The sequence below is a fragment of the Azospirillum lipoferum 4B genome (assembly GCF_000283655.1).
Taxonomy (GTDB): domain Bacteria; phylum Pseudomonadota; class Alphaproteobacteria; order Azospirillales; family Azospirillaceae; genus Azospirillum; species Azospirillum lipoferum_C.
On the sequence record NC_016622.1, the window covers coordinates 656,175 to 880,348 of the forward strand.

The window sequence follows — 224,174 nt, forward strand, 5'->3', positions numbered from 1 at the left end:
CGCTGCCGATGATCAACGTCGATACCGACATGATCATCCCGAAGCAGTTCCTGAAGACCATCAAGCGGACGGGGCTGGGCAAGCATCTGTTCGACGAGATGCGTTACACCCCGGACGGGCAGGAGATCCCGGACTTCGTCCTGAACAAGCCGGCCTACCGCAAGTCCAGCATCCTGGTCTCCGGCGACAATTTCGGCTGCGGCTCCTCGCGTGAGCATGCGCCGTGGGCGCTGGCCGATTTCGGCATCCGCTGCATCATCGCCCCCAGCTTCGCCGACATCTTCTACAACAACTGTTTCAAGAACGGCATCCTGCCGATCAAGTTGCCGAAGGAGCAGGTCGACCTGCTGCTCGACGACGCGTCGCGCGGGTCGAACGCCGTCATCACGGTCGACCTTGAGAAGCAGACCATCACCGGCCCGGACGGCGGCTCCATCTCCTTCGAACTGGATCCGTTCCGCAAGCATTGCCTGCTGAACGGCCTGGACGACATCGGCCTGACGCTGCAGCAGTCGGCCCATATCGACGGGTACGAGGGCAAGCAGCGCACCGGCCAGCCGTGGATGTGGGGCTGATCCCCCTCATCCTCCCCCGATTCCCATCAACTTCTGTCTTCTTGACGTCTGATATTTGGGAGTGCGCCCGCCATGGCCGCCAATAAGAAGCTTCTGTTCCTCCCCGGTGACGGCATCGGCCCCGAGGTGATGCGCCAGGTCCGCCGGGTCATCGACTGGATGGATCGCAAGCGCAAGATCACCTTCGACGTGTCCGAAGGTCTGGTCGGCGGCGCGGCCATCGACGCCCACGGCGTTCCGCTGTCCGATGCCACGCTGGCCGAGGCGCTGGCGGTGGACGCGGTGATGCTGGGCGCCGTCGGCGGCCCGAAATGGGACAACCCGACCGACTACACCAAGCGTCCGGAAGCCGGCCTGCTGGCCCTGCGCAAGGAACTGGGCCTGTTCGCCAACCTGCGCCCGGCGGTGGTGTTCGACGCGCTGGTCGACGCTTCCACCCTGAAGCCCGACGTCATCCGCGGCCTGGACATCCTGATCGTCCGCGAGCTGACCGGCGGCGTCTATTTCGGTGAGCCGCGCGGCATCACCGACATCGGCAACGGCGAGCGCCGCGGCGTCAACACCCAGGTCTACACCACGTCGGAGATCCGCCGCGTCGCCCGCGTCGCGTTCGAGCTGGCCCGCAAGCGCGGCAACAAGCTCTGCTCGATGGAAAAGGCGAACGTCATGGAATCCGGCCTGCTGTGGCGCCAGGAAGTGACCAAGCTGCACCAGGAAGAGTTCCAGGACGTCGAGCTGAGCCACATGTACGCCGACAACGGCGCCATGCAGCTGCTGAAGAACCCGAAGCAGTTCGACGTGATCGTCACCGATAACCTGTTCGGCGACATCCTGTCGGACGAGGCGGCGATGATGACCGGCTCGCTCGGCATGCTGCCGTCGGCCTCGCTGGGCGCTCCGGATGCCAACGGCAACCGCAAGGCCCTGTACGAGCCGGTGCACGGCTCCGCCCCCGACATCGCCGGCCGCGATCTGGCCAACCCCTGCGCGACGCTGCTGTCCTTCGCGATGTGCCTGCGCTACTCGTTCAACCTGGACGAGGATGCCAAGCTGATCGAGCGGGCCATCCAGAACGTGCTGGGCGGCGGCATGCGCACGGCCGACATCATGGCCCCGGGCATGGCACGCTGCTCCACCACCGTCATGGGCGACTCGATCCTGCGCGAGCTGGACAAGGTCGCCTCCTGATCGGTCCGCTGACCGGCGGTCAAGGAAAAAGCCCCCGTCCGCAAGGACGGGGGCTTTTTCGTCTGCACGGATCGCAGCGTTTCAATCCCCTCCGGCAGGGCGGTCGGTCGACCGTCCGCCATGGCTCGCCTGTCCGCCCTTGCGTCCGGCTTCCGCCGCCAACGAGGGGTTCTTGGAGAAGCTGCGCGAGGAAGCGGGCACGCTGCGCCCACCTTTGCGCCCGGCTTCCGCGGCGAGTTCCGGATTCTTTGAAAAGCTGCGTTTGTCGGCCGGCACGCTCTCGCCACCCTTGCTGGCAATTTGGCGTTGCCGATCAGGGTCCATCGACGCGAAACCGCGGCCCGACGTACGATTGCTCTCTTTCGAGGCCATAACCAACCTCCGACTGTGCCTTGCTGTTCAGACAACCAATCGGCGGCAGGCTGGTTCCCGCTTCGTCGTATTAAATCGCCCGTCCCTTTTCGCAGGGAAGGGATGAAAGTATACCTAAGGTTGCTTTGCGTATTTTCTGATGGTTGTGCAGTTTGAAAAGTAGCGCATCCTTCCGATAGGACGCTCGGAAATTGGCCCGTGTCCGGCAGGGTGCGGCAAAGTGATGCAGGTATAACCTGTGTCGACCTTAAGGTTTGTTTCTGAAAAATTTCTTGTTTGGTTTTGGAAAAATAACCGAACAATTTACGGCTGTTTTAGAAGGTGCCTGCTGGAATCTTTGGAGGTCATTCATATAGGTTCAAATATCACTCCGTATTTTTATGAAGTAATACTTTGAAACATAAAGAAATTTATTAAATTTTCTGGATTTCTCAAAGGTATCTTTAAGAGATTGGCAAGGTGTTCCGAGGTTTGATTGTTAAGGCGGCGGATCCGATGCCAAACCGGATTCCTGTGGCAGGGGAGTGCAATGCCGACCGTGCTTGTGGTTGACGATGATCCCACGCTTCGTCTGACGCTTCGTCATCTTCTCGAAAGCGCGGGAGTTGAAGTCGTCGAGGCGGAGGACGGCGACGAGGCCATGCGGCTGTTCCGGGCGAACCGGCCGGATCTGGTGATCTGCGATCTGGTGATGCCGTTCGCCGATGGCCTGCAGACGATCATGCGGATGCGGCGCCTGGCCCCCGCGGCCAAGATCATCGCCATCTCCGGCGGCGGCCGCAGCAAGGCGATGGATCTGCTGGCGGTGGCGCGGCAGATGGGGGCCGATCATGTGCTGGCGAAACCGATCGAACGCAGCCAGATCGCGCTCATCGTCGATTTCTGTGGTCGTGATCGCGGTGCCCCGCCGCTGCCGCGCGGCGTCTGAGACGGCGGGAGTGGCGGTGCCGTGAAGCAGTCGTTCGCCTCGATGCGGCGTCTGCTGCGCCAATGGTTCGGTCGGGGCGGGACGGGCGGGGGGATGGTCGGCGGGGCGTCGCCGCCATCGTCCGTCGGCCATCCCGCCAGGACCGTCAGGCCGTCGGTGGAGGCGGAGCAGGAGTTGCGCGCCCTGGAGCAGCGGCTGTGGCGCCTGCTGATGCAGCCGGCGGTTGCCTCGACCGGGCGGGTCCATCTGCTCGACCTCGGAATGATGCGGGAACGCCTGGGGACGGGCTGGACGGTGCTGCGCCCGCGGGTCCTGACCGCTGCCGACGGCATCATCGACCGTTATCTGACCCGGAACGACATCCGTTTCAGAACCGCCGGCGACGACTACATCCTGGTGTTCGCGTCGCTCGAACGCCAGGCGGCGTCCCTGGTCTGTGCCAGGATCGCGCAAGAGTTGCTGCAGCTGTTCCTGGGCGACGACCGCTCGGCCGACCTCCGCGTCTCGACCGCCGTCGGCGTGGCGGATGGGCAGATCCGGTTCGAGCACGCCCTCGCCACCAGCCTGCTGGCCGAGGCGCGACTGCGGACGGAACCGGCGGGCGGTTCTGCGGGCGGCGCGTTCGCCGACGGCTCGCCGGCGATGACCGGCCCGATCTTCTACGCCGAGGATGCCGGCGGCAAGGCCCGGCCGGTCCTGCGCCAGTTGCGCTTGTCCCCCGACGATGCCGGCCGGTTCGGCATCCGCTACCGGCCGGTCTGGGACATCACCCAACAGGTGATCTCCACCTATATGGGCACGCCGGTGCGCATCTTTCCCGACGAGTCCTTCATCGAGGGAACGGCGGCGTTGAATTCGCTCAGCGACGCCGTGGAGATCCTGCAACTCGACGCCGACGCGCTGGTCGAATCGGTGGAAATCCTGAACGGGCTGTTCCGCAACAAATCCCGGCTGTTGATGTCGGTGCCGATCTGTTTCGAAACCCTGGCGGCCCGCCGCACCCGGCTGCCCTTCCTGGAGATCTGCCAGTCGATCCCGGACTATCTGCGCCGCTTCCTGATATTCGAGCTTCTGCGCTTTCCGCCGGGGGTGCCGACCGGCCGGCTCAGTGAACTGCTGCACGAGATCAGGCCCTATTGCCGCTGGACCTTCATGCGGGTGGAGTTCAAGTTGCAGAGCTTCTCCGGCTTCGCCGGCACCGGCCTGAACGGCATCACCGTGGCGATGCCGGCCGACCGTTCGGCCGAGGCCCGGCTGATGGAGGAAATGAACGCCATCGTCACCGCGGCCGAGCGCACCGGCCTGATGATCTGCGTCGCCGGCCTGTCGACCACCAGCATGGTGGTGGCGGCGCGGGCGTCGGGGGTCAGGCTGGTCGCGGGCAACTGCATCGGCCCGCCGCAGGACCGCCCGCGTTCGATGATCCGCTTCGACTGGCCCGACCTGTACCGCGACGGGGAGGAGGAGTGATACCGGGTTCCGGTATGAGGGCCAGTGCGTCAGAGCGCCGCAATGGCCTCGGCCAGCGCCACCAACCGGCGGGCGTTCTCGACATGCAGGTTCTCCACCAGCTTGCCGTCGACCAGCACCACCCCCTTGCCGGATGCTGCGGCCTCCGCATGGGCGGCGATGATGCGGTGGGCGTGGGCGATCTCGTCGGCGTCGGGGGCGAAGGCTGCGTTGCAGGCGGCGATGGTCTTCGGATGGATCAGCGTCTTGCCGTCGAACCCCAGCTCGCGCCCCTGCCGGCAGGAGGCGGCGAAGCCCTCGTCGTCGTTCAGGTCCAGATGCACGCCGTCCAGCACCGCCAGCCCATAGGCGCGCGCCGCCAGCAGGCAGAGCCCCAGGCTGGTGATCATCGGCAGCCGCTGTGCCGTATGGGCGGCATGCAAATCCTTGGCGAGGTCCGAGGTGCCGAGCACCAGGGCACCGACGGCGGGGGAGGCCCCTGCGATCTCCTTGGCGTTCAGGACGCCGAGCGGCGTCTCCATCATGCACCAGATGGTCTGGCTGGCCGGCGCTCCGGCGGTCCGCAGCACCGCCTCGGCCTGCCGCACGCTGTCGGCGCTCTCCACCTTCGGCAGCAGCACGGCGTCGGCACCGCTGGCCGCCGCCATGCGGAGGTCGTCATAGCCCCATGGCGTGTTCAGCCCATTGACCCGAATGATCAGTTCCCGCCCGCCATAGCCGCCGGCGGCAAGCGCCTGGGCGATGGTGTCGCGCGCCGCGGCCTTGGCGTCGGGGGCAACCGCATCCTCCAGGTCCAGGATCAGCCCGTCGGCGGGCAGGCTGCGCCCCTTCTCCAAGGCGCGGGCGTTCGAGCCCGGCATGTAGAGCACGCTGCGGCGGGGGCGGACGGTCGTGGCCATGGCGATTTCCCCAGAAGGCGGATAGGTGGTGCGGATGGTTGTAGACGGCAGCTTTAGCTGCGCGTCCCCGCCCTGTCCATGGGCCAAGCCGCCACAGCAGACGGCCGGCAGGGGGGACATGCATGGCAGCCATGCCGTGCTCCCCCGGCGTCGCCACGGAGCAGGCGGCTTTACGCCCGGCGGAGCGTCGCATAGGCTTGCCCCCATGAAGACCGTCCTCACCATCCAATCGCACGTCGCCTATGGCTATGTCGGCAACCGGGCCGCGGTGTTTCCGCTGCAGCGGCTGGGCATCGACGCCACGGCGGTGAACACCGTCCAGTTCTCCAACCACACCGGTTATGGCGCCTGGACCGGGCAGGTCTTCACGGCGGAGCATATCGCCGACATCGTCGACGGCATCGCCGCCCGCGGGGTGCTGCCGGCGCAGGATGCGGTGCTGTCCGGCTATATGGGCGCCGTCGAACTGGGGCAGGTGATCGTGGAGACCGCCGCGCGGGTGAAGGCGGCCAATCCCAAGGCGATCTACTGTTGCGATCCGGTGATGGGCGACGTCGGCCGCGGCTTCTTCGTGCGGCCCGGCCTGCCGGAATTCATCCGCGATCATGCGGTTCCCGCCGCCGACCTGATGACGCCGAACCAGTTCGAGCTGGAGTATCTGACCGACCGCAAGGTGGCGACGCTGGACGATGCGCTGGCGGCGACCGCGGCCTTGCGCGCCCGCGGGCCGCGGCTGGTCCTGGTCACCAGCCTGACCCGGAGCGAGGCCGATCCCGACAGCATCGAGATGCTGGTGGACGGTACCGACGGCGCCTGGCTGGTGGCGACGCCGCGCCTGACCTTCGATCCGCCGCCCAACGGGTCGGGCGACGCGGTGGCGGCGCTGTTCCTGGCCCATTACCTGAAGGCATTCGATCCTGCCGACGCGCTGGAGCAGGCGGCGGCGGCCATCTTCGCCATCTTCGAAACGACCAAGCGTCTGGGCACGCGAGAGCTTCAACTGATCGCCGCCCAGGACGATTTCGTCGATCCGCCCCGCCGTTTCACCGCCAGCCGTTTGCGCTGAGATCCGTCGAACGTCCCGGCTGTCAGGCCGCTCCGGCGGCCCGGCCGCCCACATTGGACGGATGATCCGTCACCCGCGAGCGCGGCAGGCGGATCGTCATGGTGGTGCCGGTGCCCGGCGAGCTGTCGCAGGTCAGCGTCCCGCCATGCAGGTCGATGAAGTTCTTCGAGATCGACAGGCCCAGCCCGGTCCCCTCGTACCGGCGATTGGCCGCATTGTCGGCCTGGCGGAACGGCTGGAACAGGTCGGCCATGAATTCGGGCGGAATGCCGATGCCCGTGTCGGCCACCGTCAGCCTGAACCCGCCATCCTCATCGATGCCGGCGTCGATAGTGACGCTGCCGCCGCAGGGCGTGAACTTCACCGCGTTGGAGAGCAGGTTCAGGATCACTTGCTTGAAGGCACGCTGATCGACCCAGAGGGTGGCGACGTATCCCGTCACGAGGTTGTTCAGGGCCACACCGCCGGCGGACGCGCGGTCGCGCACCATCATCAGGCAATGGGCCACCGCCTCGTGGATTTCGACCGGTTCCTCGGACAGGTCGAACTGGCCCGATTCCAGCTTCGACATGTCCAGCACGGCGTTGACGATGTCGAGCAGGTGCCGGCCGCTGTCGTGAATGTCGGCGATGCAGGATTTCTGCCGCTCGTTGATTGTGCCGAAGAACTCGCTGTCCAGCACTTCGGCGAAGCCGATGATGGCGTTCAGGGGCGTGCGCAGCTCGTGGCTCATGTTGGCCAGGAACTCGCTCTTGGCGCGGTTCGCCAGCTCCGCCTGGGTCTTGGAGGCGATCACCTCGGCCTCCTGCTGCTTGCGGCGGGTCATGTCGCGGATGACGCCGACATAGATGCGCGGCTCGTCGGGAGCCGGATCCGGGCGCGGGGTGTCGACGGCGGCGGGGTAGGGCGCCGTGGCACTGGGGCCGGCGCCCAGCCGCAGGTCGCTGACGGTGAATCCCACCGGAAAGGCGTGGCCGTCGCGGCGAATCGCGGTCAGGTCGCGGTCGTTGGCGCCGTCGCGCGCGTCCGGGATCAGCGCTTCGATGGGCTGGCCTATCATCTCGCGCTCCGGCACGCCGAACATGACTTCGGCGGACCGGTTGAAGGTGACGATGCGCCCCGCCCTGTCGAAGGTCACCACCGCGTCCAGCATGGAATCGAGGATGCCGCGGATCCGGCGGGAGGCGCGGGCGAGCCGGGCCTGATCCTCCTCGCGGCGGGCATGCTGGCGAACGACGAAGGCGGTCAGCAGGGCGATGGCGATGGTCATCGCCGTGCCGATGGCGGTCCAGGCCGCTGTGTCGCGCTGCCAGTCGGCCAAAGCCGCCTGCACCGGCAGGGTCGCCACGATGACGAACGGATAGCCCTGCACCCGCCGCACGCTGATCAGGCTGTCGACCGCACCGCCGCCGGGCGTGGCTGGCGATGATGCCGTCGCCGCGGGTGCGGTCATCGGGGTGCGGTCGCGGATGGTGGCCTCGTCCCGGGCCGCCAGGGCGCGCCGCACCGCCGGCCAGTCCGCCAGCCGGGTCAGCCCGATGCGGTCCTGGGGCCGTTCGAGCAATACGGTCCCGTCCTCCAGCGCCAGGATCACACTGCCCTTGCGGTCGATGCGCTGCGATTCCAGCGTCGCCGCCAGCCGCGTCGGATCGACCAGCGCCACCAGCACCCCGCGGAAGCGGCCGCTTGCGTCGGTCCAGCGCCGGCTCAGCGGGATGACGCGGGTGCCGGGCACCACCCGGCTGACGATGGGTGCGCCCGCCAGCAGGCCGGGGCTGGCGCGGTCGCGTGCGTTGGTGAAATAGGTGCGGTCGGACAGCGGGAAGGGCGGCAGCGGCAGGTCGGCGGAATGATGCAGGGCAAGGCCGTCGTCGCCCACCACCACCAGATCCGCCAGTTCGCCGAAAGAATCGCGGCTCTGGCGCAGATGGTCGTGAATGGCAGCACTGCCGCGCCGCCGGCCGTCGGGGTGGGTGTCGAGCGCGAAGGCCAGATCGCTCAACAACCGGTCCACCGAGAAGGCGGTGCGCAGTGCTTGGGCCTCCAGCATGCGGGCAAGGTCGCGGGTCGCCCGCTCGCCCGCATCCAGGGCTTCCCTCCGGTTCTGAAGGATGCCGTAGCCGATCAGCGCGTTCACCACCAGGATGAAGGCGAGGCCGGAGGCGGTCATCAGGAAGCGCACCGACCCCAGACGGCGACGCAACGCCCGCGCCAGCCCGGCGTTGGAACCATCGGTCGGGAAAGCGGACCCGGAGGCGGGCATCGGTGCGGCGGCTTCCTGTCTGGCGGGCGGCTGGACTGCGCCGGAACATTGATTGGACGAACACCCTAAAGAAAGTGTAACCGGACGGAAACCAGGGCATTCCCACTGCGCCCAGATGCCGCGCCGGCCAACCGCTGCAAACGCCACCCTGCCATTCCCGCCGCTGGTCCCCCGCGTGCCGGTCGGCGGTTGCCGGAAGCGGCTCCATCCGTTAGGTAAGGGGCAACTTGGCAGCCGGATAGCGCTTATCCCCATGACCGACGGACCGCTTTCGCTCTACCGCGCCCGCCGCGGCAGCGGCACTCTTCGCCCCGATCCCGACCAGGAGCTGGCGGCGGAGAAGTTCCAAAGCCTGTATCAGGCGCTGAAGGGCTATCAGCCGCAACCCGCTGGCGACGGCAAGCCTGCCGGGGGAGGGTGGCTGGAGCGTTTCGGCCTTGGCCGCCGCCGTTCCACCCCGCCGCCGCCCGACATCGCCTCCACCGCGCCGCAGGGGCTCTACATCTACGGCAGCGTCGGGCGCGGCAAGTCGATGCTGATGGACCTGTTCTTCGAGACGGCTCCCGTCGACAAGAAGCGGCGCGTCCATTTCCACGAATTCATGCTGGAGATCCACCAGCGCATCCACGACCACCGCCAGTCCGGCAAGGGGAAGGGTGACGGCCCGGACGAGGCGCTGCCCGAGCTGGCCCGCGCCCTGGCCGACGAGGCGTGGCTGCTCTGCTTCGACGAGTTCCACGTCACCAACATCGTCGACGCGATGATCCTTGGCCGGCTGTTCACCAACCTGTTCGACCTGGGGGTGGTGGTGGTGGCGACCTCCAACTGGCCGCCGGACATGCTGTACAAGGACGGGCTTCAGCGCGAGCTGTTCCTGCCCTTCATCGCGCTTCTGAAGGAGAAGCTGGACATCCTGTCGCTGGACGGCCCCACCGACTACCGGCTGGACCGTCTGAAGGGGGTGCCGATCTACCACCACCCGCTGGGCGCGGCGTCGGACGCCGCCCTTGCCAGGGCCTTCTCCGACCTGACCGGCGGTGCGTCGGGCGAGCCCTGCAGCCTGACGGTGCAGGGCCGCCGGGTCGAGATCGACCGCGCCGCCAAAAGCGTGGCCTGGGTCGATTTCTGGAACCTGTGCGGCAAGCCGCTGGGGGCGGCCGACTATCTGGCCATCGCCACCCATTTCCACACGGTCCTGATCGACCATGTTCCGACCATGAAGGACGAACTGCGCAACGAGGCCAAGCGCTTCATGACGCTGATCGACGCGCTGTACGAACACAAGGTCAACGTCGTCATCGCCGCCGAAGGCCCGCCCGAGCGGCTTTATCCGGAAGGCACCCACGCCTTCGAGTTCGAACGCACGGTCAGCCGGCTGATGGAGATGCAGAGCGAGGATTACCTGCAAAGGCAGCATCTTACTTGATATTTTCTGATTACTCTCCGACCGGTGTCACATCTGTGTCTCACGAGGCATGCCCGATAAGCTAGGCAGCCATGAAAACTTCGCATCCGCTGCCCTGACGGCGCCGCTCTCCCGCCCCGTCCGCCGCTCCCGAGGCTAACCCCGTCCTCGCGCCGCGCAAGGCCAAGCCGCCTCCGGCGGTAGCCTGCGGCCAGCCTTGCGCGCCGCTGTGGGCGGGGTTCTCCGGATCGCAGGTCGGGACGGGAGGATGGTCGTATTCCCGGTCGAACAGGAGGATGGGGTTGGCGGTCAGGTCTCCTCCGGTTCGCGCAGGCGCACACCGGGGCCGCCGGCCCGTTGTTCCCCGTCGGCCAGGAACACGACCCCCGCAGCCTCCAGCGCACGACGGACAGCCTCAACATTCTCGACCAAGCTTTTGCTCGTCCCTTTCGCCCCTTCCATGCGCCGGATCGTTGGCCCCGACACGCCGGACTCCTCCGCCAAGCGGTTCTGCCTCCAGTCGAGCAAAGCGCGCGCCGCCCTGATCTGTGCCCCCGTCAGCATGCCGTTTTCCTTTTTTGATCACGCAAGATCGTTTTGTGTTGACGAATTCCGGTCATGCCTGATAGTAAAACGGTCACGGATGAGGTAGAAGGGAAACTCATGGCCGACGCCCATGGCGCATGCCTGTATCCGGGGGCGCCCGCCAGCGTTCCTCCGCTCTCCCGCCGCAGGCTGCTGGCTGGCGTCGCTGCTTCCTCAACGCTCGCCCCCTCAATCATGGCATCGGGACCCGATCCGCTACGCCGTACCTCGCCGCGATGCCACCCGACGACTACGCCCGCTACAAGGCCGCCACGAAGGCCGCCGGACTCGATGAGTTGGACGACCGCATCGAGGCCCTGTGCACTCGCCTCAACGACATTGAGACGCGCATCGCCGCACTGCCGGCACACACTGTCGCCGAGTTGGTGGCTCGCCTCCGTGTCCTCTGGCATATGATCCAGGCGGAACCCGGCCAACTCTTCGCTGGGCCCTCTGCCGATGCCCAACCCGAATTGCGGCTTACCTGGAGCGTGTTGGCCGATGCTGGCCGGATCGCCAAGATGGCGCGATGTCGTTAACCCGTGGCGGCGCGTCGGATGAAGGGTGATAGGGGATTGTAGGACTGGGATAGCAAGATAAAAGGGCGGATACGCCGGTCGGATATGTAGCCAACATCAAATGGATATAGCGTATACAGAACGCGGTAGCTGAACACGAGTGAACACAGTCTCTGTCCGCTGCCGGCAACGGCGTGCTGGTTCGGGGCTGGCGGGACTGTCAGGAATTCCGTGTACGGGCAATAACCGAGGGACCGAAGGATGCCCGTATGCACGACGCAAACAGACGGTCGTAGCGCCCGCAGTCGGCGGCCGGCTCGATGGACAGCGTCAACGCCGCCGGCACCGCCACACACGGCGCCGGAGTGACGTCGTGGCGCCGGGCCAGGATCTTCAGAATCACGTCCCGGCTGTGCGTGCCGCTCGCCAGCGCCTCGCGGCAGGCGGCCACCACCGCGCCCAGCCTATCATTGAGAACGGCGATGAGGATCTCCACCATCTGCCGGTCGCCGTCGGTCGCGGCGGCAAGCTTGCGGCGGATGTGGCCGATCATCCCGAAAACGGGGGCCTTATACCAGCGGCTTTGAAGTGTGACTCGTCACGGTGGATTCCCTTTTGGTCCGCCCTGTGATTCGCTGCCAGCTCTCGGAAGGAGGCGGGTATGGCGGCGATTGCGATCACGCGGCTGGAGCTGAGTTCAGCGGAGTTGCGCCAGCGGGCGGTGCGTTTTGGCGATCCGGATGTAGCGCGGCGCCTTCTCGCCCTAGCTCTGGTTTTGGAGGGGCGATCTCGCGAGGACGCCGCGCGGTCTTGCGGGATGGATCGGCAAACGTTGCGGGATTGGGTTCACCGCTACAACGCCCAAGGCGTGGCGGGGCTGCGGGATCGTAAGGCACCGGGAGCCAAGCCGAAGCTGTCGGCGGAGCAGGAAGCGGAGGTGGCGTCCTGGGTCCGCTCCGGTCCGGACCTCGCCGAGGATGGCGTGGTTCGGTGGCGGCGGTGCGATCTGGCCCGCAAGATCGAGCGCCGGTTCGGCGTGGTGCTGGCCGAGCGCAGCGTTGGCGGGCTGTTGCGCCGTCTGGGGTTCCGTCGCCTGTCGGTGCGCCCCCAGCATCCTCAGCAGGATGGCGAGGCGCTCGAGGCTCACAAAAAAACTTTGCCGCTCTGGTTGCCGGCGCCCTCCCCGACACCGCCCGCGGCAAGCCGCTGGAGCTCTGGTGGCAGGACGAAGCCCGGGTCGGCCAGCAAGGGACCCTGACCCGGGTGTGGGCCGCCAAGGGCAGCCGGCCACGCGCGCCCCGCGACCAGCGCCATAGCTGGGCCTACCTGTTCGGCGCCGTCTGCCCGAGCCGTGGCGCCGCCGCGGCCTTGGTCCTGCCCAAGGCCAACGCCGCGGCAATGACCCTGCACATGGCCGAGATCAGCGGCCAAGTGAGCGACGGCCACCATGCGGTGCTCATCCTCGACGGCGCAGGCTGGCACCAGCCGGGCGACAAGCTGGTCGTGCCCGAAAACATCAGCCTTCTGCATCTCCCGCCCTATTGCCCGGAACTCAATCCGGTCGAAAACATCTGGCAGTTCCTGCGACAGAACCACCTCAGCCATCGCGTCTTCGATTCCTATGCCGCCATCGTCGAGGCCTGCTGCGAGGCGTGGAACGCTCTCGCCCAGGCACCCGAAATCATTCGCTCAATCGCCTCACGCTCGTGGGCAGCGGTCAATGTCTAAAGCCGCTGGTATTATTCCATGCTTATTTACAGCTTGGCGTACTCGGTGCCGTTGTCGAAGGTGGCGGAGCGCCGCAGGGCCGGCGGGAGGGGGCTGAGGAAGGCGAGCAGGCGGTCGATGACCGGCTTGGCCGCCTTTCAGGACTGGCGGAAGAGCTTGGTGAAGCGTGTGAGCCGTTCATGGACGACGAGCACCGCTTGCCCATAGCGGGAAAGTTTGAGGGTGGGCGCGGAGAGCCGCGACGTCGGCATCGTCAGGCGGATGTCCCGAACAGCGGCACCAGCCTGTGAGAGCGGTACCCCTCGTAGCGGGCCGGTCATCGCGTCGGCGCTTTCTCCAGGGGAGCGGTGCCGGATAGCAGGAAACGCATGTCGATGCGCCGGTTCTGCTCTTGACCCTGTTCGGTGCTGTTGTCCGCGATCGCCCGTCCGCCAGCGTAGCCGCTGACGCCGAACACGGATCGCCCCTGGGCATTGGCCAGCTTTTCGAGATTGGGCCTGCCTTTCATCATTTCCGAGAACGCCTCCAGGGCGCGCCGCGTAGACAGCCGCCAATTGTTCGCAAAATCTGGATGGTGCTGGCCTGGGCGCACCTGTGTGTTATCGGAATGTCCCTCGATGAACACCGCCTCTAGGAACGCAGAGGATCCCGGTGGACAGTCCTGCGACGGGCGCGTCGCGCAATGGACTTCCCGTTCCATGATGCCGGCCAACACCTGTAGGGCTTGAGCCCCGCGGCGGTCCAGCTTTGCGTCGCCTTTCTCGAAAAGCAGACCGTCGGGGAGCCGCAGTACTCCCTCTTCCAACTCTGCGACCACCTCGAAGCGCTGCTCGCGCATCGTATTGACGATCCGGTTGAGGAGTTCCGCGCGCTTCTGCTTGTTCTTGGTGTAGAGGATCTGCTCGGTCGTGCGCGCATCCTGCATCTCGGAGAGCGCCCGTCGCGCCGTCGTTTCGGCGGAGCGCGCTGCGTCGATATCGTTGCGTGCCGCACTGAGCTGTGCGTCCAAGGAGGTCAGACGACTCTGAGCCGAATGCGCCTCACGCCGCGCCTCGTCGCGCTCGTCGACAAGCCGCTTGGCTATGGTGCGGGCTTCCTTCTGAGCCTCGGATAGTTCGTGCGCGAGGTGCTCGGCCCTTCCCCTTTCGGCCTCAAGGGCGTTCCGGACCCTGAGCATGTCCCCGTCGGCCCCCTGATTGTCGATGACCACACCAGTTAGCAAGAGGATGAAGATAAAGAGGATTCCTGTCAGCAGATCACTGACGGAGGCGAAATAGCCGTCCTGCTCGCCGGCTTCTCCGGCGGAGTGGCGCCGGCCGCGCTTCGATCTGATCGCCTGCATGGAACCTGCTCCCGAATTTCCCGACCGGGTTACGGATGGTTGTCATCCGATTAAAGACCAAGCTTCTGCCGGATCGAGCTGAGGGGTGACGGCGCGGCCGCTTCGGGCGCAATGTGGATCACCGCCGGCTGCGCCGCGTCGCGGATGGCCGCCAGCACCGGCTCCAGTGAGGCCAGCGTCTCCACCACCTCGGCCAAGCGGTCGATCGTGCGGTTCAAGGCGATTACCTGTTCGGCGGTTCCCGACAGCTCCCGGAACGAGGTGCCGGCCTCTGCCACGGCCTGCGCCGTTCCGGCCAGAGCGGCCAGCGGGGTTTCCAGGGACGCCACCCGTTGGCTTGAGGAGGTGAGCGCCTCGATCGGCGGCCTCATGCGAACGAGCACGTCGCCGGCATCCGCCAGCCCGGCGTACGAGGCTTCCAATGCGCCTAGACGCTGCGTCATCGCGTTGAGTGTGTCCAAGACCCGGTCGAGGCCAGACAGATGGTCCACCAACTCGCCGACCGCCTGCGCCGCCGCCTCCAACTGCTCCATCCGACCCACGGCCTGGGCGAGCGCCTTGAAGGTGTCGTGCATGGCGGCCACGCTCTCCGCCACCACGGTCACACGCTCGACGGCCACCCGGCCCTTGGACAGGCTTCCCGACGATGCATCGAACGCTTTTCTCAGGGCCGTGGTGCTCAGCTCGATGCTGTGCGCCAGTTCCTCCATCGGCCGGCCGGTCGCGTTGACCTTGGCGACCAGCCCCTCAAGCCTGCCGAGGAACTCGGGCAGGGCCTGGGTCGTCCGCTCATCGGCATTGCGGAAGGCCCCGGCGGCGCGGCCGAGATCGGTGATGATCCGATCGGCGGTCGTCGTCAGCTCGCCGTTGAGCTGTGCCGACACGGTCTGGAAGTCGTTGTCGATCTTCTCCATGTGGCCGTGCAGGGCATTGCCCGCTTCGTCGAGCCGCGCCGCCAGCCGCGCCGCCGTGTCCGCCAACTGGCCTTCCATTTGCCTTGTCGCGTCAGCCGCGGATGCCGTGAGCGCCCTGCTGCCTTCCAGCAGGCCACCGATCATTCCGGCGCTGCCATCGTGCAAGGCCTTGTTCATGTGGTCCGCCGCAGCGCTGACCCGTTCGTCCAGTGCCTGTGTGCTCTGGTCGATGGCCTCCGCGAGGTTCTTGTCCATGCCCTCCACCGTCGCGATGAGGCTCTGGAAGTTCCTGCACAGCGTTTCGAGCCGTTCGAGCAGGTCGGCCGTGCGGCTGCTAAGCGATTCCTCCAGCCGGCGGGTGAACGCGCCGATCATCTTCTCCATGGAGTCGCGGCTCAGTTCGCCGACCTTGGCGGTCATCTCGTTCACGACGGTGACGAGCGGCTTCATCCCGTCGCCCACAGCCTTGGCGGTGCGCTCCGACAGATTCTCCACCAGATGATCGCGCCATTGTGTGTCGATCGACTGGAACACCGTGATCTGCCGCGTCAGCAGCGCGTTGGTTTCCGCGATGAGCTGAATGGGGTGGCGCACGGGAATCCGGCTGTCGAGCAGGCGGCCGAGATCGTCGATCCTGGCCTCGATGCCATGCAGCCGGTGCCGAAGCCACCACGAGAAGACAATGGACGCCAGAAGGCCGGCGATGGAGCAGGTGAACTTCATCGCTGCCGCGGACAGCAGGCCCTGCAGGGCGACGTGCGTCGCCGTCGCCGTCGCCGCCGACATGGTGCCGGTGGCGGCGACCAGAGCCAGAAGTAGGCTGATGAAGGTGAAGAGCAGCCCGGTGCCGACCAGATACCCGGGGACCGCCTGATAGAGGGCGACGTTGATGTTGGCCTGACGCAGCAGGTCTATGGACAGGAACTCCGACGGTTTCACGGTGGCGACCACGGCCATGTCATCGCCGGTCGGAGGGGCCAGTGTGGCCTCGATCCCTATCCAGGCGCTCTGCAGTCCGGGCTTTCGCCGGAAAGCGTGCTCCATCGCATCCAGTTCGGGACCGAAGCGGGCCGGCGAGGCGACGGCCTCCACGATGCTGGCGGCACTGCGAAGATCGCTGTCAACCTCCTGGAACCGGGCCGATGCCCGCAGCCCGACCAGCACGCCGAACGCAACGATCAGGCTGGCGATGAGCGCGATGACCACTGGGTTGTTGGCGGCATGGATGACGGCGTCGAACATTTGCTTGATCCGATCGGATGAGTGGTGGCGGGTTACTGGCGCGGGAAGCGCAGGAGGCCCGGTTCCACCAACCGCGCCCGCTGCCCGTCGAGATCGGCCCGAGCTGCCCGGACGACGAGCGGTGTCTCCACGTCAGTGAAGTCGATGTCGAACATCGGACCGAGCTGGCGGCGCACCCCTTCGCCGCGGTTGGCGGCCAGCGCTGAGAAGTTGCGCGTCAGCATCCGCCGGGACGGCAGGATCAACGCCTTTCCGGCGCTATGCGGCGGCAGCACCCAAAGGTCGGCGGTCGGGGAATCGACCAGATCCAGCCAGTCGGCCCCCCTCCATACGGCGCGCAACGCCCGCCGCTGCTCCAGGAAGGCCTCGACCCGGTTCTCGTCCTCCATGACCCTGCGGTACTCGTCCATGAGGTCGGCCAGGACATCCAACGATCCCAGGGAGATCGGCCAATGGTCGGCGAGGAGTGCCGGCGAGGGGGTGCCGAAGGCCGTGCAGTCCGAGGTCGTGCCGGTCGAGGTCATGCCGTCCGGCGCCGCGGCGCGAGGCTCGCGAACGCGGTTGGCCGACTGTTCCCGCGACCGCATCTCCCCCTGCTGGCGAACGTCCGCCCGAAGCACGCTCACTTGGCCTCCGAGGTCCTTCACCATTCCATTGATGTCCCTCACCGCCATATCCATGCCCTGAACCTTTTCGGTCAGCTTGTGCAGTGCACGGATGAGTTCGGCGTTCTCCGTCTCTAGGGTCCTGCGTTGCGGGTGCAACGTGCGCCAGACCGGCATGAACAGCGCGCCGACGATCACGCCCCAGAGGAAGGCAGCCAGAACGTACGTGCCGGTCAGCCACGCACCGGATTCCGCCCCGCCGGACGGATCGGCGGCAAGCACGGCGGCCGGCGTGCCCGCGATGTACGCCGTTGCGCAAGCGCCGGCCATCAGGATCCGGCGCCCGATCATTGGATGAACTGCCTGTTCACGTTGAGATACGTGTTCAGCGCCCGCAGCGCGAGGATGAACGGCGGCTCGATGCCCATGGTGCGGACAGCATCCTTGCCGCGCCGGAACATGGCGGCGGCCTGGTTGCGCTCAGCCACCAGGGCTTCGTTAACCTGGGTCTTGACGTGGGACTTGATCACCGTGTCGAACGGCACGATCCGGCCCAGTTCGGACCTGTAGCAGGTGACGAAGCGTTCGAGCTGGCTGAGGTCGCCGCAACGCCATTCCGCCGTGGGGTCGAGCATGTCGGCGCGGCTGTCCCATGTGCAGGGCTTACCCCCGATCAGGATCGACTCGCCGATGATCGAGGGGGGCAGTTCCTCCTGGTTGTAGCGCAGTTCCGCGGCGTCGGCCCGGTCGATCAGCAGCCCGAAGGCGACTTCTTCCTTCGGGTTCTTGCTGTAGGACAGCGTCAGGTGCTGTTCGGGAACGCCGTTGTCCTTACCGAGCCCGGCAGCGGTGTTGAACAGCGCGGTCATGCGCTCGGCCACTGTGGTGCCGACGAGCTCCCGCATCATCAGACTGCCACGACCGCCGTAGCAGACCTGGATGGTGCCGGCGTCGGCGCTGCACACGCCAGAGCGGACCAGCGCCCCGTACACCAGTCCGACGTAGTACAGCAGGCCCGCCATCGCGAATTCGACGGTGGCGTGCAGTCCCTTCGCCCCAGGCGTTCCACCGATGGCCGCACGCTCCTTCTGGAAGGCCTTGCTGAAGGTGTCGCTGTTGACGAAGACCTCGGTCGCGTTGAAGACTCTCTGGGTTTCCTGCACGGTCGTCTGGAACTCTTCGTACGCCTCGCGCAGCGACTGGCTCTGCCGCGTCAGGGCGAGGATGTATTCCTTCTGCCGCGCGAGGTAGCCGATCACGATATCCCGGCCGGCGAAGCGGACCGAACTGCGCCACACGAGCCTGCGGGACTGCCACAGCGAGATGTCGGTGGTGCCGCCGCCCACGTCGAACGTCACCACGGTGCCGGTCAAGGCGATGCCGTGGCTGTGGAAGTACAGTGCGGCGCAGACGCTCTCCGGGCTGGTCCGGGTCTCATCGGGCGCCGGCACGTTCTGCTGCGAGGACAGCGCCGTCCCCAGCGCTTCGGGAATGATGCCGGTATAGTCGGCAAGCTGCTCGCCCTTGAACGCTTCGGGGTAGGAGAAGAACCAATGGACGTCGGCGGGATTCATCCCCTCCGCCGCGGCCTCGGCCATCGCCTCCAACGCCGCTTGGGCAAGGAAATCCTGGCGGCGGTTACGGTCCTCGGGAATCTCCGACCATTTGAGATCGAAGCGCAACGCCGAGTTGCCGTCGCCGCGCAGCGCGTTCAGCGTTACTTGCACATCGCGGACGTAGTAGATCCGTTCGGTCCACAGCGGCCAGCGCGGCATGCCCTCGTTCGGCAGGTTGCTGCGATCCTGAAGCACGGACTGGAACGGCAGCGGCCGGTCGCTCAGTGGCAGGAACTCCAGGGCATGCTCGTCCTGCGCCTCGGTGGCCTGCTCCTGGCCACGGAAGGGTGAGATGCAACGGTCGCGGAAGACCACCCGCTCCGGCGGGCGGCTGTCGCGCCGGTAAAAGATGCAGGTGTTCGTTGTTCCGAAATCGACGCCAATTTTCCAGTTCGACGGCTTTCGCGGAGCGACCTGCTTGGCCTCCGCCGCCAGGATCAGGCCGACCGGCAGGCGGGTTTTCAGGCCGCCGGCCTCGACTGCGGCGACGGTGCAGAGGATCGCTTCCGGCTGCTGGGTCATGAGCACCATGGCCCGCACCTGTTGCCGCTCCTCGCGGAGCATGCGCCGGCGCTTGCCGTCGAGGATCGCCGTTTCCAGGCCCTGGGGCAGCCGGGCCGCGTTGGCGACGCGGTGCGCGGCGGGGGCGGCCGGCTTCAGGGCGGTCAGCAGGTCGGAACGCGTGACCGGGAGCGTCGGCGTCAGGCTCTCCTCCGGATTGACGCCGTAGAACAGGTAATAATAGTCCCAATGAACCGACTGGAAGTCGGGCCAGACCGACAGGCTGGCCGGCGATGATGCGCGGTGCGCCTTCGGGTAGAATCGCGACAGCTGGCAAGGACGGCTGTTCTCCCGGTCGTCCAGCAGTTCGACCCGAAGCATCACGCGATACCCGCCGCCCTCCGGCCGGATGACGACGCGCTCCCGCAACTCCGACGGCGGGAACAGAAGGAGCGCCAGCGGCGTCAACGGCAGGGTGAAGGATTCCGCGGCACCGTGCGTGGTGATGGCGCCTTCGCTCAGATGGCACAGGGCCGGCGTGAAGAGATCGTCGATGCCGATGGCGAGGAAGCCGCCCGCCGCGGCCCCGTCGATAACCCTCTGGCGGTGGGCCGGGTGGCGCAACGCCGTCTCAAGTGTGTCGGTGTCCCAAGCGCGGATGGCCGAGGAGGTGCTATTGAGGAGGCTGGGGAGCCGCTCGTCCAGCAGCAGAATGCCGGCGAGTGCTTTCCGAAACTCGGCGCGCGTCGGGATCGCGGTGTCGTAGCGCTGGCGCGGAATCAGCGCTTCGAAGTGGTTGATGAGGGAGTAGAGAGGCGGCGGCAGTTCGAATTGCTGCGGAACCGAGTACACCTCGGTGTCGTCCAGCGACAGACGACCCTTCTGCCCCATGGCCTTGGCGAACGTCCGTTCGAGCGCTTCGGCGAATTCTTCGAGCCGGGTCAGCAGCTGCGACAGGCGCCGGTCCCGCGGGCCATCGGTTTCCAACGGGCGCAACCCCTGCTGCAGAGCCTTTGCGTAGCGGGCGATGAGCCCGAGTTCCTCGGGCGTCAGGTTGTCGGCGCACAGCGGATCGTCCAGGCCGCCGCCCGGCGACGTGCGCCATTCGATCGTCGCGTCCAGCGCCGCCTCGTGCCCTCGAACCGGACAGATGAGGACGTGCGGCACGATCATCGCCAGCGGCCGGCCGTCGAGCGTGAGGAAGCCGATCTTCGACCATGTCTGCGTGGCGACGAGCGAACACGCCGGGCGCAGGCTGTGAGCGACCCTCACGAACATCGAGCTGCCGTCATCGGGCTCCGCCAGCGCCTGGACATCGATGAGGCGGCTCTGCAAGGCCATGCCCCGCTGCGCTGACAGCGCAAGCAGGCCGATTAGCCCACGCCATTCGCGCACGCTGCGGCGATGCAGGGGATGGCTGACGTCGAGCAGCGCGCTCTCGAACACCATCGCCTGTGCCCACACGTCGGGAATGGACAGCAGATCTTCGTCACTTTGCCCTTCCGGCTGCTGTGCGAGACACTGGGCCAGCTTTCCAAGCCACTCGTAACCCGTTTCCTGGACCCAGACGCCTGGCGTTTCCGGCGAAGGGAGAGCGTCGGAATTGAGGGGAGAGAGCAGATGCTGCGTGGGCATCAGGCGGTATCCTTGGGCAGAACCGAACGACGGGTTGGCCGGAAGAGGTCAGGTCGGGCGTATCAGGGGCTTCCCGTCGCCTAGCCTGCACTGGTCGAAGAGCGCTTCAACGAATGCCGACAGCCCCTCGGAACCGGCCGGGGGGACGGCCGCGTTGAGATTGTCGAGAATTCTGTCGAACGATGCCGTTCCCGGGACCGAGTCCGTCACCAGATCGGCGAACACGGGTTTGGCGCGCCCGAACAGTTCGTCCTGAAGGGCGAGCAGCCCTCGCTCATCCGGCACGCCGTCGGCGCCGACGGCATTGTCGTTGAACAGGTCGACGGCCAAGCCGTCGTGACTGCTGCAACGAACCAGCGTGACCATCCAGCGCAGGAACGCATGGCAATAGCTGTCCAGCTTCGTCCGGGCGAGCTGCGCCGAATCGCCGTCGAGCTGGGCGTGCGTGTCGGCGAGAAGCCTGCGGTACCAGGAATGCCGCTCGTAGCGCCAGTGGACGGAGCGGTCGAGCAGCGGCGCGTAGATGGCACGAAAGGCTACGGCGAAGCGCAGCAACCCTCCCAAGGCGGCTTTGACGTCGCTGCTGGCGCCGGGGGGGCTGGCGATAGCGGGCAGATCGTCCCAGGTCAGGGTTGGCGCCGCATTTCTGGCAATGTGCAGTACCTTCGCATTGGGAATGGCGCCGCCGTGGAAGAAGCCGGCAGCGGCGAGCGCGCCGTAGAGTTCCGGAAGCAGGGGCGGGTTGCATTGCGCCCTTCCCCCCGTGCGCGACGCGGGGAGAGGCAAGAGCCGGGGCCAGCCGAACATGAAAAGGTTGTCGAACGCCGGCCCGGCCGGCCCCGGCTTGGACAGCAGATCCTGGTAGTGTTCGAGCGCGCCCCGCGACTGATGGATGAAGGCTCCGGAATGCGCGATGATCGCCCCCGAATCCGTTGGCGGGGCGTAGCTGAAATAGGGAAGGGCCAGCGCCCCCGAGATCGTCACCCGGGGTGAGTTCAGGGCCTCCCGAAGGCGGCGTGCGATGACCGGAAAACCCGACGCCCCGGTTCCACCGAAGACCGACCCGACCAGGAAGATCCGCACGTCGCGGTTCTGGTTCGCATCCTGCTGAGCGGCGAAGACGTCCTGCCAGAACTCGTCGTCCGATTCCACCCGTGCACCGATGACGGCCGCGCCGATCGCCGGCCGCGCCCGGAACCCATGCGACAGATCCATTTCCTGCTCTTCGCGCAGGTAAAGAGCGTCGAACAGATCGCGGCCGTCGTCCTCCATCCGCGAGTGATGGAAGAGATCCCGCATTGAAGTGATTCCGGCCGGAACCTGCGACCAGGATGCCCCGGACACCGCCGTCTGTACCGAGGTGCGGAACAGCGGAGCCTTGGGGGACAACTGGCTGTTGCCGGGATTGCGCAGCGTTGCGCGTGTAACCTGATACAGCTTGAGCAGGTCCTTCGTGCGCTCAAGGTTCCCGTTGCTGGAGTCCGGGTCCACGAAGCCCATCCACAGCTCCTCGGGTCCCAGCCCCGCGGCGCAGAGGTGAAGCATCGCCTCGCCGCAACGGGCGCCGGTGCCGCCGACGCCGATGAAATAGCACTTGGTCATGATTGTCTCCGCATGAACAGCCGGTTGCGGAAGAGGACAGACGGCCGCATCGTCGGCCGTGTGGCAAGGAACGTCGCCAAGTAATAGAATAAAAGGAACAAGACCAGCGCCATGAGGACGATGTGGGTCGTGTAGCTGGTGCGCATTGCGTAAAAGAGCTGGTCGATCTCGTAATAGACGATGCCGGCGGTGACGATCATGAAGAACAGGGTGTTGAAGACCCAGAACGGCGACAGTGTCGGGACGTCCTTCGGGTGGTGCACGGATTTGAAAAGCGCGCATAGAAGCCAGACGAGCGATGCCAGGATGGCGGTGCCGACGCTGGACACGGTGACCACCCCCAGCCCGAAGCGCAGATCCTCAAGGGCGAAGCGCAACGACCTTCCATTGATCTTTTCGTCCATCAAGGGAGCAAACAAGCCGGGATCCAGCATGTTGAGCAGCGCAACGATGGTGACGCCCGCAAGGACCTGAATGAACACGGTCAACAGGATGGGACTGAATTTCTTCATCGCTGCCTGTCCTCAGTCCAGTTTGAAAGCTATGCGGAACGCGTGAATACGCTCCGCCGAGTAATTGTCGCGGATAATGCGGACCATCAGATCGTTCAGCGAGAGCAGGTTCAGGGTCGGGAACAGAAACCGGTCGGCGCTCTCGGCCGCCTCGACCTTTTCTGGTTCGGGCGCCGCCTTGGATCCCTTGGCCGGCAAGCGCGTGGTCAGCTTCTTTTCCCTTTGCGCCAAGCGGTCGAGCAGAGCCTTTTCCTGGCTGGCGTCATACCCCCATTCCTGAATCCAATGCCGCACGGGCGGTGCCGGCTGGAGAGCGGGGATCATGACGGCGGCGTCCAGCGTGTAGGGGACCTTCGGGCGCAAGCCGTATGTCGCCGCCGGTTGGGGGAAGACGTCAAACGACAGCCGATCCGTTTTGCCCTGGGTCAACCGGAGAAGACCGGGATGATCGTCGTCTTCGACCCAGCCGTTCTCGCACCCATGCCGGCCGTCCCCGAAGAAATGAAGGGTGGATTTGGCCGATGCTTGGGTGATGTCCGGCACGGCGGCCTGGGCGGCATCCCAGCCGGTTTTGGTGTCCTCCTGTTCCAGCGTCACCTCGGCGCCGCCGGCGCGCCGGCCGATGGCGATCTGCTCGACTGCGGTGTGCGGCACGTCCTTGGACAGCAGCGATGCCGTCGCGGCTCCGTCACGCAGGTCGATCCGCTGCACCCAGCCCCGCTTGGGCAAGGGGCGGCGCGAGTAGACGGCTAGGTGATGGCTGCCGGCGGGCATGCCTTCCAGAACCTCGGACCGCAGGGTGTCGTACATGGACCGAACCCTGGCGTCGGGGCCGACCAGCAGCACGTAGAAGGGCCGGAAGCCGTTGGTGAGCTGAACCCCGCTGGGCGTGGTGGCGAGGTCGAACACTCGCCCGTTGAAAGGCGCCTGCACGCCGATGATGGCTACGGTCAGATCCTTGTGCAGGATGTCGGCCAAAGTTTTGCGCAGCGGGCCCGAATCCCCGCCGTGCACCTCGGCCGCGCTCAGGAAAAGGTCGCTGACGATAACGCTGGTCGTGTCCGATTCCGAGGCCGCACGCCGCAGCACCTCGTGCAGATGGGTGGCGCCGGCCGACACTTGCGTGTTCGAGCCGCCGGCCTGGGTCCGGTAAAAGCCGTCGCTGAGGATCTCGGCTTCCAGCTTGCCGGAATGGGGGCGCGGCTCAATGCCGGTGGCGAACCGGAAGACCTGCATGCCTATAGCCGACCGCGCGAGGCTCTGCGGCAGGAAGCGGAGGGCTTCGAGGTAGGGCGATTCACCCCGGACGGTGACAAAGCCCCGCATCGAGCCCGATCCGTCGAGGTAGAGATGAACCGGGCCGCCTATGTCCACCGCACCGCGCGGGAGCATTGCGGACGCTTCCTTCGGGGGCAGGGGAAGGCATCCCGGCCGCTTGTCCTGACAGGCCGCCGCAAAAAGGCATATGGCGCCGAGAAGGCCGAACCGCACCGTCGTTCGCCGCCACGTCGCTGCACGCGGTGCGGCGTGGCCGGGGCTGTGGAGCCTGTTACCGGAGGTTCCCATCGTGTTCAGCCGTCTGCCTCAAAAAATGCAGCAAAGGTATAGACTAGATCCACGCTGGATCGATGCCTCGCCCACAATGAATGCACATTGCAAAGCATTCGTTCAAGATATTTCTTCAAATGTATTAAATACATAGGTGTTCAAGGCGAATGATGGTCAGGGATGCGAGAGGATATCTTGAGCCGTGCGGTGTTTTGACGCTGCTTTGCTGATGTCGCTTGCTGGACATCTGAAAAATGGCAAGGCGTTCCGGATACAAATTCCGGCTGATCGTTTTTCTTGCACGCGAAAAGAGATGTGCTATCGAGTGCGGTGCAGGATGAGGAGGGTGCGGTGGTCGCGCGTGAGTACCGGTTCGATGCAGCCGCACTGGAAATATGGAGAGCCTCCGGTGCTCCCATGGCGGCAGTTGAAGAGTTGGTAATTCGCCTCCTTCAGGCGGATCCGGCGCTGACCGGCCTGGAGGTCTCCCCTTGGAAGGGCCAGGACCAGGGGTGGGACCTTCTGGTGACAGCCGAACTGGGCTCGACCTGGATACCGGCGGGACGTTCCGGCTGGATCGTCGGAAATGCCCGGACTTATGTAGCATCCGCCACCATGGCCGGCGGGTGATCTGGCCGGGTGAGTACAAATCATGAACTTGACGATTCACAGCGGAGTCGTGGCCGGGTAGACTCGGGCAATCACCGTGTCGGAGATCGCCATGCCCCGTCGCACCAAAAGCCAGCACTTCCTTCTCAGCGCCGCGGCGCGCACGCTGTCGCTGGCGACCGTGCTGCGCCTGTCGGACACGGAAGCCGAGACGGTGTTCGCGGCGATCCGCTGGCCGGAGACGAACGGGCGTCCCGTGTGCCCGGCCTGCGATTGTGATGCGGTGTACGACTGCCGCCGGCCGAGCGGTGCGCCTCGCTGGCGCTGCAAGCGGTGCCGCAAAGACTTCTCCCTCACCTCGGGCACGCTGTTCGCCTTCCACAAGCTGGCGCTCCGGATGTACCTCGCCGCCGTGGTGATCTTTGTCAACGAGGTGAAGGGCAAGGGCGCGCTGCCGCTATCGCGTGACCTGGGCGTCCAGTACAAGACGGTGTTCGTGCTGGCCCACAAGATCCGCGAAGCGATGGCCGCCGAGAGCCGCGGCGTCGTAATCGGCGGCACGGGCAAGGCAGCGGAGATCGATGGGGCCTACTTCGGCGGCCACACGTCCGCCCGGAGAACCGCAAGACGGAGCGCAAGGACCGCCGGCTTGCTATCAACCAGACCGGCAAGCGCCGGTGTGTCGTCACCATCCGCGAGCGCGACGGCCGCACCCTGACCGGCGTGTTCCCGTCCGAGGACGCCGCCGGCAGCTTCATCCGCTCGCGCGTCACCAAGGGCACCGAAGTGCATGCGGACGAGTCCAGCGCCTGGAACGACCTGCACGCCCGCTACCCGATGCACCGCATCAACCACCAGGACGCCTACAGTCAGGACGGCGCCTGCACCAACGGAGCGGAATCCTTCTTCTCGCGCATCCGCCGCGGGGAGATCGGGCACCATCATCACATCTCGGGCCTTTACCTGCACCGCTACGCCCAGGAAGCCGCCTTCCGGGAAGACCACCGCCGGACCAGCAACGGCGAGCAGTTCCGTGCTGTCCTCGCCCTGGTGACGCGCAATGACCCGTCAGTGGACTTCTGCGGCTACTGGCAGCGCGCTTACGCGGCGTGATCGGCGGGTTCGGCCGGAAGGCGCCAGCGGGCGCCCAGGCCATTGCCGATCTTCTCCACCGTGCCCTTGCCTTTCTGGGCGGTCAGGGTGTTGAGCACGCGCTGGATGAAATCGGAGCGGGTCTTGCGGTCTTCCGGATCGAGCCCTTTGTCGCGCATGGCGGCGACGGCGATCTGCTCAGCGGCAACGACACGTCCCTCTGCCATGCGCAGCGCCTCCAGGCAGCGGCGCGCCAGCTCGCCGGTGGCGAAGTAGTGGGAGCGCGCCGCCGGCGGCCTCTTCGGCGCGATGCTCTCCGGCTCCAGCTCCGGGGCGAACAGGCGCAAGGTGGCGTCCAGATGCACCAGGTCGGCCCGGTGCTGAGCCATTCGCTTCTCAAGCTCAAGGATTGCCCCGGAGATCTCGGCCCGCTTCTCCCGCAAGGCGCTGACGACGTGCGGCTCGCCCATACTCCATGCCCCTCCTGTTCGGCTTCAGGGCTGTAAAGGCCGAATGAAGTTTGGCCCATCCGCATTCCCGATGCAGATCGAAGCGAGGATGAGCACATAGAGGGAACGATTTTCCTCCAGAGCCCCGGTTTCCTTGTCCAAATCACTGCTTTCGTTGCTCCCAACCGGCCTTGTCGTCGATCAGGTTTCCGTCGACGCTGATCGGGTGGCGATCACGGCCCACATGCGGGCCACAAGGGCGGCCTGTCCGCTGTGCCATTGCCCCTCCGCACGCGTCCACAGTCGGTACTCCCGACATCTGGGCGACCTGCCGTGGCAGGGCCGGGTTGGCGACCTCCACCTGCAGGTTCGCCGCTTCCGGTGTGCGGTGGCGGACTGTCCCCGCCGCATCTTCGCCGAGCCGCTGCCCACGGTGGCGGCCCCTCGGGTCCGGCGCACCCGGCGGCTTGCCGAGGCGCAGCGCGCCATTGCACTGAGTGCCGGCGGAAATCCCGGCGCCCGGCTGTCCACACGGCTCGCCATGCCGGTCAGTGGCGACACGCTGCTGCGCCTGATCCGCGCGGTGCCCGTGGTGCCGGCCCCACCGCCTCAAATCGTCGGGATCGATGACTGGGCTTGGCGCCGGGGTAAGCGCTACGGCACCATCATCGTCGATCTCGAACGCAACCGCCCCATCGACCTCCTGCCCGACCGTCAGGCCGACACCGTTGCCGCATGGCTGAAAGCCCATCCTGGTGTCGAGATCGTCGCCCGTGACCGTGCTGGCGCCTACGCCGATGGCGTCCGTCAGGGCGCGCCCTCCGCTACCCAGGTCGCGGATCGCTGGCACCTCCTGCACAATGTGACCGACACCTTGCGGGAGGTCCTCACCGGCCATCACCGCGACCTCCGAGCCGCCGCCAAGCTGGCTGTCGCTCCGCTGGGCAAAACCGAGCAGGACCCGCACCTGCTGCTGTCGGATGAGGTTTCCAGTCCACCGACCCGGCGAGAGCAGCGGAGCGCTGCCCTTCATGCCGCCCGCCATGCCCGCCATGACGAGGTCGTCGCGCTGAAAACCCGCGGGTGGTCGCAAACGCGTATCGCTGAAACGCTCCACCTCGATCGCAAAACGGTGCGGGTGTGGCTGCGGTCCGGGCAGCCGCCGGCATGGCGTCAGCCGGCCAAGGGGAGCCGGCTTGATCCGTTCCTCGATCACCTGCAGCAGCGCTGGGATGACGGCTGCCACAACGCCGCTCAGCTCTGCCGGGAGATCAAATCCCTCGGCTTTACCGGTCAGCGGACACTGGTTCGGGACTGGGCACGGCCTCTGCGACAGGCCGTAGGAAGTGCAGCATCCATGGCATTGGCATCATGGCCGGCACCGTCGCGCCGACGGGCAGCATGGCTGGTGATTGCCGACGAGCATGAGGTCGACCCGACCGAACAGGCCTTCGTCTCGGCCCTGATCGCCCGATCGCCGGAACTGGCACGGACCATCACCGTGGCCCGTGCCTTTCGGGCGATGGTCCGGGGACAACGAGCCGGAGAGTTGGACAACTGGCTGTTGACGGCGGACGGCACCCCCTTGGCGGGCTTTGCCAATGGTTTGAAGAGCGACCTTGCCGCTGTACGGGCGGCTCTGTCGCTGCCGTGGAGCACCGGGCCGGTGGAGGGGCAGATCAGCAGGCTGAAGACGATCAAGCGCATGATGAACGGCCGCGGCGGCTTCGATTTGCTGCGTCATCGCGTGCTTGAGGCTGCCTGAATGCACAAGCCTAGGCTGCTACCCTGCACCGGGAATGCGGATGGGCCCAGCGCCGGCCTTCCGCGTCACGGTGGCTCAGCTTGTCGGTCAGCAGCCGGGCGGCGCACGCGAGCCCGTCTACGGTCAGCGTGCCCGCGGTCTTGCCGCTTGGGCTGGGAAACAGCGGGCCATCCCCGCACGCCTGCTGGCGGTGGCGCAGGACCCTGAGTGCCAAGGGCGGAAGCGGAAGATCGCGGCGGGCCGCTGCGGTCTTGCCGCCGTGCGCGGCCACCCGCAGCAGGATAAAGCCCGTCTCGCGGTCCTCCTGGATGTCGCTAGCCTGGATGCGCAGCACCTCCCCGGCGCGCAGGCCGAGCAGCAGCGCCAGGGCCATGGCGTCGAGCGTCTGCCGGCTGATCGGGCGGGTGCCGTCCGCCTCCCGCTGATAGATCGTGCGGCCGTCCAGCAGACCGAGCGCCAGGGCGAGTTTGCCGAGTTCACCGTCGCTCAGAATGCGGTCCCGCGAGCGCTCCGCGGCGGCCGATACCAGCAGCCGGTCGGCCGTGCCGCGGGTGGGAAGCCATCCCTTATCCTCCAGGTGCCGCCACAGCGCGGTGATCACGCTGCCCAGCCGGCGCGTCTGCACGCCCTTTTGCTTGGCCTTGGCTTGGCGCCGCGCCTCGCGGTCCACCACGGCCGACAGCATGGCGCGATCGACGTCGGCCGGCGCGAGCTTGCCCAGCGCCGGCACAAGGTGGAGCTTCAGCAGCCGTTCCCGTTCCTTCCAGTAGCGTTCCGCCCGCCCGACTGCCTTCAGGTGCGCGATGTAGAGCGTGGCCGCGTCGGCCACCGTGCGCGGTTTTTCCAGGCCGAGGACCGCCCGCGTTTCGGCCGCCTTCGGGTCCTGGCCGCTGCGCGCCTCCGAGACGATCCGGCCGGCCTCCAGCCGGGCATCGGACAGCGATACCGCCGGATAGGCGCCCAGCGCGACGCGGCGCTGGATGCCCTTGCCGCCGCTCTCCGCGCGGACGCGGCAGCGCAGGTACCACGTCTTGGTGCCGCTCGGATGAACCTGCAATTCGAGGCCGCCGCCGTCCCTCAGAATGGTGCGAACCCCGTCCTTGGCGCGGGTGTGGCGGATCGTCGTGTCGGTCAGTCTGGGCATGGCCGTTCTTAGACTGTCAGAAATACAGTCCGATAAATGGTGTCACAGCCGGTGTCACACAAATCACGGATGCCACAGGAAAGAGTGGCAAATCCAAGCGTAGCCGCGGCAGCCCAGTCAGTCGCCTGTATGATATCACGCTTTCCGGATTAGCCTCGAAACTTCAGCCGCTTGCCGGCATATAGGGTTTCGGCATTTCCAGCGTTTTCCGGCCCTCGCGTTCGCCTTGCCGAAGGGCCTGAAATACTGATGGAGATGCAGAGCGAGGACTATCTGCACAGGCAGCACTTGACCTGAGGGTTCCCGCTGCCTGTGCAGGCGCGTGCCAGCCATCCAGTGGCAGCCCCGCGTCCGGGGCCGAGCGAAAGTCCTGCCGGTCAGGCTCTCCGCTCAATATCATGGGCGTCAAGGCGGTGAGCGTACGATCGCCGCGCAGCTCCGATTGGCGATGATCGTCGGCGACCGGCGTCGTCGCGGTCTTCCACGATCTCCGAATGGCCCGACGGCACCCCCGTTCCGTGGCGTGGCGGAATGGTGACTTGGCTTTCTCGCTCCTGGCATCGAACGAAGATTGCTGTGGTGTGGAGCGAATATTCGTAGGAACAGATAACAATGGCTGCCGACGTGCGCTGAATTCTCCATTCAACAGATTCCCAAATAATGAAACAAAAATACGTCAAAGTTTATTGAAATTATGAAATGCGCGTTTTCGTGTTGGAATGGCTTCTGGGGTTTTCCCTGATTGATGATGGAAGTGAAGATTATAGGCTCATCATCCGGGTGGCTTTCAGTTAATTCCGAAGTCTTGCCGGGAGATGACGTTCAATGTTCAGCTGGTTCAGCAATCAAAGAGTGATCGTGAAGATCCTCACGCCTGTGCTCCTGCTGCTGATTTTCATGGGAGCGATTGCCGTGACGGCACTTCAGCGACTGACTTTGGTTCAGCAGGTTGCCGAATACGCGCTTACTGTGGAGGCTTCGCGTCGCGCGACCATTCTTGATATCGGTCGTCATCTCAACTCAGCAACCGCTGCCGAGAAGAACGTCATTCTCGAAAATGTTCCCGACGAACAGCGACGCTTCGCGGCGCTGTTCACCGAGGCGATGGCACTGACGGACAAGGCGATTGCCGAACTTGCCCTGACTGCCGACAGCGACCTCCGCCGCGAAACGGGCGTGAAGATCAAGGCGCTGGTCGATGCCTATCGGGAGAACGCCTTGAAGGTCATCGACCTCGCCCTGCAGGACAAGGATGACGAGGCTTATTCCCTCAGCATCGGCAATGGGGCGAGGAATCGCCGCGCCGCATCGATCCTGATCGACGAGCGGGTCGAGATCACCCGCCAGGGCATGGAGAAGGCGATCAGGGAGACCCGTGCCGTCGCCGAGCAGACCCACGATGTGGTCCTGATGTTATCCGTCGCCGGCATACTGCTGGGACTGGCGCTGTCGCTGTCCATTGTGATCTATCTGATCGTCCGCCCGCTGAAGCGCATCACCGATTCGATGACCCGCGTCTCACAAGGCGACCTGGATTTTCCCATCGATGGCACGGAACGTCGCGACGAGGTCGGACTGCTCGCCCGTACGCTGGACGTTTTCAAGAGCAATGCGCTGGAAGTCCGGCGCCTGACCGCCGAGCAGGAGGCGCAGAAGGCTCATACCGAGGTGGAGCGCAAGGCCGAGATGCGCCGGCTCGCCGACCGGTTCGAGGGCAGCGTCAGCGCCATCGTCCAGAATGTCGCATCGTCGGCCACACAGATGCAGGGCGCGGCCGGAACCCTGTCCTCGTCGGCGACCCAGTCGACCGTCCAGGCGACCGCCGTGGCAGCGGCGTCCGAGCAGTCCAGCGCCAACGTTCAGACGGTTGCGTCCGCAACGGAGGAATTGGCCGCCTCGATCCTTGAAATCGGTCGCCAGGTGTCGAACCAGAGCGCCATTTCGGCGACCGCGGTGCAGGAGGCCGACCGCACCAACGCCAGCATGCAGCTGCTGGTCGATACCGCGAACCAGATCGGCGCGGTGGTCGACCTGATCAACTCCATCGCCGGCCAGACCAATCTGCTGGCTCTGAACGCCACCATCGAGGCGGCGCGGGCGGGGGAGGCGGGCAAGGGCTTCGCCGTGGTCGCCAGCGAGGTTAAGGCACTCGCCAGCCAGACCGCCCGTGCGACCGAGGAAATCCAGGCGAAGGTGAAGGAAATCCAGAGCGCCACCGGCGGCGCACAGGAGGCGGTTGCCGGAATTGCCGGGATCATCGGGCGGATGAGCGAAATCTCGTCGGCCATCGCCGCCGCCATCGAAGAGCAGAATGCCGCGACCGCCGAAATCTCCAGCAACGTCGCCCAGGCGGCCCGCGGCAGCGAACAGGTGTCCACCAACATCGTCGGCGTGACCAGGGCCGCCACCGAAACCGGCGCGGCGGCCGATCAGGTGCTGACCACCGCGAATGTCCTGGCGACGGAGGCCGACCGGCTGAAGGGTGAGGTTGCCAACTTCATCGGCACCGTCCGGGCGGCCTGACGGCGTACCGCCGGTTGTCCCTCATCGTCCCGCCCGCCGCCGCAACTCCTCGAAGTCGCGGCCGGCGTGGTGGGAGGAGCGGGTCAGCGGCGTCGCCGACACCATCAGGAAGCCCTTCGCCCGCGCTACCGTGCCATATCGCTCGAACTCCTCCGGTGTGACGTGGCGGGCGACCGGGTGGTGGTTGGGGGTCGGGCGGAGATACTGGCCGATGGTCAGGAAATCCACCCCCGCCGCCCGCAGGTCGTCCATCACCTGCAACACCTCCGCCGGTTCCTCGCCAAGCCCGACCATGATGCCGGACTTGGTGAAGATGGTCGGGTCGCGTTCCTTCACCCGCTCCAGCAGGCGCAGCGAGCCGTAATAGCGCGCCCCCGGCCGCACGTCGGCATAGAGTCGCGGCACGGTTTCCAGATTGTGGTTGTAGACGTCGGGCCGGGCATCGACGACGGATTCCACCGCCCCCGGCTTGTTGCGGAAGTCCGGCGTCAGCACCTCCACCGTCGTGGTGGGGGCGGTGTCGCGCAGGCGGCGGATGCAGCGGGCGAAATGAGCGGCGCCGCCGTCCGGCAGGTCGTCGCGGTCGACCGAGGTGATGACGACATGGGCAAGGCCCAGTTCGCCGACCGCCTCGGCCAGCCGGTCCGGCTCGTGGGGATCGAGCGCGTCCGGCCGGCCGGTGGCGACGTTGCAGAAGGCGCAGGCCCGCGTACACACGCTGCCCAGGATCATCACCGTGGCGTGCCGTTTGCTCCAGCATTCGCCGATGTTGGGGCAGGCGGCCTCCTCGCAGACCGTGTTCAGGCCGTGGCGGCGAACCAGCGACTGCGTGTCCTCGAACGCCGTCCCGCCGGGAGCGCGGGCGCGGAGCCAGGCCGGCTTCTCGGCCCGGTGCTCCGGGCGGGCGGTTTTCATGTGCATCGCGGGCAGGGCCATCAGTGGACGAGCTCCGGCTGTTCCGCCGCCGCGGTGACCGCCTGCGGCTGCACGATGATCTTAACGTTGCGGTCCTTGTGGGCGACCAGCTCCTCGAAGCCGCCGCTGACGATGTCGTCCAGCGTGATGCGGCCGGTGATCAGCGGCTGCACGTCGATGCGGCCGTCGGCGATGAAGCGGATGACGTCGGCGAACTCGCCATTGTAGGCCAGCGAACCGATGATCTGCTTCTCGGTGGCGACGATCTCGAAGAAGTTGAAGGAGCTCGGCTCCTCGAAGATGCCGACCAGCACGGTCTTACCGGCCTTGCGGATCACGTCGATGGCGAGCTTCGCGGTGTCGCGGTGGCCGATGCATTCGAACGACACGTCGGCACCGTAACCGCCGGTCAGCGCCTTCACCTCCGCCACCGCATCGCAGTCCTTGGGGTCGAGCACGATGCTGGCGCCGACCTCCAGCGCCTTGGCCTTGCGGGCGGCGGACATCTCCAGGACGATGATCCGCCCGGCCCCCGCAGCCTTCGCGCACATGATGGTGCAGAGGCCGATGGTGCCGGCGCCGACCACCACCACCGTCTCGCCGACGATGCTGCCGGCCTTCTTCACCGCATGCATGCCGACCGCCAGCGGCTCGATCAGGGCGCCGGCCTCGGTCGGGAAGCCGTCGGGCAGCTTGTAGAGCAATTCGGCCGGGACGTTGACCAGGCTGGCGAAGGCGCCGTTGTTCATCAGGCCGGTGAAGGCCAGCTTCTCGCAGATGTTGTACATGCCGTGCTTGCAGTAATAGCACTCGCCGCAATGCTGACAGGCGTCGGCCGCCACCCGGTCACCCACAGCGAAGCCGGTGACACCCTCGCCCAGCGTCGCGATCTCGCCGCTGAACTCGTGCCCCAGGATGCACTGGCCCTTCAGCCCGGTCAGTGGGTGGGGGGTGTCGACGGGGATGAAGACCGGGCCGGCGACATACTCGTGCAGGTCGGACCCGCAGATGCCGCACCAATGCACCTTGATCTGCACCCATCCCGCGGGCGGCGCGCCCGGCAGCGGCACGTCCTCGACCCGGATGTCCTTGCGGCCATGCCAGACGGCGGCCTTCATCGTGGTCGCCGGATCCTTGGTTATCGCATTCATGGTGTTTTCCTCCGGTTTTATCGTTGTCGGCGTTCGCGGTGGCTCAGGCGAAGACCATCCCGCCATCGACCAGCAGCGATTGGCCGGTCATGAAGTCGCTGTCGGACGAGGCGAGGAAGCGCGCCACGCCGACCAGATCCTCGGCACGCGACGGCCGGCCCAGCACGGCGCCGGCGGCGAACATGTCGAAGGCCTCGTTTTCCGACTTGGTGATGCCGGTGTCGCGGAAGCCCTGGTCGATGATCTTCCACATCTCAGTCGCCACCACGCCGGGGCAGATGGCGTTGGCGGTGATGCCTTCCTTGCCGAAGCCGCGGGCGGCGGCCTGGGTCAGGGCCACGACGGCGAACTTGCTGGCGGAGTAATGGGCCAACGGCTCGTAGCCCTGCTTGCCGGCGATGGAGGCGGTGTTGACGATCTTGCCGCCGCCGCCCTGCGCGCGGAAGGTCTTGATGGCTTCCTGCATGCCGATCAGCACGCCCAGCGCATTGACGTCGTTGACCGTGTGCCAGTCGTCCTCGGTGATGTCGAGGAAGGGCTTGGTCTGGGCGATGCCGGCATTGTTGAAGATGACGTCGAGCCGGCCATGGGCCTTCGCCGTCTCGTCGATCATGCGGCGGACGGCGGCACGGTCGCGGACATCGACGGTGACGGCGATGGCTGTGCCGCCGGCCGCGCGGATGGCGTCTGCCACCTGCCGGGCGTCGGCCTCGGTGCGGTCGGCGATGGTCAGCTTGGCACCGTCGGCGGCCAGCGCCTTGGCGATGGTGGCGCCGATGCCGCGGCCGGCGCCGGTGACGATGATGCTCTTGTCCTTGAGATCAGGCATGAGCTGTCTCCTGCCGGCGCGCTGGCGGACAGCCTGCGCGCCGGTGGCGAGGGGTTCGGGAACCGGGAAAAGGGGGCGGGAAGGGGGCCGGCCTCCTCAGTCCGCCTTGGCGATGTGGCCCTTCAGCAGCGCGTTCACTTTGCCGGCCGCCTCCATCTGCACCATGTGGCCGGCGCCGGGGATCACGGCGACCTGTGCCGTGTTCGCCAGAGCCTGGGCGTGGTCGGCGGGGATGACGCGGTCCTCCTCGCCCCAGACGACGAGCGTCGGCGTCCTGGCGTCGGCGATCCCGGATGCCAGCACGCTGGCCTGCCGGCCGTCGGAGAACAGCGACGCCGAAAGCGCCCGCAGCGCCTCGTCCACGCCGTCCAGCCGCTTGTATTTCAACAGGTCGTCAACCATCTGGCGGCTGACAAGGCCACGGTCGGCGAACAGCGTCTCCAGCACCGGTTTCAGGTCGCGGCGGGATGTCGCACCGACGAAGCCCTGGATATAGCCGTTGTCGATTTGCTCACCCAGCCCGGCCGACGCGATCAGCGACAGCGACGCCACCCGGCCCGGCGCGTCGAGCGCCGTGCGCATCGACACTGCACCGCCCATGGAATGGCCGACGAAATGGGCGCGCTCCACCCCGACACTGTCGAGGAAGCCCAGCACCGCCTGCGACAGGCCGGACAGGCTGGGATCGGCGATCTGCTTGGTGGATTGCCCATGGCCGGGCAGGTCGAGCGCGTAGACGGTGGCGCTTTCCGCCAGCGCGTCGATGGTGAACAGCCAGTTGTCGAGGTCGCCGCCGAAGCCGTGGACCAGCAGGACGGTCGGCCCGGTCTCGCCACGTTTGGCGTAGCGGATGGTGCCGGCTGGGGTCTCGGCGGTGTGGTATTGCGGGCCGGCATCCGCCTCGCCGTCGTCTTCGCTGGCCGGGACGGCATAGGCGCTGATGAAGGCGTCGATGTCGTCGTCCGGCACGTCGGGCTCGGCCAGCACGGCGATCAGCGCCTTGACCGGATAGACGGTGCCGGGTTCGCCCAGCACCCGGCGCAGCACGCCGGTCTCTCCCGCCTCGACCACGTTAGTGATCTTGTCGGTCTCGACCTCCAGCAACTCATCGCCGATGGAGATGGTTGACCCCGGCCGCTTCAGCCAGCCGGTGACCTTGCCCTCCGACATGGACAGGCCCCATTTCGGCATGACGATGGGCTTGATGCGCTCGTTCAACATGGAACTCGGTCTCCTGGGGAATTTCTTGCTTTGCTAGGGATGCCCCCTCCCCAGCCCTCCCCCGCTTCGCGGGAGAGGGAGTAATCGCCAGAGCGGCGGAGTTCCCTCTCCCGCCTAAGCGGGGGAGGGTTAGGGAGGGGGCAAAGGCTTGCGCTTACCTCACGCCGCGATGCTGCGCGCCCCCTTGGGCGACAGGGTACGCCGCGCGGCGGCGGCGATGCTGTCGGCGCTGGGCACGTACAGATCCTCCAGCGACGGCGCGAAGGGCACCGGCGTATGCGGCGCGCTCACCATCTGCACCCCGGCCTTCAGCGCCCCGAAGGCGTTCTGGCCGACGAAGGCGGCGATGTCGGTGGCGAGGTTGCAGCGCGGATGCGCCTCGTCCACCACCACCAGCCGGCCGGTGCGCTCCACGCTCTCGACGATGGTGTCCCAATCGATGGGTGACAGGGTGCGCAGGTCGATCACCTCCGCCTCGGTGCCGTCCTTCGCCAGCGCCGTGGCCGCCTCCATCGCGCGGTGGACGGTCAGGCCATAGCTGACGATGGTCACGTCGTCGCCGTCGCGCAGCACATTCGCCTCGCCGAAGGGAATGGCGTAGCTCTCCGCCGGGACCTCGCATTCCAGGCCGTAGAGGTTCTTGTGTTCGCAGAAGATGACGGGATCGTTGTCGCGGATCGACTGGATCAGCAGGCCCTTGGCGTCATAGGCGTTGCTGGGGCAGACCACCTTCAGCCCCGGAATATGGGTGAACAGCGGGGTGAGCATCTGCGAATGCTGGGCGGCGGCGCGGAAGCCGGCGCCGACCATGCCGCGGATCACCACCGGCGTCTCCGCCTTGCCGCCGAACATGTAGCGGAACTTTGCAGCCTGGTTGAAGATCTGGTCGAAGCAGACGCCCATGAAGTCGAGGAACATCAGCTCCGCCACCGGCCGCAGCCCGCAGGCGGCGGCGCCGATGGCCGCGCCGATATAGGCGGATTCCGACAGCGGCGTGTCCATCAGCCGGTTGCCATGCTTGGCGTACAGACCCTTGGTGACGCCCAGCACGCCGCCCCAGGCGTCGTCCTCGCCGTGGGCGCCGGTGCCGCCGACGATGTCCTCGCCCATGACGATGACGGTGGGGTCGCGGCGCATCTCCAGGTCCAGGGCCTCGTTGATCGCCTGCTTCATGCTGATCTTGCGGGACATGTGTTTCCTCCGCGCGTTTCGCGTTTATTGGATTGGCTCAGTAGGCGACGTAAACGTCGCGGAGCAGGTCTTCCGGCACCGGCAGCGGGGCGGCCTTGGCGGCGCGCGTAGCGTCCTCGATCAGCGCGTTCACTTCGCGGTCGATGGCCTGCAACTCGTCGCGGCCGATCACCCCGGCCTCGATCACCCGTTCCGACAGGATGGTCAGGCAGTCGCGGGAGGCGCGGATCGCCTCCAACTCGCCCTTGGCGCGATAGGTCTGGGCGTCGCCTTCGAAATGGCCGTAGAAGCGGACCATGTTGCATTCCAGCAGGGCCGGGCCGCCGCCGTCGCGGGCGCGGCGGATGATCTCGCCGGCCGCCTCGTACACCGCGAAGAAGTCGGTGCCGTCCACCGTGACGCCCGGCATGCCGAAGCCGGTGGCGCGGTCGACATAGCTGTCGCAGGACACTGCCCATTCCATCGCGGTGGATTCGGCATAGCCGTTGTTCTCCACCACGAAGACCACCGGCAGGTTCCACACCGCGGCGAGGTTCAGGCTCTCCAGGAAGGTGCCCTGGTTCGACGCGCCGTCGCCGACGAAGGTGATGCCGACGCCGCGGTCGCCGCGCACCTTGGCCGCCAGCGCGGCGCCGCAGATCAGCGGCGCGCCGGCGCCGAGGATGCCGTTGGCGCCCATCATGCCCTTGGACAGGTCGGCGATGTGCATCGACCCGCCCTTGCCGCGGCAGGCGCCGGTGCTGCGGCCGTAGATCTCCGCCATCATCGCGTGGACGTCGACGCCCTTGGCGATGCAGTGGCCGTGGCCGCGGTGGGTGGAGGCGATGCGGTCGTTGTCGTTCAGGTGCATCATGATGCCGGTGGCGCAGGCCTCCTCACCGGCATAGAGGTGGACGAAGCCGGGGATGTCGCCCTTGGCGAAATCGACGTGCAGCCGCTCCTCGAACTCGCGGATCGTCCGCATGGTGCGGTAGGCCTTCAGCAGCTCGTCCTTGCCGAGGGGGAAGGGATTCTGGGCCATGAGGTGTTTTCTCCCTGGATTGTATTTGGAGTTTAGAAAGCGGCCGTGACGGGCACCGGGGTGCCGGTCAGCAGCCGGTTCTGGCCAGCGTGCCGCATCACCGCGGCGACGTTGACCGTGCGGAAGGCGTCGTCCCGGAGCGTCAGGGACAGACGGTCGCGTTCGGAGAAGGACAGTTCGCGTTCGCCATCCAGCGCGATGGAGCCGGCGGCGACTTCCGGCACGAAGGCCACGTCGGCCGGCATGCGGCGCCAGTCGGTGATGCCGACCCGGGCCATCATTCCCGGCGCGATGGGGGCGTGGAGCGTGGTGGTGTTCTTGCGGCAGTCGCCGTCCGGCGACAGGCGAACCATCAGGCCGCCGCTCTCGTCGCGGCCGACGGGTTCCAGCAGGCCGGCGATGGCCGACATGCCGATCACCTCGGGGTCGGCGAAGGTGACGTAGAGTTCGCGGAAATTCTCGGTTCGCCACAGGGCGCGGGCGCCGATGTAGCGCTCCGTCACCAGCGCCACGTCGACCAGCGCCATGTCGGTGACGGCACCGCCGTTGAGCGAGACATCGATGCGCTTGTTGGCGGCGAAGGCGATGTGCGGCGGCACCCGGCCGGTTACCGCCAGCCCGGTGGCGAGCCCGGTGATCGTCGGCTCGCGATGTTCGGGGAAGGCGTTGTTGGTGCCGGTGGAGATGCCGGCGATGGGCACCGTCCCGCATTCCGCCGCCACCGCCCGGTGGGTGCCGTCGCCGCCCAGCACCACCAGGGCCGAGACGCCGGCCCGCCGCATCTCGGCCGTGGCGCTGTGGGTGTCGGCGACGGTGCCGGTGACCGGCATGGAGACGGTGTGGAGGGCGGGGTAGATGTCCTCGCCGCGCGCTCTCGCCCGCATCATGCCGCGTTCGACATGGGCGCGGATGCCGCCATTCTCCGGCATCATCAGGACGTCACGCACCCCGCAGGCATGCAGCGCCGCCAGCACCCGCAGCAGGATGTTCGCCCGGTCGGCGATCTGCAGGCTGGTGGCGTTGGCGACGACCCGGCGGATATCGCGGGCCGAAACCGGATTGGCGACGATGCCGACGACCGGAGCCAAGATTGCGCCTCCCCCTCGTTGCGGCGCGCCGTTGATCGACGCGCGGTTCGAAGGGGTAAGAGCAACCGCTGTGCCAGATGGCCAGTTCAGCGGATTTTCTTGATTATCAACGGTTGGGGTGATGCGCTGGGGTGGGGCGTTGCAACAGGTGTTGCACGGACTGTTGCGCCGCCGGTGCAACAGGTGTGGCGGCTTGCGATAGATCTGGAGCCAACCTGTGGCAACCCGGCATTCCACCCCTGCGCATCGCCCGTCTTGCCAAGCGTTCGCCCGCCGCTTTAGCTTCGTTTGGTCATACCAATGAACGATCCCAATGATCATCGACCGGGGAGGACAACACTCATGACCGTCATCGCCACCACCCAGCCGCGCGCGGCCCTGACCGAGGAGGCTCGGGCCGAGCTGACGGCTCTGCTGGGCGACCGGTTCACCACCTCCCTGCCAGTTCGCGAGCATCACGGCAAGGACGAGTCCTATCACACGCCCTTCCCGCCGGACGGCGTCGCCTTCGCCAATTCGACCGAAGAGGTCAGCGGGATCGTCAAGATCTGCGCGAAGCACAAGCTGCCGATCATCCCCTTCGGCACCGGCACCTCGCTGGAGGGCGGCATCGCGGCGCTGGCCGGCGGCATCACCATCGACCTGTCGGGCATGCAGCAGATCCTGCGCGTCAGCCCGGAGGATCTGGACGTCACCGTCCAGGCCGGCGTGACCCGCAAGCAGCTGAACGAGCATCTGCGCGACACCGGCCTGTTCTTCCCCATCGATCCCGGCGCCAACGCCTCTCTCGGCGGCATGTCGGCGACCAGGGCCAGCGGCACCAACGCCGTCCGCTACGGCACCATGCGCGAGAACGTCCTGGGCCTGACGGTGGTGCTGGCCGACGGCCGCGTCATCAAGACCGGCGGGCGGGCGCGCAAGTCGGCGGCCGGCTATGACCTGACCCGGCTGTTCGTGGGGTCCGAAGGCACGCTCGGCATCATCACCGAGGTGACGCTGAAGCTTTACGGCATTCCGGAAGCCATCTCGTCCGCCGTCTGCGCCTTCCCGACCATCAAGGGCGCGGTCGACACCGTGATCCAGACCATCCAGGTCGGCGTGCCCGTCGCCCGCATCGAGTTGCTGGACGAGGTGCAGATCGACGCGGTCAACAAATACTCCAAGCTCGACTACGCCGTGGCGCCCACCCTGTTCTTCGAATTCCACGGCACCGAGGCCGGGGTGAAGGAGCAGGCGGAGATGGTGGCCGCCATCGCCGCCGAGCATGGCGGCCTGGAGTTCGCCTGGGCCACCCGGCCGGAGGACCGGTCCAAGCTGTGGCAGGCCCGGCACGATGCCTATTACGCGGCGCTGGCCCTGCGTCCGGGATCGAAGGGCTGGCCGACCGACGTCTGCGTGCCGATCTCGCGGCTTGCCGACTGCATCCTGGAGACCAAGCAGGATTTGGCCGAGTCCAACATGCTGGCCCCGATGGTCGGCCATGTCGGCGACGGCAACTTCCACCTCGTCTATGTCCTCGACCCGGAGAATCCGGCCGAGTTGGCCGAGGCCCAGCGCCTTGCCGACAAGATGGTGACGCGCGCGCTGGAGATGGGCGGCACCTGCACCGGCGAACATGGCATCGGCTACGGCAAGATGGCGTTCCTGGAACAGGAGACCGGCGAAGCGTTCAACGTCATGGGCGACCTGAAGCGCGCCTTCGACCCGGACAACCTGCTGAATCCGGGCAAGGTGGTGCGGGTCTGATCACAAGCAAGTCTTCGAGTGCCTATGAAATACGCCCTACCTCTTAAGGGCTAGCCTGTTCTTGTCGGGTGGTTGTTATCGCTTCTACTATTGGGATCGCCGATTACCGGCGCGGCGCGACCATCCCGTTGCGCCGCCCAATGTGGAGCCCGGTCATGAAGTTCGCCGCACTCGCTTTTGGCATCCTGTCGCTCGGCCTGCTGTCCGCAGGGGCGCCCGCCCTGGCGGACGACAACGCGAAATGGATCGCCCAGTGCATGAAGGACAACGCCGACGCCAAGGTCCCGGAATCCGTCGTGAACAAATACTGCGTCTGTATGAACGACAAGATGGACAACAACGAGACGCGCACCATCACCCAGTGGGAAAAGGCCAATCCCGAAGCCCGCAAGGCTTGCGAGAAGGTTGCCGGCTGGGAGTGAGCGCCGAGCCGGTGGAGCAGATCCATACAGCAAGAAGGCCCGGTTCCGCTTGGGATCGGGCCTTCGCATTTCCTATCTACAGCCTGCTGGCTGCCGACGAGACCTGTTCGTCGATTATCCAGCCGAGCAAGGGATGCGCTGCTTTGACGGGTTTCATCCCCAGTTCTTTCGGATTGGGTTGCCGATCCGGCATTTACCGGGTTTGACTGGCGTGCAGGATATTGATTTCAACACGATTGGTATCGTAGATTTTTTTCGAGGCGCTCAGGTTTATTGCAAACTCTCCAACTATAATCGTTTGTTCCTTGCTGGTGTCTGCGACTTCGATCACGCCGTTTCCAACAATGATATTGATGAATTGATAGTCTTTTAGAAGGCCGTGTTTCGTCCAAAACCAGAAGTCGATCCCAATATTCTTTACCGTCAAAAGATGAACCTTGTCGTATTCGATCAAATCCGGGGGGGTATCGAACTTGACAAATGCGCTTCGGGCTGGATGGATTATGCCTGATGCGGGCGTGTATAGCTCCTTTGGAGACACAGCTGCGCGTTTGATGAGTTTGGTGAAATCGTACGAGATTTCCCGATCGAATTCATTGTTTATGGTGAACGAGTAAGCATACCCAACGATGATTGGCTTGGAGACTGGTTCGGTCACATCGAATGAATTGTAGGGAGCGGGTGAGTAAGTGACCATTTTATATTATCTCTTATCAGCTTCTGATAAATCCATCATGTGGTTTTAGGTATGGGGATATCCATGAACAAATTGATTCAAATAAAGTAAAAAATCGAAAATAGTATACATGCATATGAATGATTTTATTCAATTCTGAAAATGCACCCGGATCGGCGAAATGGCCGCCCGAATCGTTTGCGGGCGGAAACAACACCTGCGCTTCGATTGCGATACGTCGTGTGGACCGTGGCAGCGGCATTTCTGCCGCCGCACAATCCTCACCGGAACTTCGGCCGCCGCCCCGCCTTCAGCGCCTGCACCGCCTGGTCCAGCGTCTGGAGGAACTGCGACTTGTCGCGCTGGCTCATCGGCGCGTTGCCGCCGCTGACCACGCCCATGTCGCGCAAATCCTGCATCAGCGCGCGGGTGGCGAGCGCCGAGCCGACGCTGTCCGGTGTGAAGGGGCGCCCGGTCGGGCCGATCACCACCGCGTTCCGCTTCACGCAGCGGTCGGCCAGCTGGATGTCGGCGGTCACCACGATGTCGGTCGGGCCGGCCTGTTCGGCGATCCAGTTGTCGGCGGCGTCGAAGCCGTCACTGACCACCACCAGTTCGGCCATGCACTCCGTCGGCAGGCGGAGCGGCGCGTTGGCGACCAGCCACACTTTGCAGCCGGTTCGACCGGCAACCTTGTAGACCTCGGCCTTGACCGGGCAGGCGTCGGCATCGACGTAGATTTCGACCTTGGGGCTGACCAATCCTTTTCCTCCGGATACCGCCCGATCTCCGCGGATCGGCTCAACAAGGTTTCATGCAAGGCCCTTATGCGCTAAAACCGGACCCTAGCGACAGGGTGCCGTGGAACCGGAAGGCAGGGGCGGCGCCAATTCTCACATCTTTTCGGAAGGTCGGAGCGGCGCATGGCGTCCTACCAGTATGTCTATGTCATGAAGGGCCTGAGCAAGGTCTATCCTGGCGGCAAGAAGGTTCTCGACAACATCTGGCTGTCGTTCCTGCCGGGTGTGAAGATCGGCGTGCTCGGCGTCAACGGCGCCGGTAAGTCGACCCTGATGAAGATCATGGCCGGTCTGGACAAGGACTACTCCGGCGAGGCCTGGGCGGCCGAGGGCGCCAAGGTCGGCTACCTCTCGCAGGAGCCGCAGCTGGACCCGACCAAGAACGTCCAGGAAAACGTCATGGAGGCGCTGAAGGAGACGAAGGCGCTGCTCGACCGCTTCAACGAAGTGTCGAACCTGATGGCCGATCCCGACGCCGATTTCGACGCGCTGCTGGCCGAACAGGGCGAGCTGCAGGAGAAGATCGACGCGGCGGACGCCTGGGATATCGACCGCACGGTCGAGATCGCCATGGACGCTCTGCGCTGCCCGCCGGGCGACGCCGACGTGACCAAGCTGTCGGGCGGTGAGCGGCGGCGCGTCGCGCTCTGCAAGCTGCTGTTGGAAAAGCCCGACCTGCTGCTGCTCGACGAGCCGACCAACCACCTCGACGCCGAATCGGTCGCCTGGCTGCAGAAGCACCTGGAGGACTACAAGGGCACCGTCGTCCTGGTCACCCACGACCGCTATTTCCTGGACAGCGTCACCGGCTGGATCCTCGAACTCGACCGCGGGTCGGGCATTCCGTGGGAAGGCAACTATTCGTCCTGGCTGGAGCAGAAGCAGAAGCGCCTGGAACAGGAAGGCCGCCAGGAGGAAGCCCGCCAGAAGCAGCTGGCGACCGAACTGGAATGGATTCGCCAGAGCCCGCGCGCCCGTCAGGCCAAGAGCAAGGCGCGTATCACCGCCTACGAGACGCTGCTGGCCGAAAGCGCCAAGGAGCAGGGCGGCGAGACGCGGATCGTCATTCCGGTGCCGCCGCGGCTCGGCAACGTCGTCATCGAGGCGGAGAACATCTCCAAGGGCTTCGGCGACCGCCTGCTGATCGACGGCCTGTCCTTCCGCCTGCCGCCGGGCGGCATCGTCGGCGTCATCGGCCCGAACGGCGCCGGCAAGACCACGCTGTTCCGCATGATCACCGGGCAGGATGGGCCGGATGCCGGCACCTTCCGCGTCGGCGACACGGTGAAGCTGGGCTATGTCGATCAGAGCCGCGACAGCCTCGACGCCAAGAAGACGGTGTGGGAGGAGATCTCCGACGGGCTGGATCTGGTGGAACTGGGCAAGAAGACCATGCCCAGCCGCGCCTATGTCTCCAGCTTCAACTTCCGCGGTCCCGACCAGCAGAAGAAGGTCGGCCAGCTGTCGGGCGGTGAGCGCAACCGCGTCCACCTCGCCAAGATGCTGAAGTCCGGCGCCAACGTCCTGCTGCTCGACGAACCGACCAACGACCTGGACGTCGATACGCTGCGGGCGCTGGAAGACGCGCTGCAGAGCTTCGCCGGCTGCGCCGTGGTCATCAGCCACGATCGCTGGTTCCTCGACCGCATCGCCACCCACATCCTGGCCTTCGAGGGCGAAAGCCACGTCGAATGGTTCGAAGGCAACTTCCAGGACTACGAGGCCGACAAGAAGCGCCGCCTGGGTGCCGACGCCGACCAGCCGCACCGCATCAAGTACAAGCCGCTGGTGCGCGGCTAACGGATAGAGGGGCTTCCCTCCCGAGCGGAAAAGGGGCCGCCGGTCTGACCGACCGGTGGCCCCTTTTCATTGGCGCGGTCAGTTGCCGCGCTTGACCGACAGCGGCGTCCCAACTTCGCCGGGATAGACGGCCAGCAGCCGAACTGGCTCGCTGCCTTCATTGATGCCTTCATGCCAGTCGGTGCGCTCCATATACGCGTCACCTTCCTTGTAGACCGTGCTTTCGCCGGCTTCGCCCCGGATCGTCAGCGTGCCGCCCAGAATGTAGACGAACAGCGGGATCTGATGGGTATGCACGCCGGTGCGCGCACCGGGCGGTATCTCGGTGATGCGCGCGGTGACCTGGGGCGTACCCTTCGGATAGACGATGGGCGTGCCGTTGGAGTTGGTCTCCGTCTGCAGCAGCGGGGTGGATCGCGGGACCGGTGTGGCGGCGGGTTGGCTGGAAGTGGTCTGCGCCTGTGCGGATGACAGCAGGCATGAACCAGCCAGACCCCCCGCGAGCAAGCCGGCGAGCAGGCCGGCCACCGGAGGGCGGCGGGGGTGGACGGGGGACCGAGACATGATGGGCAAACTCTCCGGTAGCGGAAACGGAATCGCAGAGTGCGATCTGCTACCGATACACGATAGAGATGTTCATCCAGTCGTTAACTGCGCAATTGGTCGCATGAATGGAGATGACGCAACCAATGCGCGTTTGTCCCTCCTCCACCCTGCCGCCGATGTCCGGCCAGTCAGCGCGTCACATCGTCTGTCCGGTCGGTGCGGCGGTCGGTGGTCTTGTCGTCCCGCGTGTCCTCGATCTCCACCTCGGTGCGGCGCACGGTGTCGCGCACGCTCTGGGCGCGTTCCTCGACATCCTTGCGGACCACGACCGTCTCGCGGACATGGGCGGTCTTGCTGACCACCGCTTCCTCGTCGGTCTCCGTCACCTCGATGGTGCGCTCGCGGAAGGCGTCGGCCGGCACGTCGGCGCTGCCCTCCGCCATGCCGCCGGGGCGGCGTTCGACGGTGACGGTCTCGTCGCGCAGGCGCACCTGCTCCTCGACGGGCGTCTCGACGACATAGCTGCGGACGCGGACGCCGCCGCGCTCGACGCTGCGCTTGCCGATGTTGACCTGTTCCTCGACGACTGGGATCTGCTCTTCCCGTTCGGAGCTGCCGCTGCGGGTGCTGTCGGCGTTGACGTCGCGCATGGCGGCGGCGGCTCCGGTCAAGCCGGCGCCGGTACCCGTACCCGTGGTGTCGACGGGGGTGCGGCCGGGCGAATAGCGCAGCCGTTCCTCCTCGGCCGTGCTGTCGTCGTAATAGTCTGCGCTCTCGTCGAAGCCGGTCCAGCCGGAGTTGCGATAGGCGGTGCCGCGTTCCTCGACATCCACCACGTTGCCGCGCTCCAGCACCTCCATGGCGCGGTCGACATCATCCTCGTCCAACTGCAGCTTCAACAGCGAGCCGCCGCGGCGCACACCTTCGGCGTAGACCTGCGCGTCCTGATTGGGGACGCCCCAGCCCGACAGGCGGGTGAGGATGCCGCCGGCCGTCGTGCCGGTGGTCGCACCCATCCCGGCGCCCATCCCGGCGCCCATCCCGGCCCCGGCCCCGGCTCCCAGCCCGGTGCCCATGCTGCTGCCGGGCACGGTGTTGGGCGACGCGACATAGCCGGTGGACAGGTCGGTACGGGCCATGCCGCCGGCGGCGCCGACCGACGAATCGCCGGTGGTGGTGCCGAGCCCGGTGGTGTCGCTGCCGCTCCATCCGCCGCCGGTCAGGTCGGAATGGGACAGGATTTCGATGGCGCTGGTTTCGAATCCGGTGGCCTGCAGGTCGCGGGATGCGGTCTCGGCGTCGGATCGGTGGTCGTAGAGGGCGACGATGGTTTTGGTCATCGGCTTTACTCCTCGGACGAAATCGGGGGACGAATTCGGTTTGGGGGAGGGCGGGGCTGTAACGCGCTCCACCACCGCCTCTTGGGAACGCAGCGTGACCGGCTGCTCGACGTCGATGGTCCGCCGGCTCTTGCGGATGTGCAGCTCTTCGCGCAGCACCAGCCGCCGTTCCACCACCAGAACCTCCTCGACCAGCGGGATCACGGTAACGTCGCCCTCCTGGCGGATGCCGGGATGGGCGTCGATCTCGCGGTCGATCGGGATGCGGGTGACAGTGGCCTCTTCCTGCTCCAGCGCTTCGCGGACCAGTTCCTCCCGTTCGGAAACACGGGTGGTCACCCGGACACGGCTTCGCTCAACCCGCTGCTTGTCGACGGTCATCGACTCGTCGTGCAGGGGAATGACCGCATCGCCGCTGTCGGGGGACGGTTCTTTCTCGGCTGTCATGGCGGCTGGCGCCGCCGGTCAGCGGAACAGGAGGTAGAGGACGATCGCGACCACGATCAGACCGAGGATGATCCACATCCAGTTCATCCCGGCGCTTCCTGCTCCGGTCACGGTGTCATACACACCAACTTTCCTGGGCTTCTGTTCGTCTGCCATGGGAGCCTCCTTGCGGGGATGGACCGGCGGGTTGCGCCCCCATCCGGCATGCTCCATTCAAACAGAAGGGCCCCTGGATCGTTCCCCCTGATCGTTCCGAGGATTCAACGATCCTTACTTTTCAAACGATCAAGGGCGGATGCATCGAACCGCCAGCTCAGCCGGCCATCCGCTGATGCTCCAGGAAGGCGGTCTTCAGCAGCGCCTTCAGGTCGTCGCCATACTGGTGGAAGCGGACGGACAGCTGGCCGCGTTCCTCGTCGCGGTGCAGCACCACGAGGTTGGCGACGGCTGCCACCTCCTGCCGGTCGGCCAGCACCACGCGGGCCTGGAAGGTCTGGCCGCGCTGATAGGGCTGGTTGACCGCCAGCAGGCACAGGCCCCCCACCGACCAGTTCCGAGCGGGGAAGCTGCCATGTTCGGTGTGGACGACCATGCCCGGGCGCACGAAGCGCTTCTGGCGCCGCCGCTCCTCCGGCGGGGGCGGAGGAAAGGGGCTGGAGGCGCTGGGCATGTCGATGCCCGACCGGTCCGTCAGCGCATTGTTGAAATTCGCTCCGCGGACGACCGCCGGCCCCATGGTGGAGTCGCGCAGGTCGGCGTCGGAGAAGTCGGCGCCCTCGAAATTGGCTGGCCAGTCGCGGCCGCCGGCCAGAGGCACCGGCCGGGCATCCACCCCGTTCATCAGCGTGTGCGCCAGATAGGCGCGGCGCAGGGTGGCCCCGCGCAGCACGGCCTCGCGCAGGTCGGCCTCGTCCAGGTCGATGTAGGACAGCTCCGCCATTTCCAGGCTCGCCTTGGTCAGGCGGGCGCCGGGCAGGCGGCAGCGGCGCAGCCGGGCGGCCGCCAGCGTGCGGCCATGCAGGTCCGCCCCGGCCACCGACACGAGGTCGAGGTCGAGTCGCGCCCCGTCGGTCCCGCCGCTGTCGACCCAGCGTTCATGCCGCTCCACCAGTTCCAGGAACTCGGCGATCGGCATCGCGGTGTAGTTGGGCTGGACGATGGCGTCGGGCGGCAGGGCGAAGGGGATGTAGGTGCGGGTCAGGGTGGCGTGGTCCATCACCGTGTTGCCGAACACCGCCCCATCGAGGTTGGCCCCGCAGAAATCGGTGCCCATCAGCACGGCCGACGTCAGCTCCGCCCCGGTCAGGTCGGCATCGTTCAGGTCGGCGCCGGTCAGGTCGCAGCCGCTGAAATTGGCGCCGGCCAGGATCGAGCGCTCCATCTTGGCTTCGGTCAGCCGGGTGGTGCCGGTGCCGCGGGTCGTCCGGTTGCCGTCCGTGCCGCCGCTGTCGACCAGTTCACCGGCGCGGAAATCGGCACCGCGCAGGTTGGCGTCGGTCAGCTGGGCGCGGTGCAGGTTGGCCCCGCGCAGATCGGCGCCGGTCACGATGGCGCCCGACAGGTTGACCGCCTCCATGTCCGCGCCGAACAGGTCGGCCTGCGACAGGTTGGCCTTCACCATGCGGGTGTTAGTGAGGTTAGCCCCGGCCAGCTTGGCCCCGGCCAGCGACACGCGCTCCAGGTTCAGCCGCGACAGGTCGCGGAAGCTGAGGTCAGCGCGGCGGCCGCTGGACGGCCGCTTCAGCCACGCCTGATGCGCCTGGATGATCGTCCGGAGTTCGTCGACCTCTTTGGGATCGCGTTCGGCCATGGCGTGGGTTCCCGGATCCACCGTATGACGAAAGACAGGAGCGTCGGCGCAACGATAGCCCGTTCGGACAGGCGCGTCACGGTTTCTCGACGGTGTGCCAACCGTTGCCGGGCGGAACCGGGGCCCGGAACGGAAAAGGCCGCCTCCCACCGGGGAAGACGGCCTTGGTCGATTGAGTTGAGTCGCCGTTGGGCGGTTCAGCCGGCGCGGCCGACCTTCTGGCGCAGGGCCTGGATCAGGCCGTCGATGCGTCCGCCGTTCTGCTCGACGACGGAGGCGAACTCCTGCCGCTGGGTCACGCCCATGCTGACATTCTCCACCACCACGTCGATGATCTTGAAATCGGCACCGGCCTTGCGGACGCGCCAGCTGACATTCACCGGCGGACCGTTGGGGCGGACGATCTGCGTCGTCACCATGGTATCCGCTTCACCGGCCGGGGAGGTTCCGGTGATCTTGAAGGTCTCGCCCGAATATTCGACGAAACGCTCGGCATAGGTGTTAACGATCAGCTGTTCGAACAGCTTCTGGTATTCGGCCCGCTGCGCCTCGTTGGCGCTGTTCCAGTAGCGGCCCAGCACCCAGCGGCCGATATACGGCACGTCGAAGCCGGCGTACAGGAGCGTGCGGAAGCGCTGGATCGCCTGATCGCGCGACAGGCTCTTGTCCGAGAAGGTTGCGATGGCGTCGTTCCCCAGTTTCTGGATGAACGCGCTGGCTCCCTGGTCCGCGCCTTGCGCAGCGGCGGGGGAGATGAGGGTGTGCCCGGCCCAACCGCTCACCGCGAGCAGGGCAGCGCACGCGACAAACTTGCGGCGTGTCAGCATGGTAGGGCGAAAGGTGGCGGTTGCCGCGGCATTGTCAACGGTCATGTGGCCTTTGGGGGTCCTGTGACCTCGGGGATCCGAAATCCATAGGCGTCCGGCCGGCATGCCGGCGCGCGTCCCGGTCGGGGAAAGGCGCCGGCAGGCGGAAGAAGCCATGCGGTCGGGATCAGGGCTTCGGCGGGGTGGAATAGTCCGGGAACTCCGGCGCGGCCGACGCCTTGTTGTTGGCGATCGCCGCACGGCGCTGCTGCTGGTACAGGCTGCGCGCGGTGGCGTAGAAGTCCAGCGAGTTGCGGCGCAGGTCGTCGACCTCCTTGAGAATCTGCGACCGGCGGTCGATGGCGCTGACGACGGCGCGGCCAACCAGCATGCCCTTGTGATCGGTGCCGTAGGCCCAGATGCGAACCGGATCGCCGACGCTGTCGACGGCATAGCCGGCGGTATCGCGCAGGTTCGACGGGCCCAGCAGCGGCAGCACGATGTACGGACCGTCACCCACGCCCCACACCGCCAGCGTCTGGCCGAAATCCTCCGGCGCATGCGGGATGCCGGCCTGGGTGGCGACGTCGGCGATACCGCCCACGCCAAGGATGGTGTTGGTCAGGAAGCGCCCGGTGGCGTTGGACGCCCCCTCCACATTGCCCTGCAGCAGGTTGTTGGCGATGTAGAGCGGCGACATCAGGTTGTCGATGAAGTTGTGGATCGCATCGCGCACCGGATCGGGCACGACGCCGACGTAAACCTCCGCCGCCGGACGGATCACCAGAATGTCCGCCGCCTCGTTGGCGGCAAAGACGAAGCGATTGGGGAGTTCCAGCGGATCGTTGACCTGATAGGCGGCCTCCGTTGCGCCCGAGTCGCCCGGGTTGGTCGCGCAGGCCGTTGCCGTCAGGGCGAATGCCACGACGGTGGCCGTACGGAGGAGGGAGCGGGAAAGGCTGGCCAGCTTCATGTGCGACGGCTCTTTATCAGTGGGCTCGACTCGGTGCGGGTCGCCGCATGTCCTGTCCACAACCGAAGACTCCGATGGCGGACGTCCTCAACCTTGGCAAGGTGGCTACGCGGTCGGGAGGAAGATTGGGCGAGATATCGCAGAATTTCCACCGTTTCATGACCTAACACAGGCTTTGCGGTTTGACCAGCACGGGCCGTCGCGGCCTGCGCGGCGGCTCGGCGATTGTGACGGCTTTGCCGCAGAACCGCCGAAGAGCTTGTGCGACGCCGCTTTCGACCTTGGGCCGGGCCGCGGGAAAGGCCGCGGGGCGCCGCTGTGACAGGGTCGATGGCGGCGATCCGCGAAAAGCGGTTTACGACGCATAAAGATATCTTTATATCTGTATTCGGGCTGTCCGGGCATGGTGCGCCGGCCGGCCGCACCCCGCTCTGGCCCGAATCGGACGTGAGGCGATGGACGATCTGCTGGCGACGCTGAAGGCGGCGGCCGAAACCACGCGGTTGAGGTTGCTGGCGCTTTGCGCGCATGGCGAGTTGACGGTGACCGAACTGACCCAGATCCTGGGCCAGAGCCAGCCGCGCGTCTCGCGCCACCTGAAGCTTCTGTGCGATGCCGGGCTGCTCGACCGCTTCCGCGAAGGGACCTTCGCCTTCTACCGCCTTGCGGAGAAGGGAAAGTCTGCCGAGCTGGCGCGCGTGCTGGTCGACGCCATCCCCGACGAGGATCCGACCCTGACGCTGGATCTGGAGCGGCTGGAGGCGATCAAGCGCGCGCGGTCGGAAACCGCCGCCGCCTATTTCCGTGAGAATGCCGCGCGCTGGCACGAGATCCGCTCCCTTCACGTTGCGGAAGGCGAGGTCGAGGCCGCTCTGCTGCGCCTGGTCCCGGAAGAAGGGGTGGAGGAACTGCTGGACATCGGCACCGGCACCGGACGGATGCTGGAGGTGCTGGCCGGGCGCGTCCACCGTGCGATCGGGGTAGACCAGTCGCGCGAGATGCTGGCCGTCGCCCGCAACCGGCTGGAGGAGGCGGGGTTGCGCCACTGCCATGTCCGGCAGGCGGACATGTACCAGCTGCCGTTTCCCTCCGGCTCCTTCGACGCCGCGGTGATCCATCAGGTGCTGCACTATACCGAATCGCCGGCCGGCGTGCTGGCGGAGGCGGCGCGGGTGCTGCGCCCCGGCGGGCTGTTGCTGGTCGTCGATTTCGCCCCCCATCATCTGGAAGCCCTGCGCGAGGAGCATGCGCACCGCCGCCTGGGCTTCGCGGACGCCGAGGTCGCCGGCTGGTGCCGCCAGTCCGGCCTGGATTGCGGCCCGGTGGTGCATCTGCCGGGTGATCCGCTTACCGTTTCCATCTGGCCGGCCACCCGCTTTGCGGCCGGCGTTCAAATTCCTTCCCCGCAAAACCAATCCCCGAAGCCCGCCCACTCGCTCAGCGGAGTCCCGTCATGACCGCGCCCACCTCTGCGCAGCCCTCCATCAGCTTCGAGTTCTTCCCGCCCAAGTCGGAGAAGATGGAACAGAGCCTGTGGCAGTCGATCCGGCGGCTGGCCCCGCTTTCGCCCGATTTCGTGTCGGTGACCTACGGCGCCGGCGGATCGACGCGCGAGCGCACCCACGCCACCGTCTGCCGCATCCAGGCGGAGACCGGCATCCCGGCAGCCGCCCACTTCACCTGCGTCGGTGCCACCCGCGACGAGATCGACGCGATTGCCCGCACCTATTGGGACGCCGGCATCCGCCATCTCGTGGCCCTGCGTGGCGACCCGCCGGAGACCGCCGGCGGCGTCGGTGGCCGCTATGAGCCGTATCCCGGCGGCTATGCCTATGCCGCCGATCTGGTGGCGGGAATGAAGCGCATCGCCGACTTCGAGATCTCGGTCGCGGCCTATCCGGAAGCCCATCCGGAAGCGCCGAGCGCCCAGTTCGACCTGGACAACCTGAAGCGCAAGGTCGATGCCGGCGCCACCCGCGCCATCACCCAGTTCTTCTTCGACAACGACGTGTATTTCCGCTTCCTCGACCGCTGCGCCGCGGCCGGCATCCATGTGCCGATCGTTCCCGGCATCCTGCCGATCACCAACTTCGCCCGCGCGGTGGAGTTCGCCGGCAAATGCGGCGCCTCGATGCCGGCGAAGCTGGCCGAGACCTTCGAGGGCCTGGACGACGACCCCGAGACCCGCCAACTGGTCGCCGCGACCGTGGCCGCCGAACAGTGCCAGGAGCTGCAGGCGCGGGGGGTGCACGATTTCCACTTCTACACCCTGAACCGGTCGGACCTGACCATCGCCATCTGCCGCATGCTTGGCGTGAAGGCGAAGGCCGCTGCTGCGGTCGCGCCGGTGGCGGGGTAGGGCGCCGGACGCCGCCCTGTGTTAAGCTGAGGCGGCGGAACTGGGCAGCTGAACGGGGCGCGGGAGGGCAATGCCATGGACAGCCGGATCGGGTACGACACCGACTTCTACGCCTGGACCCAGGAACAGGCGCGGTTGCTGCGTGAAGCGGCAACCGAGCGCTCCAACTCGCCCATCGACTGGGAGCACATCGCCGAGGAACTCGACATCATGGGCGGGCAGGTCAAGGACGCGATCCGCAGCCATCTGGCCACGGTGATCGAGCATCTTCTGAAGCTGGAATACTCGCCCGATCCCTATCCGCGCCGGAAATGGCGGATCTCCGTGACCAAGGCCCGCCGCCATTTGGAGGACAAGCTGGAGGAGCATCCGAGCCTGCAGCGCTGGCCGGCCGAGATCCTGGGAAAGGCGTGGCTGGACGGCCGCGACGACGCCTGCCAGGACGACAGCATCGCCATCGACGCGCTGCCGAAGGACTGCCCCTATGCTCTGGAGGATCTGCGCGATCCGGACTGGTGGCCGGTGAACCGGCATGGGCTGGAGGGCTAAGGTATTTAGCGTGGTGCCTAGTAATATTCAAAACCACCTTTGTTTGTTCTTCATAAAGATATGAGGGTTGCGATGAGTGATCATGCTGCTGGAGCCTCAAAGGCGATCTTGAAAACTATTAATGAGTTGGTTGAGCGTGGATTTGTGAAGAATGAAGATATACCAAACGGTGTTCCTTCGGAAAAACGAGAGGCGGTCTACGAGCTTCTTCTCAGGCTTGTTTTGGAGGTTGATAGAAAGTCAACATATTATGGTGTGAAGAAGGGGCTTCTGCTGGCGTTATCTATGTATGAAGACGGATGTTTTTATAAGAGAGGGGGAGTGGTTAAGGTGAGGCGCGCCTTCTGCAAGCAGGAAATTCCATTCAGGAAAGTTAGGGGAGGGGTGAAATTGCAAGATCATAGAAAGAGGGATTTTTTCAGAATAAATATCGAGAGGATTTTGGTTGAAAGATAAGTCCATCATAGGTTTGTTTGGTAATATAGAGCATTGAAAGAGAACTCATGCCCCACATCCTCGACACCCTGCGTGACCGTGTTCTGCTTTGCGACGGCGGGTTCGGCAGCCGCATCCAGGCGCTCGACCTCGACGTCGAGAAGGATTACTGGGGGCACGAGAACTGCACCGACATCCTGCCCCTGTCGCGCCCCGACATCGTCCGCGACATCCACCGCGGCTATTTCGAAGCCGGCGCCGATATGGTGGAGACCGACACCTTCGGCGCCTCGCCGGTGACGCTGGGCGAGTTCGGCATCTCCGAAAAGGCCTTCGAGATCAACCAGCGCGCCGTCGAACTGGCGCGCGAGGCGGCCGAAAGCTTCAGGGACGGCCAGCCGCGCTTCGTCATCGGCTCCATCGGGCCGGGAACCAAGCTGCCCAGCCTGGGCCACATCGCCTATCAGCCGGCGGAGGACAGCTTCTATGTCCAGGCCGCGGGCCTGATCGCCGGCGGGGCCGACGCCATCCTGGTGGAGACCTGCCAGGACCCGCTGCAGATCAAGGCCGCCGTCAACGGCATCAAGCGCGCGCGGGCCGAGGCCAACAGCGACACCCCCGTCTTCGTCCAGGTCACCGTTGAGACCACCGGCACGCTGCTGGTCGGCACCGACATTGCCGCCGCCGCCACCGTCATCCAGGCGCTGGACGTGCCGCTGATGGGCCTGAACTGCGCCACCGGCCCGCTGGAGATGAGCGAGCATGTGCGCTGGCTGTCGCAGAACTGGCCGGGCCTGATCTCGGTCCAGCCCAATGCCGGCCTGCCGGAACTGGTGGACGGCAAGACGCACTACCCCTTGCTTGCCAATGACTTCGCCCATTGGCTGGAGCGTTTCGTGTCGGAGGACGGGGTCAACCTCGTCGGCGGCTGCTGCGGCACCAACGTGCCCCACATCGCCGCGGCGAACCAGATGCTGCGCAAGCTGGCGCCCGCCGGCTCGCACCGCCCGGCGCCGAAGGGACGCACCGTCCATTGGGTGCCGGCGGTGGCCTCGCTCTACTCCCAGGTCACGCTGCGCCAGGAGAACGCCTTCTTCGCCATCGGCGAGCGCTGCAACGCCAATGGCTCCAAGAAGTGGCGCGAGTTGCAGGAGAAGAACGACTGGGACGGCTGCGTCGAGATGGCGCGCGAGCAGGTGAAGGAAGGCAGCCACTCGCTGGACGTCTGCACCGCCTTCGTCGGCCGTGACGAGGTGGCGGAGATGAACGCCGTCATCTCCCGCTTCGCCGGCTCCGTCACTGCCCCGCTGGTGATCGATTCCACCGAGTACAAGGTGCTGGAACAGGCGCTGGCGCTCTATGGCGGCAAGGCGATCCTCAACTCCATCAACTTCGAGGATGGCGAGGAGCCGGCGCGCAAGCGTCTTGAGTTGGCCAAGAAGTTCGGCGCCGCCGTCATCGCGCTGACCATCGATGAAGAGGGCATGGCGAAGACGCCCGACCGCAAGCTTGCCATCGCCAAGCGGCTCTACGATCTGGCGGTGAACGAGTACGGCCTTGCCCCGTCCGACCTGCTGTTCGATCCGCTGACCTTCACCATCGCCACCGGCAACGAGGACGACCGCAAGCTCGCCATCTGGACGCTGGAGGGCATCGAGGCCATCGCCCGCGAGATGCCCGGCTGCCAGATCATCCTGGGCCTGTCCAACGTCTCCTTCGGCCTGAACGCCGCGGCGCGCCATGTGCTGAACTCGGTCTTCCTCGACCATGCGGTGAAGAAGGGGATGACGGGCGCCATCGTCCATGTCTCCAAGATCCTGCCGCTGCACCAGATCCCCGAGAAGGAGGTCAAGACCGCCGAGGATCTGATCTTCGACCGCCGCGCGGAGGGTTACGACCCGCTCCAGGCCTTCATCGCGCTGTTCGAAGGCCGCAAGGCCGCCGACGCCAAGAAGAAGGCCCGCGCCGAAAATGTGGAAGACCGGCTGAAGGAGCGCATCGTCGACGGCGACCGCACCGGCCTGGAGGACGACCTCGCCGAGGCGATGAAGACCCACCCGCCGCTGGAGATCATCAACACCTATCTGCTCGACGGCATGAAGGTGGTGGGCGAGCTGTTCGGCGCCGGCAAGATGCAGCTTCCCTTCGTGCTGCAGTCGGCGGAGACGATGAAGGCCGCCGTGGCGTGGCTGGAGCCGCATATGGAGAAGATCGAGGGGCAGCAGAAGGGCACGCTGGTCCTCGCCACCGTGAAGGGCGACGTCCACGACATCGGCAAGAACCTCGTCGACATCATCCTGACCAACAACGGCTACAAGGTCATCAATCTCGGCATCAAGCAGCCGGTGACCGCCATCATCCAGGCCGCCAAGGAGCACAAGGCCGACGCCGTCGGCATGTCCGGCCTGCTGGTGAAGTCCACCGTGGTGATGCGCGAGAACCTGGAGGAGATGACCCGCGAGGGGTTGGAGGTGCCGGTCCTGCTCGGCGGCGCCGCGCTGACCCGCGCCTATGTCGAGGGCGACTGCGTGGCGTCCTACGGCTCCGGCCGCGTGGCCTATGCCGGCGATGCCTTCGATGGGCTGACCCTGATGGACAAGGTGGTGGAGGGCAGCTTCGACCAGCAGCTCGCCATCCAGCAGGCCAAGCGCGCCGGCAAGGCGACCAACCGCCGCCGTGTGCTGGGGCAGGCCACCAGCGCCGCCACCGGCCCGGTCGACAAGGACGCCGTCCGCGCCCGCCGCCACCGGCTGGCCGAGGGCGTGCCGGTGCCGACCCCGCCCTTCTGGGGGCCGAAGCTGATCGATCATGTGCCGCTGAAGACGCTGGTCACCTACCTGAACGAGCGGATGCTCTACCAGCTGCAATGGGGCTACCGGAAGGACGGCAAGTCCTTCGAGGAGTTCAAGGAGTGGGCGAAGAAGGAGCTGCGGCCGGTGCTCGACCGCATCCTCCAGATCGCGGCGAAGGAGGAAATCCTGCGCCCGACCGCCGTCTACGGCTATTGGAAGGCGGCGGCCGACGGCAACGACGTGATCCTGTTCGAAGAGGACGGCACCACCGAGGCCGCCCGCTTCACCATGCCCCGCCAGGGCAAGGAGGATGGCGAGTGCATCGCCGACTTCCTGCGCGACGTGACCGACCCGGAGCGTGACGTGCTCGGCCTCCAGGTCGTCACCATGGGGCAGCACTGTGCCGAGGTGGCGCGCGAGTGGTTCGCGGAGAACCGTTACCAGGACTATCTCTACCTGCACGGCCTGTCGGTGGAGATGACCGAGGCGATGGCGGAGTATGTCCATGCCCGCATCCGGGCCGAGCTGGGTTACGGCGCCGAGGACAGCCGCGACAAGGAGAAGCTGTTGCAGCAGTCCTACCGCGGCAGCCGCTACAGCTTCGGCTATCCGGCCTGCCCGAACCTGAAGGACCAGGAACAGCTGCTGAAGCTGCTGGACGCCGGCCGCATCGGCATCGAGATGTCGGACGAGGACCAGCTGCATCCGGAGCAGAGCACCTCGGCCATCGTCCTGCACCACCCGCGGGCCAAGTACTTCTCGGTGTGATTTGATCCTCCGCCGTCCGTTCCGTGTTAGAATGGGCGGCGGAGGAGTCCCATGTCTGTGGTCGACGCACGGAACGACGAAAAGCTGCAACTCCTGCTGGACCGGATCGTCCCGGCCCTGGAGCCGGAGGCCGTCTACCTGTTCGGCAGCCGGGCGCGCGGCGACTTCGACGAGGACAGCGATTACGACCTGCTGGTGATCGTCCCGGACGATGCGCCGAAGCAGCGTCGATCCGCGGTGTTCGCCCATGCGGCCAAGGCCGGCACCGGCATCCCGGCGGACATCGTGCCGTGCCGGCGTTCCTTCTTCGAAGCGAACAAGGATCAGGTCGGCACGCTGAGCTACAAGGCCACGCATGAAGGGGTGCGGGTCTATGGGGCTTAGGGTCGGACCCGAAGCATGGCTGGCGACGGCATCCGTTGACCTGCGTGCCGGCCGGGCATGCCTTTCGGTTCCGGATCCCATCGTCACAGCCGCCACGTATCATTGTCAGCAGGCCGCGGAAAAGCTGGTGAAGGCGGCGCTGGTCTGGTTGGAGATCGACGTACCCCGTTCCCATGACATTGACTCGCTCGTCATGCGCATTCCGCGCGACCTGCCGATACGGGAACGCTTGTCGCCCCTCGGGCGCTTCACCGCTTTTGCCACCTTGTACCGATATCCAGGCGAGGCGGGCGACGTCTCCGATGAACCGACCATGGAGGAAGTGCTTGGTTGGTTGGACGAGATAGAAACGACCTTGCATAGCGTTTCTCTTATCATTTCAGCCGGTACCGGACCCCAATCATGACCCCCGCCACCCCCCTCGACCTCCACCGCGAGTCCGTCCGTCCGGAGTGGATCGACTACAACGGGCACATGAACGTGGCCTATTACCTGCTGGCCTTCGATCATGCGACGGACGCCGTGCTCGACCGGTTCGGGATCGGCAAGGCCTATGTCGCGGCGGAGAATCGGTCGGTCTTCGTCGTCGACGCCCACCTGACCTATGCCCGCGAGGTGACGGAAGGGGCGCCGCTCCGCTTCGATTCGCTGGTTCTGGGCGCGGACGCCAAGCGGTTGCACCTGTTCCACGAGATGCGGCATGCGGAAGAAGGGTGGCTCGCGGCGACCGCGGAGTTCATGCTGCTGCATGTCGATCTCGCCACCCGCAAGACCTCTCCTTTCCCGCCGGAGGTTGCGGCGGCTCTCACCCAACAGGCGGCGGCCCATGCGGCCGGTCCCCGGCCGCCCCAGGCCGGACGGGGGGTGGCGCCGCTGGATCCTGTCAAATCCGACAGGAGCCCAGGTTGAGTTCGCGGGCGATGCCCCCATCTATCGAGGAATGAAGACTGCATTTGTCGCTCGGCTCCGCTCCGCCCCTCTTCTGGCCGCGGCTGCGGTCGTCACCGTCCTTTTCGCCGGACCGGCGCTGGCCGCCTGTACCGAGGCGGCGCAGCCGAAAGTCAATTGGCGGCGCTGTTCGATGGAGGAACAGACTCTGACCGGGGTCGACCTCAGCGGTGCGATGCTGCGCGATGCGACCTTTCAGCGGGCCAATCTGGGGCAGGCCAAGCTGACCGGTGCCGACGGCTATCGCGCCCGGTTCATCAGCAGCACGGCGCTGGGGGCGATCTTCGACGGGGCCCGGCTGATCGAAGCCGATTTCACCCGCGCCAACCTGACCGGCGCCAGTTTCCGCGATGCCGACCTGCGCAATGCCAAGATGGTGGGTGCGGTGCTGGTGCGGGCCGATCTGACCGGGGCCAGGCTGTCCGGCACCGATCTGAGCAACGCCGACCTGTCGGGTGCCCGCTGGACCGACGGCACACACATCTGTGCGGAAAGCTCGATCGGGCAATGCAACTAGAACGATTGTAACAACTCGCCGCATCGCCAAAAACCTTCTTGCCGTAAGGGCTTGAGCCGCGTACCGTTCGAAACCGAATGATTTTTGACGGACGACGGTCGTGGCGATCACGGAGGATTTCGAGCGTTCCAGCGGCCTCGCCGCGCAGGCCATGGATCGGATGCTGTCCGAACGACTGCCGCCCACCCCGGAAAACTTCACGCTTTGGTTCGTCTATTTCAGCGGCCGCAACCCGGACCTGACCCGCGCCATCGATCTGGCGCGCCGCGACGGGCTGACCACGTCGCAGACTCTGTGCGACGAGCTGTACAAGCGCTTCTTCACGCTCGATGCCGAAGCGCAGGCGATCCGCGAAACCTCCGACAAGGCGCGCTACGCCCTGGGCCGCATCCTGGAGCAGCTGGGCAATGTCGGGTCGGAGACGGAGCGCTACGGCAATGCCCTGACCGGCTTCCGGGATGAGCTGGACCAGCCGCTCAGCCTGCCGGAACTGCGGGCGATGGTCGCGGCCATCGCGGCGGAGACCAAGGAGATCGTCGATCGTCAGACCGCCCTTCAGTTCCAGCTTCAGGAATCGAGCCAGCAATTGGCGGAGATGCGGGTCAGCCTGGACAGCGCGCGGCGCGAGGCGCTGACCGACGGGCTGACCGGCATCGGCAACCGCAAGGCCTTCGACCTGATGCTGCAGGAGGCGATGGAGGCATCGGTGCGCGACGAGCAGCCGCTGTGCCTGCTGATGGTCGACATCGATCATTTCAAGGCCTTCAACGACACCCACGGCCATCTGGTCGGCGACCATGTGCTGAAGCTGGTCGCCCGCATGCTGACCGAATGCATCAAGGGCCGCGACACCGCCGTCCGCTATGGCGGGGAGGAGTTCGCGATCATCCTGCCGCGCACCAGCCTGGCGAACGCCACCAAGCTGGCCGAGCAGGTGCGCAGCTTCGTCGGCGCCCGGCAGATCGTGAACAAGGCGCGCAACGCCAATTACGGCACCGTCGCCCTGTCGGTCGGCGTCGCCGAATTCCGTGCCGGTGAGCCGGCGATGGCGCTGGTCCGGCGCGCCGATCAGGCCCTCTATGCCGCCAAGCGCGGCGGCCGCAACCGGGTGATGGCAGAAACCGCCTGAACCAACCGCCTGAACCAACCGCCTGAGTCCAGCGTCCCCCTCGGATTCAGCCCCCCAGCTGCCGTCTCACCGCTTCGGTCCGGCGCAGCAGTTCCGCCACCAGCTCCGCCGCCGGCCGGCGTTGCGCAAGCCGCAGCCCCTGGCCGGCCCACAAGGACAGGAATTCCGCCCGCCCGGCCTTGCCGGCGGCAGTGCGCAGCGGCCGGGTCAGCGTGTTCTGCAAGGGGAATGGCAGAACCGCGTCGGGTGCCGCCGGGTCCTCCACCGTTTCCATAAAGCGATTGACGATGCCGCGCGCCGGCCGGCCGGAAAAGGCGCGGGTGATGCGGGTCTGGTCCTCGCGCGCCGACAGGATGGCGGCCTTGTGCGCCTCCGGGATGCCGGCCTCGTCGCTGGTCAGGAAGACGGTGCCCATCTGCACCGCGGTGGCCCCCAGCGCCAGCGCCGCGGCGATGCCCCGCCCGTCCATGATGCCGCCCGAGGCGATCACCGGAATGCCGACCGCATCGGCCACCTGCGGAACCAGTGCCATCGTGCCGACCAGATTGGCCCCCCGATCTTTCCAGGGATCGCCGATGAAGCTGCCGCGATGCCCGCCGGCCTCGCTGCCCTGGGCAATCACCGCGTCGACCCCGGCCTGTTCCAGCGCCACCGCCTCCGCCACCGTTGTCGCCGTGCCCAGCACCCGCATGCCGCGCGCCTTGGCTGCGGACACGCTCTCGGCCGGCGGCAGCCCGAAGGTGACGCTGTAATAGGTTGCTCCGCTGTCCAGCAGCGCCGCGAACTGCCGGTCGAACCCGTCGCCGACATGGGATGGCGCCACAGGGTCCGCCAGCCCAAGCTCCGCATGGAAAGGCGCCACGCGGGCCAGTGCGTCGGACATCATCGGCGCGGGACCGGGGGCCGGCGTCGGCGCGAACAGGTTGATGCCGAAGGGCAGGGCGGTGCGGTTGCGGATATCGAGCGCCCGCTCGGAAATCTGCGCGTCGGACAGATAGGCCGCCCCGACGAAACCCAGCCCGCCGGCCTCGTTGACCGCCGCAACCAGCGCCGCGGTATCGCCGCCGCCCGCCATCGGCGCCTGGATCACCGGTGAGCGCAGCCCGAGCCGCTTTAGGGACTCCATATGAGAGGGCATGTCCGTCTCCATCGCTTCGACAACGATGGCGATGCTACGCCGGGGTGGTCTTCACGGCTAATGACTTGTTCTGAAGGCGGCGTTCACTTCGGGTGAAGGCTGGATGCCGTTGCCTGCAAGCCCCTGCCGGTCGAGCATCCATCACTCCCGCTCATCCACGCATGCGAAAATACCATTTCCGTTCATGATGGGCGGCCGTTACTCCTGGAATATTCATCCCAGTCGGCAAGAGGCCGGCGCGCCGCCCGAGGACCTCCATGCCGCAAGCCGAAGCCACCCCCGCCGATGGCGGACTCGTCTCCACCTCCGTCGGTCGGTCCGAGGTCGGGAATGTCGCGCGGCTGGTCGTCGCGCAGGCGCTTGCCGGGGCGAACGCGGTGGTCGTCTATGCGACCGGCGCCATCGTCGGCAACACGCTGGCGCCCAGCCCGGCGCTGGCGACGCTGCCGATCTCCATCTTCGTGGTGGGGATGGCGGTCTGCACCTTGCCGGCCGGGACCATCGCCCGCCTGTATGGCCGGCGAGCCGCCTTCCTTGCAGGCACCGGATGCGGCGTCCTCGTCGGGCTGCTGTCCTGGCTTGCGATCCTGCTGGGGTCCTTCTGGCTGTTCTGCGCGGCGATGATCTTCGGCGGCGCCTATGCCGCGGTGGTGCTCTCCTTCCGCTTCGCCGCCGCCGACTGCACACCGCCGGAGCGGCGGCCGCGGGCCATGTCCGCCGTCATGGCGGGTGGCGTGGTGGCCGGCGTCTTCGGACCGCAGCTGGTCACCCACACGATGAACCTGTGGCCGCCCTACCTGTTCGCGGCGACCTATCTTGCCCAGGCTGCCGTGGCCGCTCTGTCGGCGCTCGTCCTGCTCGGCGTCCGTCTGCCGAAGCCGACGAGTGCGGAGGTTGCCGGTGGACGGCCGGTTTCCCTCATCCTGCGCCAGCCGCGCTTCATCACCGCGGTGATCTGCGGGGTGGTGTCCTACCTGCTGATGAACTTCGTCATGACGGCGGCCCCGCTGGCGATGCGGCTGTGCGGCCTGTCTCAGGAATCGGCCAACCTCGGCCTGCAATGGCATGTCATCGCCATGTACGCCCCCAGCTTCTTCACCGGCCGGCTGATCACGCGCTTCGGGGCGACCCGGCTGGTGGCCGCCGGCCTGGCTCTGATCGCCGCCTCATCCGCCGTGGGGCTGATGGGGTTGGAGGAGGCCCATTTCTGGGTGAGCCTGATCCTGCTGGGCGTGGGCTGGAACTTCGGTTTCCTCGGCGCGTCGGCGCTGGTGATGGAGTGCCACCGGCCGGAGGAGAAGACGCGGGTGCAGTCGTTGAACGACTTCATCGTTTTCGGCACCATGGCCTTCGGCTCCTTCGCCTCCGGCGGATTGCTGACCGGCTACGGCTGGGAAACGGTCCTGTGGATCTCGTTCCTGCCGCTGGCGCTGGCGACCGCGGCGCTGATGGTGACGGCGTTCTACCGCCCTGCCAAGGCGGCAATGTGACGTTTGCAGTTGCCGACCGTCCTTGCGATGCCACCTTAATGGTGGCACTCTGACGGGATGGAAAAGCGCCGTCCGACATACGACCTGGACGCCTTCAAGGCCGCGATGACCGCCCCCAACGGTTTGGCGATCACGAAGGTGGCCTTGCTCGATGCGGCGGCGCTCGGCTTTACGCGGTCCGATATCGTCGCGACGATTGCCGTCATGGATGGCAGCCACTTCGTGAAGTCCATGACCTCTTACAACGACCACAAAGAGTGGCAGGACGTCTATGTCGTCCCGGCAAAGGGGATGATGATCTACACCAAGTTCCGCGGCGATACCCTGACCGCCTTCCGTGTCCTGTCCTTCAAAGAGCGAGGCTGATCATGGAAAAGCATCCCGAAACGATGATCTCGGAACGCGGGCGGGAACTGCGCCGTGGCGTGCGTCCGCTCACCGTCACGTACAAGGGTGTCTCCAAGACCGTCGAGATGCCGGGCTGGTATCCGGACCAGTCGGATGACGATGATGACGCGGTGTTCACCGGCTCCGATCTCGACGTGTCGGACGCTGCACTTCGCGAATTGAAGGAACTGGTGGACCGCATCCCCCGGCCGGAGACCGTGCGTCGCATCCGGGAAAAGCTGGGGCTCTCGCAACGCAGGGCGAGCGCGCTGCTCGGAGGCGGGCCGAACGCCTTCCAGAAATACGAAAGCGCCGAGGCGGAGCCCAGCCAGGCCATGGGAATTTTGCTGTTCCTGCTCGACCGTCACCCCGAACTGGTCGAGGAAGTGCGGCTGCCCTTGGCGTCCTGAGCAGGGTCCCCCGAAAACACTTCGGGCGCGGTCTTTCCCCCGCGCCCGAAGCCTTACCCTATCGGAACCGACCCTCAGATCACGCCCATCAAATGACGTAGGTCAGCTCTTTCTCCGACTTCAGGCTATTCTTGCCCAAGGTCTCGTCGACATAGTCGAGCAGCCGGGCCAGCGCCTCACTGCGGCTGAGCGAGTCGGTGTCGATGACCAGTTCGGGCTGGTCCGGCGCCTCGTAGGGGGCGGAGATGCCGGTGAACTCGGCGATCTCGCCGGCGCGCGCCTTCTTGTAAAGGCCCTTCGGGTCGCGCTCCTCGCAGGTGGCGAGGTTGGCGGCGACATGCACCTCGTGGAAGCGCTCGCCGCCGATCACCCGCGCCCGCGCCCGGTCGGCCTTCAGCGGCGAGATCAGCGAGGCGATCACCACCATGCCGGCGTCGGCGAACAGCTTCGCCGTCTCGGCCACCCGGCGGATGTTCTCGGCCCGGTCATCCGACGAGAAGCCCAGCCCGGCGTTCAGCCCGTTGCGCACATTGTCGCCGTCCAGCACGAAGGTCTGCCAGCCGCGGTCGAACAGCGCGCGTTCCAGCGCCATCGCCAGCGTCGACTTGCCGGCCCCCGACAGGCCGGTCAGCCAGACGATGCCGCCCTTGTGGCCGTTGGCCTGGGCGCGCTCCTCCAGCGAGACGGTGTGCGACACCTCGGTGATGTTGGCCGCAGCACTGTCCTCGATCTCCACCACCAGGCAGCCGCCGACCACGTCGTTGCCGTCGATCAGCGCGCCGCGGCCGGTGCGCGGCAGGTCGGACGCCAGATCGAGCGCAATCGGCGAGCGGGAACGCAGCACGACCTCCGCCACCTCGTTGCGGCGAACCGCCTTGCCGGGGGTGCTGGACAGATCCTCGACATCGATGACCGCCGTCACCTGCTCCACCGTCACCCGGTGCTCGGCGGTGGCGATCTTCAGCGTGTAGGTCTTGCCGACCACCAGCGGGTCCGACACCAGCCAGAACAGCCGCACGCTCAGCCGGTGGGCCAGAATCGGGGCGTCGGCCTGATGGTGGGCGATGTGGCCGCGCTCGGCGAAGATGCGCTTGTCCAGCGTGATGCCGATGCTCTGCCCGGCCTGGGCCGACAGCACCGCTTCGGGGTGGTTCCACGCCTCGATGCTGACCACCTTGGCGCTGGCGCCGGTGGGGGAGAAGTGCAGGGTGTCGCCGACGCGCAGGCGCCCGCTTTCGATGCGGCCGGCGAGGATGCGGCGGTCGTCCGGCTTGTAGACGTCCTGCAGCGGGAACCGCAGCGGCTGGTCGGGCGAGGTCTGCTGCGGACGGAAGGCGTCCAGCTGCTCGATCACCGTGGGGCCGAGATACCAGTCGGACTGCTCGCTGCGGCTGACGATGTTGTCGCCGTTGCGGGCGGAAACCGGGATCACCGCCTTGGGTTGCAGCCCAAGCTCGGCCAGATAGTCCTTGATCTCCTGTGCCACGACTTCGTAGCGGCGGCTGGAGAACTCGACCTTGTCCATCTTGTTGACGACGACCGCGACCTGACGCACGCCCAGCAGGTGCAGCAGGAAGGCATGGCGGCGCGACTGTTCCAGAGCGCCCTCGTCGGCGTCGATCACCAGCAGCGCGGCGTCGGCCTGGCTGGCGCCGGTCACCATGTTCTTCAGGAACTCGGTGTGGCCCGGCGCGTCGATGATGACGTAGGGGCGCTGCGCCGTCTTGAAGTGGATCTGCGTGGTGTCGATGGTGATGCCCTGGTCACGCTCGGCCTGGAGCGCGTCCATGACGAAGGCCCATTCGAACGGCATGCCGCGCTTGCGGCTCATCTCGCGGACCTGCTCCACCTTGCCGTCGGGCAGGCTGCCGGTGTCGTTCAGCAGGCGGCCGATCAGCGTGGACTTGCCATGGTCGACATGGCCGACGATGACGATGCGAAGTTGAGAATGCGGCATCTTACATGTACCCCACGCTGCGCAGGCGCTCGAAGCTGTCTTCGGATTCATTGTCCATCGCGCGGCCGGCGCGCTCCGGAATGCGGGTCACCTGAAGCTCGGCGATGATCTCGTCGATGGTGGACGCGGTGCTGTCGACCGGGAAGGTGATGTTCTTCTCGCCCAGCGAGCGGTAACGCTTGCCGTCCCGCGCGAAGTACAGCGGGACGATGGGAATCCCCTCGCGCTGGGAATAGCGCCAGATGTCCAGCTCGGTCCAGGCCAGCAGCGGGTGGATGCGGACATGGACGCCTTCCGGGAAGCGGGTCTTGTAATGGTCCCAGAACTCAGCCGGCTGGTCCTTCACGTCCCAGTCGCCTTCCAGCGAGCGCGGGGAGAACACGCGCTCCTTGGCGCGGGTCGCCTGCTCGTCACGGCGAATGCCGACCATCACGCCCTGATAGGCATGGTCGCGCAGCAGGTTCTTCAGCCCTTCCGTCTTGCGCGCGGCGGCGCGCGTCAGCGGCGGCAGGGTCTGGTCCATCTCCTCCTCGGGCGGGCATTGCTCCACCTTCAGGTCGAGGTCCCACTCCTTGGTGATGCGGTCGCGGAACTCGTAGACCTCCGGCAGCTCCATGGCGGTGTCGAGCTGCACGACGGGGAAGGGGATGCGGCCGAAGAACGCCTTGCGGCAGAGCCAGAGCAGCGCGTTGCTGTCCTTGCCGATCGACCAGAGCATCGCCAGCTTGTCGATGCGGTTGTAGGCTTCGCGCAGAATATAGATGCTCTGGTTTTCGAGCTGGTCGAGATCGGCGCTCATCGGGCGGTTCCAATCATGGTGGTGTGTATGCCGCATTCGGTCTTGGCGCTGCCGGCCCAGCGGCCGGAACGCGGGTCGGCACCGGGCGCCACTCGCTCGGTGCAGGTGTAACAGCCGATCGACAGGAACCCGTCGGCCTCCAGCGGGTGGCGCGGCAGGTCGCGCCGGGTGAATTCCTCCTCCAGCCGGTTCTTGTCCCAATTGGCCAGCGGGTTGACCTTCACGCGGTCCCCCTCCGCCTCGAACAGGGGCAGGGCGGCGCGGGTCGTGGACTGGAAACGCTTGCGCCCCGTGACCCAGGCCTCCAGCCCGGCGGCGGCCAGCGCGCGGTCCAGCGGCACCGTCTTGCGCAGATGGCAGCAGGCGTCGTAATCCCGCCTGAACAGCATGCCGTCCTTGTCACCGGCGGCGAGGTCGTCGGCGGTCGGTCCGATCTCCCGCACGTCGGTCAGGCCGAGCCGCTTCACCAGCTGGTCGCGGTAGCGCAGTGTCTCGCCGAACAGCTTGCCGGTATTCACAAACAGAACCGGGAAATCCGGCGTCGCCTCGGCGGCCAGCGCCAGCAGCACCGCGGATTCGGCGCCGAAGGACGACAGCAGCGCGATCCGCCCGCCGAACACCTCATGCATGGCGGCCAGCAATGGCGCGCCTTCCAGCGTGCCGTAGCCGTCGGTCAGATGCTTCACCCGTGTCGCGGCGTCCATCGTCAGCTGCCTTTCGCGGTGGCTCGAAATGCCTACTTATCAAGTAGACTTAATGTTCTTGTTTGCACATTAACACCAGCGGAAAACCCGTGCAACGTAAATACATTCTCTACTTGTTTAATAGGCTTGTGCTGCGCTGCAATGCGTAGTGTGAAATATGTTGATTGTGTCGGCGCGCCTGGGCTAAATACCGCCATGCACATGATCTCCATCATAGGCACCGGTCTGTGCCGCTCCCCGTCGCCCGCTTCGGCGGTGCGGCCATGATTCCGCTGGCGCTCGACCCGTCGCGGGTGGTGATCGCGTTGGCCGGCAACGGCCCGCTGGCGGTTCGCCGCCTGACGCAACTGCGCGAGGGCGGGGCTGACCCGGCGGTGTTTTCACCGGAACCGGATGGGGAATTGGCGGCGTTGGCCGGCGACCGTCTGCTGCGGGCGCTGCCGGATGCCGCGGAGTTGGACAAGGTTGGCGTGTTGTACGTCATGGGCCTTGGTCCGGAGACGGAGGCCGCTCTGGCGGAGCTGGCGCGGTCGCGCCGCGTGCTGGTGAATGTCGAGGACGTCATCCCCTTGTGCGATTTCCACTCGCCCTCCGTGGTGCGGCGTGGCGATCTGGTGATGACGATATCGACCGGCGGCCGCAGCCCGACCCTTGCCAGCCTGCTGCGCCAGCGGCTGGAAGCCCTGTTCCCGGAGGACTGGGCGGAGCGGCTGCGCACCATCGCCGACTTCCGCAACCGCCGCCGGGCGGAAGGCGCGTCGATGTCCGAGGTCGCCCAGGAGACCCGCGCGATGATCGACCGGGAAGGATGGTTGCCGTAGCGCTCCTCATCCCGCCGAATTCACTGCCGGACCATCACCGGTTCGGGTAAGACACCAAACGCGTTCGAGAACGACCAGCCAGGAGAGCCAGATGTCGGCCAAGGATCGATCGAAGGAAGGATCGATGAAAGCCATCACCGCCAACCGCCTGCGCGACGGGGAAGTCGTGTTCCTGGGCGAAGGCGGCGTGTGGGTCGAGTCCTTCGCCGAGGCCGCGCTGTTTCCGCGCGCCGAGGCCGACGGGGTGCTGGCCGCCGCCAAGGAGAAGGCGGAGCGCGAGCGGTTCGGCGTCGACATCTACACCTTCGAGGTGGTGGTACAGGACGGCGTTCCGGTCCCGGCGACGATGCGCGAGCGAATCCGCACCGCCGGCCCGACCGTCCGCCTGGACCTCGGCAAGCAATCTCTCGGCACGCAGGCCGCTTGAGTGAATGAACGTCGGCCGTTCCGGCGGCCCTGAGGGCTTATCGACATGAACCACATCGCGCCCGGCGCCCGTGCCGGCATCTATCACTATGACGAGATCGACCGGCAGTTCGTCGCCGAGCGCGTCGAGCAGTTCCGCAAACAGGTCGAGCGCCGCCTGTCCGGCGAACTGACGGAGGAGGAGTTCAAGCCGATCCGGCTGATGAACGGCCTCTACCTTCAGCTTCACGCCTACATGCTGCGGATCGCCGTGCCTTATGGCGTGATGTCGGCCACCCAACTGCGCAAGCTGTCGGCCATCGGCCGCAAGTACGACCGCGGCTATGGTCACTTCACCACCCGCCAGAACCTGCAATACAACTGGATCAAGCTGGAGGACACCCCGGCGATCCTGCATGAGCTGGCCGAGGTGGACATGCACGCGCTGCAGACCAGCGGCAACTGCGTGCGCAACGTCACCACCGACCCCTTCGTCGGCGCCGCCAGGGACGAGGTGGTGGACGGCCGCGTCTATGCCGAGATCCTGCGGCAGTGGACGACGATGCACCCCGAATTCACCTATCTGCCGCGCAAGTTCAAGATCGCCATTTCCGGCGCGGAGAGCGACCGCGCCGCGGTGCGCATCCACGATGTCGGCCTGCTGGCGCGCCGCAACGACCAGGGCGAGCCGGGCTTTTCCTTCTATGTCGGCGGCGGTCTCGGCCGCTCGCCCTTCGTCGGCAAGCTGGTGCGCGAGTGGGTGGCCCAGGAGGACTTCGTCGCCTACCTGGAAGCCATCCTGCGCGTCTACAACCAGTATGGACGCCGCGACAACATCTATAAGGCGCGCATCAAGATCCTGGTCCACGAGCTGGGGCTGGAGAAGTTCACCCAGGAGGTCGAGGAGGAGTTCGCGCGGCTGCGCGGCCCGAAATACCGCCTGGATCCGGAGATCGTCGAGGGGGTGCGCCAGCATTTCGCCCCGCCGCCCTTCGAGGAGCTGCCCGACCATTCCGACGCGCTGGAGCGCGCCAAGGCCGCCGATCCGGCCTTCGCCAACTGGCTGGCGGTGAATGTCGCGGAGCACAAGGCGCCGGGCTATGCCATCGCCACCATCTCGCTGAAGCCGGCCGGCGGCATCCCCGGCGACGCCACCTGCGACCAGATGGACCTCGTCGCCGATCTGGCCGAGCGCTACAGCTTCGGCGAGCTGCGCGTCACCCATGTCCAGAACCTCGTCCTCGCCCATGTGAAGAAGGACGACCTCTACGACCTGTGGAAACGGCTGGACGCGGCCGAACTGGGCAGCGCCAATGCCGGGCTGATCGGCGACATCATCGCCTGCCCGGGGCTGGATTACTGCGCGCTGGCCAACGCCCGTTCGATCCCGCTGGCGCAGGCGATTTCGGCCCGCTTCGCCGATCCGGTCCGCCAGCGCACCATCGGCGAGCTGGGCATCAAGATCAGCGGCTGCATCAACGCCTGCGGCCATCATCATGTCGGCGCCATCGGCATCCTCGGCGTCGACAAGAAGGGCACCGAGTATTACCAGATCACGGTGGGCGGCGACCCGACGCTGACCACGGCCATCGGCGACATCCTCGGCCCGGCGGTGACCGAGACCGAGGCGGTGGACGCCATCGAGGCCATCGTCGACGTCTATCTCGCCAACCGCCGGGACGAGAGCGAGCGCTTCGTCGACACCCTCCGCCGCGTCGGCCATGCCCCGTTCAAGGAGAGAATCTATGCCGCTGATTGAGAATGGGCGCATCGGCGAGGACGCCTGGAGCTTCATCCCCGATGGCGAGCCGGTGCCGAACGACCGCCCGGTCATCATCAGCTTCGAGCGCTGGCAGGCGGAGCGCGACAGCTTCGACGGCCGCAACGCCAAGCTGGGCGTGCGGCTGAAGAGCGGCACGCTGGCCGGCGCCATCGCCGCCGATCTGGACCGCTTCGCCCTGGTGGCGGTGGAGTTCGCCAAGTTCCGCGACGGACGCGGCTTCTCCACCGCGCGCGAGCTGCGCGAGCGCTACGGCTACACCGGCGAGATTCGCGCGGTCGGCCATGTGATTCCCGACCAGTACCTGTTCCTGGTCCGCACCGGCTTCACCTCGGTCGAGGCGCCGGAAGGCACCAACCCGGACAGCTGGGCCACCGCGCTGACCGAGGTCACCATCGCTTTCCAGCCCAGCCTGGACGATACGGCACCGTTGTCGCTGCTGCGCCGCAAGCTGAAGGTGGGCTAGGGCGGTATAATCCGCTCAGGACAAATGGGAAGGGCGCCGTCTTCACCGGGACGGCGCCCTTCCTGTCTTCAGAGGGTGGTGAACCAGGAGCTTGACACGTCCAGGGCCATCACACCGGACAGGGTGATCGTTGAATTGGCACCAAGGCCGGAAATGTTTAGAACGGCCTCGCCCTGGGTGTTGGCGCTCACCGTATAGCTCTGGAAGATGAGCAGTCCGATATTGTCGCCTTCGGCCGCATTGAAATCGCTCACGATGTCGTTGCCGTTGTTGACGCTGTTGCTGTCGAAATCGATCGAGAAATCGAACAAGTCCGCACCGGCCCCGCCTTGCAGCAGGTCGTCGCCACCGCCTCCTCTCAGCGTATCGTTGCCACTCCCGCCGGACAGGCTGTCATTGCCGGAACTTCCGGTCAGCCGATCATTGCCGTCCTCGCCGGCCATCTCCACGCCGTCATAGGAGTTGATCGCCGTTACGATGTCATCGCCGGCACCGCCGATGAAGTGCTCGATCGACGAGGAGATGTTCAGGGTGACGCCGGCGCTGTAGCGGGCCTCGACAGTATCGTCGCCGTCGCCACCATCCAGCAAGGTCACTGTCGCAGTATCGACATAGAGGTAATCGTTCCCGGCGCCACCGGACAGCTTGTCGTCGCCGCTCCCGCCAACCAGGACATCGTCACCATCTTCGCCGTACAGCGCATCATTGCCGTCGCCGCCACTGAGCGTGTCGTTGAAGCCGCTTCCGATGATTTCATCATCGCCAGCACCTCCATCGACTTCGACCGCGCTGGGACCTTCCTTTGCGATCAAACGGTCGTTGCCGCCGCCGCTGAACATCCTCTCGATACCGGCATGGTGGATCGCGACGAACAGATCGCCGTTTCCCTCGATATAGACGGTGTCGAAACCGGCCCCCCCCTCGACCGTGTCGGCGGCATCCGCATAAAACACGTCGTCGCCGTCGCCGCCAGCCAGAGAATCGCTGCCGTTTCCGCCGATCAGCGTGTCGCTGAAAGCGCCGCCGATGAGCGTGTCGTCGCCGTCGTCCCCATCGATGGCCAGGCCAATGGTGGATCCGGTGCCGACCAGCATGTCGTTTCCGGAACCGCCATAAACCTGTTCGATGCCGCTGGCCGCCAGATCGATTTGGATCCCGAAGCCGTACCGGACGATGGCCGTATCGATGCCGGCACCGCCCTCGATGGTCGCGGCGGTGTCGTCGATGTAGAAAAGATCGTCGCCGTCACCGCCGCTCAGCGTGTCAGAGCCGCCTCCGCCGATCAAGGTATCGTCGCCCGTCCCGCCGACGATCAGGTTGCTCAGCTCGTTGCCGGTGCCCTGGAAGTCGCCGGTTCCGATGAAGGTCAGCCGGTCCAGATTCTCGCCGAGCGTCAGGGCGTTCAGCGTGGTGCGAACCTCGTCGAAGCCTTCGAAAAACTGTTCCTGGATGATGTCGCCCGCGCTGTCCACGAAATAGACGTCGTCGCCCCGGCCGCCGATCAGAAGGTCGTCGCCGGTGCCGCCATCGAGACGGTCATTGCCGGCATCGCCGATCAGCGTGTCGGAACCGGCGGCGCCGCTCAGCGTATCGTTGCTCCAACCGCCGGCGATGACATTGTCCAGCGCATTGCCGGTGCCCTGGAAGTTGTTGTACCAGGTGTAGGTCAGCGTCTCCAGATTGTCGCCGAGGGCGAAGGCGTCCAGCGTGGTCCGCACTTCGTCGATGCCTTCGTCTGCCTGTTCCTGGATGACGTCGCCCGCGCTGTCCACGATGTAGATGTCGTTGCCCAATCCGCCGATCAAGGAATCGTTGCCGCCGCCGCCGTCGATGGTGTCGTCTCCGTCGCCCCCGATCAGAAGATCGTCGCCGCTCCCGCCCAAGATGTGGGAATTCAGCCATTCCCCGGAACCGCCGATCGGATCCGCGCTGCCCAGTGCCAGCGGCCCCAGCGGGGAATCGCCGGCCTGCAAATCCGAAAACGGGACGTAGTTCAAGTCTTCAACCGGTGTGCTCATCTCTGTGTCCCCCACGCTCATCCCATCAGAAAACCATCCGGGTTGTGCTGTTGTTGCGCAAACCAGCTTTACAGGAATTAACACGGAAGCATTCTACCTCTAAATGCGGCAATAAGCCTCAATCATTCCCGTTCTTTTGTTTCCCGAGGGGGCGATGGGAAAGGGTCCGGGACGGTGGTATGTGCGGAGGGCCTCAGGTTCCGGCCGGCAGCCGCCCGATGAAGACCGGATATGAGGCGCTTTCCTCGACGGTATGGCGTGAGACGGCCCGAAAATGACTGTGGCGCCAAATCCAGCCTGGATTTGGCGCCACATCGAACCGGACGATTGGAGGACGGGGACCTGGTAGAGCCACGGGCTATCCGCGGTCCAGCCGCTCACCAGTGGCGGAGCGGGCCGACGTCGACATGCACGAAGTTGCTGTCGGGATAATAGCCGACGCCGCCGGCGCGCAGGCTCAGCGCCGCGCGCTGGAGCTGGCGGGTCGACATCTTCGGCACCCGCAGGTCGATGGCCATGCCGCGCATGTGATAGCTGTTCTGGGCGACGCCGCTGTGGTCGGCCTCGCGCAGCAGCGCGTTGGTCTCGGGCGAGCGGTAGCCGGACACGATCTCGATCGGACCCTTGCGGCCGATCTTGCGGCTCAGATTGTGGACCAGATCCAGCAGCTTCGGGTCGATGGGATGGACCGAGTTGTTGCGGTGGTCGCGCAGCAGATGGTTGATCGCCCGCACGGCATCGCTGACATAGCGTCCCTTCGCCCAATACTCCGCACTGACCCTCTCGCCGGTGTGCAGGTTCACCAGGGACAGCACCCGGGGCGGGGCGCGGAGCGCTGCAGCCTCGGCCTCCTCGCTCGCGAACAGGGTTCCCCCGGCGGAGGCAGCCGCCGCCAGCCCCAGGCCGGCGCGCAGAAGAGAGCGGCGATCGAGATGACGGCGTTCGGTGGCGTGGCTCTCGCCAGCGCTCGGGCGTGCGGTCGTGGTCGACCGGGCGTCCGCATCCTTCATCATTCTTCCTTCATATCCCGTTTTTCCGCTCCGGCGTGCCGTCTCCGTCCATCGGAGCCCGTCATCCCGGTAACGGCCAAAGCAACACCCCGGTCAAGGTCAGGGCGTGCTGCGGTGCGTTGGTCCGAAAGGTGGGACACTTTTAGGATGTCTGTGGCCTTTGCTGTCAAGAAACCATTGCTTAACCGGTGGCGGTTTTTGGCCGGGTCCAGGGTTTATGCCGATCGGCGCGCAGCCCGGACCGGACCGCGGGGCGAGGCTGTTCGCGACTCGTTCGCAGCCGGTTCGATTACAGAACCGTAACCTGCGCGACTCGGGAGAGCCGCGGCAGAACGACCCTGTCGGGCCGGCAGGGGGGCTCGGCTGTAGGTATGGCCAAGCTTCTGTTTTTCATACCGAACCCCCGACTGGCGCCGCCTGGCCCCGCCGGACGCCATAGCGGCGTACCCCCGAACCGCATCCTCCGAAAGAGTGAGCGCAAAAGGAGATTCATTCAGCCTTCGGTAAGGAATGAATCGCATGATTGTCGCAATGTAACCATTTTCACGGCGTCAACCTGCCCGTGCCCACTGCAACCGCCCCCACTGCTTGCACCGTGTCCTTCTTTCGGCCCGATCAACTGGCCGAGGTGCTGGACCGGCATGCCCGCTGGGTCAAGGGCCAGCCGGGCGGCGCCCGTGCCAACCTCGCCATGGCCGACCTGGAGGGTGCGGACCTGTCGCAGCGCGACCTGCGCGGCGCCCGTCTGGTCGGCGCGCGGCTGGCCCGCGGCCGGCTGAACGGCACCAATCTGGCCGGCGCCGACCTGTTCGGCGTCGATCTGCGCGATGCCGACATCAGCCGCGCCAACCTGACGCAGACCGATCTGCGCGGTGCCCGCCTGCGCGCGGCCGATTTCTCCAACGCCAACCTGAAGGGGGCGGACCTGCGCGCCGGCACGCTGGAGCCGGGCGGCAGCGCAAGGCGCGGCAGCGGACCCGATGCACCCAGCGGCCAGGACGGCGAAAGCGCGCGCCAGCTCCACAAGGCGGCGCTCGCCCGCCTGCAGAACGGCACGACGGCGGAGGGTGGGATTCCCACCGACCTGACCGGTGCGACGCTGTGCGGCGCCAACCTGTCCGATGCCGACCTGACCGGCGCCGTGCTGCAGAATGCCGACCTGTCCGGGGCCGTTCTGAACGGCGCGGACCTGAGCGGCGCGCGTCTGAACGGCGCCAACCTGTCGGGGGCGTCACTGGACGGCACCCGCTTCGACAAGGCCGACATGGTCGGCACCCGAATGGCCGACTGCGACCTGTCTTCCACCCGGATCGCCACGGCGCAGATGACCCGGCCGATCGACAGCATGGGGTCGGAGATCCAGCGTGCCATCTTCGACCATGAACGCTGGATCGACAGCGTCGGCCAGCGCGGCCAGCGTGCCGACCTGGACGGCGCCGACCTCAGCCGCGCCGACCTGCGCAACGTCAATCTCAGCGCCGCCTCCCTGCGCGGGGCGAACCTGTCGGCGGCGGCGCTGACCGGCGCCCGGCTGATGATGACCGACCTGTCCGGCGCCAATCTGGAGGGCGCCAACCTGATGGGCGCCGACCTGTCCGGCGCCAATCTCAGCTATGCCGTGCTGACCAACGCCGACCTGACGCGGGTGCGGCTGGGGCCGGCGGCGATCAAGGACCCGTCGGGGCGCCCGACCGGCCGCTCCTGGGCGGCCAACCTGATGGGGGCCGACATGCGCGGCGCCCTGCTGGTCGGGACCTGTCTGGTCCATGCCAACCTGTCCGACGCCAACCTCGACAGTGCCGATCTGGACGGTGCCGATCTGGCCGGCGCCAAGCTGCAGCGCGCGATGCTGCCGGGCCGTCCGCCCCGGCGCGGATAGGAACCTCCGCGGGTGAACGCCCGTATTTCCCCACCGCAGCCGGCCCTCACGGCAGCCTGATCGTCACCGTGGTTCCGACGCCGGGCGTGCTGTCCAGGGTCAGCGTGCCGCCATGGGCCTCGACGAAGCGGCGGGCCAACGGCAGGCCCAGCCCCGTCCCCGCCTCGGCCTTGGTCAGATAGTTGTGGACCTGCCGGAAGGGCTCCATCGCGATCAGCAACTCGTCGGCCGTCATGCCGACGCCGGTGTCGGCGATGACGATGACCGCACCCCTGCCATCCGGTCCGGCTGCCGCCTCCATCCGCACGGCACCGCCGGAGGGGGTGAACTTGATGGCGTTCGACAGCATGTTCAGCACCGCCTGACGCATGCGGACCCCGTCCGCCGTCACCTGCAGCGTCCGATCGATGCCGTCGCCGGACAGGGTTACGCCCTTGCGCAGGGCGAGCGCCTCCACCAGCCCCAGGCAATCGTCCAGCAGCTCGCCCAGCGGCACGCGGGCCGTGAACAGCTCCAGCCGCCCGGCCTCGATCTTCGCCATGTCCAGCAGCTCGTTCACCAGGTCCAGCAGGTGCCGGCCGGACTGGTGGATCGCCGTCAGGTACTCGACATGCTTGGGCGGGGCCGGGCCGAAGATGCCGGACATCAGCGCCTCGGCGAAACCGATGATGGCATTCAGCGGCGTGCGCAGCTCGTGGCTCATGTTGGCCAGGAACTCGCTCTTGGCCCGGCTGGCGGCCTCGGCATGCTCCTTCTCGGATTCCAGCCGGCGGCGTTGTTCGATCAGAACGGCCTCGCGGGCGCGGCGCACCTCCTCCTCGGCGCTGCGGCGGCGGCGATAGGCGCGGGACACCAGCAGGGCCAGCCCCAGCGTCGCGGCGCAGGCCGCCGCACCGCCGCCGATCACCGCCATGCGCAGGGCGTTCAGCCTTTGCTGCAACAGGTCCGACGGCACGCCCAGCACCACCGACCATCCGGTTTCTGCGGAGCGGTGGATGACGGCATGGACCTCCAGCCCGTCCATCGTCCTGCCGGGGAGCATGCCGTTGCTGCCGGTCCGGATGCGGGATTCCAGGGACGGATAGATGCGCTGACCCAGATGTGTCGCGGCATCGCGCGACCGGGCGGCGATCAGCAGGGCGGGATCGATGACCGTGACCAGCCATTCGGACGGGGTGTTGCGGGTCTGCAGCGCGCCGCCGAGCCCGTCCAGCCCAAGGGCGAGCGACAGGACATAACGCACCCGGTCGCTTGCGCTGGCAGGATCGAATTGCAGGATGGGCGCACGCAGGATCAGCGACGGCCGCCCCGGCGGCCCACCCGGCGGCAGCACGCCGCCGATCGCCGCGCGGCGGCTTTCGATCACTTGGCGCGTGACCTCGTCCAGCCGCGGCGGCGGCAGCGGATGGACGCCCAGCGGATAGCGGGTGTGGAAGACGAAGCTCCCGGTATCGGTGTCGATCAGCCCCATCGCCAGCCAGCCGGCCTGGCTTTGGGTGGCGGCGGTGGTTTCTTCATACAGCGTGCGCAGATCGCCGGCATTGGGCTGGACCAGGGCGGCCAGCAATTCCAGCGGACGCAGCTGGCTCGCCAGTTCGCGGTCGACCGCCAGCGACAGCGACTGCGCCATCGACTGCAACTCGCCCTCCATCTTCCCGCGCTCGCGGGCGTCGAGCTGCCAGACCAGCACGGCGCCGAACAGCAGCAGGGGCGTGGTCACGGCCACGCCGATGGCAAGCAGGGAACCGGGCAACCGCAGGCGCAACCGTCGACGCTCCACCGCTAGAGGACCACCGGAGTGGAAAGGTACGATTGGCAGGCTTGGCCGGAAGTCCCCCCGGTCACGCGGCGCCGGTCAGCAGGCGGGTCAGCTCCACCGCCGTCTTCACCCTCATCTTCTCGAACACATGGCTGCGATGGACCTCCACCGTGCGCATGCTGATGCCCAGCTCGTCGGCGATGACCTTGTTCAGGCGGCCGGCGACGACCAGCTCCATCACCTGCCGTTCGCGCTGGGTCAGGGTGGCCAGACGTGCCGCAAGGCCGGCCTGTCCCGCCTCGCGCTCGCGCTGTTCGGCGTCGAAGGCCAGGGCGTCGATCACCCGGTCGACCAGCTCGTTGTCGTTGAACGGCTTCTCCACGAAGTCGCGGGCCCCCTTCTTCAGGGCGCTGACGGCGATGGGGACGTCGCCATGGCCGGTCAGGAAGATCACCGGCATCCGGCATCCCTTGGACAGCAGCCGGTCGAACAGCTCCAGCCCGCTCATCCCCTCCATGCGGATGTCCAGCAGGAGGCAGCCGGCCATGTCCGGCCTCCACGCCTCCAGGAAGGCTTCCGCGGCGGGCCAGCCGGCCACCGGCACGTTGCGCGACTGGAACAGCCAGCCGAGCGCGTCGCGGATGGCCTCGTCATCGTCGACGATGTGGAGCGTGGTCATTCAGCGGCCTCTGCGTTCTGGTCTGAAACTCGGTCCGACGGTTGGGCATGCACCGGCAGGGTGAACAGGAAGCGGGTCCCGGCCGGCGGTTCGTCCGGGCCGCCTTCCGCCGCCGCTTCGAACCACAGCCGGCCGCGGTGGTGCTCGACGATGGAGCGGCAGATGTTCAGGCCCATCCCCATACCTTCGCGCTTGGTGGTGAAGAAAGGGGAAAACAGGCGCTCCGCCACATCGGGCGCCACGCCGCATCCGCGGTCGCGGATCTCCGTCAGCAGCACTCCGTCCCCGGCTCCGTCCGTCCCAACCTGCCGGCGGACGGTGACGGTCAGGCGGCGGTCGTCGCGCGGGGTGCGGGCCATCGCCTCGATCCCGTTGCGCATGAGGTTCAGCACGACCTGCTGCAGCAGGATGCGGTCGCCGGTGACCGGCGGCAGGTCGGCCGGGGCATCCAGCTCCACCCGCACGCCCAGCCGGGCGGCGTCGGCGCCGGTCAGCCCGACGCAGTCCTCCAGCACGCGGGCGAGCGAGCAGGGGGCGACATTCGGGTCGCGCTTGCGCACGAAGTCGTGGATCCGCCGCACCACCTGCCCGGCGCGCTTGGCCTGTGCCGCCAGCTTCTCCAGCGCCGCGGCGACCTCGTCGGTGTCGAACCGGCCGGAGCGCAGGCGGTTCAGGCAGCCGGTGCAATAGCTGGCGATGGCCGACAGCGGCTGGTTCAGCTCATGCGCCAGGGTGGAGGCCATCTCGCCCATCGTGATCAGGCGGGAGGTCTGCTGCAGCCGCTCCTGCTGCTGGCGGGCCAGATCTTCCGCATGCTTGCGCTCGGTGATGTCGAGGACGGAGCCCATCCAGCCGGTCTGGCGCCCGTTGGCGTCGATCAGCGGCGCTTCGTAGATCAGCGCGTCGAACCGCTCGCCGTTGGCGCGGCGGAACCGCATCTCAAGTCCGGTTTCCGGCGCGCGGCCGGCCAGCACGTCCTGCAGCGCGGCCTCCGCCCGGTCGATCTCCTCCGGCAGCCAATAGGGCATCGGCGGGCCGCGCCCGACCAGCTCCCCGGCCTCCAGACCGACCATCCGGCAGAAGGCCGGGTTGACGTAGGTGATGCGTCCCTCCAGGTCGCGGGCGCGCATGCCCACGGTCAGGCTGTCCTCCATCGCCTTTCGGAAGGCATGTTCCTCGCGCAGCGCCTCTTCGGCGCGCAGGCGGCCGGCGATGTGGCGGCGCAGCGACCACAGGCTCCACAGCGCCGATCCGGTCAGCGCGAAGATCGCCGCCACCAGGACGGTGCGCGTGACGTTGGACTCGCTGGGGTAGGCGGTGGCGACCAGAGCCAGCCCATGGCCGGGCGGGTCGAAGGGGATGACGTGGCTCCGCGCCGGATCTGGCGCCGGACCGGCCATGGACCCAGGCACCACCATGCGCGATTTCGCCCCCAGCACGGTGCCCGTGACGTCGATCACCTCAAGCTGGTAGCGCTGGGCGAACCACCAGGGGACATGGTGGGTCAGCATCGCCTCGAACGAGAAGACTCCGACCAGGGCGCCGACGAAGACACCGTCGCGGAACAGTGGAAAGGCGACGTCGAACCCGCGGTCGGTGGCGTCGATCCGGTAGGGCGCGCCATAGGCCCTGAGCCCGGAGGACCGGGCGAGGCGTATCGCGTCGTGGCGGGTCAGGCTGTCGCCGGGCGGGCCGTCCGCCCCCGGCGTCCCGTCCTGGGGCAGCGGCGGCTCGGCCAGCATGGTGCGCCCCTGGGGGTCGAGCCACAGCACCCGTTCGATTGCCGGGTTGGTGTTCACCACCAGCCGGGCCATTGCGGCGAACTGCCGCAGGTCCACCTCCGTCCGGCCCAGCGTCTCCGCCAGCCTCTCCAGCTTGTCCTCGTCGGATGCCAGCTGGAAGTGCAGGTTCTGCTCCACCCACAGCGCGTCCTTGATCAGGGCCAGCGCCTCCTCGTCCCGCTCGTTGCGCTGCAAAAGCCACAGGAAGGCGCCCAGCAGGACGACGACCAGCACCATCGCCACCAGCGGCATGGCATGCGGCACCGCCCACCCGGAGCGGGAGGAGGGCAGGGCGGCGGAGCCGGGGGTGCGGTTGGGCTGCGGCATGAGGATCGACACGAAAGTGTGGAGGACGACGACGATGGGACCGGACGAAAGTGGGACAGGCCGACTCTGCGGATATCCACAATAGCCGCAATTCGCCGGATCATGAACAATGCGCAACAAGTTCAAGGCGGGACATTCCGCCACGCGGATAATCAACACCAGAGGGGAACGCACCGATGAAACTCGTGAAGCTTCTGTGCGCGGCGGCGGTCGGCTGCATGATGTCGGCGCCGATGGCCTTGTCCACGGCCTGGGCCCAGGACCAGATCGTGATCAAGTTCAGCCACGTCGTCGCTCCGGAGACGCCGAAGGGCAAGGGTGCCGAGAAGTTCAAGGAACTTGCCGAGAAGATGACCAACGGCAAGGTCAAGGTCGAGGTCTATCCGAACAGCCAGCTCTACAAGGACAAGGAAGAGCTTGAGGCCCTGCAGCTCGGCGCGGTGCAGATGCTGGCCCCGTCGCTGGCCAAGTTCGGTCCGCTGGGCGCCAAGGAATTCGAGGTCTTCGACCTGCCCTACATCTTCCCGAACAAGGACGTCCTGCGCCGCGTGACCGAGGGTGCGATCGGCAAGCAGCTGTTCCAGAAGCTGGAGTCCAAGGGCATCATCGGTCTGGCCTATTGGGACAACGGCTTCAAGATCATGAGCGCCAACAAGCCGGTCATCAAGCCGGAGGACGTGAAGGGTCTTAAGATGCGCATCCAGTCGTCCAAGGTGCTGGACGCCCAGATGCGCGCGCTGGGCGCCCTGCCGCAGGTGATGGCCTTCTCCGAAGTATACCAGGCGCTGCAGACCGGCGTCGTCGACGGCACGGAAAACCCGCCGTCCAACATGTATACCCAGAAGATGCACGAGGTGCAGAAGAACGCCACGCTGACCGAACACGGCTATCTCGGCTATGCGGTCATCGTGAACAAGAAGTTCTGGGAAGGCCTGCCCGCCGACGTCCGCACCGGCCTGGAAGGCGCGATGAAGGAGGCGACCGCCTACGCCAACGACATCGCCCAGAACGAGAACGACGTCTCGCTGGCCCAGATGAAGGCGTCGGGCAAGACCGCCTTCCACACCCAGACCAAGGAAGAGCGCGAAGCCTGGATCAAGGCCCTGAAGCCGGTCCACAAGGACGCCGAATCCCGCGTCGGCAAGGACCTGATCGAAGCGATCTACAAGGAAGCCGCCGCCGCCGGCTTCAAGATGTAAGGACTTGCGGGCGGGCGGCGTCTTCCTGCTGGAAGGCGCGCCCGCACCGAACCGGCATCCGCCTCAGTCGGCCGTCATTCCCGTGAAGGCGGGAATCCAGCTTTCCCAATGCTCTCGCTACGGAAGCCGCCTGGATCCCCGCCTTCGCGGGGATGACGGCCGAATGGCGTGCCGCGGATCGTGCCGCGGCTCTCCAGCTTACCCGACACCATCTCCGCCGACCGGGAGATCCCCCAGACATGCTTATGAAAATACTCGACCGCCTGGAGGAGACGTTGATCGCGTCCCTCATGGCGGCGGCGACTCTCGTCATCTTCGTGGCGGTCATGCACCGCTACCTGTCCGGCGTGGCCGTCATCCAGGATTACGTCATCCACTGGAACCTCGCCTGGGCCCAGGAGGTCTGCATCTACATGTTCGTGTGGATGGCCAAGTTCGGCGCCGCCTATGGCGTGCGCACCGGCATCCATGTGGGCGTGGACGTGGTGATCAACCGGCTGCGGCCGGACATCCGCGGCCGCTTCGTCATCTTCGGCCTGCTGGCCGGCGCCCTGTTCACCGGCGTCGTCGGCTCTCTCGGCGCCAATTTCGTCTACCACATCGCCTTGACCGAGCAGGTCTCGGCCGATCTGGAAATGCCGATGTGGCTGGTCTATCTGGCCATTCCGCTCGGTTCCTTCCTGATGTGCTTCCGCTTCCTCCAGGTCGCCTGGACCTTCATCCGGACCGGCGAGCTGCCCCACCACGATCATGCCCAGGTCGACGGCATCGACCCGGTCGAAGCCGCCAACGAGGGAGGCCCGGCGTGAACGCGCTCATCATCTTCGGGCTGCTGATTGCCCTCATGCTCACCGGCATGCCGATCTCCATCTCGCTCGGCCTGACCGTCCTGTCCTTCCTGTTCCTGATGACCGACGTGCCGGTCGCCGCGGTGGCGCTGAAGCTGTTCACCGGCATCGAGAAGTTCGAGATCATGGCGATCCCGTTCTTCATCCTGGCCGGCAACTTCCTGACCCATGGCGGCGTCGCCCGGCGCATGATCAACTTCGCCACCTCCATGGTCGGACACTGGCACGGCGGGCTCGGCATGGCCGGCGTCGTCGCCTGCGCCCTGTTCGCGGCGGTGTCGGGCTCCAGCCCGGCGACGGTGGTCGCCATCGGCTCCATCATCCTGCCGGCGATGATCGCCCAGGGCTTCCCACGGAACTTCGGCGCCGGCGTCGTCACCACCTCGGGCGCGCTCGGCATCCTGATCCCGCCGTCCATTGTGATGGTGATGTACTGCGTCGCCACCACCGGCCATCCGCAGGCGCCCTCCATCGGCCAGATGTTCCTGGCCGGCGTCGTGCCGGGCCTGATGCTGGCGGGATTCCTCGGCTTCACCACCTGGTACCGTGCCCGCAAGTTCGGCTATCCCCGCCTGCCCAAGGCGAACGCCCGGCAGCGTTGGCTGGCGTTCCGCGAGAGCTTCTGGGGCCTGCTGCTGATCGTCGTCGTGATGGGCGGCATCTACACCGGCATCTTCACCCCGACCGAGGCGGCGGCGATGGCCGCGGTCTATGCCTTCATCGTGGCGGTGTTCATCTACCGCGACATGCCGCTGCGCCGGGTGCCGAAGGTGCTGCTGGACAGCGCCAGCATGTCGGCGATGCTGCTCTACATCATCACCAACGCGGTCCTCTTCTCCTTCGTCATGACGTCGGAGCAGATCCCGCAGAACATGGCGGCCTGGATCCAGGGCCAGAACCTGAGCGTCTGGGTCTTCCTGCTGGTGGTGAACATAGTGCTGCTGGCCGCCGGCAACTTCATGGAGCCGTCGTCCATCGTCCTGATCATGGCGCCGATCCTGTTCCCGGTGGCGATGTCGCTGGGCATCGACCCGGTGCATTTCGGCATCCTGATCATCGTGAACATGGAGGTCGGCATGTGCCACCCGCCGGTGGGCCTGAACCTCTATGTCGCGTCGGGCATCACAAAGATGGGCATCACCGAACTGACGGTCGCGGTGTGGCCGTGGCTGCTGACGATGCTGATCTTCCTCGGCCTCGTCACCTATGTGCCGGCGATCTCGCTGTGGTTCCCGCGCCTGATCGGCGTGATGTAAAGCCGCAAGTCGTCTGGGGGTTTTTCGCCCGAGCGGTTGGGGCCGCGAAGTCCGGAAGGGGACTTCGCGGCCCCTCTTTATTGTACCCATACATTGTTGTGCGTTGAAGCGGGCGCGGGGCAGGGCCTAAACTTGGCTCCCTACCGCCGCCAGCCAGACCAGAGGTTAGCCTTGTCGGCCCAGTTCCTGCCCACAGCCTGCCCGCACGACTGCCCCAGCACCTGCGCCCTGGAGGTGGAACGCCTCGCCCCCGACCGCATTGGGAAAGTGCGCGGCGCGGCGGAGAACAGCTACACCGCCGGTGTCATCTGCGCGAAGGTCAGCCGCTATGCCGAGCGCGTGCATTCGCCGGACCGGCTGAAGACGCCCTTGCTGCGCACCGGCCCCAAGGGCTCGGGCCAGTGGAAGCCGATTGGCTGGGACGAGGCGCTGGACCGCATCGCGGAGTCCTTCCTGACCGCCGAGCGCACATACGGCCCCGAAGCCGTCTGGCCCTATTTCTACGCCGGCACCATGGGTCTGGTGCAGCGCGGCGCCATCCAGCGCCTGCGCCATGCCAAGGGCTATTCGCGCCAGACCAGCACGGTGTGCGACACGCCGGCCAACATGGGCTGGCTCGCCGGCTATGGCGACATCCGCGGCGCCGACCCGCGCGAGATGGCGGAGAGCGACCTGATCGTCAATTGGGGCGGCAACCCGGTGGCGACTCAGGTCAACGTGATGACCCATGTCAGCCGCGCCCGCAAAGGCCGTGGCGCGAAGCTGGTCACCATCGATCCCTACCGCACCGGCACGGCCGAGGTCTCCGACCTGCACCTGATGCTGCGGCCGGGCACCGACGGGGCGCTGGCCTGCGCGGTGATGCATGTGCTGTTCCGCGACGGTTACGCCGACCGCGCCTATCTCGACCGCTTCGCCGCCGGCACCGACCGGCTGGAGGCGCATCTCGCCACCCGCACGCCCGAATGGGCGGCCGGGATCACCGGCCTGACGGTGGCGGAGATCGAGGAGTTCGCCCGCCTCTACGGCAGCACCAAGCGGTCCTACCTGCGCGTCGGCTACGGCCTGTCGCGTGCCCACAACGGCGCGGCGCAGGTCCATGCCGTGTCCTGCCTGCCGGTGGTCACCGGCGCGTGGCAGCACAAGGGCGGCGGCGCGCTCTATTGCTCGTCCGGCATCTACAAGCTGGACAAGACCCTGTCGGAAGGGCTGGACCGCCTCGACACCAGCGTCCGCAGCTTCGACCAGTCGCGCATCGGCGCGGTGCTGACCGGCGACCCGCGCGACCTGACCAGCGGCCCGCCGGTGACGGCCATGCTGATCCAGAACACCAACCCGGTGACGATCTGCCCGGATTCGACCCGCGTCCGCCAGGGCTTCCTGCGCGAGGATCTGTTCGTCGCGGTGCATGAGCAGTTCATGACCGACACGGCCAAGCTGGCCGATCTGGTGATCCCCGCCACCACCTTCCTGGAGCATGACGACATCTACCGCGGCGGCGGCCAGATGCACATTCTGATCGGCCGCAAGGTGATCGAGCCGCAGTTCGAGGCGCGCGAGAACCATTGGGTCATCTCCGAAGTCGCCCGCCGCGTCGGTGCCGAGCATCCCGGCTTCGGCATGACCGCGCTGGAGATCGTCGATGCCATGCTGAAGGCCTCCGACCTCGGCGACGCGGCGACGCTGACCGAGCAGCGCTGGATCGACGCCCAGCCGGATTTCGAGACCTCGCACTTTCTCAATGGCTTCGCACATCCCGACGACAGGTTCCGCTTCGCCCCCGACTGGGCGGCGCTCGGCCCCTATGGCGGCATGCCGGAGCTGCCCGACCACATGCCCCCCGGCCGCGATGCCGATGCCGAGCACCCGTTCCGCCTCGTCACCGCCCCGGCGCGCCAGTTCCTCAACACCTCCTTCACCGAGACGCTGACCGCCCAGAAGCGCGAAGGCCGCCCCACCGCGCTGATCCACCCGGACGATGCGGCCGGGCTGGGCTTGGCCGACGGCGACGCGGTGCGGCTGGGCAACCCGCAGGGCAGCGTGGTGGTCCATGCCAAGCCCTTCGCCGGCGTGCCGCGCGGTGTGGTGATCGTCGAAGGCATCTGGCCCAACAGCGCCTTCGTCGAGGGCATGGGCATCAACAGCCTGACCTCGCCGGAGCCGGTGCCTCCCGCGGGCGGCGCGGCGTTCCACGACACGGCGGTGTGGATGCGGGCGGCGTAAGTTCGGGTGCGGGTCGGGTGCCCCCTCCCTAACCCTCCCCCACCTTCGGTGGGAGAGGGGACTGCCGCTGTCCTTTACACTACTTCTGCAAGCGTTCTGCCCCCTCTCCCGCGATCGGATCGGCCATTGGCCGACCGAGGGCGGGGGAGGGTTGGGGAGGGGGCATCGTCAGCCGACAATCTCCCACCCCCACATCCCACCCCTGCCCATACCCACCCGTGCGCCGCCCGTCCATCTCTGCTATGGCTGTGCCCCCAATCCAGAGATCGCGCAGCACCGCCATGACCGACCCCGCCGCCTTCCTCAACGTCGCCACCTCCCTGTCCGGCAAGCGCTGGCAGGCGCGGCCCTGCGACGAGCGGCAGGCGCAGGCGCTGACCCAGGGGCGCGGGCTGCCGGAGATTGTCGGCCGGGTGCTGGCCGCCCGCGGCGTCACCGACGACACCTGCGACACCTTCCTCAACCCGACGCTGAAGGCGCTGCTGCCCGACCCCTCGCGCTTCCGCGACATGGACCCGGCGGCCGAGCGCATCGCCCGTGCCATCCGCGACGGCGAGCCGGTGGCGGTCTTCGGCGACTACGACGTCGACGGCGCCACCTCCGCCGCGCTGCTGCGCCGCTTCTTCCGCGCGCTCGGGGCCGACATCCGCGTCTATGTCCCCGACCGCATCAAGGAAGGCTACGGCCCGAACGCCGCCGCGCTGCTCCGCCTGAAAGGGGAGGGGGTGCGGCTGGTGGTCACCGTCGATTGCGGCATCTCCGCCTTCGCCGCGCTGGAGGCCGCCGCCGATGCCGGGCTGGAGGTGGTGGTGCTCGACCATCACGCCGCCGAACCGCGCCTGCCGCCCGCCGTCGCCCTGGTCAACCCCAACCGGCTGGACGAGGACGGCGCCTACCGCACGCTCTGCGCCGCCGGCGTCACCTTCATCACCATCGTCGCCGTCAACCGCGTGCTGCGTCAGTCCGGCTTCTACCGCGACCGGCCCGAACCGAACCTGATGGAGTGGCTGGATCTCGTCGCCCTCGGCACGGTGTGCGACGTGGTGCCGCTGACCGGCCTGAACCGCGCGCTGGTGGCGCAGGGGCTGAAGGTGATGGCGCGCCGCGCCAACCCCGGCCTCGCCGCCCTGTCCGATGTGGCGGGGGTCAAGGAGAAGCCCGACGCCTACCATGCCGGCTATGTCCTCGGCCCCCGCGTGAATGCCGGCGGCCGGGTGGGGGCGTCCGACCTCGGCGCCCGCCTGCTCTCCACCGACGACCCCATCGAGGCGATGGAACTCGCCCAGCGTCTGGAAGGCCACAACGCCGAACGCCGCACCATCGAGCAGGCGGTTCTCGACGAGGCGCTGGAGCGCGTCGCCGCCGAAGCCGGGCGCGAGACCGATCTGGTCTTCGTCACCGGTGTCGGCTGGCACCCCGGCGTCATCGGCATCGTCGCCGCCCGCCTGAAGGAGCGTTACAGCCGCCCCGCCTGCGTCGTCGCCCTGGAGGAAACCGCCGACGGCACCGTCATCGGCAAGGCGTCCGGCCGCTCCGTCCGCGGCGTCGATCTGGGATCCGCGGTGATCGCCGCCCGGCAGGAGGGGCTGCTGCTGGCCGGCGGCGGCCACCGCATGGCGGCCGGCTTCACCGTGGCCGGCGACAAGATCGACGCGCTGCGCGACTTCCTGCACAGCCGCATCTCCGAACAGGTTTCCGCCGCCCCGCTGGTACCGACGCTGGAACTGGACGGCGCCCTGTCGGTCGGCGGTGCCAGCGTCGGGCTGGTGACCATGCTCGACAAGCTCGGCCCCTACGGCACCGGCAATTCCGAACCGCGCTTCGCCATTGCCGACGCCCGCGTCGTGCGCGCCGACGTGGTGGGCGCCAACCATGTCCGCTGCATCCTGCAGGGCAACGACGGCGCCCGGCTGAAGGCCATCGCGTTCCGCGCGCTGGACAGCGACATGGGCCAGGCCCTGCTGACCGGCCGCGGCACCCCCTTCCATCTTGCCGGCGTGCTGCGGATCGACCGCTGGAACGGCTCGGAGGGCGTGCAGTTGCTGATCGACGACGCGGCGCCGGCGCGGTCGGCGTAGGGAATACTGTCGGCTTCGAATGCCCCCACCTAACCTCCCCCGCTTCGCAGGGGAGGGACTGCCGCCGCTCTCCCGCATCAGCACCAATCTCCTCCCCCGCCCAGCGGGGGAGGATTAAGGTGGGGGTCTAACGTCGCCCCACCGGCCGACGCCCTCCAAAAAAGTATCGGGGGATGCAAAAAAGCGCTTGCGCTCTCCGGCCCCGATCTTTAGAAAGCGCGTCACCGCGAACGACGTCCCCGTCGTCTAGAGGCCTAGGACACCGCCCTTTCACGGCGGCGACACGGGTTCGACTCCCGTCGGGGACGCCACTCTCTCGGTTCATGACTTAAGCCCCGCCTCGTGCGGGGCTTAGTCGTTTTGGGCTGGCAGCTTGACAAACTGTCTCCCACAGAAGACATTCTCCGATGATCGAGATCCGCCAGACCGACCGCTTCGCCGCTTGGATAGAGAGCTTGCGGGATGATCGGGCTCGCATGCGGATCGAAGTGCGCATCCGCCGGCTTCAGCTCGGCAATCCCGGCGACACGAAGCCGGTGGGCGAGGGGGTCAGCGAACTGCGCATCGATTACGGCCCCGGTTACCGCGTCTATTTCATCCAGCGCGGCGACACGCTGATCGTGCTGCTGGCCGGCGGAGACAAGCGGTCCCAGGACCGCGACATCGCCGCCGCCATCGCGCTGGCGCGGGACCTCTAGACGTGCAGCCCGATAAAGGAGGGAAGCATGGGCCGAACCGAGACCCGTCCCTGGGACATCGTCGACAGCCTGGACAGTGACGAGCGCATCGCCGCCTATCTGGATGCGGTGCTGGAGGATGGCGATCCGCAACTGATCGTCGCGGCGCTCGGCGACATCGCCCGCGCAAAGGGGATGACGGAGGTCGCTCGCAACGCCGGGCTCGGCCGCCAAAGCCTCTACAAGGCGCTGTCACCGGACGGCAACCCGGAATTCGCCACTGTCCTGAAGGTGATCAAGTCTCTCGGACTTCGCCTGACCGTCAGTCCATAGCGCCTTCTGCGCCCTTATCGATCTCCCGTTCCTTCTCACCGGCCGCACCCGACATGACCACCCCCGCCATCCCCCTCAGCGTCGCCCCGATGATGGACTGGACCGACCGGCATTGCCGGTACTTCCACCGTCTGCTGTCGCGCTCGACCCTGCTCTATACCGAGATGGTAACGACCGGCGCGGTGCTGCATGGCGACCGCGAGCGGCTGCTGGGATTCGATGCGGCGGAACATCCGGTCGCGCTCCAGCTCGGCGGCTCCGACCCGGCGGACCTCGCCGCCTGCGCCCGCATTGCGGAAGAGTGGGGCTATGACGAGGTGAACCTGAACGTCGGCTGCCCCAGCGACCGCGTGCAGTCCGGCCGCTTCGGCGCCTGCCTGATGGCGGAACCCGATCTGGTCGCCCGGCTGGTCGGCGCCATGCGCGAGGCCGTTTCGATCCCCGTCACCGTCAAGTCGCGCATCGCCATCGACGAGATGGAGGAATGGCCGACGCTGGACCAGTTCATCCGCACCGTCTCCGCCGCCGGCTGCAGCCACTTCATCGTGCATGCCCGCAAGGCCTGGCTGAAGGGGCTCAGCCCCAAGGAGAACCGCGACATCCCGCCGCTGCGCTACGACCTCGTCCACCGGCTGAAGGCGGAATACCCGCAACTGACCATCGCCATCAACGGCGGCATCCGCACGCTGGACGAGGCCGAGGAGCATCTGGGCAAGGTCGACAGCGTGATGATCGGCCGAGCCGCCTATGAGACGCCATATCTGCTGGCCGACGCCGACCGCCGCCTGATGGGCGGGGAGCCCGGCCCCGACCGCCATGCGGTGATCGAGGCCATGCTGCCCTACATCGAGGCGCGCATGGCGCTGGGCACGCCCCTGTCCTCCATCACCCGTCACATGCTGGGCCTGTTCCAGGGCCTACCCGGCGCCCGCGCCTACCGCCGCCACATCGCCGAGAACGCTCACCGCCCCGGCGCCGGCCCCGAAGTGCTGGATCGCGCTGCGGCTTTGGTGCGGTGCCGTGGGGCGGAAGATGCCGGCCTGGACAGCGAGGCCGCCTGACCGGCCTCCGAAGTCCGCGGGCGGCCGTGCTCCCGTCTTTCGGTCTCAGACCGACCGGACCGACGCGATGAAGCTCATCACCTCGCCGCGCAGTTTTTCAGCTTCATGGGCGAGGTCGCTGGATGCCCCATGGACATTCGACGCGGCCGATCCGGTTTCCGATACCGACCGGGTGACGCCGGCGATGTTCGACGACACCTCGCCCGTGCCGCGGGCGGCTTCCATCACGTTGCTGGCGATGTCGCGGGTGGCGGCACCCTGTTCCTCGATGGCGGCGGCGATGGTGGTGGTGATCTCGCTGATCTGGCCGATGGTCAGGCCGATGCCCTGGATCGCCGTTTGCGCCCCTGCGGTGGCCGATTGGATCTCCTTGACCTTCGCCTGGATCTCATCGGTCGCCCGCGCGGTTTGGGTGGCCAGCGCCTTCACCTCGGAAGCAACAACGGCGAAACCTTTGCCTGCCTCGCCAGCGCGGGCTGCCTCGATGGTGGCGTTCAGCGCCAGCAGGTTGGTCTGCCCGGCGATGGAGTTGATCAGGTCGACAACCGCGCCGATCTGATGGGCGGTTTCCACCAGCGCCTGCATGCTGGCGTTGGTCTGGTCGGCCTGTGTCACTGCTTCGCCCGAAATGCGGGTGGAGGTGGAGACCTGACGGCCGATCTCGCGGATGGAGGCCGACAACTCCTCCGTCGCCGACGCCACCGTCTGGACATTGACCGAAGCCTGCTCCGCCGCTGCCGCAACCGTGGTTGCCATCTGGCTGGCAGAGTCGGCGTTTCTGGACATCGCGCCGGCGGTGTTCTGCATGGTCTTTGCCGCGGCCGCGACCTGTTCGACGATGTGCATCGCCTGCCGGTCGAAGGACTGGATCAACGCCTCCAGTTGGGTGGCGCGCCGCTCCTTCGCCGCCTGCTCTGCTGCTTGTTCGGCGGCCATGCGGTCTGCGGCGATCATGTTGTCCTTGAACACGGTGACGGCTGCAGCCATGCCGCCGATCTCGTCCTGGCGGTCCAGACCGGGAATATCGACGCTCATGTCGCGGTCGGCCAGCCGGCGCATTGTATCGGTCAGGCGGTGGATCGGCAGGGCGACGCGGCGGTTGGCGATGGCAAGTCCGCCCGCGGTCAGGCCGGCGGTCAGCAGCAGCAGCAGCAGGGCCGAAATCGCGTCGGAGCGGGCGTCGTCCAGATCGCTGGCCGACTGGCCGACGATTCGGTCTACTGCAGACAGAGCCACATCGACGATATAGCCCTGGGTCGCCGTCTCCTCCGGCCGCAGCTTGTCCAACGAAACCGGCGACGGCTTGCCGGACGAAAGGGCGGTCAGGATCGCCTTGCGTTGGTCGGCGAAGCTGCCCTCGAAATTGGCCTTCGCCTTCTGCATCGCAGCCAGGATGCTCGGATGCGTACCCGGGCGAGCCGCAGCTTCGATCACCTGCGCCCAGGTCTGGATGCCGCGGCCGAGATAGTCTGCGACGATCAGGTCATCCTCCCGCGTCCAGGCCTGTCCGGTGCCTATGGCATTCTGAATGCGGAACGCCATGATGCCCATGTTAAGGCGCGTGGCCCAGGCAGCGCGCTTGATCGTCAGCAGGGCGCCTACTTCGGCCGACGCGTTGATGATGGTGGCGTCGAGCAGGTCCGTGGTGGCGGCCAGTGCGTCGAGGAATTCGTTCTGGCTCTTCAGCCAACTATCCGCCAGTCCCTTATCGCGCGCTGACAGCGGCTTTCGCAGGGCCTCGTCGGTTGTCTTGCGCGCCTGTTCCAGCTTGTCGAAACTTGCGCGCAGCCGCTCTGCCGCAGCCGGTGCGCCCGGTAGATCGGCGCCGGCGAGCGCCGCGATGATGGCACGGTAGCCGTCCGACGAGGTGCGGCGTTGGTTGGCGAGGTCCTGCTCAACGCTGCCGCCGATGGTCTTGTCCGCTCCAAGGGCGGGTGTAACGAGGCCGCGCTCAAGCCGGGTGGCAAGCAGTGTCTTCAGCAGATCCCGGCTCGTTACGCTCAGCGTCGCAACGCGGTCGGCGCCGCGGTAGCGGGAGATAGCATCCACGAGAATGATCGAGTTTTGAGCGATCAGCAACAGGCCGAGCGCAAGAGTTACCAGCCCGATCGTTGTGCGGACGGAAAGAGAAGACAGAAATTTTTTCATTGGTTCGACCTCATGGAAAACAGACCTGTCGCTGGTGCTATCCAACCCAGGGTTCAGTATCTCCCTGATACGGTTTAACAACGATTAATCCTGTTGCGCGGGCAGCCAATCACCGCTTTCACGATTATTTTCTGGGGGGCGGTCCATTGGGGGCGCTTGCCCGGCGGCGAGGTGCCGGTGATCGCAACGATGGGACCGATCCCATGACCGCGCCCGAAAGCGCCTGCGGCTGCGTCCGGTCGTCCCGACGCGCGGTCCTTCCGGCAGAAACGCGGAACAGCGGCCTGAAAGATGTTCCGCCATGTTTCGGGCAGTCCGGTCAGGAACCGCAGGCAGCCTCCCATTGGGGAATATGCGCCCAGCGTCCCGCACCGCTTGCGTGCGGGCGGGCACCTCGCTAACTATGCCCACTTCATCGGACGGAGTGTAAGCGGTGCGGTACGTCAGCACGCGGGGCGCGGCCCCGGTCTTGGGTTTCGAAGACGTCCTTCTTGCCGGGCTGGCGCGCGACGGCGGCCTCTATGTGCCGGAAACCTGGCCGCAGTTCACGGCCGACGACATCCGCGCCATGCGCGGTCTGCCCTACAGCGAGATCGCCGTCCGCGTGATGCTGCCCTTCCTGGGGGGATCAATCGCCGAGGACGAGTTCCGCGCCATCGTCCGCGATGCCTATGCCAGCTTCGACCACGCCGCGGTGACCCCGCTGGTGCAGGTCGATCCGACTACCTGGGTGCTGGAGCTGTTCCACGGTCCGACGCTGGCCTTCAAGGATGTGGCGCTGCAACTGCTCGGCCGCCTGTTCGATCATGTGCTGGCCAAGCGCGGGCAGCGGGTGACCATCGTCGGCGCCACCTCCGGCGACACCGGATCGGCCGCCATCGAGGCCTGCCGCGACCGCCAGAACGTCGACATCTTCATCCTGCATCCCAAGGGCCGCACGTCCGAGGTGCAGCGCCGGCAGATGACCAGCGTGCTGTCGTCCAACGTCCACAACATCGCGCTGGACGGCACCTTCGACGATTGCCAGGACCTCGTGAAGGCGATGTTCAACGACGGCGCCTTCCGCGACCGGATGGGGCTGTCGGCGGTGAACTCGATCAACTGGGCCCGTATCATGGCCCAGATCGTCTATTACTTCACCGCCGCGGTGGCGTTGGGCGCGCCCGACCGGAAGATCGCCTCCACCGTGCCGACCGGCAATTTCGGCAACGTCTATGCCGCCTATGGCGCCCGCGCCATGGGGCTGCCGGTGGAGACGCTGGTGGTCGGCTCCAACAGCAACGACATCCTGGCGCGCTTTTTCGCCAGCGGGAGCATGGTCGCGGCGCCCGTCGTGCCTACCTTGTCTCCCAGCATGGACATCCAGATCTCTTCCAACTTCGAACGGCTGCTGTTCGACCTGCTCGACCGCGACGGCAATGCGGTGACGGAGGCGCTGAACCGCTTCCGCGCCGAGGGCAAGTTCGCGGTGACCGACGCGCAGCTCGCCCGCGCGCTGGCCATCTTCTCCGGCCACCGGGTGGACGAGGCCGCCACGATGGCGACCATCGCCGATGTCTGGAAGGGCAGCCTCTATCTGCTCGACCCGCACACCGCGGTCGGCATCGGGGCGGCCAAGGCCGCGGTCGCGGCCGGCCGGGTCGATCCGTCCGTTCCCATGGTGGTTCTCGCCACCGCCCATCCCGCCAAGTTCCCCGACGCGGTGGAAAAGGCGACCGGCCGCCGGCCGGAGCTGCCGCCGCGCCTGTCCGATCTTTATGTGCGCGAGGAGCGCCTGTCCGAACTGCCGAACGATCTGGCGGCGGTTCAGGACTTCGTCATCGCGCGCGCCCGCGCCGCCCAGGAGGCCGCATGAGTTCCATTCGTGTGACGACGTTGCCCAACGGGCTTCGCGTCGCGACCGACACCATGCCCGACGTGCAGTCCGTTTCGCTCGGCTGCTGGGTCGGGGTTGGTACCCGCAACGAGGCGGCGAGCGTCAACGGCGTCGCCCATCTCGTCGAGCATATGCTGTTCAAGGGCACCCGCCGCCGGTCGGCCTTCCGCATCTCCGAGGAGATCGAGAATGTCGGCGGCCAGCTGAACGCCTACACCACCCGCGAGCAGACCGCCTATTACGCCAAGGTCCTGCACGAGGATGCGCCGCTGGCGCTCGATATCCTGTCCGACATGATCCAGCACTCCACGCTGGACGCCGAGGAGTTGGTGCGCGAGCGCACGGTGGTGCTGCAGGAGATCGGCCAGAGCGCCGACACGCCCGACGACATCATCTTCGACCATTTCCAGTCGACCGCCTATCCGGGGCAGGCCATCGGCCGTCCGGTGCTGGGCTCTGCCGAGATCGTCGGCGCGCTGCCGCGCGAGGCGCTGGTCGATTACATCGCCGGCCATTACGGCGCCCCCGGCATGGTGCTGAGCGCCGCCGGCCGGATCGAGCATGACCGCATGGTCGATCTTGCATTCAAGGCCTTCGGCGACCTGCCGAGCGGCGCCCCGCCCAAGCCGGAGCCCGCCAGCTATACCGGCGGCGACTTCCGCGAGGAGCGCGACCTGGAGCAGATGCACCTCGTGCTCGGCTTCGACGGGGTGGGGGTCCATGATCCCGACTTCTACGCCCATTCGGTGCTCTCCACCCTGCTGGGCGGCGGCATGTCGTCCCGCCTGTTCCAGGAGGTGCGGGAGAAGCGCGGACTGGTCTATTCCATCTACACCTTCACCGGCGGTTACCATGACGGCGGCCTGTTCGGCGTCTATGCCGGCACCGGCGAGGACGAGGTGGCGGAACTGATCCCGGTCGTCTGCGACGAGATCGCCAAGGTCGGCGCCGACGTCACCGAGGACGAGGTCGCCCGCGCCCGCGCCCAGCTGAAGGCCGGGACGCTGATGGCGCTGGAAAGCTCCATGTCGCGTTGCGAGCAGCTGGGTCAGCAGATCCTGATCTACGACCGCCCGGTTCCGGTGGAAGAGATCGTGGCGAAGATCGACGGCGTCGACCGCGACGCCGTGGTCAAGGCCACCAGCCGACTGCGTGCCAGCCGCCCGACCGTCGCCGCTCTCGGCCCGATCGCCAAGCTCGAAAGCTACGACCGCATCGCGGAGCGTCTCGCCTGACGATGGCGGCTGCGGTGCCCCCTCCCTCCCACGGCTTCGCCGCGGGTCACTCCCTCCCCCGCCCTCGGTCGGTCGAAGACCGATCCGATCGCAGGAGAGGGGATGTTTGCGATGAGGCGGCAGTTCCCTCTCCCACCGAAGGTGGGGGAGGGTTAGGGAGGGGGCCGACCACCCCGGCATTGCGATGATCCGCCTTCTCGGCAGCGGCCTCATCAGCCCGCCCGCGGTCCGGCTCGACGGTCCGAACTGCTACATCCGGCCGCCGCTGCCGCGCGACTGGCGCGAATGGGCCGACCTCCGCGCCGCCTCGCGCGCCTTCCTCACACCCTGGGAGCCGACATGGCCGGCCGACGCCTTGACGCGGGCGGCCTTCGCCCGGCGGCTGCGGCGGCAGGCGCAGGAGTGGCGGGACGATCTCGGCTACAGCTTCCTGATCTTCGACCGGGGAACCGACGCCCTGGTCGGCGGGCTCGGCCTGACCAACATCCGGCGCGGCGTGGCCCAGATGGGGACGCTCGGCTATTGGGCCGGCCAGCCCTATGCCCGCAACGGCTATGTGTCCGGCGGCACCCGGCTGGTCCTGGAGTTCGCCTTCGGCCAGCTCGGCCTGCACCGGGTCGAGGCCGCCTGTCTGCCGACCAACCTGCCGAGCCGCGGCCTGCTGGAAAAGGTCGGATTCAGCCACGAAGGCTATGCCCGCGGCTATCTGCGCATCGACGGCGCATGGCGCGACCATGTCCTCTACGCGATCCTGCGCGAGGAGTGGAAGGGCTGAGTCCTCCGGCCCTTAGCGCTGGTCCAGCTTGATCTCGATCCGGCGGTTCTTCGCCAGCGCCTCGTCCGACGTGCCGGGATCGATGGGCTGGAATTCGCCGAAGGCTGCGGCTGCGAGCCGTTCCGCCGGAATGCCCTGATCGACCAGGAACTTCACCACCGACAGCGCGCGTGCCGAGGACAATTCCCAGTTGGAGGCGAACTGGAAGCGCACCGGCTTGATGTCGGTGTGGCCGTCCACCCGCAGGACCCAGTTGATGTCGGACGGAATCGCCTTGCCGATCTCGATCAGCGTGCGGGCGAGATCGGCCAACCGCTGCTTGCCGGCCTCCTCAAGGGTTGCCGAGCCCGACGGGAACAGCAGCTCCGACTGGAAGACGAAACGGTCGCCGACAATCCGCACATCCGGCCGGTTGCCCAGCGCCTCGCGGACCCGGCCGAAGAACTCCGACCGGTAGCGGGCGAGGTCCTGAACCTTGGCGGCGAGTGCCTGATTGAGCCGGGCGCCCAATTCCGCGATCTGCACCTTCTGCTCGGCCGAGGCCTTCTCCGATACCTCCAGCGCCGCCCCGATGCGGGCGAGCTGTTCGCGGAGCGCCAGAAGCTGCTGGTTCAGCAGGTCGATCTGCTGCTTGCTTCGCGTACCCTCGGCCTGCTCGCCGGTCAGTGAGGCCATCAGATCGCGGATGCGGATGTCGCGCTGCTCCAGATCCTTCTGGGCCTGGGTCCGGCTGTCGGTCAGCTGCGATTCGAGCGACTTCAGCCGGATGTCGCGCTGGTCGATCTCCTTCTGTGCCAGCATCGTCTTCTCGGCGGCAGAGGCCAGTTCCGACTCCAGAGCCTTCGCCCGGTCGCGGGTGGTGCCGAGTTCCGCCAGCAGGGCCTGACGCTGCTGTTCGGTCAGCTTGGCAGTGGCAGCGGCGGCGGCCAGTTCGCCTTCCAGCTTCTGCCGGGCGTCGCGCAGGGCCTTGATGTCGGCCTGCAGGCTGAGGATTTCCTTCAGCTTCAGGTCCAGCGTCTCGCGGTCGACACGGACGTTGCGCTGCAATTCCTCCAGCGTGCGGGCGGTGCGGTCGCGGTCCTCCTGCAACTGGCTCAGCGACAGGGTCATGTCGTCGCGCGCGGCGACGGAGGTCTGAAGCTCGGTCGACAGCTGGGTGATGTTGACGCGGAGATCGGCGTTCGCCTCCCGCTCCATCGCCAGCAGGTCGTTCATTTCCGCGATCTTGCGGTTGAGGACGGTCAGCTGCTCGTCACGGCCGGTCAGCGCGGTGGCGAGGTAGAACTGGGTGACGATGAAGACCATCAGCAGGAAGATGACGACCATCACCAGGGACGACAGGGCGTCGACCCAGCCGGGCCAGGCGCTGGCGTCGCGATGGCCGTTGCGGCGGCTGATGCTGGCCATGGATGCTCCCGGCGTTTGCCTTGGGTGTTCTGGGTGTCAGCGTTGCTGCTGGTCGGCTTCTTCGGCCAATGCGGCGATGGTGCGGGCCAGCAGCTTGATCTCGCTGCGGATCTCCTGCACCGCCTGGACGCGGCCGTTGGAGGATTCCTCGACGATGCGGGCGAGATAGATGTCCATGTTGCGCAGATGCTGGCGCGAGGCGTCGTCGAAACCGCCGCCCGCACTCTCCGCCAGCCGGTCGAGCAGGCTCCTCACCTCCAGCTGGTTCTCGCCCAGCCGCAGGAGAAGCTGCTGTTCCGCCCGCATATGGTCGGTGAGGCTCGACAGCCGCTCGGTCAGCGCCATCAGGTTGGCGTTGGCGGCGCGCCGGCCTTCCTCGGCGGTGGCGACGGTGCGCTGCAGGGAGTCGAGATTCTCCGCGGTTTGCTCCAGCAGGGCGGTCAGATAAGCGGAGGCGGCATGATCGCCCGATTCGAGCCCGCCCGCCGCACCGCTCGACAGCCGGGTGGCGCTGGACAGCCAGTCCTCCAGATCCTGGAAGAAGCGGTTGTGGGCCTGGCTGGCCTGGAGTTCGAGGAAGCCCAGAACCAGCGACCCGGCGAGGCCGAACAGCGAGGAGGAGAAGGCCGTCCCCATGCCGACCAGCGGCGCTTCCAACCCCTGCTGCAGATGGGAGAACATGGTGCCGACGTCGCCGCCCTGCACCGACAGGCTGCCGATGACGCCGCCGACCGACTGAACCGTGTGCAGCAGGCCCCAGAAGGTGCCGAGCAGGCCGAGGAAGATCAGCAGGCCGATCAGGTAGCGCGACAGCTCCCGCGATTCGTCCAGCCGCGAGGCGATGCCGTCCAGCAGCGAGCGCATCGACAGCGCCGACAGGGTCAGCCGGCCGCGCCGTTCGCCCAGCATGCGGGCCATCGGGGCCAGCAGCACCGGCTCCTGCAGCGAGGCGGGGGCGACGCCGCTCTGATACTGCTCCAGCCACGCCACCTCGGGGCGCAGCATCAGGACCTGACGGAAGATGAAGGCAATGCCGGCCAGCAGCGTCGCCAGGATGACGCCGTTCAGCGGCGCGTTGTTGAGGAAGGCGGCGCGCAAGGCTGGGAACAGCAGTCCGCACACGGCACCGACCACCACCAGGAACAGGATCATCCGGGTCAGGAACCGCTCCGGGCGTGTCATGAGGGAGGATACCTCCAGCGGTCGGGTCGACGGGGTCGTGGCGGTCATGATGCTCCGAAGGGGTGTTCCGGTCAGACCTTGCCCAGGGATGGGCCCACGGGTGGAGCGCTATTCGTTCAAGAAGACAACATCGATCCGGTCCGGCGTTCCGCCCGTCTCGTCGAGGCCCAGTGCGCGGACATCGACCCGGCTGCTGCGGATGCCGAAGGCGGTCAGCCGCTCCCGCAGGGCCAGCGCCCGGGCGAGCGAGCGCTGCCGCGCCTCCCGCGCCGTGTCCGCGGTGCCGCTGGCGTAGGAGCGCAGCTGCAGACGGGCGGTGTCGCTGGCGCGCAGCCGTTCGACGATCCGGTCGACCGTGGCGTCCGCGGTATCCGGCAGATTGGTGGTGTCGGCCGGGAACACAAGGCTCAAAACGCTCGAAGGTGGCAGCGTCGCCGCAGGGGGTGCCGCTTCCGGGGGAGGGGGCAATGCCGCGGTGTCGGTCCGCGGGGTCGCCGGCTCCGGTCCGGCCGTCGGCGCAGGCACTGCCTGCGGTGGCGCGGTGGCGATAGCCGGAGCGGACGGCGCTTCCGGCCGCGAGGCCGGCGGCTGCGCCGGGCCTTCGGTCATCTCCGGTGGGGGCGGCGCTTCCAGCGGTTGCGGCAGCACGAGGCGCGGCGGCGCCTTGACGGCCGGCGGGGTGCGCAGGTTGGGGCGCGGAGGCACGGACAGCGGAACGGCGTTTTCCAGAGTCAGCCCGGTGGCGACCTGTGCATTCGCCGGAGCGGCGTTTGCCGGAGCCGCGGCCGACAGGGCGGCTGGATGCAGCGCCCAGGCCACGCACAGCGCGGCGGCGACGGCACGGTGTCTGCGGTCGGCGTGTCCCCAGCGGCCCAAAACGATGCGTCCCGTTAAACCCTTGTCGTGCAAACCATAACCTATCGATCGCACCAGCGACAACCGCTCATCCGTCCCGCCCCGGTGCGGGGCAGGGCGGGTGGGCTTGGCCGGAGCTGGCGAGGGGCTCAGCCCTTGGCGGACTTCAGCAGGCGGGCGACCGGGACCTGGAGATGGCTGTTGGTGGCCAGCACGTTGCCGGTGAAGACCGGATTGCGGCCGCCCTCGATCTCGCCGACGAAGCCGCCGGCCTCGGTGACCATCAGCACGCCGGCTGCACAGTCCCACGGAGCCAGCCCGCGCTCCCAATAGGCGTCGAAACGGCCGGCGGCGGTGTAGGCGAGGTCGAGCGAGGCGGCGCCGAAGCGGCGGATGCCCGCGACCTCCTTCATCACCGCCTCCTGCTCCTTCAGGAAGCCGGCATGGTCGCCGCGGCCCTTGAAGGGGATGCCGGTGGCCAGAACGCAGTCTTCCAGCCGGCGGCGTTCGGACACGCGCAGGCGGGTGTGGTTGACGAAGGCGCCGGCGCCCTTCTCGGCCCAGAACAGCTGGTCGCCGATGGGAGCGTAGATGACGCCGGCGACGATCTCGCCGTTGCGCTCTGCGGCGATGGAGATCGCCCAGTGCGGCAGGCCGTGTAGGAAGTTGGTGGTGCCGTCGAGCGGGTCGACGATCCAGCGCGCCTCGGCGTCGCTGCCCTTGGACGCGCCGCTCTCCTCCATCAGGAAGCCGAATTCGGGACGCCCCTTCTGCAGCTCCTCGCGCAGGGTGCGTTCGGCCTTCAGGTCGGCGGCGGACACGAAGTCGGCCGGCCCCTTGCGCGACACCTGGAGGTGTTCGACCTCGCCGAAGTCGCGGACGAGACCCCGGGCAGCCTTTTCGGCGGCGCGGACCATGACGTTGATGAGAGCGGAGCGGGTGGCCATGGGTGTTGGTGTACCGTTTTATGCAGGAACCAGAAAACAATACACCGGCCTCCGCGCTTGGCGAAGACCGGTGATGGCAGGACGGACCTGGGAAGGATCAGTCCTTCGCGCGCTCGACATACTCGCCGGTGGCGGTGTCGACGACGACGCGGGTCCCGGCCTCGATGTGCGGCGGAACCAGGATCGACACGCCGTTCTCCAGCTTGGCCGGCTTGTAGGAGGAAGAGGCCGTCTGGCCCTTCACCACCGGGTCGGACTCGGTGATCGTCAGCGTGACCTTGCCGGGGATCTCGACGCCCAGCGGCGAGCCTTCATGGCTCTGCACCGTGACTTCCATGCCGTCCTGCAGGAAGACGGCCGGGTCGCCGATGATGTCGCGCGGGATCGCGACCTGCTCGAAGCTTTCCTTGTCCATGAAGGTGAAGCTGTCACCTTCGGCGAAGAGGAAGGTCATCTCATGCTCGTCCAGGCGAGCGCGCTCAACGGTTTCCTGGGTGCGGAACCGCTCGGTCGACTTGTTGCCGGTGCGAACGTCCTTCATTTCCAGCTGGATGAAGGCGCCGCCCTTGCCAGGCTGCACGATGGCGGTTTTGGTGATGACCCAGAGCTTACCGTTGTGCTCCAGCACATGGCCGGGGCGCATCGTGTTGGCATTGACCTTCATGGCGTACTCGTGAATTCCAGAATCAGGGCGGCGCGGACCCTACCAGCTTGACCGCCCATAGGCAACGGCGCGGAACGGTAAACAGGCGCGATCCGCGACGCGGGCGGACGATTCTTTGGCGAATCGGCGTCTGCTTCTTGGAATCGCTCCAGGAGTGGAACGTTTGAAACAATTTCCCGGCCCCTGTTCACTGTTCCATCCGCACCTGTCCGCAGATCGGCCGCAGATCGGCAGCCGGTCCGGCAAGAGTAGCACGGGGCCTTGCCCGGCGATAAGCGCGCGCAGCAAAACCGGCCGCCCGGTGTGATGCCGCTGTGACCGATGCCGACCCGGCTTGAGTACGCCGCCCGTGGGTGTTCTGATGCGCCGGCACCCCTTTCGACTTTGCAGAAGAGCGCGCCGCATGCCCGCCAACCGATCCCCCGAGCTTCCTCCCTGGCATCCCGAGGCGCTGGCCCGACGCCGGCCCTATCTGGCGGCGCGCAGCCGGGTGCTGAACGCCGTCCGCCGCGTGTTCGAGGAGCTTGCCTTCGTCGAGGTGGACACGCCCGCCCTGCAGGTGTCGCCGGGGATGGAACCGCATCTCCAGGCTTTCGCCACTGAACTGCAGGGTCCTCATCCGGACGACCGCCGGCCGCTCTACCTGCACACCAGCCCGGAATTCGCCATGAAGAAGCTGCTGGTCGCGGGCGTGCCGCGGCTTTGGCAGCTGGCGCATGTCTACCGCAACGGCGAAAGGTCGGGCACCCACGCGCCGGAATTCTCGATGCTGGAATGGTATCGCGCGGGCGACGGCTACCGCACCCTGATCGAGGATTGCCAGCTGCTGTTGCAGGCCGGGGCGGAAGCGGGCGGGCGGCGGAGCTTCACGTTCCGCGGCATGACCTGCGATCCCTTCGGCACCTGGCGGGTGCTGACCGTGCCGGACGCCTTTCAGGAATACGCCGGCATCGACCTGATGGCGACCTATGACGGCAGCCACGATCCCGACCCGGCGGCGCTGGCGGCGGAGGCTGCGCGCATCGGCATCGCGCCCCATCACGGCGACCGCTGGGAGGATATTGTTTTCCGCATCATGTTCGACCGGATCGAGCCGCATCTGGGCGGCGGCGTGCCATGCGTGCTGAGCGACTATCCGCTGTGCATGGCGGCACTGTCGCGGCCGAAGCCGGAGGACCCTCGGCTGGCGGAACGGTTCGAGCTGTATGCCTGCGGCCTGGAACTGGCGAACGCCTTCGGCGAGTTGACCGACCCGGCGGTGCAGCGCGCTCGCTTCGAAGCCGACATGGACTTGAAGGAGCGGCTCTACGGCGAGCGCTTCCCGGTGGACGAGGATTTCCTCGCCGCGCTGGAGCATGGCATGCCGCAGAGCAGTGGAATCGCCATGGGCTTCGACCGGCTGGCGATGCTGTGCAGCGGGGCCGAGAGCATCGAACAGGTGTTGTGGCTGCCGGTGGCGGGTGTGTGAGGGGGATGCATTGCGTGGATTGGATAGGAAACGGGAGGTGCGCGGCCCTTGAAGATTCTCGCCGCGCGCCCCCCTCACCCTAACCCTCTCCCCAGGGGGGAGAGGGGATAACTCGTGTGGGAGAGGGCAATCACCCTCAGAACGTGAACTTCGCCTGCAGGCCGATCAGGTCGATGCTGCTCTTGTACTCCGCGGTCAGGTTGCCGCGACCGGCTTCGGCGCCGGTCAGGTCGTCGGTCAGGTCGACCGAGGCCTTCGGCACGAAGACATGGGAGTAAGCGGCGTCGACGCGCAGGCTGTCGGTCACCTGATAGCCGGCACCCACCGACAGCCAGTAACGGTTCTGCTCCGGAATGCGGGGCGTGCGGTATTCGACGTCGACCGCGCCCTTGTCGAAGGCGATGCCGCCGCGCAGCGTCAACTTGTCGGTCACCTTGTAGGAGGTGCCGAGCGCGTAATACCAGGTGTCCTTCCAATGCTCTTCGGTCAGGGAGTTGAGCGCCGGGTTGGCGATGTTGACCCGCAGCTCCTTGAAGCGCGACCAGTTGGTCCACTGCACGTCGGCCATCACCGCCCAGCGGTCGTTCACCTCGTGGTACAGGCCGACGGAGGCGATTTCCGGCGTGATCAGGTCGGCATTCGCCGCCTGGGAGGGCAGGGCCCCGGCCAGCGATGCGGGGAGACCGGTGAAGGAGATGTTGCCGCTCAGCGTATGCTTGACCGCCGACCGGTAGCCGATGCCGATGCGCGTGCCCTTCATCGGTTCGATCAGGGCGCCCAGCGAAACGCCCCAGCCCCAATCGTCGCCGGTCACGTCGCTCTTGACGTCGAGCGCGCCCGGACGGCCCAGCCGGCTGGCGCCGAAGTCGGACGACTGCGACAGCTTGGCCTTGGCGTACTGGATCTGCACGCCGCCGCCGATGATGATCATCGGGTTGATGCGGTACGACACCGTCGGCACGAAGTTATAGGTGCGCAGATCCGACCGGATGCCGTGATAGCGGCCGATCCAGCTGTCGCCGTAATCGGTGACGAGGCCCCAGGGACCGTTGGCCGACAGGCCGACCTTCAGGTCGTCGCTGATCGAATAGACGAAATAGCCGGCCGGGACGATGGCGTCCTGCGCGATGTCGCCGGGCGAGGCATTGCCGCTGATCGCAGTGCCGCCGAGCCGCCGGGCGCGGGTGGCGCTGGCGCTGTCGACCTTCGACTTCACGATGACGCCGGTGGCGGTCTGAACCGCCTCGATCCCCGTGACCAGGCCCATGGTCGCCGGATTGTAGAACATGGAGCTGGCATCGCCGTTGCCGCCGGCGGTCACGCCGGCATAGGCGGTGCCCTGGCCCGATACGCTCTGCTCCTTCAACGCAAATCCGGCGGCGAACGCGGTCGAGGCGGTCGCGATCGGTGCGGTTACCGCAATGGCGGCAGCGGCGGTCATCAGGCGGGTCTTGAGCGTCATCGGAGACATGGTTCCTTCCCCAAATTGTGTTATTGACCCAATGATACACAAACTGACGCTTACGTAAAGAGCCGCCCGCCGCTTTTTGTTGGCTGCACAAGCAGTGTTGCGGCCCTGCATCGGTTCCAAAAACCGGAATGGAAAAGTGGCCGCAAGGAGGCGTCACCGGCGGGAGCAGGCTCGCCGGCCGGGGCGCCGCCTTGCGGCGGAATTAGATCGGATCGCGTAAAATCGGGATCGATTTGGAGCGTGAATCCGATCGCCAAACATAAAGCTACAGCGTCGTGCGTTTCATATTAAACGCACGACGCTGTATCCAGTGATTTCAGTGGAGAAAAAGCGCCGGTGGCACCCGGCGCGTCAGGCGATCCAGGCGACGGCGGCAGCGAAGAGTTCGCGCAGGATGTTGTGCTCGTCGCTCCACACCAGTTTGGCGGTGATGACGACGGAGGCTACGACCAGCATCGGTCGGACGACTCGGGCGCCGTTGCGGATCACCATATGGGCGCCGAGCTGGGCGCCGATGTATTGGCCGACGCCCATCAGCAACCCGATCGTCCACAGCACATGGCCGCCGATGATGAAGAACAGCAGCGACGCCACGTTGCTGGTCAGGTTCAACACCTTGGTGTGGGCGGTCGCCCTGCGCAGATTGTGGCCGAGCAACGAGACGAAGGCGATGGCGAAGAAGGTGCCGGTGCCCGGCCCGAAGAATCCGTCGTAGAAGCCGATGCCGGTGCCGATGCTCAGCGCGAAGGCATGCTCGCCGATGCGCTGGTGGGCGTCGACATCGCCGGCCTTGGGCGACAGCAGCAGATAGATGGCGATGCCGATCAGCAGGATCGGGATGACGTCGCGCAGGAAGCTGGGATCCAGCATCTGCACCAGCGTGGCCCCGGCCCCGGCGCCGACGAAGGTGCAGAGGATCATCGTGCGCATCGCGCCCGGATTGACCTCGCCGCGGCGGACGAACTTGATGGTGGCGGACAGCGACCCGAAGCTGGACTGCAGCTTGCCGGTGGCCAGCGCCTCGGCGGGGGACAGCCCGGCGGCCAGCAGGGCTGGGATGGTCAGAAGGCCGCCGCCGCCGGCGATGGAATCGACGAAACCGGCCAACAGGCCGACGGCGAACAGGATGCCCAGCGACTCGGGCGTCAGAAGATCCATGATCCTGGGAAAGTCCGCTTAGGGGTGCCGGCCGGCAGGGCCGGCATATGTACGCTCAGCCGGTCGAACCGGCAAGCGCCGCCTCAATGGCGGCGTTCAGCGCCCGGACTCCGGCGCCCGGACCCTGGGGATGACCCCAGACGGCGTTCACCACGGCCAGGAAATCGGCGCCCGCGGTGACCAGCGGCGCGCAATTGTCGGCGGTGATGCCGCCGATGGCGACGCAGGGGACCTCCATCAGCTCCGACCACCAGCTCAGCAGTTCCGGCTCCGCCTTGTACTCGGCCGTCTTGGTGGTGGTGGGAAAGAAGGCGCCGAAGGCGACGTAATCGGCCCCCTCCTCGCCGGCGATCATGGCGAGATGGCGGCTGTCATGGCAGGTGACGCCGACGATGGCGTCGTTGCCGAGAATCTTGCGGGCCTCGCGATAGGGGGTGTCCTGCTGCCCGACATGGACGCCGTCGCAGCCGGTTTCCCGCGCAAGACGCGGATGGTCGTTCAGGATGAAGGCGACGTCCCGTTCCTGCGCGATCGGGCGCAGCAGGTCGCAGGCGCGACGGATGTCGTCCTCGGAACAGTCCTTGAGGCGCAGCTGCACGCAGGCGACGTCGCCGGCATCCAGCGCTTCCCGAAGAAGCGGCGCGAACGCCGCCGGCTCCAGGGCCGGCGGCGTCACGAGGTACAGACGGCAGGCGGGAGGTTCCGCCTGCGCCGGCTTTCCCTTGGCCAAGTGTTACTCCCGGCCCTGGTAGATCTTCATGATCCGGTCGAGCAGCTTCAGCGCATCCTCGCGCGGGCGCTGGAAGGCGTTGCGGCCGATGATCGAGCCGTTGCCGCCGCCGTCACGGATGGCGCGGGCGTCCTCGAACACCGCATCCTCGCCCTTGGTGGCGCCGCCGGAGAAGACCACGATGCGGCGGCCGTTGAAGGTGCACTGCATGATGTGCTTCACCCGCTCCGCCTGGGTGGCGATCGGGATGTTCTTGGACTCGTAGACCTTCTTGGCCTCCGCCTGCTCCAGATGGGCCGACGGCAGCTTCACCTTGATGATGTGGGCGCCGAGCAGGGCGGCCATGTGGGCGCCATAGCCGATCACGTCGATGGCCAGCTCGCCGTCCTTGGAGACGGCGCCGCCGCGCGGGTAGGACCACAGCACGGTGGCGAGGCCGTAGGACTTCGCCTCTTTCGACAGCTCGCGGAATTCCTCGTACTGGTTGTACATGGCTTCCGAGCCGGGATAGATGGTGAAGCCGATGGCCGAGCAGCCCAGGCGCAGGGCGTCCTGGATCGAGGCGGTCACGGCCTGGTCGGCATTTTCCTTCTGGGTGGACAGCGAGTTGGCGCTGTTCATCTTCAGGATCAGCGGGATCGAGCCGGCGAAGGTGCCGGCGCCGGCTTCCAGCGAGCCCAGGGGGGCGGCGTAGGCGTTGCAGCCCGCGTCGATGGCCAGCTGGTAATGGTAGTGCGGGTCATAGCCGGCATCGTTCGGGCCGAAGCTGCGGGCGGGCCCGTGCTCGAAACCCTGGTCGACCGGCAGGATCACCAGCTTGCCGGTGCCGCCGAGCTTGCCTTCCATCAGGATGCGGGCGAGGTTCGCCTTGGTGCCGGGATTGTCGCTCTCGTAGTTGGCGAGAATGTCTTTGACGCGGCGCGTGAGCTTCATTGTGGCTCTTCCCCTGGGGCATTCTTGGAAATGGCGCCGTCTTAGCCCGTATTCGGCCGCTTTGCAACGGTGGGAGGGGCATAAAGCGGCCATTTGCCACGCCTGAACGGCCTAGGGCGTGTGGACGGGCCAAGCCCGCAAGGTGGGTGACGCACCCACCAAGGTGCTAAGGCAGAAGGGTGTGCAGCGCGATGTACAACCCATAGCCGGCACCGCCCAGAACCGCCCAGGCCCCGGCCGTCAATCCGATCCAGACCGCCAGCAGGCGGATGCCGCGCATCTTCTCCGGTCCCGCACCGGGACTGGCGGGCCCCAGCCCGCTTCGGTCGGCCGGCCGGCCGCTTGCGGAGTGCCCCGGACGGCGAGGTTGCGCGACCGTCGAGTCCGGCGTGGTCAGCGAGGTGATGCTCATGGGCGGGTCATCCGGCATCGGAGGGAGGGTGCGGTGTCACAAAAATATCCTTACGCGACGTTACACCACCTTTGCGCGGCGGGGCTGTGCGAAAAAGCGGTAGTCCCACCCTAACCATGGTCGCGTGCCAGCCAGCCGCGGCATAGGGCCTCCAGCGCGGCGGCGCTGCGCCGATCCCGGCCTTCGGCGGGGGTGGCGGCTGCAAGGTCGAGGATCGCCGGGCAGCGGGTCAGCAGCGCCGCGCCGCGGGCAGCGGCGATGGCGGCCAGCCGGTCGGCCATGTCGGGCCGGCCGGTGAACAGGAGCAGGCGCAGGCCGGCCGTCAGCGCCCCCTGTGCCTCGCCGGCGCGGTCGCCGCAATCGAGCAGGCCGGTGACCTCCAGTTCCGGATAGGCCTTGCGGACCCGCTCCACCACCCCGCGCAGCCACAGGGCGCCGGCCGTCGGCGGAGCCATCAGCACGAGAGGCGTCCCGGCCGAGTCGGCGGCGGCGGCGGCGGGCAGGGCGTCGTCCAGGCCGCGAATCAGGATGGGACGGAAGGGCGAAGGGGCGGTCATCGGCAGGTTGGGGCAGGTTGGGGCAGGTCGGGGCAGCGGGGAGGGGCGGCGCAGTTTAGCCGCGGCCGGCAGCCGCCGGAACGGGCGAATCGGAGATCCGGCCGGGCGTGATCCTGCGGATGAGAGAATTGAGGCAGGTCAAACCCTGTGCTCGCGGTCCCGGAGTATGGTCGGTCGCATCGGACCCAATCTCTGGGGACAGGGTGCCAGCGCGCCGGGGTCCGTTTCATGGGAATCGATTCCCCGGGAATGCCGCGATGATGGAATACAAGGGTTACAAGGCCCAGATCGACTTCGACAACGACGCAGGCGTCTTTGTCGGCGAGGTCATCAACACCCACGACGGCATCACCTTTACAGGCCGCTCCGTGGACGAGCTGCGCGAGTCCTTCCGCCGTGCGGTGGACGATTATCTCGACCTGTCCTGCGACATGGGCGGCGATGGGGAGCAGCCCTTCTCCGGCCGCCTCTCCATCCGCATCAACCCCATCCTGCACCGGGCCATCGCCGACTGCGCCGCCCGCGAGGGCAAGAGCCTGTCGGCCTGGATCGCCGATTGTCTTGGCCGGGCGGCCGGGGTGGCGAAGGTAAAGGCGAGCTGAGGATTCGCAAAATGCGATGCCGATTGCCTGTGCCGGTCCGGTGGCTTGGCATTCTGGCATCCGGGCCGTGGGTGGGAATTGCCCGCATGCGTTGAGATGCATGGGTATGTTCCTCTTGCCCAACTGGCATTGCAATTGCTCATATCTCCCCAAAGAATAAAGGGGGATTGCGCTATGAGCGGATTCAAACTGACATTGCGAGCGAAACTATGGGCTTTGGTCGTGCTGGCCGGCGCCATCTGCATTGCATTGGCCGCTTCGGCATTGTGGCTGAATCAGCGCAGCACGCTGGAGGACCGTAAGGAGACGCTGCGCTCCGTCGTGCAGACCGCCCATGGGCTCGCCGCCGGCTACGACGCGGAGGTGAAGGCCGGACGCCTGACCCGCGAGCAGGCGTTCGAGCGGTTCAAGGCGAACATCAACACGATGTTCTACAACGGCAAGGATTACATCTTCGTCCTCGGCACCGCTTACCAGGCAGTCATTCACCCGGTCCGCCCCGACGTGATCGGCAAGGACCAGCGCGACATGAAGGATGCCAACGGCGTCTTCTTCTCCCGCGAGATGGTCGACACCGCCCGCAACAAGGGCGAGGGTTTTGTCGGCTACAGCTATCCCAAGGCGGGCGGCGACGTGCCGCTGCCCAAGCTGAGCTACGTCAAGATGTTCGAGCCGTGGCAGGTGATCATCGGCACCGGCGTCTACATCGACGACCTGGAAGCCCGCTTCATGCGCAGCCTGTGGACCATGGCGGCCATCGTCGGCGGGCTGGCCCTGCCGGTGGTGGCGCTGATCGCGCTGGTCGGCAACTCGATCAGCCGGCGCATCCGCCGCCTGTCCGACAGCATGCGCAGCCTTGCCGACGGCAACCTGTCGGCCGCCGTTCCCGAGACCGGCAGCGGCGACGAACTGGGCGACATGGGCCGCGCCGTGGAAGTGTTCAAGCTGAATGCCGAGGCGAGCCGGCGCCTGGAGGCCGAACAGGCCGAGACCGCCCGCCGGGCCGAGGAGGACAAGCGGCAGGCGATGGACCGGCTCGCCGCCCGCTTCGAAGGGACGGTTGGCGGCATGATCCGCTCGGTCTCCACCACCACCGACGAATTGGGGCAGAAGGTGCGGGCGATGTCGCATGCCGCCGCGCAGACCAGCCAGCTCGCCGGGCTGGTGGCCAGCGCCAGCGACGGCACCGCTGCCAACGTGCAGACCGTGGCCGCCGCGTCGGAACAGCTTTCCAGCTCCATCGTCGAGATCGGCCGGCAGGTGTCGGAGGCCAGCCGCGTCGCCAACGAGGCCGTCGGCATGGCGCAGGAAGCGACCGGCCGCATCGGCAGTCTGGCCGAGGCGGTGGAGCGGATCGGCACCGTGGTCGGGCTGATCAACTCCATCGCCGGCCAGACCAACCTGCTGGCCCTGAACGCCACCATCGAGGCGGCGCGCGCCGGCGAAGCGGGCAAGGGCTTCGCGGTCGTGGCGAGCGAGGTGAAGGCGCTGGCCAACCAGACGGCGAAGGCGACCGACGAGATCGGCGGCCAGATGAGCGGCATTCAGTCGGTGACCGGTCAGGCGGTGACGGAGATCCAGAGGGTGTCCGCCGTGATCGAGCGGCTGAGCGCCATCGCCACGACGATTTCCGCCGCGGTCGACCAGCAGAATGCCGCAACCGCGGAGATCTCCCGCTCGGTCCAGCAGGCCGCCGCCGGAACCGGCGAGGTGTCGTCGAGCATCTCCGGCGTCACCGCCGCATCGGACGAGAGCGGCCGCACCGCCCGCGAACTGGTGGAGGCGCTGGGCAAGCTTTCGGAGGAGGCCGCCGGGCTGAACGCCCAGGTCGGGACCTTCCTGGCGACGGTGCGGGCGGCTTGAGGGGAGGCGTCGGCTTGCGCTTGCCCCCTCCCTAACCCTCCCCCTCTTCGAGGGAGAGGGGACTGCCGCCGCGTTGCAAATTCCTCCCTCTCCTGCCGAAGGCGGGGGAGGGAAGGGGCCCATGCGCAGCATGGGAAGGGAGGGGGCAAGCGAACTCCACCACAAAAAAGGCGCCTCCCTTGCGGAAGGCGCCTTTCTCTTGATCCGGCGAGGCTTACTTGGCGTTCGCCATGGCGACGGCGGTGTCGCTCATGCGGTTGGAGAAGCCCCACTCGTTGTCGTACCAGGTCATGATGCGGACGAAGTTGCCGTCGATGACCTTGGTCTCGTTCAGCGCGAAGATCGAGCTGTGCGGGTCATGGTTGAAGTCGGTCGAAACCAGATCTTCGGTGTAGGCGCCCAGCACGCCCTTCAGCGGGCCGTTGGCGGCATCGCTGATCGCCTTGGTGATCTCCTCGACCGAGGTGGCGCGGCCAGCGGTGAACTTGAAGTCGACGACCGACACGTTCGGGGTCGGAACGCGCATGGCGGTTCCGTCCAGCTTGCCCTTCAGCTCCGGCATGACCTTGCCGACGGCCTTGGCGGCGCCGGTGGAGGTCGGGATCATGTTCAGGGCCGCCGCGCGGGCGCGGTGCAGGTCCTTGTGGTTGGTGTCGACGATCCGCTGGTCACCCGTGTAGGAGTGGATCGTGGTCATGAAGCCCTTCTCGATGCCCACCAGGTTGTGGAGGACATGCGCGACCGGGGCCAGGCAGTTGGTGGTGCAGGAGGCGTTGGAGACAATCTTGTGCTCGGCCGTCAGCTTGTCATGGTTGACGCCATAGACGACGGTGATGTCCTCGTCGGTGGCCGGAGCGGAGATCAGCACCTTCTCGGCGCCGGCTTCCAGATGCTTGGCGGCATCGGCGCGCTTGGTGAAGATGCCCGAGCATTCCATGGCGATCTGGACGCCCAGATCCTTCCACGGCAGCTTGGCCGGGTCACGCTCCTGCACGACCTTGATGGAATGGCCGTTGACGATCAGAACGCCGTCGCCGGTCTCGATGGTGCCGGGGAAGCGGCCGTGGACGCTGTCGTACTTCAGCAGGTGCGCGTTGGCCTTCAGATCGGCCAGGTCGTTGATCGCCACGACCTCGACGTCCTTGCGGCCGCTCTCGTAGATGGCGCGCAGAACCAGACGGCCGATGCGGCCAAAACCGTTGATCGCTACCCGTACAGCCATGACTTCCTCCAGTTGGATATGGGGCGCCCAAAATCGGCCGGACGCCCCTTCGGCTTCTCTCAGAGACGCGCCTTAACGGCGTCCACGACCGCTTCGGCGGTGATGCCGAAGTGCTTGTACAGTTCCTGGTAGGGGGCCGATTCGCCGAAGCCGGCCATGCCGACGAAGGCGCCCTTGTCCCCAGCGCCGCCCAGCCAGCGGTCCCAGCCCAGACGGATCGCCGCCTCGACGCCGACGCGCACGCCGGTGCCCAGCACCGAAGCCTTGTACGCATCGTCCTGTCGGTCGAACAGTTCCCAACTCGGCATAGACACAACGGCGGTGCCGATGCCCTCAGCCTGCAGGGCCTTGCGGGCCTCCATCGCCAGCGACACTTCCGAACCGGTGGCGAGGATGGTCGCCTTGCGCTCGCCCTCGGCCTCGGCCAGGACATAGGCGCCGCGGGCCGACAGGTTCTCGGCCGTGTGCTCGGTGCGCAGGGTCGGCACATTCTGGCGGGTCAGCGCCAGGACCGACGGGGCGCCGGTGGCCTCCAGCGCGATCTGCCAGCATTCGGCGGTCTCGACCGCGTCGGCCGGGCGCAGCACCAGCAGGTTGGGGATGGCGCGCAGCGCCGCCAGATGCTCCACCGGCTGGTGGGTCGGGCCGTCTTCGCCGAGACCGATCGAGTCGTGGGTCATCACGAAGATCGAGCGCTGCTTCATCAGCGCGGCCAGACGGATCGACGGGCGGCAGTAGTCGGCGAACTGCATGAAGGTGCCGCCATAGGGGATGACGCCGCCATGCAGCGCCATGCCGTTCATCAGCGTCGCCATGCCGTGCTCGCGCACGCCGTAGCGGACGTAACGGCCGGCGAACTCGCCCTTGCCCTTCACGTCGGCGGTGTTCTTGACCTTGGTGTTGTTCGACGGGGTCAGGTCGGCGGAGCCGCCGATCATCTCCGGGATCGCCGGGACCAGCACCTCCAGCGTGTTGCCGGACGCGACGCGGGTCGCCCAACTCGGCTTCTCGGCACTGACCTTCTGCTTGAAGGCGACGATGGTGTCGACCAGCGCGGAGGGCACGCCGCGGCCGAAGGCCTCGTCGAACGCCTTGCCGGCGGCCTCGGTGAGGCCGGCGCGGCGGTCGGCCCAGGCGGCATGGGCGTCGGCGCTGCGGGATCCTGCGGCGCGCCAGGCGGACAGAACCTCGTCGGGAACGATGAAGGGCTCATGGGTCCAGCCGATGGCCTCGCGGGTCGCGGCGACCTCGTCGGCGCCCAGCGGCGAGCCGTGGCAGCCGTGGGTGTTGGCCTTGTTCGGCGCGCCCTTGCCGATGATGGTACGGCAGGCGATCAGCGTCGGCTTGTCGGTGGAGGTGCGGGCCTGGGCGATGGCCTTCGACACGGCGTCGGTGTCGTGTCCGTCGACGGCGATGGTGTTCCAGCCGTAGGAGCGGAAGCGCGCCTGGGTGTCGTCGGTGAAGCTGAGGTCGGTCGAGCCGTCGATGGAGATGTGGTTGTCGTCCCACAGCACGATCAGGCGGTTCAGCCCGAGATGGCCGGCGAGCGAGCAGGCCTCGTGGCTGACGCCCTCCATCAGGTCGCCGTCCGAGGCGATGACGTAGGTGTAATGGTCGATCAGCTCGTCGCCGAAGCGGGCGTTGGTGATCCGCTCCGCCAGCGCCATGCCGACGGCGGTGGAGACGCCCTGGCCCAGCGGACCGGTGGTCATCTCGATGCCCAGGCTGGGATCGACTTCCGGGTGGCCGGGGGTCAGGCTGTGCAGCTGGCGGAAGCGCTTGATCTCGTCGATGGTCATCCGCTCGTAGCCGGTCAGGTAGGCCAGCGAGTAGATCAGCATCGAGCCGTGGCCGGCCGACAGCACGAAGCGGTCGCGGTCGGGCCAGGACGGGTTCTTCGGATCGAACTTCAGGAACTGGGTGAACAGGACCGTGGCGACGTCGGCCATGCCCATCGGCATGCCCGGGTGGCCGGACTTCGCGGCCTCGACCGCGTCCATGGAGAGCGCGCGGATCGCGCTGGCCATCGTGTGGAGGGAGGGCTGGGCGGAGGCAGCGGACATCTGGCGTTTCCTGCGGGGTCGGGCGCGGTTGCGGCGTCGGCGACGATGCCAAGTCAACGGGTGTGGCGCGGTCGCCGGATGAGGCGCCGCGAAACGGGCGCACCATGCAGAACCGCCGTCCGCAGGTCAACATGGGAATGGGGTAAGGAGTAGGGGCTATCGCGCATGGCTCCCTCTCCTTGGGCGGGAGAGGGCGTTTATCGTCAGATGCGAAGTTTCCCGCCCTCTGCGGCCTTCCGTCACGTTTCGGGATTCCGCATGGGCATTCGGTGGAAGAGTCCGTCGTGACGGTTGACGAGGTCGGCGTGCCGGCCCAACTCTATGCGCTCCGATAAGGCAGCGGTTTGGCTTGGCGGACAGCCGCTCGGGCGCCTTCTGCCCCTTGAACATGACGTGCCCACAGGTCGAGGTTGACGTCCATGGATTCCCTGAAAACCGCTCTCGACCGTCTCGGCCGCGCCGTGGACCGGCTGGAACATGCCGCGACGGCCCGCGAGGAGCGGGTGGTCCGGCGCGAACAGGACTTGTCGCAGGCGCTGGAAACCGCGCGGGCGGACCGGGCGACCGCCCAGGCCACCGCGGAGGCGGTGTCGCAGCGGCTGGAGGTCGCCATCGCCCGACTGCAACAAGTGCTGGAGAGCTGACGCCATGGCCCAGGTCGACATCGAAGTGAACGGCCGTTTCTATCGCATGCTGTGCGAGGACGGGCAGGAGGCCCGGCTGCGGGAGCTGGCGGCCTATGTCGACGACCGGCTGCGCCGGCTGACCGGCGGCGGCCGCAGCGGGTCGGAGGCGCAGATGATGCTGATGACCTGCCTGGTGCTGGCCGACGAGCTGCAGGATGTGATGTCCGGCAAGGGGATAGCCCCCGCCGTGGACGAGGGCGCGGTGGTCGGCGAACTCGATCGTGTGGCAAAACGCATCGAAGAGGTTGCCGCGCGGCTCGAGCGCGCCTAGATTGGGTCTCGGAAGGACCGCTGCCTGGTTCGATAGGCTGCAATAATCCCCAGGGCCGATAACCTTGATCTCTAGGGAGCTGTCCCTGTCCGGCCCAATGGGCCGGGTATATGGCGCCCACCTGCTCATGCAGGCCATGGAGGATAGGCACATGGCCACCGGCCGAGGCGGCACCTTCCACCTTCTTTTCCCCGCACGCAGTCCGCGATGACCGATCCGCAAGCCAAGGACGCCGCCCGACGCGAGGCGCGCGCCCGGCGCGACGCCGTCGCCGACTCCGACCGTCCCGCAGCCTCCGCCGCCGTGTGCCGCCGCATCGCCGAACTGGCGGCGGACGGGCATCTGCCGCCGGGGGCCGTCGGCGGGTATTGGCCGCTCGGCTCCGAACTCGACGCGCGGCCGGCATTGCTCCATCTTAAACAGCTTGGCCATCCGGTTTCCCTGCCGGTGTCGGGGCCGCGCGGCACTGCGCTGGTCTTCCGCGACTGGGATCCGGAAGCGGCGATGGCCATTGGCCGCTACGGCATCCGGGAGCCGGGGGAGGAGCGCGCGGTGCTGCGCCCGTCGCTGCTGCTGGTGCCGATGCTGGCCTATGACCGCAACGGGCACCGCCTGGGCTATGGCGCCGGCTATTACGACCGGACGCTGGACGGCCTGCGGGCGGGTGGGGCGGTTCTGGCGGTGGGCGTGGCCTTCTCCGCGCAGGAGATGCCGGCGGTGCCGGTGGACGTCCATGACGAGCGGCTGGACTGGATCGTGACGGAGCGGGAAACGCTCCGCATTCATAAGTGAGATTATCGGGAAGGTTGGGGCGATGCGGATTCTGTTCTTCGGCGATGTGGTGGGCCGGGCCGGGCGCGATGCGGTGCTGGCGCACATGCCGATGCTGCGCGAGAGGCTGGATCCCGACCTGACTGTGGTGAACGGCGAGAATTCCGCCGGCGGCTATGGCGTCACCGTCAAGATCGCCGAGGAGTTCTTCGCCGCCGGTATCGACGTGGTGACGCTGGGCAACCACACCTGGGACCAGAAGGAACTGGTCGGCACCATCGAGCAGCAGCCGCGCATCATCCGCCCGCTGAACTACCCGGAGGGCACGCCCGGCCGCGGCTTCGTCCTGCTGCAGGCGCGCGGCGGGCGCAAGGTGCTGGTGGTGAACGTGCTGCTTCGCCTGTTCATGGAGCCGATGGACGACCCGTTCGCCGCGGTGGACCGGGTGCTGAAGGCGCATCGCATGGGGCCGGGGGGCGTGGATGCCGTGCTGATCGACATGCATGGCGAGGCGACCAGCGAAAAGATGATCATGGGCCATTTCTGCGACGGCCGCGCCTCGCTGGTGGTGGGCACCCACAGCCATGTGCCGACCGCCGACCATATGGTCCTGCCGAAGGGCACCGCCTATCAGTCGGACGCCGGCATGTGCGGCGATTACGACAGCGCCATCGGCATGAAGAAGGAGGTGGCGCTCGCCAAGATGGTGCGCAAGCTGCCGACCGAGCGGCTGTCCCCGGCCGAAGGGGAGGGCACCGTCTGCGGTTGCTACGTCGAGACCGACGACCGCAGCGGGCTCGCCGTCCGCATCGAACCGTTGCGCATCGGCGGGCGGCTGAGCCAGACGTTGCCGGAGCGGATGCAGTAGGGCGTTCGTTCACGGCTCCGACTGCGCCGCGCCGCAATCTCGCCATATTGACTTTCTAATCCCGTGGGTGTCGTCTCCCGCGCCGAAAAGGTGCGGTGGGGCGGCAGACCTGTTACATGTGTCGTGCGCTCACCCCGCCCGATTGACCATTTTCCGTTTCGAGGCTCGTTCGACCCATGGCCGGTCATTCCCAGTTCAAGAACATCATGCACCGCAAGGGCGCGCAGGACGCCAAGCGGTCCAAGATCTTCAACAAGCTCGCCCGCGAGATCACCGTCGCCGCCAAGAGCGGCCTGCCGGACCCGGCGGCCAACCCGCGCCTGCGCGCCGCCATTCTCGCTGCGCGCGTGCAGAACATGCCGCGCGACCGCATCGACCGCGCCATCAAGCAGGGCACGCCCGGCGGCGGCGACGACGCGAATTACGAGGAGGTGCGGTACGAGGGCTACGGCCCCGGCGGCGTCGCCCTGATCGTCGAGGCGCTGACCGACAACCGCAACCGCACCGCCGCGGAAGTGCGCTCCAGCTTCACCAAGTATGGCGGCAGCCTGGGCGAGACCAACTCGGTCAGCTTCATGTTCAACCGCGTCGGCGCGATCTATTACCCGGCCTCGGCCGCGGATGCCGACACCGTGTTCGAGGTGGCGCTGGAAGCCGGCGCCGACAACGTCGAATCCGACGAGAACGGCCATGAGGTGACCAGCACGGTCGAGAATTTCGGCGCCGTGCGCGATGCGCTGGAGGCCAAGTTCGGCGGGGCGGAGAGCGCGCGGCTGACCTGGCGTCCGCTGAACACCGTCGCGCCCAGCGAGGATGCCGCGGCCAGCCTGCTGAAGCTGCTGGACGTGCTGGAGGACAACGACGACGTCCAGGTGGTCGAAGGCAACTTCGACATCTCCGACGAGCTGATGCAGAAGCTGACTGCGTAACATCGACGCGGGTCTTGCAGGCGGAGTGCGGGTGCCGTGTTTGCGCGGGCAGGACGAACTGAGGCAGGGGTGCCTTCGCCGGTGCGGCTGCTGGGGATCGACCCCGGCCTGCGCCACACCGGCTGGGGCATCATCGACGTGGCGGGTAACCGTCTGAGCCACGTCGCCGACGGCGCGGTGCATTCCGACGACTCCTGTCCGCTGGCCGAGCGGCTGCTGCAGCTTCACGACGCCCTGTCGGCGGTGGTGGAGCGCTACCGTCCCGACGAGGCGGCGGTGGAGGAGACCTTCGTCAACAGCAACGCCGTCTCGACGCTGAAGCTGGGGCAGGCCCGCGCCGTGGCGCTGCTGGTGCCGGCCCAGGCCGGGCTGGCGGTGGCGGAATACGCCAACAACATGGTCAAGAAGGCGGTCGTCGGCCAAGGCCGCGCCGAAAAGGCGCAGGTCCAGACCATGGTGCGCCTGCTGCTGCCCGGCTGCGAGATCGGCAGCCCCGACGCCGCCGACGCGCTCGCCGTGGCGATCTGCCATGCGCACCACCGCGCAAGCTGGACGATGTGGCGGCGGGGTGGTGAAGCGTCCCAACCGGCGCAAAGCGCCCTCTCCCGTCCCGGGAGAGGGAGGGGACCCGCCGCAGGCGGGGAGGGTGAGGGGCTATCCACCCCGCCACTCGCCAAACAAGCCAAACGCCTCCCGACCCCCGAAGAAACCGAACGCGCCCACGTGCTTCGCCGCGATTCCACCGAGGTGGAAAAAATGCTGTGGCAGAAGCTGCGGAACGGCCAGCTGGGGGCGAAATTCCGTCGTCAGGAACCAATATTCGGCTTTACCGTCGACTTCGTTTCACACGATCACCGGCTGATCATCGAACTGGATGGCGGCCAGCATGCAGAGCAGCGCGCCGCCCATGATGAACGACGCTCCAGGATGCTGGAGCAGGCCGGTTTTCGCATCATGCGGTTCTGGAATACGGATGTTGGCGACAACCTCGACGGTGTCCTGACGACTATCAAGGCGCGCTTGGACGAAACTTCCGTCCTGCGGCGGCCGGTCGCCGCGGCGAACCCCTCACCCGGCCCTGCGGGCCACCCTCTCCCGGGGCGGGAGAGGGACTCGGAGTCCTGAACCATGATCGCCAAGCTGACCGGCATCGTCGATTCCACCGGCACCGACTGGGTCGTGCTCGACGTGAACGGAGTCGGTTACCTGCTGTCCTGCTCCAACCGCACGCTGTCGCGCATGGCGGTGGGCGAGCGCGTGTCGTTGGTGGTGGAGACCTTCATCCGCGAGGAGCGCATCGTCCTGCACGGCTTCGGCGATCAGGCGGAACGGGAGTGGTTCAAGCTGCTGACCACCATCCAGGGCGTCGGTGCCCGGCTGGCGCTGTCGATCCTCGGCGTGCTCGACCCCGACCAGCTGACGCGCGCCATCGCGTCGCAGGACAAGACCGCGCTGGTGCGCGCCGACGGCGTCGGGCCGAAGGTGGCGGCGCGCATCCTGAACGAACTCAAGGACAAGGTCGGCAATCTGGCGCTCGGCCCCGCGGCGACCGTGGGCGCGCCGGCCGGCAAGGGCGCCCCCGCCGCCGTGCCCGGCGCCAGCCCGGCGCTGGCCGACGCGGTGTCGGCGCTGGTCAATCTCGGCTATGGCCGGTCGGAGGCCTTCGGCGCGGTCGTCGCCGCCGGGCGCGTGCTGGGCGATGACGCCGGCGTGTCCGATCTGATCCGCCAGGGCCTCAAGGAACTGAGCCAATGAGCGCCCCCCAAAACGATCGTCTGGTCCAGCCGGGCCAGGGCTACGGCGATTCGGGCGAGGCGTCGATCCGTCCGCTGTCGCTCGCCGAGTTCATCGGCCAGCGCCAGGCGCGCGAGAACCTGTCGATCTTCATCCAGGCCGCCCGCTCCCGCAACGAGGCGCTGGACCATGTGCTGCTGTTCGGGCCCCCCGGCCTGGGCAAGACCACGCTGGCGCAGATCGTGGCGCGCGAGCTGGGGGTCGGCTTCCGCGCCACCTCCGGTCCGGTCATCGCGCGGGCCGGCGATCTGGCGGCGCTGCTGACCAACCTGCAGCCGCACGACGTCCTCTTCATCGACGAGATTCATCGCCTTAATCCCGCCGTGGAAGAGGTGCTCTATCCCGCCATGGAGGATTTCCAGCTCGACCTCATCATCGGCGAAGGCCCGTCGGCGCGGTCCATCCGGATCGACCTGCCGCCCTTCACCCTTGTCGGTGCCACGACGCGCAGCGGCCTGATCACGCGGCCCCTGCGCGAACGCTTCGGCATTCCCGTGCGCCTGCAATTCTACGAGCCGGACGAGCTGGAGCTGATCGTGCGCCGCGCCGCCGGGGTGCTCGGCATGGGCATCACGCCGGAGGGCGCGCGCGAGATCGCCAACCGCTCGCGCGGGACGCCGCGCGTGTCGGGCCGGCTGCTGCGCCGGGTGCGTGATTTCGCCGCAGTGGCGGGGGTGGAGGAGGTCGACAAGCGCGTCGCCGATGCCGCGCTGACCCGGCTGGAGGTCGACCGGCTCGGGCTGGACAGCATGGACCGCCGCTATCTCGGGCTGGTCGCCAACAACTATGGCGGCGGACCGGTGGGCGTGGAGACGCTGGGCGCCGCGCTGGGCGAACAGCGCGACGTGCTGGAGGAGGTGGTCGAACCCTACCTGATCCAGCAGGGCTTCCTGCAGCGCACGCCGCGCGGGCGCATGCTGACCGATCAGGGCTTCCGCTATCTCGGCCTCAACCCGCCGAACGCGCCGATCCGGCAGCTCGACCTGCTGGACCGGGTTCCGGATCCGACGGAAGGGGATGGCGATGAGTGAGCGCGCCGCCTCGCTTTCAGGATGGTTCGCCGAGGACGGTACGCACCGCTTTCCGCTGCGGGTCTATTACGAGGACACCGACGCCGGCGGCATCGTCTATCACGCCAATTACCTCCGCTTTGCGGAGCGGGCGCGGACGGAGATGCTCACCCTGATGGGCTTCCGTCAGAAGGAGATGGCGGAGGGCTCGGGCGATGTCACAGGTGTGTCATTTGCGGTACGGCGTCTGACCATTGATTTTGACGCGCCTGCCAAGCTGGAGGACACGCTTGAAGTGGAAACCCGAATCGTCGATATCCGCGGTGCCTCCTTCGCAGTCGCACAAGTCATCCGCCGCGACGGTCGCGTGCTGGCGCGCGCCGACCTGCAGCTGGTGACGATCAACCGGGCCGGGCGGGCCGTACGCCTGCCGGACCCGGTGAAAGCGGCGATGGAGACGCTGCACGACAAGCAAAGCTCCTCTCCACTAGCCTGATTTTCCAGTTACTTCTCTTTCCACCCCGTGCCAACAGCGCAAACGCGAGACTGACTGCGATGGACGCCCTGCAAACCGCCCAACTGGCCGGCAACGCCGCCGCCACGACGGCACATGAGATCACCATGCTCGGCCTGTTCTGGCAGGCCGATGCGGTCGTCAAGATCGTGATGCTGATGCTCATCGTCGCCTCGGTCTGGTGCTGGGCGATCATCATCGAGAAGCTGATGCGGATCCGCCGCCTGAACGCCCAGGCCGACGCCTTCGAGGAGGCGTTCTGGTCCGGCGGCTCGCTGGATGCGCTGTACGACCGCATCGGCCAAGCGCCGGCCGACCCGATGGCCGCGACCTTCGCCGCCGGCATGCGCGAATGGCGCCACGCCGCCGACCGCGGCATCGCCGGCACGATGAAGGGCTCGCTGCAGCAGCGGGTCGAACGGGTGATGGCGGTGACCATCGGCCGCGAGATGGCGCGGGCCGAACGCTACATGACCTTCCTGGCCTCGGTCGGCTCCACCGCCCCCTTCATCGGCCTGTTCGGCACGGTTTGGGGCATCATGAATTCCTTCACCTCCATCGCCGGTTCGGGCAACACCAGCCTCGCCGTGGTGGCGCCCGGCATCGCCGAGGCACTGTTCGCCACCGCCATGGGCCTGCTGGCCGCCATCCCGGCGGTGCTGTCCTACAACAAGTTCTCCACCGACCTCGGCCGCTACGCCGACCGGCTGGACACCTTCTCGGGCGAGTTCTCGGCGATCCTGTCCCGCCACCTCGAGGAGCGGGGAGCCGCCTGAACCATGGCCGGACAACTCGCAGGCAAATCCCACGGGCGTGGCAAGCGCCGGGGCTATCGCGCGATGGCCGAGATCAACATGACGCCGTTCATCGACGTCATGCTGGTCCTGCTGATCGTCTTCATGGTGGCCGCCCCGATGCTGACCGTCGGCGTGCCGGTCGACCTGCCCAAGACCAACGCTGCTCCGCTGGAGCAGCAGAAGGATCCGCTGTTCGTCACCGTGCAGACCGACGGCCGCGTTTTCGTGCAGGAGACGGCGGTCGAGCTGACCAACATGGTGCCGCTGCTGATCGCGGTGACCAACAACAACCCGGAGGCCCGCATCCTGGTCCGCGGCGACGCCAAGATCGCCTATGGCAAGATGCTGGAGGTGATGGGCACCATGAGCGCCGCCGGCTTCAAGAAGGTCGGTCTGGTTGCCGAGATGCCGAACGGCCCGACCGCGTCCAGCGCGCGGGTCGGTGCACCCAAGCCGGCGCGTTGAGGCGGGCGGAACTCCCATGCGCAAGCCCCTGATCGCCTCGGCGGTGCTGCACGTCGCGCTGGTCGCGCTGATGGTGCTCGGCATGCCGCCCAGCGATCGCAAGCTCGAAATCGCCTCCTCGATCCCGATCGAGATCGTCGACGTCGGCGAGATCACCGAGGCCGCCCGCGTCGAGAAGGGCGAACCGAAGCCGGCCGCCAGCGCGGCGGCCCGTCCGCCGGTACCCGAAGCGAAGCCTGCCCCGCCGGCGCCCGAGCCGCCGGACGAGGAGGACGAACCGCCGCCTCCGCCACCGCCACCGACGAAGACGCCGGAGCCGCCGAAGGTCGCCCAGGTGCCGCCGCCGCCGCGCGAGCCGACGCCACCGCCCAAGCCGGCCCCGACGCCCCCTCCGCCTCCGCCGCCACCCCCTCCGCCTCCGCCCCCGGATCCGGCGCCGTCGCCAACTCCCAAGCCGCCGGAGCCGCCGAAGCCTGAGCCTCCGAAACCGGAGCCGCCCAAGCCCGAGCCTCCCAAGCCGGAACCGAAGAAGCCCGAGCCCCCGAAGCCGGAACCGCCCAAACCGGAACCGCCGAAGGTCGAGCCGAAGAAGCCGGAGCCGCATAAGGAGCCGCCGAAGGAGGTCGCGAAGGCGGAGCCGCCGAAGGATGCCGCCAAGGCCGATCCGAAGAAAACGGAGGCTCCCGCGAAGCAGCCGGAGAAGCCGTCGGCCAAGACCGACCCGCTGTCCGACCTGCTGTCGAATGTCGGGAAGATCAAGCCGTCGGACAACCCGAAGGCGGACGGCAAGGCATCGGCCAGCGCCAACAGCGACGCCAAGCCCAGCCAGAAGACCGCATCCGCGGCTCCGGCCGGGGCGGCGAAGGCGACGAACGGCCCCGACAAGCCGTTCAAGCCGTCCGGCCGCGCGCTGGACGCCATCCGCGGGCAGCTGAGCAAGAACTGGAACTTCGACAGTGGCCGCAAGGACGCCGCGTCGATGCAGATCGAGATCCATGTGGAGGTCGGCCGCGACCACAGCGTGGTCCGCGCCTGGATCGACGACAAGTACCGGTCGCGCTACATGAGCGACGCCGCCTTCCGCGCGTCGGCGGATGCCGCCGTGCGCGCGGTCAAGCGGTCGAGCCCGCTGGAGTTGCTTTCCAGCGAGTTCACGGCTGACACTTATGAAAGCTGGCGCTACATCGTGTTCAATTTCGACCCGAGGGACATGTTCTGACCATGACGACGAAGACGAGGCTTCTGCTGAAGCTGGCCGGGGCGACCGGCGCGCTTCTCCTCTCCCTCGGCGTTGCCGCTCCGCAGGAGGCGCGCGCCGAGTTGCGCATCGACATCACGCGGGGCGTGTCCGAGCCGCTGCCCATCGCGATCACCAGCTTCGCCGGATCGGGCGGGCGCGACGCGCAGATGGGCGCCGACATCTCCAAGGTCATCTCCGACGACCTGGAGCGGTCCGGCCTGTTCAAGCCGCTCGATCCGCGCGGCTTCCTGCAGACGCCGGACCAGCTGCGCAGCGGCGAGCCGCGTTACCAGGACTGGAAGGCGCTGGGCGCCCAGGCGCTGGTCGCCGGCAACACCACCACGGGCGGCGACGGCCGCATGAAGGTCGATTTCCGCCTGTGGGACGTCGCCGCCGGCCAATACATGCAGGGGCTGAGCTACAGCGCCTCGCCGCAGGAATGGCGCCGCATCGCCCACATCGTCGCCGACGCCATCTACAAGCGGCTGACCGGCGAGGACGGCTATTTCGACACGCGCATCGTCTATGTCGCCGAATCCGGCCCGGCGAACGCGCGCAAGAAGCAGCTGGCCATCATGGACCAGGACAGCGCCAACCATCAGTTCCTGACCGACGGCCAGACCCTGGTCCTGACGCCGCGCTTCTCGCCGACGTCGCAGGAAATCACCTACATGTCGTACTTCAACAAGAAGCCGCGCGTGTACCTGTTCAACATCGATACCGGCCGCCAGGAGGTCCTGGGCGACTTCCCCGGCATGACCTTCGCCCCGCGCTTCTCGCCGGACGGCAACAAGGTCATCATGTCGATGGCCCAGAACGGCAACACCGACATCTATACGCTGGACCTGCGCACCCGCCGCCAGACCCAGCTGACCGACGCGCCGGGCATCGACACCGCCCCCAGCTATTCGCCGGACGGCCAGCGGATCGTCTTCGAGTCGGACCGCGGCGGCACGCAGCAGCTCTATGTCATGGGCGCCGACGGCTCGGGCGTGAAGCGGCTGACCTTCGGCGAGGGCCGCTACGGTACGCCGGTGTGGTCGCCGCGCGGCGACCTGATCGCCTTCACGCGCCAGCGTGGTAGCAGCTTTGCAGTGGGCGTAATCCGTCCGGATGGGACGGGGGAACGAATCCTGACCGAAGCCTTCCACGTCGAGGGTCCGACCTGGGCACCGAACGGCCGTGTTCTCATGTTCTTCAAGGACTTGCCGTCAGGTGACGGCCGTGGCCGCAATGCCAAGCTGTACAGCATCGACATCACCGGCGCCAACGAGCGCCGCGTCAGCAGCCCGGTCGATGCGTCGGACCCCGCGTGGTCGCCCTTGATTCCCTAGTGGAGTAGCCCTATTTTGCGGCCACGCGAGAGCAATGCTCAAGACTTGGGTTGGACGTCGTCTTTTCGTCGGGGCTTGGCGGAAAGAAGCGGCTCTCGCGCCGATAATTGTCCGACCACTCAACAAGTTTCGTTCAAGGGGTCCCTGAACATGCGTATGAAGTTCCTCGCTCTCGCCGCGGTCGCTCTGCTTGCCGCTTGCGAATCCACTCCGAACGACGCCGCCAACGGCGCGAACACCGGTGCCCAGCAGTCGTCGGTCCGTCCGGGTTCGGCGGAAGATTTCGTCGTCAACGTCGGCGACCGCGTCTTCTTCGGCCTGGACCGCTACGACCTGTCGCCGGAGGCCCGCGCCACCCTGGACCGTCAGGCCAAGTGGCTGCAGACCTACGGCTCGGTCACCGTCACCGTCGAGGGCCATGCCGACGAGCGCGGCACCCGCGAGTACAACCTGGCTCTCGGTGAGCGCCGCGCCAACTCGGTGAAGAACTACCTGGCCGCCAAGGGCATCACCCCGAACCGCGTCAATGTCGTGTCCTACGGCAAGGAGCGTCCGGCGGTGGTTGGCTCGAACGAGGCCGCCTGGTCGCAGAACCGCCGTGGCGTGACCGTCGTCAACTGATGACGCCGGTCCCCGCCTGACGGGGAATGGAGACAAGGCGCCGCCGCCGGGCAACCGGTGCGGCGCCTTTTCTTTTGGCGGGCGGTGCAGCAGCCGTTCCGCATTGGACGCCCTTCTCCCCTTGCGGGAGAAGGGTTGGGATGAGGGGTAAGAGGCCAAAGGCCGATGGAACCATCGACTTGCGCCCCCTCACCCCCACCCCTCTCCCACAAGGGGAGAGGGGCTTGTTCACCTTAGGCGATTTCACCTTGTTCGTTGCCGCATACGCCAACACGGGCATAGGACGACGGCGGTTCTTTGCGCCGCTGCGAAACTTCTGCTAAACAGCGGCCATTGCGTCGCCTTTTTCGTTTGCCATGGTCGCCGTGGGTGTTTCCGCCCTCCGGCCTCAGATCTCCTCAGGATCCCACGCGCATGACCCACATCCGTCCCGTCGCCGCCCTGCTGCTGGGTGGCATGCTCGCGGCAAGCCCCGCACTGGCCCAGTCGAAGGGGCAGATCGAGCGGCTGCAATCGCTGGAAACGCAGGTCGCGGTACTGGGCGGGCCGGTGGAGGTGGCGCAGCTGTCGCCCTCCGTCGCGGCGGATTTCGAGATCCGGCTGCAGAACCTGGAACGCTCGATGCAAGAGCTGACCGGCAAATACGAGGAGTCGACCTATCAGATCGGCCAACTGCGCGAGCGTCTGGAGAAGATCAACGGCGACATCGATTTCCGCCTGAAGGACCTGGAGAAGGGCGGCAGTGCGATGGGCGGTGCCATGGGTGGCGCAATGGGGGGGGCCATGTCCGACGCCGCTCCGCCCAAGGCGGCCGCGAAGGCGGAGGACAAGAAGCCCGCCGACAAGCCGGCGCAGACCGCAACGGCCAACCCGCCGTCCACCGCCGGGCTGTCGCCGGAAAAGCAGTATGAGCAGGCCTTCGAACTGCTGCGCAACTCCGACTATGACCGGGCGGAGAAGGCGCTGCAGGAGTTCATCGTCAAGAACAAGAGCCATGCCTATGCCGGCAATGCGCAGTACTGGCTGGGCGAGAGCTATTACGTCCGCAACAAGTATCCGGAAGCGGCCCAGGCCTTCGCCGAAGTGCTGTCCAAGTACCGCAACAACCCGAAGGCGGCGGACAGCCTGCTGAAGCTGGGCATGACGCTGCAGCAGATGAACAAGAAGTCGGATGCCTGCACCGCCTTCAGCCAATTGCTGACCAAGTTCCCCGAAGCCTCGGCCAGCGTGAAGCGCCGCGCCGACACGGAGCGCAAGCGCATCAATTGCCCGGGCTGATGGCCGACTCCGACTCCGGGCCGGGCGATGCCGCCCCGGTGACGCCAGGGGAGTTCGCCCGCGCGATGGCGGCGCTGGACGGCTTCGAGCCGGCGCCCGCCGTGGCGGTCGGCCTGTCCGGCGGCGGCGACAGTCTGGCTCTGGTCCTGCTGCTGCGGCATTGGGTCGCAGAGCGGGGCGGCAACCTGCTGGCTCTCACCGTCGATCATGGGCTGCGCGCCGAGTCCGCCGACGAGGCGGCGGTGGTCGGGACGGCGATGGCCCGCATCGGCATTCCCCACCGCATCCTTCGCTGGGCGGGGGACAAGCCGGTCTCCGGGCTGCAGGCGGCGGCACGGGCAGCGCGCCACCGGCTGCTGGCCGACGCCTGTGTCGAGGCCGGCATCCTGCATCTGGCGCTGGCCCACCACCGCGACGATCAGGCGGAGACGGTGCTGCTGCGGCTGGCCCGCGGCTCCGGCACCGACGGGCTTGCCGGCATGGCGGCGGTGCGCGCCGATGGCGCCGTTCGGGTGATCCGTCCGCTGCTGGGCTTTTCCCATGACCGGCTGCTGGCGACCTGCCGCGCCGCCGGACTGGAGTGGGTTGAGGATCCCTCCAACCACAACCCGCGCTTCGCCCGTGCCCGGCTGCGCGCCGCCCGCGATCTGCTGGGCGGGGAGGGGCTGGACGGCGACCGGCTGTGCGAGGTCGCCCGCCGCGCCGGTCGCGCCCGCGCCGCGCTGGAGCAGGCGACCGCCGACTTGCTGGCGCAGGCCGCGACCATCCATCCCGAAGGCTGGGTCACGTTCGATCCGGTCCCGCTGCTGGCCGCCCCGGAAGAGATCGCGCTGCGGGCGCTGGCGCAGGCGCTGGCGGCGGTCGGCGGGGCCGGTCCGGTGCGGGACGAGGCGCTGGAGCGTCTGCTCGGCTCGCTGGCCGACGGGCAGGGCGGGACCCTGGGCGGCTGCGTGGTGCGGATGCGCCGCGGTGCCGTCATGGTCGCGCGTGAACCGGCGGCTGCGGTGGAAAGGCTGCTGGTTCCGCCCGGCGGGCGCGTCCTGTGGGATGGTCGATTCGACCTGCAGGTGTCGCACCGGTGGGAACGGCCCGTCGAGGTCGCGGCGATCGGCGCCGCGGGGTGGCGCAAAGGGGCGGGGCCGGGTGGGCATCCGGGATTGTCCGACCTGCCGGTTCCGGTGCGCGAATCGCTGCCAAGCCTTTGGTTGGGAACGGAAATGCTTGCTATCCCGACGATCGGTGGCGCATACGGGTTCGACGCGGATGGACAGGCACCGATGGACTGCGCGATCTTCCGTCCAATTTCGCCGTTGGGAAGACCAGCTTTTACGGTTGTTTCGGACCGGCGCGGCATTATTTAATCTGGGAACGTGCCCGTAGGAGTCCGGGGTGCGGCCTTGTCGGCGCACCGCATGGCGATGGGTTCGCAGAAAGGCGTGTGACGTGAACAATTTCGGCAAGAACCTCGCGCTCTGGATCATCATAGGGCTGCTGCTCGTGGCCCTGTTCAATCTGTTCCAGAGTTCCTCCACCCGCAGCCCGCAAACGACCGTTCCGTTCAGCGAGCTTCTCGCCGAAGTGGACCGGGGCCAGGTCGCCGACGTGACGATCAAGGGCAACCAGGTTTCGGGCCATTTCTCGGACGGCCGCTCCTTCAGCACCTATGTCCCGCCGGAAGCGGGTCTGGTCGAGCGCCTGACCAACAAGAACGTCCGGATCAACGCGGTCCCCGACGACAGCAACGTGCCGTCGCTGTTCTCGGTGCTGCTGTCCTGGTTCCCGATGCTGCTGCTGATCGGCGTCTGGATCTTCTTCATGCGCCAGATGCAGTCCGGCGGCGGCAAGGCGATGGGCTTCGGCAAGTCGCGTGCCCGCCTGCTGACCGAAAAGGTCGGGCGCGTGACCTTCGACGACGTCGCCGGCATCGACGAGGCCAAGCAGGAGCTGACGGAAATCGTCGAGTTCCTGAAGGACCCGCAGAAGTTCCAGCGGCTGGGCGGCAAGATCCCGAAGGGCTGCCTTCTGGTCGGCCCGCCGGGTACCGGCAAGACGCTGACCGCCCGCGCGGTGGCCGGCGAAGCCAATGTGCCGTTCTTCACCATCTCCGGTTCGGACTTCGTCGAAATGTTCGTCGGTGTGGGTGCGTCCCGCGTCCGCGACATGTTCGAACAGGGCAAGAAGAACGCCCCCTGCATCATCTTCATCGACGAAATCGACGCGGTCGGCCGCCATCGCGGCGCCGGCCTGGGCGGTGGCAACGACGAGCGTGAGCAGACCCTCAACCAGCTGCTGGTCGAGATGGACGGCTTCGAGGCGAATGAGGGAGTCATCCTGATCGCCGCGACCAACCGTCCGGACGTTCTCGATCCCGCGCTGCTGCGTCCGGGCCGCTTCGACCGTCAGGTCGTGGTGCCGAACCCCGACGTGCTGGGCCGCGAGAAGATCCTCAAGGTCCACATGCGGAAGGTTCCGCTGTCGCCGGACGTCGACGCCAAGGTCATCGCCCGCGGCACCCCCGGCTTCTCCGGCGCCGATCTGGCCAATCTGGTCAACGAGGCGGCGCTGCTCGCGGCCCGCATCGGCAAGCGCGTCGTCGGCATGGCCGAGTTCGAGGCCGCCAAGGACAAGGTCATGATGGGTGCGGAACGCCGCTCCATGGTGATGACCGAGGACGAGAAGAAGCTGACCGCCTACCACGAGGCCGGCCACGCCATCTGCGCCATCCACTGCGCCGACAGCGATCCGGTCCACAAGGCCACCATCATCCCGCGCGGCCGTGCGCTGGGCATGGTGATGCGCCTGCCGGAAGGCGACCGCATCAGCCTGTCGCAGGCCAAGCTGCTGGCCGATTTGTGCGTCGCCATGGGCGGCCGCATCGCCGAGGAGCTGATCTTCGGCAAGGAGCGGGTGACCACCGGCGCCTCGGGCGACATCAAGATGGCGACCGAGATGTCGCGCCGCATGGTGACGGAGTGGGGCATGAGCGACAAGCTCGGCCCGCTGCTCTACGGCGAGCCGACGCAGGAGGTGTTCCTGGGCCATTCGGTGACCCAGCACAAGAACATGTCCGACCGCACCGCCCAGCTGGTCGACGAGGAGATCCGCCGCATCGTAGACGAGAGCTACGAGCGCGCCCGGGTGATCCTGACCGAGAACATCGACCAGCTGCACACCCTGGCCAAGGGCCTGCTGGAATACGAGACGCTGAGCGGCGACGAGATCAACCGTCTGCTGCGCGGCGAGCCGATCCTGCGCGACGACGACCGCGACACGGTCGCCGCCCCGCCGCCGCGCCCGACCGCCGGCGGACGCCGCTCCTCCGTTCCGCCCAGCAGCGGGCAGGAAAGCGGTGGCATGGGTCCGGAGCCGCAGGGCACCTGAGGGCTCTCGGTTCGGAAATGAAGAAGGCGGCGCTGCGAGGCGCCGCCTTTTTCTTTTGAGCGAGTGATTAAAGTGGGTGAGCGCTCTGCCCCCTCCCTAACCCTCCCCCTGCCTTCGGCAGTGGAGGGAATACAGCCGCTTCGCAGGAGGCACCCTCTCCCGCCGGAGGCGGGGGAGGGATGGGGAGGGGGCGGGTTTTGGATAAAAGGCCCCTCAGAACGCGCCCTTCTGTTCGCGGCGACGGTCGAGAGCCACGTCGAACTGGCGCAGCAGCTTCTGCATGCCTTCGAAGTAGAGCTTGCGCGACGGCGTGTTCTTCATGCAGCGGGCGTCCAGATGGGCGACGCTGGTCAGCGCCGAGACGCAATAGCCGAGCAGCCAATAGCGCGAGCGGATGCTGCGCAGGTAGTCGCGGAAAGGCTCCGGCTGGCCGTTCATGAAACTGCTGAAGGCGGTCTCGTAGTCGGACAGGATGGTGCGGATGTCCATCAGCGTCGTCTCCAGCAGCTTGCCCACCTTCTCGATGTGCATCAGCAGCTGGGTCTCGTAGGGCTTGTGCATGCGGATGTCGACCGGAATGCATTCCCGCGACTTCAGCCAGGTCAGGATGACGCGCGCGCGCGGGGCGATGCGGCGCAGCTGGTATTCGTAGAAGGTCGTGCCCTTCCAGGCGCTGAAGATGGTGTCGGCCTCCGCCCGCTCGATGCCGAAGGCGGAGACGAACAGGCCCGCCTCTTCCAGGTTGGGATTCCAGATCGCTTCCAGGAAGCGCTCGATGCTCTGGGCGTTGCCCTGGCTGCCCGACAGAGCCTTGCGGACGATCGGCTCGATCCGGGCGCGGATCAGGCGGCGGAGCTGGTGGTCCTCCTCGTTGCTGATCAGCCAGTGGCGCGGATCGACGTTGACCTTCTCCCCCTCGAAGCAGGTCTTCAGCAGGAAGGCGTCGAGCGAGGGCACGTCGTCGATCATCGACAGCATCTTCATGTCGCCGATGATGCCGTTTTCCTGCGGCCCGTGCTTGATGCCGAACTGCTCTTCCAGCAGGGCTTCGCTGTTGCGGCCGCGCAGATAGACGGCGACGCCGCCGGATTCGGGCGACTTGGCGTTGTGCGGCACATAGATGCCGGTTTCGACAGGCCGGCTGCCGCCCTCCAGCTCCTCGTCCTCCGCCATCGGATCGCCGCCGTCATCGTCGCGGTCGTCGAAATTCGGGTACTTGAACAGGATGCAGTTGTTCAGGCCCTGGGCCTTGAACATGCGCTGCTCTTCGGGGATCTCGCGCGTGATGGCGATGAGATTCATCGACACGCTGGAGCCGCCGTAAAGGATCTGCTCAAGGATCGGAGAAACCGAGTCCATTTTCTTACGAGCGCGCATGAATATTACCCAAATCCGCGAATATTGCGCAAATCATAAACGCCGAATTCGCAAACGCAAAGAGGGATCGGCAAACCGATCCCTCTCTTCATCATGCGATTGCAGGCGTGTTACCGCCGTTCAACCGGGCTGGCCTCAGCCGGCCTTCGGCGTACCGCCCAGCGAACCCAGGAGGCTGGCGACCTCGGCCGCCTCGTCCACCGCGACCATGCCGACGGTGTGATAGCCGCTGTCGACATGCATCACCTCGCCGGTGACGCCGCTGCCGAGATCGGACATCAGGAACAGGCCGGCACCGCCGACCTCCTGGATGGTGACGTTGCGCTTCAGCGGGGCGTTCAGCTCGTTCCACTTCAGGATGTAGCGGAAGTCGCCGATGCCGCTGGCGGCCAGCGTCTTGATCGGGCCGGCGGAGATGGCGTTGACACGGATGTTGCGGCCACCCAGATCGACGGCCAGGTAGCGCACGCTGGCCTCCAGCGCCGCCTTGGCGACACCCATCACATTGTAATGGGGCATGACGCGTTCGGCGCCGTAATAGGATAGAGTGAGCAGGCTGCCGCCGTCCTTCATCAGCGGCACGGCGCGTTGCGCCACCGCGGTGAAGGAGTAGCAGGAGATGTCCATGGTGCGCAGGAAGTTGGCCCGCGTCGTGTCCAGATACAGCCCGTCCAGTTCATTCTTATCGGAAAAGGCGATGGCATGAACCACGAAGTCCAGCCCGCCCCATTCCTGTTCGATGGCGGCGAAGGTCGCATCGATGCTGCCCTCGTCCGTCACGTCGCAGGGCAGGACCAGCTTGGCGCCGACCTGTTCGGCCAGGGGCTTCACCCGCTTCAGCAGCGCATCACCCTGATAGGTGAAGGCAAGCTCCGCCCCGTGCTGGGCCAGGGTGGAGGCGATCCCCCAGGCGATCGAACGATCGTTGGCCACGCCCATGATCAGGCCACGCTTGCCGGCCATGAGCGGCATCGGATTGGACATCGGAACCTCGTGAACGACGGATGTGCTGCGGCTCCAGCCGCGAAAAGTGCCGCGCATCCTACACGAAAGCGCTCACCGGTCAAACCGACGCGGGCGGTCTTGCCGCAGGGGGCGCCGCATGCCTCTCTCTGAGGACAATTCCCGCCCGGAAGAGGAGGAGCGCAGCGGCATCTTCGGCGGCCTGAAGGAGCTGGGCGGCTTCTTCGGCCATTCGATGCTGCGCTTCTACAACGACAACTGCTTCCAGACCGCGGCGTCGCTGACCTACACCTCGCTGTTGGCGATCGTGCCGATCATGACCATCGGCTTCGCCATCTTCTCGGCCTTTCCGGCCTTCAGCGCGCTGCAGATGCGGATCCAGACCGCCGTCATCAAGAATCTGGTGCCGGAGATCGGCGACGCGATCCTGGAATATCTCGGCCGCTTCATGGCGAATGCCGGCCAGATGCCGATCTTCGGCGTGATCGGTCTGGCGATGTCGGCGGTGCTGCTGATCTGGACCATCGAAGGGTCCTTCGCCACCGTCTGGCGGGTGCGGGAGCCGCGGTCCTACGTCACCCGCATCCTGTCCTTCTGGGCGGTGGTGTCGCTGACGCCGCTGTTCGCCGGTGCCAGCCTGTCGCTGTCCAGCACGCTGTGGACCGCGCTGGAGCTGGCGCATCTGGAGGGGATGGTCCATCCCCTGGCCGGCATCGGCATGCTGCTGCCTTTCCTGCTGCAGCTGGTCGGCTGCACGCTGCTGTACCTCATCATCCCCAACCGCGATGTCTTCTGGCTGGACGCCCTGTGCGGCGGGGCCATCGGCTCGGTCCTGCTGGAGGGATCGAAGGCGATCTTCGGCTGGTACATGCGCGAATACCCGGCCTACCAGACCATCTACGGCGCCCTTTCGGTCGTGCCGATCTTCCTGTTCTGGCTGTACATCGCGTGGTCGACGGTGCTGTTCGGCGCGGTGGTCGCCGCATCCCTGCCAGAATGGCGGGCGGGCAAGGTCACCCGCGGCGGCATGGAGGGACTGTTGCCGGCCCAGCGGCTGGCGCTGGCGCTCGCCGTCCTGCACGAGCTGATGGAGGCGAGCCGGCTGGGCGTGGGCCTGCGCCGCCGCACGCTGGTCGGCCGCGTCCCGGTGGGCACGCTGCTGATCGACGGCATCCTGGAACAGCTGCGCGACGCCCATTGGGTCGCCCACACCACGCGCGACGCCTGGGTGGTGACCCGCGACATGGGCGAGGCGACGCTGCTGGAGCTGATGAAGGCGCTGGGCATCGGCATGCGCGGCTCCGTCCACGGGCTGGGCGGGCTGAACCTGCCCTGGCAGGAGCGCACCGCCCGGCTTCTGGACGCGGCGGAAGCCAGCCAGAGCGACCTGCTGAGCGTGCCGCTGAAGACGCTGCTGAACGACGACCCGCCGCCCGAAGGGCAGCCGGCCGGACAGGGGGACCTGCAGGCGGCGGCGGGGCCGGTGCCGTTGCGGGCGGTTAAGAAATAGCCGTTCAGGCGACAGCGGGCGAACCGGCAGTCGGCTGCGGTGGCGGGCCGAAGCGGTTTTCCGCGGCATCGCCCTTGGTCACCGTCCAGACGAGGAGGACGATCCATCCGATCACCGGAACAATCGCCAACAGCAGCCACCAGCCGGACCGCCCGACGTCATGCAGGCGGCGGGCCGATACAGCCAAGCCCGGCAGCAGCAGTGCCAGATTGACGATGGAGCTCAGGGGGCTGGCATCCTCGAATGGAAAGAGAGCGACATCGATGATGCCGGTGACAATGCCGATCAGCACGGTGAACAGAACCCAGTACCAGTATTCGGATCGCAGTGCGCGGCCGGAGAACCCGACATATTGGGAAAACACCGACCTGATGGCTTCGAAGAAATTCATTGTCCGCTACCCCGGCGAATGGCCTGCCGCGATTGGTCAGCCTGATGAGATCACGATGTGCAGGCAATCGGTACGGTGCAACACTCTCATTCGATGCAGAACAGTCCTGACCGCGGCGTCGTGACGCGCTGCAGGATTGGGCGCAAACGAAAAGCGGCCCGCCCTGATGGGCAGGCCGCCTGTCCAGATCGCCGCATGCAAGTCGACCGGGCGCCTTCGCTTACTCCAGCCCCGCCTTCTTGCGGACGTCGTAGCTGCGGGTCTTGGCCCATTGCTCGACGAACTTGACCAGTTCGGCGTCGGGCGGGTCGGGCAGGACGACCTTCAGTTTCACATACTGGTCGCCCGGCTGCTTGGTGGCCTGGTTCACCACGCCCTTGCCGCGCAGCCGCAGGACGGAGCCGGTGTTGGCACCGGGCGGCACCTTCACCGCCACCTTGCCGCTGATGGTCGGGACATTGACGGTGGCGCCCAGCACCGCCTCGTTCAGGGTGATCGGCACCTCGACATGGATGTCGCTGTCCTGCCGGGTGAAGTAGGGGTGGGATTCGACATGCACCTCGACGATGGCGTCGCCGTTGGGCATGCCGCCCATGCCGGGCAGGCCCTGGCCCTTCAGGCGCAGCTTCGACTCGTTCTCCGTTCCCGGCGGGATGGCGACGTCGATGCTCTTGCCGTTGGACAGGTTGATGCGCCGCTTCGACCCGTTCGCCGCCTCCACGAAGGGGACGGTGACGGAATAGGAGATGTCGCTGCCGCGAACCTTCGGCCCGGCCGAGCCGCCGGTGGGGCCACCAGCGGAGCCGCCGCCCATGCCCGCCCCGGCCCCCGCCCCGCCGGGACGGCGCCGGCCGCCGCCGAACAGGTCGGAGAACCAGTCGTCACCGCCGCCGAAGAAACTGTCGTCGGCGGTGCCGCTGTAGGCCTTGCCCCGGCTGGTCCGGCCGCGGGGGCCATAGCCCGCGTGCCGTTCCTGCCCGGAGGGATCGATCTCGCCCCGGTCGTAGCGGGCGCGCTTCTCGGCATCCGACAGCAGCGTGTAGGCGGCCGAGATTTCCTTGAACCGCTCCTCGTTGGCGGCGTCGCCCGGTTTCAGGTCCGGGTGATGCTGCTTGGCGAGCTTGCGGTACGCCTTCTTGATGTCGTCGGCACTGGCGGACCGGCTGACGCCGAGAACGCTGTAGGGATCGCGCGTAGCCACGGGCAGAGAATTCCCGCCCCAACGGGGCTCAAGGGTTGCAGGTCGGTTGTGTTACGAATTGCCGACGATCTTCCACGTACCGTCGGCCTGTTTGCAAGCGGTTCCGTATGCCTGCTCCGTCCGGCCCTTGACCACGATGGTCTGCTGGAACTCGCGGCAGTAGGTGCCGGTGTTGCTGTAGCCGTCGCGGGTGGTGACGATGGTGCCGGAATTGCCCGACTGCGGGTTGTTCCAGGTGATGCGGTCGCCGACGGGGGCGGCATAGGCCTGACGGGCCGCGGTCTCGGCATAGCCGGCATCGGCCTTGTCGAGAGAGCTGCCGACCTCGCGGCCGATGAAGGCGCCCAGCAGGGTGCCCACGCCGGTCGCCACCAGCTTGCCCGTTCCGCCGCCGATCTGCGATCCGATCAGGCCGCCGGCGACCGCGCCGCCGACCGTGCCGACCGTTTCCTTCTGGCCACCCAGCTGGCAGCCTGCCAGCAGGCTCGCGACGATCACGGCCGGAACGACTTTCTTCACGAACATCCTTGCGCCTCGAAAAGGTTGGTTGCCGCGGCACCTTGTCGGTAGCTTCGCGGTGGACAGTGATATAAGCGACCCTATCCTTGCTGTGAATTGTGATGAGGCTGTGACCCTTTCGCTTTTGCACAAAGGATAGCCCCCGCACCCGGCCTGTGGGCGATGCGGGACCCATCGAAACAGGATCCGATCGTAACAGGACCATGGGCATGACCGACAGCAGCGAGCGCGACCCTTACGAACTCTTCTCCGAATGGATGAAGGAAGCCGAGCAGAGCGAGCCCAACGACCCCAACGCCATGGCGCTGGCGACCGCCGATGCCGACGGCATTCCGTCCGTGCGCATGGTCCTGCTGAAAGGCATCGATCCGCGCGGTTTTGTCTTCTACACCAACACCGAGAGCCGGAAGGGCGAGCAAATGCTCGCGAATCGGAACGCCGCCCTGTGCTTCCATTGGAAGACCCTGCGCCGGCAGGTGCGGGTGGAAGGGCCGGTGGAGGTCGTGACCGACGCCGAGGCCGACGCCTATTTCGAAAGCCGCCCGCGCGAAAGCCGCATCGGCGCCTGGGCCTCTCAGCAGTCGCGCCCGCTGGAAGGCCGGTGGGAGCTGGAGAAGCGGGTGGCGCAGTTCACCGCGAAATACGCCATCGGCACCGTGCCGCGGCCGCCGCATTGGACCGGCTTCCGCGTCCTGCCGTCGCGCATCGAGTTCTGGCGCGACCGGCCCTTCCGCCTGCACGACCGGCTGGTCTACCGCCGCGCCGCGGAGGCAACGGATGCGGCTTCGCCGGGCTGGACGACCGAGCGGCTCTATCCCTGAAGGGTGGCCCAGAACACCAGCACTGAACAGAAGGCAGCTCGTGAGCGACAATCTGGACAGCGGCGCCCGGACGGATAGCCTGCGCCGTCGCGCCACCTATGCCAGCGTGGCGGTGGCCTCCACCCTGATCGTGGCGAAACTCGGGGCCTATCTGCTGACCGAATCGGTCAGCATCCTGTCGTCGCTGATCGACTCGACCACCGACATGATGGCGTCGCTGGTGACGCTGCTTGCCGTGCGTGAGGCCCTGCGGCCGGCGGATGCCAACCACCGCTACGGCCATGGCAAGGCGGAGGCGCTGGCGGCGCTGGCCCAGGCGGCCTTCATCGCCGGGTCCGCCGTGCTGCTGAGCGTGGAGGCGGTGCGGCGAATCGTCCGGCCGGAACCGATCGCCGAGGGGACGATCGGCATCGCGGTGATGCTGCTGTCGATTGTGCTGACGGCCGGCCTCATCACCTTCCAGCGCCGGGTGCAGGTGGCCACCGGGTCGGTCGCCATCGGGGCCGACCGGCTGCATTATGCCGGCGACCTGCTGATGAACAGCGCCGTCATCGCCGCCATCCTGCTGACCGAGGCGACCGGGCTCGCCATCGTCGATCCGCTGTTCGGCATCGGCATCGCGCTGTTCCTGCTGAACGGTGCCCGCGGCGTGGCCCGCGACGCGCTGGACGTCCTGATGGACCGCGAGCTGGGGCAGGAGGAACGCGACCGCATCGCGGCGCTGGCGCGGGCCGAGCCCGGCGTGCGCGGCCTTCACGACCTCCGCACCCGCAATGCCGGCACCGGCTGCTTCATCGAACTGCATCTGGAACTGGACGGCACGCTCACTCTGACCGAGGCCCATGAGATCGCCGACCGGGTGGAGCGGCGGCTGCGGGATGCCTTCGTCAATGCCGAGGTGCTGGTCCATCAGGAGCCCGCCGGGCTGGCCGACGACCGGCTGGACAACCGCATCGCCGGCTGAGGGCGGGCGTCCGCCGGCCCTTGCGGCCTGCCGCCACTGCTGCTTGCGCATTGTCGCTCGTGATACGGTGCCGTATTGCGGGGAATCCCGTATTTCGCGATGATCCTCGGCTCGTGCACAATCGTCGGACGCAACTTCTCCTAAAGGTATCCTACCAAAGGACAGGGGGTGCCGGGCCCATCCCGGACCGCCGGTTCGTTGCGAACATGTCTCAAAAGCGCAATAATAGTGCTTGGGAGAAAGCGCTCGGTTACAAAACAGCAAGAATGGTGGGCATAATGGATGGAAGCTTTACGCTTCGGCCGCATCTGATCGCGGATATCGCGACGGAAGCCGGCAATCTCGGCATCGAGATCGCGGACATCGCTGGCCACATCGAGGATGTGAACGCCCGCGTTACCCACCAGTCGGAGGTCTTCACGCAGTTGCGGGACACCGGCGCCAAGATGTCGCGCAGCACGCAGCGCATCTCGGAGGCCTCGGCGGTCGCGCGGTCGGTGACGGAACAGGCCCGGCAGGAAGTCGACGGTTCGCACGACCGGGTGCAGCGATCGCTGGCCGACATCCATGCGCTGGTGTCGTCGGTGACGGGCATCGAAGGGCAGATCGCCGGGCTGCGCGATGCGTTGGACCGCGTCGGCAAGGTCGCCAAGGAGATCTTCACCATCGCCAAGCAGACCAACCTGCTGGCGCTGAACGCCACCATCGAGGCGGCGCGGGCCGGCGATGCCGGGCGCGGCTTCGCCGTGGTCGCCAACGAGGTGAAATCGCTGTCCACCAAGACCAGCGAGGCGACGACGGAGATCGACGCGACGCTGAAGGTGCTGAATGAACAGGCCCAGCGCCTGATGGCCGAAAGCTCGGCCAGTGCGGCCAAGGCCCGTGCGGTCAGCGAAGGCACGGCCGCCATCGGCACGGTGATCGAGACGGTCGGCCGCGCCATGCGCGAGCTGAACGGCGAGACAGACAAGATCGACGCCGCCTCGGCCGAGATCGGCGCCAACTGCGGCGAGCTGGAGCACGAGATCGCCGATCTGGCCGCCGGCGTGAAGCTGTCCAGCGACAACCTCGCCCAGGCCCGCGACCGGGTGAACAGCCTCGTCGGCATGAGCGAGCGGCTGATCGGCATCACCGCGGAGCTGAACATCGAGACGGTCGACACGCCCTTCATCGCCACGGTGAAGGACGCCGCCGCCAAGGTGTCCGCTGCCTTCGAAGAGGCGCTGGCCCGCGGCGACATCAGCGAGGCCGACCTGTTCGACCGCAGTTACCAGCCGGTCGCCGGATCGGACCCCCAGCAGGTGATGACCCGCTTCACCCAGCTGTGCGACCGCCTGCTGCCGGGAATCCAGGAGCCGGTGCTGTCCGCCAACGGACGGATCGTCTTCTGCGTGGCGGTGGACGACAACGGCTATCTGCCCACCCACAACCGGCAATTCAGCCAGCCGCAGGGCAAAGACCCGGTGTGGAACGCCGCCAACTGCCGCAACCGGCGCATCTTCAACGACCGCGTCGGTCTGGCCGCCGGGCGCAACACCAAGCCATTCCTGCTGCAGACCTACCGCCGCGACATGGGCGGTGGGAAATACGCCCTGATGAAGGACGTCTCGGCGCCCGTCACGGTGCGCGGCCGGCATTGGGGCGGGCTGCGGCTGGCCTACAAGGTGTGAGGAACCGCCGGTCCACTTCCCCCGCATCTCCGTTTCCCGAACGTGCACCACCGTGTACATGGCGGTGAATCGCGCTAAACTCGCCGGCCAAAGGGGTTGAGACGGCGCAAACTTGCGCTCTGGAGGCGGGGGAATGGGCTTCACGGTTACCTTCTGGGGCGTGCGCGGCACGATTCCCTGCCCGATGGCCTCGCATCTGGGCTTCGGCGGCAACACCTCCTGCGTCGAGGTGCGGGCCGGCAAGCAGTGCATCATCATCGACGCGGGAACCGGGCTGCGCGCGCTGGGGCGCAAGCTGTTGGCGGAGGGGGTGACCAGCGCTACGCTGCTGCTGAGCCACACCCACCTGGACCATATCAGCGGCTTTCCCTTCTTCGCGCCGGCCTACACCAAGGGCTTCGGCCTGCGGGTGATCTCCGGCCATCTCACCGGCAGCCCGGATATCGAATCGGTGATGGCCCGCCAGATGGAGCGCCCGCTGTTCCCGGTGCCGCTGCGCACAATGGGCGGCGACCTCAGCTTCCTGGAGGTTCCGCCCGGCCACAGCTTCAAGCTGGAGGGCGGGGTGCGCATCCACACTGCGGCGCTGAACCATCCCGACGGCGCCACCGGCTACCGCATCGAGTATCAGGGCCGCTCGCTCGCCTATGTCACCGATACCGAGCATGTGCCGGACCATCCCGACCGCAACATCCTGAACCTGGTGGATGGGGTCGACCTGCTGCTCTACGATTCGACCTACACCGACGAGGAGTGGGCGCAGCGCATCGGCTGGGGCCATTCCACCTGGATGGAGGCGGTGCGGATCGCCCGCGCCGCCCATGTGAAGACGCTGGGCCTGTTCCACCACGACCCCGACCACGACGACGCCACCATGGAACGGATCGAAGCCGCGGCGAAGGCGGAGTTCCCCAACTGCTTCGCCGCGCGCGAGGGCACGACGATCTCCCTGGATTGATCTCCCCGGACTGAATGCCCCCTTGGAATGACAGCGACAATCCTGATCCTGTTCGGCGCCACCTATCTGGGTATGGCGCTGGGCCGCTTTCCCGGTCTCAGCATCGACCGCACCGGCATCGCGCTCGTCGCCGCCATCCTGCTGCTGGCGACCGGGGCGCTCGATACCGGCCAGCTGGTGGCGGCTGTCGATTTCCCGACGATCTTCATCCTGCTGGGGCTGATGATCCTGTCGGCGCAATATGCCGGCAGCGGCTTCTACGACTGGTGCGCGCTGAAGGTGGCGCAGGCGGCGCGGTCGCCGGCGCGGCTGCTGGCGGTGATCGTGCTGGTCGCCGGCGGGCTGTCGGCGGTGCTGGCGAACGACGTGGTCGTCTTCGCCATGACGCCGATGCTGTGCCTGGGCCTGCTGGCGCGCAAGCTCGACCCGCGGCCCTACCTGATCGCGCTGGCGGGCGCCGCCAACGCCGGCTCGGCGGCGACGGTGATCGGCAATCCGCAGAACATCCTGATCGGGCAGGTCGGGCATCTCGATTTCTGGCGCTTCCTGGCGGTGTGCGGCGGTCCGGCGCTGGCTGCCATGCTCATCGTCTATGTCACCGTCTGGCTGGTCTGGCGCGGCCGCTTCGGCGAGCCCGAGGGGGTGGGAGCGGGCAGGGAGGTGGCGCCGGTGCCGCTCGACCGCTGGCAGCTGGGCAAGGCGGTGGCGGCGACGCTGGCGCTGCTGGTGCTGTTCACCCGCGACATCCCGCAGGAGCATTCGGTTCTGCTGGTGGCCGGCGTGATGATGGTCAGCCGGCGCATGGCCAGCCGCGACATGCTGGGCATGGTGGACTGGCACCTGTTGGTCCTGTTCGCGGCGCTGTTCGCCATCAACCATGCGCTGGGGTTGACCGGCATTCCGGCGGCGCTGGTGGGCGACCTCCAGGCGGCGGGATGGCTGCCCGACCGGCTGGCGGTGATGGTCCCGCTGGCGCTCGCCGGCAGCAACAGCATCGGCAACGTGCCGGCGGTGATCCTGCTGCTGGCCGCCTGGCCGAACCCGCCGGAAGGGGCGCTGTACGGGCTGGCGCTGCTGTCGACGCTGGCCGGCAACCTGCTGCTGCCGGGAAGCCTCGCCAACATCATCGTGGCGGAACGGGCTGCGGCATCCGGTGTGCGGCTGGGCTTCGTCGAGCATGCCCGCTGCGGCGTGCCGATGGCGCTGCTGTCGATGGCGGTGGCGGCGGTCTGGCTGTGGGCCGGCGGCTGGATGGCCCCATGAAGCACAGGCAGTGAAGGACAGGCTGTATTCCGTAATCGTATTGCAATTTTGTAAAGTGCAAGACTCTTTTTCGAACTGCGACAAATGGAGTACTCTCTTCGCGCACCGGGGGAGGGCGCGCTGTGAGTTTGGTCGTCCAGTTCATGGAGTTCATCGAAAGCGCGCCGAACCAGTCGCTTCGCGCGTTGAGCGACCGCGTGCTGCGCAAGTGCCGGGAGGTGACGGGGGCGGAGGCCGGAACGGTCTTCATGCTGCGCGGCCAGGGGCGGGGGCGGCAACTGGAGGCGGTCAGCGCCCAGAACGACGTGATCCGCGCCAAGCCTGCCCTGTTCACGGTGCCGGTGAACCAGACCTCCATCGTCGGCTATGTCGCCGCCACCGGCGAGACCCTGCTGCTGGATGACGCCTACGAGATTCCGGAGGAGCGGCCCTACCGCTTCAATCCCGCCTTCGACCAGCGCACCGGCTTCCGCACCCGCTCGATCATGGCCTTCGCGCTGAAAGGGGCCCGCGGCCGACCGATCGGGGTGGTGCAGCTGATCAATCGCCGGCCCGTGCCGGGGGAGGCGGGGCCGCCGGTCTTCCAGCCCAACCACGAGCAGATGATCGCCCCGGTCAACCACATCGTCGGCCGCGCCCTGGAGCGGGCCGCGACGCTGGAACGGCTGACCGAACGCAACCGCGCCCTGACCAGGGAGCGCCGCCGCGTCGCCGAACTCCAGGCGGAGACGGAGCGCGCCTTCATGGTTTCGGTCAACCTGCTGGCGCGCGCCGCCGAGGTTCATGACGAGGAGACCGGCAACCATATCCTGCGCGTCAACGAATACTCCTATGCGCTGGCCGGCTGGGCCGGCTGCAGCCGTGCCTTCTGCAAGGAAATCCGATTCTCCGCCGCCCTGCACGATGTCGGCAAGATGAGCGTCGATCAGGCGGTTCTGCACAAGAAGGGCCGGCTGGACGAACGCGAACTGGCGGAGATGCAGAGGCATCCCATCTACGGCCACGACATCCTGATCGCGTCCGACCGGCTGAAGATGGCCGCGGACATTGCGCTGTGCCATCACGAGCAATGGGCCGGCACCGGTTATCCCCAGGGGCTGAAGGGCGAGGAAATCCCGCTTGCCGCCCGCATCGTCGCCATCGCCGACTGCTACGACGCCCTGCGCAGCGCCCGTCCCTACAAGCCGTCCTTCAGCCATGAGAAGGCGGTGGACATCCTGCTGAACGGCGATGACCGGTTGGATCCCAAGGTGCATTTCGATCCCCGCCTGCTTTCGCTGTTCGCCTCCCGTCATGCGGAGTTCGATGCGATCTGGGTGGCGCTGAAGGACCAGGAGAAGGTCGAGGCGTGAAGGACAGCCGGCGGGAGACAGCCCGTCATGATGGGCGCTTCCCCGGACTCTCCCCAGACACTCTCCCCCAAACACTCTCCTTGATCCGTATCAACGCGAACGGTCAGTGTTGCGGGTGAAATGGCAGGGCAGAGGGAGCGACCATGAAGTATGTCGAAGAGTTCCGTGATCCGGTTCTTGCCCGCAACGTCGCCGCCGCCATCGCGCGCGAGGTGCGGGCCGACCGCTCCTATCACCTGATGGAGTTCTGCGGCGGGCATACCCATGCCATCTCCCGCTACGGCATTCCCGATCTTCTGCCCGGCAATGTCCGCATGATCCATGGGCCGGGCTGCCCGGTCTGCGTGCTGCCGGTGGGGCGGATCGACGATGCCATCGCGCTCGCCCGCCGGCCGGAGGTGACGCTGTGCACCTATGGCGACGTCATGCGCGTTCCCGGATCGGGGCGGCTCAGCCTGCTGAAGGCCAAGGCGCAGGGCGCCGATGTCCGCATGGTGGTGTCGGCCGACGCCGCGGTGCGCATCGCCGCGGAGAACCCGGACCGGCAGGTCGTGTTCCTCGCCATCGGCTTCGAGACGACGACCCCGCCCACCGCGCTGGCGGTGCGCGCCGCGGCGGCGCAGGGGCTGACCAACTTCTCCGTCTTCTGCAACCATGTGCTCACCCCTTCGGCCATCCAGGGCATCCTGTCGGGCACCGAGGAGGGGCTGTCGCTGGACGGCTTCGTCGGGCCGGCCCATGTCTCGGTGGTCATCGGCTCGGAAGCCTATGCGCCGGCCGCGGCGGAGCATGGCAAGCCGGTGGTGATCTCCGGGTTCGAGCCGCTGGACGTGCTGCAGTCGATCCTGATGCTGGTCCGCCAGATCAACGACGGGCGGGCGGAGGTGGAGAACCAGTTCACCCGCGCCGTCACCGCCGACGGAAACCGCAAGGCCCAGGCGATGGTGGCCGAGATCTTCGAGACGCGCCCCTCCTTCGAATGGCGCGGCCTGGGCAGCATCCCGCACAGCGGATTGAAGCTGCGCGAGGCCTATGCCGCCTTCGATGCCGAACGGCGTTTCCCCATCGCCGGAGCCAGCGTTCCCGACCACAAGGGCTGCGATTGCGGCGCAATCCTGCGCGGCGTGAAGCGGCCGGTCGACTGCAAGCTGTTCGACACCGTCTGCACGCCGGAGAACCCGATGGGCTCCTGCATGGTCTCGGCCGAGGGGGCCTGCGCCGCGCACTATACCTATGGGCGGTTCCGAGACGCCTGACCGGACCGCATCCGGCCGGCCGGGCGGCTGCGACCTTTCACCGCAGACGGTTCAACGCAGGCTGGACGAATGCCACACGGATAAACATGATGCAGATGAAACAATCCGTTCGGCCTCTTATCGGTCCGGCGGAGAACGGCAGACGTCGAAAGACATCGCATTTCATTCCGGGAGGGCCCGCATGACCTACAAGCACATTCTCGTTCACCTCGACAGCAGCCCGCATGTCGAGGCACGGCTCGATGCCGCCATCGCGCTGGCGCAGCGCCACGGTGCTTTCCTGCGCGGGCTGTTCGCCCAGGGCGACCGCAACGCCACCAGCGTGATCGCCCGCCGGTCGAGCGACCATCTGGTCGAGGCCTCGGCGCGCAGCGAGGCGCTGTTCAGGGAGAAGCTGGCGGCGGCCGGTCTGCAGGGCCAATGGCACGGACTGACCCATGGCGAATACAACCACGTCATCCGCGAGGTCATCATCTGGTCGCGCTTCGCCGACCTGACCGTGCTGGGCCAGTATGACCGCGAGGCCGGATCGCAGGCTGCGCCGGAGGAGTTGAACGAGCAGGTGGTGCTGAATTCCGGCCGCCCGGCTCTGGTCATTCCCTATGCCGGCCGCTTCCCGGTGATCGGCAAGCGCGTCTCCGTCGCCTGGAATGCGGAGCGCGAGGCCGCCCGCGCCCTGTCCGACGCCATGCCGATGCTGGAGAAGGCCGACGAGGTCACGGTGATTACCGTTCTGACCCAGGCTTCCGGCTCCGCACCCGAGGCGCCGAGGATCGGACTTCTCGACCATCTCGCCTTCCATGGCGTGACGGCGGAGCAGACCCATTTCACCGTCAACGACATCGGCGCGATGGACGCCCTGCTGGCCCGCGCCATGGACACCGGCGCCGACCTGCTGGTGATGGGCGCGCACGGCCATTACGGTTTCCCGTTCCTGCACCGCGGCAGCGGGACCCGGCACGTCCTGCGCACCTGCCCGGTGCCGTTGCTGCTGTCGCATTGAGCGCGGGAGCGGGGGGCGTCGGCTTCGATGCCCCCCCCCCACACAGGGGTATGGATAGGTCATAGTGTCGCATCGGCTCGGCGACGGCCTGGTTCAGCGGCGCAATCGCATGTCGATGTGTGGAATCCCGAAATCGTCGTAGGACTCGGTGATTCGGACGAATCCGAAACTGCCGTAGAAGCGCTCCAGATGCTGTTGGGCGCCGATCACCACGTCGCGCTCCGGCCAGCGTTCCACCAGTATCGCAAGGGACTCGGCGACAAGCGCCCGTCCCAGTCCGGTGGAGCGCTGCGACGGATCGACCGCCAGTCTCCCGAACGAGACCGGGGCGTCCGGCCCGTCCTCGTCCGGATCAAGACAGCGGGCACAGCCGACGATGGCGCCGGACGTGTCGGTGGCGATCAGATGAAGGGCGCCGGGATCGCGGCCGTCGATGTCGGGATAGGGGGAGGCTTGCTCGACCACGAACACCCGGCTGCGCAAGGCCAGCAGGTCATGCAGGTCGCGAAGGCTCAGCGAGTCGAAGGAGACGCGGCGGATGGGCGGTCTGGACATCGGGGAGGCGTACCGGTCAGGCGGCCGCGTTGCGGATCATGTAGTCGGCGATGTCCTTGGGCTTGACCTTGACCTCGGTCAGCGGTTCGTCGGCGGTCATCGCCTTGGCGACCAGCAGGCTGTTCTGCACATTGGTCAGGGCGATGCGGAAGACGCCGGCGGCGCCCTTCAGCCGCGGGTAATAGGTGGGGTCGATCACCTTCTCGCGCCGGCCCAGCCGGGCCAGCGCGGTCTCCTCGTCCAGCCCGTCGATCTCCCTGGAGTCGATCAGCTTCCAGTCGGTCTCGCCGCCCCAGCCGGCGGCGACGGCGGACTTGACGGCCGCCTCATCCTCGGCGACGCCCAGCTTGAAGATGTGCTTTCCCTGCCCGACGTCGGACGCCCATTTGGTCAGGGCGGCGCTGCGCGCGACGAAGACGACGGCCATGACGACTCGATCCTCTTTGAGGGGAAAAGGGGGAAAGCCGGTTACTGCAGCGACGACTGGCGCGCGATCGGCGTGATCAGGATACGGGTAACCACGTCCTTGCCGAACATGGCGACCATCGATTCGTCGATGCGGCGGCGCAGGGCGGGGACGTTGGCGATGTTGCCGCGGACGATCCAGCCCTCGTCGATGCCCTTGTAGATGGCGGTCAGCACGGCGTCGTGCAGCCGGGGAATGCTCAACTGCACCTCGCCCAGCCGCAGGGCGTCGCCGATCTCCAAATTCACTTCGACCTGGGTGTATTTCTCGATCCGGCCCGCATTCACCACCGGAACCATCAGCGGCTTGATTCGCACCGAGGGGGGCAGGGCGCCGGGCGCCCCTTCGGCCGCGGATGCGGGCAGGGCGGCCGTCAGGACGCCCGCCAGCGCCAGCATTCCGACCAGGGCGGCGCGGGCGGCGACGGAAAAGCAGCGGGCCGGCATGCTGTTCGAAAGGAAATCGGCAGGCTGAAGGCTGCGCATCAAGAAGCACCGCGAAGGACCGGGAGGTGGTTAAACCTACCGGTCCGGCGCGGTGCTTGCAACCTTGGCCCATGCCACTAGGGTCGGCCCGGATGCGGCCGGTCACCGCATATCCGTGTTCGTCAGGCGGCCTTCTTGCCGCTGGCGGCGATGGCCTTCTTGTTGACGTCGCCGATCGCGAGCTTGTTCAGCAGCGAGTCGGTGTCCTTCTCCTCCTGCAGGGTCTCGTCGAGCAGCTGGGCGACCTTGTCCAGGCCGCAGGCGGTGGCATAGGCGTGCAGCGTGCCGTAGCTGGCGATCTCGTAATGCTCCACCTTCTGGGCGGCGGAGATCAGGGCGGCGTCCTGGACCTCCGGGGCGAGGCCCATTTCGAGGATTTCCTGGGCTTCGCTGATCAGCCCCTCCATCGCATCGCAATGCTTGCCGCGGGGGCGGGTGTCCAGCTCCTCGAAGACCTGCTGAAGCCGCTCGATCTGGCCGTTGGTCTGTTCGAGGTGGGTTTCGAAGGCCTGGCGGAGCTGGTCGGAATGGGCGGCCTTGATCATCTTGGGGAGGGCCTTCGTGATCTGCTTCTCGGCGTGGTAAATGTCGCGGAGATCCTCGATCAGCAGATCCTGCATCGTCTTGGCGGCCATGGTGACGGTCCTTCCTCGCTGTGGATGTCCGTCCGGCGGGCGTTTGCGGAGCGGGGCTCCAGCGCGCCGGATCGGCAGCGTGGACAACAGCGGCGATGGCCGGGTGTTGCGGTCTCGAACGGGGATCGGCCATCGGGCAAATGGGCTGACGGATGGGCAGGCGAATGGGCGCCGAAGGAGGGTTCATATGACAGCAGGCAATGGGGACGGCGAGGTCCTGTTCGAGTTCCAGCGGGTCGGCAGCTATCTGCGGGTCACCGCCATCGACGCGCAGACCGGCGTGGAGGTGACGGTGGCCGGCCCGGCGACCGGCAGCCAGGAGCTGCTGAAGCGGACGGCGATCAACAAGCTGCGCTTCGTCCAGAACAAGGAGGCCCGGAACGGGGATGCTAAGGCGGCGCCGGCGCGCAAGCCGGGCACCAAGCCGGGATCCGGTGGGCTTTATTGACCTTCGGGCGGCGCCGGTGACCGGGAAAAGAAAACGCGCCGCCGGTCGGGACCGGGCGGCGCGGATCGAAGTCTGGCTTTGCTGATGGTGAGCGCCGGCATGCCCCCGCCGGCGGCCCTGGCCTTGAGACCGGACCGCCGGTCGTAGAGCGAACCGCTCGACCCCGACAGTAGACCTATACCTGCCCGTTGGCTCTGGCGCAGAGGGTTTAACGCCTGTAGAACCGCGCATCGCTGAACGAATGGCGCATAAGAAGGGCGCTCTTCCGCGCCGTCCGTTCGGATCGCGATCGGCGGATTTGCACGGATCGCCTCCGGACCGGCCTTGCGGGGTCGGCTGTTCGCCGGAGCAAAAGACCGAAACACCAGAGGATCGAGGCCATGGTTCGTGTGACGGCTTTCCTGCGCGTGTCCCTCATGTCGGCGGCGCTGGCGGCAACCCTGCTGGCTTCCCAGGCGGCGGCCGCCGCCGGAACCCAGGGGCATGCAGGCCAGGCAGGGCCGAAGTCCGGCGGCGACAAGCAGGCCGGTCCGGCCAACGCCGCACCGCTTTCCACGGATCCCCAGTCGACAACGCCGGCCGCCGGCTGCCTGAAGCCCGGTGTTCCGCTCTGCATGGATGATCAGGCCACCTTCCTCAGCGCCGACAGGATGTCGTCCTGCCAGGGCGAGGTGAAGGAGTATGTCGACAAGTCGATGGCCTATCTGACCTGCCTGAATGACGAGAATATCGCCACGGGGCGCGAGTTGAGCCGCAATGTCGACCGCTTCAACTGCCGCCTGTCGGGCAGGAAGGGCTGCGCCAACTGAGGCGCGCTGGCAGCCGCTGGGAGCGGGCCTGAACATGGGGTCGGTTTTTGACTGCCGCCGCCGACGACCCTGCGATCGGGTCGCGTCTTCAATCAATCCGATATGGCCTGTACCGGCCGAACACGCGCACGGGCCGGATCCCGGCAGGGAACGGCCCGTGTTGCATACGGACTTTGCTCGTTCAACCGGCCTTGCGGCGGGTCTGGCGGCCGGAGCTGCGGCCCAGGCCGATGCGCTTGGCGAATTCCGAACGCTGCGCGGCATAGTTCGGCGCGACCATCGGATAGTCGGGCGGAAGTCCCCAACGGGCGCGGTACTCGTCCGGCGACATGTTGTAGGTCGAGCGAAGGTGCCGCTTCAGCATCTTCAACTTCTTCCCGTCTTCCAGGCAGACGATGTATTCGGGAGTCACCGACTTGCGAATCGGAACGGCCGGCTTCAGCGGTTCCGCCGCGACCTCCCGCGGCTGACCATTCAGTCCGGTCAGCGACGAGTAGACCGTATTGATCACGTCGGGGATTTGCTGAGCAGGCAACACGTTCTTGCTGACATACGCCGATACGATGTCGGCGGTCATCCGCAGCAGCGCATTGTCCGGTACATCGGCGCGAAGCTGGTCGCTCATTGCTCTGTGTCCTGGCTTTTCATTTGTCCGTACGAACCAAGTTGCATACCGTGATTTGAGTGTCAATATAATTTCGGCAAGCGCCAAATTAGTTGCTCTTGCCAGTCAGAACAAAGGAGCAAGGTGCAAATCAGCTTTCGCTGAAAACCGTCATCGCGTCGTGGCTGTGTCGCCGCTTTAAGAGGCGTCTAGTAAGCACCGGCTTGCGATTTTCCGACGATTGGGATGCGGTAATTGGCTGATTTCCAGCTCCTATAACGAATCGGTTATCTCCCTTGCTTCGCGGGATCGACAACGAAGGGATGAAAACCGTCTCTGAACTTTCGCGGGGGTTGGGGTACCGCACCGGCCGGAACTGGTGCGGCAGACGCCGGCAAGCTGGCCGGACCCCGCACCGACCCTAGCCATGCATCCACGTCATGGTGTGGCTGTGGCGGTTTGCACCGACATCTGGTAGGGTTCGGGCGTCTTTCGCCGCTTCACCGATCACCGCATCCGCTACCGCACGCACCGGAGTTTCCGTCGTCATGACCGTCAGCACTGTGGCACTCGCCTCCGATCACGCCGGCTACGAGCTGAAGGCTCAGATCGGCCGGCAACTGGAGGCCGCCGGCTACACCGTCCTCGATCTCGGCACCGACGGTCCGGCTTCGGTCGACTATCCGGACTTCGCCGCGGCGCTGGCCGCCGCCGTCACCGACGGCCGGGCGCAGCGGGGCGTGCTGATCTGCGGCAGCGGCATCGGCATCAGCATCGCCGCCAACCGCCATCCCGGCATCCGCGCAGCCCTGGTCCACGACGTCACCACCGCGCGCCTGTCGCGCGAGCACAACGACGCCAACGTGATCGCGCTGGGCGCCCGCATCGTCGGGCCGGAAATCGCCAAGGATTGCGTGGATGCCTTCCTGAAGGCCGAATTCGAAGGCGGTGAGCGTCACAGCCGCCGCATCGCCAAGATGGGCTGAGCGCCGCCGGCGCCGCCTGTCCTGGCCCAGAACTTGGCCGCAGAGGCCCGCAACCGGGGCGCGACAGCCCCCGGACCGACCAGTATGGAAGCCGCCCGTCCGGGCCGCCCGGACCGCTTCATGCCCTTCGATGAGGAACCTTCCGCCATGACCAGCAGCAACACCGCCGAGATCGGCCGCTTCTTCGCCGCCTCGCTTGCCGAGACCGATCCCGAACTGGCCCGCGCGGTGCGCGACGAGCTGGTCCGCCAGCAGGAGCAGATCGAACTGATCGCGTCCGAGAACATCGTCTCGCAGGCGGTGCTGGAGGCGCAGGGCTCGGTCCTGACCAACAAGTATGCCGAAGGCTATCCGGGCAAGCGTTACTATGGCGGCTGCGAATTCGTCGACGTCGCCGAGAACCTCGCCATCGAGCGCGCCTGCAAGCTGTTCGGCTGCGAGTTCGCCAACGTGCAGCCCAATTCCGGCTCCCAGGCCAACCAGGCGGTGATGCTGGCCCTGCTGCAGCCGGGCGATTGCGTGCTGGGCATGTCGCTTGCCGCCGGCGGCCACCTGACCCATGGCGCCGCGCCGAACATGTCGGGCAAGTGGTTCAAGGCCGTGCAGTACGGCGTGCGCAAGGACGACCACCTGATCGACTTCGAGCAGGTCGAGGCGCTGGCCCGCGAGCACAAGCCGAAGCTGATCATCGCCGGCGGCTCCGCCTATCCGCGCGTTCTCGACTATGAGCGTTTCCGCGCCATCGCGGACGAGGTCGGCGCCATCTTCATGGTGGACATCGCCCATTATGCCGGCCTGATCGCCGGCGGCGTCTATCCGAACCCGTTCCCCTATGCCGACGTGGTCACCACCACCACGCACAAGACCCTGCGCGGCCCGCGCGGCGGCATGGTGCTGACCAACAAGGAGGACATCGCCAAGAAGATCAACTCGGCGGTGTTCCCCGGCCTGCAGGGCGGTCCGCTGATGCATGTCATCGCCGCCAAGGCGGTGGCCTTCGCCGAGGCGCTGCGTCCGGAGTTCAAAACCTACGCCCAGGCGGTGGTCGACAACGCCCAGGTGCTGGCCAAGACGCTGATCGGCGGCGGGCTGGACATCGTGTCGGGCGGCACCGACAGCCACATCGTGCTGGTCGACCTGCGTCCGAAGAACCTGACCGGCAAGGCGGCGGAAGCCAGCCTGGAGCATGCCGGCATGACCTGCAACAAGAACGGCGTGCCGTTCGACCCGCAGAAGCCGATGATCACCTCCGGCGTCCGTCTGGGCAGCCCCGCTGCGACCACCCGCGGCTTCGGCACCGCCGAGTTCAAACAGGTCGGCGAGATGATCGTCGAGACGCTGGACGGGCTGGCCGCCAGCAACTCCGGCGACAACGCGGCGGTCGAGGCGTCGGTGCGCGAGCGCGTCCGCGGCCTGTGCCGTCAGTTCCCGATCTACCCCACTCTCTAAGGCCCGACTCTCTGATCAGACCGTTTGCTCCGACCAAGGTGATCGACAGATGCGCTGCCCGTTCTGCGGAAACGAGGATACCCAGGTCAAGGACTCGCGCCCGACCGAAGACAACTCGGCAATCCGCCGGCGGCGCTTCTGTCCCAGCTGCAGCGCCCGCTTCACCACCTTCGAACGCGTCCAGCTGCGCGAGCTGACGGTGGTGAAGAGCAACGGCCAGCGCGAGCCCTTCGACCGCGAGAAGCTGTTGCGGTCGATGAAGATCGCGCTGCGCAAGCGCCCGATCGATGCCGACCGCATCGACCGGGTGGTGAACAGCATGGTCCGTCAGCTGGAATCCTCCGGCGAAAGCGAGATTCCGTCGAAGCAGATCGGCGAGAAGATCATGGAGGCGCTGCAGACGATGGATCAGGTGGCGTATATCCGCTACGCCTCGGTCTACAAGGACTTCCGCGAAGCCTCGGACTTCAACGAGTTCGTGGAGCAGCTGGCGCCGGAAGCCTCGCCGGGAATGTGATGTGTTGGGGGAGGGGCGTGCTATCGCCCCCTCCCTAACCCTCCCCCACCTTCGGTGGGAGAGGGGACTGCCGCCGCTCCGACACTTAACTCCCTCTCCCGCGAAGCGGGGGAGGGTCGGGGAGGGGGCAAATGACGATGCCCCGCCCCCGCTCATCTCCTCACCCGAACTGCGCCAGGATCGCCAGCAGCAGGATCGCCACGATGTTGGTGATCTTGATCATCGGGTTCACCGCCGGGCCGGCGGTGTCCTTGTAGGGGTCGCCGACGGTGTCGCCGGTCACCGCCGCCTTGTGGGCGTCGGAGCCCTTGCCGCCGTGGTTGCCTTCCTCGATGTACTTCTTGGCATTGTCCCAGGCGCCGCCGCCGGACGTCATCGAGATGGCGACGAAGATGCCGGTGACGATGGTGCCCAGCAGCATCGCGCCCAGCGAGGCGAATCCCGCCGCCTGACCGCCGATGGCGGCGATGACGAAATACAGAACCACCGGGGCCAGCACCGGCAGCAGCGAGGGGATCACCATCTCCTTGATCGCCGCACGGGTCAGCATATCCACCGCCCGACCATAGTCGGGTTTGGCGGTGCCCTCCATGATGCCGGGGATCTCGCGGAACTGGCGGCGGACCTCCACCACCACCGACCCGGCGGCGCGACCGACGGCGGTCATGCCCATGGCGCCGAACAGGTAGGGCAGCAGGCCGCCCACCAGCAGGCCGACGACGACATAGGGGTCGTTCAGCCGGAACTCCACCGGCACGTTCGGGAAGTAATGGCCCAGATCCTGGACATAGGCCGCGAACAGCACCAGCGCCGCCAGACCGGCGGAACCGATGGCGTAACCTTTGGTCACCGCCTTGGTGGTGTTGCCGACGGCGTCCAGCGCGTCGGTGGTGACGCGGATGTTGGCGGGCATGTCCGACATCTCGGCGATGCCGCCGGCATTGTCGGTGACCGGGCCATAGGCGTCGAGCGCCACCACCATGCCGGCCAGCGCCAGCATCGTCGTGGCGGCGATGCCGATGCCGAAGACGCCGGCCTGACCATGAGCGATCAGGATACCGGCGCAGATGACGATCACCGGCAAGGCGGTCGATTCCATCGACACGGCCAGCCCCTGGATCACGTTGGTGCCATGCCCGGTCTCCGATGCCTTGGCGACGCTGCGCACCGGCCGGAAAGCGGTGGAGGTGTAGAACTCGGTGATCCAGACCAGCAGCCCGGTGACGCCCAGCCCGACCAGGGCCGAGACGAACAGGTTGAAGCCGGTGATCGTCATGCCGTCGGCCATCGGAATGGCGCGGGTGAAGCCGAACAGGATCGCGGTGACGATCAGGATCAGCACCAGCGACAACCCGGCCGCGACGATCAGCCCCTTGTACAGCGCCTTCATGATGGCGTTGTCGGCACCGAGCTTCACCGCGAAGGTGCCGGCGACCGAGGCCAGGATGCACACCGCGCCGATCAGCAGCGGATAGACCAGCATCAGCCGCAACACGCCCCCGGAAAAGAAAATCGCCGCCAACAGCATGGTGGCGACGATGGTGACGGCGTAGGTTTCGAACAGGTCGGCGGCCATGCCGGCACAGTCGCCGACATTGTCTCCGACATTGTCCGCGATGACCGCGGGGTTGCGCGGGTCGTCCTCCGGGATGCCGGCCTCCACCTTGCCGACGAGGTCGGCGCCGACATCGGCCCCCTTGGTGAAGATGCCGCCGCCCAGCCGCGCGAAGATGGAGATCAGCGACGCGCCGAAGCTGAGCGCCACCAGCGCCTCCAGGATCGTGCGGACCTCCACCGGGTCGTTGACCCGGTAGATCAGCGTCAGGATGCCGAAATAGCCGCCGACGCCCAGCAGCCCCAGCCCGACCACCAGCATGCCGGTGATCGCCCCCGATTTGAAGGCAATGTCCAGCGCCGGGGCCAAACCGTTGGTCGCGGCCTGCGCCGTGCGGACGTTGGCGCGGACCGACACGTTCATGCCGACATAGCCGGCGCTGCCCGACAGCACGGCGCCGATCAAAAAGCCCAAGGCCACCGGAAAGCCCAGCGTCACCCACAGGATGACCAGCAGGACGACGCCGGCGATGGCGATGGTGGTGTATTGGCGGTTCAGATAGGCACGCGCCCCTTCCTGCACCGCTGCGGCGATGGCCTGCATCCGCTCCGACCCCGGCGATGCGGCCATGACTTCTTTTCCGGTGCGAAAACCGTAGGCCAGCGCGAGCAGGCCGGCGGCGATGATGACGATGAACGCTAAAGCCATCGCATCCCCCGATTGATTTCAATGTCGCGCCCAGGAAAGGCTGGTCCCACCACGTAATCAAATGGGGGAGAAGTCGGGCGCAAGTATTCCCGGAAAAAGCATGCTCCCCGCGCCGCCGCTTTGCAACCGCCGCCCGGCCGGAGGCAGCGCGGCGAAATGGCCGCGGGGCACCTGTCCTTTGTGGGTAGTGCCGGTCTTCTGCACCGCACAATAGGTGCGGATTTCAAGCAAATATGCGGCAGATCAGAGATTGCGTTGCGTAACCGCCTGAACGAGAACGTCCTGCACGGCGTCCTTGCCGATGACTTTGCCGGCCGCCTCGATCAGTTTCGCCTTTACGGCAGGAATATTGACCAAAGCGCCGTTCAGGATCGACTGGTCGGCGATGCCCCCATAAAGCGCGGTCAGGAAGGCATCGGTCAGGCGCGGCTGGTTGGCCTGGGCCATCGGCTGCTTGTCCAGAACCACCTCGACCGCGACGACGACGGTCACGAACTGCTCGACTCGGGACGGGCCGATCATCGGCACCACCAGCGGGGCCAAGCGCACGAAGGCGGTGGGGGGCTTCGGCGGCGGTTCCACCTTCTTCGGCTGGTCGGGCTGCTCGGTGAAGTATTTCTGGTAGACGAACCAGCCGCCGAAGCTGGCGCCGCCCAGCAGCACGATGCCCAGGACGAGAACGATCAGGGCCTTGACCACCGCAGCACACCTTCGCAGACATCGAACCGCCGCACCCTGCGCCGGTCATGCTTTCGATTGTCTTAAAGGGGCCGGGAGGGGAACAGGCAGTCAGAAATGGTCCCAGCCGCGGCGGGCCAGCGGCAGGGTGGCTCCGGCGGCGTCCAGCACCGTGACCTCGCCGGGCGGGCCGGGGTTGAGTTCGCCGATCTCGGTGATGGCGACCCCGCTGTCCGCGGCCAGGGCGGCCAGCGCATCGCGGGCCGACGGTGGGGCGGTGAACAGAAGCTCGTAATCGTCGCCGCCGGTGATGGCCAGGGCCAGACGGACGGGATCGCCGTCGATGGCGCCACGCGCCGAATCCGACAGCGGCACCGTGCCGGCCCGCAGCAGGGCGGCGCAGCCCGACTCCTCGCAGAGATGGCCCAGATCGGCGACCAGCCCGTCCGACACGTCCATGGCGCCGCTGGCGAGCCCGATCAGGCGCGGCCCCACCGTCGTGCGCGGGTCCGGCCGGCGCAGGCGGCGCAGCAAATGGGCGCGGGTTTCCCCGTCCGGGATGTCGAGCCGGCCATAGGCGATCTCCAGCCCCAGGGCGGCATCGCCGATGGTGCCGGTGACGAAGACGCGATCGCCCGGACGCCCACCCCAGCGCGGCAGGGCGCGCCCGCTGGGCACCAGCCCGAAGGCGGTGACCGACAGGGTGATCGGACCGGTGGTGGAGACCGAATCGCCGCCGGCCAGCGCGATGCCGAACTGCCGCTGGTCCTCGCCCAACCCGGCGGCGAAGCCCTCCAGCCAGGACTCGTCCAGCCCGCGGGGCAGGGCGGTCACCAGCGTGTAGGCCAGCGGCTCCGCCCCCATGGCGGCAAGGTCGGACAGGTTGCTGCGCATCAGCTTGGCCGCGATGTCAGCCGGCGAATCGTCGGGGAAGAAATGCACCCCGGCCACCATGGCATCGGTGGTGACCACCAATTCCCGCCCCTCCGGCACGCCGAACACGGCGGCATCGTCCCGCAGGCCGCGGGCACCGGGAAACCCGGCGGCCAGCGGCTTGAAGAAACGGGCGATGCGGCCGAACTCGCCGAGGGGGGGAGAGGGGATTTCTTCCAGAATCACTCCTCGGCCGTGCCGCGGCCGGGGTCGGGCTTGGCGAGGTCGTCGGCGCGCAGCGCACGGGCGACATGGTCGAGCACGCCGTTCACCATGGCCGGCTCGCGGCCGGAGAAGAAGGCGCGGGCGACGTCGACATACTCGCTGATGAGGATGCGCGGGTGGGTGTCGGTATGGACCGCGATCTCATAGGCGCCGGCGCGCAGGATGGCGCGCAGCAGCAGCTCCAGCCGGTCGAGCGGAAAACGCGGGTCGAGCGCGGCGCCCAGCACCCCGTCCACCTCGGCCCGGCGATGGATCGCGCCGCGGACGATGTCGGCGAACAGCTGCGGATCGCCGGAAACGAACTTGTCGCCGTCGATCTCCTCGCCCAGCCGGTGGGCGACGAACTCGCCGACGACAGTCTCGACCGGGGCCTGGGCCAGATCGATCTGGTACAGCGCCTGGGCCGCGGCCAGACGGGCGGCCTTGCGGCGCGCCTTGGCGGAGCCGCCGCCGGTCTTGTTCTTGCGGGATTTCGATTTGCCCTTGGAGTCGCCGCCCTTGGGGGCGTGATCGGGTGTCACGGGGCGGCCCGCGTCGTCGTTGCTCATGATCTGCAGTCGCTAAAAAGAGAGGAGATGTCGGGGTCAGCGCGGATAGAGGCGGAATTTGCGCTTCAGGTCAATCATGTCAAGACAGGCCCGCGCGGCGCGCCCCCCCATATTGACCGATCCGACATTGGCACGCGCCCAGGCCTGCTCGCGATTTTCCACCGTCAGGATGCCGTTTCCGACCGCCAGACTGTAGCGCAGGGCAAGATCCTGCAGGCCGCGGGCGCTTTCGGCACAGATCGTTTCGTACCGCGTCGTCTCGCCCCGGATGACGCAGCCCAGCGCGACATAGCCGTCGAAGCGCTTGCGGGCGGTGAAGAAATCCATGGAGCGGATGGCGTACATGATCGCCGCCGGAAGCTCCAGACAGCCGGGCACGCCATAGCGGATATGCGTGGCGCCGGCGCGGTCGAGTTCCGCGACGGCGCCACGCGCCAGCTCATCGGCGATGTCCTCGTGGACGCGGGCGTCCACGACCATGATGTGGGGCGTGTCGGTCATCCGGCGGCGTCCGGCCCCCTGCTCAATCGTCGCCGGGGTCGGCGGCACCCGGATTGATGGCGCGGTGGCCGACCACGGTCAGGCCATAGCCCTCCAGCCCGATGATCGGCTTCTTGCGGTTGGACAGCAGCACCATCTTGCGCACGCCGAGATCCAGCAGGATCTGCGCGCCGATGCCGTAGTCGCGCAGTTCCGGCGCGCTGCTCGACTGGCCTTCCAGCCGGGCCTTGAGCACGGTGGACAGGCCGTTCGGGTTCGGCTCGCGCAGCAGCACGACGACGCCGCGGCCTTCCTTGGCGATCAGCTCCATCGAGGCATGGAGGTCGGCGTCGCGGCCGGAGTTGCGGTCGCCCAGCACGTCGTCCAGCACCGATTGGGCATGCATGCGCACCAGCACCGGCTCGTCGCCGGAGATGTCGCCGCGCACCAGCGCGATGTGCTCCGCATACTGGATCTTGTTGATGTAGACGTAGGACTGGAAGCGGCCGCCGAAACGGCTGTCCAGCGTGCCGGCCAGCACCTGCTCGACAATGGTCTCGGTCCGGCGGCGGTAGGCGATCAGGTCGGCGATGGTGCCCACCTTCAGCCCGTGGAACTGGGCGAACTGCACCAGATCCGGCAGGCGGGCCATGCTGCCGTCGTCGTTCATGATCTCGCAGATCACGGCGGAGGAGGAATGGCCGGACAGCCGGGCGATGTCGACCGACGCCTCCGTATGGCCGGCGCGGACCAGAACGCCGCCGTCACGCGCCAGCAGCGGGAAGATGTGGCCGGGGGTGGCGAGGTCCTGCGGGCCGGAGGCCGGGTCGATGGCGACCGCGATGGTGCGGGCGCGGTCGGCGGCGGAGATGCCGGTGGTCACCCCCTCGCGCGCCTCGATCGAGACGGTGAAGGCGGTCTGGTGGCGCGAGGCGTTCTGCTGCGCCATCAGCGGCAGGCGCAGCCGCTCGATGTTCGGCCGGTCCATGGTGAGGCAGATCAGGCCGCGGCCGTGCTTGGCCATGAAGTTCACCGCTTCCGGCGTGGCGCAGGAGGCGGGGATCACCAGATCGCCCTCATTCTCCCGGTCCTCGTCGTCGACCAGGATGAACATCCTGCCCTGACGCGCCTCTTCGATGATCTCTTCGGCCGTCGACAGGTATTTGTGAAACTCGGACGTCATTCCTGCCCCGCGAGCCGGGCGACGTAGCGCGCCAGCATATCGATTTCGAGATTGACCGGATCGCCCTCCTTCAGCCCGCCGAAAGTGGTGGCGGTCTGGGTGTGGGGGATGATGTTGACGCCGAAGCGGCTGCCGTCGACCTCGTTGACGGTCAGCGACACGCCGTCGATGGCGACCGAGCCCTTCGGCGCGATGTATTTGGCGAGAGTGGCCGGCGCCTCGAAGGTCAGGCGCAGCGATTCGCCTTCGGGGCGGATCGACAGCAGCCGGCCGACGCCGTCGACATGGCCGGACACGATGTGCCCGCCCAGCTCGTCGCCGACCTTCAGCGCGCGTTCCAGGTTGACGCGCGTGCCGGGCTCCCACCCGCCGAGCGTCGTCTTCGACAGGGTTTCCCCCGACGCCTGGATGACGTAGGTCCCCGGCCCCTTTTCGATGACCGTCAGACAGACGCCGTTGTGGGCGATGGACGCCCCGATCGCGATCGTCTCCGTGTCGAAGGCGGTCTCGATGGTGAACCGGGTATCGCCCTGCCGCTCCACGGCCCGGACGCGCCCGACATCGGTGATGATTCCGGTGAACATGCCGGCGAATTTAGCAGGTTTCGCGGCCAGGGGAAGCGCGCGCGACACCGCGCGCGGCGCAACGGTCTGTTGCGTGGCCTGGACCGGTGGCGAAACCGATGGTCAGGACGGAATGCGGCGATAGCTCTCGGCGAGATCGGCGCCGGCGCTGCGGACCGCGGTGCGTTCGAGGCGGGGCATCGCCGACAGCGCCTCGACTCCGAAGCCGGCGACCGCCGGCAACCCGTCGCCGCCGATCAGTGACGCGGCGCGGAACCACTCCAGCCTGTCGACCAGCCCGGCGCGGAGCAGGGCGCCGGCCATCGCCGCACCGCCCTCCACCAGGACGCGGGTGATGCCGCGGGCGGCGAGGGTGGAGAGGGCGGCAGCGGGATCGACGCGGCCGTCCCCACCGGCGGCGACCGGAAGGACCTCCACGCCGAGTGCGGTCAACGCCTCCAGGCGGGCGGAGTCGGGGGTGGGGCCGGTGACGACCCAGGTCGGAATGCGCTTGGCGCCGGTGGCGAGCTTCGCCGTGGGGGGCAGGCGCAGGCTGCTGTCCACCACCACGCGCACCGGGCTGCGGTCGCCGAGGCCGGGCAGGCGGCAGGTCAGTTCGGGATCGTCGGCCAGCGCGGTGCCGATGCCCACCAGGATCGCGTCATGGCTGGCGCGCAGCCGGTGGCCCCAGGCGCGGGCGGTCGGGCCGGTGATCCATTGCGACTCGCCGGTGCGGGTGGCGATGCGGCCGTCCAGCGTGCTGGCGACCTTCAGCGTGACCAGCGGGCGGCCCAGCGTGATGCGGTTGAAGAAGCCTTCGTTGAGGGCCAGCGCCTCGGCCTCGCAGACGCCGGTGACGACCTCGATCCCGGCGTCGCGCAGGCGGGCCAGCCCGCCGCCGGCAACCCGCGGGTCCGGGTCCTGGCAGGCCACGACGACGCGCGCCACCTTCGACTCCACCAGCGCCAGGGCGCAGGGCGGCGTCTTGCCATAATGGTTGCAGGGTTCGAGCGTGACGTAAGCGGTGGCGCCCTCGGCCCCTCCCGGCAGGTCGCGGACGCGGGCCAGCGCCTCTGCTTCAGCGTGGGGACGGCCGCCGGGCTGGGTCCAGCCTCGGCCGATCACGGCACCGTCGCGGACCAGCACGCAGCCGACCGCCGGATTGGGCCATGTCCGCCCCAGCCCGCGCGCGGCGAGCGACAGGGCGGCTTGCATATGGCGCAGGTCGGTGTCGGGTGAAACGGGCACGGTAACGGTCAGGCGATCAGCTGCCGGGGCCCTTGCCCTTGGTGTCTTTGGCCGAGAAGCGGCCGACGTTGCCCATCATCTGTTCCAGGAAGCCCATCTCGCGGCCGGCGGTGGGCGTCGAGCGCTCGACCAGATCGATGTCCTGGCCGTTCGACTTGTCCAGCGTCTTGATCTCGCGCAGGACGCCGGCATCGTCGAAGCGGGCGATGACGACGCGGCGTTCCGTCACCTCCGGCTCGAAGAAGGCGGTCTTCTCGGTCTTCTGGCCGATATAGTACCAGACATTCTGATCGAAGGTGCCCACCGAGGTCGGCGTGCCCAGAACGGCGGCGACGTCGTCGCGCCGGCTCTGGCCGGGCTGCAGTTCCGCCACCAGCTGCGGGTCCGTCAGGTTGCCGCGGGTGGCGACGACGGGCGAGCAGCCGGTCGCGGCGAGGCCGGCGAACAGGACGCTCCCCAGAAGGGCGGTGCGAATGACGGCGCGCGGGGCGGAAAAGTTCGATCTGGTCATGGTGCTCGGGCTATGATGGAGCCGGCGGGGCATAGGACTGCCTGCGGGTGCGGATAGTCGCTAAGGCGGGACAATCGCACCGGGCGCTTCGCCCTGTCAACGAGACTCCGAATCGGGGAAGGGCTGCCGTTCGTGTCTGAGAGCTTCATGGATCGTCTGCTGGGTCCACTGCTGAATGGCCTGGGTGGCAGCGTGCGCGCCCGCAATGCCGAGGCGGTGGGCGGGCTGTTCACTGGCATCGTCGCCCAGGCCCGCCAACCGGGCTTCTATGCTGCGCTCGGCGTGCCCGATACGTTGGACGGCCGCTTCGAAATGGTGGCGCTGCACCTGTTCCTGGTCATGCACCGGCTGAAGGGGCAGGGGGCGGCGGCGGCGAAACTGTCGCAGCGCCTCTACGAAACGATGGTCGACGATTTCGAGAAGTCGATCATGGAGCTGGGGGCTGGCGACAGCGGCATCGCCCGGCGTGTGAAGACGATGGCGCGCGGCATGGCCGGGCGAATCCGCGCCTATGACGAGGCGTTGGCCGAATCCGACGACGGCCGGCTGGACGTGGCGCTGGACAACAACCTGTACGGCACGGTCGATCCGGTGCGGGACGGGGCGCTCCCCGCCATGGCAGCCTATGTGCGCGCCTGCGCCGCGGCGCTCGATGCCCAGCCGTTGGAGTCGCTGATGCGCGGCGAGTTGCGCTTCGCCCCTGCGCCCGCCTGACGGCACACTATATATACTGCGCCTGACGGGCGGGCGGCATCGCAGAGGGCTTGCCTTTCGCCGCCGGCGGCTGCATGTGACTCTGGGGCGGGCGCCTGCCGCTCCCGCCCGTCCGTTTCGACCGCCGCCATGGTTTCATCAGAGAGTCTTTCGCCATGAGTCCTGTGAACGGTGCCCTGCCGGCCCCGGAATTCTCGCGCATCGTCAATGCCGACGCGGTGCGCCGCGCCGACGTGACCGAGACCATCGAGGCGACGGAGACGGAGCGCCGCGCGCTCGCCGAGCGGCTGGAGCTGGAGGCGATCGGCAGCCTCACCGCCACGGTGAAGCTGCGCGCGGTGCGCGGCGGCCAGATGATCCGCGTGTCCGGCAAACTGGAGGCCGATGTGGTCCAGACCTGCGTCGTCACGCTGGATCCAGTGCCGGCCCATGTCAGCGAGAGCTTCGAGGCGCTGTTCGCCCCATCCTCGATGGTCGAGGACCAGGGGCTGGAGATCGATTTCGACCCCTCCTTGTCGGACGAGGACATCCCCGAGCCGATGGAGAACAACCGAATCGATATCGGCGAACTGACCGCGCAGCACCTGTCGCTGGGCCTCGACCCCTATCCGCATGCCGAGGGCGTGGAGTTCGAGGGCTATGACGAGGGTGATGACGGCGATCCGGTCGAAGACGAGGTGGCGGAGGAGCCGGAAAAGCCGAACCCGTTCGCCGTTCTGCAACAATTGAAGCAGCGGAAGTGACTGCGGTCTTGCGTCCCCCGCGGTTCCTTGTATAAGGGCCGGCGTTTCCACCCCCTCCAATGAGCGGCGCGGGGTTGCGAAATGGGGGTTGTTCGGGCTTGCCCTTCGGGAGCATTTGCCTTATTGAATGCCGCTCGCGCTGGGCGGCCCCTGTTCGGGCCGCCCTTTCCAATGAAGAGAGTTTACGGTCATGGCTGTTCCGAAGAAGAAGACCTCCAAGTCGCGGCGCAACATGCGGCGTTCGCACCACGCTCTGCCGACCTCGGCGTACAACGAGTGCCCGAACTGCGGCGAGCTGAAGCGTCCGCACCACGTCTGCGGGTCTTGCGGCCATTACGACCAGCGCGAAGTGGTTCAGAGCGGCACCGCGGCCGCTTGATCCTGATCGCGTTGTCTGAGGTCCCGATGATCAGGGGCGTTTTCCGCCCCTGCCGGGGTCCTAGCCGGGGAGCCTGTTCGCGGTGAGCCAGCGCCTGACCATCGCCCTGGATGCCATGGGTGGCGATCTCGGTCCCGACATGGTCGTTGCCGGGGCGGACATCGCGCGGGAGCGCCATCCCGACGTCCGCTTTCTGCTGTATGGCGACCGGGAGCGGATCGAACCGCTGCTGAACCTGCGTCCCGCGTTGAAGGCGGTGGCGGAGATCCGCCATACCGCCGACTTCGTGGCCGGGGATGCCAAGCCCGCAATCGCGTTGCGCGCCGGACGCCAGTCCAGCATGAGGCTTGCCATTGACGCCGTGGCGTCGGGCGATGCCGCCTGCGTGGTTTCGGCCGGCAATACCGGCGCCCTCATGGCGATGGCGAAGTTCGTGTTGAAGACGCTGCCGGGCATCGACCGGCCGGCGATGGCGTCCTTCTTCCCGACGCAGCGGGGCGAGAGCGTGATGCTGGACCTCGGCGCCAATGCCGAATGCCAGCCGGAGAACCTCGTCCAGTTCGCCGTGATGGGTGCCGTCTTCGCGCGCGCCATCCTGGGGCTGCCGGAGCCGTCGATCGGCGTGCTGAACATCGGCTCGGAAGACATGAAGGGCAACGAAGTGGTGCGTGCCGCGGCGGCCAGCCTGCGCGACATGCCGCTGCCCGGCCGTTTCCATGGCTTCGTCGAAGGCACCGACATCGGGCTGGGCACGGTGGACGTCATCGTCACCGACGGCTTCACCGGCAATGTCGCGCTGAAGACAGCGGAGGGGACGGCCAAGCTGTTCTCCGAATTCCTGCGCCGCACCTTCGCGACGTCCTTCCTGGCACGGATCGGTTATCTGCTGGCACGCGGCGCCTTCAAGCGCTTCCGCGAGCGGATCGACCCGCGGCGCTACAACGGCGCGATGTTCCTGGGCCTGCGCGGCGTCTGCGTGAAGAGCCATGGCGGTACCGACCCGGTCGGATTCGCCAATGCCGTCGCGGTCGCCATCAATCTGGCGACTCACGGTTTCAACGAGCGCATCAAGGAAGAGATGGGGCGCATTGCCGACGCGACCCCTCTTCCCGACACGAAGGCGGCGGCGGGCTGAACCATGGTCATGCGTTCCCGAGTTCTTGGTTGCGGTACCTTCCTGCCGGCCAACATCGTCACCAACCAGGATCTGGAACAGCGGGTCGACACGTCGGACGAGTGGATCGTCCAGCGTACCGGCATCAGGTCGCGCCACATCGCGGCGGAGGGGGAGAAGACCTCCGACCTCGCCATCGCCGCGGCGACCCGCGCGCTTGAGCATGCCGGCGTGCCGGCGGGCAGCATCGACTGCATCGTGCTGGCCACCACCACGCCCGACAACACCTTCCCGGCCACGGCGACCAAGGTGCAGGCGGCTCTGGGGACCAAGGGCTTTGCCATGGACATCCAGGCGGTCTGCGCCGGGTTCGTCTATGCCATGGCGGTCGCCGACAATTTCCTGCGCAACGGTCAGGCGCGCCGCGCGCTGGTGATCGGGGCGGAGACCTTCTCCCGCCTGCTGGACTGGAACGACCGCACCACCTGCGTACTGTTCGGCGACGGTGCCGGCGCCATCGTGCTGGAGGCCTATGAGGCCAAGGGCGATTCGACCGACCGCGGCGTGCTGTCCACCCATCTGCATTCCGACGGCAGCCAGTACGACCTGCTCTATGTCGATGGCGGCGCGTCCTCGACCGGCACCATTGGCCATGTCCGCATGCACGGGCAGGAGATCTTCCGCCACGCCGTGTCCAAGCTGTCGGCGGTGGTGGAGGAGGCGCTGGTCGCCAACGGTCTGGAGTCCACCGACATCGACTGGATGGTTCCGCACCAGGCGAACCGTCGGATCATCGACGGGCTGGCCCGCAAGATGAAGCTGTCGCCGGAAAAGGTCGTGCTGACGGTCGACCGCCACGGCAACACCTCTGCCGCGTCGATTCCGCTGGCGCTGGGCGAGGCAGTGGCCGATGGCCGGGTCAAGCGCGGTGACCTGATCCTGATGGAAGCCATCGGCGGCGGCCTGACCTGGGGTTCGGCGCTGGTCCGCTGGTAGGCGGCCCCTCCTTTTTCCACTCCGGATTCAATGCTGCACCGCACGCCCAACCCGGCTTTGGCCGGGCTGTATGCGGCTGCCAAGCTTTTGAATTGACGGACCTTCTTTCCCCGGATTACCGTCTTCGCAACGGTTGCGGGGGGAGGTCGAACCATGTCTCAGAACACCGTCACGCGCGCCCAATTGAGCGAGGCCGTCTACCAGGAAGTCGGACTTTCGCGGAACGAATCGGCCGATCTGGTCGAAACCGTCCTGGACGAGATTTCCGACGCGCTCGCCCGGGGGGAGATGGTGAAGATTTCCTCCTTCGGCAGTTTCCAGGTTCGCCAGAAGGGTGAGCGAATCGGCCGGAACCCCAAGACCGGGGAAGAGGTTCCGATCTTGCCGCGGCGGGTGCTGGTCTTCCGCGCCAGCCATGTGCTGAAGAACCGCATCAACGATGTCCAGGAGGGTGGGGCGCCGACGCCTGCGCGGGCTCTCTCCTGACGCCGGTTGTCCGTTATGACCCCGGCTCATCGCCCGCCGCCGTGCCGCACCTGTCTGTGGATCCCCGCATCCGGTCGCTACCGGGTGGCGGCCTGATCCTGCCATGAAGTCCGCCACGGCCTATCGCACCATCAGCGAGGTATCGACCGACCTGAACGTGCCTCAGCATGTGTTGCGCTTTTGGGAAACCAAGTTTCCCCAGATCCGCCCGCTGAAGCGCGGCGGCGGCCGGCGCTTTTACCGGCCGGAGGACGTTGAGCTTCTGCGCCGAATTCAGGCCCTGCTGTATGAGGACCGCTACACCATCAAGGGCGTGCAGCGCCTGCTGAAGGAAGGGCGCATGTCCGACCCGACGCCGCCTTTGCCCGAGGATGCCGATGAGCCGCAAGACTCCGATGCTGGACAGTTGGGCGAAGAGGCGTTTGACGGCGATGGCGGCCCGGATGACGGGCAACATCCTCCTTTGTCCGCCGCCCTGCGGCACGAGATCACCATGGTGGTCGACGAGTTGAAATCTCTGCGGTCGATGCTGTCGCGTCTGTCCGAAATCGGGGACAAAAAAAGCTGAAAAATCATTACGGGAGATGTTGCATCGGCAAAAGTCCGCGGCTATAGTCCCGTTCCCTTCCGGAGCCAAGCCGCAAGCACTGCGGTGAAGTTGACGGAGCGTAGCGCAGCCTGGTAGCGCATCAGACTGGGGGTCTGGGGGTCGCAGGTTCGAATCCTGTCGCTCCGACCAGTTCCGGAAGGACCGAAAAAGCCTTGGAACCCAACGGTTCCAGGGCTTTTTCTTTGCCCGCGTCCTGGGTTGCTTTCGGCGCTGCTGCTCCGTCCGTTTGCGACTCTTGTTTGCGACTTGGCGACGCCGCCGCATTGGCGAAGACCTTCATCGGGATCGCCTCCACCGCGTTGCGCGCCGCTTCGTCGGCCACCGGGAGATACCGCTTCGTCGTTTCGTAACTCCGGTGCCGGGCCAGTTGCTGGGTGACGGCGGCGGTTGCCACACGGGCCACGGCGGTCACATAGCTCGCTTTCGTGTCGTGGAAGCGGTATTGCAGCCCCAGCGCCTTCATGGCGGTCGGCAACGCTCGCTTTGGGGGTTTTCACCGGCTGACGCTTGCCCTTCTCGCCACGTTGATAGGTCAGCAGATGCTGTTGCCTCCAGCCGCGAGCCTGGGCGAGCAGCCGGGTGAGCAATTCCATGGCCTCCGCTCCGGCGGCGATGAGCTCGGCCCGGTTCGCCTCCGTCGAACTGGCCTCCAGCCACACCCCGCGGTTCTGGAAATCGACCTGATCGACCCCGTAAGGGCGAAGACCTCCCCCTTCCGGAAGCCCATGAGGCGGGCCAGCAGGATGCCGTCGGCAAGATGCTGGGGAACCCGTTGCATGATCGCCTGGAGGTCATCGTCGGACACCGGGCGGGGCAGATGTTCCGGTTCGGCCAGCCGGGGTACCTTCGGCAGTTCGGCAAGGAGCGGACGCCCGCCGGCATCCTTCAGCCCATGAACCAGCCGCATGGCCTCGCCCAGGCAGACGAGATAGCGGTTGATGGTCGAGTCGGCGCGCTTGCGGTCGGATGGCCGGAAGAGCTTTGCCGGATCGGACTCGGGAGCCTGCTTCTTCGATCCGCCGATGTAGATCATGACCGGCTGCTCACGCGACCAGGGTACGCCTCCGGTGAGTGCCGCCTTGGCAAAGTAGGGTCCGGCGTCTGAGTTTTGCGTTGCGCGTCATCGCGCGGACGCAAACGAGTTGCAAACGTCATGGCTTACCAGCGTATCGAGGTTTTGACGGGCCGGGAACGGCGGCGGAGCTACACGCCGGCGGAGAAGGTGCGGATGGTTGAGGAGGCGTTCCGGCCCGGCGTGGTGGTGACGGAGGTGAACCGCGCCGGTTTTCCCGGAGACCATTTGTGTTGAGTCACGCCGCCCTGGCGACGTCCTCGGTTTGGGCATAGTAACGCGCTTCGGCCTCGGCGGGAGGAATGTTGCCGATGGGTTCGAGGAGGCGCCGGTGGTTGAACCAGTCGACCCATTCCAGAGTGGCGAACTCGACAGCCTCCAAGGTGCGCCATGGCCCGCGGCGCCGGATCACCTCGGTCTTGTAGAGACCGTTGATGGTCTCGGCCAACGCGTTATCGTAGGAATCGCCAACGCTGCCCACGGAAGGCTCGACCCCAGCTTCGGTGAGACGCTCGGTGTAGCGAATCGCAACGTATTGCGATCCCCTGTCGGAGTGATGGATGAGGCCGCAGCCCTTGGCCGGTCGGCGGTCGTGAAGTGCCTGTTCGAGCGCATCCAGAACGAAGCCGGCGTGGGCTGTGCTGGACACCCGCCAGCCCACGATGCGGCGCGCGAAGGCGTCGATGACGAAGGCCACGTAGACGAAGCCCTGCCATGTCGATACGTACGTGAAATCGGCCAACCACAGGGCGTTTGGGCGTGGCGCCTGGAATTGGCGGTTCACCCGGTCAGCAGGGCATGACGCCGCCCGGTCGCTGATCGTGGTGCGCACCACCTTGCCACGCATCGCTCCTTTCAAGCCCATCTGCTTCATCAGTCGAGCCACTGTGCAGCGTGCCACGTCGATACCCTCCCGCCGCAACTGCCGCCAAACTTTACGTACCCCATAGACCTGGAAGTTCGCGTCCCAGACCCGCCGGATAGCCTCCCTCAGCACTGCGTCGCTTCGCGAACGGGCCGGCGCCTTGGACGGATCGGCCTGTCGGGCGGCATGGGCGTAATAGGTGGACGGGGCGATCGGCAGCACTCGGCAGATCGGCTCGACCCCGTGAACGGCGCGGTGCGCGTCGATGAAGGCGATCATTTCTTGAACGGGCGGTCGAGCTCCGCCTGGGCGAAATACGCCGACGCCTTGCGTAGGATCTCATTCGCCTGGCGCAGCTCCCGCACCTCACGCTCCAAAGCCTTGATCCGTTCCTGCTCGTCCGTTGTCGGCCCCGGCCGCTTGCCCTGGTCACGCTCGGCCTGCCGGACCCAGCCCCGCAGCGTTTCCGGAGTGCAGCCGATCTTCGCCGCGATCGAACTGATCGCCGCCCACTGCGAGGCATGCTCGCCTTCGTGCTCGAACACCATCCGAACCGCGCGCTCGCGCACTTCAGGGGCGTATTTGGGTGATGCCTGTTTCGTCATGATGACCCCAGTCTCTCAGAAGATGGGGCCTCCGACAAACCCGGGGCGGTTCAGAGGCGGCCCGTCGGCTGGGCGTGCACGAAAGCCTGCTGTATCGCTGGCGGGACCTGATGAAGGTCGGCGGGACCTCCGTGGCCGAACCGCCCAGCTTTGTCGCGGTGACCATCGCGCCGGAGCCGAGCGTGATGGAACCGCCGGTCGCGGAGCCTCATACGCCATTGCCGCCTCCGGCGGCGCCGGAGATGAGCCCAGCGATCCTCGAGGTCATCCTGCCCAGCGGGGCACGTCTGCGTCTGGAAGGGCCGGTCGACCCGGCCCTGGCGGCGGCCGTTGTCGGTGCCCTGGCATGATTCCGGTGCCGAGTGGCGTGCGGGTGTGGCTGGCCAGCGGGCACACCGACATGCGCAAGGGCTGGGCAAGCTTGGCGCTGCTGGTGCAGGAACGCTTCGCCCAAGACCCGCACAGCGGTCATCTTTTCATTTTCCGCGGGCGCCGGGGGGATTGAGCGTCATTCAGCATACAGTTTCGAGTCGGCTCGCGTGGAGTATCCGTGGCACCCGCTGTACGGGAAGACATTGAGGGTGGTGAGCCGGACAGTACGTGGTGGCCACTCCGTCCTGTGGCTCGAGGAACGCCCCGATACCGCCCGGGAATTGCCGGCCTGGATGTGCGACCCGGCTTACTGCCTTGATATGGCGGCATTGGGTCCGCCGCAGACCACAGTCGCAGCCCTTAGCGCATTGGCGGCAGTTCTCTCGGATCTGCGGGACTCGATCGGCGGCGGCGCAGCATCGGACAACTCACCCACGGAGGAGGTTGCCGATGACCAGACGACCGCGGCCGACGTCCCAACTCTTGCTCGACCTCACGGTTCCACTCCCGGGTCTCGTGGTTCCGGACGAGGTCGTGCAGGTCCTGGCGGACCTCCTCCTGGAAGCCGTCGGAGCCCGGCTGGGCACGAAGAAAAAGGAGGACGGCCATGAGCCCCAAGATCACCGCTGATCACCTCGGCCGCGGTGCCGCGATCTATGTCCGCCAGTCCACACCCGGCCAGCTGATCAATCATACGGAAAGCCGTCGTCGACAGTATGACTTGGCTGACGCCGCACGGGCGGCTGGGTTCGTCGATGTCATGATCATCGATGAGGACCTTGGCCGCTCTGGTTCCGGCCTCGAAAGCCGTCCTGGCTTTCAGAAGCTGGTGGCGGCGGTCTGCGCCGGCACCGTCGGTGCCGTCTATTGCATCGAGGCATCGCGGCTGGCCCGCAACGGCCGGGATTGGCACCACCTCATTGACCTCTGTGCTCTGGCAGGGGCGTTGGTCGTCGACCCAGATGGGGTCTATGATCCAAGGCTGCTGAACGACCGCCTTCTGCTCGGCCTGAAGGGAACAATGTCGGAGTACGAACTCAGCCTGCTGCGTCAACGCGGCATCGAAGCCCGAGACGGAAAAGCCCGCAGGGGGGAACTGCGGTTCACGCTACCGCCCGGCTACTGCTGGAACGAGGCCGGACGGATCGAAATCGATCCTGACGAGCGCGTTGCCGGCGCGATCCGGATGCTGTTCAGCAAGTTCCGAGAACTGGGCAGCGCCCGCCAGGTTTTTCTCTGGGCGCGCGCCGCCGAACTGTCGCTCCCCGTCGTGCGGCGCAACCTCATCGCCTGCAAAATCCTCTGGCAGCCGCCGGCGTACCACACGGTGATCCAGGTCCTGCAGAACCCGATCTATGCCGGCGCCTATGTGTTCGGCCGGCGGGGTAACCGGACTCGCGTTGTCGAGGGCCGGGCTCGGAAGACGAGCGGGCATAAACGGGAGCGCACCGAGTGGAATACCCTGCTGCGCGACAACCACGAGGGCTACATCACCTGGGCCGAGTTCGAGGAACATCAGCGCATGCTGGAGGAAAACGCCCACATGCAGAAGCGTGCCGCCCGCAAGGCCGGCCGGGGCGGCCGGGCACTGTTGACCGGGCTGGTCCGGTGCGGGCACTGCGGTCGCAAGATGCGGGTCTTCTACGGCATGCAGTCGGGGCATGCCCACCGTTACCAATGCCGAGGTGACGATGCCCATGTCGGTGTCGGTCTGTGCATCGGCATCGGCGGTATTCGTGTCGATCGGGCGGTCGTGGCGCAGATGCTGGAAGCCGTCTCTGCCAGAGCGGTGGAGGCTGCCCTGCTTGCCGCCGACCAGGCGGCTGCGGCGGGGGCGGAAGAGCGGGCAGCGCTGGAGCGCGAGTTGGAGGCGGCCCGCTATGATGCCTCGTTGGCGGCTCGCCGGTACGACCTCGTGGAGCCGGAAAAGCGCCATGTCGTGAGAGAACTGGAAGCGCGCTGGAATACGGCTCTGGAACGGGTGGCGCAGATCGAACGTCGGATTGCCGAGGCCGAGGCGCGCTCATCGGCGCGCCCAAGGGTGAACAGGGCGGCTCTTCTGGGGTTGGCTCACGATCTGTCGGCGGCCTGGAATGCACCGACAGCGGACGCGCGAACTCGGCAACGTCTGACCCGGCTACTCGTGGAGGAGGTGGTGATCGACCTCGACGACGCGGCGTACGAGGCGGTGCTGCGGATTCATTGGATAGGTGGCCGACACACCGAACTGCGTGTCCCACGGGCCAGGACCGGGCGTCGAGCGGACAAAGCACATCCAGGAGCGGTGGAGGTCGTGCGCAAGCTGTCCGGACATTGGCCGGATCATGAGATCTCCGTCACGTTGAACCGCATGAAGTGCCGGAGCGATAACGGAGAGACCTGGACGACCGTGAAGGTTCGGCTGTTGCGGGAGCGACTTGGCCTTTCCGATTTCGACCCGACCGTGCCCCGTCCCGAGACGCTGACGGCCGACAAGGCGGCGAAGCGGCTCGGCATCTCCATTCCCTCCGTGCACCGCCTTATTCAGCGTGGGATCCTGCCGGCAACGCAGCTTGTCCCATCAGCCCCGTGGCACATTCCCATGGCAGCCTTGGACACGGACGCCGTGCAAACGGGCGTGAACGAGATTAAGGCGCGGCGCCCCAAGAACCTCATTGATTATCAAAGAGATGAGACGATGCTGTTGCCAGGATTGTGAAAGGAGAGATGCACTATGTCACGCGATTTGGCGATCTGGTGAAGATCATCTGGTATGACGGCCAGGGCAGTTGCCTGTTCATGAAGAGGCTGGAGCGGGGCCGGTTCATCTGGCCGAGGCCGGCGGACGGTGCGGTGTCCATCTCGGTTGGACAGATGGGCTATCTGCTCGAGGGCATCGACTGGCGCAACCCGCAGAAGACCTGGCGCCCCGAGGCCGCGGGGTGACTGCGACACGGTGAATCGACGCACCGGTTCAGGGGCGATTGCGGCGGCTCAACGGCGCGTTTCCAGGTAAACTGGCGCCATGACCGCCGCCCCGCCCGACGACATTGCCAGCCTGCGCGCCGCCTTGGCGCAGGCCGAGGCGCGGGCGGACGCGGCGGAAGCCGACGCGGCCCGGGCCAGGGCGATGGCATCCAACACCGAGGCGCTGATCGCCAGCCTGAAGCTGGAAATCGAGAAGCTCCGGCGCGAGCTCTACGGCACGCGTTCCGAGCGCAAGGCGCGTCTTCTGGACCAGTTGGAGTTCCAACTCGAAGAGCTGGAAGCGACGGCCAGCGAGGACGAGCTGGCGGCCGAGCAGGCTGCGGCCAAAACTACCGCGGTGGCGGCCTTCACCCGCAAGCGGCCGTCGCGCCAGCCCTTTCCCGAGCATCTGCCGCGCGAGCGCGTCGTTGTGCCGGCCCCGGCGAGCTGCCCGTGCTGCGGCTCGGACAAGCTGTGCCGGCTGGGCGAAACGATCACCGAGACGCTGGAGGTGATCCCGCGCCAGTGGAAGGTGATCCAGACGGTGCGCGAGCGGTTCTCTTGCCGGGCCTGCGAGACGATCAGCCAGCCACCGGCGCCGTTCCACGCCACCCCGCGCGGCTGGGCCGGCCCCAACCTGCTGGCCACCCTGCTGTTCGAGAAGTTCGGCCAGCATCAGCCGCTGAACCGGCAGGCCGAACGCTTCGCACGGGAGGGTGTGCCGCTCAGCCTGTCCACCCTGGCCGACCAAGTGGGCACCGCCGCGGCGGTGCTGAAGCCGCTGCACGACCTGATCGCCGCGCATGTACTGGCAGCCGAGCGGCTGCATGGGGACGACACGCCGGTGCCCGTGCTGGCCAAGGGCAAGACAGACACCGGGCGGTTGTGGGTGTATGTGCGTGATGACCGGCCATTTGCCGGCCAAGCCCCACCGGCAGCGCTGTTCCACTATTCGCGAGACCGCAAGGGCGAACATCCCGAACGGCATCTGGCCGGCTTCACAGGCTGGCTGCAGGCCGATGCGTTCGCCGGCTATAACCGGCTGTACGAACCCGACCGCCAGCCGGGGCCGATCAGCGACGTGCTGTGCTGGGCGCATGCCCGGCGCGGCTTCTTCAAGCTGGCCGACATCGCCGCGAACACCAGACGTGGCAAGGACGCCCCGCCGATCTCACCGCTGGCCCTGGAAGCCGTAAGGCGCATCGACGCCCTCTTCGATCTCGAGCGCGCCCTGAACGGCAAGCCAGCGGCCGAGCGGCTGGCGGCCCGCCGGGAACACGGAGTCACCCTGGTAGCCGCGCTGGAGGACTGGATGCGGACGGAACGCGCCCGGCTCTCCCGCCATGCCCCCGTGGCCAAGGCGATGGACTACATGCTGACCCGCTGGGACGGCTTCACCAAGTTCCTCAGCGACGGCCGGCTGTGCCTGACAAACAACGCAGCCGAACGTAGCCTGCGCGGGATCGCTTTGGGCAGAAAAGCGTGGCTGTTCTGCGGCTCCGATCGCGGCGGGCAGCGAGCGGCGATCATGTACGGCCTGATCATCACGGCGAAGCTCAACGACGTCGATCCCCAGGCGTGGCTCGCCGACGTGCTCGCCCGCATCAACGACATCCCCCAGACCCGCCTGCACGAACTACTGCCCTGGAACTGGAAGGCAATCCGCGAGAAGACGAAAGCTGCCTAACCGCGGCATTCACCGGATGCGTACCGACCAGGCCACATATCCTCATATGCGCTGTTCAGTGACTTCCGATATCGGCAGGTCCACACCGAACCATGCCAGCATCTCGCGGATATAGACCCACGGCGCCGAAGCCGGCCACCAAAAGCGAGGAGCGCCGACACCGAAGCCAGTGCTTAGCCCTGCAAACCATCCGGGGATTTTTCATCCGACCGTTCTCATGAAACTTCATTCGGCCTTTACAGTCGAATTCGCCACCATGGAATGGGTCGACCGGTTCAACAACCGGCGCCTCCTAAAGCCCATCGGCAACACTCCGCCCACCCGGGCCGAAGCGCGCCACTATGCCCAAACCGGGGGCGTCGCCATGGTGGCGTGACTCAACACAAATGGCCTTTGGCAAACCCGGCGCGGATCAGCAGCATGAACCGAATTTCTCGACAACGCCCCAACGTCGCGCAAGATCATGTCATGCATCCAGCGTGGCGATGGTGATCGCCAGAGCTTGGGCGCGCGGCACCAGAGTGTCGAGCCGGCACCATTCCCGCTCCGTATGCGCCGCCCCGCCGACCGGTCCCAGCCCGCACAGCGACGGAACGCCCAGCGCCCCGGTGAAGCCGGAATCGGCACAGCCGCCGGTGAACTCTCCATCCACCTCGAATCCAACCGCCGCCGCCGCTGCCTTGTAGCGGGCGAACAGATCGGCCGAATGCCGTTCCTCCAGCGGCATGAACAGGTGTCCCCGCCGGTAGGTCGCGCTGGTGCCCGGCACGTCTTCCGCCGCCAGGATCGCCTCGACTCGAGCCAGTATGGCGTCGAGCTGCTCGACCGAGCGGAAGCGGATGTCGAGCGCCGCCTCGGCATGGTCGGCGACTGTGTTGTGGGTCCGGCCGCCGCGGATGACGCCGACATTGGTGGTGATGCCGCTTGGATAGTCGGTCAGCGCATGCAGAGCGGTGATCTTCGCCGCCAGTGCGCCGATGGCGCTGGCGCCGTCAGCGTGGTTGACGCCGGAATGGGCCGCCCGCCCGGTCACCGTGATGTCCAGCGTCAGCCCACCCTTGCGCGCGGTGACCACATTGCCCGAAACCCGCCCCGGTTCGGCGTTGAAGGCGGCGCGAGCCCCCCGCGCCACCTCCTCGATGATCTTGCGGCCGGAGGGCGAGCCGATCTCCTCGTCGGCGGTGAACAGGCCGATCAGTGGAAAGCCGGTGCCGCCCGCCGCCTTCAGCGCCCGCAGCACGAAGACGTCGACGACCAGCCCGCCCTTCATGTCGGCCACCCCCGGCCCGTGCGCGGTGTCGCCGTCGCGGGTGAAGGGCCGGGCCGCCACCGTCCCGTTGGGATAGACGGTGTCGCGGTGCCCCATCACCAGCACCGGCGCCCCGCCCGTGTTACCGGGGATATCGGCCTTCAGCACGGCGCCGTAGGTCTCGTTCGGGAAGCGCGTCACGGCGATGCCGTCGGCCTCCAGCATCGCGGCCATGATGTCGCCGACCGCATCGATGCCGGCGCCGTCGCGGCTGCCGGAATCGATGTCGACGAGGCGCTGGAGCATGTCCTCCATCTCCGCGCGGCGGGTCGCCAGCCAGTCGCTGGCGCGTTGGGCGAGCGGGGTCATGCGCGGCAGGCCTCCTTGCGGGCGTCCATGATGCCGGGGCCGGTTTCGCCCAAGTCCCAGAACAGCCCGGCCATCACTCGCAGGGCCTCCTCGACGACCGGCGCCAGCAGATGCTCGTCGGGCGCGTGCTGGGAGCAGGCGGGGTAGGAATGCGGCACCCAGATGGTCGGCAGCCCCAAAATCTCGGAGAAGACATCGTTGGGGATCGAGCCGCCCAGGTTGGGCAGCAGCGCCGGCTTCTTGCCCGTCGTCCGTGCCAGCGACTCCAGCGCCCAGCCCACCCACGGGTCGTTGGGATCCAGGCGGGTTGCGGTGAAGGCCTCCATGCGGCTGGGCGTCACCTGCACCCGGTCGAAGCCGTTGGCGGCGAGATGGGCGCGCACGGCGTCGATCACCGTCGCCGGATCGGTGCCGACGACGAAGCGCAGCTGCAGCGTCGCCCTGGCGATGCCGGGCACGGCATTGACCGGCGCGCGCGGATTGCCGGTCTCGAATGCCAGCACCTCCAGCGCGTTCCAGCCGAACACGCGTTCCTCCGGCGTCAGGCCCGGCTCGCCCCAGTCACGGTCGATCTCCGGATCGTTCGGTCCGCCGCCGACGGACAGGTCGGCGATGGCGGCCTTGACCGCCGGCGGGATGCCGGCCGGCTTCAGCGCATCCAGCCTGATCCGCCCCTGCCCGTCGATCAGCGAGGCGATGGCGTTGGCGAGGATGGTGCCGGGATTGGCGAGCAGCCCGCCCCAGTTGCCGGAATGGTGGGCACCCTTGCGCAGATCGACCGTCAACTCGAAATTGATGGCGCCGCGTGAGCCGAGGAACACCGTCGGCCGTTCGGCGATCACCCGCGGCCCGTCGGATGCGATCAGGACGTCGGCGGCCAACGCCTCGCCATGGCTTTCGGCCAGGGCGCGCAGGCCGGGTGATCCCGCCTCCTCACCCATCTCGATCACGAACTTGGCGTTGAAGCCCAGGCTGCCGCCGCGCTCCGCCATCACCTCGGCAAGCGCCGCGATGTTGACGGAATGCTGCCCCTTGTTGTCGGCGGTGCCGCGGCCGTACCAGCGGTCGCCCTTGACCGTCACCGTCCACGGATCGATGCCGTCGCGCCAGCGCCCCTCATGGCCCGGCACCACGTCGCCATGGCCATAGATCAGCACGGTCGGCAGATGGTCGGCCTCGTGGCGTTCGGCGATCAGGAACGGCCCGCGCCCGGCCACCGCGTTCTCCACGATGGTGCCGGTGAAGCCGAGATTGCCCAGCGACGGGATCATCTCCCCGTCCAGATAGGCGCGCAGCTCGGCCCCACGGTCGGAGGACTGGCTTTCCGACTTGATGGCGACGCGCCGCGTCAGGTCGGCCAGGAAGGCGCCGGACGCGAAATGATGGGCGGCGCGCGCGATGGCGCCGTCACGCGATGGCTGATGGGTCATGGCGGAACTCGGGTGTGGAGGGAAATATGTCAGGCGGCGGAAAAGCAGGAGGCGACGCCGTCCGCTACCGGTACCGGGCGCGGCACCTCGATTCGGCAGCGTTCGTTGGCGCAGGGACAGCGCGGGTGGAAGGCGCAGCCGGGCGGCGGCGCGATCGGGTTGGGGAAGGAGCCGGAGATCACCGTGTCGGGCATGCCCAGCGTCGGATCGGGCGTCAGTACGCAGTCGAGCAGCGCGCGGGAATAGGGATGGCTGGCCTGGGTGAACAGCGCTTCGCGCCCGCGCTCCTCGACGATGCGGCCGAGATACATCACCGCCACCCGGTCGGCCAGATGCTCGACCACTGCGAGGTTGTGGCTGATGAAGAAATAGGTCAACTTGAACTCGCGCTTCAGATCCATCAGCAGATTCAGGATCTGCGCCTGCACCGACACGTCGAGCGCCGAGGTCGGCTCGTCGCAGATCAGCACGTCCGGCCGCATCACCAGCGCACGGGCGATGGCGACGCGCTGGCGCTGGCCGCCCGACATCTGGCCGGGATAGGCGTCGATCATCCGGCGCGGCAGCCCGACCGCGTCCAGCATCTCCGCCACCGTCTTCTGCCGGCTTTCGGAGGTGCCGATGCGGTGGGCGACCAGCGGCAGGGCGATCAGGTCGGCCACCGACTTGCGCGGGTTCAGCGAGGAATAGGGGTCCTGGAACACCGGCTGGATGCGCCGCGCCACCTCGCGCCGGTCGGTCTTCGCGATGGGCACGCCGTCGATGCGGATCTCGCCGGAGGTCGGCTTGGTCAGCCCCAGCAGCATCTTCGCCAGCGTCGATTTGCCCGATCCGCTTTCGCCGACCAGCGCATGCACCTCGCCGCGGGCGACGGTCAGCGATACCCCGCCGACGGCGGTCAGCATCGCCTTCGGTTTGAACATTCCCTGCGGCACCGGATAGATCTTGGTGACGTTTTCGAGTTCGAGCACCGGAACGGTCATCATCGGTCTCCGGTCAAAAGGAGGCGGTCAAGCAGCGGTGGCGACGGGGTCGAGCACGCAGGCCATGCGGTGGCCGGGGCCGAGATCCCGCTCCGGAAGGTCGGCGGCACAGGCGTCGGTGGCGTGGTCGCAGCGGTTGCGGAAGGCGCAGCCGGCCAGCGGGCCGATCAGATTCGGCACCTGTCCCGGAATGGTGCCCAGCGGCTCGCCCGGCCGGGTGCGACCAGGAACCGGGATGGCGCGCAGCAGACCCTGGGTGTAGGGATGGCTGGGGGCGCCGAACACCGCCTCGACCGGGCCGGTTTCCACCAGCCGGCCGGCATACATCACCGCCACCTTGGTGGCGACGCGGGCGACGACGCCCAGATCATGGGTGACCAGGATCAGCCCCATGCCGAACTCGCGCTGGATGTCGCGCAGCAGCATCAGGATCTGCGCCTGGATCGTCACGTCCAGCGCGGTGGTCGGCTCGTCGGCGATGATCAGATCCGGTTCGCACATCAACCCCATGGCGATCATCACCCGCTGGCGCAGGCCGCCCGACAGCTGGTGCGGATATTGCCCGAGGCGCGAGGCGGCGGCAGTGATGCCGACCCGCTCCAGCAGATGGACCGCCCGCTCCCGCGCCACCGCCCGGCTGACCGGGCGATGGCGGCGCAGCGCCTCGGCCAGCTGGTCGCCGACGGTGTAGGCCGGGTTCAGCGAGGTCATCGGTTCCTGGAAGATCATCGCCATGCGGTCGCCGCGCAGATCCTCCATCTTGCGCTGGCCGGCGGCCATCAGGTCGATGCCGTCGAAGCGCATGGAGCGCGCCTTGCGCACCGCCCTGGACGGCAGCAGATCCATCAGGGCCAGCGAGGTCAGCGACTTGCCCGACCCGCTCTCGCCGACGATGGCCAGCGTCTCGCCGCGCTCCAGCGTGAAGGAGACCCCGTTGACGGCGTTCAGCTGTCCGGCCTCGGTGGGAATCTCGATGGTGAGGTGATCGACGTCGAGCAGGGGCATGGCCGTCAGCTCCGGTTGTCGGGGGCGGTGACGTCGCGCAGGCCGTCGCCCAGAAGGTTGATGCCCAGGACCAGCGCCACCAGCGCCACGCCGGGGATGGTGATGACCCAGGGGCTGAAGAACATGTACTGCTTGCCCTCCGAGATCATCAGGCCCCAGGACGGCAGCGGCGGCTGCACGCCAAGCCCGAGGAAGGACAGCGCCGCCTCCAGCAGGATGGCATGGGCCATTTCCAGCGTGGCGACCACGATCAGCGGGTTGACGATGTTGGGCAGCACTTCGGAGAAGACGATCAGCCGGGTCGAACAGCCGATGGCGCGGGCCGCCGCGACGAAATCGGCATGGGCGATCTGCTGCGTCGTCGACCGCGCCACCACGGCGAAGCGGTCCCACAGCAGCAGCCCCAGCACGACGATGACCGTGTTCAGCGAGGTGCCGACCAGGGCGGCCACCGCCAGCGCCACCAGCACCACCGGCAGCGCAAGCCGCACGTTGATGATGTAGCCGATGACCATGTCGACCCGCCCGCCGAAGAAGCCGGCGGCGACGCCCAGCGCCGTGCCGATGGCGCCGGACATCAGCACCGTCGCCGCGCCGATCATCAGCGAGATGCGCCCGCCATAGAGCAGCCGGGCGAAGTAGTCGCGCCCCAGCTTATCGGTGCCGAGCCAATGCTCCCAGGTGCCCTTGGGGTGCCAGATCGGCGGGATCAGCCGCTTGGAGATGTCCTGGGCATAGGGGTCGTGGGCGGTGAACAGCGGTGCGCCGATCGACATGACGAGGATGACGGCGAGGATGAAGGCGCCGGCCATGAAACCGGGGTGGCGGGCCGCCCGCTTGGTGAAGCGGGCCAGCGGCGACCGGCGGACCGGAACGGCGTCGAAACCGGCGGCCGTGGCGGTGGCACTGGATGCGCTCGTGGTGCTCATGCGACGCGGATCCTTGGGTCCAGCCAGGCGTTGAGGATGTCGGCGAGGAGGGTCAGCAGGATGTAGATCGTGGCCAGCAGCATCACGATGGCCTGGACGACCGGGAAGTCCTTGCGCCCGATGGCCTCCCAGGCGAGTTGCCCCAGCCCCTGCATCGAGAAGACCGCCTCGACCACGATGGAGCCGCCGAGCATGAAGCCGAACTGCACCGCCGCCAGCGCCACCACCGGCACCACCGCGTTGCGCAGCGCATGCTTGAAGATCACCGTCTTTGGGCGCAGGCCCTTGGCGCGTGCCGTCCGGATATAGTCGGACGCCATCACGTCCAGCATGCCGTTGCGGGTCAGCCGCATCACCGCGGGAATGGCGTACCAGCCGAGCGCCACCGACGGCAGCACGTAATGGCTCCAGGTCGCGTTGCCGGACACCGGCAGCCAGCGCAGATTGACCGAGAAGACGATGATCAGCGTCAGGCCGAGCCAGAAGGTCGGCACCGCCTGCCCCAGCGCGCAGAAGGCCAGCGCCGCGCGGTCGAACCAGCTGCCGCGCTTCACGGCGGCCAGCGCCCCCAGCGGAATGGCGAAGACCAGGGCGAGGCCGAGCGCGATGGCGCCGAGTTTCAAAGTGATCGGAATGCGGTCGCCGACCAGCGACGCCACCGATTCCCGGAAATAGAAGGACTGGCCGAAATCGAACCGGATAGCCCCGGCCAGCCAATGGCCGTACTGGACGGCGAGAGGCTGGTCCAGGCCGTATTCGGCCCGCACCTGCGCCACCTGTTCGGGCGACGCTTCGGGACCGGCGAGGTCGGTGGCGAGGTCGCCGGACAGATGCAGAAGCAGAAACGCGATGACCGATACGGTCAGCACCACCGACAGCGCCACGGCGAGCCGGCGAAGCAGGAAGGCGAGCATGGCGGTCTCCTGAAAAGGAGCGTGCGGAGAGGCGCTGCGGGCCGGCTATCAACAATCATGCCGGCCCGCCGCCGCGGCCTCACTTCCAGCGGGCGGCGTAGAAGCGCGGAAGCTCGTCCGGCTGTGCGGTGAAGGCGAGGTCGGACGTGAAGGCGTAATTGCTGGGATAGGAGAACAGCGGCAGCAGATAGGCCTTCTGCGCGATCGTCGACAGCGCTTCCTTGTAGAGGTCCTTTCGTGCCGCGGTGTCGGTCGTCGTATCGGCCTTCTCGAGCAGAGCCCTGACCTTGGGGTCCCGGCTCATGTCGTCCTCGTTCTCCTTGAACCACACGCCGGTGAAGGCGGAGGCGTCGTTCACCGAGAAGGAGCCCCAGGTCTGGTATTGCAGCGGCACCTTGCCGGCGCGGGCGGCTTCGCGCATCGCCGCGTATTTCAGGAACCGCAGGTTGGCGCGGATGCCGACCGCGCGCAGATAGCCGATGACCGCCTCCGCGTATTCGCGCTCGCGATAGGCGTAGAGATCGGTTTCGAACCCGTTCGGATAGCCGGCCTCGGCCAGCAGCTTCTTCGCCTTTTCCGGATTGTAGTCGTAACGCGGAACGCCGTCGTCGGTGCAGCCGGTCTGGTCGATGAAGCAGGCGGAATGCATCACCCGCGCGCCCTCGCCGACCAGATTCTTGACCATCGCCTGACGGTCGATGGCATAGGCGATGGCTTGGCGGACCTTCTCGTTCTTCATCGGGGTATCGGCGGCGGTGCGGCCGGCGGAGTCGAACTGCAGGAAGCCGACGCGCATCGTCTCGGCCGACAGAACGGTGAGGTTCGGCACCGTCTTCAGCTGCTCCGCCTGGTCCTTCGGCACGCGCCAGATCCAATCGACGCCGCCGGTCATCAGTTCGGCCATGCGGGTCTCGCCGTCGGGGATGACGCGGAACTGGATCTTGCCGATGGCGGGATCGCCGAGCGGGCTGCCTTTGAAATAGCCCTTGTACTTTTCCATCATCACGCCCTTGCCGTTCTCCACCGCGGTGATGCGGTAGGGGCCGGTGCCGATGGGCGCCTTGGAGAAGCCATCCAGCCCGACCTTCTTGAAATAGGCGGCGGGATAGATCGGGGTCGGGCCGGACAGATATTCCAGCGCCGCCGGGAACGGGCCCTTCAGCCGGACGCGCACCGTGTAGTCGTCGATCTTGTCGGTGCCGGCCATCCATTCGACGTTCTGCTTGGTCACCACCTTCGCTTCCGGCGTCAGCACGTAATTGAAGGTGAACACCACATCGTCGGCGGTGAAGGGCGAGCCGTCCTGGAAGGTCACACCCTGGCGCAGCTTCAGTTCCAGCGTGACCGGATCGATCCATTTCCACGAGGTCGCCAGCTCCGGCTCGTACTCGCCGGTCTTGGGATTCCGGTAGATCAGCGTATCCCAGACGAGATGGGCGATGATGACGCCTTCGCGCAGATTGTTGTGATAGGGGCTGATGTTCTCCGGCTCGCTGTCCGAAGCGTAGACCAGCGTGTCGTTCGCCTTGTTGGCAAGGGCCACCGAAGGCAGGGCCAGGGCCGCGACCGCCGCGGCTGCGAACATCATCGACTTACCGTACGCAAAGGGCGCCATGTCCGAACTCCGTCCAAGAGGGTCCATTTGCACGAAAGTTAGCCATGACACGGTATTGTGCAGATTGGCATGCCGCAATTATAATAGTTGGAAGTTCTCGTTGCTGAATCGGCAACGGCATGGTTCATGGTGCTGATATTCAGTGATCTTACCAAATCGGCGTCGTCGAGGGGAAACGCCATGAACGCCACCGCGCTCCGTTATTTCCTTGAGGTCGCCCGCACCGGCTCCATCGCCGACGCCTCGGCCCGGCTGCATGTCGCCTCCTCCGCCATCAGCCGGCAGATCGCCCATCTCGAAGCCGATCTCGGCGTCGAATTGTTCGAACGCCGGCCGCGCGGAATGGTGCCGAGCTATGCCGGCGACCTGCTCGCCCGCCATGCCCAGCGCCTGTTCCTGGAGGAAGAGGCCATCGTGACCGAGTTGAAGCGGTTGCGCGGGCTGGCCAGCGGACGGGTGCGTGTCGCCGCGACCGAGGGATTCGGCATGAGCCTGATCCCGGCGGCCATCCGCAGCTTCCGCGACCGCCATCCCGGCATCCGCATCGAACTGCGCGTCGTCGCACCGGCGGCCGTCACCCGCATGGTGCGGGAGGGAGAGGTCGATATCGGCGCCACCTTCTCCTTCGCCCCCGAACCGGGGGTCAGGGCGATGGGGGAAGGCCGGGCGCCGGTCCTGGCGGTGATGGCGAAGGACCATCCGCTGGCCGGCCAGCCCGTCGTGTCGCTGGCCCAGCTGGCCCGTGAAGCCATCGCGCTGCCGGAAAAGGACACCACCGTGCGGCAGCTGTTCGATATCGCCTGCGGCCTGGCCGGGGTCGTGATCGAACCGGTGCTGGTTTCAAACTACATCGCCGGGCTGTGGGCCTTTGCAGCGGAAGGCGGCGGCATCACCGTCGCAAGTCCCTTCACCGTCCATTCCAGCACGGTGGGCCATCCGGTGGCGTCGGTCCCGATCGACTCTCCCACACTCGACCAGCGCTATTACCAGATCCAGACCATGCTCGGCCGCCATCTGCCGGAGGCGGTGTATGCCTTTGCGACCCACCTGACCGGCATCATCAAGCGCCTGGACCGCAGTGCCGAAGCGCCGATCTGAGGTGGGGTGATGTGGCGGCGGCCCTTCCACCTTCTGGGATCGGTGGCAAACCAATGCCGTCGCCGGGAGATCGCGGCGTTGGGGCATATGGTGAGGCTGATGCCGCCCGCCTGCGTCAAACCGCACGTGAAGCAGGCGCGATCTGCGAAGCGGTCACGCGCCCGGCCCTACGCACCGTTGGCGATCTGGCGCCGCACCTCGTCGGCAATGGGATGCAGGAGCGCTTGTGTATCGGCGGGGCCGACCAAGCTGTAGCCCATGCCCTTGACCGCCCATGAAAAGCCGCTGGCAGCCTGCCGGCTCAAGGGCTGCATCGGGACGTCGCGATCCACCGCCATGGGGCGGCTCAGCATGACCAGACGCATGCCACGGTCATCGTCATACATGAAGAGCGCCGCCGGCCCGTGCGGGGTCGCGACGACACGTCCGCCCATGAAGCGGTAGCCCGACGCTTCGAGGTTCGGAATCCCGACCTGCCGTCCCAGACGGGTGGAAATCCAATTGGCGAGTTCGGTGCCGGCGTCGGCACGCAGTTCGACGGGACGCAGGCGGTCAGGGCTGTAGACGACGTAATTGTCCGCAGCCTCCTGGCCGAGCGAGGCGACGCCTTGCCGTGGCGGATCGGACAACCCCCGCAGCGTCCAGCCGCCGGCGCCGCCGAACCCCAACAATACGGCCGCCGCCGCGGCGGCCCACCACGGCAAGCGGGATCGGCGTTCCTGGCGTTCCACGATGTGTCTGACGTTGAGCGCCGCGGGAACCGGTTCGTCGGCGATCGGCAAGAGCAGGGCTCTGAGATCGTCGCGTTGGGCGGCATAGCCCGACACGCGCTCCGCCACCTCGGGATGGGTCTCCAGATAGGCCGCCACCTCCGCCTGCCGGACCGGATCGAGGCGCTGGTCGACGAAGGCGTTTAGATCGTCCTCGGTGATCGGACGGCTGATCATTTCACCCTCCGCAAATGGGACCGTCCGGCAGCTTCGGCCGGCATCTCCTTGATGCTTTTCAGCAGCTTTTCGCGCGCACGCGACAGTCGCGACATGACGGTCCCTATCGGCACATCCAGAACCCTGGCCGCATCCGCATAGGAGAGGTCTTCTATGCTGACAAGCAGAATGACCGCGCGCTGGTCCTCGGGAAGTGCTTCGAGCGCACGCAACAGGGCGCGGTGATGCAGGCCATCCTCCTGCGACGCGGGCGTCGAGAGCCAATTCTCGGCGGACTCGACGTCGATGTCCGAGGATCGTGTGGACCTGCGCTTCAATTCGGTCATGGCGAGGTTGTGCAGGATGGTGAAGACCCATCCGCGGGTGTCGCCGCCGACCCGGCGCTGGTTCCAGTGGGCGATGGCGCGTTCCAGGCAGTCCTGGACCAGATCGTCGGCCGCCGTGCGATCGCGGAGCAGCGAGCGCGCGTATCGGCGAAGCGCCGGTATGAGGGGTTCAAGCAGTTCGATCATCATCGGGCATCGTGCGACCATGAATGCTGGGTCCCAAGCCGGCCCGCCTCCGGTTCGAGGGCGGGCCGGCCGCCTGTCACCGCGCCTGGATCTGGACGACGGCACCGGGCTGTGCCGCCGTGCCCTCGGTTATGACCAGATACCGCTTCTCGGCTTTCGCGGTGCTCTGCACGATCTGCCGGATCGGTCCGGCTGTGTTGACGATTGCCGATCCGGCCGGATTCGTCATGAACGCGGCGAGCGGCTGCAGCGTACCCTTGCCGGTTTCGGTCTCGGCCAGCGCCAGCACATAGGGCTTTCTGGGTTCGAGGTTCGTCACGGCGGCCTGGAGAACCTGGATCAGCCCCTGGTCGAACAGCGTCACCGTCGTGACGGCCTTGCCGGGCTTTCCGTTCGCCGAGACCGCGAGGTCGAGATGCGTCGCCTGCCCGGCGCCCCCGAGGGGGGTCAGGTTGTCGGTTCCCGCACCTTCGGGCACGGCCTCGGGCACATAGACGATCGCCTGCGGCGCCTGGCCGACCGGCACGGTCGCGATCACCGTGTTCGTCATGGTGTCGATCGCAGCCATAGCGTCCGCATTCTCCAGCCCGACATAGATGCGGCTGCCGTCGCCGGACGGCCAGATGCCATGCGGCAGGTTGCCGACGGGAATCGTTGCGACATGCTCGAAGCTGTCGGTGCGAAACACCTTGACCTCGTTCAGGCCGCCGATGGTGACGTAGGCGAACGTCCCATTGGCGTTGTGCGCGAAATTGACGTGGTTGGTGATCGGGCCGGTGTCGAGCGTCTTGATCGGGTCGAATGGTGGCTGGGCATTGAAGACCTGCGTCTTGCCGATATCCTTCAGGGTGAGCCAGACCTGCCGGCCATCCGGGGTCGCCGCGATGTTGGGACAGAAGGGGCTGGCCTGCTGGATGCGCGCGACGATCCGGTGATCCGCCACGCTGACGACGTCCGTCTCCGGGTTGAAGGAGGAGCAGATGTAGCCGTATTTTCCGTCCGGCGAGAAGATCTGCATGCCGGGACCGTTGGGCGTCTTGATCCGGGTCTTCTCTTCGAAGGTCTTTGCATCGAGGACGGCGACATAGTTCTCGCCCCGCACCGTGACCCAGACCTCGCTGCCGTCCGGGGTGAAGAACGCCTCGTGAGGCGAGCGCCCGACATAGGTGGTGTGCTTGACCGTATTGGTGGCCGTATCGATGAAGCTGACCGAATTGGAGCCGATCGACACGACCGCGATGGTCTTGCGGTCGGGGGAGAAACCCATGCCATGGACCAGCACCTGTCCCTTGTAGAGCGGGCTGAAGTTCGCCGGCTGCGGGTCTCCCAGGCGAATGACGCCGAGCAGCTTGTTGTCGACGGGATCGATGACCGAAACCGTGTTCGAGAACTGTTCGGCCGCATAGACGCGATCGCGGTGGCTGATCGGAAAATCCGGCGCCGTGCCGGCGTAGGGTGCTTGCCCGGCATAGGCGGGCAGATGTCCCGCAAGCATCGAGCCGGCGATCATCGCCAGGGTGGAAAGCAGACGGATCTTCATTGGGGCTGACCCTCTTTCATATGCATGTGCATCGGAGACGGAGGGGTCTGCGAGGCGGATGCTTGAGGCGGGACTTGCGGCGGTGAGATCTGGGGCGGTGAGATCTGGGGCCGTGAAACCTGGGTCGGTACCGGCACGGACGGCGGCAGCGGCTGGCCCAAGGCCATGCGCATGGCGGCGATCTCCTGCTGCTGCTCGACGATGATCTCCTGCGCGATGCGCCGAAGCTGCTCGTTCTTCCCGTACCGCAGTTGGGCGAGCGCCATGTCGATCGCGCCCTGGTGATGGGGAATCATCATCGCCGCGAAATCGGCGTCGACGTCGCCCGTTGGCTTCACCGCCATATCGGACATCATTCTGTCCATAGCGGCGCTGTTTTCCGCCAGGAACGGCGCTTCGTCGTCGAGCGCCGATGCCATGGCCGGCCCGGCTGAGTGTGCGTGGGCAGTTTGGGCACCGGCCAGCGTCGACGCGGCCATTCCCGTTGTCAGGGCGAGGGCCACGGCTATCAATATCGGATATCGCATAGGAGGCTCTTCGGTCTGTCTCGTCGCGGTCTCGACGGGGTGGACTGGCCGGCCATACGATTATTCCGCGCGGCGTCGATTATTTTTATGCAAACGATGGGGCGTTCATCCGACGGGGTGCTGAATCGGGCCGTTCTTGAGGAGTGTGGATCGTCAGCCGGCGCGAGGCCCGCCATGGACTCGAGCGTCAGCTATCGGTACGGCGCTTGACCTCCTTGTTCAGGCGCTCGATGGGATTTGTGCTGTGCAATTCGGTACGGAGCGCCCGTTCTGGCGGACCTCGAGGCGGGTGGGGCGCGTATCGCTGCGTTCGTGACGCGCGGCGCCGATCAGCGCCTCGACCTCTAAGTCCATCAACCGGTGCAACGCCTGCTCGGCAATCGCGCGCAGGAAATCGCCGTCGGTGCTCTTCTGGATCTGCTCGATCAGTGCCATGACGTGAGTCGCGTGTGGCAACTCGACCTTACCGAAGATGCGCGATGGCCACCTCACGCTGCCCCGTCACCGCCCGAGGGGCGGAGGATCGGGCGCATTTTCCACCACGTCCCTGGACGTTGGCTTTGTCGGGAAACCCGCCCGACAAGCATTGTGTCCGGAAAGCCGCCGTCAACGCGGGTTTCCGGACAATTGGGCGGCTGGCCGCCAAACGGCGGCTTCGCCGACAAGGGCATGCCGTCCTTGTTCAGAACCTGGCTTTTCCGATCGAAGCCCCACCGTCGACATGAATCGTCTGGCCGGTGATGAAGCCCGCCTCGTCGGACAGGAGAAAGGCGATCGCCGCCGCAACTTCATCGGGCTTGGCGAAGCGGCCCATCGGCACACCTGCGAGATATCGTGCCTCGCCGATGCTGCCGGGCGGATTGTTGGCACGAAACAACTCGGTTTCGGTTGGACCCGGCGACACAGCGTTCACGGTGATCCCGTTGCCGGCCAGTTCCAGTGCCCAACTTCGTGCAAAGCTGACCAAAGCGGCCTTTGCCGCGGCATAGGCGGTGCGCTCCACGGCACCCAGCACGGTAAGGCTCGATATGTTGACGATCCGGCCCCAGCCGCGCGCCTTCATTGCCGGCAATGCCGCCTGGGCCGCCGTCAGCGCCGGGTGGAGATTGAGCCGCAGCACTTCGTCCAGCACCGCCGGGTCAACCGCGCCGAGCGGCTGCGGGCGGACGAGTCCGACATTGTTGACCACGCCATCGACGGCATGACGCGTGACGACGTCCGCGAGTGTGCCGGCCGCCGTATCGCCGGCCATGTCGAGCGGGTAGAGCGTTCCCGGAAAATCATCGGTCAAGGTGCGCGCGATGCCGATGACGGCGTGACCGTGCGCGGCGAGCCGATGCGCGAGCGCCAGGCCGATGCCCTTGCTGGCACCGGTGATCAGGAAGCTGCGTTTCATCGTTGATCTCCAGCCCCCGCTCCAGTGTTGGGTTGGGGGCGTTATTGACGCGAGGGGAATTGACAGGGGTCAGGCGGCCGCCGTCCGGCTGGCGCTGCGCAGTGCCGGCAGCATGTCTTCGGGCTCGGGGCGGCGGGTGTAGTCCGGATTGACCTCGGCATAGAGGATCGTGCCGTCCTGTCCGATGACGAAGCGGGCCGGCATCGGCAAGGTCCAGTTCGCATCGCCGTTGAACGCCGGCAGGTCGTTCTTCAGCCCCTTGTACAGCTCGACCAGATAATCGGGCAGCGCGAAGCGCAGGCCAAATGCGGCGGCGACGTCGTTGCCCGGATCCGACAGGATCGGGAAATCGAGCGCGTTTTGGCGCACCGACTTGCGGCTGTTCGGGGCCGTCTGCGGCGAGATGGCGACCAGATTCGCACCGAACGACAGGAAGGTCGGCAACGCCGCCTGCAACGACTGCAGCTCCATGTTGCAGTAGGGGCACCAGACGCCGCGGTAGAAGCTGACCACCAGCGGTCCCTCCGCCAGAAGTGCGGCGGACGACACCGCCTTGCCGTCGGGATCGTCGAGCGTGAAGGCGGGGGCCTTGTCCCCTGCCTTGAGCGCAAGGCCGGCGGCGCCCGAGGCGATCAGTTCGGCGGTGGCGCGGTGCATCGTCTCGATCGCCGAGCGAGGGACGTTGTAGGGCGGCTTGCCCGCCTGGAAATCGGCCTTGAAGGCGTCAAGCTTGTCCTGAAGCGACTTATGGGGGAGCGACATGGGGAAGTCCTCTGTCGTATGGAGTCGAGGGAAATGCGGATCAGCCGTTCGCGGCGGCGGAGCGGGCGACCTCGGCCGCGCTGATGCCTTCCAGCGCCCGGCCGTAACCGGCGCCTTCGTCGACGATCCGGCGCAGCTTCTGCGTCAGCGCGATGCGCGTGTGGCGGCTGGTGAGCGGCGGCAGCCTGCCGGTCTTCTGTTCGCCCTGGCGGATGTTGACGGGTTTCAGGACATGGGAGAGGTCCATCTCCTCCAAGGCCGCCGGAACCTTGACGCTGTTCGGCGTGGCAAACCCACAAAGCTCGATCATGTTCGCTTCTCCCTTGCAGCGTCGCCGCCGATGGGAGAGTTATCGCCATTCCAATCTCCGGGCGGCAGCCCGGCCGGAGCGATAACGGCAATTCCCGTCAGGAATAACGATGGACCGATTGCAGGCGATGGCCAGCTTCGTGCGGGTGGTGGAGACCGGCTCCTTTTCGGGCGCGGCGCGGCAGCTGGGGGTTGGCCAGCCGGCCATCTCCAAGACCATCGCGCAGCTGGAGGAGCGATTGCAGGTGCGCCTGCTGCTGCGGTCGACGCATGGCCTGACGCCCACCGAAGCGGGACTGCGCTTTTACGAGCGCGCCCGGCTCGCCATCCGGGAGGCCGATGAAGCGGAACAGGAGGCGCGGGGTGCCGGTGCGGGCCTGTCGGGCCGGTTGCGGATCTGCGCGGCGACCACCTTCGCCCGGCTGCTGATCGTGCCGCGGCTGCCCGAATTCCTGAGCCGTCATCCGGCGTTGGACATGGAGGTGATTCTGGACGACCGGGTGATCGATCTGGTGTCCGAGGGGATCGACGTTGCGCTGCGCATGGGCACGCTGTCGGACTCGACGGCGGTGGCCCGGCGGATCGCCAGCGGTGGCCGCTCTGTCGTGGCGACGCCCGCCTATCTTGCCCGCGCGGGCGTGCCGCGCACCCCGGCCGACCTCGCCGATCATGACGCGGTGGTCTACAGCCAGCTCAGCAACAGCTGGGCTTTCCGGCAGGGCGGAACCGAAGCGTCGGTCGTGGTGCGCGGCCGGCTGCGGGTCAGCGCGGCGGAAGGAATCCGGGCGGCGGTGCTGGCCGATCTGGGGCTGGCGGTGGCGTCCGACTGGATGTTCGGTCCCGAGCTTGCAAACGGTTCGGTGCGGCGCGTGCTGGAAGACTGGACGCTGCCGCCGGTCGACCTGTGGGCGGTGTTTCCCACCGGCCGGCTGGCCAGCACCAAGGCGCGCGCCTTCGCCGAGTTCGTCGCCGCCATCGTGAACGGCGACGATGCGCCTGCGGAGGAAGCGGAGTCCGGGGAACGCCATTTCAACGGCGGTCATTCCCAGGAGGCATAGGCATTAGTCGCGCAGCCCGCCTACGCGCCGCCTCTGGATTGGGTCAGGGTCCGATCCGTCGAACGCAACCGACGGAACAAGGAACCGCCACCATGACCCAGTTCACCAGCCACACCCTCGATACCGCCCCGGATGGCGCAAAGCCGATTTTCGAGGGCGTGAAGGCCGCTTTCGGCTTCGTGCCCAACCTGCAGTCCTATATGGCGGAATCGCCGGAACTGCTGGCCGGCTATACGGCGCTGTGGGATCTGTTCGCCAAGACCACGCTCACCGTCCATGAGCAGCAGGTCGTGTATCTGACCGCCAATTTCGAGAACGAGTGCCACTATTGCATGGCCGGTCACACCACGCTCGCCCGGATGCAGAAGATGGGCGAGGACGTGATCGCCGCGCTGCGGGCCGGCAGCGAACTGCCCGACGCCCGGCTGGAGGCTCTGCACCGCTTCACCACGCTGGTGGTCCGCAATCGCGGCTGGGTCGCCGACGCGGACGTCGATGATTTCCTGGCGGCCGGCTTCACCCGCCGCAACGTCCTGGAGGTGGTGCTCGGCGTCGCCACCAAGGTGATGAGCAACTACACCAACCACATCACCCACACGCCGCTCGACGCCTTCATGAAGGGCAACGAGTGGAGCAAGCCGGCCCGTGCCTGACACAGGGCGGAGCGCCGTTCTCGTCACGCACCCGACAGGTCTCGTCACCGAATCGATCCATATGGGGTTGACATGATTCTCTCCGGAAAACGCGCACTCATAACCGGCGGCTCCAGCGGCATCGGCTTTGCCGCCGCCCGGGCGTTGAGCGAAAAAGGAGTGGCCCTTGCCATCACCGGCCGGCACCCCGACCGGCTGGCCGCGGCGGTCGACGCCTTGCAGAAGGCTGGATCGTCGGTGACCGGCATCGTGGCCGACGTCGCCACCGTCGACGGGCGCAAGCAGACGCTCGAACGCGCACTCGGCGCACTGGGCGGGCTCGACATCCTTGTCAACAATGCCGGCGGTGTTCGCGCCGGGCGACTGGAGCAGGTCACCGAGGAGGACATCCTCGCGATGATCGCCGTCGACCTGACCGCGCCGATCCTGCTGACGCGGGCCGCCCTTCCGGCGCTGCGCGCCAGCGGCGAGGGGATGGTGGTGAACATATCGTCCGGCCTGGGGCTTGTCGGCGCTCCGTTCTACGCCAGCTATGCCGGCGCCAAGGCCGGTTTGGCCCGGTTCGGCGAGGCCTTGCGCCGCGAACTGAAGGGCGAGGGCGTCCATGTGCTGACCGTCTATCCCGGCGCCACCGACACCCCGATGATGGCGTCGAACAACGCCGGTCCGGAGCTGGGCTTCACCCGCGAGAGCGCCGAGGCCGTGGCCGCGGCCATCGTGGCGGGGATCGAAACGGACGCGCTGGAGGTGATCCGCGGCGGCGAAGCGCGGGCGGCGATGATCGCGCTCAACCGGGACGACCCGCTGGCCATCGATGCGCGGTTCCTCGATCTCAAGGTCCGCCTTGAGTCGGCGGTCAGGGAGCATGCCGCCATGTGAGTGAACCGCACCGGGTTTGTCGGAGGCCATTTGGCTCGAGTCACGCCGCGATGGCGACGTCCTCGGTTTGAGCATGATGGCGCGCTTGGGCCTTGGCGGGCGGAATGTTGCCGATGGGTTCGAGCAGGCGCCGGTTGTTGAACCAGTCCACCCATTCCAGGGCGCGCCATGGCCTGCGGCGCCGGATCACCTCGGTCTTGTAGAGGCCGTCGATGGTCTCGTTCGTGCCGCGTTGCCATGGACTGCGCGGATCGCATAAGTAGACGCACAGCCCGGTATCGATCCGGATATTGGCGTGTTGGGCCGGGCCGCTTCCCCTGGTCGCGTTCGGCCTGCCGGACCCAACCCCGCAGCGTCTCGGGATTGCGGCCGATCTTCGCCGCGATCGAGCCGATCGCCGCCCACTGCGAGGCATGCTCGCCAGCGTGTTCGAACATCATCCGCACCGCGCGCGGGCTTCAGGGGCGTATTTCGGTGACCCCTGTTTCGTCATGCTGACCCCATCCTCTCAGGAAACGGGGCCTCCGGCAAATCCGGCGCGGTCTCTCTCCAAGGCGAAGGGGAGCACCGGCCGCCATGTGAAGAATGCATTGCGCGCAATTGAGTTTCGCATGGCTTAATAAATTGCGTGCAATTCGATTGTGAGCGATGTTTCTTCTCACGAGATCATAGGCGGCAATGCTTCCCGCCGCGCCGCCGACCGAACCCCCATATGCAATGAAGGAGAGCACACCATGAAGACCCTGTATTCGACGAAGGTGTCCGCCACCGGTGGCCGCGACGGCAAGGCCGTCAGCGAGGACGGGCTGCTGTCGGTCGCGCTGGCCGCGCCGAAGGAATTGGGCGGGCAGGGCGGGGCCACCAACCCCGAGCAGCTGTTTGCCGCCGGCTATTCCGCCTGCTTCATCGGCGCCATCAAGTTCGTCGGCAACCGCGACAAGATCGCCGTTCCGGCCGGCCTGTCGGTGACCGCCACGGTGGGCATCGGCGCCCGTGACGATGGCGAGGGCTTCGGCCTGACTGTGGACTTCGTCGTGTCGCTGCCGGGCATGGACAAGGCTGCGGCCGAGGATCTGCTGGCCCGCGCCCACAAGGTCTGCCCCTACAGCCATGCCACCAAGGGCAACATCCCGGTCACCACGACGGTTGCCTGAGGCTGTTCCCTCCGGGGTGTTGCCCCAGGGTATAGCATCGGGTGAATACCTGAAGCGAAACGCTTCGGGATTGCGCCGCCGGGCTGTTGCGCGCGATTGTGCCGAACGCATGATCGACCGGCGCGCAACAGCCCGGCGGCGCTCGCCGTTTCGAAGGTTCCACAAAGCCATGACTGCCGACAGGAACGATCCGCTTCTGCTCTCCAACCAGGCCTGCTTCGCCCTGTATTCGGCGAATCTGGCGATGACCCGTGTCTACCGTCCGCTGCTGGAGTCGCTCGGCCTGACCTACCCGCAATATCTGATGATGTTGCTGCTGTGGGAGGAGGACGGGCAGTCGATGAAGGCGCTGGGCGAAAGGCTGGGGCTGGACAGCGGCACGCTGACCCCGCTGCTGAAACGGATGGAAGGGCAGGGGCTGGTCACCCGCGCCCGCGATCCGCAGGACGAGCGGCTTGTCCGCATCCGCCTGACGCCAGAGGGGGCGGCGTTGCGCGGCAAGGCCGCCTGCGTGCCGACCCACATCGCTGCCGCTGCCGGCTGCTCGGTCGAGGAACTGTCCGCCCTGCGCGAGGTGTTGCTGAAGCTGCGCGACGATCTCAATCGGGCCGCAGACCACAACTGATCCCGCGGTGTCGAAAGGGGCTGGAAATCGGCGGCCGGACGGCCTTTCCTGATCGGCCGCTCCCCGGAAGGAAGGTGCCTGCCGTGACCTCTCATATCATCGACGACCGTCTCCGCATCCGTGCGGCCGATGCCGACGACGCACCGGACCTTGCCCGGCTGATCGACATCGCCGGCGGCGGGGTCTACGGCTTTCTTCTGGACGGGCTGATGCCGGGGCTGACGGCGGCGGAAATGCTGATGCCGGGCCTTGCCGGGCGCAGCGGTTCGCTGTCGCACCGGCAGAGCGGGGTCGCCGAACTGGACGGGCGGGTCGTCGGCGTCACCCACGGCTATCCCACCGACTGGATCCGGACGGAGGATTACAGCGGCCTGCCGCCCGACCGCGTCGCCCATATGGCCGCATTCTCCGAAACGCTGGACTGGGGCAGCTATTTCCTGTCGGCCCTGGCGGTCGATCCGGAGCAGCGGCGCCACGGCATCGCCGGCCGGTTGCTCGGCTGGTTCTACGAACGGGCGCGGACCGGCGGTTTCGACCGGGTCACGCTGCATGTCTGGGCCGACAACGACCCGGCCCGTCGTCTTTATGCCGGCGAAGGGTTCGAGGAGATCGGCCGCGCCGACATCCCCTGGCACCCCCGCCTGCCACACCAGGGCGGCAGCATCCTGATGCGGCGCTATCTCTGAGCGGCGACCCGCAGCGGCGCGCCTTCGGCCGACAGCTCGTCGATGCGGCGCTCCACCTGCTCCGGGTCGGCGTGATGCACCATATGCCCGCAGTCCGGCACCCAGTGCAGGGTGCTGTTCGGCAGTACGTGATGCAGGCGGCCGCTCTGCTCCTCCTGCGAAACGATGCGGTCCTCATGGCCGGCGAAGATCGCCACCGGGACGGCCAGATCGGCGTAGCGGTGCTGCAGCCGGTCGGTGGCCGGCGCCATGGTGACGCCGTCCTGGGCGTTGGCGCGCAGCTGGCCGGGGCGGGTGGTCAGGGCGGCCGGGAAGGTCTCCGTCAGATGGTCGGGCACCGGCCGGGGCGAGAACATCGTCTTCAGCAGCGCCGGCATCACCGCCTTGGAGAAGGGCGGCGAGACCGTGTAGCGCAGCAGGTCACCCAGCACCGGCGCCGCAACCGGCGCCACCATCACCGCGTCCACCCGCTTGGTCGGGAAGTAATAGCCGGCCAGCAGAGCCAGCCCCTTGACCGTCCGCGGATGGTCCAGCGCCAGGGCTAGGGCCACCAGTGTCGCATAGGAATGGCCGGCGACCACCGCGTTCTCGATCCCCAGCACCGCGAAGGCCTCGGCCAGCAGATCCGCCTGATCTTCCGGCGTCCAGGCGCGGTCGCGGGGACGGTCGCTGTGGCCCATGCCGGGACGGTCGAAGGCGATGACACGGTGGTTCTGCGCCAGCCGGTCGAACAGCCCGCTCGCCAGCCAATCGCCGAGGGCGGAGACGTTGCCGTGCAGCAGCACGACCGGCGGCCCTTCGCCGGCCTCCATATAGTGCAGCCGGACGCCGTCGACGGTCACGAAGCGCCCGTCGGGCGGATAGCGCCGCTCCGCCGCGCGGGCCGCCAGCGTATTGGTGACGGCCAGCCCGCCCAAGGCGAGCGCGGTGATGCCCAGGGTTTTGAGGATGGTGGATTGGCGGTCGGTCATGGTGGTTGTCCTCTCAAGCGGCTGCTGCGATGCAGCATCGTCGGGAGGACAACCGAGGGGCGGGGGGAAGGGTTCCCGGGGGTGGGAGCTTTAGCCCCTCACTTCCCCGCCTTCAACTGCTCCCGCGTCAGCCAGAACACCTCGCCGAAGCTGTTGGCCGTCTGCAGCCACAGGAAGTCCAGGTGGGGATATTCCGCCTCCAGGATCTCCCGGCCGGTGCCGAACTCGCACAGCAGGCCACCGTCCGGGGTCAGGTGCTTGGGCGCTTCCTTCAGGATGCGGCGGACGATGTCCAGCCCGTCGTTACCGCCGGCCAGCGCCATCTCCGGCTCGGCCCGGAACTCGGGCGGCAGGGCGTCCATCGCTTCGGCGTCGACATAGGGCGGGTTGGTGATGATGACGTCGTATTTCCGCGTCTTCAGCGGCGCGAACAGGTCGCCCTGGTGCAGGGCGATGCGGTCCTCGAACCCGCTGTCGGCGACGTTGCGCTTGGCCACCTCCAGCGCGTCCGGCGACAGGTCGACCGCGTCCACCTGCGCCTCCGGGAAGATGCGGGCGGCCAGGATGGCGAGGCAACCGGAACCGGTGCACAGGTCCAGCACCCGCTCCACCGAGGTCGGGTCCTCCACCAGCGTGAAATCGTCGCCGCCGAACAGGTCGGAGAACAGCAGTTCCCCGATGTAGGAGCGCGGGACGATCACCCGCTCGTCCACATAGAAGGGGATGCCCTGGATATAGGCCTTGTTCAGCAGGTAGGGCGCCGGCTTGCGGGTGTCGATGCGGGCGTGGAGGATGCCGGCCACCGCCTCGCGCTCCGCCGCGGTCAGCCGGGCGTCGAGATAGGGGTCGAGCTGGTCGACCGGCAGGTGCAGCGATTCCAGCACCAGGAACACCGCCTCGTCGAAGGCCGTGGTGGTGCCGTGGCCGTAATCGAGATCGGCCTCGTTGAAGCGGCTGACGCCGTAGCGCAGGAAATCGCGGATGGTCGACAGCTCGGCGGCTGCGGCGGCGGCGGTGTGCTTGGCAGTCATGGGGCGCTGGCTCCGGTCAGGGGCGGGAATGGGGTCAGAGGAGGTCCAGCACCGACTCCGGCGGACGGCCGACGCGGGCGCGGTCGCCCTTCACCACGATGGGGCGTTCGATGGCGGACGGATTGGCCGACAGGGCGGCGATCAGCGCCTCGCCGTCCAGATCCTTGGGCAAGCCGGCCTCCGCCGCCTCCTTGGCGCGGGTGATGTCGCGCGGACCCTTGCCCAGCTTGGCGAGGATGGCGGACAGCTCCGCCGGGCTGGGCGGGGTCTTCAGATACTCCACCACCGCCGGTTCGACGCCGCGGGAGCGCAGGAGGTCCAGCGTCTCGCGCGATTTGCTGCAGCGCGGGTTGTGGTAGATCGTCACGTCGCTCATGGCGGGTTTCCAGATTGGATGGTCGATCCGACTGATACACCCAACCCGCGTCCTGCGCCAATCCGGCATGCGGAAAGCTCTGTGGCGGCGCAACATCCGTCAGGTGACAAGGGCTGCCTTTGGTATTATTTTGCGCGCTCGCTTTTCCGTGGCCCATCGCGCCGTTTCAGGCAGGCGGGCTGCCGATCAGTCCCGATGCCCAGATACGGATGCCGGCCGTGACCAAGCTCTCGCTCTCCAAGGACAAGATCAACATCCTTCTTCTGGAAGGTGTCCACGACAACGCCATCGACGAGCTGGCCCGCGGCGGCTATGCCTCGGTCGAGCGGCTGCCGCGCGCCCTGGACGAGGATGAGCTGCTGGAGCGCATCGGGTCCGTCCACATCCTGGGCATCCGGTCGCGCACCCATCTGACCGCCAAGGTGTTCGAGGAGGCAGCCAAGCTGATCACCGTCGGCTGCTTCTGCATCGGCACCAACCAGGTCGACCTGAAGGCGGCGCGCCGCACCGGCGTCCCGGTGTTCAACGCCCCCTATTCCAACACCCGGTCGGTGGCGGAGCTGGTGATCGGCGAGATCATCATGCTGATGCGCGGCATCTTCGAAAAGTCGCAGCTGGTCCATGGCGGCGGCTGGATGAAGTCGGCGAAGGACTCTTACGAGATCCGCGGCAAGACGCTGGGCATCGTCGGCTATGGCCATATCGGCACGCAGGTGTCGATCCTGGCGGAAGCGATGGGCATGCAGGTCCGCTTCTACGACGTCGTGCGCAAGCTGGCGCTCGGCAATGCTCGCGCCTGCGATTCGCTGGAGGAACTGCTGTCGGTGTCCGACGTGGTGACCCTGCATGTGCCGGACACCCCGCAGACCCGCAACATGATCGGCGAGCGTGAACTGGCGGCCATGAAGAAGGGCAGCCACCTGATCAACGCCGCCCGCGGCCAGGTGGTGGACATCGAGGCGCTGGCCGCCGCGATGAACAGCGGCCATGTCCTGGGTGCCGCCATCGACGTCTTCCCGGTGGAGCCCGGTTCGGACAAGGAAGAGTTCCAGAGCGCGCTGCGCGGCATCAAGACCGCCATCCTGACCCCGCACATCGGCGGTTCGACGATGGAGGCGCAGGCCAACATCGGCACCGAGGTGGCGCAGAAGCTGCTGGAGTATTCGGACAACGGCTCCACCGTCGGCGCGGTCAACTTCCCGCAGGTGGCGCTGCCGGTTCAGGCCGGCTGCACCCGCTTCCTGCACGTCCACGAGAACCGTCCGGGCATCCTGCGCAAGGTGAACGAGGTGTTCTCCGGCCGCGACCTGAACATCGCGGCCCAGTATCTCCAGACCGATCCGGAGCTGGGATATGTGGTGGTCGACGTCAACGGCGATGTCGAGGAGTTGGAGGTCGTCAACGACCTGCGCGCCATCGAAGGCACCCTGAAGGCGCGCTTCCTGTTCCCGGCGCATCAGTGAGGTAGGCTGGGGGAGCTGTGGCTTTGCCCCCTCCCTAACCCTCCCCCGCCTCTGGCGGTGGAGGGGACAGCCGCCGATTCGCGGAAGGCACCCTCTCCCTCGAAGAGGGGGAGGGATGGGGAGGGGGCATTGCCGCAACTTGCCCACTCCACCCCCTCCATGTCTCTTGTCCGCGGACGGTTTCCTGATATCTGTATCGGGATGACCGTTCGCCTCCTGTTCCTCTTCCTTTCGGGTGTCCTGCTCGCCGCCCTGCCCACCGCTTCGCCGGCGGCGGCGCAGTCCAATGGCTGCAGCGGGTTTCCGCCGACGAAGCTCGTGTTCGACAGCATGCTGGCACCGATCCAGCGTGACGACGGGCGAACGATCGCGCAGCTCACCCGGCTGCCGGGACGCACGCCGGGACCGGTCGGGAGCGCCGGTGGCCATGTGCTGGGGCTGACCCTGGCCCGCTATGGCGAGCAGTCGCAGGTTTCCGCCCTGTTCAGGACCATGGGCGACGGCACCTATTGCGCGTCGGCCAGCACGGTGACCATCAGCTTCGGCTTCCAGCAGCGCATCGTCCATGTCGCCAGCGAAATCCCGGTGAACTCCTGCCTGCATGGTGAGGTGCTGGCCCATGAGATGCGCCATGTCGCGGTGGACGAGGCGTTGCTGCGCGAGATGATGCCGCAAATCCGCATCCGGCTGGATCAGGTTATGGATGGCATGGCGCCGGTGCGGTCGCGCAGTCAGGCCCAGGCGATGGCAGCGATCCGCCGGCCGCTCGAATCGGCGATGCGGCGGATCATGCAGGAGTTCGGGCGCGAGCGCGACCGCCGGCAGGCCCAGGTCGATACGGTGGAGGAGTATGAGCGGGTCAGCCGCGTCTGCAACGGCGAGGCCCGCAACTATCTGCCGAAACCCGCCCAGCGGCAGACCGTGCGCCGGGGGTGAGTCGGGGGGGTGAGCCACTTTCAGCGCTTGCGCCGCCGACGGTCGGTGGCATGGCCGTCGGTGAACTCCGGCGGCTTGCGGCGGACCCAGCGGATGAAGGCGGCGATGTCGGGATGGCCGCGCAGGGCTTCGATCTCGTGGTAGTGGTCGCGCAGCTGCTGCTCGGTCAGCACCGCGTGGATCTTGGCGTGGCAGATGCGGTGCATCGTCACCGTGTCCCGTCCGCCATAGGTGCGCGGGACCAGATGGTGTTCGTTCAGGCTGGCCCCCGGCACCATCGGCCGGCCGCAGAGAGGGCAGGCGGGACGGTCCTCCTGTGGGGCGGCGGGAGCAGCAGGGATGGCGATGGGCGGTGGCGGCAGGCGGCGCATGAGGTCCGGGGCAAAGGACGAAGCAGCGGGCGGGGCCTGGAAGATATGGCACGATCCCGCCGGGCAAAAAGCTGCCTTCAGCTCCGCGCGTCTGCCGTGGCCTCGACTGGCGGGGCTGGTGCAGCCTGCGCCCGTTGGCCGACCCAGACGCTGCCGAGCGCCAGCACGATCCCGGCGATCTGATAGCCGGTCAGCGATTGGCCGAGCAGCGCCCAGCCCAGAACCACCGCCGTTACCGGGCTGAGGAAGCCGAGCGGCGCCACCGCGGACGGCTCCAGCCGCGACAGGCCGCGGAACCACAGGATATAGGTCAGCGCCGCGCCGATCAGGCCGAGATAGACGAAGCCCATCAGGTTGGCCGCCGTCGGCACCGGCAGCGCCGGTTCCAGCAGCAGCGCCACCGGCACCAGCAGCACTCCGCCCGCGGTCAGCTGCCAGGCCGTGAAGGTCAGCGGCGACACCGGTGGGCGCCAGCGCCGGCTCAGCACCGTGCCCGCCGCCATCGATCCGGCGCCGGCCAGCGCCGCGAGCACGCCGATCCCGTCCAGCGCGGCGCTGGGCTTGAGGACCAGCAGGGCCACCCCGCCGATGCCGGCCATGGCGGCGGCGACCGCCAGCGGGCGGATCGGCGTGCCCAGCAGCGGGCGCGACAGGGCGATGACGATCAGTGGCTGGACCGCCCCCACCGTGGCGGCGACACCGCCGGGCAGGCGATAGGCCGACACGAACAGCATCGCCCAGAAGAAGGAGAAGTTCAGCGCCCCCAGCACAAGCGAGCGCCCCCACCAGCACCCCCACGGCAGCCGGCGGACCAGCAGCAACAGCAGAAGCCCGGCCGGCAGGGCGCGCAACAGCGCCACCGTCATCGGGTAGCCCTGCGGCAACAGTTCGGTGGTGACGATGTAGGTGCTGCCCCAGATCGCCGGTGCGATGGCGGTCAGCAGCAGGTCGGTGGACCGGGCCATGATCCGGCTTTCTCTTGATTAGGGCACCAGCAAAAAGGGCGCCCCATCGGGACGCCCTTTTCAGCGGGACTGTTCCGCTCGGCCGTCAGGCCGCCTTCTTCTCGGCGATCAGCTGGACGAAGCGGTCGAACAGATAATGGCTGTCCTGCGGACCGGGCGAGGCTTCCGGGTGGTACTGCACCGAGAAGACCGGCTTGCCCTTCAGGCGGATGCCCTCGTTGGTGCCGTCGAACAGGCTGACATGGGTGACCTCGGCGTCGGCCGGCAGGGTCTCCGGCATCACGACGAAGCCGTGGTTCTGGCTGGTGATCTCGACCCGGCCGGAGGCCAGATCCTTGACCGGATGGTTGGCGCCGCGGTGGCCCTGCTGCATCTTGGTGGTCTTGGCGCCCAGCGCCAGCGACAGCATCTGGTGGCCGAGGCAGATGCCGAACATCGGCACGCCGGTGTCGAGCAGGCCCTTGATGGTCGGCACGGCATACTCGCCGGTGGCGGCGGGGTCGCCGGGGCCGTTGGACAGGAACACGCCGTCCGGCTGGTGGCGCATCACATCCTCGACCGTGGCGGTGGAGGGCACCACCGTCACCTTGCAGCCGGCCGCGGCGAGGCAGCGCAGGATGTTGCGCTTGGCGCCGTAATCGATGGCGACAACATGGTACTGCGGCTTGTCCTGGGTGGCGTAGCCGCCGCCGATGGTCCAGCCGGCCTCGGTCCAGTCATAGGTCTGGCGGCAGGACACGTCCTTGGCCAGATCCATGCCCTCCAGACCCGGCCAGCCCTTGGCCTTGGCGACCAGCGCCTCGATGTCGAACTTGCCGTCCGGCGCATGGGCGACGACGCCGTTGGGCGCACCCAGGTCGCGGATGCGGCGGGTCAGGCGGCGGGTGTCGACGCCGGCCAGCCCGACGAGGCCGTAGCTCTTCAGCCAGTCGTCCAGGTGGCGGGTGGCGCGCCAGTTCGACGGGTCGGTGATGTCGGCGCGCAGGATCAGGCCGCGGGCGGCCGGGGTGATCGTCTCGATGTCTTCGGTGTTGGCGCCGGTGTTGCCGATGTGCGGGAAAGTGAAGGTGATGATCTGCCCGGCATAGCTGGGATCGGTCAGGATCTCCTGATAGCCGGTCATGGAGGTGTTGAAGCACACCTCGCCCACCGAATCCCCCGTGGCGCCGATGCCTCGGCCGCGGAACACCGTGCCGTCGGCCAGAACAAGCACGCCGGTGTGAACCGCATCGTCGGAGGGGGGAGTGGCGAGAGTCATTCCTGTGAACCTTCCCAAAAACCGCGGCCGGCGACGGATCGGCTGATCGGCGGAACGGCGACGGCCAAGCGTCCCGCCGGGCGCGCACACGGAACCGCTCGCACCCCACCTCCGCCGGTACGGGCAGTGACGTGGGATCGAGTGGGCTTATCGGGTGGGCCGGACATCCTATATGACGATTGGATGCGGAATTTCCAGCAATAGCTTTGCAAGGCCGCTCTGAAGCCGCGGCAAAGTCGGCCGGCGCCATGGCCGGGCGTTTTCCGGCCGGGCTTTTGTATGGAAATCGACGGGCGCTTTCCGGATAGTCGCCAAATCCGGCTGGATACGGGGCCCGGCCGCATGCCGGGCACGATGAACAAGGAAGACAGGACATGACTCTGCGCACGCAGTTCAACGACTCCCTGAAGGACGCGATGCGCGCCAAGGACACGCGCGCGGTCTCCACCATCCGCATGATCCTTGCCGGGCTGAAGGACCGCGACATCGCCGCCCGTCCGCGCGGTGTGACCGACGGCATCGACGAGGCGGAGATCCTGTCGATGCTCCAGGCGCTGGTGAAGCAGCGCAACGAATCGGCAGCGCTGTACGAGCAGGGCGGTCGTCCCGAACTGGCCCAGCAGGAGCGCGAGGAGATCGCGGTCATCGAACGCTTCCTGCCCAAGCAGATGACCGACGAGGAGTCCGCCGCCGCCATCGACGCCATCGTGGGTGAGCTCGGCGCGTCCAGCATCAAGGACATGGGCAAGGTGATGGCCGAGCTGAAGGCCCGCCATGCCGGCCAGATGGATTTCGCCAAGGCCGGCGGTCTGGTGAAGGCGCGGCTGTCGGGCAAGTAAAGCAAGGGGTGCTGGCCGCAGAGGGGCGACTCAGGCTAGGCTGAGGTCTGGCGCCCCTCCGGCGAACGGGGTGGCGGCAGGAGGACACTCGAATGGTCGCGGTCCGCAAATCCACCTTTTCGGGCATGACCGTCGCCCAGTTCCTGGACTGGAACGGCGACGGCACCGACACGCGCTATGAGTTGGTGAACGGCGAACCTCGCGCCATGGCGCCGGCGAGCATCACCCACGGCATCCTGCAAAGCACCGTCGCCCGCCTGATCGGCAATCATCTGGCCGAGCGGGCACCCAGCTGCCATGTCGTAACCGCTCCCGGCGTTCAGCCGCGTGTGCGGTCCAGCCACAATCTGCGCATTCCCGATCTGGGCGTGACCTGCGCCGCCGATGAAAGAGGTCTGCGCACGCTCCCCGATCCGGTCCTGCTGATCGAGATCCTGTCGCCCAGCAACGAGGCCGAGACCTGGGAGAATGTCTGGACCTACACCACGCTGCCGTCGGTCAGCGAAATCCTGGTGCTGTGGACCGCCGGCATCGGTGCGGAGCTTCTTCGGCGTCAGGCGGATGGAAGTTGGCCGGAAAGTCCGCTGGTGATGGTCGGGGAGGACGTGCTGAGTTTGGACAGCATCGGCTATCGGGCGCCCCTGCGCGCGCTCTATGTCGGGACGCATCTTTTCCGGCAACCCGACTGACGCATTCCACCTGCGCCATCTGAACCCCTTGGGGCCGGCGGCGCTGGTTCCCATACTATGCCTCTGCTATAGCCTAGCGCCCGTCGCACTCCCTTCGTTCCCCGGTGACCGTTCGACCATGGCCTTCCCGCCCCAATTTCTGGAAGAACTGCGCAGCCGGCTGACTCTGTCGGAAGTGGTCTCCAAGCGGCTGCGCCTGATCCGCGCCGGCCGCGAGTACAAGGCCCCCTGTCCGTTCCACAACGAGAAGTCGCCGTCCTTCTACGTCAACGACCAGAAGGGCTTCTTCCATTGTTTCGGTTGCGGTGCCCATGGCGACATCATCGGTTTCGTCATGCGCCACGACAATCTCGGCTTCCCCGAGGCGGTCGAGCATCTGGCCGGCGAAGCCGGATTGCCGGTGCCGCGCCCGACGGAAGAGGACCGGCAGCGATACGAGCGGCGCAAGACCCTGCACGATCTCGTCGAGCAGGCGGCCCGCTGGTTCGAGCAGCAGCTCCACAGCTCCGCCGGCCGGGCTGGCCTGGACTATTTCATGCGGCGTGGGCTGGACGGCGAAACCATCGCCCGCTTCCGGCTGGGCTACGCGCCCGGCGATTCAAACGCGCTGCGCACCCATCTTGGCAAGCAGGGCTTTTCCGACGAGGACATGGTCAATGCCGGGCTGTTGAAGCGGCCGGACGACGGCAGGTCGCCCTACAGCTTCTTCCGCAACCGGGTGATGTTCCCGGTCACCGACCGGCGCGGGCAGGTGGTGGCCTTCGGTGGGCGCATCCTGGAGGGCGACGGGCCGAAATACGTAAACACCGCCGACACGCCGCTCTTTCACAAGGGCACGCTGCTCTACGGCCTGTCGCGGGCGCGGCAGGCGGCGGCGGACGGCAAGCCGGTGATCGTCGCCGAAGGCTATATGGACGTCATCGCCCTGGTGCGCGCCGGTTTCGAGGGGGCGGTGGCGCCGCTGGGCACCGCGCTGACCGAAACCCAGGTGCAGGAGCTGTGGAAGCTGATCCCGGCGGCGGAGAAGGTGCCGTTCCTGTGCTTCGACGGCGACAATGCCGGCCGGCGCGCGGCGTGGCGGGCGGTTGAACGCATCCTGCCGCACCTCGCCCCCGGCCAGTCGGCCCGCGTCGCCTTTCTGCCGGAGGGCGAGGATCCCGACAGCCTGATCCGCGCGCAAGGCGCCAAGGCGATGGGCGCGGTGCTGGAGGCCGCCATCCCGCTGTCCGACGCCCTGTGGCGGATGGAGAGCGAAGGCCGGCCGACCGACACGCCGGAGGCCAAGGCCGCGGTCAAGGCGGCGCTGGAGGCCCGCGTCGCCACCATCGCCGACCGCGACGTGCAGGGCTTCTACCGGACCGAGATGCGCCGCCGCGTCGACGAGGCCTTCGCGCCCGTACGGGCGGCCTACAACCGCGGTCCCTGGGTGCCGGGGCAGGGGCGGGGGCGCTTCGGCGAACCGCCGCGCCGCCATGTGCCGGGCGTGCCCGGACGCCTGACCTCCAAGCCGGCGGGGGAGGGACGTGGCCGCGCCTCCCGCCTCGCCTCGGTGCGGGAGCGGATCCTGCTGGCGACGATCATCAACCATCCCGAGCTGTTCGGCGAATTGGCCGAGCCGTTGGGGCTGTTGCCGTTCGGTGACCCGGAGCTCGAAAAACTGCGCTGGGCGGTGATCGAATGTCTTTCGGACGATCGTAACCACGACTCGACACTTGACGCCGCTGCGCTTTGTCGCCACTTGTCATCCGCCGGCCATGAGACGATGGTCGGTGCTTTGCTAGGCGAGTCGACCTATGTCCATGCCGGCTTCGCCCGTCCGGAGGCCTCTACGGAGGACGCCCGGAAGGGATGGTGGCCTGCGTGGCGGCATCTGCATCACGAGCGGGTGCTCGACGATCTTAGAGAAGCGAAGGCGGCTTTGACCCGTGACAACAGCGAGGTGAACTTCGCGAGGGTCGTGGCTCTTCAGCAGGAGGTCATCAGGTCCGGCCAGGGTATGACGGACGATGGTGACTCTGACGATGTCTGACGGTTGATGGCTTGTGCCGTCGGCGGTTCGGCATCGGTTGACGGGACACAGGGTAACAGGAAGCAGTGATGGGACAGGGCCGCATGACAGTTTCTGTGATGGCGGGTTCTGGGTAGATACATGGTTGGGGGTGGGGCGGACGGGCCGGGCAACCGGGACCGGGCGCTCCTTTCGTCTTTTTCAATGGGGTAATGCGGGGGCACCGATCGCATGGCCACGAAAGCTGCGAACAGCGTGGAAGTTTCCGAAACGCGGGAGGAATCCGCAGACGGTCCTCTGATGGACGGCATGGGTTTGGCCGTCAAGAAGATGATCGCCCGTGGCAAGGAGCGCGGGTATGTCACCTATGACGAGCTGAACGCAGCGCTGCCGCAGGATTCGTCCTCGTCCGAGCAGATCGAAGACACGATGGCGATGCTGTCCGAGATGGGCATCAACATCGTCGAATCGGAAGAGCAGGATTCGGAGAACAGCGGCGAGGGGGCAGGCGAGGGCGAAGGCCGTTCGTCGGGCAATCTCGACGACGACGACATCGGCCGTACCGACGACCCGGTGCGCATGTACCTGCGCGAGATGGGGTCGGTGGAGCTGCTGTCGCGCGAAGGCGAAATCGCCATCGCCAAGCGGATCGAAGCCGGCCGCGAGATGATGATCGGCGCGATCTGCGAATCGCCCCTGACCATCCGCGCGATTCTGGAGTGGCATGATTCCCTGATGGAAGGGAAGATGCTGCTGCGCGACATCATCGATCTGGACGCCACCTATGGCGGCGGCCCGGATGGCGAGGAGATGCCGGAAGGCCTGGCCGAGGTGGTGGAAGCCGCCGGCACCGGTGCGGCTGCAGCGCCCGCCGCCGATGCGCCGGCCGGCGAGGAGGGCGACGAACCGCGTCCGCCGCGCGCCGAAGGCGAGGGCGAAGAGGGCGAGGAAGGCGAAGAGGGCGACAACAGCCTGTCGCTGTCCGCGATGGAAGCCGCGCTGAAGCCTCAGGTCATCGAGACCTTCGAGAACATCAAGGCGACCTACGACAAGCTGCACAAGCTGCACGAGGCCCGCATGGCCGCGATGCAGCGCGGCGAGGACATGGGCAAGCAGACGGACAAGAAGTACGAAAAGCTCAAGACCGAGATGGTCGAGCTGATGAACACCGTCCGCCTGAACAACCAGCGCATCGAACAGCTGGTCGAGCAGCTCTATGGCCTGAACCGCAAGCTGACCGGTTTCGAAGGCCGCCTGCTGCGCATGGCGACCGACTGCCGCGTGAAGCGCGAGGACTTCCTGAACCAGTATTTCGGCCACGAGCTGGACCCGAACTGGCAGGAGCGCATCCGCGGCCTGAACCCCAAGACCTGGGGCAAGTTCGCCGAGAAGTACGACGGCGACATCCGCAAGACGCGCGAGTCGATCGCCCAGGTGGCCGAAGAGGCCCGCCTGCCGATCAACGAGTTCCGCCGCATCGTCTCCACCGTCCAGAAGGGCGAGAAGGAAGCGAGCCGCGCCAAGAAGGAGATGGTCGAGGCGAACCTGCGTCTCGTGATCTCCATCGCCAAGAAGTACACGAACCGCGGCCTGCAGTTCCTGGACCTGATCCAGGAGGGCAACATCGGCCTGATGAAGGCGGTGGACAAGTTCGAGTACCGGCGCGGCTACAAGTTCTCGACCTACGCCACCTGGTGGATTCGCCAGGCCATCACCCGCTCCATCGCGGACCAGGCGCGGACCATCCGCATCCCGGTCCACATGATCGAGACGATCAACAAGCTGGTCCGCACCAGCCGCCAGATGCTGCACGAGATCGGCCGCGAGCCGACCCCGGAAGAGCTGGCCGAGCGTCTGATGATGCCGCTGGAGAAGGTGCGCAAGGTCCTGAAGATCGCCAAGGAGCCGATCTCCCTCGAAACGCCGATCGGCGACGAGGAGGATTCGCATCTCGGCGATTTCATCGAGGACAAGAACGCGGTCCTGCCGCTGGATGCCGCCATCCAGGCGAACCTGCGCGAGACGACGACCCGCGTGCTGGCCTCGCTGACGCCGCGCGAGGAGCGTGTGCTGCGCATGCGCTTCGGCATCGGCATGAACACCGACCACACGCTGGAAGAGGTCGGCCAGCAGTTCAACGTGACCCGCGAGCGTATCCGCCAGATCGAGGCGAAGGCGCTGCGCAAGCTGAAGCACCCGTCGCGGTCGCGCAAGCTGCGCAGTTTTCTGGACACCTGATTGGGACACCTGATCCGGAAGCCGTATCGTTCGAGACGAAGCGGGGGCCATTCGGCCCCCGTTTTTTTAGTATTGAGCATCTTCTGCGATATATCTGATGAATGGCCTTAGGTCTCCAGCAATTTCTCTTAATCTTTCGGGGGAGTGATTGCCAATGCTGTCGTGAGCATTGTAATTTAGGTCGTTGATTCGTCCTTGGCTGATCATGTCTTGCACTTTGTTTGCCATGTTTTCGTTGGGGAAAACTTTATTCTCTCTGATCGCTGCATATGACATCATGTGGGAGAGTTTTGGCTTTTTGTGTTTTTCCTCCAATATTTTCCAATGACCAGTTTGTATAAGGTGGTAACGTAGACACCACTCAAATGTAACCCTCATTAGAAAAGATGCTGAAAACCTAAAGTCCTCAACATTAACTCTTCGTAGCTCTCGACAGAGAAGCCTCATATGAACATCATTTTGACGGCAATTCAGATGCTCAAAAAATAACTCCGGCCGATGATGTGTAGTGCTTTGAGGGGAAATTTTCCGTTCCTCGGCTTGCTGTTGACTGTGTTCTGGAATATTTTTTTCTGATTCTGATTTATCTATGTTTTTCTTGCTAGGTGCTGGTAATTTTTTTTCGAAAAAGTCTATCTGCTTTTCTTTATCAGTATTTTTGCGTGGAAACACCTCGTTCAAGTAATCTTGTATATTTGCGTCTTTATAGACTCTTCTCATTTCCTTTATGCGCTGAGAAATTATACAATGCTTAGTGATTGCTCGTAAGACTTTCTCGAAATCTTGGAACATGTAATTCAGAGATCCGTCATGCAGAAATAGCTCCACACCAAAGTGCTTTTTTATCAAGGGCGAGAAGCAAATTCTCATTAGCGGTTGTATATCAATTCTAAAGTCCCAGAGTATATCGCGTTCGTGGCTCTTCCATTCTAGGCCTTGTATGGCTCGGTAAGCTTTTCCACGGGAAAGTAGGTTTTTGATGGTTTCCTCGGTAACTGATAACTCTCTTGCTAGTTCTTCTATCGAGCGCCCCATTAGAAATCGGCTTTCTGTATATCTAATTTGGCCGATATCAGTCCAATCTAGTTTTCCGCCATTAAGGTGTAGGCTGGCAACTACTTCATCTGCAATTGCTCGTGTTGCTGCGATGGTCGCTGGTATGGACCGGATATTGTTTCTAGTTATATCATCAATTATCGGAATTTCTTTTTCCCAATGGCTATGCACTGATAAGTATGGCTTCAGAAGAATCTTACATGCCGTTACACGACGATTTCCTTCAATTACAGTATATCCTGAAGATCCTGGAATAAGTATAACTCGCTCCTGCGGGAAGAGCCCTTTGAAACTATTAATCTGCTTTGCTAGCGGAATTACGCCTTCATGCTCAATTAGATACTGAATGATTGCGTCCTGGGAGCTTCTGGAAAATGGATCTAGGCGCGGGTTCTCATCATCTAAAGCGATTTCAAGAGTAGGTACGTCGATATCTTCCCATTGGTCCTTATACAGAGTCATAATCCCTCCATATGTAAAGTTCGTTGAATTATCCCGTGATGATGCAAAAAATCAAGGGAACGCAAAAGCCGTAGGGCTACCGTAAGGGAGAGTGTTGCGCTAATTTTTCTCAGCGATGCTGCGCGGGGCCAACGAGCACTCTCCAGTTGAGTGGCTCAGAAAATGCTCTTGCGGAAAAAAACATTTCAGAGCAGATTGCGAGCCCTCGGGCCTGTAGTTCAGCGGTTAGAACGCGCCGCTCATAACGGTGTTGTCGTCGGTTCGAATCCGGCCGGGCCCACCAAGCTTTCCAGAGGTTTCCGGCAGGCTGTCGGCGTCCTTGTCACCATCGCGGCACGCAAGCGGCACGCAAGCGCCGAACTCCGTGTTCCGGTAGAGCGGCAGGGCCGCCGTCAGTTCCTGCCGGATCGCGCTCACCGTGCCGCTCGACACGCCCGTCCGTCGGACCGCCTCACCTGGGCCAGGACGCCGTCGGCCATCGCCGATAGCTTGGGGGGCTGGGGAACAATGGAGCAGGAAACCGACATAAAGGGGTGGAAGCGTTGGAAAACATGGGTTTTCCGGCAGGCGCCGCAAGCCGCTTCACCTCCCGTTCCAACGCCCCGAAATCATAAACGGCAACCCCTGTCGGCCATACCTGCCGTACCATCCTCCTCCCAGGATTGTTCTGCTCTTCATTGCTTACAGGAGGATCATTCCTCGCGGAATGCCTTGCGGAAACTGTCCTGGATTGGTTGCGTCAGATAGGTCAGCAGGGTGCGCTCGCCGGTGACGATCAGGGTTTCCGCCGGCATGCCCGGTTGCAAGTGAACGTCCCTCAGCGCGGCAAGCTGGGTGGCGTCCACCGTCACCCGCGCGGCGTAATAGGCTTGGCCGCTGCGCTCGTCGGTGAGCGCGTCGGCCGAGACGCGGGTCACCATGCCGTCGATCGGCGGCGTCGTCCGCGTCTTGAACGCGGTCAGTACCACCTTGGCCGGCAGGCCGGCGTGGACGATGTCGATGTCCATCGGGTTGACCCGCGCCTCGATCACCAGCGCGTCATCGGACGGCACGAGGTCGAGCACCGCCGCCCCCGGCGCCACCACAGCCCCCGCCGCGAAATGGCGCAGGTTCACCACCGTGCCGCTCTCCGGTGCCAGCAGGTCGCGCCGGGTCTGGCGCACCTGGGCGGCGGCCAGCTTCTCGGCGATCTCGGCCCGGCGGGTTTGCGTCTCGCGCAGTTCGGCGGCCACCTCGCTTTGGCGGTCGGCGCGCAGGCCCAGCATCTCCTGTTCCGCCTGGGCAATCCCCTCGCGCGCCTGGGCGATGCGGTTGGCAAGGTCGCCCTGGTTGCCGTCCAGCTCCGCCGCCTGACGCATGAGGCCGAGGAGGCGCGATTTGCGCTCGTAGCCCTTGGCGACGATCTCGCTGACCGCATCGACCTCCTCCTGGATCAGGACGAGCTGCCGACGGCCGGCGGAGCGTTGCGCTTCCAGCGCGGCGATCTGGGCGTCGAGTTGGGCGACCCGCTGGCGCGTCACCGCCGCGCGTCCGTCCAGGGCGGCGTTGCGGGTGGTGAAGATGCGCTCCTGACCGGCCAGGATGTCGCTCACCACCGGATGGCCGGCGCGCGTTGCCAAGACCGGCGGCACGGCCATAACCTCCAGCCCGTCGCGCTCGGCGCTCAGTCGGGCCTGTTGCGCCAGCAGCGACCAGAGCTGCTCCTCCAGAACCGTGACGGTCGAGCGGGATTCCAGATCGTCGAGCCGCATCAGCGGCTGCCCGGCGGCGACGCCTTGCCCTTCGCGCACCAGGATCTCGGCGATGATGCCGCCTTCCAGATGCTGCACGCTCTTGCGGTTGCTGTCGGCCGTCACCACGCCGGGGGCGATGGCGGCGCTCGACAATGGCGCCAGAGCGGCCCAGGCGCCGAATCCGCCGAAGCCCACCACGGCGAGAACGACGCCGGTGGCGACCAGCCGCCCGACGGGGGGATGCGGCGGGACGTCCGGCACGGCATCGCGGGTCATGGTCGGTCCTGTCAATCAGCGGGGAGGGCAGCGGGGAGGGCAGCGGGGAGGGCAGCGGGTTGCGCGCCGGGACGGGCGGCCGTCTGCGGTCCCGTCGGGACGCTGTGCAGGCTGCGGCGCTTCAGCCCGTCGAGCACCTCGGCGCGCGGGCCGAAGGCTTCCACCCGGCCGTCGCGCAGGGCGACGATGCGGTCGACCTGGGCCAGCGTGCCGGGCCGGTGGCCGATGACGACGGCGCAGGCGCCGCGTTCCTTCAGCGCGGCGATGGCGCGGTTCAGCGCCTGTTCGCCCTCGGCATCCAGGCTGGCGTTGGGCTCGTCGAGCACGATCAGCTTGGGATCGCCGTACAGCGCGCGGGCCAGCGCGATGCGCTGACGCTGCCCGCCGGACAGGAAGGCTCCGCCCTCGCCGATCTCGGTGTCGTATCCCTTGGGCAGGCGCAGGATCATGGCGTGGCAATCGGCCAGCCGCGCCGCCGCGACCACCGCCTCCGGATCGGGGTCGCCGAGCCGGGCGATGTTCTCCGCGACGCTGCCGGCGAACAGCCCGACCTCCTGCGGCAGATAGCCGATGTGGCGGCCGACGTCGTCGCGCCGCCACTGGAACAGGTCGGCGCCGTCCAGCCGCACCGACCCGGCCAGCGGCGGGTGCAGCCCGACCAGCAGGCGGGCCAGCGTCGATTTGCCGGCGGCCGAGGGGCCGATGATCGCCAGCGCCTCGCCCGGCTTGGCCTCGAACGACACGTTGTTCAGGATCAGCCGCTCCTGCCCGCCGACGCGGAAGGCGACGGCCTGGACGGACAGCCGCCCGGCAGGAGCGGGCAATGGCAACCCGGCGGGACGGCGCGGCGGGCGGGCAAAGACGGCGCTCAGCCGGCGCCACGCCTCGCGCCCGGCGCTGACCTGACGCCAGCCGCCGATGGCCTGTTCGACCGGAGCGAGGGCGCGGCCGACCACCAACGAGGACGCCATCATCGCGCCGCCGCTCATCTCGTGCCGTACCACCAGCCAAGCGCCGGCACCGAGCAGGGCGACCTGAACGATCTGGCGCAGGAACTTGGTGACGTTCAGCAGCGCCGCGCCGCGCCACTGCGCCCGGTCTTGCGACTCCAGGGCCAGGGCGTGGTCGCGGCGCCAGCGCCACGTCAGGCCGGGCAGCAGGTTCATCGCCTCCACCGCCTCGGCGTTGCGCAGGGCGGCCTCGGCGGTCGCCATGGCGCGGTTGCTGGCGGCGGAGGCGGCGCGCAGGCTGGCGCGGGTGACGCGGTCGTTGGCCAGCGCCAGCGCGAACAGCAGCACCGCCGAGGCCACCGCCAGATGCCCCAGCACCGGATGCAGCAGGTAGATCAGCGCGAGATAGACCGGGACCCAGGGCGCGTCGAACAGAAAGGCGATGCCGCCGCCGAGCACGCCGCGCAGGGTGCCCAGATCGCGCAGGATCTCGGTCCGCTCGCCTCCCGCCGCCCCTTGGCTCATCAGGGCGCCGTCCACCATGCGCTCCAGCATCGGCGGGCCGAGGCTGCGCTCCAGCCAGTCGCCGAGCGTGCCGAGCAGGCGCGCCCGGGTGAAATCCAGCGCGCTCATCAGAGCGATGGCGCCCACGGCGATCAGCGACAGATACAGCAACGTGGACAGGCTGCCCGAGGACAGGACGCGGTCGTAGACCTGCATCATGTAGAGCGACGAAGACAACATCAGCACGTTGATCAACAGGCTGAATCCACCCACCCACAGCAACGGCGCCCGGCAGCGCGCGAGGATCGTCGCCGGAGTGTGGTCGACCTGCATTTTCAAACGTCGCTCCCCAAGCGCCGGGACCAGTTGCGCGTGTTTGACTGCGCGCCACTGTCCCTGGTCGCTTCGATGGTTGTCATCAAGACGACGACGCGGTGTCGGTCTTGTCTTTACCGGCCCCGGCCTTCAGTGACCCGACCAAGGAATTCAGCACGCTGTCGGAAACGTCCTTGCCAGCGCTCGACGCGGTGTCGAGAATGCCGGTGGCCGCCGTCTTCTTCGCTCCGGCCTCCAGCGCGGATTGCAGCATGGAAGCCGCCGCCTTCGCGTTGCCGGGATCGCTGACGGCGGGCTTTGTGGCCGCCACCGCTGGCGCGTTCTGGGCCGCATTGGCGGTTGACGTTGAAGCGGAACTGTCTGCCTCAGTCGGCGCGCCGGTGGGTTGCTGAGGTGCGGTGGCTCCAGACGGAGCAGCGCCATCAGGTTTGCTGGCATCGGCGGCGTAGCGGGCGAAAGCATCGCGGTAAACCGTCTCGTCGAAGCCGGCTTGGCTCAGTTTGTCCACCGCCGCGCGATCTTCCGCAGGAATGAGGCTTGCCGCCTTAAGGCGTTGCTGAGCGAACTGCTGAAGCCGGTCGTTGATCCCGGCGAGGGCGGGGTCGTCAATGGTTGAGCCAGAGTCGCCGCCCGCCGCCAACTCATCACTTTTGCGGGCCGCATCAATGGACTTGCCGGCCGCGCGAATTTGCACGGCATAGTCCTCATGGCTGATCTCGCCCTTTTTGAGCGCCGCATCAACAGCCCCCATGGCAGAAAGGGCCTTTCCCATATCGTCACTGATGCCCTTGAGCTTGGGGCTGGCCGCTCCGCCTGACATGGACCTGGAGGATTGACCATCGACAGCCGCCGTCGCCAGAGCCTGCAACCCCTTGACGACATCCTCCGCCTTGACCGCCCCACTGTTCACCAATCCGTCCAGCATCCCACGCGCCTTCGCGTCAAGATGCTTGAACGCATCCGCAGCACGCCCTGTCAAAGCTTCGCCCAGCTTGCTCATCGACACTTTATCGCCAACGGGCGTATGCGCCTGGGTGGTGCCCACCCCCGCTTTTGCTGGAGAAGAGGTGGTGGATTTCCATAAGCCTGCCGATGATGATGACGCCGCCGTGAATACACCAATCTTATCGACCGCCATGACACAGCCCCCTCTCGAGCGTTACAATAATTTGTTGCCGGTTGTTCTAATGTGGCGACCAAAAGTAAACCCAAGATTAATTTAACCAATTTGCTCGCGTTTCATCTCATGCGTAAAGATGGAAACCAACTGCTTTGACAGTGAGGGCGCGCAATTTTATTACTTAGGTTCGTAACCATCAGGATAAATGCTTACATTGCTAACCTATTTCGGAAAATAGATTTAACATTAAAATGACGGATAGCGCGATTGTCATTCATATACTTTGAAATCTAATCATTCTATTAGGATCCTAACTATCGAAAATTCTATGGTATGAGTTTTTTTATTGATTCATTTAGTAGAAATACGTAAGAGATATACGCCGATTTCGGTATAACTTTGATGGGGGATATCCAATGGCGATATGGTATGGAACTTCTGGGGACGATGTCTATGATGCCCCCACGGGCCTCAACACCCTTTTTGGGGGCGCCGGAAACGACGACATCCTTGGTAACACCGACCGGGATTATATTGATGGCGGGGATGGAAACGACATTCTCTATGGCAGTTCTGGTAATGACAGCCTCTACGGCGGAATTGGAAACGACACGCTGAACGGCAACAATGAACATGATCTCTTAGTCGGCGAAGACGGGAACGACTTCCTCTATGGCGGAACCAACAACGATACGCTTGCCGGCGGCAATGGTGACGATACGCTGCATGGCGATTATGGCACGGACAGCGGTGTGGATGCGCTGACGGGCGGGGCCGGCAACGATATCCTTTACGGTGGAAATGACAGCGACAACTACTATTACACTTGCAACTCCGACGGGATCGACATCATCTCGGACACCGCAGGCGACTATGACCGTCTGCGATTGAACGGTCCGACGGCCACCAACCAACTCGAATATTATCGAGCTGATACCTTCGGTGGCGATTACAACGACCTTCTCTTCTTTACCAAAGCTGATGCCGCCGACGGCAATATCAGCGAATACATCATCATAGATGATTTCTGGAGCGGCAGTTCCGCTGGCGCGGGCCGAATTGAATACCTCAATCTGAGCGGTACCGATTACTGGTTCAACAGCGTCGTCTCAGGCCTCTAAAAAGCCGCGAGGATACTGGGGAATCGGATTGTTCATCGGTTCCCCAGCCCACGTTGAGCATGGCAAGGCAACAGAACATCCACTATGTCGAATTATTCGTTAAACTGATCGTTCGTGATGAAAATCGTCTTCATCCACCAGAACATACCGGGCCAGTACAAGCATCTGGCGGCGGCGTTGGCTGCGGATCCCGCCAACCATGTGGTGTTCATCACCCGGCGCTCCGACCGCGACATTCCCGGCGTCCGATGTCTGACCTACGGTGTCCGCCGCCCGCCCCAGTCGCAGGCCCACGCTTATTTGCGGTCCACCGAAGGCGCGGTCCTGCATGGACAGGAAGTCGCACGCGTGCTCCTGACGCTCAAGAAAGAGGGCTTCGTTCCCGACATCATCGTCGGCCATCCCGGCTGGGGCGAGACGCTGTTCGTCAAGGACGTGCTGCCCGATACGCCCTATCTCAACTACTGCGAATTTTACTATAAACCGCAGGGCCAGGATTTTGGCTTCGATCCCCTCTACCCGACCAGTCTCGACGCTCAATTGACTTTGCGCATGCGCCGCGCGCCGCTGCTGCTGGCGCTGGAGGCGTGCGACCGTGGGGTGGCTCCGACCGCGTGGCAGCGCGACTCCCATCCTGCGGAATTCCGCGCGAAGATCGACACCATTCACGACGGCATCGACACCGCCGCCCTGCGCCCCGACCCGGCGGCCAGCCTCACCCTGCCCGATGGCCGCGTTCTGGTGCCCGGCGACGCGGTGGTCACCTACGCCGCCCGCAATCTGGAACCCTACCGGGGCTTTCCCTCCTTCATGCGCGCGACACCCCGCATTCTGGAGGCGCGGCCCGACGCGACCATACTGATCATCGGCGGCGACGAGGCCAGCTATGGCGCCCGCCCCAAGGAAGGCGGGACATGGCGCGAGGCGATGCTGCGGGAGGTGGACGTCGATCTCCGGCGCGTCGTCTTTCTCGGTCATCTTCCCTATGACCGCTTCCTGGCCGCCATCGCCGTGTCGCGGGTCCATGTCTACCTGACCTACCCCTTCGTGTTGTCCTGGTCGATGCTGGAGGTGATGGCCCTTGGCCGCGTGGTGATCGGGTCCGACACAGCCCCGGTGCGCGAGGTCATCCGCGACGGCGAGAACGGCCTGCTGGTCGATTTCTTCGCGTCCGAGGCCATCGCCGACCGTGTTATCGACGTCCTGGCGGATCCCGCTGCCTTCGCCCCGCTGGGCCGCGCCGCCCGTGACACGGTGATCCAGCACTATGATCTTGCCGACTGTCTGGCCCGGCACACCCGCCTGACAATCGAAATGGCGGGGCGCTGAAAAGCTTCTCCGTGCATATTGGGGGAGGCCTTGCACCGTGTCTTGCATCGTGTAAAGGCCGAATGAAGTTTGGCCCATCCGCATTCTCGGTGCAGGGAGCCGCCGACAAGCGCGGGGCGCCGCTGCATATCATGAACGGCATTCTCCTCGACAATCTCGCTGGCTCTACCATCGGGGCCAGAGTTTCGGCTGCCTGGAGCATGTTGCAACGATCAAGGTCGAAAACGCGATCTGGCGCCTGTCGGAGCGGATCTACGGCATGCTGGTGGATATCCCTCTTCTCAGCGGTCTCCGGCAACGGAGATACGGGCTGCCGCCGGCAAGCATCGAAGCGGCAACCTCCCGCGAGGGCCGCATCTTCGCAAGCCACCTGTACGATCCCGTCGTCAGGGGCAGGCGGCATGACTGGGCCGACGCCGAGCCGGCCAATATTCTGGACGATCTTTACGAGGTCATCACCTCTTTGCAGGATGCGGTGGTGCGCGATCTGCGTGCCAGTGGCATCGTCATCGAAGCCAATCCGACCAGCAATCTGGCAACCGGTGCCGTAGGCTCGATGGAGGAGCATCCGTTGCTGCGGCACTTGCGCAACGATCACGATGCCGGGCTGTTCTCGATCAACACCGACGATCCCGGGGTGTTTGCGACCCGCTGTTCGGGATGCGCGTCCTATCTCCACCGCTCATGGCGGTGTTGTCGTCGGTTCGAATCCGGCCGGGCCCACCAATCTTGTTCCTTTCGGCTAAAGCCACCGCCATTTTGAAACACGCGCGCAGCCCCAGGGCTGACGGCGCCATTGATGTCGCACATGATCATCGACACAGGCCCGCCTGAAGCCTTTTCGGCACAAGCTTGGCGGTTCCCCATAAATTTTGCTGCAAGCCTCGGAAAGTCTGGAATAAAGGATGCGCGGCGCGCGTTCGCACCCATATGCATCGGGTCTCCGCTTCGGTTGAAAGGCCGAACGGGCCGGCCCGGCCCTGGACATGCGACGCCGTGTCGTCCCGTCCGGCCTTGCGGCCGGCGGGTGAGGCCATGGCGTGAGCCGTGGCGTGATCGGTAAGGATCGGGTGCGCGGTTGAGCAAATTCGGGGTCGATCTGGAGGTCCATATCGCGTCCTTGCGGCGCTACGCGCGTGCGCTGATGCGCAACGGTGCGGATGCGGAGGATCTGGTGCAGGAGGCGCTGACGCGCGCGGTGGCGCGCGCCGACAGCTTCCAGGCGGGGACGAACCTGCGGGCATGGCTTTTCACCATCCTGCACAACGTCCACGTCAATCAGGTCCGTTCCAAGGCCGCCCGGCCGCAGGAGGTCGACGTCGCCGACGTCGAATCGAAGCTGGTCACCCCGGCCCGGCAGGAAGAGCGAGTCGAACTGCGCGAGATGATGCGCGCGGTCGACGAGTTGCCGGAGGAACAGCGCAAGGTGCTGCTTCTGGTGGCGCTGGAGGGCCTGAAATACGACGAGGTCGCCGACATGCTCGGCGTGCCGATCGGGACCGTCATGTCGCGCCTGTCGCGGGCGCGTGAGGCGGTGAGGGCGAAACTGGCGAACGAGGGTGGCGTCACCCTCCGGCGGGTGAAGTGATGAACGCGCATCAGGGCATAGGGCGGGTCACCGAGGACGAACTCCACGCCTACGTGGACGGACAGCTGGACGGCAGCCGCCGTCTGGCGGTGGAGCGATGGCTGGCCGAGGATCCCGACGCGGCGCGGCGGGCGGACGATTACCGCGCCCAGGCGATGCTGCTGCACGAGATGTTCGACACCGTCCTGCGTGAACCGCCGAGCGATACGGTTCAGGAACTGTCCGACAAGCTGAAGGGGCGCATCGCCTTCAACGACAACCGCCCGGCTTGGCACGCCCGCCCGCTGGTCCGGTTCGCCGCCGCGGTGATGCTGGTGGTCGCCGGTGCGGCCGGCGGCTGGATGGGCCGCGGCGCCGAACAGCAGGCCGTCGCCCCCGTCGCCCAGCAGCGCCAGACCCTCGCCACCTTCGCCCAGGAAGCCACCCAGGCGCACCGCTTCTACACGTCGGACGAACGCTTCCAGGTGGAACTCGGTGCCGACAACCAGGACGAGCTGAACGGCTGGCTGTCCAAGCGGGTCGGACGCGACGTGTTCGGTCCCGATCTGGGCCGCATCGGCTACCGGCTGATCGGCGGCCGGTCGCTGCCGACCGACATGGGCGCCGGCGCGCAGTACATGTACGCCAACGACGCCAACAAGCGGATCACCCTGTTCGTCGGCGCTCCGCAGAGCGGCAACCAGTCCAGCTTCAGCTTCACCCAGAACGGCGACGTCGCCACCTTCTACTGGGTGGAAGGGCAGCTGGCCTATGCGCTGGCCGGCCGGCTGTCGAAGGAGGAGCTGCTGGAGATCGCCAAGGCCGTCTACCAGGACGTCAAGGCCGGCCCGCCGCGCCGCGAGCCGCCGCCCGACCAGCCGCAACAGCAGCACCCCCAGCCGCAGCAGCAGGAGCAGCCGGCCGGCGTGCAGCCGGTCAGCGACACGCACAAGCCGAAGGAAAGCTGAGGGCAGGGGCGGCGTTCCCGCGCTGCCCCCTACCGCTCCAGCAAATACGCCTTCAGCCAGTCGCGCAGCTCGCGGCAGACCGCTTCGGAGGCCTCGTCCATCGCGTGGCCGGTGCCGGGAACCAGGACCAGCTTCTTCGGTTCCCGCGCCTTGCGGTGGACGTGGATGGAGCAGTCGGGCGACAGGATCTCGTCCGCTTCGCCATGGACCAGCAGGATGGGGCAGGCGAGATCGGTCACCGGGTCGGTGCCGTAGCTCTGGGTCGCCAGCGTCACCACGGTGCGCACGGCGCTGCCGTTGGAGACCGCCGCCTGGATGACCGCCGCCTGGATCACAACGGCGCCGCCGAAGGAGTGGCCGACCAGCGCCACATGGCGGATGCCCTGGCGGCCGAGGAAGCTCAGCCCGCACAGCACGTCGTACACCGCCTGCTCCAGGTCGCGCGGATCGCGGAACCGCAGCCGCAGCGACGCGATGCCGTCGGCGGTCAGGTCGGCGGCCAGCCGCGGATAGAGCCCGCGCGCCGGCGTGTCGAAACCGCCGCCCACCCCGCCGACCCACAGCACCGCCAGCTCCCCGTCCGGAACCGGGTAATAGCGGGCCTCCACCGGGCCGCGGTCGGTTTCCAGGGATACCGGCCGGAACCCTTCGGCGTCGGCGATGCCCATGGTGGCGTCCAGACGTGGCACGGCCATCCTCCCTTCCGATCCTTGCTGCCAATGGTAACAACCGGGACGCGGCAGGGTTGCCGCGCATCCGGTCATGCGTAAGGCAACGAAGCCGCAACCCGGCTGTTCTCTGTCCACAGGCATTGCACAGACTGGAAAGGAGCGGCGATGGCGTCGAACAGTTTGACCGGGCAGGGCCGCTGGCCCCAGCCGGACTCCCTGCGGTCGGGCATGAGCCTGATCGGGTCGGGCGATGCCGCGACCGGCGGGCGCTGGCTCGCCATGGTGGGCGGCACCGCGCTGGGCGTGCTGGGGCTCCGGCGGTCGGGGTGGAGCGGGGCGATGCTGGCGCTGGGCGGGGCCGGCCTGTTCGCCGCCGGTGCCCTGGGGCTGCGGCCCTTCGGCGACCGGGCCTTGCGTGCCGCCCCCGATCCCGGCGCCTGGCGCAGCCATGTTCCGGCGTCGCGCCGCCGGTCGCTGACGCCGGAACGCACCCAGGCTGTCGTGACCATCGCGTCCGAACCGGGGATGGTCTTCCGCTTCTGGCGCAACTTCGCCAACCTGCCGAAGCTGATGCCGCAGTTGGAGCGGGTCGACGTGCTGTCGGCCACCGAAAGCCGATGGATCGCCATGTCCGGGGGGAGGCCGGGCGGGGGGACGGCGGGCGGGGAGGCGCTGAGCTGGCGCTGCGTGCTCGACCGCGTCGACGATGACCGGCTGCTGACCTGGCACACGGTGGGCGAGACGGCACTGCCGCACCGCGCCTCGCTGATGCTGACCCCGGCGCCGGGCGACCGCGGGACGGAGGTGCGGCTGACGCTGGTCTACCGCGTCCCGGCCAGTGAGGTCGCGGCGCGTCTGGGCGTGACCCCGGAAGCGCAGGCGGAGGAGGCACTGCGCCGGCTGAAGCAGCGGGTGGAAACCGGAGAGCTGTCCACCATCGACCGCCAGCCCCGCGGAAACGGCAGTGGGAATGGCGCGGGCAATGGCTCGTTCCGGGAGGCGATGGAATGAAGGCGCTCTGCTGGAACGGAACCAACGACCTGCGGGTGGAGCGCGTGCCCGACCCGGTGCTGGTCAATCCGCATGACGTGATCGTCAAGGTGGCGCTGTCGTCGGTCTGCGGGTCCGACCTGCATCTGATCGACGGCTATGTGCCCACCATGCGGCCCGGCGACATCATCGGCCATGAATTCCTGGGCGAGATCGTCGAGAAGGGGCCGGAGGTCCGCTACCTGAACCGCGGCGACCGGGTCATCACCATCTCGGTGATCGGCTGCGGCCATTGCGGTCATTGCCAGCATGGCGAAAGCTCGCTGTGCGACAACTCCAACCCCAACCCGGACTATGCCCGCACCGCCTACGGCCATTGCGGCGCCGGCATCTTCGGCTACAGCCACGCCTTCGGCGGCTATGCCGGCAGCCATGCCGAGTATATCCGGGTGCCCTACGCCGACTTCAACGCCGTCCGCGTTCCGGAAGGGGTGAGCGACGAGAAGGCGCTGTTCGTGTCCGACGCGGTGCCGACCGGCTACATGGCCGCCGACATGGCCGGCATCAAGCCGGGCGACGTGGTGGCGGTGTGGGGTTGCGGCGGCGTCGGCCAGATGGCGATCCGCAGCGCTTATCTGCTGGGAGCGGAGCGGGTGATCGGCATCGACCGCTTCCCCGACCGGCTGCGCGCCGCCCAGATGAAGGCGGGAGCGGAGACGCTGGACTACAGCCGGGTCGACATCTTCGACGCGCTGCAGGCGATGACCGGCGGGCGCGGTCCGGACGTCTGCATTGACGCCGTCGGCATGGAGGCCGACAGTGCGTCCAACGCAGTGGAGGACCTGTACGACCGGGCCAAGCAGGCGGTGGGGCTGCAGACCGACCGGCCGGCGGTGCTGCGCCAGATGATCGAGAGCTGCCGCAAGGGCGGCACCCTGTCGATCGTCGGCGTCTATGGCGGGCTGATCGACAAGTTCCCGATGGGGGCGGCGATGAACAAGGGCCTGACCTTCCGCATGGGCCAGCAGAACGGCCAGCGCTATGCCGAGCGCCTGTTCGAGCATATCCGCAGGGGCGAGTTGGACCCGTCATACCTGCTGACGCACCGGATGCCGCTGGACGAAGGACCGCAGGGCTACCGCATGTTCAAGGAGAAGGCCGACGACTGCCTGCGCGTCGTCTTCGCCACGCAAGGCTAGAGAGAAGGGAGAGCGCGATGGAACTGGTCTACGCCTATCCCGCCGAGCGCGGCCGCGGTGTGGAGGCCGAGATCGTCGGCAGCCTGCGCGACCGATTCGGCACCGTGGTGCAGACGGGGCGGGAGGAGCGCGATGCCGAACGCGGCGACCGCATGGACGTGCTGGTGACGCTGGAGGTCGCCGACGACAAGACGGAAGCGGCGCTGACCGCGCTGCGCGCCCACCCGCTGGTGATCGACGCCGCCGCGCGGAGCTTCGGCGAGCGGGTTTGAGGGGGGCTACGGCCCCCTCCCTCCCACGGCTTCGCCGCGGGTCCCTCCCTCCCCCGCCCTTGGCGGGAGAGGGCAAGTTTGCCATGCGGTTGAGTTCCCTCTCCCACCGCAGGTGGGGGAGGGTTAGGGAGGGGGCATCCGAAGCCGACACGCTCCCAAAAAAGGCCCATAGCCTCCAAGACAATTTCCCACTCCCAGCGTGACCACGCCGCCCCGCCCCTGTTGACCATGACTGTAGGGCAAGTCCGCCTCACGCTTCCCGGGGCAGTTACTGTGAGAATCTCCGCCGCCATTCCGCCTGTCGAACAGCCTCGCTCCACCGTCTCGCGCCGCTGGCCGATCGGGGTGGAGTTGCAGCCGGGCGGCGCCCACGCGCGGGTCTGGGCGCCCAAGGCCAAGCGGGTCGAACTGGTGGTGGAGCCTGACGCGCGGGTGACGGTGCTGGAGGGCGAGGGGAACGGTTATTTCTCCGGCGCCGTGACGGGACTGGAGGCCGGTGGGCTCTACCGGTTCCGGCTGGACGGCGGCGGGACGCTCTATCCCGACCCGATGTCGCGCTTCCAGCCCGACGGGCCGCATGGTCCCTCGCAGCTGGTCGATCCGCACCGCTTCGCCTGGACCGACCGGGAGTGGCGCGGCCGGTCCATCGAGGGCCAGGTGATCTACGAGATGCATATCGGCACCTTCACGCCGGAAGGCAGCTGGGACGCGGCGCTGCGGGAACTGCCGGCGCTGGCCGACCTCGGCGTCACGGTGCTGGAGCTGATGCCGGTGTCGGAGTTTCCCGGCCGCTTCGGCTGGGGCTATGACGGGGTGAACCTGTTCGCGCCGACCCGGCTCTATGGCGATCCCGACGCCATGCGCCGCTTCGTGGACGAGGCGCACCGGCTGGGGCTCGCCGTCATTCTCGACGTCGTCTACAACCACCTGGGTCCCGACGGCAATTACCTGAAATGCTTTGCCGACGAGTATTTCACCGACCGTTACAGGAACGAGTGGGGCGAGGCGATCAATTTCGACGGTCCCGAATCCGGGCCGGTGCGGGAGTTCTTCCTGTCCAATGCCGCCTTCTGGATCGAAGAGTATCACTTGGACGGGCTGCGGCTGGACGCGACCCAATCGATCTTCGACAGCGGTGAACCGCATATCCTGACGGAAATCTCCCGCACGGTGCGCAAGGCCGCCGGTGATCGCGCCGCCATCCTGGTGGGGGAGAACGAGCCGCAGCATGCCAGCATGGTGACGCCGGCGGATAAGGGCGGCTGCGGACTCTGCGCCATCTGGAACGACGATTTCCATCATTCGGCCATGGTGGCGCTGACCGGCCGGACGGAGGCCTACTACACCGACTATCGCGGCACGCCGCAGGAATTCGTGTCGGCGATGAAGCACGGCTTTCTCTATCAGGGGCAGTGGTATCGCTGGCAGCGCAAGCGGCGCGGCATGCCGGCCTTCGGCCTGCGGCGGCCGGCCTTCGTCACCTTCCTGCAGAATCATGACCAGATCGCCAATTCGGCCCGTGGGCTGCGCGTGCACGGGCTGACCGCGCCGGGCCGGCTGCGGGCGATGACGGCGCTGGCCCTGCTGGGTCCCGGCACGCCGATGCTGTTCCAGGGGCAGGAGTTCGCGGCCGGCACCCCCTTCCTCTATTTCGCCGACCACAAGCCCGAACTGGCCGAACTGGTCGAGAAGGGCAGGGCGGAGTTCCTGGCCCAGTTTCCCAGCATCGCCTCCTCGCCGATGCGCGACGGCCTGCCCAAGCCGCAAGCGGAGGAGAGCTTCAGCCGCTGCAAGCTGGATCATGGCGAGCGGGAGACGAACGCCCATGTCTGGGCGCTGCACCGCGACCTTCTGCGCCTGCGCCGGGAGGACCGGGTCTTCGCCGCCCAGCGCGTCGGCGGGCTGGACGGGGCCGTTCTGGGGGAGGAGGCCTTCGTCCTGCGCATCTTCGGCGAGGAGGAGGGCGACGACCGGCTGCTGCTGGTCAATCTGGGGCGCGACCTGACCCTGAGGGTTCTGGCGGAGCCGCTGCTCGCGCCGCCGCGGGACGGTGCCTGGACGGTTCGGTGGTCGAGCGAGGAGCCGCTCTATGGCGGCGGCGGCACGGCGCCGGTGGAACAGCCCTGCGGCGCGTGGCGGTTGCCGGGGCAGGCCGCCCTGGTTTTGGCGCCGGCGGAAGATTTTCCGACGAAAAGCGACGACACCGGGGGAAACACTACCCCCGTCATCGTGGTTTCCAAGGGGTCGGAAACCGAAAGCAGATCGTAGGCTCACCATGGCTGATTTCGTTCGCACCCTATCGCACGACGTGCTGGCCACCGGTCCCGACAGTGCGGGAACCCGGGAATGGCTGGTCGCAAACGGCCTCGGCGGCTATGCCTCGGGCGCCGTATCGGGGGCGGTGACCCGGCGCTACCACGGGCTTCTGATCGCGGCGTTGCCGGCTCCGCTGGGCCGGGTGCTGATGTTGAGCCAGCTGAGCGACGTCGTCGTCGATGCCGACGGCCATGAATACTGGCTGAGCAGCCGCGAGGCGAACGGCGACCCGCGGGAGGATGCGCAGACTGCCGCCCTGCAGGAATTCCGCATGGAGGCGGGACTTCCCGTCTGGCGGTTCCGCGCCGGTGGTGCGGTGATCGAG

General features: G+C 66.9%; 211 protein-coding genes, 3 tRNA genes, 1 other RNA gene, 8 pseudogenes and 1 other annotated feature (2 of these 224 cut by a window edge). Of the genes and pseudogenes, 121 read left to right on the plus strand and 102 right to left on the minus strand.

The genetic code is table 11. The annotated features are described in order from the left end of the window. Both leuD and leuB read left to right on the plus strand, forming a co-directional pair. Positions 1 to 575 carry the 3' portion of a 3-isopropylmalate dehydratase small subunit gene (leuD, locus tag AZOLI_RS03020; RefSeq protein WP_014247104.1) on the plus strand. 37 nt of this gene lie to the left of the window's left edge, so the window shows 575 of its 612 coding nt (coding positions 38–612); its start codon lies off the left edge, out of view; its stop codon occupies positions 573 to 575. A gap of 72 nt (positions 576 to 647) precedes the next feature. Further along, the gene (leuB, locus tag AZOLI_RS03025) at positions 648 to 1,763 is read left to right on the plus strand and encodes a 3-isopropylmalate dehydrogenase (protein ID WP_014247105.1); all 1,116 of its coding nucleotides are present in this window, start codon (positions 648 to 650) and stop codon (positions 1,761 to 1,763) included. Positions 1,764 to 1,844: 81 nt separating this feature from the next. Here leuB and AZOLI_RS30935 read toward each other — a convergent pair whose 3' ends face one another. Next, positions 1,845 to 2,135 carry a general stress protein gene (locus tag AZOLI_RS30935; protein ID WP_081505902.1) on the minus strand — a complete coding sequence of 97 codons (291 nt, stop codon included), beginning with the start codon at positions 2,133 to 2,135 and terminating at the stop codon, positions 1,845 to 1,847. A 529-nt stretch (positions 2,136 to 2,664) separates the two neighbouring features. Between AZOLI_RS30935 and AZOLI_RS03030 the strand changes: the two genes are divergently transcribed. Together AZOLI_RS03030 and AZOLI_RS03035 are read left to right on the plus strand one after the other, a co-directional pair. After that, on the plus strand, positions 2,665 to 3,063 hold the full coding sequence (locus tag AZOLI_RS03030; protein WP_014247107.1) for a response regulator: 399 nt from the start codon (positions 2,665 to 2,667) through the stop codon (positions 3,061 to 3,063). Between the two features lie 21 nt (positions 3,064 to 3,084). Beyond that, on the plus strand, positions 3,085 to 4,533 hold the full coding sequence (locus AZOLI_RS03035) for a hypothetical protein (protein ID WP_014247108.1): 1,449 nt from the start codon (positions 3,085 to 3,087) through the stop codon (positions 4,531 to 4,533). A 29-nt stretch (positions 4,534 to 4,562) separates the two neighbouring features. Here the strand turns inward: AZOLI_RS03035 and AZOLI_RS03040 are convergent, their stop codons facing one another. Further along, positions 4,563 to 5,432, minus strand: coding sequence for an HpcH/HpaI aldolase/citrate lyase family protein (locus AZOLI_RS03040; RefSeq protein WP_014247109.1), 870 nt, complete (start codon positions 5,430 to 5,432; stop codon positions 4,563 to 4,565). A 205-nt stretch (positions 5,433 to 5,637) separates the two neighbouring features. On the opposite strand from AZOLI_RS03040, the gene pdxY reads away from it, so the two are divergent. Further along, the gene (gene pdxY / locus AZOLI_RS03045; protein WP_014247110.1) at positions 5,638 to 6,498 is read left to right on the plus strand and encodes a pyridoxal kinase PdxY; all 861 of its coding nucleotides are present in this window, start codon (positions 5,638 to 5,640) and stop codon (positions 6,496 to 6,498) included. Between the two features lie 22 nt (positions 6,499 to 6,520). Here pdxY and AZOLI_RS03050 read toward each other — a convergent pair whose 3' ends face one another. Beyond that, positions 6,521 to 8,761 carry a sensor histidine kinase gene (locus AZOLI_RS03050; RefSeq protein ID WP_014247111.1) on the minus strand — a complete coding sequence of 747 codons (2,241 nt, stop codon included), beginning with the start codon at positions 8,759 to 8,761 and terminating at the stop codon, positions 6,521 to 6,523. A 253-nt stretch (positions 8,762 to 9,014) separates the two neighbouring features. On the opposite strand from AZOLI_RS03050, the gene zapE reads away from it, so the two are divergent. Continuing rightward, positions 9,015 to 10,187 (plus strand): cell division protein ZapE, encoded by a 1,173-nt coding sequence (gene zapE, locus AZOLI_RS03055; protein ID WP_014247112.1) that lies wholly within the window; start codon positions 9,015 to 9,017, stop codon positions 10,185 to 10,187. A 288-nt stretch (positions 10,188 to 10,475) separates the two neighbouring features. Here the strand turns inward: zapE and AZOLI_RS03060 are convergent, their stop codons facing one another. Next, on the minus strand, positions 10,476 to 10,730 hold the full coding sequence (locus AZOLI_RS03060; RefSeq protein WP_014247113.1) for a helix-turn-helix domain-containing protein: 255 nt from the start codon (positions 10,728 to 10,730) through the stop codon (positions 10,476 to 10,478). A gap of 257 nt (positions 10,731 to 10,987) precedes the next feature. Here AZOLI_RS03060 and AZOLI_RS03065 point away from each other — a divergent pair, with 257 nt between their 5' ends. Further along, the gene (locus AZOLI_RS03065) at positions 10,988 to 11,290 is read left to right on the plus strand and encodes a hypothetical protein (protein WP_014247114.1); all 303 of its coding nucleotides are present in this window, start codon (positions 10,988 to 10,990) and stop codon (positions 11,288 to 11,290) included. Positions 11,291 to 11,489: 199 nt separating this feature from the next. On the opposite strand, the gene AZOLI_RS32955 is transcribed toward AZOLI_RS03065, so the two are convergent. Next, positions 11,490 to 11,822, minus strand: a complete 333-nt coding sequence (locus AZOLI_RS32955) for a hypothetical protein (protein WP_044549550.1) — start codon at positions 11,820 to 11,822, stop codon at positions 11,490 to 11,492. A 108-nt stretch (positions 11,823 to 11,930) separates the two neighbouring features. Here AZOLI_RS32955 and AZOLI_RS30940 point away from each other — a divergent pair. Next, a protein-coding gene (locus tag AZOLI_RS30940; RefSeq protein ID WP_076611116.1) for an IS630-like element ISAli3 family transposase occupies positions 11,931 to 12,997 on the plus strand; the annotation gives its coding sequence in 2 pieces (ribosomal slippage) (positions 11,931 to 12,417 and positions 12,417 to 12,997; 1,068 coding nt in all). A gap of 316 nt (positions 12,998 to 13,313) precedes the next feature. Here the strand turns inward: AZOLI_RS30940 and AZOLI_RS03090 are convergent. Genes AZOLI_RS03090 through AZOLI_RS03120 form a run of 7 tightly spaced genes read right to left on the minus strand, consistent with a single transcriptional unit; the run spans position 13,314 to position 24,358 of the window. After that, the gene (locus AZOLI_RS03090; RefSeq protein WP_014247115.1) at positions 13,314 to 14,339 is read right to left on the minus strand and encodes an OmpA/MotB family protein; all 1,026 of its coding nucleotides are present in this window, start codon (positions 14,337 to 14,339) and stop codon (positions 13,314 to 13,316) included. A gap of 50 nt (positions 14,340 to 14,389) precedes the next feature. Beyond that, complete coding sequence (locus tag AZOLI_RS03095; RefSeq protein ID WP_014247116.1) at positions 14,390 to 16,495, minus strand: hypothetical protein; 2,106 nt, start codon at positions 16,493 to 16,495, stop codon at positions 14,390 to 14,392. 32 nt (positions 16,496 to 16,527) lie between these two features. Beyond that, a complete protein-coding gene (locus AZOLI_RS03100) occupies positions 16,528 to 17,451 on the minus strand; it encodes a hypothetical protein (protein WP_014247117.1) in 924 nt (307 codons plus the stop codon). Beyond that, entirely contained in the window at positions 17,448 to 20,852 is a 3,405-nt protein-coding gene (locus AZOLI_RS03105) for a hypothetical protein (RefSeq protein WP_014247118.1), read from the minus strand. Before AZOLI_RS03105 ends, AZOLI_RS03100 begins: the two co-directional genes overlap by 4 nt. 48 nt (positions 20,853 to 20,900) lie before the next feature. Beyond that, positions 20,901 to 22,454 (minus strand): tubulin-like doman-containing protein, encoded by a 1,554-nt coding sequence (locus AZOLI_RS03110; RefSeq protein WP_014247119.1) that lies wholly within the window; start codon positions 22,452 to 22,454, stop codon positions 20,901 to 20,903. After that, entirely contained in the window at positions 22,451 to 22,966 is a 516-nt protein-coding gene (locus AZOLI_RS03115) for a hypothetical protein (RefSeq protein ID WP_014247120.1), read from the minus strand. Before AZOLI_RS03115 ends, AZOLI_RS03110 begins: the two co-directional genes overlap by 4 nt. A 12-nt stretch (positions 22,967 to 22,978) precedes the next feature. Next, positions 22,979 to 24,358 carry a hypothetical protein gene (locus tag AZOLI_RS03120; protein ID WP_014247121.1) on the minus strand — a complete coding sequence of 460 codons (1,380 nt, stop codon included), beginning with the start codon at positions 24,356 to 24,358 and terminating at the stop codon, positions 22,979 to 22,981. 507 nt (positions 24,359 to 24,865) lie between these two features. Between AZOLI_RS03120 and AZOLI_RS03125 the strand changes: the two genes are divergently transcribed. Both AZOLI_RS03125 and AZOLI_RS33020 read left to right on the plus strand, forming a co-directional pair. Further along, positions 24,866 to 25,144, plus strand: a complete 279-nt coding sequence (locus tag AZOLI_RS03125; RefSeq protein ID WP_162487960.1) for a hypothetical protein — start codon at positions 24,866 to 24,868, stop codon at positions 25,142 to 25,144. Positions 25,145 to 25,235: 91 nt separating this feature from the next. After that, a pseudogene (locus AZOLI_RS33020) lies at positions 25,236 to 26,236 on the plus strand (IS1595 family transposase). On the opposite strand, the gene AZOLI_RS03135 reads toward AZOLI_RS33020, so the two are convergent. Continuing rightward, on the minus strand, positions 26,224 to 26,685 hold the full coding sequence (locus AZOLI_RS03135) for a hypothetical protein (protein ID WP_014247124.1): 462 nt from the start codon (positions 26,683 to 26,685) through the stop codon (positions 26,224 to 26,226). The pseudogene AZOLI_RS33020 and the gene AZOLI_RS03135 sit on opposite strands and share 13 nt — an antisense overlap. Positions 26,686 to 26,818: 133 nt before the next feature. Between AZOLI_RS03135 and AZOLI_RS03140 the strand changes: the two genes are divergently transcribed. After that, positions 26,819 to 28,429: an ISL3 family transposase gene (locus tag AZOLI_RS03140; RefSeq protein ID WP_162487961.1), complete on the plus strand. Its 1,611-nt coding sequence runs from the start codon at positions 26,819 to 26,821 to the stop codon at positions 28,427 to 28,429. A gap of 10 nt (positions 28,430 to 28,439) precedes the next feature. Here the strand turns inward: AZOLI_RS03140 and AZOLI_RS03145 are convergent, their stop codons facing one another. Next, entirely contained in the window at positions 28,440 to 29,573 is a 1,134-nt protein-coding gene (locus AZOLI_RS03145) for an Arm DNA-binding domain-containing protein (RefSeq protein WP_014247125.1), read from the minus strand. Between the two features lie 825 nt (positions 29,574 to 30,398). Here AZOLI_RS03145 and AZOLI_RS03150 point away from each other — a divergent pair. Continuing rightward, complete coding sequence (locus AZOLI_RS03150) at positions 30,399 to 32,096, plus strand: methyl-accepting chemotaxis protein (RefSeq protein ID WP_014247127.1); 1,698 nt, start codon at positions 30,399 to 30,401, stop codon at positions 32,094 to 32,096. Positions 32,097 to 32,117: 21 nt separating this feature from the next. Here the strand turns inward: AZOLI_RS03150 and lipA are convergent, their stop codons facing one another. The 7 genes from lipA to AZOLI_RS03185 form a co-directional block, all read right to left on the minus strand. Further along, a complete protein-coding gene (gene lipA / locus AZOLI_RS03155) occupies positions 32,118 to 33,032 on the minus strand; it encodes a lipoyl synthase (protein WP_014247128.1) in 915 nt (304 codons plus the stop codon). Next, positions 33,032 to 34,162, minus strand: a complete 1,131-nt coding sequence (locus AZOLI_RS03160; protein WP_014247129.1) for a 2,3-butanediol dehydrogenase — start codon at positions 34,160 to 34,162, stop codon at positions 33,032 to 33,034. The genes lipA and AZOLI_RS03160 overlap by 1 nt, the downstream gene beginning before the upstream one ends. A 43-nt stretch (positions 34,163 to 34,205) precedes the next feature. Next, positions 34,206 to 34,991, minus strand: a complete 786-nt coding sequence (locus tag AZOLI_RS03165; RefSeq protein WP_014247130.1) for a glucose 1-dehydrogenase — start codon at positions 34,989 to 34,991, stop codon at positions 34,206 to 34,208. Between the two features lie 96 nt (positions 34,992 to 35,087). Then, positions 35,088 to 36,212 (minus strand): acetoin dehydrogenase dihydrolipoyllysine-residue acetyltransferase subunit, encoded by a 1,125-nt coding sequence (locus AZOLI_RS03170; RefSeq protein ID WP_014247131.1) that lies wholly within the window; start codon positions 36,210 to 36,212, stop codon positions 35,088 to 35,090. A 159-nt stretch (positions 36,213 to 36,371) separates the two neighbouring features. After that, entirely contained in the window at positions 36,372 to 37,403 is a 1,032-nt protein-coding gene (locus AZOLI_RS03175; RefSeq protein WP_014247132.1) for an alpha-ketoacid dehydrogenase subunit beta, read from the minus strand. 37 nt (positions 37,404 to 37,440) lie between these two features. Next, positions 37,441 to 38,424 carry a thiamine pyrophosphate-dependent dehydrogenase E1 component subunit alpha gene (locus AZOLI_RS03180; protein ID WP_014247133.1) on the minus strand — a complete coding sequence of 328 codons (984 nt, stop codon included), beginning with the start codon at positions 38,422 to 38,424 and terminating at the stop codon, positions 37,441 to 37,443. Positions 38,425 to 38,456: 32 nt separating this feature from the next. Further along, complete coding sequence (locus AZOLI_RS03185; protein ID WP_014247134.1) at positions 38,457 to 39,512, minus strand: ATP-NAD kinase family protein; 1,056 nt, start codon at positions 39,510 to 39,512, stop codon at positions 38,457 to 38,459. Positions 39,513 to 39,854: 342 nt separating this feature from the next. Here AZOLI_RS03185 and AZOLI_RS03190 point away from each other — a divergent pair, with 342 nt between their 5' ends. Continuing rightward, the gene (locus AZOLI_RS03190; RefSeq protein WP_014247136.1) at positions 39,855 to 41,258 is read left to right on the plus strand and encodes an FAD-linked oxidase C-terminal domain-containing protein; all 1,404 of its coding nucleotides are present in this window, start codon (positions 39,855 to 39,857) and stop codon (positions 41,256 to 41,258) included. 155 nt (positions 41,259 to 41,413) lie between these two features. Further along, a complete protein-coding gene (locus AZOLI_RS03195) occupies positions 41,414 to 41,680 on the plus strand; it encodes a hypothetical protein (RefSeq protein ID WP_014247137.1) in 267 nt (88 codons plus the stop codon). 193 nt (positions 41,681 to 41,873) lie between these two features. Here AZOLI_RS03195 and AZOLI_RS32255 read toward each other — a convergent pair whose 3' ends face one another. After that, positions 41,874 to 42,377: a hypothetical protein gene (locus tag AZOLI_RS32255; protein ID WP_014247138.1), complete on the minus strand. Its 504-nt coding sequence runs from the start codon at positions 42,375 to 42,377 to the stop codon at positions 41,874 to 41,876. 260 nt (positions 42,378 to 42,637) lie between these two features. After that, the gene (locus AZOLI_RS03200; RefSeq protein WP_014247140.1) at positions 42,638 to 43,117 is read right to left on the minus strand and encodes a YaiI/YqxD family protein; all 480 of its coding nucleotides are present in this window, start codon (positions 43,115 to 43,117) and stop codon (positions 42,638 to 42,640) included. A 162-nt stretch (positions 43,118 to 43,279) separates the two neighbouring features. Here AZOLI_RS03200 and ettA point away from each other — a divergent pair, with 162 nt between their 5' ends. Next, positions 43,280 to 44,956 carry an energy-dependent translational throttle protein EttA gene (gene ettA, locus AZOLI_RS03205; RefSeq protein ID WP_014247141.1) on the plus strand — a complete coding sequence of 559 codons (1,677 nt, stop codon included), beginning with the start codon at positions 43,280 to 43,282 and terminating at the stop codon, positions 44,954 to 44,956. A 78-nt stretch (positions 44,957 to 45,034) separates the two neighbouring features. Here the strand turns inward: ettA and AZOLI_RS03210 are convergent, their stop codons facing one another. The 6 genes from AZOLI_RS03210 to AZOLI_RS03235 form a co-directional block, all read right to left on the minus strand. Further along, positions 45,035 to 45,484, minus strand: coding sequence for a cupin domain-containing protein (locus tag AZOLI_RS03210; RefSeq protein WP_244442511.1), 450 nt, complete (start codon positions 45,482 to 45,484; stop codon positions 45,035 to 45,037). Between the two features lie 206 nt (positions 45,485 to 45,690). After that, the gene (locus tag AZOLI_RS30945; RefSeq protein WP_014247143.1) at positions 45,691 to 47,289 is read right to left on the minus strand and encodes a YsnF/AvaK domain-containing protein; all 1,599 of its coding nucleotides are present in this window, start codon (positions 47,287 to 47,289) and stop codon (positions 45,691 to 45,693) included. A gap of 18 nt (positions 47,290 to 47,307) precedes the next feature. Then, on the minus strand, positions 47,308 to 47,445 hold the full coding sequence (locus AZOLI_RS03220) for a hypothetical protein (protein ID WP_158279272.1): 138 nt from the start codon (positions 47,443 to 47,445) through the stop codon (positions 47,308 to 47,310). Positions 47,446 to 47,602: 157 nt separating this feature from the next. Further along, complete coding sequence (locus AZOLI_RS03225) at positions 47,603 to 49,099, minus strand: pentapeptide repeat-containing protein (protein WP_014247144.1); 1,497 nt, start codon at positions 49,097 to 49,099, stop codon at positions 47,603 to 47,605. Between the two features lie 197 nt (positions 49,100 to 49,296). Next, complete coding sequence (locus tag AZOLI_RS03230; RefSeq protein ID WP_014247145.1) at positions 49,297 to 49,971, minus strand: MlaC/ttg2D family ABC transporter substrate-binding protein; 675 nt, start codon at positions 49,969 to 49,971, stop codon at positions 49,297 to 49,299. Between the two features lie 121 nt (positions 49,972 to 50,092). Next, positions 50,093 to 50,878, minus strand: a complete 786-nt coding sequence (locus AZOLI_RS03235) for an MlaA family lipoprotein (protein ID WP_014247146.1) — start codon at positions 50,876 to 50,878, stop codon at positions 50,093 to 50,095. Positions 50,879 to 51,333: 455 nt separating this feature from the next. Here AZOLI_RS03235 and AZOLI_RS03240 point away from each other — a divergent pair, with 455 nt between their 5' ends. The 10 genes from AZOLI_RS03240 to AZOLI_RS03280 all read left to right on the plus strand — a co-directional run bounded on the left by AZOLI_RS03240 (position 51,334) and on the right by AZOLI_RS03280 (position 60,759). Next, on the plus strand, positions 51,334 to 52,335 hold the full coding sequence (locus AZOLI_RS03240) for an ArsR/SmtB family transcription factor (RefSeq protein ID WP_014247147.1): 1,002 nt from the start codon (positions 51,334 to 51,336) through the stop codon (positions 52,333 to 52,335). After that, positions 52,332 to 53,237 carry a methylenetetrahydrofolate reductase [NAD(P)H] gene (metF, locus tag AZOLI_RS03245; protein ID WP_014247148.1) on the plus strand — a complete coding sequence of 302 codons (906 nt, stop codon included), beginning with the start codon at positions 52,332 to 52,334 and terminating at the stop codon, positions 53,235 to 53,237. The genes AZOLI_RS03240 and metF overlap by 4 nt, the downstream gene beginning before the upstream one ends. A 75-nt stretch (positions 53,238 to 53,312) precedes the next feature. After that, complete coding sequence (locus AZOLI_RS03250) at positions 53,313 to 53,786, plus strand: DUF29 domain-containing protein (protein ID WP_014247149.1); 474 nt, start codon at positions 53,313 to 53,315, stop codon at positions 53,784 to 53,786. A gap of 72 nt (positions 53,787 to 53,858) precedes the next feature. After that, positions 53,859 to 54,242, plus strand: coding sequence for a hypothetical protein (locus tag AZOLI_RS32260; protein ID WP_162487963.1), 384 nt, complete (start codon positions 53,859 to 53,861; stop codon positions 54,240 to 54,242). A 47-nt stretch (positions 54,243 to 54,289) separates the two neighbouring features. Continuing rightward, a complete protein-coding gene (metH, locus tag AZOLI_RS03255; RefSeq protein ID WP_014247150.1) occupies positions 54,290 to 57,781 on the plus strand; it encodes a methionine synthase in 3,492 nt (1,163 codons plus the stop codon). Positions 57,782 to 57,832: 51 nt separating this feature from the next. Continuing rightward, positions 57,833 to 58,165 (plus strand): nucleotidyltransferase domain-containing protein, encoded by a 333-nt coding sequence (locus tag AZOLI_RS03260; RefSeq protein WP_014247151.1) that lies wholly within the window; start codon positions 57,833 to 57,835, stop codon positions 58,163 to 58,165. Beyond that, positions 58,155 to 58,571, plus strand: coding sequence for a HEPN domain-containing protein (locus AZOLI_RS03265; RefSeq protein WP_044549572.1), 417 nt, complete (start codon positions 58,155 to 58,157; stop codon positions 58,569 to 58,571). The genes AZOLI_RS03260 and AZOLI_RS03265 overlap by 11 nt, the downstream gene beginning before the upstream one ends. Continuing rightward, a complete protein-coding gene (locus AZOLI_RS03270; protein WP_014247153.1) occupies positions 58,568 to 59,074 on the plus strand; it encodes a thioesterase family protein in 507 nt (168 codons plus the stop codon). Before AZOLI_RS03265 ends, AZOLI_RS03270 begins: the two co-directional genes overlap by 4 nt. Before the next feature lie 31 nt (positions 59,075 to 59,105). Next, positions 59,106 to 59,630, plus strand: coding sequence for a pentapeptide repeat-containing protein (locus tag AZOLI_RS03275; protein ID WP_014247154.1), 525 nt, complete (start codon positions 59,106 to 59,108; stop codon positions 59,628 to 59,630). Between the two features lie 100 nt (positions 59,631 to 59,730). Beyond that, complete coding sequence (locus tag AZOLI_RS03280) at positions 59,731 to 60,759, plus strand: GGDEF domain-containing protein (protein WP_014247155.1); 1,029 nt, start codon at positions 59,731 to 59,733, stop codon at positions 60,757 to 60,759. Between the two features lie 46 nt (positions 60,760 to 60,805). On the opposite strand, the gene AZOLI_RS03285 is transcribed toward AZOLI_RS03280, so the two are convergent. Further along, positions 60,806 to 61,897, minus strand: a complete 1,092-nt coding sequence (locus AZOLI_RS03285; protein WP_014247156.1) for an NAD(P)H-dependent flavin oxidoreductase — start codon at positions 61,895 to 61,897, stop codon at positions 60,806 to 60,808. A gap of 257 nt (positions 61,898 to 62,154) precedes the next feature. Here AZOLI_RS03285 and AZOLI_RS03290 point away from each other — a divergent pair, with 257 nt between their 5' ends. Genes AZOLI_RS03290 through AZOLI_RS03300 form a run of 3 tightly spaced genes read left to right on the plus strand, consistent with a single transcriptional unit; the run spans position 62,155 to position 64,184 of the window. Continuing rightward, positions 62,155 to 63,387 carry an MFS transporter gene (locus AZOLI_RS03290; RefSeq protein WP_014247157.1) on the plus strand — a complete coding sequence of 411 codons (1,233 nt, stop codon included), beginning with the start codon at positions 62,155 to 62,157 and terminating at the stop codon, positions 63,385 to 63,387. Positions 63,388 to 63,444: 57 nt separating this feature from the next. Beyond that, on the plus strand, positions 63,445 to 63,753 hold the full coding sequence (locus AZOLI_RS03295; protein WP_014247158.1) for a type II toxin-antitoxin system MqsR family toxin: 309 nt from the start codon (positions 63,445 to 63,447) through the stop codon (positions 63,751 to 63,753). A gap of 2 nt (positions 63,754 to 63,755) precedes the next feature. Continuing rightward, on the plus strand, positions 63,756 to 64,184 hold the full coding sequence (locus tag AZOLI_RS03300) for a type II toxin-antitoxin system MqsA family antitoxin (RefSeq protein ID WP_014247159.1): 429 nt from the start codon (positions 63,756 to 63,758) through the stop codon (positions 64,182 to 64,184). Positions 64,185 to 64,272: 88 nt separating this feature from the next. Here the strand turns inward: AZOLI_RS03300 and cysC are convergent, their stop codons facing one another. From cysC to AZOLI_RS03315, 3 genes are read right to left on the minus strand one after another with little or no spacing between them, the layout of a single operon-like run. Continuing rightward, positions 64,273 to 66,141 (minus strand): adenylyl-sulfate kinase, encoded by a 1,869-nt coding sequence (cysC, locus tag AZOLI_RS03305; RefSeq protein WP_014247160.1) that lies wholly within the window; start codon positions 66,139 to 66,141, stop codon positions 64,273 to 64,275. 1 nt (position 66,142) lies between these two features. Then, positions 66,143 to 66,940 (minus strand): sulfate adenylyltransferase subunit CysD, encoded by a 798-nt coding sequence (gene cysD, locus AZOLI_RS03310; RefSeq protein WP_014247161.1) that lies wholly within the window; start codon positions 66,938 to 66,940, stop codon positions 66,143 to 66,145. After that, positions 66,937 to 67,644 (minus strand): phosphoadenylyl-sulfate reductase, encoded by a 708-nt coding sequence (locus AZOLI_RS03315; RefSeq protein ID WP_014247162.1) that lies wholly within the window; start codon positions 67,642 to 67,644, stop codon positions 66,937 to 66,939. The genes cysD and AZOLI_RS03315 overlap by 4 nt, the downstream gene beginning before the upstream one ends. Before the next feature lie 227 nt (positions 67,645 to 67,871). Here AZOLI_RS03315 and AZOLI_RS03320 point away from each other — a divergent pair, with 227 nt between their 5' ends. The 4 genes from AZOLI_RS03320 to AZOLI_RS03335 all read left to right on the plus strand — a co-directional run bounded on the left by AZOLI_RS03320 (position 67,872) and on the right by AZOLI_RS03335 (position 71,116). After that, the gene (locus AZOLI_RS03320; protein ID WP_014247163.1) at positions 67,872 to 68,465 is read left to right on the plus strand and encodes a precorrin-2 dehydrogenase/sirohydrochlorin ferrochelatase family protein; all 594 of its coding nucleotides are present in this window, start codon (positions 67,872 to 67,874) and stop codon (positions 68,463 to 68,465) included. Between the two features lie 124 nt (positions 68,466 to 68,589). Beyond that, the gene (locus AZOLI_RS03325; RefSeq protein ID WP_014247164.1) at positions 68,590 to 68,892 is read left to right on the plus strand and encodes a DUF2849 domain-containing protein; all 303 of its coding nucleotides are present in this window, start codon (positions 68,590 to 68,592) and stop codon (positions 68,890 to 68,892) included. Positions 68,893 to 68,937: 45 nt separating this feature from the next. Then, complete coding sequence (locus tag AZOLI_RS03330; protein ID WP_014247165.1) at positions 68,938 to 70,629, plus strand: nitrite/sulfite reductase; 1,692 nt, start codon at positions 68,938 to 68,940, stop codon at positions 70,627 to 70,629. Next, the gene (locus AZOLI_RS03335) at positions 70,616 to 71,116 is read left to right on the plus strand and encodes a DUF934 domain-containing protein (protein WP_014247166.1); all 501 of its coding nucleotides are present in this window, start codon (positions 70,616 to 70,618) and stop codon (positions 71,114 to 71,116) included. Before AZOLI_RS03330 ends, AZOLI_RS03335 begins: the two co-directional genes overlap by 14 nt. A 68-nt stretch (positions 71,117 to 71,184) precedes the next feature. Here the strand turns inward: AZOLI_RS03335 and AZOLI_RS03340 are convergent, their stop codons facing one another. Together AZOLI_RS03340 and AZOLI_RS03345 are read right to left on the minus strand one after the other, a co-directional pair. Next, positions 71,185 to 73,134 (minus strand): calcium-binding protein, encoded by a 1,950-nt coding sequence (locus AZOLI_RS03340; protein ID WP_014247167.1) that lies wholly within the window; start codon positions 73,132 to 73,134, stop codon positions 71,185 to 71,187. 377 nt (positions 73,135 to 73,511) lie between these two features. After that, the gene (locus tag AZOLI_RS03345; RefSeq protein WP_244442512.1) at positions 73,512 to 74,147 is read right to left on the minus strand and encodes a DUF882 domain-containing protein; all 636 of its coding nucleotides are present in this window, start codon (positions 74,145 to 74,147) and stop codon (positions 73,512 to 73,514) included. A 592-nt stretch (positions 74,148 to 74,739) separates the two neighbouring features. Here AZOLI_RS03345 and AZOLI_RS03350 point away from each other — a divergent pair. Then, positions 74,740 to 76,023: a pentapeptide repeat-containing protein gene (locus AZOLI_RS03350; RefSeq protein WP_014247169.1), complete on the plus strand. Its 1,284-nt coding sequence runs from the start codon at positions 74,740 to 74,742 to the stop codon at positions 76,021 to 76,023. A 46-nt stretch (positions 76,024 to 76,069) separates the two neighbouring features. Here AZOLI_RS03350 and AZOLI_RS03355 read toward each other — a convergent pair whose 3' ends face one another. The 3 genes from AZOLI_RS03355 to AZOLI_RS03365 all read right to left on the minus strand — a co-directional run bounded on the left by AZOLI_RS03355 (position 76,070) and on the right by AZOLI_RS03365 (position 80,569). Next, on the minus strand, positions 76,070 to 77,776 hold the full coding sequence (locus tag AZOLI_RS03355; RefSeq protein WP_244442513.1) for a sensor histidine kinase: 1,707 nt from the start codon (positions 77,774 to 77,776) through the stop codon (positions 76,070 to 76,072). Between the two features lie 88 nt (positions 77,777 to 77,864). Continuing rightward, positions 77,865 to 78,461 carry a response regulator transcription factor gene (locus AZOLI_RS03360; protein WP_014247171.1) on the minus strand — a complete coding sequence of 199 codons (597 nt, stop codon included), beginning with the start codon at positions 78,459 to 78,461 and terminating at the stop codon, positions 77,865 to 77,867. Further along, a complete protein-coding gene (locus tag AZOLI_RS03365) occupies positions 78,458 to 80,569 on the minus strand; it encodes a PAS domain S-box protein (protein WP_014247172.1) in 2,112 nt (703 codons plus the stop codon). The genes AZOLI_RS03360 and AZOLI_RS03365 overlap by 4 nt, the downstream gene beginning before the upstream one ends. 176 nt (positions 80,570 to 80,745) lie before the next feature. Here AZOLI_RS03365 and AZOLI_RS03370 point away from each other — a divergent pair, with 176 nt between their 5' ends. The 9 genes from AZOLI_RS03370 (at position 80,746) to dusA (ending at position 90,244) form a co-directional block, all read left to right on the plus strand. Beyond that, the gene (locus tag AZOLI_RS03370; RefSeq protein ID WP_014247173.1) at positions 80,746 to 81,768 is read left to right on the plus strand and encodes a TRAP transporter substrate-binding protein; all 1,023 of its coding nucleotides are present in this window, start codon (positions 80,746 to 80,748) and stop codon (positions 81,766 to 81,768) included. Between the two features lie 239 nt (positions 81,769 to 82,007). Continuing rightward, positions 82,008 to 82,577 carry a TRAP transporter small permease gene (locus AZOLI_RS03375; protein WP_014247174.1) on the plus strand — a complete coding sequence of 190 codons (570 nt, stop codon included), beginning with the start codon at positions 82,008 to 82,010 and terminating at the stop codon, positions 82,575 to 82,577. Next, positions 82,574 to 83,872: a TRAP transporter large permease gene (locus AZOLI_RS03380; RefSeq protein WP_014247175.1), complete on the plus strand. Its 1,299-nt coding sequence runs from the start codon at positions 82,574 to 82,576 to the stop codon at positions 83,870 to 83,872. Before AZOLI_RS03375 ends, AZOLI_RS03380 begins: the two co-directional genes overlap by 4 nt. 171 nt (positions 83,873 to 84,043) lie before the next feature. Beyond that, complete coding sequence (locus AZOLI_RS03385) at positions 84,044 to 86,095, plus strand: molybdopterin oxidoreductase family protein (protein ID WP_014247176.1); 2,052 nt, start codon at positions 84,044 to 84,046, stop codon at positions 86,093 to 86,095. 281 nt (positions 86,096 to 86,376) lie between these two features. Further along, positions 86,377 to 88,173, plus strand: coding sequence for a single-stranded-DNA-specific exonuclease RecJ (gene recJ / locus AZOLI_RS03390; RefSeq protein WP_014247177.1), 1,797 nt, complete (start codon positions 86,377 to 86,379; stop codon positions 88,171 to 88,173). A gap of 235 nt (positions 88,174 to 88,408) precedes the next feature. Further along, positions 88,409 to 88,484: transfer RNA gene (locus tag AZOLI_RS03395), tRNA-Glu, on the plus strand. 96 nt (positions 88,485 to 88,580) lie between these two features. Further along, a complete protein-coding gene (locus AZOLI_RS03400) occupies positions 88,581 to 88,871 on the plus strand; it encodes a type II toxin-antitoxin system RelE/ParE family toxin (RefSeq protein ID WP_014247178.1) in 291 nt (96 codons plus the stop codon). Positions 88,872 to 88,898: 27 nt separating this feature from the next. Further along, complete coding sequence (locus tag AZOLI_RS03405) at positions 88,899 to 89,183, plus strand: addiction module antidote protein (RefSeq protein ID WP_014247179.1); 285 nt, start codon at positions 88,899 to 88,901, stop codon at positions 89,181 to 89,183. 53 nt (positions 89,184 to 89,236) lie between these two features. Continuing rightward, the gene (gene dusA, locus AZOLI_RS03410) at positions 89,237 to 90,244 is read left to right on the plus strand and encodes a tRNA dihydrouridine(20/20a) synthase DusA (protein ID WP_014247180.1); all 1,008 of its coding nucleotides are present in this window, start codon (positions 89,237 to 89,239) and stop codon (positions 90,242 to 90,244) included. Positions 90,245 to 90,289: 45 nt separating this feature from the next. Here the strand turns inward: dusA and AZOLI_RS03415 are convergent, their stop codons facing one another. Then, complete coding sequence (locus AZOLI_RS03415) at positions 90,290 to 92,293, minus strand: methyl-accepting chemotaxis protein (protein WP_244442514.1); 2,004 nt, start codon at positions 92,291 to 92,293, stop codon at positions 90,290 to 90,292. Between the two features lie 532 nt (positions 92,294 to 92,825). Here AZOLI_RS03415 and thrC point away from each other — a divergent pair. From thrC to AZOLI_RS03430, 3 genes are all read left to right on the plus strand, one after another. Beyond that, positions 92,826 to 94,247, plus strand: a complete 1,422-nt coding sequence (gene thrC, locus AZOLI_RS03420; RefSeq protein ID WP_014247183.1) for a threonine synthase — start codon at positions 92,826 to 92,828, stop codon at positions 94,245 to 94,247. Beyond that, positions 94,244 to 95,503, plus strand: coding sequence for a M16 family metallopeptidase (locus AZOLI_RS03425; protein ID WP_014247184.1), 1,260 nt, complete (start codon positions 94,244 to 94,246; stop codon positions 95,501 to 95,503). Before thrC ends, AZOLI_RS03425 begins: the two co-directional genes overlap by 4 nt. A 184-nt stretch (positions 95,504 to 95,687) precedes the next feature. Then, entirely contained in the window at positions 95,688 to 96,278 is a 591-nt protein-coding gene (locus tag AZOLI_RS03430; RefSeq protein WP_014247185.1) for a GNAT family N-acetyltransferase, read from the plus strand. Between the two features lie 12 nt (positions 96,279 to 96,290). On the opposite strand, the gene AZOLI_RS03435 is transcribed toward AZOLI_RS03430, so the two are convergent. The 5 genes from AZOLI_RS03435 to efp all read right to left on the minus strand — a co-directional run bounded on the left by AZOLI_RS03435 (position 96,291) and on the right by efp (position 101,333). Further along, positions 96,291 to 97,685, minus strand: a complete 1,395-nt coding sequence (locus AZOLI_RS03435; RefSeq protein ID WP_014247186.1) for a peptidoglycan -binding protein — start codon at positions 97,683 to 97,685, stop codon at positions 96,291 to 96,293. Between the two features lie 36 nt (positions 97,686 to 97,721). Next, the gene (locus AZOLI_RS03440) at positions 97,722 to 98,915 is read right to left on the minus strand and encodes a hypothetical protein (RefSeq protein ID WP_014247187.1); all 1,194 of its coding nucleotides are present in this window, start codon (positions 98,913 to 98,915) and stop codon (positions 97,722 to 97,724) included. A 60-nt stretch (positions 98,916 to 98,975) separates the two neighbouring features. Continuing rightward, positions 98,976 to 99,743, minus strand: a complete 768-nt coding sequence (locus AZOLI_RS03445) for an OmpA family protein (protein ID WP_014247188.1) — start codon at positions 99,741 to 99,743, stop codon at positions 98,976 to 98,978. 128 nt (positions 99,744 to 99,871) lie between these two features. Continuing rightward, on the minus strand, positions 99,872 to 100,669 hold the full coding sequence (locus tag AZOLI_RS03450; RefSeq protein ID WP_014247189.1) for an inositol monophosphatase family protein: 798 nt from the start codon (positions 100,667 to 100,669) through the stop codon (positions 99,872 to 99,874). A gap of 97 nt (positions 100,670 to 100,766) precedes the next feature. Beyond that, positions 100,767 to 101,333 (minus strand): elongation factor P, encoded by a 567-nt coding sequence (gene efp, locus AZOLI_RS03455; protein ID WP_014247190.1) that lies wholly within the window; start codon positions 101,331 to 101,333, stop codon positions 100,767 to 100,769. 403 nt (positions 101,334 to 101,736) lie between these two features. On the opposite strand from efp, the gene epmA reads away from it, so the two are divergent. After that, positions 101,737 to 102,801 carry an EF-P lysine aminoacylase EpmA gene (gene epmA / locus AZOLI_RS03460; protein ID WP_014247191.1) on the plus strand — a complete coding sequence of 355 codons (1,065 nt, stop codon included), beginning with the start codon at positions 101,737 to 101,739 and terminating at the stop codon, positions 102,799 to 102,801. 136 nt (positions 102,802 to 102,937) lie between these two features. On the opposite strand, the gene AZOLI_RS03465 is transcribed toward epmA, so the two are convergent. From AZOLI_RS03465 to AZOLI_RS03490, 6 genes are all read right to left on the minus strand, one after another. Further along, positions 102,938 to 104,263: an OmpP1/FadL family transporter gene (locus AZOLI_RS03465; RefSeq protein WP_014247192.1), complete on the minus strand. Its 1,326-nt coding sequence runs from the start codon at positions 104,261 to 104,263 to the stop codon at positions 102,938 to 102,940. Positions 104,264 to 104,623: 360 nt separating this feature from the next. Further along, positions 104,624 to 105,430 (minus strand): TSUP family transporter, encoded by an 807-nt coding sequence (locus AZOLI_RS03470; protein WP_014247193.1) that lies wholly within the window; start codon positions 105,428 to 105,430, stop codon positions 104,624 to 104,626. A 55-nt stretch (positions 105,431 to 105,485) separates the two neighbouring features. Then, the gene (thiE, locus tag AZOLI_RS03475) at positions 105,486 to 106,160 is read right to left on the minus strand and encodes a thiamine phosphate synthase (RefSeq protein ID WP_014247194.1); all 675 of its coding nucleotides are present in this window, start codon (positions 106,158 to 106,160) and stop codon (positions 105,486 to 105,488) included. A gap of 3 nt (positions 106,161 to 106,163) precedes the next feature. Next, positions 106,164 to 107,093, minus strand: coding sequence for a class I fructose-bisphosphate aldolase (locus tag AZOLI_RS03480; RefSeq protein WP_014247195.1), 930 nt, complete (start codon positions 107,091 to 107,093; stop codon positions 106,164 to 106,166). A gap of 166 nt (positions 107,094 to 107,259) precedes the next feature. Further along, on the minus strand, positions 107,260 to 107,505 hold the full coding sequence (locus tag AZOLI_RS03485; protein ID WP_014247196.1) for a hypothetical protein: 246 nt from the start codon (positions 107,503 to 107,505) through the stop codon (positions 107,260 to 107,262). A gap of 110 nt (positions 107,506 to 107,615) precedes the next feature. After that, positions 107,616 to 108,062 carry a hypothetical protein gene (locus tag AZOLI_RS03490; protein WP_014247197.1) on the minus strand — a complete coding sequence of 149 codons (447 nt, stop codon included), beginning with the start codon at positions 108,060 to 108,062 and terminating at the stop codon, positions 107,616 to 107,618. 257 nt (positions 108,063 to 108,319) lie between these two features. Here AZOLI_RS03490 and AZOLI_RS03495 point away from each other — a divergent pair, with 257 nt between their 5' ends. Both AZOLI_RS03495 and AZOLI_RS03500 read left to right on the plus strand, forming a co-directional pair. After that, entirely contained in the window at positions 108,320 to 108,664 is a 345-nt protein-coding gene (locus tag AZOLI_RS03495) for a type II toxin-antitoxin system HicB family antitoxin (RefSeq protein ID WP_014247198.1), read from the plus strand. Positions 108,665 to 108,838: 174 nt separating this feature from the next. Continuing rightward, a complete protein-coding gene (locus AZOLI_RS03500) occupies positions 108,839 to 110,527 on the plus strand; it encodes a methyl-accepting chemotaxis protein (RefSeq protein WP_044549590.1) in 1,689 nt (562 codons plus the stop codon). 214 nt (positions 110,528 to 110,741) lie between these two features. Here the strand turns inward: AZOLI_RS03500 and gap are convergent, their stop codons facing one another. Further along, positions 110,742 to 111,749, minus strand: a complete 1,008-nt coding sequence (gap, locus tag AZOLI_RS03505; protein ID WP_014247200.1) for a type I glyceraldehyde-3-phosphate dehydrogenase — start codon at positions 111,747 to 111,749, stop codon at positions 110,742 to 110,744. Between the two features lie 59 nt (positions 111,750 to 111,808). Further along, positions 111,809 to 113,812: a transketolase gene (tkt, locus tag AZOLI_RS03510; protein WP_014247201.1), complete on the minus strand. Its 2,004-nt coding sequence runs from the start codon at positions 113,810 to 113,812 to the stop codon at positions 111,809 to 111,811. 419 nt (positions 113,813 to 114,231) lie between these two features. On the opposite strand from tkt, the gene AZOLI_RS03515 reads away from it, so the two are divergent. From AZOLI_RS03515 to ftsH, 19 genes and pseudogenes are all read left to right on the plus strand, one after another. After that, entirely contained in the window at positions 114,232 to 114,456 is a 225-nt protein-coding gene (locus tag AZOLI_RS03515; protein WP_014247203.1) for a hypothetical protein, read from the plus strand. Between the two features lie 4 nt (positions 114,457 to 114,460). Next, on the plus strand, positions 114,461 to 114,769 hold the full coding sequence (locus AZOLI_RS03520) for a cell division protein ZapA (RefSeq protein WP_014247204.1): 309 nt from the start codon (positions 114,461 to 114,463) through the stop codon (positions 114,767 to 114,769). 14 nt (positions 114,770 to 114,783) lie between these two features. Continuing rightward, positions 114,784 to 114,947, plus strand: a non-coding RNA gene (gene ssrS / locus AZOLI_RS30780) — 6S RNA. 29 nt (positions 114,948 to 114,976) lie between these two features. Further along, the gene (locus AZOLI_RS03525) at positions 114,977 to 115,561 is read left to right on the plus strand and encodes a 5-formyltetrahydrofolate cyclo-ligase (RefSeq protein ID WP_014247205.1); all 585 of its coding nucleotides are present in this window, start codon (positions 114,977 to 114,979) and stop codon (positions 115,559 to 115,561) included. Between the two features lie 22 nt (positions 115,562 to 115,583). Continuing rightward, a complete protein-coding gene (locus tag AZOLI_RS03530; RefSeq protein ID WP_014247206.1) occupies positions 115,584 to 116,408 on the plus strand; it encodes a TIGR00282 family metallophosphoesterase in 825 nt (274 codons plus the stop codon). Positions 116,409 to 116,584: 176 nt separating this feature from the next. After that, positions 116,585 to 117,337: a YebC/PmpR family DNA-binding transcriptional regulator gene (locus tag AZOLI_RS03535; RefSeq protein ID WP_014247207.1), complete on the plus strand. Its 753-nt coding sequence runs from the start codon at positions 116,585 to 116,587 to the stop codon at positions 117,335 to 117,337. Between the two features lie 81 nt (positions 117,338 to 117,418). Beyond that, positions 117,419 to 117,910 (plus strand): annotated as a pseudogene (gene ruvC, locus AZOLI_RS33125) (crossover junction endodeoxyribonuclease RuvC); the annotation flags it as partial. A gap of 183 nt (positions 117,911 to 118,093) precedes the next feature. Further along, positions 118,094 to 118,462 carry an endonuclease domain-containing protein gene (locus AZOLI_RS33130; protein ID WP_244442551.1) on the plus strand — a complete coding sequence of 123 codons (369 nt, stop codon included), beginning with the start codon at positions 118,094 to 118,096 and terminating at the stop codon, positions 118,460 to 118,462. 3 nt (positions 118,463 to 118,465) lie between these two features. After that, positions 118,466 to 119,092, plus strand: a complete 627-nt coding sequence (gene ruvA, locus AZOLI_RS03545; protein WP_014247209.1) for a Holliday junction branch migration protein RuvA — start codon at positions 118,466 to 118,468, stop codon at positions 119,090 to 119,092. Then, complete coding sequence (gene ruvB, locus AZOLI_RS03550; RefSeq protein WP_014247210.1) at positions 119,089 to 120,162, plus strand: Holliday junction branch migration DNA helicase RuvB; 1,074 nt, start codon at positions 119,089 to 119,091, stop codon at positions 120,160 to 120,162. Before ruvA ends, ruvB begins: the two co-directional genes overlap by 4 nt. After that, entirely contained in the window at positions 120,149 to 120,637 is a 489-nt protein-coding gene (gene ybgC, locus AZOLI_RS03555; protein ID WP_014247211.1) for a tol-pal system-associated acyl-CoA thioesterase, read from the plus strand. Before ruvB ends, ybgC begins: the two co-directional genes overlap by 14 nt. Positions 120,638 to 120,696: 59 nt before the next feature. Further along, positions 120,697 to 121,431 carry a protein TolQ gene (gene tolQ, locus AZOLI_RS03560; protein ID WP_014247212.1) on the plus strand — a complete coding sequence of 245 codons (735 nt, stop codon included), beginning with the start codon at positions 120,697 to 120,699 and terminating at the stop codon, positions 121,429 to 121,431. A 3-nt stretch (positions 121,432 to 121,434) separates the two neighbouring features. Next, positions 121,435 to 121,917, plus strand: a complete 483-nt coding sequence (gene tolR, locus AZOLI_RS03565) for a protein TolR (RefSeq protein ID WP_044549594.1) — start codon at positions 121,435 to 121,437, stop codon at positions 121,915 to 121,917. A gap of 16 nt (positions 121,918 to 121,933) precedes the next feature. Beyond that, positions 121,934 to 123,136, plus strand: a complete 1,203-nt coding sequence (locus AZOLI_RS03570) for a hypothetical protein (protein ID WP_014247214.1) — start codon at positions 121,934 to 121,936, stop codon at positions 123,134 to 123,136. 2 nt (positions 123,137 to 123,138) lie between these two features. Continuing rightward, positions 123,139 to 124,491, plus strand: a complete 1,353-nt coding sequence (gene tolB, locus AZOLI_RS03575; RefSeq protein ID WP_014247215.1) for a Tol-Pal system beta propeller repeat protein TolB — start codon at positions 123,139 to 123,141, stop codon at positions 124,489 to 124,491. A 150-nt stretch (positions 124,492 to 124,641) separates the two neighbouring features. Then, positions 124,642 to 125,112 (plus strand): peptidoglycan-associated lipoprotein Pal, encoded by a 471-nt coding sequence (pal, locus tag AZOLI_RS03580; protein WP_044549598.1) that lies wholly within the window; start codon positions 124,642 to 124,644, stop codon positions 125,110 to 125,112. Between the two features lie 414 nt (positions 125,113 to 125,526). After that, the gene (ybgF, locus tag AZOLI_RS03585; RefSeq protein WP_014247218.1) at positions 125,527 to 126,390 is read left to right on the plus strand and encodes a tol-pal system protein YbgF; all 864 of its coding nucleotides are present in this window, start codon (positions 125,527 to 125,529) and stop codon (positions 126,388 to 126,390) included. Continuing rightward, on the plus strand, positions 126,390 to 127,751 hold the full coding sequence (tilS, locus tag AZOLI_RS03590) for a tRNA lysidine(34) synthetase TilS (RefSeq protein WP_014247219.1): 1,362 nt from the start codon (positions 126,390 to 126,392) through the stop codon (positions 127,749 to 127,751). Before ybgF ends, tilS begins: the two co-directional genes overlap by 1 nt. Before the next feature lie 82 nt (positions 127,752 to 127,833). After that, the gene (ftsH, locus tag AZOLI_RS03595) at positions 127,834 to 129,771 is read left to right on the plus strand and encodes an ATP-dependent zinc metalloprotease FtsH (RefSeq protein ID WP_014247220.1); all 1,938 of its coding nucleotides are present in this window, start codon (positions 127,834 to 127,836) and stop codon (positions 129,769 to 129,771) included. 213 nt (positions 129,772 to 129,984) lie between these two features. Here the strand turns inward: ftsH and AZOLI_RS03600 are convergent, their stop codons facing one another. Next, the gene (locus AZOLI_RS03600) at positions 129,985 to 131,130 is read right to left on the minus strand and encodes a hypothetical protein (protein ID WP_014247221.1); all 1,146 of its coding nucleotides are present in this window, start codon (positions 131,128 to 131,130) and stop codon (positions 129,985 to 129,987) included. A 153-nt stretch (positions 131,131 to 131,283) separates the two neighbouring features. Further along, complete coding sequence (gene fabI, locus AZOLI_RS03605) at positions 131,284 to 132,132, minus strand: enoyl-ACP reductase FabI (protein WP_014247222.1); 849 nt, start codon at positions 132,130 to 132,132, stop codon at positions 131,284 to 131,286. A 118-nt stretch (positions 132,133 to 132,250) separates the two neighbouring features. Between fabI and AZOLI_RS30265 the strand changes: the two genes are divergently transcribed. Beyond that, a complete protein-coding gene (locus tag AZOLI_RS30265; protein WP_014247223.1) occupies positions 132,251 to 133,621 on the plus strand; it encodes a YihY family inner membrane protein in 1,371 nt (456 codons plus the stop codon). A gap of 4 nt (positions 133,622 to 133,625) precedes the next feature. Here the strand turns inward: AZOLI_RS30265 and AZOLI_RS03615 are convergent, their stop codons facing one another. From AZOLI_RS03615 to AZOLI_RS03625, 3 genes are all read right to left on the minus strand, one after another. Further along, positions 133,626 to 134,012: a DUF805 domain-containing protein gene (locus AZOLI_RS03615; RefSeq protein WP_014247224.1), complete on the minus strand. Its 387-nt coding sequence runs from the start codon at positions 134,010 to 134,012 to the stop codon at positions 133,626 to 133,628. Between the two features lie 220 nt (positions 134,013 to 134,232). Next, entirely contained in the window at positions 134,233 to 135,213 is a 981-nt protein-coding gene (locus AZOLI_RS03620; protein ID WP_014247225.1) for a DnaJ C-terminal domain-containing protein, read from the minus strand. A 51-nt stretch (positions 135,214 to 135,264) separates the two neighbouring features. Then, a complete protein-coding gene (locus AZOLI_RS03625; RefSeq protein ID WP_014247226.1) occupies positions 135,265 to 135,738 on the minus strand; it encodes an RT0821/Lpp0805 family surface protein in 474 nt (157 codons plus the stop codon). Positions 135,739 to 135,941: 203 nt separating this feature from the next. Here AZOLI_RS03625 and pdxH point away from each other — a divergent pair, with 203 nt between their 5' ends. From pdxH to AZOLI_RS03665, 8 genes are all read left to right on the plus strand, one after another. After that, entirely contained in the window at positions 135,942 to 136,553 is a 612-nt protein-coding gene (gene pdxH / locus AZOLI_RS03630) for a pyridoxamine 5'-phosphate oxidase (protein WP_014247227.1), read from the plus strand. 40 nt (positions 136,554 to 136,593) lie between these two features. Continuing rightward, on the plus strand, positions 136,594 to 137,517 hold the full coding sequence (locus tag AZOLI_RS03635) for a cation diffusion facilitator family transporter (protein ID WP_014247228.1): 924 nt from the start codon (positions 136,594 to 136,596) through the stop codon (positions 137,515 to 137,517). A gap of 278 nt (positions 137,518 to 137,795) precedes the next feature. After that, entirely contained in the window at positions 137,796 to 139,187 is a 1,392-nt protein-coding gene (locus tag AZOLI_RS03640) for a methyl-accepting chemotaxis protein (protein WP_014247229.1), read from the plus strand. A 133-nt stretch (positions 139,188 to 139,320) separates the two neighbouring features. Further along, positions 139,321 to 140,145 carry an MBL fold metallo-hydrolase gene (locus AZOLI_RS03645; RefSeq protein ID WP_014247230.1) on the plus strand — a complete coding sequence of 275 codons (825 nt, stop codon included), beginning with the start codon at positions 139,321 to 139,323 and terminating at the stop codon, positions 140,143 to 140,145. 27 nt (positions 140,146 to 140,172) lie between these two features. Then, positions 140,173 to 141,408 (plus strand): SLC13 family permease, encoded by a 1,236-nt coding sequence (locus AZOLI_RS03650; RefSeq protein ID WP_014247231.1) that lies wholly within the window; start codon positions 140,173 to 140,175, stop codon positions 141,406 to 141,408. A 122-nt stretch (positions 141,409 to 141,530) separates the two neighbouring features. Further along, positions 141,531 to 142,760, plus strand: a complete 1,230-nt coding sequence (locus AZOLI_RS03655) for a GAF and HD-GYP domain-containing protein (RefSeq protein ID WP_244442515.1) — start codon at positions 141,531 to 141,533, stop codon at positions 142,758 to 142,760. 143 nt (positions 142,761 to 142,903) lie between these two features. Next, complete coding sequence (gene hypD, locus AZOLI_RS03660) at positions 142,904 to 144,016, plus strand: hydrogenase formation protein HypD (RefSeq protein WP_014247233.1); 1,113 nt, start codon at positions 142,904 to 142,906, stop codon at positions 144,014 to 144,016. 181 nt (positions 144,017 to 144,197) lie between these two features. Next, positions 144,198 to 145,019: a universal stress protein gene (locus AZOLI_RS03665; protein ID WP_014247234.1), complete on the plus strand. Its 822-nt coding sequence runs from the start codon at positions 144,198 to 144,200 to the stop codon at positions 145,017 to 145,019. A gap of 93 nt (positions 145,020 to 145,112) precedes the next feature. On the opposite strand, the gene AZOLI_RS03670 is transcribed toward AZOLI_RS03665, so the two are convergent. The 4 genes from AZOLI_RS03670 to AZOLI_RS03685 form a co-directional block, all read right to left on the minus strand. Then, a complete protein-coding gene (locus AZOLI_RS03670) occupies positions 145,113 to 145,574 on the minus strand; it encodes a GNAT family N-acetyltransferase (protein ID WP_014247235.1) in 462 nt (153 codons plus the stop codon). 16 nt (positions 145,575 to 145,590) lie between these two features. Then, positions 145,591 to 146,001 carry a hypothetical protein gene (locus tag AZOLI_RS03675; protein ID WP_014247236.1) on the minus strand — a complete coding sequence of 137 codons (411 nt, stop codon included), beginning with the start codon at positions 145,999 to 146,001 and terminating at the stop codon, positions 145,591 to 145,593. A 41-nt stretch (positions 146,002 to 146,042) separates the two neighbouring features. Next, positions 146,043 to 146,525 carry a hypothetical protein gene (locus AZOLI_RS03680; protein WP_014247237.1) on the minus strand — a complete coding sequence of 161 codons (483 nt, stop codon included), beginning with the start codon at positions 146,523 to 146,525 and terminating at the stop codon, positions 146,043 to 146,045. A 122-nt stretch (positions 146,526 to 146,647) separates the two neighbouring features. After that, on the minus strand, positions 146,648 to 147,160 hold the full coding sequence (locus tag AZOLI_RS03685; protein ID WP_014247238.1) for a YciE/YciF ferroxidase family protein: 513 nt from the start codon (positions 147,158 to 147,160) through the stop codon (positions 146,648 to 146,650). A 187-nt stretch (positions 147,161 to 147,347) separates the two neighbouring features. On the opposite strand from AZOLI_RS03685, the gene AZOLI_RS03690 reads away from it, so the two are divergent. Both AZOLI_RS03690 and AZOLI_RS03695 read left to right on the plus strand, forming a co-directional pair. Continuing rightward, the gene (locus tag AZOLI_RS03690) at positions 147,348 to 147,608 is read left to right on the plus strand and encodes a DUF6898 family protein (protein ID WP_014247239.1); all 261 of its coding nucleotides are present in this window, start codon (positions 147,348 to 147,350) and stop codon (positions 147,606 to 147,608) included. Positions 147,609 to 147,988: 380 nt separating this feature from the next. Continuing rightward, the gene (locus AZOLI_RS03695) at positions 147,989 to 148,417 is read left to right on the plus strand and encodes a hypothetical protein (protein ID WP_014247240.1); all 429 of its coding nucleotides are present in this window, start codon (positions 147,989 to 147,991) and stop codon (positions 148,415 to 148,417) included. Positions 148,418 to 148,598: 181 nt separating this feature from the next. Here AZOLI_RS03695 and AZOLI_RS03700 read toward each other — a convergent pair whose 3' ends face one another. Beyond that, complete coding sequence (locus AZOLI_RS03700; RefSeq protein ID WP_014247241.1) at positions 148,599 to 149,042, minus strand: MucR family transcriptional regulator; 444 nt, start codon at positions 149,040 to 149,042, stop codon at positions 148,599 to 148,601. A gap of 527 nt (positions 149,043 to 149,569) precedes the next feature. Between AZOLI_RS03700 and rpiB the strand changes: the two genes are divergently transcribed. The 3 genes from rpiB (at position 149,570) to nrdR (ending at position 151,973) form a co-directional block, all read left to right on the plus strand. Next, positions 149,570 to 150,007: a ribose 5-phosphate isomerase B gene (rpiB, locus tag AZOLI_RS03705; protein ID WP_014247243.1), complete on the plus strand. Its 438-nt coding sequence runs from the start codon at positions 149,570 to 149,572 to the stop codon at positions 150,005 to 150,007. Between the two features lie 147 nt (positions 150,008 to 150,154). Continuing rightward, the gene (gene glyA, locus AZOLI_RS03710; RefSeq protein ID WP_014247244.1) at positions 150,155 to 151,456 is read left to right on the plus strand and encodes a serine hydroxymethyltransferase; all 1,302 of its coding nucleotides are present in this window, start codon (positions 150,155 to 150,157) and stop codon (positions 151,454 to 151,456) included. A 49-nt stretch (positions 151,457 to 151,505) separates the two neighbouring features. Beyond that, positions 151,506 to 151,973 carry a transcriptional regulator NrdR gene (gene nrdR, locus AZOLI_RS03715; protein WP_014247245.1) on the plus strand — a complete coding sequence of 156 codons (468 nt, stop codon included), beginning with the start codon at positions 151,506 to 151,508 and terminating at the stop codon, positions 151,971 to 151,973. A 160-nt stretch (positions 151,974 to 152,133) separates the two neighbouring features. Here the strand turns inward: nrdR and AZOLI_RS03720 are convergent, their stop codons facing one another. The 9 genes from AZOLI_RS03720 to AZOLI_RS03760 all read right to left on the minus strand — a co-directional run bounded on the left by AZOLI_RS03720 (position 152,134) and on the right by AZOLI_RS03760 (position 160,605). Then, positions 152,134 to 154,236, minus strand: a complete 2,103-nt coding sequence (locus tag AZOLI_RS03720) for a sodium-translocating pyrophosphatase (protein ID WP_014247246.1) — start codon at positions 154,234 to 154,236, stop codon at positions 152,134 to 152,136. Between the two features lie 243 nt (positions 154,237 to 154,479). Then, positions 154,480 to 154,935, minus strand: coding sequence for a hypothetical protein (locus tag AZOLI_RS03725; protein WP_014247248.1), 456 nt, complete (start codon positions 154,933 to 154,935; stop codon positions 154,480 to 154,482). 90 nt (positions 154,936 to 155,025) lie between these two features. Next, positions 155,026 to 156,033 (minus strand): thiamine-phosphate kinase, encoded by a 1,008-nt coding sequence (thiL, locus tag AZOLI_RS03730; RefSeq protein ID WP_014247249.1) that lies wholly within the window; start codon positions 156,031 to 156,033, stop codon positions 155,026 to 155,028. Continuing rightward, positions 156,030 to 156,620: a transcription antitermination factor NusB gene (gene nusB / locus AZOLI_RS03735; RefSeq protein ID WP_014247250.1), complete on the minus strand. Its 591-nt coding sequence runs from the start codon at positions 156,618 to 156,620 to the stop codon at positions 156,030 to 156,032. The genes thiL and nusB overlap by 4 nt, the downstream gene beginning before the upstream one ends. A 36-nt stretch (positions 156,621 to 156,656) precedes the next feature. Beyond that, the gene (gene ribH / locus AZOLI_RS03740; RefSeq protein WP_012973639.1) at positions 156,657 to 157,121 is read right to left on the minus strand and encodes a 6,7-dimethyl-8-ribityllumazine synthase; all 465 of its coding nucleotides are present in this window, start codon (positions 157,119 to 157,121) and stop codon (positions 156,657 to 156,659) included. 22 nt (positions 157,122 to 157,143) lie between these two features. Next, positions 157,144 to 158,283, minus strand: coding sequence for a 3,4-dihydroxy-2-butanone-4-phosphate synthase (gene ribB, locus AZOLI_RS03745; protein WP_014247251.1), 1,140 nt, complete (start codon positions 158,281 to 158,283; stop codon positions 157,144 to 157,146). Beyond that, positions 158,280 to 158,867, minus strand: coding sequence for a riboflavin synthase (locus tag AZOLI_RS03750; protein ID WP_014247252.1), 588 nt, complete (start codon positions 158,865 to 158,867; stop codon positions 158,280 to 158,282). The genes ribB and AZOLI_RS03750 overlap by 4 nt, the downstream gene beginning before the upstream one ends. 102 nt (positions 158,868 to 158,969) lie before the next feature. Next, on the minus strand, positions 158,970 to 160,061 hold the full coding sequence (gene ribD / locus AZOLI_RS03755; protein ID WP_014247253.1) for a bifunctional diaminohydroxyphosphoribosylaminopyrimidine deaminase/5-amino-6-(5-phosphoribosylamino)uracil reductase RibD: 1,092 nt from the start codon (positions 160,059 to 160,061) through the stop codon (positions 158,970 to 158,972). A gap of 49 nt (positions 160,062 to 160,110) precedes the next feature. Beyond that, entirely contained in the window at positions 160,111 to 160,605 is a 495-nt protein-coding gene (locus tag AZOLI_RS03760) for an outer membrane protein assembly factor BamE (RefSeq protein ID WP_014247254.1), read from the minus strand. Positions 160,606 to 160,752: 147 nt separating this feature from the next. On the opposite strand from AZOLI_RS03760, the gene AZOLI_RS03765 reads away from it, so the two are divergent. From AZOLI_RS03765 to AZOLI_RS03800, 8 genes are all read left to right on the plus strand, one after another. Beyond that, the gene (locus AZOLI_RS03765) at positions 160,753 to 161,319 is read left to right on the plus strand and encodes a ubiquinol-cytochrome C chaperone family protein (RefSeq protein ID WP_014247255.1); all 567 of its coding nucleotides are present in this window, start codon (positions 160,753 to 160,755) and stop codon (positions 161,317 to 161,319) included. A gap of 155 nt (positions 161,320 to 161,474) precedes the next feature. Beyond that, positions 161,475 to 162,062: a YceD family protein gene (locus AZOLI_RS03770; RefSeq protein WP_014247256.1), complete on the plus strand. Its 588-nt coding sequence runs from the start codon at positions 161,475 to 161,477 to the stop codon at positions 162,060 to 162,062. Positions 162,063 to 162,252: 190 nt separating this feature from the next. Then, complete coding sequence (gene rpmF / locus AZOLI_RS03775) at positions 162,253 to 162,441, plus strand: 50S ribosomal protein L32 (RefSeq protein ID WP_012973646.1); 189 nt, start codon at positions 162,253 to 162,255, stop codon at positions 162,439 to 162,441. 82 nt (positions 162,442 to 162,523) lie between these two features. After that, entirely contained in the window at positions 162,524 to 163,576 is a 1,053-nt protein-coding gene (gene plsX / locus AZOLI_RS03780) for a phosphate acyltransferase PlsX (protein ID WP_014247257.1), read from the plus strand. A 3-nt stretch (positions 163,577 to 163,579) separates the two neighbouring features. Then, positions 163,580 to 164,551 (plus strand): beta-ketoacyl-ACP synthase III, encoded by a 972-nt coding sequence (locus tag AZOLI_RS03785; protein WP_014247258.1) that lies wholly within the window; start codon positions 163,580 to 163,582, stop codon positions 164,549 to 164,551. Positions 164,552 to 164,704: 153 nt separating this feature from the next. Next, positions 164,705 to 165,037, plus strand: a complete 333-nt coding sequence (locus AZOLI_RS03790; protein ID WP_014247260.1) for an integration host factor subunit alpha — start codon at positions 164,705 to 164,707, stop codon at positions 165,035 to 165,037. Positions 165,038 to 165,140: 103 nt separating this feature from the next. Continuing rightward, a complete protein-coding gene (locus tag AZOLI_RS03795; RefSeq protein WP_014247261.1) occupies positions 165,141 to 165,605 on the plus strand; it encodes a MerR family transcriptional regulator in 465 nt (154 codons plus the stop codon). Between the two features lie 94 nt (positions 165,606 to 165,699). Further along, positions 165,700 to 165,776 (plus strand) — tRNA-Pro (locus AZOLI_RS03800). A 403-nt stretch (positions 165,777 to 166,179) separates the two neighbouring features. Here the strand turns inward: AZOLI_RS03800 and AZOLI_RS32265 are convergent. Further along, a complete protein-coding gene (locus AZOLI_RS32265) occupies positions 166,180 to 166,680 on the minus strand; it encodes a hypothetical protein (protein WP_014247263.1) in 501 nt (166 codons plus the stop codon). A 120-nt stretch (positions 166,681 to 166,800) separates the two neighbouring features. On the opposite strand from AZOLI_RS32265, the gene AZOLI_RS30950 reads away from it, so the two are divergent. Further along, entirely contained in the window at positions 166,801 to 166,956 is a 156-nt protein-coding gene (locus AZOLI_RS30950; protein WP_081505903.1) for a transposase, read from the plus strand. Between the two features lies 1 nt (position 166,957). Here the strand turns inward: AZOLI_RS30950 and AZOLI_RS03815 are convergent. Further along, a protein-coding gene (locus AZOLI_RS03815) for an IS3-like element ISAli4 family transposase (protein ID WP_085938455.1) occupies positions 166,958 to 168,189 on the minus strand; the annotation gives its coding sequence in 2 pieces (ribosomal slippage) (positions 166,958 to 167,895 and positions 167,895 to 168,189; 1,233 coding nt in all). Then, positions 167,789 to 167,905, minus strand: a sequence feature (AL1L pseudoknot). It overlaps the preceding gene by 117 nt. Before the next feature lie 74 nt (positions 168,190 to 168,263). Here AZOLI_RS03815 and AZOLI_RS03825 point away from each other — a divergent pair. The 6 genes and pseudogenes from AZOLI_RS03825 to AZOLI_RS32270 all read left to right on the plus strand — a co-directional run. Further along, positions 168,264 to 168,539 (plus strand): hypothetical protein, encoded by a 276-nt coding sequence (locus AZOLI_RS03825; protein WP_162487967.1) that lies wholly within the window; start codon positions 168,264 to 168,266, stop codon positions 168,537 to 168,539. Then, entirely contained in the window at positions 168,536 to 168,694 is a 159-nt protein-coding gene (tnpB, locus tag AZOLI_RS30955; RefSeq protein WP_162487968.1) for an IS66 family insertion sequence element accessory protein TnpB, read from the plus strand. Before AZOLI_RS03825 ends, tnpB (AZOLI_RS30955) begins: the two co-directional genes overlap by 4 nt. A 474-nt stretch (positions 168,695 to 169,168) precedes the next feature. Beyond that, on the plus strand, positions 169,169 to 171,259 hold the full coding sequence (locus tag AZOLI_RS03835; RefSeq protein ID WP_014189963.1) for a recombinase family protein: 2,091 nt from the start codon (positions 169,169 to 169,171) through the stop codon (positions 171,257 to 171,259). An 8-nt stretch (positions 171,260 to 171,267) separates the two neighbouring features. Continuing rightward, positions 171,268 to 171,486 carry an IS66 family insertion sequence element accessory protein TnpB gene (gene tnpB / locus AZOLI_RS03840; protein WP_044549621.1) on the plus strand — a complete coding sequence of 73 codons (219 nt, stop codon included), beginning with the start codon at positions 171,268 to 171,270 and terminating at the stop codon, positions 171,484 to 171,486. Positions 171,487 to 171,565: 79 nt separating this feature from the next. Continuing rightward, positions 171,566 to 173,194: an IS66-like element ISAli10 family transposase gene (locus AZOLI_RS03845; RefSeq protein WP_014247264.1), complete on the plus strand. Its 1,629-nt coding sequence runs from the start codon at positions 171,566 to 171,568 to the stop codon at positions 173,192 to 173,194. A 241-nt stretch (positions 173,195 to 173,435) separates the two neighbouring features. Continuing rightward, positions 173,436 to 173,570 (plus strand): annotated as a pseudogene (locus tag AZOLI_RS32270) (IS3 family transposase); the annotation flags it as partial. 90 nt (positions 173,571 to 173,660) lie between these two features. Here AZOLI_RS32270 and AZOLI_RS03855 read toward each other — a convergent pair. The 7 genes from AZOLI_RS03855 to AZOLI_RS03885 all read right to left on the minus strand — a co-directional run bounded on the left by AZOLI_RS03855 (position 173,661) and on the right by AZOLI_RS03885 (position 181,688). Then, a complete protein-coding gene (locus AZOLI_RS03855) occupies positions 173,661 to 174,812 on the minus strand; it encodes a M20 family metallopeptidase (protein ID WP_014247266.1) in 1,152 nt (383 codons plus the stop codon). Then, positions 174,809 to 176,242, minus strand: a complete 1,434-nt coding sequence (locus AZOLI_RS03860; protein WP_014247267.1) for a M20 family metallopeptidase — start codon at positions 176,240 to 176,242, stop codon at positions 174,809 to 174,811. Before AZOLI_RS03860 ends, AZOLI_RS03855 begins: the two co-directional genes overlap by 4 nt. Positions 176,243 to 176,271: 29 nt before the next feature. Continuing rightward, positions 176,272 to 177,228 (minus strand): ABC transporter ATP-binding protein, encoded by a 957-nt coding sequence (locus AZOLI_RS03865; protein WP_044549626.1) that lies wholly within the window; start codon positions 177,226 to 177,228, stop codon positions 176,272 to 176,274. 24 nt (positions 177,229 to 177,252) lie between these two features. Further along, positions 177,253 to 178,230 (minus strand): ABC transporter ATP-binding protein, encoded by a 978-nt coding sequence (locus AZOLI_RS03870; RefSeq protein ID WP_014247269.1) that lies wholly within the window; start codon positions 178,228 to 178,230, stop codon positions 177,253 to 177,255. Positions 178,231 to 178,235: 5 nt separating this feature from the next. Then, on the minus strand, positions 178,236 to 179,159 hold the full coding sequence (locus AZOLI_RS03875) for an ABC transporter permease (RefSeq protein WP_014247270.1): 924 nt from the start codon (positions 179,157 to 179,159) through the stop codon (positions 178,236 to 178,238). Continuing rightward, the gene (locus AZOLI_RS03880; protein ID WP_014247271.1) at positions 179,156 to 180,073 is read right to left on the minus strand and encodes an ABC transporter permease; all 918 of its coding nucleotides are present in this window, start codon (positions 180,071 to 180,073) and stop codon (positions 179,156 to 179,158) included. The genes AZOLI_RS03875 and AZOLI_RS03880 overlap by 4 nt, the downstream gene beginning before the upstream one ends. Positions 180,074 to 180,152: 79 nt before the next feature. Further along, positions 180,153 to 181,688, minus strand: coding sequence for an ABC transporter substrate-binding protein (locus AZOLI_RS03885; RefSeq protein WP_167331728.1), 1,536 nt, complete (start codon positions 181,686 to 181,688; stop codon positions 180,153 to 180,155). 180 nt (positions 181,689 to 181,868) lie between these two features. On the opposite strand from AZOLI_RS03885, the gene AZOLI_RS03890 reads away from it, so the two are divergent. Both AZOLI_RS03890 and AZOLI_RS32275 read left to right on the plus strand, forming a co-directional pair. Next, positions 181,869 to 182,786, plus strand: a complete 918-nt coding sequence (locus AZOLI_RS03890) for a LysR family transcriptional regulator (RefSeq protein WP_014247273.1) — start codon at positions 181,869 to 181,871, stop codon at positions 182,784 to 182,786. Positions 182,787 to 182,849: 63 nt separating this feature from the next. After that, positions 182,850 to 182,965 (plus strand): annotated as a pseudogene (locus AZOLI_RS32275) (IS110 family transposase); the annotation flags it as partial. Here AZOLI_RS32275 and AZOLI_RS03895 read toward each other — a convergent pair. From AZOLI_RS03895 to AZOLI_RS33030, 9 genes and pseudogenes are all read right to left on the minus strand, one after another. Then, the gene (locus AZOLI_RS03895) at positions 182,954 to 183,733 is read right to left on the minus strand and encodes an anti-sigma factor family protein (RefSeq protein WP_014247274.1); all 780 of its coding nucleotides are present in this window, start codon (positions 183,731 to 183,733) and stop codon (positions 182,954 to 182,956) included. The pseudogene AZOLI_RS32275 and the gene AZOLI_RS03895 overlap by 12 nt on opposite strands. Beyond that, on the minus strand, positions 183,730 to 184,248 hold the full coding sequence (locus tag AZOLI_RS03900) for a sigma-70 family RNA polymerase sigma factor (RefSeq protein WP_014247275.1): 519 nt from the start codon (positions 184,246 to 184,248) through the stop codon (positions 183,730 to 183,732). The genes AZOLI_RS03895 and AZOLI_RS03900 overlap by 4 nt, the downstream gene beginning before the upstream one ends. Positions 184,249 to 184,321: 73 nt before the next feature. Next, positions 184,322 to 185,785 (minus strand): YncE family protein, encoded by a 1,464-nt coding sequence (locus tag AZOLI_RS03905; protein WP_014247276.1) that lies wholly within the window; start codon positions 185,783 to 185,785, stop codon positions 184,322 to 184,324. Beyond that, entirely contained in the window at positions 185,782 to 186,288 is a 507-nt protein-coding gene (locus tag AZOLI_RS03910) for a DUF305 domain-containing protein (protein WP_244442517.1), read from the minus strand. The genes AZOLI_RS03905 and AZOLI_RS03910 overlap by 4 nt, the downstream gene beginning before the upstream one ends. 217 nt (positions 186,289 to 186,505) lie before the next feature. Further along, positions 186,506 to 186,577, minus strand: a pseudogene (locus AZOLI_RS33795) (transposase); the annotation flags it as partial. Positions 186,578 to 186,600: 23 nt separating this feature from the next. After that, positions 186,601 to 186,747, minus strand: a pseudogene (locus tag AZOLI_RS33135) (IS256 family transposase); the annotation flags it as partial. 247 nt (positions 186,748 to 186,994) lie between these two features. Then, complete coding sequence (locus AZOLI_RS03920) at positions 186,995 to 187,708, minus strand: SDR family oxidoreductase (protein WP_014247278.1); 714 nt, start codon at positions 187,706 to 187,708, stop codon at positions 186,995 to 186,997. 69 nt (positions 187,709 to 187,777) lie between these two features. Then, entirely contained in the window at positions 187,778 to 188,470 is a 693-nt protein-coding gene (locus AZOLI_RS03925) for a peroxiredoxin-like family protein (protein ID WP_014247279.1), read from the minus strand. A 40-nt stretch (positions 188,471 to 188,510) separates the two neighbouring features. Then, positions 188,511 to 188,780 carry a hypothetical protein gene (locus AZOLI_RS33030; protein ID WP_014247280.1) on the minus strand — a complete coding sequence of 90 codons (270 nt, stop codon included), beginning with the start codon at positions 188,778 to 188,780 and terminating at the stop codon, positions 188,511 to 188,513. 109 nt (positions 188,781 to 188,889) lie between these two features. Here AZOLI_RS33030 and AZOLI_RS03935 point away from each other — a divergent pair, with 109 nt between their 5' ends. The 3 genes from AZOLI_RS03935 to AZOLI_RS03945 all read left to right on the plus strand — a co-directional run bounded on the left by AZOLI_RS03935 (position 188,890) and on the right by AZOLI_RS03945 (position 191,369). Continuing rightward, positions 188,890 to 189,837, plus strand: coding sequence for a LysR family transcriptional regulator (locus AZOLI_RS03935; RefSeq protein ID WP_014247281.1), 948 nt, complete (start codon positions 188,890 to 188,892; stop codon positions 189,835 to 189,837). A 92-nt stretch (positions 189,838 to 189,929) separates the two neighbouring features. Next, positions 189,930 to 190,490 carry a carboxymuconolactone decarboxylase family protein gene (locus AZOLI_RS03940; protein ID WP_014247282.1) on the plus strand — a complete coding sequence of 187 codons (561 nt, stop codon included), beginning with the start codon at positions 189,930 to 189,932 and terminating at the stop codon, positions 190,488 to 190,490. Positions 190,491 to 190,562: 72 nt separating this feature from the next. Then, positions 190,563 to 191,369, plus strand: coding sequence for an SDR family NAD(P)-dependent oxidoreductase (locus AZOLI_RS03945; protein ID WP_044549634.1), 807 nt, complete (start codon positions 190,563 to 190,565; stop codon positions 191,367 to 191,369). Positions 191,370 to 191,409: 40 nt separating this feature from the next. On the opposite strand, the pseudogene AZOLI_RS32280 reads toward AZOLI_RS03945, so the two are convergent. Both AZOLI_RS32280 and AZOLI_RS32285 read right to left on the minus strand, forming a co-directional pair. Then, positions 191,410 to 191,589 (minus strand): annotated as a pseudogene (locus AZOLI_RS32280) (IS3 family transposase); the annotation flags it as partial. Between the two features lie 31 nt (positions 191,590 to 191,620). Next, positions 191,621 to 191,862 (minus strand): annotated as a pseudogene (locus AZOLI_RS32285) (IS3 family transposase); the annotation flags it as partial. A gap of 241 nt (positions 191,863 to 192,103) precedes the next feature. Between AZOLI_RS32285 and AZOLI_RS03955 the strand changes: the two are divergent. From AZOLI_RS03955 to AZOLI_RS03965, 3 genes are all read left to right on the plus strand, one after another. Then, the gene (locus tag AZOLI_RS03955) at positions 192,104 to 192,523 is read left to right on the plus strand and encodes an organic hydroperoxide resistance protein (RefSeq protein WP_014247285.1); all 420 of its coding nucleotides are present in this window, start codon (positions 192,104 to 192,106) and stop codon (positions 192,521 to 192,523) included. 169 nt (positions 192,524 to 192,692) lie between these two features. Then, positions 192,693 to 193,148: a MarR family winged helix-turn-helix transcriptional regulator gene (locus tag AZOLI_RS03960; protein WP_014247286.1), complete on the plus strand. Its 456-nt coding sequence runs from the start codon at positions 192,693 to 192,695 to the stop codon at positions 193,146 to 193,148. Positions 193,149 to 193,231: 83 nt separating this feature from the next. After that, the gene (locus AZOLI_RS03965) at positions 193,232 to 193,834 is read left to right on the plus strand and encodes a GNAT family N-acetyltransferase (protein WP_014247287.1); all 603 of its coding nucleotides are present in this window, start codon (positions 193,232 to 193,234) and stop codon (positions 193,832 to 193,834) included. Here the strand turns inward: AZOLI_RS03965 and AZOLI_RS03970 are convergent. The 3 genes from AZOLI_RS03970 to arsC form a co-directional block, all read right to left on the minus strand. Then, positions 193,825 to 194,805 carry an alpha/beta fold hydrolase gene (locus AZOLI_RS03970; protein WP_014247288.1) on the minus strand — a complete coding sequence of 327 codons (981 nt, stop codon included), beginning with the start codon at positions 194,803 to 194,805 and terminating at the stop codon, positions 193,825 to 193,827. The genes AZOLI_RS03965 and AZOLI_RS03970 overlap by 10 nt on opposite strands. A gap of 98 nt (positions 194,806 to 194,903) precedes the next feature. After that, positions 194,904 to 195,836, minus strand: a complete 933-nt coding sequence (gene prmB, locus AZOLI_RS03975) for a 50S ribosomal protein L3 N(5)-glutamine methyltransferase (protein WP_014247289.1) — start codon at positions 195,834 to 195,836, stop codon at positions 194,904 to 194,906. Positions 195,837 to 195,870: 34 nt separating this feature from the next. Continuing rightward, positions 195,871 to 196,212, minus strand: coding sequence for an arsenate reductase (glutaredoxin) (gene arsC, locus AZOLI_RS03980; protein ID WP_014247290.1), 342 nt, complete (start codon positions 196,210 to 196,212; stop codon positions 195,871 to 195,873). Positions 196,213 to 196,430: 218 nt separating this feature from the next. On the opposite strand from arsC, the gene serA reads away from it, so the two are divergent. Together serA and AZOLI_RS03990 are read left to right on the plus strand one after the other, a co-directional pair. Further along, on the plus strand, positions 196,431 to 197,675 hold the full coding sequence (gene serA / locus AZOLI_RS03985; RefSeq protein ID WP_014247291.1) for a phosphoglycerate dehydrogenase: 1,245 nt from the start codon (positions 196,431 to 196,433) through the stop codon (positions 197,673 to 197,675). Positions 197,676 to 197,876: 201 nt separating this feature from the next. Further along, positions 197,877 to 198,611: a hypothetical protein gene (locus AZOLI_RS03990; protein ID WP_014247292.1), complete on the plus strand. Its 735-nt coding sequence runs from the start codon at positions 197,877 to 197,879 to the stop codon at positions 198,609 to 198,611. 20 nt (positions 198,612 to 198,631) lie between these two features. On the opposite strand, the gene AZOLI_RS03995 is transcribed toward AZOLI_RS03990, so the two are convergent. The 3 genes from AZOLI_RS03995 to carA all read right to left on the minus strand — a co-directional run bounded on the left by AZOLI_RS03995 (position 198,632) and on the right by carA (position 201,205). After that, positions 198,632 to 198,982: an HNH endonuclease gene (locus tag AZOLI_RS03995; RefSeq protein WP_014247293.1), complete on the minus strand. Its 351-nt coding sequence runs from the start codon at positions 198,980 to 198,982 to the stop codon at positions 198,632 to 198,634. A gap of 77 nt (positions 198,983 to 199,059) precedes the next feature. Next, positions 199,060 to 199,947 carry an EamA family transporter gene (locus tag AZOLI_RS04000; RefSeq protein WP_014247294.1) on the minus strand — a complete coding sequence of 296 codons (888 nt, stop codon included), beginning with the start codon at positions 199,945 to 199,947 and terminating at the stop codon, positions 199,060 to 199,062. 85 nt (positions 199,948 to 200,032) lie between these two features. Beyond that, entirely contained in the window at positions 200,033 to 201,205 is a 1,173-nt protein-coding gene (gene carA / locus AZOLI_RS04005; RefSeq protein ID WP_014247295.1) for a glutamine-hydrolyzing carbamoyl-phosphate synthase small subunit, read from the minus strand. Between the two features lie 374 nt (positions 201,206 to 201,579). On the opposite strand from carA, the gene AZOLI_RS04010 reads away from it, so the two are divergent. From AZOLI_RS04010 to rpoD, 4 genes are all read left to right on the plus strand, one after another. Then, positions 201,580 to 202,044 (plus strand): GatB/YqeY domain-containing protein, encoded by a 465-nt coding sequence (locus AZOLI_RS04010; RefSeq protein ID WP_014247296.1) that lies wholly within the window; start codon positions 201,580 to 201,582, stop codon positions 202,042 to 202,044. Positions 202,045 to 202,136: 92 nt separating this feature from the next. Next, entirely contained in the window at positions 202,137 to 202,733 is a 597-nt protein-coding gene (locus AZOLI_RS04015; RefSeq protein WP_014247297.1) for a Uma2 family endonuclease, read from the plus strand. Positions 202,734 to 202,851: 118 nt separating this feature from the next. Next, the gene (gene dnaG, locus AZOLI_RS04020) at positions 202,852 to 204,762 is read left to right on the plus strand and encodes a DNA primase (protein WP_014247298.1); all 1,911 of its coding nucleotides are present in this window, start codon (positions 202,852 to 202,854) and stop codon (positions 204,760 to 204,762) included. A 210-nt stretch (positions 204,763 to 204,972) separates the two neighbouring features. Next, on the plus strand, positions 204,973 to 206,979 hold the full coding sequence (gene rpoD / locus AZOLI_RS04025) for an RNA polymerase sigma factor RpoD (RefSeq protein ID WP_014247299.1): 2,007 nt from the start codon (positions 204,973 to 204,975) through the stop codon (positions 206,977 to 206,979). A gap of 66 nt (positions 206,980 to 207,045) precedes the next feature. On the opposite strand, the gene AZOLI_RS32290 is transcribed toward rpoD, so the two are convergent. After that, a complete protein-coding gene (locus AZOLI_RS32290; protein ID WP_014247300.1) occupies positions 207,046 to 208,497 on the minus strand; it encodes a sigma-70 region 4 domain-containing protein in 1,452 nt (483 codons plus the stop codon). Between the two features lie 207 nt (positions 208,498 to 208,704). On the opposite strand from AZOLI_RS32290, the gene AZOLI_RS04030 reads away from it, so the two are divergent. Continuing rightward, positions 208,705 to 208,780: transfer RNA gene (locus AZOLI_RS04030), tRNA-Ile, on the plus strand. 409 nt (positions 208,781 to 209,189) lie between these two features. Here the strand turns inward: AZOLI_RS04030 and AZOLI_RS04035 are convergent. The 3 genes from AZOLI_RS04035 to AZOLI_RS04045 all read right to left on the minus strand — a co-directional run bounded on the left by AZOLI_RS04035 (position 209,190) and on the right by AZOLI_RS04045 (position 213,434). Further along, positions 209,190 to 210,506 carry an HlyD family type I secretion periplasmic adaptor subunit gene (locus AZOLI_RS04035; RefSeq protein WP_044549639.1) on the minus strand — a complete coding sequence of 439 codons (1,317 nt, stop codon included), beginning with the start codon at positions 210,504 to 210,506 and terminating at the stop codon, positions 209,190 to 209,192. An 11-nt stretch (positions 210,507 to 210,517) separates the two neighbouring features. Then, entirely contained in the window at positions 210,518 to 212,293 is a 1,776-nt protein-coding gene (locus AZOLI_RS04040; RefSeq protein ID WP_014247304.1) for a type I secretion system permease/ATPase, read from the minus strand. Positions 212,294 to 212,378: 85 nt separating this feature from the next. Beyond that, a complete protein-coding gene (locus AZOLI_RS04045; RefSeq protein ID WP_162487971.1) occupies positions 212,379 to 213,434 on the minus strand; it encodes a hypothetical protein in 1,056 nt (351 codons plus the stop codon). A 398-nt stretch (positions 213,435 to 213,832) separates the two neighbouring features. Here AZOLI_RS04045 and AZOLI_RS30665 point away from each other — a divergent pair, with 398 nt between their 5' ends. From AZOLI_RS30665 to AZOLI_RS04070, 5 genes are all read left to right on the plus strand, one after another. Further along, positions 213,833 to 214,537: a calcium-binding protein gene (locus AZOLI_RS30665; protein ID WP_014247307.1), complete on the plus strand. Its 705-nt coding sequence runs from the start codon at positions 213,833 to 213,835 to the stop codon at positions 214,535 to 214,537. A gap of 117 nt (positions 214,538 to 214,654) precedes the next feature. Further along, positions 214,655 to 215,866, plus strand: a complete 1,212-nt coding sequence (locus tag AZOLI_RS04055) for a glycosyltransferase family 4 protein (RefSeq protein ID WP_014247308.1) — start codon at positions 214,655 to 214,657, stop codon at positions 215,864 to 215,866. 259 nt (positions 215,867 to 216,125) lie between these two features. Next, the gene (locus AZOLI_RS04060) at positions 216,126 to 216,629 is read left to right on the plus strand and encodes an adenosine deaminase (RefSeq protein ID WP_014247309.1); all 504 of its coding nucleotides are present in this window, start codon (positions 216,126 to 216,128) and stop codon (positions 216,627 to 216,629) included. A gap of 315 nt (positions 216,630 to 216,944) precedes the next feature. After that, a complete protein-coding gene (locus AZOLI_RS04065; protein ID WP_014247310.1) occupies positions 216,945 to 217,454 on the plus strand; it encodes a sigma-70 family RNA polymerase sigma factor in 510 nt (169 codons plus the stop codon). Beyond that, positions 217,454 to 218,401 (plus strand): anti-sigma factor family protein, encoded by a 948-nt coding sequence (locus AZOLI_RS04070; protein WP_014247311.1) that lies wholly within the window; start codon positions 217,454 to 217,456, stop codon positions 218,399 to 218,401. The genes AZOLI_RS04065 and AZOLI_RS04070 overlap by 1 nt, the downstream gene beginning before the upstream one ends. A gap of 29 nt (positions 218,402 to 218,430) precedes the next feature. Here the strand turns inward: AZOLI_RS04070 and AZOLI_RS04075 are convergent, their stop codons facing one another. Continuing rightward, complete coding sequence (locus AZOLI_RS04075; protein ID WP_044549644.1) at positions 218,431 to 219,096, minus strand: alpha/beta hydrolase; 666 nt, start codon at positions 219,094 to 219,096, stop codon at positions 218,431 to 218,433. Between the two features lie 141 nt (positions 219,097 to 219,237). Between AZOLI_RS04075 and AZOLI_RS04080 the strand changes: the two genes are divergently transcribed. From AZOLI_RS04080 to AZOLI_RS04100, 5 genes are all read left to right on the plus strand, one after another. Further along, on the plus strand, positions 219,238 to 220,083 hold the full coding sequence (locus AZOLI_RS04080) for an SRPBCC family protein (RefSeq protein ID WP_014247313.1): 846 nt from the start codon (positions 219,238 to 219,240) through the stop codon (positions 220,081 to 220,083). Further along, a complete protein-coding gene (locus AZOLI_RS04085; protein ID WP_014247314.1) occupies positions 220,080 to 221,261 on the plus strand; it encodes a zinc-dependent alcohol dehydrogenase in 1,182 nt (393 codons plus the stop codon). Before AZOLI_RS04080 ends, AZOLI_RS04085 begins: the two co-directional genes overlap by 4 nt. Positions 221,262 to 221,278: 17 nt before the next feature. Then, positions 221,279 to 221,533: a hypothetical protein gene (locus AZOLI_RS04090; protein WP_014247315.1), complete on the plus strand. Its 255-nt coding sequence runs from the start codon at positions 221,279 to 221,281 to the stop codon at positions 221,531 to 221,533. A 273-nt stretch (positions 221,534 to 221,806) separates the two neighbouring features. Beyond that, positions 221,807 to 223,801, plus strand: coding sequence for a malto-oligosyltrehalose trehalohydrolase (gene treZ, locus AZOLI_RS04095; protein WP_197541522.1), 1,995 nt, complete (start codon positions 221,807 to 221,809; stop codon positions 223,799 to 223,801). 7 nt (positions 223,802 to 223,808) lie between these two features. Next, positions 223,809 to 224,174 carry the 5' portion of an amylo-alpha-1,6-glucosidase gene (locus tag AZOLI_RS04100; protein ID WP_014247317.1) on the plus strand. Its footprint extends 1,671 nt past the window's final position, so the window shows 366 of its 2,037 coding nt (coding positions 1–366); it begins with the start codon at positions 223,809 to 223,811; its stop codon lies beyond the right edge, outside the window.

Coding starts and splice junctions, on each gene's coding strand:
- leuB (WP_014247105.1), top strand. CDS start 648: ATGGCCGCCAATAAGAAGCTTCTGTTCCTCCCCGGTGACGGCATCGGC.
- AZOLI_RS30935 (WP_081505902.1), bottom strand. CDS start 2,135: ATGGCCTCGAAAGAGAGCAATCGTACGTCGGGCCGCGGTTTCGCGTCG.
- AZOLI_RS03030 (WP_014247107.1), top strand. CDS start 2,665: ATGCCGACCGTGCTTGTGGTTGACGATGATCCCACGCTTCGTCTGACG.
- AZOLI_RS03040 (WP_014247109.1), bottom strand. CDS start 5,432: ATGGCCACGACCGTCCGCCCCCGCCGCAGCGTGCTCTACATGCCGGGC.
- pdxY (WP_014247110.1), top strand. CDS start 5,638: ATGAAGACCGTCCTCACCATCCAATCGCACGTCGCCTATGGCTATGTC.
- AZOLI_RS03050 (WP_014247111.1), bottom strand. CDS start 8,761: ATGCCCGCCTCCGGGTCCGCTTTCCCGACCGATGGTTCCAACGCCGGG.
- zapE (WP_014247112.1), top strand. CDS start 9,015: ATGACCGACGGACCGCTTTCGCTCTACCGCGCCCGCCGCGGCAGCGGC.
- AZOLI_RS03060 (WP_014247113.1), bottom strand. CDS start 10,730: ATGCTGACGGGGGCACAGATCAGGGCGGCGCGCGCTTTGCTCGACTGG.
- AZOLI_RS03065 (WP_014247114.1), top strand. CDS start 10,988: ATGCCACCCGACGACTACGCCCGCTACAAGGCCGCCACGAAGGCCGCC.
- AZOLI_RS32955 (WP_044549550.1), bottom strand. CDS start 11,822: ATGATCGGCCACATCCGCCGCAAGCTTGCCGCCGCGACCGACGGCGAC.
- AZOLI_RS03090 (WP_014247115.1), bottom strand. CDS start 14,339: ATGCAGGCGATCAGATCGAAGCGCGGCCGGCGCCACTCCGCCGGAGAA.
- AZOLI_RS03095 (WP_014247116.1), bottom strand. CDS start 16,495: ATGTTCGACGCCGTCATCCATGCCGCCAACAACCCAGTGGTCATCGCG.
- AZOLI_RS03100 (WP_014247117.1), bottom strand. CDS start 17,451: ATGATCGGGCGCCGGATCCTGATGGCCGGCGCTTGCGCAACGGCGTAC.
- AZOLI_RS03105 (WP_014247118.1), bottom strand. CDS start 20,852: ATGCCCACGCAGCATCTGCTCTCTCCCCTCAATTCCGACGCTCTCCCT.
- AZOLI_RS03110 (WP_014247119.1), bottom strand. CDS start 22,454: ATGACCAAGTGCTATTTCATCGGCGTCGGCGGCACCGGCGCCCGTTGC.
- AZOLI_RS03115 (WP_014247120.1), bottom strand. CDS start 22,966: ATGAAGAAATTCAGTCCCATCCTGTTGACCGTGTTCATTCAGGTCCTT.
- AZOLI_RS03120 (WP_014247121.1), bottom strand. CDS start 24,358: ATGCTCCCGCGCGGTGCGGTGGACATAGGCGGCCCGGTTCATCTCTAC.
- AZOLI_RS03135 (WP_014247124.1), bottom strand. CDS start 26,685: ATGGGCGAGCCGCACGTCGTCAGCGCCTTGCGGGAGAAGCGGGCCGAG.
- AZOLI_RS03145 (WP_014247125.1), bottom strand. CDS start 29,573: ATGCCCAGACTGACCGACACGACGATCCGCCACACCCGCGCCAAGGAC.
- AZOLI_RS03150 (WP_014247127.1), top strand. CDS start 30,399: ATGTTCAGCTGGTTCAGCAATCAAAGAGTGATCGTGAAGATCCTCACG.
- lipA (WP_014247128.1), bottom strand. CDS start 33,032: ATGGCCCTGCCCGCGATGCACATGAAAACCGCCCGCCCGGAGCACCGG.
- AZOLI_RS03160 (WP_014247129.1), bottom strand. CDS start 34,162: ATGAATGCGATAACCAAGGATCCGGCGACCACGATGAAGGCCGCCGTC.
- AZOLI_RS03165 (WP_014247130.1), bottom strand. CDS start 34,991: ATGCCTGATCTCAAGGACAAGAGCATCATCGTCACCGGCGCCGGCCGC.
- AZOLI_RS03170 (WP_014247131.1), bottom strand. CDS start 36,212: ATGTTGAACGAGCGCATCAAGCCCATCGTCATGCCGAAATGGGGCCTG.
- AZOLI_RS03175 (WP_014247132.1), bottom strand. CDS start 37,403: ATGTCCCGCAAGATCAGCATGAAGCAGGCGATCAACGAGGCCCTGGAC.
- AZOLI_RS03180 (WP_014247133.1), bottom strand. CDS start 38,424: ATGGCCCAGAATCCCTTCCCCCTCGGCAAGGACGAGCTGCTGAAGGCC.
- AZOLI_RS03190 (WP_014247136.1), top strand. CDS start 39,855: ATGACCGTCATCGCCACCACCCAGCCGCGCGCGGCCCTGACCGAGGAG.
- AZOLI_RS03195 (WP_014247137.1), top strand. CDS start 41,414: ATGAAGTTCGCCGCACTCGCTTTTGGCATCCTGTCGCTCGGCCTGCTG.
- AZOLI_RS32255 (WP_014247138.1), bottom strand. CDS start 42,377: ATGGTCACTTACTCACCCGCTCCCTACAATTCATTCGATGTGACCGAA.
- ettA (WP_014247141.1), top strand. CDS start 43,280: ATGGCGTCCTACCAGTATGTCTATGTCATGAAGGGCCTGAGCAAGGTC.
- AZOLI_RS30945 (WP_014247143.1), bottom strand. CDS start 47,289: ATGACAGCCGAGAAAGAACCGTCCCCCGACAGCGGCGATGCGGTCATT.
- AZOLI_RS03220 (WP_158279272.1), bottom strand. CDS start 47,445: ATGGCAGACGAACAGAAGCCCAGGAAAGTTGGTGTGTATGACACCGTG.
- AZOLI_RS03225 (WP_014247144.1), bottom strand. CDS start 49,099: ATGGCCGAACGCGATCCCAAAGAGGTCGACGAACTCCGGACGATCATC.
- AZOLI_RS03230 (WP_014247145.1), bottom strand. CDS start 49,971: ATGACCGTTGACAATGCCGCGGCAACCGCCACCTTTCGCCCTACCATG.
- AZOLI_RS03235 (WP_014247146.1), bottom strand. CDS start 50,878: ATGAAGCTGGCCAGCCTTTCCCGCTCCCTCCTCCGTACGGCCACCGTC.
- AZOLI_RS03240 (WP_014247147.1), top strand. CDS start 51,334: ATGGACGATCTGCTGGCGACGCTGAAGGCGGCGGCCGAAACCACGCGG.
- metF (WP_014247148.1), top strand. CDS start 52,332: ATGACCGCGCCCACCTCTGCGCAGCCCTCCATCAGCTTCGAGTTCTTC.
- AZOLI_RS03250 (WP_014247149.1), top strand. CDS start 53,313: ATGGACAGCCGGATCGGGTACGACACCGACTTCTACGCCTGGACCCAG.
- AZOLI_RS32260 (WP_162487963.1), top strand. CDS start 53,859: ATGAGTGATCATGCTGCTGGAGCCTCAAAGGCGATCTTGAAAACTATT.
- metH (WP_014247150.1), top strand. CDS start 54,290: ATGCCCCACATCCTCGACACCCTGCGTGACCGTGTTCTGCTTTGCGAC.
- AZOLI_RS03260 (WP_014247151.1), top strand. CDS start 57,833: ATGTCTGTGGTCGACGCACGGAACGACGAAAAGCTGCAACTCCTGCTG.
- AZOLI_RS03265 (WP_044549572.1), top strand. CDS start 58,155: ATGGGGCTTAGGGTCGGACCCGAAGCATGGCTGGCGACGGCATCCGTT.
- AZOLI_RS03270 (WP_014247153.1), top strand. CDS start 58,568: ATGACCCCCGCCACCCCCCTCGACCTCCACCGCGAGTCCGTCCGTCCG.
- AZOLI_RS03275 (WP_014247154.1), top strand. CDS start 59,106: ATGAAGACTGCATTTGTCGCTCGGCTCCGCTCCGCCCCTCTTCTGGCC.
- AZOLI_RS03285 (WP_014247156.1), bottom strand. CDS start 61,897: ATGCCCTCTCATATGGAGTCCCTAAAGCGGCTCGGGCTGCGCTCACCG.
- AZOLI_RS03290 (WP_014247157.1), top strand. CDS start 62,155: ATGCCGCAAGCCGAAGCCACCCCCGCCGATGGCGGACTCGTCTCCACC.
- AZOLI_RS03295 (WP_014247158.1), top strand. CDS start 63,445: ATGGAAAAGCGCCGTCCGACATACGACCTGGACGCCTTCAAGGCCGCG.
- AZOLI_RS03300 (WP_014247159.1), top strand. CDS start 63,756: ATGGAAAAGCATCCCGAAACGATGATCTCGGAACGCGGGCGGGAACTG.
- cysC (WP_014247160.1), bottom strand. CDS start 66,141: ATGCCGCATTCTCAACTTCGCATCGTCATCGTCGGCCATGTCGACCAT.
- cysD (WP_014247161.1), bottom strand. CDS start 66,940: ATGAGCGCCGATCTCGACCAGCTCGAAAACCAGAGCATCTATATTCTG.
- AZOLI_RS03315 (WP_014247162.1), bottom strand. CDS start 67,644: ATGGACGCCGCGACACGGGTGAAGCATCTGACCGACGGCTACGGCACG.
- AZOLI_RS03325 (WP_014247164.1), top strand. CDS start 68,590: ATGAAAGCCATCACCGCCAACCGCCTGCGCGACGGGGAAGTCGTGTTC.
- AZOLI_RS03330 (WP_014247165.1), top strand. CDS start 68,938: ATGAACCACATCGCGCCCGGCGCCCGTGCCGGCATCTATCACTATGAC.
- AZOLI_RS03335 (WP_014247166.1), top strand. CDS start 70,616: ATGCCGCTGATTGAGAATGGGCGCATCGGCGAGGACGCCTGGAGCTTC.
- AZOLI_RS03340 (WP_014247167.1), bottom strand. CDS start 73,134: ATGAGCACACCGGTTGAAGACTTGAACTACGTCCCGTTTTCGGATTTG.
- AZOLI_RS03345 (WP_244442512.1), bottom strand. CDS start 74,147: ATGATGAAGGATGCGGACGCCCGGTCGACCACGACCGCACGCCCGAGC.
- AZOLI_RS03360 (WP_014247171.1), bottom strand. CDS start 78,461: ATGACCACGCTCCACATCGTCGACGATGACGAGGCCATCCGCGACGCG.
- AZOLI_RS03365 (WP_014247172.1), bottom strand. CDS start 80,569: ATGCCGCAGCCCAACCGCACCCCCGGCTCCGCCGCCCTGCCCTCCTCC.
- AZOLI_RS03370 (WP_014247173.1), top strand. CDS start 80,746: ATGAAACTCGTGAAGCTTCTGTGCGCGGCGGCGGTCGGCTGCATGATG.
- AZOLI_RS03375 (WP_014247174.1), top strand. CDS start 82,008: ATGCTTATGAAAATACTCGACCGCCTGGAGGAGACGTTGATCGCGTCC.
- recJ (WP_014247177.1), top strand. CDS start 86,377: ATGACCGACCCCGCCGCCTTCCTCAACGTCGCCACCTCCCTGTCCGGC.
- AZOLI_RS03400 (WP_014247178.1), top strand. CDS start 88,581: ATGATCGAGATCCGCCAGACCGACCGCTTCGCCGCTTGGATAGAGAGC.
- AZOLI_RS03405 (WP_014247179.1), top strand. CDS start 88,899: ATGGGCCGAACCGAGACCCGTCCCTGGGACATCGTCGACAGCCTGGAC.
- dusA (WP_014247180.1), top strand. CDS start 89,237: ATGACCACCCCCGCCATCCCCCTCAGCGTCGCCCCGATGATGGACTGG.
- AZOLI_RS03425 (WP_014247184.1), top strand. CDS start 94,244: ATGAGTTCCATTCGTGTGACGACGTTGCCCAACGGGCTTCGCGTCGCG.
- AZOLI_RS03430 (WP_014247185.1), top strand. CDS start 95,688: ATGATCCGCCTTCTCGGCAGCGGCCTCATCAGCCCGCCCGCGGTCCGG.
- AZOLI_RS03435 (WP_014247186.1), bottom strand. CDS start 97,685: ATGGCCAGCATCAGCCGCCGCAACGGCCATCGCGACGCCAGCGCCTGG.
- AZOLI_RS03440 (WP_014247187.1), bottom strand. CDS start 98,915: ATGACCGCCACGACCCCGTCGACCCGACCGCTGGAGGTATCCTCCCTC.
- AZOLI_RS03450 (WP_014247189.1), bottom strand. CDS start 100,669: ATGGCCACCCGCTCCGCTCTCATCAACGTCATGGTCCGCGCCGCCGAA.
- efp (WP_014247190.1), bottom strand. CDS start 101,333: ATGAAGGTCAATGCCAACACGATGCGCCCCGGCCATGTGCTGGAGCAC.
- epmA (WP_014247191.1), top strand. CDS start 101,737: ATGCCCGCCAACCGATCCCCCGAGCTTCCTCCCTGGCATCCCGAGGCG.
- AZOLI_RS03465 (WP_014247192.1), bottom strand. CDS start 104,263: ATGACGCTCAAGACCCGCCTGATGACCGCCGCTGCCGCCATTGCGGTA.
- AZOLI_RS03470 (WP_014247193.1), bottom strand. CDS start 105,430: ATGGATCTTCTGACGCCCGAGTCGCTGGGCATCCTGTTCGCCGTCGGC.
- AZOLI_RS03480 (WP_014247195.1), bottom strand. CDS start 107,093: ATGAAGCTCACGCGCCGCGTCAAAGACATTCTCGCCAACTACGAGAGC.
- AZOLI_RS03485 (WP_014247196.1), bottom strand. CDS start 107,505: ATGAGCATCACCTCGCTGACCACGCCGGACTCGACGGTCGCGCAACCT.
- AZOLI_RS03490 (WP_014247197.1), bottom strand. CDS start 108,062: ATGACCGCCCCTTCGCCCTTCCGTCCCATCCTGATTCGCGGCCTGGAC.
- AZOLI_RS03495 (WP_014247198.1), top strand. CDS start 108,320: ATGATGGAATACAAGGGTTACAAGGCCCAGATCGACTTCGACAACGAC.
- AZOLI_RS03500 (WP_044549590.1), top strand. CDS start 108,839: ATGAGCGGATTCAAACTGACATTGCGAGCGAAACTATGGGCTTTGGTC.
- gap (WP_014247200.1), bottom strand. CDS start 111,749: ATGGCTGTACGGGTAGCGATCAACGGTTTTGGCCGCATCGGCCGTCTG.
- tkt (WP_014247201.1), bottom strand. CDS start 113,812: ATGTCCGCTGCCTCCGCCCAGCCCTCCCTCCACACGATGGCCAGCGCG.
- AZOLI_RS03515 (WP_014247203.1), top strand. CDS start 114,232: ATGGATTCCCTGAAAACCGCTCTCGACCGTCTCGGCCGCGCCGTGGAC.
- AZOLI_RS03520 (WP_014247204.1), top strand. CDS start 114,461: ATGGCCCAGGTCGACATCGAAGTGAACGGCCGTTTCTATCGCATGCTG.
- AZOLI_RS03525 (WP_014247205.1), top strand. CDS start 114,977: ATGACCGATCCGCAAGCCAAGGACGCCGCCCGACGCGAGGCGCGCGCC.
- AZOLI_RS03530 (WP_014247206.1), top strand. CDS start 115,584: ATGCGGATTCTGTTCTTCGGCGATGTGGTGGGCCGGGCCGGGCGCGAT.
- AZOLI_RS03535 (WP_014247207.1), top strand. CDS start 116,585: ATGGCCGGTCATTCCCAGTTCAAGAACATCATGCACCGCAAGGGCGCG.
- AZOLI_RS33130 (WP_244442551.1), top strand. CDS start 118,094: ATGCTGTGGCAGAAGCTGCGGAACGGCCAGCTGGGGGCGAAATTCCGT.
- ruvA (WP_014247209.1), top strand. CDS start 118,466: ATGATCGCCAAGCTGACCGGCATCGTCGATTCCACCGGCACCGACTGG.
- ruvB (WP_014247210.1), top strand. CDS start 119,089: ATGAGCGCCCCCCAAAACGATCGTCTGGTCCAGCCGGGCCAGGGCTAC.
- ybgC (WP_014247211.1), top strand. CDS start 120,149: ATGGCGATGAGTGAGCGCGCCGCCTCGCTTTCAGGATGGTTCGCCGAG.
- tolQ (WP_014247212.1), top strand. CDS start 120,697: ATGGACGCCCTGCAAACCGCCCAACTGGCCGGCAACGCCGCCGCCACG.
- tolR (WP_044549594.1), top strand. CDS start 121,435: ATGGCCGGACAACTCGCAGGCAAATCCCACGGGCGTGGCAAGCGCCGG.
- AZOLI_RS03570 (WP_014247214.1), top strand. CDS start 121,934: ATGCGCAAGCCCCTGATCGCCTCGGCGGTGCTGCACGTCGCGCTGGTC.
- tolB (WP_014247215.1), top strand. CDS start 123,139: ATGACGACGAAGACGAGGCTTCTGCTGAAGCTGGCCGGGGCGACCGGC.
- pal (WP_044549598.1), top strand. CDS start 124,642: ATGCGTATGAAGTTCCTCGCTCTCGCCGCGGTCGCTCTGCTTGCCGCT.
- ybgF (WP_014247218.1), top strand. CDS start 125,527: ATGACCCACATCCGTCCCGTCGCCGCCCTGCTGCTGGGTGGCATGCTC.
- tilS (WP_014247219.1), top strand. CDS start 126,390: ATGGCCGACTCCGACTCCGGGCCGGGCGATGCCGCCCCGGTGACGCCA.
- AZOLI_RS03600 (WP_014247221.1), bottom strand. CDS start 131,130: ATGGACTCGGTTTCTCCGATCCTTGAGCAGATCCTTTACGGCGGCTCC.
- fabI (WP_014247222.1), bottom strand. CDS start 132,132: ATGTCCAATCCGATGCCGCTCATGGCCGGCAAGCGTGGCCTGATCATG.
- AZOLI_RS30265 (WP_014247223.1), top strand. CDS start 132,251: ATGCCTCTCTCTGAGGACAATTCCCGCCCGGAAGAGGAGGAGCGCAGC.
- AZOLI_RS03615 (WP_014247224.1), bottom strand. CDS start 134,012: ATGAATTTCTTCGAAGCCATCAGGTCGGTGTTTTCCCAATATGTCGGG.
- AZOLI_RS03625 (WP_014247226.1), bottom strand. CDS start 135,738: ATGTTCGTGAAGAAAGTCGTTCCGGCCGTGATCGTCGCGAGCCTGCTG.
- pdxH (WP_014247227.1), top strand. CDS start 135,942: ATGACCGACAGCAGCGAGCGCGACCCTTACGAACTCTTCTCCGAATGG.
- AZOLI_RS03640 (WP_014247229.1), top strand. CDS start 137,796: ATGGATGGAAGCTTTACGCTTCGGCCGCATCTGATCGCGGATATCGCG.
- AZOLI_RS03645 (WP_014247230.1), top strand. CDS start 139,321: ATGGGCTTCACGGTTACCTTCTGGGGCGTGCGCGGCACGATTCCCTGC.
- AZOLI_RS03650 (WP_014247231.1), top strand. CDS start 140,173: ATGACAGCGACAATCCTGATCCTGTTCGGCGCCACCTATCTGGGTATG.
- hypD (WP_014247233.1), top strand. CDS start 142,904: ATGAAGTATGTCGAAGAGTTCCGTGATCCGGTTCTTGCCCGCAACGTC.
- AZOLI_RS03665 (WP_014247234.1), top strand. CDS start 144,198: ATGACCTACAAGCACATTCTCGTTCACCTCGACAGCAGCCCGCATGTC.
- AZOLI_RS03670 (WP_014247235.1), bottom strand. CDS start 145,574: ATGTCCAGACCGCCCATCCGCCGCGTCTCCTTCGACTCGCTGAGCCTT.
- AZOLI_RS03675 (WP_014247236.1), bottom strand. CDS start 146,001: ATGGCCGTCGTCTTCGTCGCGCGCAGCGCCGCCCTGACCAAATGGGCG.
- AZOLI_RS03680 (WP_014247237.1), bottom strand. CDS start 146,525: ATGCGCAGCCTTCAGCCTGCCGATTTCCTTTCGAACAGCATGCCGGCC.
- AZOLI_RS03685 (WP_014247238.1), bottom strand. CDS start 147,160: ATGGCCGCCAAGACGATGCAGGATCTGCTGATCGAGGATCTCCGCGAC.
- AZOLI_RS03690 (WP_014247239.1), top strand. CDS start 147,348: ATGACAGCAGGCAATGGGGACGGCGAGGTCCTGTTCGAGTTCCAGCGG.
- AZOLI_RS03695 (WP_014247240.1), top strand. CDS start 147,989: ATGGTTCGTGTGACGGCTTTCCTGCGCGTGTCCCTCATGTCGGCGGCG.
- AZOLI_RS03700 (WP_014247241.1), bottom strand. CDS start 149,042: ATGAGCGACCAGCTTCGCGCCGATGTACCGGACAATGCGCTGCTGCGG.
- rpiB (WP_014247243.1), top strand. CDS start 149,570: ATGACCGTCAGCACTGTGGCACTCGCCTCCGATCACGCCGGCTACGAG.
- glyA (WP_014247244.1), top strand. CDS start 150,155: ATGACCAGCAGCAACACCGCCGAGATCGGCCGCTTCTTCGCCGCCTCG.
- nrdR (WP_014247245.1), top strand. CDS start 151,506: ATGCGCTGCCCGTTCTGCGGAAACGAGGATACCCAGGTCAAGGACTCG.
- AZOLI_RS03720 (WP_014247246.1), bottom strand. CDS start 154,236: ATGGCTTTAGCGTTCATCGTCATCATCGCCGCCGGCCTGCTCGCGCTG.
- nusB (WP_014247250.1), bottom strand. CDS start 156,620: ATGAGCAACGACGACGCGGGCCGCCCCGTGACACCCGATCACGCCCCC.
- ribH (WP_012973639.1), bottom strand. CDS start 157,121: ATGACCGACACGCCCCACATCATGGTCGTGGACGCCCGCGTCCACGAG.
- ribB (WP_014247251.1), bottom strand. CDS start 158,283: ATGACGTCCGAGTTTCACAAATACCTGTCGACGGCCGAAGAGATCATC.
- AZOLI_RS03750 (WP_014247252.1), bottom strand. CDS start 158,867: ATGTTCACCGGAATCATCACCGATGTCGGGCGCGTCCGGGCCGTGGAG.
- ribD (WP_014247253.1), bottom strand. CDS start 160,061: ATGCAAGCCGCCCTGTCGCTCGCCGCGCGCGGGCTGGGGCGGACATGG.
- AZOLI_RS03760 (WP_014247254.1), bottom strand. CDS start 160,605: ATGACCAGATCGAACTTTTCCGCCCCGCGCGCCGTCATTCGCACCGCC.
- AZOLI_RS03765 (WP_014247255.1), top strand. CDS start 160,753: ATGGATCGTCTGCTGGGTCCACTGCTGAATGGCCTGGGTGGCAGCGTG.
- AZOLI_RS03770 (WP_014247256.1), top strand. CDS start 161,475: ATGAGTCCTGTGAACGGTGCCCTGCCGGCCCCGGAATTCTCGCGCATC.
- rpmF (WP_012973646.1), top strand. CDS start 162,253: ATGGCTGTTCCGAAGAAGAAGACCTCCAAGTCGCGGCGCAACATGCGG.
- AZOLI_RS03785 (WP_014247258.1), top strand. CDS start 163,580: ATGGTCATGCGTTCCCGAGTTCTTGGTTGCGGTACCTTCCTGCCGGCC.
- AZOLI_RS03790 (WP_014247260.1), top strand. CDS start 164,705: ATGTCTCAGAACACCGTCACGCGCGCCCAATTGAGCGAGGCCGTCTAC.
- AZOLI_RS03795 (WP_014247261.1), top strand. CDS start 165,141: ATGAAGTCCGCCACGGCCTATCGCACCATCAGCGAGGTATCGACCGAC.
- AZOLI_RS32265 (WP_014247263.1), bottom strand. CDS start 166,680: ATGATCTACATCGGCGGATCGAAGAAGCAGGCTCCCGAGTCCGATCCG.
- AZOLI_RS30950 (WP_081505903.1), top strand. CDS start 166,801: ATGGCTTACCAGCGTATCGAGGTTTTGACGGGCCGGGAACGGCGGCGG.
- tnpB (WP_162487968.1), top strand. CDS start 168,536: ATGATTCCGGTGCCGAGTGGCGTGCGGGTGTGGCTGGCCAGCGGGCAC.
- AZOLI_RS03835 (WP_014189963.1), top strand. CDS start 169,169: ATGAGCCCCAAGATCACCGCTGATCACCTCGGCCGCGGTGCCGCGATC.
- tnpB (WP_044549621.1), top strand. CDS start 171,268: ATGCACTATGTCACGCGATTTGGCGATCTGGTGAAGATCATCTGGTAT.
- AZOLI_RS03845 (WP_014247264.1), top strand. CDS start 171,566: ATGACCGCCGCCCCGCCCGACGACATTGCCAGCCTGCGCGCCGCCTTG.
- AZOLI_RS03855 (WP_014247266.1), bottom strand. CDS start 174,812: ATGACCCCGCTCGCCCAACGCGCCAGCGACTGGCTGGCGACCCGCCGC.
- AZOLI_RS03860 (WP_014247267.1), bottom strand. CDS start 176,242: ATGACCCATCAGCCATCGCGTGACGGCGCCATCGCGCGCGCCGCCCAT.
- AZOLI_RS03865 (WP_044549626.1), bottom strand. CDS start 177,228: ATGATGACCGTTCCGGTGCTCGAACTCGAAAACGTCACCAAGATCTAT.
- AZOLI_RS03870 (WP_014247269.1), bottom strand. CDS start 178,230: ATGCCCCTGCTCGACGTCGATCACCTCACCATCGAGATTCCCACCGAG.
- AZOLI_RS03875 (WP_014247270.1), bottom strand. CDS start 179,159: ATGAGCACCACGAGCGCATCCAGTGCCACCGCCACGGCCGCCGGTTTC.
- AZOLI_RS03880 (WP_014247271.1), bottom strand. CDS start 180,073: ATGCTCGCCTTCCTGCTTCGCCGGCTCGCCGTGGCGCTGTCGGTGGTG.
- AZOLI_RS03885 (WP_167331728.1), bottom strand. CDS start 181,688: ATGGCGCCCTTTGCGTACGGTAAGTCGATGATGTTCGCAGCCGCGGCG.
- AZOLI_RS03890 (WP_014247273.1), top strand. CDS start 181,869: ATGAACGCCACCGCGCTCCGTTATTTCCTTGAGGTCGCCCGCACCGGC.
- AZOLI_RS03895 (WP_014247274.1), bottom strand. CDS start 183,733: ATGATCAGCCGTCCGATCACCGAGGACGATCTAAACGCCTTCGTCGAC.
- AZOLI_RS03900 (WP_014247275.1), bottom strand. CDS start 184,248: ATGATGATCGAACTGCTTGAACCCCTCATACCGGCGCTTCGCCGATAC.
- AZOLI_RS03905 (WP_014247276.1), bottom strand. CDS start 185,785: ATGAAGATCCGTCTGCTTTCCACCCTGGCGATGATCGCCGGCTCGATG.
- AZOLI_RS03920 (WP_014247278.1), bottom strand. CDS start 187,708: ATGAAACGCAGCTTCCTGATCACCGGTGCCAGCAAGGGCATCGGCCTG.
- AZOLI_RS03925 (WP_014247279.1), bottom strand. CDS start 188,470: ATGTCGCTCCCCCATAAGTCGCTTCAGGACAAGCTTGACGCCTTCAAG.
- AZOLI_RS33030 (WP_014247280.1), bottom strand. CDS start 188,780: ATGATCGAGCTTTGTGGGTTTGCCACGCCGAACAGCGTCAAGGTTCCG.
- AZOLI_RS03935 (WP_014247281.1), top strand. CDS start 188,890: ATGGACCGATTGCAGGCGATGGCCAGCTTCGTGCGGGTGGTGGAGACC.
- AZOLI_RS03940 (WP_014247282.1), top strand. CDS start 189,930: ATGACCCAGTTCACCAGCCACACCCTCGATACCGCCCCGGATGGCGCA.
- AZOLI_RS03945 (WP_044549634.1), top strand. CDS start 190,563: ATGATTCTCTCCGGAAAACGCGCACTCATAACCGGCGGCTCCAGCGGC.
- AZOLI_RS03955 (WP_014247285.1), top strand. CDS start 192,104: ATGAAGACCCTGTATTCGACGAAGGTGTCCGCCACCGGTGGCCGCGAC.
- AZOLI_RS03960 (WP_014247286.1), top strand. CDS start 192,693: ATGACTGCCGACAGGAACGATCCGCTTCTGCTCTCCAACCAGGCCTGC.
- AZOLI_RS03970 (WP_014247288.1), bottom strand. CDS start 194,805: ATGACCGACCGCCAATCCACCATCCTCAAAACCCTGGGCATCACCGCG.
- prmB (WP_014247289.1), bottom strand. CDS start 195,836: ATGACTGCCAAGCACACCGCCGCCGCCGCAGCCGCCGAGCTGTCGACC.
- arsC (WP_014247290.1), bottom strand. CDS start 196,212: ATGAGCGACGTGACGATCTACCACAACCCGCGCTGCAGCAAATCGCGC.
- AZOLI_RS03990 (WP_014247292.1), top strand. CDS start 197,877: ATGACCGTTCGCCTCCTGTTCCTCTTCCTTTCGGGTGTCCTGCTCGCC.
- AZOLI_RS03995 (WP_014247293.1), bottom strand. CDS start 198,982: ATGCGCCGCCTGCCGCCACCGCCCATCGCCATCCCTGCTGCTCCCGCC.
- AZOLI_RS04000 (WP_014247294.1), bottom strand. CDS start 199,947: ATGGCCCGGTCCACCGACCTGCTGCTGACCGCCATCGCACCGGCGATC.
- carA (WP_014247295.1), bottom strand. CDS start 201,205: ATGACTCTCGCCACTCCCCCCTCCGACGATGCGGTTCACACCGGCGTG.
- AZOLI_RS04010 (WP_014247296.1), top strand. CDS start 201,580: ATGACTCTGCGCACGCAGTTCAACGACTCCCTGAAGGACGCGATGCGC.
- AZOLI_RS04015 (WP_014247297.1), top strand. CDS start 202,137: ATGGTCGCGGTCCGCAAATCCACCTTTTCGGGCATGACCGTCGCCCAG.
- dnaG (WP_014247298.1), top strand. CDS start 202,852: ATGGCCTTCCCGCCCCAATTTCTGGAAGAACTGCGCAGCCGGCTGACT.
- rpoD (WP_014247299.1), top strand. CDS start 204,973: ATGGCCACGAAAGCTGCGAACAGCGTGGAAGTTTCCGAAACGCGGGAG.
- AZOLI_RS32290 (WP_014247300.1), bottom strand. CDS start 208,497: ATGACTCTGTATAAGGACCAATGGGAAGATATCGACGTACCTACTCTT.
- AZOLI_RS04035 (WP_044549639.1), bottom strand. CDS start 210,506: ATGACCCGCGATGCCGTGCCGGACGTCCCGCCGCATCCCCCCGTCGGG.
- AZOLI_RS04040 (WP_014247304.1), bottom strand. CDS start 212,293: ATGCAGGTCGACCACACTCCGGCGACGATCCTCGCGCGCTGCCGGGCG.
- AZOLI_RS04045 (WP_162487971.1), bottom strand. CDS start 213,434: ATGGCGGTCGATAAGATTGGTGTATTCACGGCGGCGTCATCATCATCG.
- AZOLI_RS30665 (WP_014247307.1), top strand. CDS start 213,833: ATGGCGATATGGTATGGAACTTCTGGGGACGATGTCTATGATGCCCCC.
- AZOLI_RS04055 (WP_014247308.1), top strand. CDS start 214,655: ATGAAAATCGTCTTCATCCACCAGAACATACCGGGCCAGTACAAGCAT.
- AZOLI_RS04060 (WP_014247309.1), top strand. CDS start 216,126: ATGCTGGTGGATATCCCTCTTCTCAGCGGTCTCCGGCAACGGAGATAC.
- AZOLI_RS04070 (WP_014247311.1), top strand. CDS start 217,454: ATGAACGCGCATCAGGGCATAGGGCGGGTCACCGAGGACGAACTCCAC.
- AZOLI_RS04075 (WP_044549644.1), bottom strand. CDS start 219,096: ATGGCCGTGCCACGTCTGGACGCCACCATGGGCATCGCCGACGCCGAA.
- AZOLI_RS04080 (WP_014247313.1), top strand. CDS start 219,238: ATGGCGTCGAACAGTTTGACCGGGCAGGGCCGCTGGCCCCAGCCGGAC.
- AZOLI_RS04085 (WP_014247314.1), top strand. CDS start 220,080: ATGAAGGCGCTCTGCTGGAACGGAACCAACGACCTGCGGGTGGAGCGC.
- AZOLI_RS04090 (WP_014247315.1), top strand. CDS start 221,279: ATGGAACTGGTCTACGCCTATCCCGCCGAGCGCGGCCGCGGTGTGGAG.